Below are 222433 nucleotides of genomic sequence, written 5' to 3'. Positions count from 1 at the left end.
CAACGAAGCTGATGATCCGGAGCGTTGAGCGATGGGCGTCTTCGTCTTCCTGCCCCTGATCCTGCCGCTGACCGCACTGCCGATCGCGCGGCTGGCCGAACAGCATCTGCATCCGCGCATCGCGGCGTTGATGCTGACCTGGGTGGGGGCGATCCTCGCCGCATGCAGCACGCTGTGCCTCGGGCTCCTGGTCGTGGTCGGTACGGCGCAGTTACCCGGCAACCCGTTGCCCGACAGCTGGTCCGATCCCGAGGTGCGAGAGGCGGTTCCGTACGACGAGGTGGCCGGGAAGGCGTCCATCGGCGCCCTCGCCCTCGTGGTCGCGGCGTGCACGCTGGCGCTGAGACGGCACTACGGCTTCCGTGCCCGAGCCCACCGCACGCTTGCCGCGCATCCGGATGCTTCGCAGGTCGCCGTGCTCGCCGACGAGGTGCCGTACGCGTACGCGCTGCCGGGCTCTCCGGGCCGGATCCTGGTCTCCACCGGCATGCTCTCCGGCCTGAGCCGGGCAGAGAGCCGCGCGCTGCTCGCCCATGAGCGCGCCCACCTGGCCGGACGGCACCACCGCCTTCTGCTCACGGTGCAGCTCGCCGGCTGCGCGAACCCGCTGCTGCGCCCGTTCCGGGCGGTGGTGGGATACAGCACGGAACGCTGGGCCGACGAGGAAGCTGCCCGGGTCACCGGGGACCGGCGGACAACGGCTCGCGCCGTCGGCAAGGCCGCGCTGATCTCCAGGCGCGCGGTAGTACCCGGCTTGGCCGCCTTCGCCGAGGCTGGTCCGGTACCGCGACGTATCGCTGCTCTGCTGGGGCCGGTTCCGCCGATTGGTGGTTGGCCACCGGCACTGACTGCCGCCGGTATGGCCGCCATCGTCGCCGCAGCCGGAACGGCCGTGTCGACCCTGTCCGCGCTCAACGCGGCGATCGCCTTGTTCTTCGTTCTGCAATCCGCCACCTACGGGTAGCCCACGGGGTCCGACCAGGTATCACGCCTCTACGCGACTGTAGGGTTCACGCGCCGCATGGAGCCGCGGTGGCAGACGAATCAGCGCGAAGAACCGGAGGGCACCAGGTGGGTACGCAGGACCGGAGGCGGCGCGGCCGCCGGGCACAGCCGACGCGGCGACGCCGCAAGGCGCAAGAGGGGGCTGCTCGGCTGACCCGACGTGGACGAATAGCAGTGTGGGTCTGTGGCACGCTGGCTGTCCTCGCGCTGGTGGCAGCCGGGGCCGGGGTCTGGGTCTACCAGGGGCTGGACGGAAACATCAATGCTGCGGACGTGGACAACAAGCTGGGCGGCGACAGGCCGGTCAACCTGAGTCCGGGCTCGAAGAACATCCTGGTGGTGGGCTCCGACTCGCGTGACGGCAAGAACGCGAAGTACGGCAAGGGCCTGGTCACCATGCAGTCGGACACCCTGATGGTCCTGCATCTGTCCGCGGACCGGCAGTGGGGCACGGTGGTCTCCTTGCCGCGGGACTCCTGGGTGAGCCTTCCGGCGTGCGAGCGCGGCGACGGGTCGTTGTCCACGCCGAGTCATTCCAAGATCAATGCAGCCTTCGCCATCGGTGGTACGAGCGGTGATGTCTCGGCAGCCGCCGCCTGCACGACCAAGACGGTGGAGCAGTCCACCGGCCTGCGCATCGACCACTTCATGTCCGTCGACTTCCAGGGCTTCAAGGGCATGGTCAACGCCCTCGACGGTATCGAGGTCTGTCCCGAGACGGCGATCCGCGACGAGAAGGCACGCCTCGACATGGAAGCGGGGTGCCAGACCGTCAAGGACGAGAAGGCTCTCGGGTACGTCCGCACCCGCTACAGCGTCGGGGACGGCTCAGACCTCGGACGCATCGGTCGGCAGCAGGAGTTCATGAAGGCCCTCGCGACGAAGGCGCAGCAGAAGCTCACCAGCCCGGCCGCTCTGTACGACTTCCTGGACTCGGCGACCAGGTCCCTGACCACTGACGAGAAGCTGGCGGGTATCAAGCCGCTGACGGGGCTCGCGAACGAGATCAAGGACATCCCGAGCGACCGGCTCACCTTTCTGACCGTGCCCAACTACGGACGCGAGGCGGACGTGCCCTCCGACAAAGCCAACGTGGTGTGGCAGTACCCGCAGGCCGCCGACCTCTTCGCCTCGCTGGCCAAGGATCAGGAGATCGACAAGGAGAAGGTGGCGGCGGACTCCACGGACCCGGTGTACGCCGCTACGGTGCGCGTGCAGGTCCTCAACGGCAGCGGGGTGCCCGGTCAGGCAGCGAAGGTCGCCGAATCGCTGAGGACGGCGGGCTACACCATCACCGGCACCGGCAACGCGCCCGACTCCGCCGGGAAGACCGTGGTCACCCACCCGGAGGGCCTCGAAAAGCAGGCCGAGGTGCTCGCATCCCGGCTGCCCGGTGTCGCGATGAAGCCTGACGTGGGTGCCACGGCCGGTACCGTCACGCTCATCGTAGGCGCGGACTTCACCGGCATGCGCTGACGCCACCTATCGGCCAGGAAGGCGGAGTGGGCCTGCGGCTGAGTGCCGCGGGCCCACGCCTTCTTCACGCCCGGCGCCGCACGTCAGCGCCGGGACTTGACGCGTTCGAGCGCGGCGACGCCAACGACGGCGCGGCCGATCTGGATCAGCATTCGATCCAGTCGATGCCCTTGGAGTCCGCGACACCCAGCCCGGCCGCGATGGCGGTGCCCAGGAAAGCGGCAGTGATACCGACGAGGATGGTCCACAGGATGCCGATGTGCTGCCGGCCCGGCAGGACGAGGCGTCCCAGCACGCCTCCCCTGCGAGGCGGAAGCCGCCTCCGACAGTGAAGCGCTCGAAGGAGACCGTCCCTTCGGCTTCGCCGTCCTCGTGCTCCGCCTCGACGCGGGCGACGAGCTCCAGGGTGATCTGTTCGATGTCGAAGTCGGCTTTCCCGCACCCGAGATGGAGCTGTGCAGCGTCCCACCGGGCTGGACCGGGCCGCGCTCCAGGACGGTGTCCACGGTGGGGCGCCTATGCCGAGCGACCCGAGCAGCCTCTTTTGAACACCGTCGTGGTGTTCTCTCCTTCAGGTGTACGTGGAGGTTCGGGGGAGTGGGTTGCCGCACCCCGGGGGCGGCAACCCACCGATCTGCCTACTTGGCGGCCGCGTCCAGTGCCGCCAGGGCCTGCGCCCAGCGGACGTACTTCAGCTCGGCGAGGTCGCGGACGGTCTTGACACCGAACGCCTCCTGCAGCAGCTCGCCGTCACGGTCCGAGACGCCCTTCAGGGCACCGACGGGAGCGGCGAGTATCTCCGGCAGACTCTCGTCCGCCCATGCCTTGTCCAGCACCTTGCCCAGGTCGATCGACGCCATGAAGTCCTCCTCGGGAGTGGATGATTGGCGGGTCCGGCTCGCAATATCTACACGCATGTAGAAGCATAGGGGCGGTCACCCCCCTCCGGCCGCATACCGCTGCGGCTCACGTGAAATGTCCGGAACAGGTCTGCGAGGAAACCAAACGCCATGTCCGAACGGACGGTTGCGCATCTGCGGCGCGGGCTCGCCCACCGCAGCCGCCGCGTCGTGGACTCCAGCGCCTTCTCCAGCGCCGTGTTCTGTCTCATCGCGGCCAACGCCGTCCTGCTCGGAATCGAGACGTACAGCGGTGTCGTGCATCAGTGGCACGGCGCCCTCAAGGCCGCGGAGCACTTCTTCCTCGCCGTCTTCACTGCCGAGATACTCCTACGGACAGCCGCCCACGCCGACCGCCCCGGGGACTTCTTCCGCGACCCCTGGAACGTATTCGACCTGCTCGTTGTCGCTCTGGCCGTCATGCCGTTCGCCCGTGAGAACGCCACCGTGCTGCGGCTCCTGCGCCTGGCGCGCGTACTGCGTGCGGCGCGTTTCCTGCCGCAGCTGCGGATCGTGATCGTCGCCGTCGGCAAGAGCCTGCCCGGCACCCTGAGCTTCGCCCTCGTCGGGGCGCTCCTCCTGTACGTGTACGCCATGGTCGGCTGGGTGTTCTTCGCCGACGAGGACCCCGAGCACTACGGGTCACTCGGCCGCGCGGCTCTCACGCTCTTCCTCCTCATCACCCTCGACGGCCTCGGCGACGCCGTACGCGGCGGCCTGGAGATCTCCCGCTGGACCGTCTTCTACTTCGGCTCGTTCGTTCTGCTCGGCTCGTTCGTGCTGGTCAACCTCCTCATCGGCGTCGTCATCAATTCCCTGGAGGAAGCCCGGGAGCTGGAGAAGGAGCGGGAGGGGGGCGTGCCGGGGCAGCAGCCGCGAGTGGACAACCCGGCAGAGGCTCTGCGGGCACAGCTCGCCGCAGCACGTCAGGCCCTGGACGACGTCGAATCCGGCCTCGCGGCGCCGTCGGGATCCTGCACGTGTCGGTGCACCGGGCGGACGGCGCAGGCGGGCCTGTGAAGCTCCGGGAGTGCGGAAGATTGCTCCAGCGTGGAGTCACTCGGCACCCGTTTTGCTATCCCTTTACCATGAGGTTGGGGGCACTGTCCTCAGCAGTGGGCCGAACCGACCGGAGAGGGAGTGAGCGACCCGTCATGGGTGAGCCTCCCAGTACGAACCGTGCCACCGCCTGCGCACCCTGTGTGAGCCAGGAAGCGGAGGTGGCACGGTGACCGAAGTGCTTCTGCTGTTTCTGGCCCTGGCCCTGGCCCTCACCCTCGCGTGCGCACTCTTCGTCGCCGCTGAGTTCTCGCTGACCACCGTCGAGCGCGGTGAGCTGGAGCGGGCAGCCGAGACGGAGGAGCGGGGCGCCGAGAGCGCCCTCAAGGCGGTTCGCGAGCTGACGGTCCAGCTGTCCGGCGCCCAGCTCGGGATCACCGTCACCTCGCTGGTGATCGGCATGCTCGCCGAGCCGTCGCTCGCGGCCCTGCTGCGCGGTCCGCTCGAAGCCGTGGGGCTCGGCGCCGCCGCGTCGTCCACGGCAACAGTCCTGGGGGTCGCCATCTCCACGGTCGTGCTCATGGTCGTGGGCGAGCTGGTGCCCAAGAACTGGGCGATCTCGCGCCCGGTGGCCGTTGCCAAGGTGGTGGCCGGTCCGCAGCGCGGTTTCACCGCCGCCTTCGGTCCTCTCATCCACCACCTGAACAGCACCGCGAACCGGGTCGTGCGACGCTTCGGCCTGGAGCCGGCCGAGGAACTGCTCTCCGTCCGCACCCCCGCCGAGCTGGCCTCACTCGCCCGGCACTCGGCCGCCGAGGGTGGGATCGATGCGGACTCCGCCGAACTGTTCGTCCGCACCCTGCACCTGTCCGAGCTGACCGCCCAGAACGTCATGACCCCGCGCATCGACGTGCGCGCCCTGGAAGCCCACGCCACCGCGGCCGACGCCGCGAATCTCACGTACGCCACCGGGCTCTCCCGCTTCCCGGTCTACCGCGGCAGCCTCGACGCCGTCATCGGCACCGTCCACATCCGCGACGTCCTCGCCCTCGACCCCGGGAAACGACCGGTCACGCCGATCACCGAGCTGGCGACTGCACCGCTGCGGGTCCCCGATTCCCTGCCCGCCGACCGACTCCTGGAGCGGATGCGCGAGCACCGCACGATGGCGGTGGTCATCGACGAGTACGGCGGCACGGCCGGTATCGCGACGGTGGAGGACATCGTCGAGGAAGTCGTCGGCGACGTCCGCGACGAGCACGACCCCGCACAGCCCCCCGGCCTGCTCCCCGTCCCGCCCGCACCGGACGGCCGCGCCGGCTGGGAGGCCGACGGCGGCGTGCGGATCGACGAACTCGCCCGCATCGGCCTGGCTGCCCCCGACGGGCCCTACGAGACCGTGGCCGGGCTGATCGCCTCCCATCTCGCGCGCATCCCCGTCGAAGGCGACGCGGTCGTCCTCGGCGACTGGCAGCTGGACGTGCTCGACGTCGAGCACCACCGGGCCGACCGAGTGCACATCACCGAGCCCGGGCCCGCCCCCGGCCCGCACCGGGACACCGAGGAGACGGCTCGATGACCCTGATCCAGCTGGCCATCGGCGCTCTGATGATCCTGATCAACGCCTTCTTCGTCGGCGCCGAGTTCTCCCTCATTTCCGTCCGCCGCAGCCAGATCGAGCCACAGGCCCGCGCGGGCCACAAGCGTGCCCGCCTCACGCTGTGGGGACTGCAGCACATTTCCCCCATGATGGCCACGGCCCAGCTCGGCATCACCGCCACCTCGCTGGTCCTGGGCGCGGTCGCCGAACCCGCCATAGCCCGTCTGCTGGAGCCGGGCTTCGACGCCCTCCACATCCCGCACGGCCTGGTCCACCCGATCGCCTTCGCGATCGCGCTGAGCCTGGCGACGTATCTGCACATGCTGATCGGTGAGATGGTGCCCAAGAACATCGCGGTTGCCGCCCCGGCCAGGACCGCCCTGCTGCTCGGCCCGCCGCTGGTCGCCCTCACCCGCGCACTGCGTCCGGTCATCTTCTCCATCAATGCCTTCGCCAACGTCTTGCTGAAACTGCTGAAGGTCGAGCCGAGGGACGAGGTCGCCTCCGTCTTCACCGACGACGAGCTCGCCCGTATGGTCCGCGACTCCAGTGCGGCGGGACTTCTGTCGCCGCAGGACGGCGAGCGGCTGCGTGACGCGCTGGAGCTGGGCACGCGGCCGGTGGGCGAGATCTTCGTCCCCGCGCCGAAGATGGTCACGGTCGACCACGCGATCACCCCGGCCGAGCTGGAGCGCACCGCCGCCGGGGCCGGATTCTCCCGTTTCCCGGTCACCGGTCCCACCGGTACCGTCACGGGCTACCTCCACATCAAGGACACCCTCGGCGTCATGGACCGCGACCAGCCCTTCCCGCGCTCCGCCGTGCATGCGGTGAACCGCGTCAGTATCGACACACCCCTGGACGACACGCTCACCGCCCTGCGCGCCTCCGGCAGCCACCTCGCCGCGGTCACCGGGGACAGAGACAGAGTCCTGGGCTTCGTCACCATGGAAGACGTACTGGGAGAACTCGTCGGCCCGGCCGCCTGACGGGCCACGCAGCCCACCACAGACCCCCTGACACCCGGGCCACGGGACTTCGGTCCCAGCAGGCCCGTAGTCCTCATCCACACCCTCTGAAGGAGCACGTCTTGGCCGCCAGTTCGACGGACCCCGACGGTCCGGCAATTACTACCCGGGTTGTCCGATGAACGCCGTACTCGGCCTGTTGGCCGTCCTCGTCCTGACCGCAGGCACCGGCTATTTCGTCGCGCAGGAATTCGCGTACGTCGCAGCCGACCGGCTGGCGCTCGCCCGCGAGGCGAAAGCGGGTGACAAGCGAGCGGAGCGCGCCGTAAAGGTGCTCGAACGGCTCTCGTTCATGCTCTCGGGCGCCCAGCTGGGCATCACCGTCACCGGCCTTGTCGTCGGCTTCCTCGCCGAGCCGTCCGTCTCCGCGCTGCTGCGGCCCGCGCTGACCGGCACCGGCCTCTCGGACGGCGCGGTCTCCGCACTCTCCGTGACGCTTGCCTTCGTCATGGCCACCGTCGTGCAGATGGTGCTGGGCGAGCTGGCCCCGAAGAACCTGGCCCTGGCCGTTCCCGAGCGGCTCGCCAAATCGCTGTCGGCCTCCACTCTCGCGTACCTCAAGGTCGTCGGCCCGGTGGTGCACCTCTTCGACGCAACAGCCAACAAGCTGCTGCGCAAGGCCGGCATCGAGCCCGTGGAGGAACTCCACCACGGCGCGACCCTGGAAGAGCTCAGCCACCTGATCGGCGAGTCCCACGAGCAGGGCCAGCTGCCTCGCGCCAACGCCGAACTCCTCGACCACGCAATGGAGTTCTCCGAGCGCACCCTGGACGAGGTCATGGTGCCGAGCGTCGAGGTCGCCTACGTGCGCGCCGAAGCGACCGCCACCGAGGTCGTGCAGCTGATCGCCGAGCACGGCCACTCCAACTACCCGGTCACCGGCGAGCGCCACGACGACATCACGGGCGTCATCGGCGTACGCGAACTGATGCGCCTGCCGGCCGCCGACTTCGAGCGCATCACCGCCGGTGAACTGGCCCGGCGGCCACTGCTGCTTCCCGACACGCTGCAGCTGCCCGGAGCCGTCGAGCAGATGCAGGAGCACAGCCAGGAATTCGCGGTCGTCCTCAACGAGCACGGCGGCTTCGCCGGGATCGTCACCTTCGAGGACATCGCCGAGGAGCTGGTCGGTGAGATCACCGACGAAACCGACCAGGTGATCGAGATCGCGGCCGCGGACGGAAACGGGTGGCTGGTCGACGCCGGCCGCCGCCTCGACGAGATCGCCGAAGCCACCGGCATCGAACTCCCGGAGGAAGAGGACTACGACACCGCCGCCGGCCTCATCGTGGACCGGCTCGGCCGCTTCCCGGCCATCGGCGACCGCCTCACCGTCGGCACCATCCTCATCGAGGTCCGCACCCTCGACCGCCACGTCCCCGACCGCATCCGCCTGGAGCGCCTGGTGGACACCGACCAGGACGCGGAACCCCACGCCGCCACCGCCGACGAGGAGCCGACCGCATGAGCTTCCCCCTGGCCCTCGCCGTCACCCTGCTGCTGCTGATCGGCAGCGGCTTCTTCGTCGCGGCCGAATTCGCCCTGGTGGCCGCCAAACGCCACCGCATGGAACGCGCAGCCGCCCAAGGCCAACGAGGCGCCAAGGCGGCGCTCGCCGGGATGCGCGAACTGTCCCTGATGCTCGCCGGCGCCCAGCTCGGCATCACCATCTGCACCCTGGGCCTGGGATCGATCTCCAAGCCCGCCATCTCGCACGAGATCGACCCACTCCTGGAGAAGCTCGGCCTTCCCAGCGCCCTGAGCTACGGCATCGCCTTCGCCATCGCCATGACCGTGGTCGTCTTCCTGCACATGGTGCTGGGCGAGATGGCACCCAAGTCCTGGGCCATCGCCCACCCCGAGCGCTCCGCCATGCTCCTCGCTCCGCCGTTCCGCGCGCTGATCCGTCTCGTGCGCCCACTGATCTGGGTGCTCAACAAAGTCAGCAACGCGCTCGTACGGCTGTGCCGCGTCACCCCCCGCGACGAGATCACCTCCGTACACAACCGGGAGCAGCTCGCCCACCTGGTGGAGGAGTCCGAGCGCCTCGGCCTGATCAGCGAGGCCGACTCCGACCTGATCTCCCGATCCCTGAACGAACCGCAGGCCCCGGTGGCACAACTCCAGGTACCCGCCGCCCGGATCAGCTACATCGAAGCCGAAGCCGACACGAACGCGGTCCTCGCGACGACGGCAGCGGCCGACCACACCCGGCTGCTCGTACGGGACGGCGAAACGATCCTCGGCTCGGTACACGCCCGCGACGCCCTGGCCGCCCGCGCCCAGGGCAAAGACCTGACAGCCCGAGCACTTGCCCGCCCCGTCCCCGAACTGGCCCCGAGTCACACCGTCGCCCACGCCGTCGAGCAACTCCAGCACCGCAGGGCCTCCCTCGCCGTCGTACGCGACGAAGAGGGCCGGCTGACCGGTCTCATCAGCCTCGACGACCTCATCATCCGACTGATGGGAGCACCGAAGGTGTGACATTCGGCCGCCGGTCTTCACGCCGCGCCCGCCCCGCGGCCGCAGCTGCTTCGGGGCGGGCGCGGCTGTGGTCGCCGCCGTTCGGTGCTTCAGCACCTCCGCAGCCGCGTCAGCAGATCTGGCTCGACCACAGTCCTTCTCGACGAGCCTGCGAGAACGCGCAGCGCGGTGTCCTTCCTCCGCCGCTTCGCCATCAAGCACACGTTTCGCCTGTTCAGCAGAGACTCGGCTGGACCGGCCCGGACTTCGAAGCCCGTAAGCGGCCGACCGGTGGACCCGGCTGGTGATCGCCGCCCACGCCCAGCTCCGGCTGGCCCGCCTCCTGCCCGCCGCCGGCCCGGGGAGAATCGTTGGCATGCCGACTGCTGTCACCGCACCCCATGTGGAGCTCCGACGGGAAGACGGTTGCTGCTCCACGGTGTTGGCGACGTTGGCGAGCATCTTGCCGCGGTCGCGCGTCGCCTCGCCGAACTTGCCGAAGGTGTCGAAGAAGTGGTCGTGGCCGGACTGGTCGGCGGGGAAGTCCTGCATCGACCAGGCGCGGACGATCCGCTGACGGAACGCGGCGTCCGGGCGGGCGTCGGCGGCCGGCCGGGTGCCCGGTCCGCAGGGCGGGCGCACGGCGGTGTCGGTGGCGTCGATGCACAGGCCGTTCTCGCCCGCGAGTCGGATCAGATATCGAACGAGCGCGTGTTCCCCCAGATGGCCGTCGGCATGCGACTCGCGGAGCGCGACCCGCGCTTCGTCGCCGTCAACCTCGTCCAGCCGGAGGACGGGGAGAGCGCCCTGCGCAACTACCGCCTCCAGATGCGGATGCTCCAGTACCTGCGTACCCAGTACCCGGACGCCCGCCTCGCCCTGCACGCCGGTGAGCTGACCCCCGGCCTGGTCAAGCCCGAGGACCTGACGTTCCACATCCGCGAGGCTGTCCTCGTCGCCGGGCACGAGTACCAGTACGCCCGCGCGACCTACGGTCTCGGCTACACCGAGCTGAAGGACCTGGCGCGCGCCTCGCTGACGTACGCCTTCCTCGACGGCGGCAGCCTGTGGGCCACCGGCGCCGAGCGCTCCGGCTACCGCCCGGTGCGTGTCTGCGCCGGATCCCGGCCGGGTAGCGCGCCGCCCGCCCCGTCCTGCGCCCGCTATCTCGCGGACAACGCCAAGGCGGCCACCGAGTGGCGTCAGGAAGCGGCGTTCGCCGCATTCGAACGCCGCCAGGGCGGAGCGCGCTGACCCCGCGCCACCGCTGACCGTGCGCCGACCAGGGGGCGGGACCGTGCAGGGCGGCCCAGGGCCGCGCACGGTCCCGCCCGCCCCGTAGGACGCGCGGCCCGCCCGGCCCACGGCTACGCTCGCGGCATGGGAGAGAGCGGAGAGGACGAGATCGCCGAGCCGCCCGCGGACCCGGGCGGGCCCGACGCCGACCACGCCCGGCTCGCCGCGATCGTCGACGCCTGGGCCGCCGCGATCGTCACGAACGACGCGGAACGGATCGCGGAGTTCATGGCCGACGAGTGGGTCATCGTCTCCGAGTCCGGCATCACGGACCGGGAGGCGTTTCTCGGCTACGTGAAGTCCGGCGACCTGACCCATGCGGCGATGCGGGCCGTCACCCCGCCGAGGATCCGGGTCCACGGCGACACCGCGACGATCACCGCCCGGATCACCAACACGGCCCACTACGGCGGCCGCCGCTTCGACGCCGACGAATGGACCACGGACGTCTTCGTACGGCGGAACGGCCGCTGGCGGTGCGTACTCAGCCACATCACGCCCGCCGCCGCCCCGACGGCCCCGCCGCCCGCCGCATGAGCCGGACGACCGGCCCCGCCCACCGGAGGAGACGCCTCGGCTATCCGGCCGCCGCGGCCGTCTTCGCCATCGGTATGGCGGGCACCACGCTGCCCACCCCGCTCTACGGCCTCTACCGGGAACAGCTCGGCTTCTCCGAGCTGATGGTGACCGTGGTCTTCGCGGTCTACGCCCTCGGGGTGATCGCCACCCTGCTGCTCGCCGGGAACGTCTCCGACGAGGCGGGCCGACGGCCCGTTCTGCTGGCCGCCCTGGGCTTCTCGGCGGCCAGCGCGCTCTGCTTCCTCTTCGAGGGCGGGCTCCCCGCCCTGTTCGCCGGCCGTCTCCTCTCCGGGTTCGCCGCCGGACTGCTGAGCGGCGCGGCGACGGTCACGGTCATGGAGCTGGCACCGCCGGGGCGCGCGGCCAGGGCCGGGCTGGCGGCGACCGCCGCGAACATGGGCGGGCTGGGCTGCGGTCCGCTCCTGTCGGGACTGCTCGCCGAATACGCCCCCTGGCCGCTGCGGCTGCCCTTCGTCGTGCATCTGGCGCTGATCGCCGTGGCCGCCGCGCTGACCTGCCTCCTGCCCGAGACGGTCACCTCCCCCGTCCGCCGTTTCCGGCTGCGGCCGCAGGGGCTGGCCGTCCCGCCCGAGGTGCGCGCCGTGTTCGCCCCCTCGGCGCTGGCCGCCTTCGCCGGGTTCTCCCTGCTGGGCCTCTTCACGGCGGTCGCCCCCGCGTTCGTGGCCGAGACGCTCGACGTCCACAATCTGGCCCTGACCGGGCTCGTCGTCTTCTCGGTCTTCCTCGCCTCCACGGCCGGGCAGGCGCTCATGGGGCGGGTCGGCGAGCGCCGGGCCCTGCCGGGCGGCTGCTTCGTCCTGGTCGCCGGGCTCCTGCTGGTCGGGGCCTCCTTGCTGTTCGCCTCACTGCCGCTGCTCGTCGCCGGGGCGCTCTGCGGCGGCCTCGGGCAGGGGCTGGCGTTCCGGGGCGCGGTGAAGGCGATCAGTGCGGCGGCGCCGCCCGAGCACCGTGCCGCGACCGTGTCCGCCTTCTTCGTCATCGCCTACCTGGGCATCTCCCTGCCCGTCGTCGGCGTCGGCGCGCTCACCCTCGGCATCGGCCTCAGGAACGCCGGACTGACCTTTTCCGGCTGTGTGCTCGCGCTGGCCCTGGGCGTCGGCCTGCATCTGGCGCGGCGGTTTTCCGCCCCCCGGTGACGGACGCGCCTCCGGCGACGAACCCGCCCTTCGTCGACGTACACGCCCCCGGTGACGGACGCGCTCCCCGCGTCGACTTACACGCTCCGTCGGCCCTGCGGACGCCCGCCTCGTTCACGTACGCGAAAACCCTTGCCGCCCCCGCCGATCATGGTGCGAGACTGGCCCGGTGGACACGGTGACGCACTTTCGGCAGACGGTCATCGCCTGGGCCGGCGCTGACGAGAACACACCGGCGACCGCCGAGGCCGCGGCCGCCCGCGAGCTGGCCGCCGGTCTGGGCCTGCACACCGTGGTGCTCGTGGAGGGCGTCAGCGACCGGGCGGCCGTCGAGGCGCTGGCCGAACGCCAGGGGCGCGACCTGACCGCCGAGGGCGCCGTGGTCGTGCCGCTCGGGGGCGCCACCAGCATCACCCGCTTCCTCCGCCTGCTGGGGCCCGACGGGCTCTACGTCCGGCCCGCCGGACTGTGCGACGCGGCGGAGCAGCGGTTCTTCCTCCAGGGCCTGGAGCGGACCGGCTTCGGCACCGCCCGCACCCCCGACGGCCTGGAGGCGCTGGGCTTCTTCACCTGCCACGCCGACCTGGAGGACGAGCTGATCCGGGCGCTCGGCACCGACGGCGTCCAGCGGGTCATCGACGACCAGGGCGATCTGCGCACCTTCCGGCTCTTCCAGCGGCAGCCCGCCCAGCGCGAGCGGCCCGTCGAGGCGCAGCTGCGGCGCTTCATGGGCACCATCGGCGGCCGCAAGGAGCACTACGCCCGTGCGCTGACCGAGGCCCTGGACCTCGGGCGCCTGCCACGCCCGCTGGACGGACTCCTCGCCCACCTCTGACCGACGGCTCGCCGTTCAGCGCGGGGCGAGGCTGGAGCGGCGCACCACCAGCTCCGGCTGGAGCACCACCCGCCGGTGCTCGTGCGGCACGTCCGCCGCCCCGGCCCCGGTCTCCTCCAGCAGCAGACCGGCCGCCAGTGCCCCCATCGTCGCCGCCGGCTGCCGTACGGACGTGAGCGGCACGGCGGCCGCCGCCGCGAACTCGATGTCGTCGTAACCCACCAGTGCCAGATCGCCGGGCACCGAGACCCCGGCGGCGAACAAGGACTGCAGCACGCCCAGAGCCAGCAGGTCGTTGGCGCAGAACACCGCGGTCGGCCGGTCGGAGAGCCCCAGCAGCCGGGCCCCCGCGTCCCGGCCCGCCGCCACGTCGAGCCGTTCCGTGGGCAGCTCCCGCAGGGCGTCCGGCCCCAGGCCCGCCTCCGCGAGCGCGGTGAGCGCACCCGTACGGCGGTCCCGGACCTGGTTGAATCCGTCCGGGCAAGCCACCGCTGGACGCCGTCGTCGGGCGGGTGATCCACACCGACGCGCCCCTCACCATGGAGTTCGAGACGAACCTCCCGATGCTCAACCAGCTCCACAGCAACATCACCTGGGGCCTGCGCGGCAACTTCCTCTCCATTCCCACCGACACCCCCGCCCGCGACGAACGCCTCGGCTGGACCGGCGACATCAACGTCTTCGCGCCCACCGCCGCGTACGCGATGGAGTCCGCACGGTTCCTCGGGAAATGGCTGAGCGACCTCCAGGACGACCGGACCGCCGACGGAGCCTTCACGGACGTCGCGCCGCACGTCGAGGGCCTCGGCGCGGGCTCGGCCGGCTGGGGCGACGCGGGCGTCACCGTCCCCTGGGCCCTCTACCAGGCGTACGGCGACACCCGGGTCCTGGAGGCGGCCTGGCCCTCCCTGCTGAAGTGGCTCGACTACCTGGACGCCCACAGCACCGGACGGCTGCGGCCCGCCACCGGCTACGGCGACTGGCTGAACATCGCCGACGACACCCCCAAGGACGTCATCGCCACCGCCTACTACGCCCACAGCGCCGACCTCGTGGCCCGTACCGCCCGGGCCCTGGGCAAGGACCCGGCCCCGTACACCGCGCTGTTCGCGGAGGTCCGCGAGGCCTTCCGGACCGCGTACGTCACCGGCGGCGGCCGGGTGAAGGGCGACACCCAGACCGCCTACGTCCTGGCGCTCTCCATGGACCTCCTGACCACCGAGGAACGCACCACCGCGGCCGACCGCCTCGTCGCCCTCATCGAGGCGAAGGACTGGCATCTGTCCACGGGCTTCCTCGGCACCCCGCGCCTGCTCCCCGTCCTCACCGACACCGGGCACACCGACGTGGCGTACCGCCTGCTGCTCCAGCGGACCTTCCCGAGCTGGGGCTACCAGATCGACCGCGGGGCCACGACCATGTGGGAGCGCTGGGACTCCATCAAGCCCGACGGCAGCTTCCAGGACGCCGGGATGAACTCCTTCAACCACTACGCGTACGGCTCGGTGGGGGAGTGGGATGTACGCCCACATCGCGGGCATCGCCCCCGCCGCACCCGGCTTCCACAAGGTCATCGTGCGGCCCCGGCCCGGCGGCGGCATCACCCGCGCCCGGGGCCGCTTCGCCTCCCTCCACGGGCCGGTCACCACCGACTGGAAGACGGAGAAGGGCCGCTTCCACCTGACCGTGGGCCTCCCCGTGAACACCACCGCCGAGGTGTGGATCCCGGCGGGCCGGGCCGGGGACGTGACGCACACCGGCGCCCGGTTCCTGCGGCTGGAGGACGGCTGCGCGGTGTTCGCCTTCGGCTCGGGGAGCCACCGCTTCGCGGTCTGAGCCCGCCCGGACGAGAGGCGCACGCCGTACCGGCGGTCAGGCACCCGGTACGGCGTACGCGCGCTCTCGAACTTGGCGAAGGAGGCGGCGATGGAGAACGCGGGCACCCGCTCGAAGCGTTCGACGCCTGCGCGACGGGCCGCGCCGCCGTCACCCCTCGCGCCGTGACCGCCAGAGCAGCCAGATGAAGTAGGGCGCTCCGATCACGGCGGTGAGGAGTCCGACCGGGATCTGCGCCGGAGCGATGACCGTCCGGCCGACCGTGTCGGACACGACCACCAGCAGCGCGCCGAGCAGCGCACTCAGCGGAACGACCCGCACATGACGGCGGCCCACCAGGGCGCGTGCCGCGTGCGGCGCGACCAGGCCGACGAACCCGATCACGCCGACCGCCGCGACGGCCCCCGCCGTCAGGAGGACGGCGAGGCTCAGCAGACCCAGCCGGGTGGACCCGATCCGTACGCCGAGCAGCGCGGGCGTCTCGTTGTCCAGCCCGATCAGGTCCAGTTCACGGCGCATCACCACGAGAACGGGCAGCGCGACGACCAGAGCCACCAGCACCGGAATCAGCTCCGGGAACGTCCGTCCGTACGTCGACCCGCCGAGCCAGGCCAACGCCTTCGTCTCGTTGTACGGGTCGGTCAGCACGATCAGCAGACTGACGAACGCGCCCGCGCCCGCCTGGACCCCGATACCGATCAGCACCAGCCGGTTCTGCTCCAGACCACGCCGTGCGGCAAGACCGAACACCAGCCCCGCCGCGGCCGCCGCACCGGCCAGCGCGGAGCCGCTGATCAGCCAGAAGCTCGCCAGCGGTACGAAGGTGAGGACGGCCACCGCCCCCACCCCGGCCCCGCTGACGACGCCCAGGACGCCCGGCTCCGCGAGCGGATTGCGCGACACCGCCTGGACGACGGCCCCCGCGACGGCCAGCGCCGCACCGGCCAGCAGGGCGGCGACGACCCGGGGGACGCGCGTGTCGAGGATGTACGTGACCAACCGGCCGGAACGGCCGGTGAGCCAGTTGCCCACATCGCCCAGGAGCAGCGTCGCGTCGCCGAACAGCGTCGCCGCCACCACCGCGCCGAGCAGCGCCACGACCGTCACCGTCAGGGTGAGGACGAACGCGCGCCGGCTGCGCAGCCGGGCGAACGCCGTCGAGCCGCTGTCCGAGCCCATGTCGCGCGACCGGTAGGCCAGGACGACCAGGACGAGTGCGCCGAAACAGGTCGTGACGATGCCGGTGGGCACCTCCGCCCCCGCCTGGGCGCCGAACACCGCACGCAGCAGCACATCCGCGCCGAGCACCACGAGCACACCCGCGAGCGCCGACGCGGGGATGAACGCCCGGTGCCGGACGAGGCCCGGGATCCAGGTGCTGAGCAGCCGGACCACGGCGGGCGCGCACAGGCCGACGAAGCCGACCGGCCCCGCGACCGCCACCGACACCGCCGCCAGCAGCACCGCGAGGATCACCGCGGTGCTGCGCGTCAGCCGGGGGCTCACCCCCACGACCGCCGCGCCGTCGTCGCCGAGGGCGAGGATGTCGAGGCGTCGGCCCATCAGCATGAGCCCGGCGAACGCCAGGAGCGCGACCGGGGCCAGCCGGTCGATGGACTGCATGCCGATCTGGGCGAGCGAACCCTCGCCCCAGGCGAACAGCCCGGTCGTCTGCTGGGAGCGCAGGAGCAGCAGCGTTCCGCTCATACCGGACAGCGCGAGGGTGAGCGCGGATCCCGCCAGCACCAGCCGGACCGGTCCGGCACCCGCCCGCGACAGACCGAGGACGACACCCGCCGCGAGGAGCCCGCCGAGGAACGCGGTGGCCCCGGCAGGCAGCGCGGGCAGGGAGATGCCGAACGCGGCGACGGTGACCACCGCGAGATACGCGCCCGCGTTCACGGCGAGCGTGTCGGGGGAGGCCAGCATGTTGCGCGACACCGACTGGAGGGCGGCGCCCGCCGCGCCGAGCGCGCAGCCGACGAGGAGCCCCGCGGCGAGCCGGGGCAGCCGGGAGTCCAGCACCACGGCGGCCGTCTGCTCGTGGGCTGTCCGGTCGGACGACGAGCCGGTCGCGAGCTGCCAGAGCGTGTGCAGATCGACGGCGGCGGTGCCCTGGCTCACATGGGTGACCGCGAGGGCGGCCAGGGCGAGCAGCCCCGCGAGCGCCAGGAGAAGCATCCGGCCGCGACGGGCCGGTGGGCCGGCCGTCACCGGGGCGACGGCCCCGGCCGGGCCGGCCGCGCCCGCCACCGTCTTCACGGGGGCGGGCGGGGCGGTTGTGGTGCGTGTGCTCATCGTCAGTCGGTCAGCGCACCGACGAGGGCGTCGATGTACTCACGCATCGACGCGGTGCCGCCGAACATCCAGACACCGTCGGGCAGCCGGTGGACCTCGTCGTTCTTGACGAACGGGAGGGACTTCCACACCGCGTTGTCCTTGAGGCCGTCGGCGAACGGGTCGCCGCCGTCGGAGTCGTTGGCGATGTACGCGAACTGCGCGTCGCCGATCTTCGTGAGGCCCTCGACATCGGTCGCGGCCAGGCCGTAGGCCTTGTCGCCCTTGAGCTTCCACGGGTCGACGAGGCCGAGTTCGGTGTTGACGTCGGAGAGCAGCGAGCCCTTGACGTACGGGCGGACCGAGACCTGGTTGCCCTCCTGCCAGCCGTCGGCGAAGGCGACCTTCTCGCCGTCGAGACCGGCGTCCGCGAGCTTCTTCTTCCCGTCCGCGACCGCCTTGCGGAAGGAGTCGACCTCGGACTTGGCCTTGTCCTCGGTGCCGGTGGCCTCGGCGATGAGGTTGACCGTGTCGATCATCTGGTCGATCTGACGGCTCGCGTCGGCGGAGCGGACCACGACCACCGGGGCGGCCTTGGACAGCTGCGCGATGGCGGAGTCGGACAGGTCGGTGGTGGCGACGATGAGGTCGGGCTTGAGCGCGGCGACGGTGGCGACGCTGGGCTCGCCCCGGGTGCCTATGTCCTTGACGCCCTTGGTGAGCGGCGCGGCCTTGTCGTACGCGGTGTAGCCCTTGACGTCGGCCACGCCGACCGGCTGGACGCCGAGGGTGACGAGCGTCTCGACGACGTTCCACTCGGTGCCGACGACGCGCTTGGCCGGTCCGTCGAGGGTGACCTTCTTGCCGCGGGAGTCGGTGACCGTCACCGCGCTGTCCCCGGCGGACTCCTTCTTCGGCGCCTCGGTGGTGCCGCAGGCCGTGAGGGCGAGCGCGGCCGCGGCGGCGAGGACGGGCCACGTCAGGTGCTGGTTCTTCATGAGGGTGTTCAGGGCCTTTCGGAACGAAGGTGGTGGCGGCCGACCGCGCGGGTGCGCGGGATGCCGGTGGAGGAATCGGGTTCGACGTCGATGCGGATGCCGTAGGCGTCGCTGAGCCGCTCGGGGGCGTACACCTCGGCGGGCGTGCCGGCGGCGACGATCCGCCCGGACGCGAGCAGGACGACCTGGTCGGCCACGGCGGCGGCCTGGTCCAGGTCGTGCAGCACGACCCCGACGGTGACGCCGTGGGTGTCGGCCAGATCGCGGACGAGGTCGAGGATCTCCACCTGGTAGCGCAGGTCGAGATAGGTCGTCGGCTCGTCGAGAAGGAGTACGTCGGTGTCCTGGGCCAGGCAGCAGGCGAACCAGACGCGCTGCAACTGCCCGCCGGACAGGCTCTCCACCCCGCGGTCGGCGAACTCGGCGAGGTTGGTGACGGCCAGCGCGTGCTCGACCATCCGGGCCCCGTCCGGGTCGGACCCCCGGAGCCCGGCCCGGTAGGGGTGGCGGCCGAATCCGACCACGTCGCGCACGCTGAGCCCGGCCGGAGCGTTCCGGCTCTGCGCGAGCAGGGTGACGCGGCGGGCGAAGTCGGAGCGCGACAGGGCGAGCGCGTCGACGGGCGCGGCGTCCTCGGCCTGGGCAGCCACGGTCACGGTGCCGGTACGGGCCTTGTGCAGCCGGGCCACGGCCCGCAACAGGGTGGACTTCCCGCTGCCGTTCGGCCCGATGAGCGCGGTGACGCGACCGCGCGGCAGCCGGAGGTCGGCCCCGTGCACGACGTCCGTACGGTCGTACGCGATCGTCAAGTCGCGGGCGTCCAGGCCGGCGTCGGGTTCGGGGTCCGCGAAGGACACGGCCGCGCCGGGACCGGCGGCGGCGGTCATGGCGGGGGCACCGGCAGCGGGCGCGGAGCGCCGACGCGGCGGTGGGTCTTCTCGGTCGAGGGCAGGAGCGATCACGCTGTGAGGTTAGCCTGGCCTAAGTTCTCCAGGTCAAGCGGGATCCGGAATTGTGTCCTCCGCGTGATCCACGAGCGGTCGACCGGCCGGTGGGTGTCCGTGGAGGGGGCGATCCGCTGCGCGAACCCCGGACGGCGGTACTTTCCGGCCGAAGCGGCGGTTTGGCGCATCGAAGCGCTCCGGAGTATTCGCAGGTCAAGCGGTCGTTTCGGATTGAACCGCCGAAGTCCGTCCATATGCTGGACGGCTCGCGCGAGGTGTCTGAGCTGCCCGAATGACCATTCGGTCGGTTCGAACGTTCGTCTGCGGCTGGAAGCTGGCCGTCGATGTGCGCCTACTTTCCGCATGCGTAAGACTCCTGACCGCAATCAGGCACCCGACCAAGGAGTTTTCACCGATGCGACGCAATCCTCACGCCATCTTCGCAACCATCACGGCGAGCACCCTTCTGCTCGGCGGGTTCGCGGCCACCGCCGCACAGGCCGCCCCGGTGAAGGCGGAGAGCCTCTACGCGCCCTCGGCGCTCGTCCTCACCGTCGCCCGGGGCGAGGACCCGCTGACCGCCACCGTCGAGCGGGCCGTCACGCTCACCTGCGCCCCCACCGCCGAGGGAACACACCCCACGCCCGCCGCGGCCTGCAAGGAACTGGCAGAGGTCCAGGGCAAGTTCTCCGAACTGACCGCCGGCCCGTCGAACCGTACCTGCACCCGTCAGTGGGACCCGGTCGTGGTGACCGCCCACGGCGTCTGGCAGGGCAAGCCGGTCCAGTTCAGCACCACGTACGGCAATGCCTGCGAGATGGCGGGCAGCATGAACGACAACGCCGTCTTCGCCTTCTGATCCACTGATCCACCGGGTGTGCCGACGCCCGAGTGACGGAGCACGACACCGTCTCCCCGCCCGAACGCGTCCGGCGACCCGTCCCACCCGGCGTGCCCCGCACACGCCCCCGTCCACGACGACCGGGAGCCACGCGGTCGCCCGAGCCGTTTCCGCCACGGCCGGCAGCGACCCGCCCCGGTCGGTTGGACCTCCTACGCTCCGCCCGGCCGGTCGGAGGACTCCCGCGTCACCCGCGTGCCCGGATGGCGCAGCGAGATCAGGAACGCCACGGCCAGTGCGATGGCCATCCCGTAGAACACCCACTGGTTCGCCTCGGCGAAGTCCATCCGGATCGCCGACATCGAGTCCCGTACGGTCTCGGCCACCTGCCCGGAGCCGGACGGCCCCCGGGAGTCCGCGTGACCGGTCACCGACTGCGCGACGGACTCGGCGATGTCGTGCGCCTCACCGTCCGGCAGGCCCTTGCTCCGCAGTGTCTCGTCCACCTTGGTGATCGTCGTATGGGTCAGCATGGTGCCGTAGACGGCAAGACCGATGCTCGCGGCGAAGTTGCGCACGGTCTGGGTGATGCCGGTGACCTCGCCGTACGAGGCGTCGATCGCCCGGTTCACCGCGTCCGTCGAGGCCGGCGCCAGCAGCAGTCCGATGCCCGCGCCCGCCATGGCCGCGTACAGCCATTGGTCGTGCATGGACAGGGACGTCAACTTCCCCGCCCACAGGGCGAACCCGACCGCGCCGAGCGCCGTGCCGAGTTTCATCGCCGGGCGTGCGCCGCGCTTGTCGAGGATCCGGCCGCCCCACTGGGAGGCGAGCCCGAAGCCGATGAAGAAGTAGAGGAGGTACAGCGCGGCCTGGTTCGGCGAGGCGCTCAGCGAGACCTGCGCGTACACGGAGGCGAAGAAGAACACCGGGACGAACGCCATCATGGCGAAGAACAGCACGGCGTTGTCGACGCGGAACGCCAGATCGCGGAAGACCCGCAGTTTGATCAACGGGAAGCGGGTGCGCAGCTCGAACCGGCAGAACACCGCCAGTACCAGCAGCCCGCCCGCGATACAGGCCCAGGTGGCGACGGAGTCCCAGCCCCAGGTCCCCGCCTGCTGCAGACCGAGCACCGTCAGCCCCATGCCGACGGCGACCAGCGCCGCACCGGGCAGGTCCAGCGGCTCGCGGCGGGCCCGGTCCGGGACATGGGCCAGCAGCGCCAGTACGACGGCGATGACGGCGATCGGCACGTTGACCCAGAAGATCGCCCGCCAGGTCCACGCGGTGAGCCAGCCGCCGAGCAGTGGCCCGACCGCGGTCAGCGCCCCGGACACCCCGAAGAACAGCGCCAGCGCCCGGCCCCGCCGCTCCACCGGGAAGACGGCGATGACCACGGCGAGCGCGGCGGGGAACATCAGTGCGGCGCCGATGCCCTGGACGGCCCGGAAGCCGATCAGCCAGGCCTGCGCGAAGTCCCCGGAGGGCACAGCTCCGCACAGGGCGGAGGCGATGACGAAGACCAGGGTGCCGATCAGCATCACGCGGCGGTGCCCGAAGATGTCGGACAGCCTTCCGCCCAGGGCGAAGAAGGCGGCCAGCGTCAGCAGATAGGCGTTGACGACCCACTGCATCTGTGAGGAGGTGAGCCCGAGTTCATCGATGATGTCCGGGGCGGCGATCGCGACGATGGTCTGGTCGATGAACGTCATCGACACGGCGAACAGCATGGCCGCGAGAGCGAGCCCCTGGTTCGGCGGGCCGCCCCGCCGGGCCGCCGTTCCCGGATCCGAAGACCTCGGACCGGAGGTGTCCTTCTCCGGGACGTCTCTGCCCATGCGTCCATGGTGCTCGGACTGCCGCCGTGCTGCATCCCGAGCCGCGAACGCGCCCCCGCCGCACAGCGAATTCCGGGGGAGGGTGCGTCGTGCGCGCTACTTGCCTGCCGCGGATCCCGTGTACGGGAGCAGGGCCATCTCGCGGGCGTTCTTGATGGCAGTGGCCATCTGTCGCTGCTGCTGGGCGCTGATCCGGGTGACCCGCCGGCTGCGGATCTTTCCCCGGTCGGAGATGAATCGCCGCAGCAGATCGGTGTCCTTGTAGTCGATGTACGTGATCCTGGCGGCGTCCAGGGGGTTCGGCCGGTTCTTGAGCGGCTTGCGGGGGTCCTGCTGACGGGCCATGAGTCTTCCTCGTGTTCGGGGTGTCCGATGTGTCCGGGGTGTTCGGCGGGGTGGCGTGTTGCGTGGTTTCGGTGTGCGGGTGATACGGGTCGGCTCAGTGGACCGGGTCGAGGAGCGCGTCGAACGCGGCGGGCAGGCTCTTCCACGCCTCCCGCCCGGAGCCGTACTCCTCGGCCGTGAGCAAACAGGAGTCCAGCAGCCCGGTCAGACCGTCGCGGTCGAGGCCGGGGGAGACGAAGACCAGGTGCTGACAGCAGTCGCCGTGCTCGGGGTGCCAGTCCAGCGCTGCGGCGGCCCGCCGGTAGGGCGGCACCATGGACCAGGCGGCGTCCGGGAGCGAGGCGAGCCAGGGTCCGGTGTTCTCCACGCAGAGCGCGCCGCCCGCGGCGTCCCAGGAGAGCAGTGTGTCGGGCCGGTCCGCGAGCCAGAACCGGCCCCGGCTGCGGGCCGCGGCGCAGCTCAGGTCCTCCAGCGCGTCGAGGAGGCGTTCGGGGTGGAAGGGCCGGTGCCGCCGCCAGACGAGCGTGCCCACCCCGGCCTCCTCCGCCTCCTGCGGCAGCAGGGCGCAGGCCGGGTGCTGGCCCGCGTCCGCCGCCTCCACATCGAACCCGGCGAACGCGAGTCGGGCCAACTCCGCTGATCCGGGCGCTGCCTGATGTGCCGTCGGATGGAGCTGCCGGATCAGTGCGCGGTCCTCGTCGTCGGCCGCCGGGCTGGGCGCCAGGGCGAGGACGGGAGCGTACTCCACCTGCCGGGCCCAGGTGTCGCCGACGGTCCGCCGGTCGCCGGGCGCCGCCGCGAGACCGGCCTCGGCCAGATCGTCGCCGTTGGAGAGGCAGGGCAGGACGAGGGTGGGGTCGACCGCCGCGAACACGTTGGTCACCTCTGCGGCGGTGGTGTGCGCGGCGATCACCTCGGCCATGGACTTCGGCTCGACGGAGTCCCAGAGTTCCACAACGGCGAGGCGGGTCACCCCGTCCTCCGCGAGCCGTTCGAGTTCGGGCACGAGGTCCTCGCGCAACGCGCAGCAGGCGCATTCGTTGACCAGCGGAGTTTCGCCGGAAGTCAGCTCGCCCCCGGCGTCCCGCAGGGAGCGGCGGACCGTTCCGCCGGTGGCCGTCGCCAGATCGTGGTGGAGCGCGACGCTGTGCGGAACCTCCCGCAGCAGCCCCTCCACCACATCGCGGCGCGCCTCGGAGTGCAGACCGCAGACGATGACGACGGGCAGTTTCGTGCGGTGCTCGCTCACCGGGCCTCACCGCGTCCGTAGCGGCGCTCGAAGCGCTCCACGCGTCCGGCGGTGTCCAGGACGCGGGCGGTACCGGTGTAGAAGGGGTGGCTCGCGGAGGAGATCTCCACATCGACCACCGGGTAGGTGTTGCCGTCCTCCCACACGACGGTGCGGTCGCTGGTCATGGTCGAACGGGTCAGGAACGCGAAGTCGGCGGCCTTGTCGCGGAAGACGACAGGGCCGTACGAGGGGTGGATTCCGGGCTTCATGGCGGTGTCCTAGGGGTGTGCTTCAGGGTCGGGCGTCGGGCGAGTGGGTGCTTCAGCGTTCCTCGCGGAAGTCGACATGGCGGCGGGCGAGCGGGTCGTACTTGCGCAGCACCATCCGGTCGGGGTCGTTCCGCCGGTTCTTGCGGGTGACGTAGGTGTAGCCGGTCCCCGCGGTGGAGCGGAGCTTGATGACCGGGCGTACTTCGTTGCGAGCCATGGGCGCTACTATATGGCAATGGTTTCCATTTTCAATAATGGATGCGCCGAAGGAGAGGTAGGTAACTTTCATGTCCGCCCACTGCCAACTGACCGGCTCGAAGCCGGGATTCGGCAACAACATCTCCCACTCGCACCACCGGACGTCCCGCCGGTTCGACCCGAATGTCCAGCGCAAGCGGTACTGGCTGCCCGGTGAGGGGCGGTACGTGCGCCTCACGCTGAGTGCCCGGGCGATCAAGACGATCGACAGCATCGGCATCGAAGCCGCGGTCGCGCGCATCCGCGCGCGGGGAGGGAGGGTCTGATGGCGAAGAAGAGCAAGATCGCACGGAACGACAGCCGTCGGGAGACCGTCGGGCGGTACGCGGCCCGCAGGGCCGAGCTCAAGGAGATCATCCGCCGGCCCGGTACGCCGGAGCGCGAACGAGCGGCCGCCGTCGCGGAGTTGCGGCGTCAGCCGCGCGATGCCAGTGCCACCCGGGTCCGCAACCGGGACAGCGTCGACGGCAGGCCCCGGGGGTATCTGCGTAAGTTCGGCCTCTCCCGGGTCCGGATGCGCGAACAGGCCCACGCGGGATTCCTGCCAGGGGTGACCAAGTCCTCCTGGTAGCAACGGCCGTCGCCTACCCGGTGGTGTCGGGCTGAGCGATTCGAGGCCGGCGGGTGGTGGTGCGACGGGGTCCGTCGCACCACCACCCGCTCCCCCCGGCGACCACCCGGGGCGTCGTGCTCAGCGGCCGACCGGATCGGCGTGCGCTCCGTCCCCCGGGGTGAGCAGGGCGAGGTGGCCGCCGTCGTTCAGGGGGGTCGGGACGGTCAGGGTGGTGACCTGTGCCGCCCGGTCCGCGTCGAAGATGTGGACCTCGCCGTGGCCACCGCGGCTGACCGCGACCAGGCCACCGCCGGGGGAGGCGGCGACGGCCCGGCGCTGCACTCCGTCCCAGGGGGTGCCGCCGGGCCGGGGTGCACCGGACATGGCGGGCAGGGGCAGCCGCGCGCCCACCGCCGGGCGGGATCCGGCGACCGGGGGCGCGGTGAGCAGGATGAGTTCGTCGCCGTCCGGGTGGACCCGGGTGTACGCGATGTGGCGGGCGGTCACCGCGAGCCGGAAGACCAGCCCCGGACCCAGGTCCAGCCGGCCCGTGACGCCCGTGTCGAGGTGGTGCCACCAGGCGTCGTTGGACCAGTCGGGCCACTGCCCGGGGTCACCCGAACCGCCGCGCACGCAGGACCAGAGCATGCGCCGTACGGGGTCGAGCCGCAGGTAGTAGCCGCGCCCGCCGGACCGGCCGTCGGCGGACCAGGACAGGGGAGCCTCGGGCGCGAGGTCGTCCCCCTTCCGTTGCGCGCGATGCACCCCCGAGCCGGCGGCGGCGAACATCCGCCCGGTGACAGGGTCGTGGGCGTCGCCGTGTCCGTCGTCGTCGGGCAGGGTGATCCGCCGGACCGGGCTGGCCGGCGGGCAGGCGGAGGCCGAGCGCATCAGGTCGCGGTGCCCGTGGACTAGCAGTTCGCCCGGCTCCCGGTGGCGCAGCACCACGAGCGGGGACGGTCCGCCGAGGACCGTGACGCCCGGCTCGCCCGTGCGCCCCCGTACGCGTACGGCGACGGCGCCGTCCGGTGCGTCGAGGTCGACGGCGGTCAGAAGTCCGGTCCAGGCCTCCTCGTTACGGCCGAGGCCGGTGGTCACCGCGAGCCGCCGGCCGCCCGGATCCGCCGCCAGATGCTCGGCGGGGATGGCGACCGGTATCCGCCGGCGGATCAGCGGCCGGTCCGCGCCGGGGCCGTAGGGGTCGAGGACCAGCAGCTCGCCCGCCCGGTCGTCCACGCAGGCGATCAGGTCGTCCGGCAGGGCGAGGAATCCCGCGTGCTCGGCGAGGTGCCGATGGTTCAGCTCCGCACGCTCGGTGCCGTCCGGAAGGTCCAACAGGCTGATCCGCCCCGCGACATGGTCGGAGACCAGGAGGCGCGGCGGCGTCTGCGGCGAGGGCCGGGAGGTGCGGGGGTGGGCGTGCGGATGAGGCATGACGAACTCCTGGCATCGGCGGGAACGCGCTGACTTTATTGGAAATGATAATCATGTGTAAGGTTTCGGCTTGTGGCGGGGATGCTCCCGGGGCTCCGCCGCCACTGCCGCATCCCCGGGACCACACAGGAACGTTGAGGGACCGCCGATGCCACGAACCGCGCTGAGAGTCCGACGCTGGGCAGCGATCGCCGTACTGGGCGGCCTGCTGGCCGGCTGCGGGACACAGGACGCCGACACCGGGAAGCCGGCCGCGGCGGCCGGTGCCGGAGCCCGTACGAGCACGGAGGTGCGGCCCATCGAGGCCGCCACCCGGATCACCGACGCCAAGGGCGTCACGGTCTCCCTGCCGAAGCCGCCGGAGAAGATCGTCTGCCTGGTCGCCCTCTGCGACGACATCCTCGTCGAGCTGGGCATGACCCCGACCGCCACCAACTCCCAGGTGCTGGCGCACCCGGAGTTCCTGGGCGAGGCGAAGGCGGCGAAGGTGCCGGTCGTGCCCGGCGGCTTCCTCAGCCCCGAGGTCGAGGCGATCCTGTCCCACCGTCCCGACCTGGTGATCGGCCTGGAGGACACGCACGGCAAGCTGGCCCCCGCGCTGAAGGGCGCCACCGCCTTCTGGCCGGTCCAGCCCGGATCCTGGCAGGACAGCGTCGGCTACCTGCGGGACCTCGCCGCGCTCACCGGCCGCACCGAACAGGGCGAGAAGGCCGAGAAGACCTTCCGCACCCGCCTGGCGGAGGCGGAGAAGCGGAAGAGCGACAGGACCGCGCTGATCGTCTACGGCAGCGACGAGAACTTCGGCGTGGCCACCCCGGAGACCGATGTGGCGGCCGGACTGTTCCCGAAGATCTCCCACTACCCGTGGAAGAGCCGCGGCGTGGACGGGAGTTACAGCCTGGAGGAGATCCTTGCCCGGGACGTCGACGTCCTGTTCGTGGAGACCCTGTCCTTCGGCGCCCCGGACGGCAGGCTCTCCGACAAGCTGGCGAAGAACCCCCTCTGGTCACGCATCCCCGCCGTGAAGAACGGCAAGGTCATCGAGGTCGACTCCGAGGTGTGGGCCAAGGGGCGCGGCACCCGGTCGCTGGGCGTCGTCCTCGACGAGGCGACGGCCGCGCTGCGGTGAGGCGTCCGCCCGTCGCGCTGCTCTGCCTGGGCGCGGTGGCCCTGGCGAGCGCGGTCTGCGCGCTCAGCCTCGGCACGCCGTACGTCCCACCCGCCAGGCTCCCGGCCACGCTGGGGTCCGACGGGCTCGCGGGGCTAGTCGTCACCGAACTGCGGCTGCCCCGCACGGTCTTGGCCCTGCTCGCCGGCGCCTGCCTGGGCGCGGCGGGCCTCGTCCTCCAGGAGGCCCTGCGCAACCCGCTGGCCGTGCCGGAGATGCTCGGCGTCTCCTCCGGCGCCGCCCTGGGCGTCGCGGCCCCGCTGGTCCTGGCCCTGTCCGTCCCGCTCGGGCTGCAGCCGTTCCTCGCCCTGGCCGGGGCGGCGCTCGGCGGTCTGCTCACGCTGGTCGCCGCCGGATTCGGGCGGAGCCCGTCAGCCGTCCTGCTGACCGGAGCCGCCGTCGCGGCCGCGCTGCAGGCGGGACTCCTGGTGCTGATGGTCATGGCCGACCAGCTCGACCTCCAGCTCATCTACCGCTATCTGCTGGGCAGCCTGTCCGCCCGCACCTGGGACGACGTCACGGGTCTGCTGCCCTGGCTCGCCGTGGCCGTTCCGGCGCTGGTGCTGTGCGTGCCGGTGCTCGGGGTGCTGCGGCTGGGCGACGACGACGCCCGTGCGCTGGGCGTACGGGTGGAGAGGGCGCGGGTGGCCGCGCTGGGCATCGCCGTCGTCCTCATCGCCCCCGTCGTCGCGGTCTGCGGTCCGGTGGCCTGGGTCGGTTTCCTCGCCCCGCACCTGGCCCGCCGCCTCCGCCCGGACGGCGGCGCGGCCGGGTGGCTCGTGCGGTCGGCGGTGTGCGGCGCGATCGTGGTGCTCTGCGCCGACCAGCCGGCCCGGCTGGCACTGGCCCCGGTCGAGACGCCCGTCGGCGCGTGGACCGCCCTGGTCGGGGTGCCGGTCGGGGTGGTGCTGCTGAAACGGGGGAAGCGGCCGGCCGGGGCCCCGGGGCCTGAGGCCCTGTCCGCGTCGGAGGGTCCGCCTGAACCGGGGGGTGCGGCCGTGCCGGTGGGCACGCCCGTGCCGGGGAGCCGTCCCGCATCGGGGAATTCCCCCGTTCCGGGAGGCCCGTCCGGGTCGGGGATCCCGTCCGCACCGGGGGGTCCGCCGGACGTCTCCGCTCCCGTACTGCGGAAGGCGGAACGATGACTCTCCTCGATGCCGTGCCCGGACCGGCCCGCCGCGCCCTGCGCGCACCGGGTATCCGGATGGGCGGCCTGGCGGTACTCGTCGCGGTGGTCGCCTGCGCGGATCTGTTCGCCGGCCGGGGCGTCACCCCCGAAGGCGTACGGGCCGTACTGCTCGGGGCCGGCGACGACCCCACCGCCGAGCACATCGTGCTCCAACTGCGGTTGCCACGGCTGCTGGTGGCGCTGGTCGCCGGGGCCTGCCTCGGAGTGGCCGGGCTCGTGCTCCAGTCGGCCCTGCGCAACCCGCTGGCCGGACCCGAGGTCACCGGCGTCACCCCCGGTGCGGTGCTCGGCGCGGTGGCCGCGACCGGCCTCGGCCTCGCGGGCTGGGAGTCCCCCACGGCCGTGGTCGTTGCGGCCTGCATCGGCGGCTTCGCCGGAGCGGGGCTGCTGTGGCTGCTCGCCGGGCGGGACCGGGGCGACCCGGAGCAGACCGCTGTCTACGGGGTCCTGGTGTCCGCGGTGCTCGCCGGACTCACCGCCGTCGTTCTCCTGGTGGCTCCCGGTGAACTCGGCAGCGTCGTGCAGTGGTTGATCGGCTCCACCGAGGGCCGGGTGTGGCAGCACTGGAATCTGCTCTGGCCGTGGGCCGCCTTCTGGGGCGCGGCCGGCTGGCTGCTCGCCGGACCGCTGACCCTGCTGCGCTGCGGCGACGAACAGGCCGCGGCGGCGGGTCTGGCCACCGGTCGGGGCCGGGGCGCGGCGCTCGTGTGCGCGGTGGCGCTGACAGCCGGCGCGGTCTCGGCGGTGGGCGCGCTCGGCTTCGTGGGGCTGCTGGTGCCGCATCTGGCGCTGGCGGTGTTCGGCGCGGACCTGCGCATCACGCTCCCGGGCGCCGCGCTGTTCGGTGCGGCGGTGGTGTGCGGGGCGGACGCCGCCGCCCAACTGCTGTCCCGGCTGCTGGCAACGGCGTTCGAAGCGGACCGGCTGACCCTTCCGGTCGGCGCCCTGACCACCTTTGTGGGGGCGGGGCTGCTGATGGTCGTGGCACGGCGAAGGGCGGACGAGCGATGACGGCGGGCAGCGAGGAGTGGACACGGCAGGTCGTCATGGACGTGGACGTGGACGGAACAGGGGTACAGCGATGAGGAGGCCGGCATGCCGGAAGGCCTGACCGAACGAGTGGACACGAGTCCGGCGAAGGAGCCCGGCCAGGGCGCGGAGTCCTGCGCGGCGCCCGGCCCGGATGTCGTGCGGGCGGAAGGGCTGGCCTTCGGCTACCCGGGACGCATGGTGCTGCGCGGGGTGGACCTGAGCATCCGTGCCGGCGAACTGGTCGCCCTGATCGGGCTGAACGGATGCGGCAAGAGCACCTTCCTCAAACTGGCCGCAGGACTCCTCACCCCGAGCGGCGGCCGCGTCCTGCTCGAAGGCGACGACGTGGCCCGGCTGCCCCGCCGCACCGCGGCCCGACGCGTCGCCCTGCTCCATCAATCGGCGCCGACCGTACCGGGTCTGACCGTACGTCAGTTGGTGCGACAAGGGCGCTATGCGGCCCGGGGGCCGCTGGGGATGCTGCGGGAGGGCGACGACGAGGTGACGTCCCGGGCTCTCGCGGACGTCGGCGTCACCGCCTGGGCCGACCGGCCGGTGGACGCACTGTCCGGAGGTGAACGCCAACGGGTGCGGCTGGCCATGGCGCTGGCCCAGGATGCCCGCGTGCTCTTCCTCGACGAGCCGACCACGTATCTCGATCTGCGGCACCAGCTGGAGGTGCTCCAGACGGTCGTACGGCTGCGCGCGGAGCGCCGGTTGACGGTGGTGATGGTGCTGCACGACCTGAACCACGCCGCCCGGTTCGCCGACCGGATCGTCGCGCTGCGCGAGGGCCGCGTCGCCGCCGACGGGCCTCCGGCCGAGGTGGTCACCCGGCAGCTGCTGGCCGAAGTCCTGGGCGTGGACGGCCGGGTGGGGATCGACAGCGAGGGCGGTTGGCCCGTCTGTTACCCAGATCACCCTCTCGAACCGCTCCAGCTATTGCGGAATGAAAATCATATTCATTAGTGTCTGTGCTGCGGCACGCACGAACGCACCACCGCATCACCGCCGTGACACACCCATCCGATCCGACCGAATGGAGACTCCAACTCATGGAGAACAACGAGGTGTTCAGCCCGATCGCCGACCAGGGCCAGCTCGCCCACCTGTCCGCCACCCACTCGAACGCCCTCGTCGAGAACCCCTTCGACGACGCCGTCGAGGCCGACACCGCGGGCGAGAAGTGAGCGAAGCCTGCCGCTGACGGCAGGTTTCCCCGCGTAGCGCGGGGGGCGGGCCCGCCCGGTGACTCCCCGGGCGGGCCCGCCCTGTTCACCCCCGCTGCCCCCGTTCCCTCCCCGGAACATCCCGTCCCCGCATTCCGTATCCCGTCCCGCCGCACCGGAGGATTCCGTGACCCGCAGTCGACTCGCTCCCGGCACCGGGATCGTCACCGCCCCCGGAGCCGGCCCCGTGCTCCGGACCTCCGGAGGAGAGTTCCTGCGCATCGACACCGGCGGTGTCGACGCCGAGACCCTGGTGCGCCGACTGGTGGAGGGGAAGGCGTCGGAGGAGGGTGCGCACCCCGCTGAACTCGCCATGCTCGTCGAAGCGTTCGAGGAGGGCGGACACGCGGTGTCGAGCCCGCCCCGGGCCCCGCTCGCCGGTCGCACCGTCCACGTCCTGGGTGACCCCGTACTCACCGGTCCGATGGCGCGCTGCGCCGGGGCGGAAGGGGCCGAGGTCCACGAGACCACCCCGGACCGCGTGGCGGAACTGGCCAGGGCGACGACCTCGGACCGGAGCGCCGAGGGGCGCGTCGCCGTGGTGTGGTGCCTGGACTCGCCCGTGCCCGAGGGGCTTTGGGACGCTGCGGACCGGTTGCCAGGGCAAGGCATCGCCTGGCTGCGGTGCCACCGCGAGGGGGCTCATGTCTGGACCGAGCCGCCTGCCTCGGCCCCGGGAGACGTCACCGCCCGGCACGTCCGCCTCCGCAGACTCGCGGCCACCGCCGCCCATCGCGAGCTCGCCGCGTACTGGGCCGGACACCGCACTCCCGACACCGGACCGCACCCGACCGAGGCCTCCGCCGCCCTGATCGCCGGGCTCCTCACCGCTGATCTGATCGCCTGGGCCGAAGCCGGTGCAGCAAGAGGGCCTGGTGGCAGTGCCGGTGTCGGTGCTGGAGCCGAAGCCCCGGTCGGGCCGAGCGGGCCCACCGGCCTCCCGCCCCGCCGTCGGCTGCGCCGGATCGACCTGCGGGATCTCACCGTCACCGAGCACCCCGTCCTTCCCGTCCCGGACGTCGCACCTCTGCCCGCCCCCGCACCGGTGACGGCCCGCACCGCGAAGGCGCGCCGGTGAACGCCCGTACCGTGTACGTCCCCACGTCCGAGGGCATCGCGCTCGCCACCGACGTATGCCTTCCGGACGGGGCTCGCCCCCGGCCCGCCGTCGTGATCAGAACCCCTTACGGGCGCGACGCCCACCGTGCCGAGCTGCGCGGCTGGGCGGCCCACGGTTTCGCCGCCCTGGCCCAGGACGTACGCGGCCGCCACGGCTCACCGGGGGAGTGGCACCCGTACCGGGGCCACGAGAAGACCGACGGCGCGGCCACCGTCGCGTGGGTGCGCGCGCAGGCGTGGAGCAGCGGTGAGGTGGTCGCCGTGGGCGCTTCCTACGCGGCGCACTGCGCACTCGTCACCGCCTTGGCCACGGCCGACGGAGCCCTTCTCGACGGAGTCCCCGATGCCGTCATCGCCGCCGTCCCCGCGCTCGGGCTCACCGAGACGGCGCGCGAGCCCGGGGGCCCGGAGCGGCTGTGGGCCCGGGCCGGCTGGTGGGCGGCCCACGGCGACCGTCGCGACTCCGACCCGGACGCGCTGGACCGCGCCCTGGCGGACGACCCCCGGCTGCTCGAACACCTCCCGATCGCCCGACTGGCGGATCGGCTGGCCGATGGACTGGGACGCCAACTGCCCTCCTGGCCACGGCTCTGGGCCGGCCGGAGTCGGGGCCGGCTCGTCGCACAGGGTTCCGCCGCCCGTCTTCCGCTGCTGGCCGTCGGCGGCACCCGTGACCCCTTCGCCGAGGACACCGTGGCCCTGTGGCACGCCTGGGGCGGCCCGTCCCGGCTGCTGCTCGGTCCCTGGGGTCACCGCCTCACCGCCGACCCGGCCGCCCCGGCCCGCGCCCGCGTCAACCTCGGTGCGCTGTACGTACGGTGGGCCCGCGCCGCGCTCGCCGGCCACCTGGAGCCGACGCGGCACGGGGTCATCGCCCTCGGCGACAGCGGCCGCTGGCACGGCATGCGGGCGCGGAGCGCCCCCCGGCCTCCGTCGCCGGACAGCCACCGTGACCGCCGCACGGTCACCACCGATGCCGCGGCCCGCGCCTCGGCCGAAGCCGCAGCCACCGCACGCGTCCTGCCCGCCGTACCTGCCCCGTCCCCGGACACCGCCCCGGCCCCCACCGTCGCCTGGCCCTTCGACTCGTCCACCGGCCTACGGCTGCTCCACGGAGCCGATTTCAGCGCCGACCCGGACCGCCCCGTGCGCTCCGACGACCTCGCCGTCCCGGCCGGCGGTGACCGCGCCGACCGCTGTCTGCTTCTCTCGCCGCCGCTGCCGCGCCCGCTCGACCTGGCGGGAGCCGCCGTCGCCCGGATCAACGTCACGGCCGACACCCCCTGTGCCGACTGGGCCGTACGTCTCACCGCACTCGACCCGTCCGGCCGCGCGGATCCGCTCGCCTTCGGCATCGTCCGGCGTACCGGCCCGCCCGGCGAAGCCGCGGACATCACCGTGCCGCTCGGCACGCTGGGCCGTCGGCTGCCCGCCGGAACCCGGTTGCGGGCCGAGATCGCCGGACACCATTTCCCCGCCCACGCCCGTAACCCGCACACCGGCGAGGACCCGGTCACGGCCACCCGGCTCGTCACTTCCCACCGCACCGTGAACCCCCGGGGCAGCGCCCTCCACCTGCCCGTCGTCGCCCGACGCCGCTACGTCGAGCCCGTACCGGAGATATGCCGTTGACCAGCGCCCTGCCCATCGAAGCCCTCGTCGATCCCGTCACCGGGATCATCCGGGACGTCGCACCCGTCGAGCACCCCACGGGAGCGCCGCCCCGCTACACCGCGATGACCGCGGACGTCGCCGACGCCCGCCGTCTGGGCGCCTGGCCCGCCGACCGGGTCTCGCTCGGCACGACGTTCGGCGACCCCCGCGGCGCGTGGATCGCAGCGGTGGCCGAGGCCGTCGAGCGCTACTGCGGCAACCGCCTCCCGCCACCGGGCCACCCGCAGGAACCCCGGCGGGCCACCGCCGCCGAACTGGCCGCCGAGGGCCACCGCCTCTACGGGCCCGGCGCTCTGCCGGCGTACGCACCCTGGCAGTACGGCCGGCCGGGATTCCCGTACGCCGAACTCACCGACGACACACCGGTGCTGTGGACCCGGGCTGTCGAGGACGGGGAGCCGTGCTGGGCGCCCGTGGCGCTGACGCACCTGAACTGGCGTCAGGGCGACCTGCGTTCGCTGTCCCGTACCCACCACCTCAACTACGCCGGCATCGCCACCGGACAGGGCCTGGACGACGCCGTCGAGCGCGGACTCCTCGAAGTCGTCGAACGGGACGCGCTGGAGCTGTGGTGGCACCTGGACGGACCCACCCGGGGCATCGACCCGGCGAGCGTTCCCGGACTCACCGAGGACCTGGCCGGATGCGGTCTGGACGTGCACATCGTGGAGATGCCCTCGGAGTTCGCCCCGTGTGTGGCGGCTCTCGTGCACGACCCAGGGCGCGGCATCCACGCGGCCGGGTTCGCCTGCCGGTACGACCCGGCGGAGGCGGCCCGCAAGGCCGTCCTGGAGGCCGTGCACACGTGGGTGTTCACGCAGGGCGCGGTGGACGCCGACGGCTGGGTGTACCGGGCGGTGGAAGCCGGCATGCTGGCCCGCGGCCTCTACCTCGATCACCGCGCCGACCGGCGCTATCTCGACGACTGCGGGCCCGAGTTCGCCGCCGTCCGGGACCTCGGCGCCCATGTCCAGGTCTGGCTGGACGACCGGATGGCCCCGCTCGCCCGCCGCTTCACCGAACCCGCGCTCGGCGTCGTCCCCGTCACCGAGATCGCCTCCGGCAGCCGTACGGCGCTGGACGCCGCGCTCGCCGCCGGTGGGCACCGGGTGATCACCGCGGACCTCACCACGGAGGACGTCGCCGAGACCACGCTGCGCGTCGCCCGCGTCCTGGTCTCCGGTCTGATCCCCAACGCTCCGGCGGCCTTCGGCTACTTCGGCTGCCCGCGCTTCGCGGACGCGGCGTTCGCCCGGGGGTGGCGATCCCGGCCCCCGGCCGACCCCGAGGACTTCACCCTCGCCCCGCCACCGCACATGTGAAGGAGCGTGCCCCATGCCCGACACACCGGACCGAACTGCCGCGCCCGCCTCCGGGGCAGTCGCCGCGCAGCCCGCCGCACCTGCCTCGGCGGCGCGTTCCGTGCTGCCTGGCCCGCCTGCTCCCGGGGCGGGCGCCGAGCTGCCGGACGCGGCGGAGGCATGCGGGGTAGGGGCGGCGGGGCCCGTAACGCCGCCCGACGTCTCTGCCTCCGCCCGAGCCCCGGAGCCGGGTTCCGGTGGCGACGTCGTTGCCGACGCCCGGCCCGCCGCACCGGGCTTCCTGCGCCAGGCGCTTGCGGACGCCCGCTCGCCGCGCGTCCCCGCCCTCTCCCCGTACGTTCCGGAGCGTCCGTTCCCGTGGAACGGCGCTGGGCTGCCCGTGGCCGGGACCGGAGTCACGGCCGAGGGCTCCATCGACCTCGACCGCGTGCTGCGGCTGTCCCTTGCCGCGCCCAGCCGAACCCCCGGCAGGCTGCGGCCCGTTCCCTCGGCGGGCGCCCTCCACCCGGTGCGCGCCCACCTGTTGCTCGGGCCGGGTTGCTCGCTGCCGCCCGGGCGGTACGCCTACGACCCGCGCACGCACCGCGCCCACCCGCGCGGCCCGGCCCCCGCCGGCCTACCCGCGGGCGCGCTCGTCGTCCTCACCGTGGCCGCGTCCCGTACCGTCGCCCACTACGGTCACCGGGCCTGGCCGCTGCTGCTCCTGGACACCGGTCATGCCGCCGCCGCGCTGGCGCTGGCCGCGTCCTCGGCCCTCGACGTGCGGGTCTGCCTCGACGCGGACGCCGCTCTGCTGTCCGCCGCCGCCGGCCTGGCTCGTGCCCCGGACTGGCAGGACGCCTGGCCCGGAACGGAGCCGGAACTGCCGCTGGGAGTGGTCCGGTTGGTGCATCAGAGCGGCCGGTCAGCGGACGCCGGAGGGGCGTTGAATGCCTGGGCGGAGCTGCCTCAGGCCACAGCCCCTGCGCCGCAACCCGGCGCCGACACCGCCCCGCCCCGCGAACTCGCCGCCGCACGGCACCTGCTGGACCATGTCGCCCGGGCCCCCGAGCAGCCCGGCGGCACCTGGTACCCGGCCGCGCGCCCGAAGCCGGTGACCGACGACGTCCTGAAAGCGCGCCGAAGCGCCCCGCCCGCCGACCTGAATCTCCCGCCCGGCAAGGATCTGCTCGCCCGGGTCCTGGCCACCGCGCAGACAGCACACCCCGCCGGACCCGCCTGGACCGCAGCGGTCGGCGGCCCCTCCCCGTCCCTGTACGCATCGGCCCCCGGCGGTCACGGTCTCGACGTCCGCGCCTCCGGCGACGCGCGCCCCACCCTCGCCCACTGGGCCGCACGCCAGCAGTGGGTCGGCACCGTGGGCGCCGTACTCCTCGCCCACGGCTGCCCCGAGGACGCGTCACCGGCCGCGATGCGCAGCAGCCACCTCGTCGCCGGATACGCGGTCGGCGCGGCCCAGGCCCACGCCACCGCACTGGGCCTGCGTTCCCGCCCCATCGGCTCCTGGCAACAGGCCGACCTGGGCGCGGCGCTCGGCGACACCCCCCGACGCGACTGGATCGTGCACGGTCTGGCCCTGGGCAGGGGCGGCCCGGCACCTGCGAGTTCATCGCATCCCGCCTCACCTCCGTAGTCCGCAGCCCGTCCAGGAACCCGAAACCCGACCTCCGACACCCGACCCCCGGCACACCCGACCCCGTCACCCGACGGCCCCGCCCGGCGAGGAAGAACGCCCATGATGCTCCACCCTGAACTCCTGCGCGCCGCGAACACCGCGCGCCGCCCGCTCGGCCTCGCCACCGCACTGCTCGCGGCGGTCACCGCCACCCACCTCGCCCAGGCCGTCCTGCTCGCCCTCGTGCTCTCCCGGATCGCGCAAGGACAGACCGCCGCTCTGGCCCCGCTGCTCACGGCCGTCATCGTCGTCGTCCTGGTCCGCGCCGGCCTCGGCCGCGCCCAGCGCCTCGTCGCCGTCACGGCGGGAGCCACCGTACGGGTCGGGCTCCGCGACACCCTGCTGCGACGGCTCGGGGCGCTCGGCCCCACCGCGATCACCGGGGCGCGGGCCGGAGCCGTGCGCGCCACGCTGGTGGACGGCGTCGAGGGCGTCGACGCGTACATCTCGCGCTATCTGCCCCAACTCCTCATCACCTGCGCCGTTCCGCCGCTGCTGCTCGTCGCCGTCGCACTCGTCGAGCCGTACGCGGCTCTCGCCCTCGGCCCCGCCCTGCTGCTGGCTCTCTTCGGGCCGCGCTGGTGGGACCGGCTTCTCGCCCGGCGCGGCAAGGAGCACTGGGACTCCTACGAAGCCCTCGCCGCCGACTACCTGGAGGCCCTCCAGGGGATGCCGACCCTGCGCACCGCCGGCGCCGTGGGCCGGGTACGGGAACGGCTGGAGCGGCGGTCGGCCGCCCTGCACCGGACCACCGTCGCCAAACTCCGGGTCTCGCTCGTCGACACCGGGCTCACCGACCTCGCCGTCCAGGGTGGCACGGTCGCCGCCGTCCTCGTGGCGTGCTCCTCGGCCGCCACCGACCGTACCGCCGCCACCGGCACCTACCTCCTGCTCCTCCTCGCCTCCGAGTGCTTCCGCCCCGTCCGCGACCTCTCCCGCGAGTGGCACGCGGGCTACCTCGGGGTGTCGGCGGCCGACGGCATCGCCGCCCTGCGCACCGCCGAAGCCGCCGTGCCGGACCGGGGCACCGTGGCCGCAGCCTGGAAGAACGCACCCGAAATCCGTTTCGAGGGCGTGCGCTTCACCCACCCGGGCAGTACCCGCCCCGCCCTGGACGGTGTCAGCTTCACCGCCGCCCCCGGGCGCACCACAGCCGTCGTCGGTCCCTCCGGGGCCGGCAAGTCGACCCTGGTGAGCCTGCTGCTGCGGCAACGGGACCCGGACCGGGGCCGCCTCACCGTCGCCGGGACGGACACCGCCGCGTACACCCTCGCCTCGCTGCGCCGGGGCATCGCCGTGGTCTCGCAGGAGACCTACCTCTTCCACGCCACGATCGCGGAGAACCTGCGCATCGCCCGCCCGGCCGCCACGGACGAACAACTGCGCGCCGCCGCCCGCACCGCCGGGATCGACCAGGAGATCGCCCGGCTGCCGGACGGTTACGCCACCCTCGTCGGCGAACGCGGCGCCACGCTCTCCGGCGGACAGCGCCAACGGCTCGCCCTCGCGCGGGCGTTGCTGGCCGACGCGCCCGTCCTGATCCTGGACGAGGCCACCAGCGCGGTCGACGAACGCGGCCAGACGCGCATCGTCCGGGAACTGACGGCAGCCGGACGCGGCCGCACCTGCATCGTCGTCGCCCACCGGCTCGACGCCGTACGCCACGCCGACCACATCGTCGTTCTCGACGCGGGCCGTGTCGTGGCGGCGGGCGACCACACCAGCCTGCTCGCGGGCGGCGGCGTCTACGCCTCACTCGTCGCCGCCGGGCGCACCGCACAGGAAGAGCGCGCCGCATGAACCCGACACCGGCTTCCCCCCCACCGACCGGCGCCCTCCGCTCGCTCCTCCCGGTGCTCGGCGCGCACCGCGCCACCGTGCTGCGCACCTGCCTGGCCGCCCTCGTCGACCAGGCGGCCCTGGTCGCGCTCGTCACGCTCGCCGCGCACACCGTGGGCACCGCCGTCACCGAGCACCGCCCACCCGCCCCTGGCACCATCGCCGTCCTGGCCGGGCTCGTCCTGCTCCGGGCCCTCGCCACCTGGCGCGAGATGGACCTCTCGCACGACCTCGCCTACCGGGTCCTCGCCGAACTGCGCGTCCGGGTCTTCGACGGGCTGGCCCGCAGCGCGCCCGCCCGGATCGCCGGCCGGCGCAGCGGCGACCTCGCGGCCACCGCGCTCGGGGACGTCGAGGCGCTGGAGTTCTTCTACGCCCACGCCATCGCCCAACTCCTCGCGTCCGGCGTGGTCTTCGCGGTGTCGGCCGCCGTGCTGGCGGCCCTCGGGCCCTGGCTGCTGCTCGCCGTCGTGCCCGCCGCGCTGCTCCTGATCTGGTCGCCGCTCTTCGAAGCGCGCGGGCGGGCCGAACGCGGGGCCCGGACCCGGAGCGCGCTCGCCGAGGTCTCGTCCGAGACCGTGGAGAGCGTCGACGGGCTGCGCGAGCTCCTGATGGCGGGGGCCCTGAACCGCAGGCGGGCCCGGCTCCGGTCCGCCGGGCGTCGGCTCGCCCGCGCCCAGCGCGCCGAACAGTCCTGGGAGACCGGCGCGGGCGCGGCCCGCGATCTGCTGGTCGTCGCCGCCGTCATCGCGGTCGTGGCGGCCGCCGCCCACGCGGCCTCCGCCGGACGCCTGGACGGGGCCTGGGCCCCGGCCGCGATGGCCCTCGCCCTGGGCGCCCTGGCCCCGGTCGCCGAATCGGCCGCCGCGCTCGGCCGTGCGGGTGGCCTGCGCGCCGCCGCGGCCCGCGTCCGGGCCGCCGTGCACGCCCCCGCCGGAGCGCCCGCCCCGGCCGCGCCCCGCCCCGTACCGCCCGGACCGCTGGGCCTGCGGCTGCGCGGTCTGCGGTTCGGCTACGGGGGAGCGGCCGTCCTGGACGGCGTCGACCTCACCGTCCGGCCGGGCGAGACCGTGGCCCTCGTCGGGGCGTCCGGGGCGGGCAAGTCGACCTGCGCCCACCTCCTGGCGCGGTACTGGGATCCGGCCGAAGGCGCCGTGGAGCTGGTGCCCCCGGCCCCCGCGCACCCCGTCGACCTGCGGGACCTCACCGAGGAGGACCTGCGCGCCACCGTGTCCGTCGTCGGGCAGGAGGCCCCGCTCTTCCACGGCACCCTCGCCGAGAACCTCCGCCTGGGCGCTCCGGACGCCACGGCGGACGAGGTCGGCGCGGTGGTCCGGATCTGCGGCGTCGACGTCATCGCCGACGCCCTGCCCGACGGGCTGGACACGGCCGTCGGCGAGCGCGGCGCGACCCTGTCCGGAGGACAGCGCGCCCGGGTGGCGCTGGCCCGCGGGCTGCTCAGCGGCCCGCGCGTGCTCGTCCTGGACGAGACGACGGCGCATCTGGACCACCGGGGCGACGCGGAACTGGCCCGGGCGCTCGGGGCCGAATCCGCCACCCGGACGACCCTGGTGATCGCCCACCGCCCGGCCACCGTCCGCAGGGCCGACCGGATCGCGGTCCTGGAGGGCGGACGCATCGTCGAGGAGGGCACCTGGGACGAGCTGATCCGGGCCGGCGGACCGCTGGCCCGCCTCTTCGCCCGCGAGGAGGCGGCAGCTCTTTCCTGAGCGGCCGAGAGGCTGAGAGGCCGAGGGGCCCGGCGAGGAAGCGGCTCCGCCCTGGGACCAGTGCTCAGGGCAGGGGCTGCTCCGCCCAGATGATCTTCCCCCGGGGCGTGTAGCGCGTGCCCCACCGATGGGCGAGCTGCGCGACGAGGAACAGCCCGCGCCCTCCCTCGTCCGTCGTCCTGGCGTGCCGCAGCCGCGGCGAGGTGTTGCTGGCGTCGGACACCTCGCAGGTCAGCGCCGACTGGAACAGCAGCCGCAGCCGTACCGGCCCCGAGGCGTACCGGATCGCGTTGGTCACCAGCTCGCTGACGATCAGCTCCGTCGTCATCGACAGCTCCGTGAGCCCCCACGTCTCCAGCTGACGGGAGACCTTGGCCCGGGTCTCGCCGACCGCCGCCGGGTCCACGGGCACCTCCCAGGAGACCAGATGCTCGGGGCTCAGGATGTGCGTCCGGGCGAGGAGCAGGGCGATGTCGTCCGGCTGAGGCGCCGGCAGCAGCTCCTTGACCACCGCCGGACACAGATCCTCCAGCGGCAGCCCGCCCCGGGACACCGCCCGGCCGAGCCGGCCCATGCCGCTCTCCATGTCCTTGTCGGTCCCCTCGATGAGCCCGTCCGTGTAGAGGCCGAGGAGGCTCCCTTCGGGCAGCTCGATCTCCTGGGACTCGAAGGGCAGCCCGCCGAGTCCCAGCGGCGGCCCCGAAGGCAGGTCGGGGAAGCTGACCGAGCCGTCCGGAGTGACGATCACCGGCGGCGGATGTCCGGCCCGCGCCATCGTGCAGCAGCCGCTCGCCGGATCGTAGACGGCGTACAGACAGGTGGCGCCCACCACCGTCGTACCGCCCCGCTCCACCGGCCCCATCGCGGGCTCCTCCTCGCTGAGCCGCAGGACCAGATCGTCCAGGCGGGCCAGCAGCTCGTCCGGGGGAAGGTCCATGTCGGCCAGCGTCTGTACGGCGGTGCGCAGCCGGCCCATGGTCGCGGCGGCCCCGATGCCGTGGCCGACGACATCGCCGATGACCAGCCCGACCCGGGCGCCGGACAGCGGGATCACGTCGAACCAGTCGCCGCCCACCCCGTCCTTCGCGTCCGCCGGAAGGTACGAGGACGCCACGTCCAGGGCCGTTCCGCCGCGCAGCGTGTGCGGCAGCAGGCTCCGCTGGAGCACCAGCGCCGCGGTGTGCTCCCGGGTGTAGCGGCGGGCGTTGTCCACGCAGACGGCTGCCCGCGCCACCAGCTCCCGGGCGGGCGCCACATCGTCCTCGTCGAACGGCACCGGATTCTGCGACCGCATGAAGGTGGTCAGCCCCAGCACGGTGTCGCGCGCCCGCATCGGTACGGAGATCAGCGAGTGCAGCCCGAACTCCCGGAGCCGGGCGGCCCGCACAGGCTGTTCCACCGTCCACCCGTGACTGTCCGGGTCGAGCACCGGCAGCAGCACCGGGGCGCCGTCGAGGAGGAAGCGCGCGTCGTGCGGCGGCGGCACGAAGTCGACCGCCTCCCCGACCTGTACGACCGCCTCCGGACAGCCCTCCCGCACCGAGCTCATGCCCGCCCGGCGCATGGCCGGCCGCTCGCCCTCGGCGGGCGCGGCCGCCCCCGGCCGGTCGCCGCCGAACGGGGTCTCCAGAAGGTCGACGAAGACGAAGTCCGCGAACCGGGGTACCGCGAAATCGGCCAGCTCCTGCGCCGTGCGGTGCACGTCCAGAGTGCTGCCGATAGCCGCTCCGGCCTCGTTGACCAGCGCCAGCAGCCGGCGCGCGTTCCACCGGTCGGTGACGTCGAGGACCACGTAGCCGATCCCGATCCGCCGGTCCTGGGCGTCGGCCAGCGGGAAGAACGAGCTGGTGTACGCCCGGCGGCGGTGCGGATCGGCCCAGCTCCAGCCCAGATACTCGTAGTCCGTGACCGCCTCGCCGGTCGACAGGACCTGTCGCATCAGCCGCTCGATGGGCGCCGCCAGCGCCCCGGGCAGCACTTCGCTCGGCCGGCGTCCCAGCCGCTGCTCCCGGGGGACGCCGCCGAACCGTTCCAGGGTGTCGTTGAGCCAGAGATAGCGCAGCTCGGGGTCGAGCACCGCCATCCCGACCGGCGATCGGGTGAGGAAGTCGTCGAGCACGGACCCGCTCATCGTCCAGTGCGGGGTGAGTTCCCGCCCGGACACCAGGAAGCCCTCCTGCCCGGCGATCAGGAACGAGGCGGTCACCCGTACGTCGATGTCCAGCGACCGGCCGTCCCGGTTCCGCAGCGGGACCAGCCCGCTCCACCCGGAACCGGCCCGGCAGCGGGCGGCCACCGCAGCCGTGCGCCGGGGGTCCGGGGGGCCCGTCAGCAGCCGGGCCGCGGACCGGCCGACCACCTCGGCCGCCGGATACCCGAGCAGCGCCTCGGCCCCGCGGGTCCAGCCGATGATCGTGCCGTCCCCGGCGATCACCGCCGCCGCGTCGGCGGCCGTCGACGCCGGTCCCCGCCCGTCCCCGGAGGACAGCGGGCCGGGCTCCGCCGGGGAGCCCTCATCGGCGGATGCCATTGCACCTCACCACCCTCTGTAGGTTTCCATGGTCGCGCGTCGACCCGGACCGCGCCCGGCGCGCCGGACGTACGGCCCGGGCGCGGGCTGTCCCTCGTTCGGCGGCGTGACGCAGCGGGCGGTGCCCGCGTTGGTGGGGGTGACAAGCGGTTGCTCGTCCATCTGCCCCCGCGCTGGACCCGTGTGGGTGGACGGCTCCGGCCCCCGACAGGAGGGCCGGAGCCGTTTCCATGCCCGGGCTCAGTAGCGGAAGCAGATCTTGCGCTCCTTGAGCCACTGGCCCAGCCAGTCGCCGAACGGCACGGTGATGCACCACCTGCGGGTGGGCGGCGTCCCGGTCCCCGGCGGCGTGGGCGCGGGCGTCACGGGCGGGGACGGCTGCACGGCCGGCGGGACCGTCGGGGACGGGGCCGGATCCGTCGGCGTCTGCGTCGGCGTCGGAGTGGGTGTGGGGCTCGGTACGGGGGCGGCGGGCGCGGCCATCTCGGTCATCATCGTCCGGAACACCTTCGAGGACCGCGGATTGCTCTTGCACTGCCAGACGCCGTGCGGGCAGTAGTCCGTGACCGTCTGGTAGAGCGGCTCGTGCCGGTCGATCCATTCCAGCATCCGCCGCATGTACTCGGGGTTGTCGCCGTTGCGGAAGAGCCCCCACTCCGGGAACGAGATGGGCTTGCCGTGCTCCGCGGCGAAGTCGACGTGCTTCTGCAGCCCGTACGGGTCGTCGACCTGGTCGTCGAAGGTCTCGCCGGGAGGCTGGTCGTAGGAGTCCATCCCGATGATGTCGACGACGTCGTCGCCCGGGTAGCACTCGGTCCACGGCACCGCGTCCCGCCCCCGGCTCGGCGTGAAGTCGAAGCGGAACTCCTGACCGGGCACCGCGCGCATCGCCGTGACGATCCGCTCCCAGTACGCCTTCCAGGACGTGGGATCGGGGCCGCACCGGTGGGTGTACGTGGTGCCGTTCATCTCCCAGCCGAGCACGATCACGGTGTCCGGAACGCCCAGCTCCACCAGGCGCTCGGCGAGCTTCGTGAAGTGCTGGTCGTACTTCCCGGACGCGCCCGCCCGGAGCAGGGTGCGGACCTCGCCGTCCGGCACCCGCTCCTCGTTGCGCTCCAGCATCGGCACGTTCAGGACGAACATCCGGTCCTCGTCCGCCCGTCTCCAGTCCGCCCAGGCGTCGAGGAAGTCGGGGGTGCCCTCGATGTTCACCCAGAGATCGCCCGGCAGGTACGTGTGCCCCACCCGCAGGTGCGCCCCGCCGAGCCAGCGCGACAGCTCGGCCATCCTGCTGACCCCGGCGGGCCCGTAGTCCAGATACGCGCCGTGCGCCGTGCCGCTCCCGGACCCCGGTGGGCCGGGGGCGGCGCTGTCGACGGAATCGGTGCCCGGCGGCGACTGGCCCGCGATGCCGCCACCTGCCAGGAGGCTGAGAGCAGCCGCCGCGATACACGAAACGATGAGACGGCGCTTGGCCGGCATTACTCCTCCTGGCTGCGGTGAATTCCGGCCGGTTCGGCCTGATGGGGAGAGAGTTTCATCTTCATGCACCGGCGGCACGTTGCAGGAGTCCATTTATCGTATTCGGCGTTTCGGTCGTGCCGTTCAGGTGAATGTGGGGCCGAACGAGAACGGCAGCGAGCCGACTCGGTTGTCGAAATTCGAATCGACCAGATCCGGAACTCCAAGATTCCGCATGACGGGCCGTCGGTCGATCAGTTCCCGGAACAGGGCAGTCATTTCGAGACGCGCCAGATGCGCCCCCAGACAGTGGTGCGGGCCCCCGCCGCCGTATCCGAGATGAGGATTCGGCGACCGGGTGATGTCGAAGCGATCCGGATGGGTGAAAACCGCCTCGTCACGATTGGCCGACGCATAGACGAGGGCGACTTTCTCCCCCGGAAGGAACGTACGGCCGCCGAGTTCGCATGTGGCGGTGACGGTCCTGCGGAACTGGATGATCGGCGTCGAATGCCGGACGATCTCGTCGACGGCGCCGCCGATGTACCGGTCGAAGTCGGACCGCAGCAGATCCCGCTGCTCCGGATGCCGGTCGAGCAGGTACAGCCCGTGCGCGATGGCGTTGCGGGTCGTCTCCACCCCGGCCACCAGCAGCAGCGAGAAGAAGGCCCCCAGCTGCCGCCCGGACAGCGCCTCGCCGTCGATGTCCGCACGGACGAGCGCCGAGACGAGATCGTCCTCGGGGCGCAGACGGCGTTCCCGGGCGAGCCGCCCCATGACCCACTGCATCCGGGCCAGCGACGCAAGCCCCCGGCCGGGAATCCGCAGCCGGGCCCGGCCCCTGCGCTCGACACCGACATGCTCCGACGCGTGGTCGATCTGCTCCGCGATCCGCGCCCGGTAGGCCTGCGGGATGCCCATCAGGTCGCAGATCACCTCCAGCGGCAGCCGCGAGGCCGCCGACGGCATGAAGTCCCCGGGGCGCTCGGCGATCAGCTCGTCGACCAGCCGCCCGGCGAGCCGGCCGACGTTCTCCTCGGCGTCCGCCAGCAGCCGCGGGGTGAACCGACGCGAGATGATCCGGCGCAGCGCCGCGTGCTCGGCCCCGTCCATGTTGACCATCGAGTTCCCGAACAGCGCCTTCGCCCAGCCGGCCGGCTCCGGGGTGGTGACCCCCGGGGCGCTCGCGAACACCTGAGGCGTGCGGCTCGCGGTCCGCACGTCGGCATGGCGCACCAGGGCGTGGAACGGCTTGCCGGAGGTACGCGCGGTACCGGGCCGGGGAGTGAACAGCACCGGCGCGTCCAGCTCCCGCAGCAGGGCGAACGCCCGGAGCCGGTCGGGGCGCGGCAACCGCCAGAAGGCGGGGTCGGCCAGATCGACGTCCGCCGCGCGCAGCACACGGTCCCCGGACAGCTGGTACGGAACGGTCATGTCCATCACCTCCACGGTTCGCCAGGCCATGTTCCGGTCCGCCGGCCGCACGGAGCCCCGCGACGCGGCCTGCCCCGCCCGATGGCCCCACGTCCTCACGCGTTCGACGGAACGTGACCGCCTCGTGTGCGCCGTACGCCGCACGCACGAGAACTGTTTCGTGACCGCCTCGTTGTCAACATCGCCATCAGCAGCACCTCGGACGAGTTAACGAGGCGAGTCAACGAGAGGCAGGCAGTCAACTCATGAGCCCCACCCCCGCGAAACCGGGCGGCACCCGCGTTCCCTCCCGGCGGATCGTCCTGCGCGGAGCCTTCACCGCCGCAGTGGTCACTGGCACCGCAGGCGCCCTGCTCCCGCTGCTCGACCGTGAGCAGGCCGTCGCGGCCCGGCCCGCAGCTGGCCCCGAGGCGCCCGGAAGCGGCCCCGGAGCCACGACGGCGAAGGAATCCACGACGGAAGAGTTCGCCGAGATGTACCGGGGCCGGGAGATCCGGGGGACGGCGACCGTTCTCGTCCCCGCCGGTGCCCCGGACGACGACCGGGTGGCGGTCGCCGTCGAACCGGTCACCGAGATCCGCATCGACGGCAGGCCGCTGCACGTCATGAGGCGGGCGGACGGCACCTATCTGAGCGATGTCCGGCACTACGAGTCGTACCCGACGCTGCTGGAGACGGCCCGCGCCGCCGTCGACGAGCTCGGCGCCGCCAGACTCTCGCCCCCCGCCGCGCACCGCATGTGAACCAGGAGGACCAGCAACGGTGTACACCCGCAAGAACCAGCGCGACCTCACGCGCACCGAGAAGCGCCGACTCGTCGACGCGATCCTGAAACTCAAGCGCACGGGCCGCTACGACGACTTCGTCGTCATGCACCGCGAGTACTACGTGATGGACACCGAGCGCAGGCCGCGCCCGGCGCACATGACGTCCTCGTTCTTCCCCTGGCACCGCCAGTACCTGCTGGAGTTCGAGAAGGCGCTCCAGGGTGTCGACGCGGGCGTCAGCGTCCCTTACTGGGACTGGACCCGGGACAACAAGCCGACCTCGTCGCTGTGGGCGGAGGACTTCCTCGGCGGCAACGGCAGGCCCGGCGACCGCCGGGTCACCACCGGAGCCTTCGCCTACGAGGCGGGCAACTGGAGCGTCGGAAAGGGAGTCACCGACGAGAACTACCTCACCCGCAACTTCGGCAGGCCCGGCAGCAATCCCGTCGCCCTCCCCACCAAGGACGACGTGGCCCGGGCGCTGAAGGACCCGGTCTACGACACCGAGCCCTGGAACAGCATCAGCACCGAGGGCTTCCGCAACCGCATCGAGGGGTGGGGGATCCGGGGCGTGCGGCCGGTGGGCCTCCACAACCAGGTCCATCAGTGGGTCGGCGGCCCGATGGCGGGCGCGGCCTCCCCCGAGGACCCGGTGTTCTGGTTCCACCACTCCTTCGTCGACCTGCTGTGGGACCGGTGGCGCAAGGCGCACCCGAAGTCCGCCTACCTCCCGGGCCGCAGGCCCGCCTCGCCCGGCCAGGACCGTCGGTACGTCTTCGGCCTGGACGAGGCGATGCCTCCCTGGGGCGTCACCCCGAGGAAGCTCCTCGACCACGGCAAGGTCTACCGCTACGCCTGAGCCCGCACGAAGGAACGGCCGGCCACCTCCGTGCGGAGGGAGCCGGCCGTTCCGGTGCCGCAGGTGATCAGCGGCCGTAGCCGTAGTCCCCGCCGTTGTCGTGGTGGCCGCCGTCGACGTTGGCGCAGGTGTTGCCGAAGGCCGGGTTCAGCAGGCCGACCACGTTGATCGTGTTGCCGCAGAGGTTCACCGGCACGTGCACCGGGACCTGGACGCTGTTGCCCGAACCGACGCCGGGGGAGGCGGCGGCGAGGCTCTGCGCACCGGCGTCCGCGGACGCCATGCCGGCACCGCCGGCGATCAGCGCGCCGGTGCCGGCCATGACAGCGGCAACCTTCGTCATGCGAGACATTGAGAACTCCTTGTAAAGAAGGGGGTGTGCTGCGGACACGAGGCCCGCACCCCCTGACAACGCGAAAGACGCCGTACGGTAACGGATCAGCTCATAGGCGATATCTCCGACGCCCCTGTCCGGCGTACGCCCGACGCGTCAGCGACCGATCACCGGAAGTCCCGTCAGCCGCTCGTGCCAGTCCCGTGCCGCCGGGAAACGGGCCTTCACCGTCTCCACCGCCCGCTCCCGCACCGCCACCTGCGACTCGCGCAGCCGCAGCAGCGGCTCCAGACCCGGACGGGCCAGCAGCAGCCGCTGGTTGACCACCGGCACCGGCTCCCAGTGGTTCTTGTAGCTCTCCGCACCGCGCAGCAGACTCAGCACCTCGCGCCCGGCGTCCGAGGCCTGCTGGGCCACCTCGCGCAGCAGCATCGTCGACACATCGACCTTCCGTTCGCGCAGCGCCGGATCCGCGCCGTACAGATAGCCGCCCGTCAGATGCCCGGACTGCAACGACAGGTTGGCCGCCACCACCTCGCCGTTCAGCCGGAACTCGGTCATCGCCGCCGTGCCGTCCGCCACCATCCGCCCCACCGACCGGACCAGATGGTCCGAGAACCGGGCCCGCAGATGCTCGGGATTGACGCCCCGGCCCTCCCACTGCCTCTCGTGCAGCCGCAACAGCGTGCCGACCGCCGCCGGCACCCCGTCCTGCGGGATCCGGTGCGCCTCGACGCCCAGCGCCTCGACCTTGCGCAGCTTCGAGCGCAGCCGCTGCCCCCGCGAACCCGTCAGCCGCGCCACGAGATCGCCCAGCGGCTCGGCCGGAAGCTCCATGCACGTCGAGTCCGTGAGCCGGCTCCGGGCTCCCGGCCACCGCCCGAACAGCAACTGCGCCGACGCGTCAGGCCGGACCTCCCGCAGGTCCACCACGGTGTGCCGGGCGGCCCGGTCCAGACCGCGCCCCAGCGCCCCCACCGCGTACCCGGCCTCCTCCTCGTCCAGCAGGATGTCGAAGAAGTCGGAGATGGCCCCGCCCATGGGTACGAGCAGCGGCATCGGACGGTGCACCAGCATCAGCGGCGCCGCCCCGATCAGCCGCCCCGCCCGGCGCACCAGCAGCACGCGCAGCCGGCCCTCCTGGCCGTAGGAGATCCACCACGAGTGGAGCCAGGCGTGGCTCTGGAACGGGGTGGCGGTGGCGCACCGGCGGTGCAGGGCGTCCCACTCCCCGGCGAGCGCGCCGAACTCCCGGAAGTCCCGGCACAGCGTCACGGCGAGGCCGCCCGCCCGGAGGCCCGTCATCGGACGAGCTCCCGTTCGTCCTGGGCGACGTTGCCGCCCTCGGCCGTCGGCCCCGGCACCTGCGCCGAGACGCTCCAGCCCGCCCGGCGCGGCCGGACCAGCAGCACGAGTCCGCCCAGCAGACCGCCCGCCGCAGCCCCCACGGCGGTGCCCAGCGGCATCGACGGCGAGACCGGCCGGTCCGGCGTCATCGCATGGGTGAACTTGATCAGCTTCACCCCGGTGTCCTTGGAGACATGGCCGCTGCTCACGATGACGGCCTCGATGACCGCGTTCGCGATGTCGGCCGCCCTGTGCCGGTCCTCGGAAGTGCCCGTCACCGCGATCATCGGCGAGTCGGGCGAGGTCTCCGACGTCACGTGGGACCGCAGTTCGCGCACCGGCTCGCCCGCCGCGCCCTGGGCGTACGAGAGCGTCGCGTCGCTCGTGGTCAGCCGCCCGTACGACTGGGCGTACCCCAGCGCCGCCGAGGGATCCGTCTCCCCTTCGGCGACCGCCATCGCATAGCTGGTGGCCTCGTACTGCGGCGCGGCGAACGCACCGTACGAGAGCCCGGACGCGGTGCCGATCAGCACGCAGACGGGCAGCGGCCACCAGTGCGGCAGCCGGGTGAGGGCGGTGCGCAGCCGATGGACGACGGCGGGTCGCTGCTGCTCGGGTGACTCGGTCATGAAAGGGCTCTCCGGTTCGGTGGGGCGGTGTCGAGGGCGTATGCGTACACGTCCATCAGGCGCTCGCTGCTGCGTCTGATGTCGTAGTGGCCGACGGCCCGGGGCGGCGGCCGCCGGTCCGTACGGGCCTGTATCCGCTGCCGCAGCCGGGCCGTCAGCTCCTCGGGGCTCCCGGCGATCCGGGTGGCGCCCGGGGCATGGGCGGCGGGCAGGTCGTCGATGGCGGGGCAGGCGTCGTGCAGGACGGGCAGCCCCGCGGCGAGCGCCTCCACGGCGGCAAGACCGAAGGACTCCTCGCGGGACGTGGAGACGAAGACGTCCAGGGCGCTCAGCAGTGCCGGCACCCCCGGAACCGGACCGTCCCCGTCCTCGTCGCACTCCCCGAGGAACCGGATCCGGTCCACGGCCCCCAGACGCAGGGCCAGCGCGCGCAGCGCCCCGGCCTCCGGACCGTCCCCGGCCAGCAGCAGGCGAGCCTCCGGCAGCGCGGCGACCGCGCGGATCAGCACGTCGAACCGCTTGCCCGGCACCAGCCGGCCGACCCCGCCGACGACGAACGCGTCCTGGGGGATGCCCAGCGCCGCGCGTACCGAGGTCCGCCGCTCCCCGTCGAAGCGGAACCGGTCCGCGTCGATGCCGTTGGGCACCAGCCGGATCCGGTCGGCGGGCACCCCCCAGTCCCGCAGCCGGCCGGCCACGGTGGAGGAGACGGCGACGGTCGCCGCGCCGAGCCGTTCGGTGGAGAGGTAGAGGGCGCGGATGGACCGGGTGAGCGGACGGCCCTCGATCTCGGCCCGCCCCAGGGAGTGTTCGGTCGCGACGGTGGCCCGGGTCCCGGCGAGCCGGGCCGCGATCCTGCCGTACACACAGGCCCGGTAGAGATGCGTGTGGACCAGGTCGTAGCGGCCGTCCCGGATCAGCCGGGCGAGCCTGCCGACGGCCGAGAGGTCCCGGTTGCCGCGCATCCCCAGATGTGTCACCCGGATCCCGTCGGACCGCAGCTCCTCGGCCACCGCCCCCGGGTTGGTGAGCGTCACGACCTCGCACTCCACCGGCAGATGACGCAGCAGCAGCCGCAACTGCCGCTCGGCGCCGCCGACCCCGAGTCCGGTGATGACGTGCAGCGCCCTCACCGCGGACCGCCCGCCCGCACCGGACCGGCGGCCCGCGAGCCGGCGGCGGGCGCGGCGACCTGCCGCAGCCCGTGCCGCAGATCCTTCGCCCACAGCCGGACCCCCCGGTCCGCCTGGCTGATGTGGGTGCGGGGGAGGGCGAACCGGCTGAGCAGCGGGCCCGGGGCCAGCGCGCACGCGTAGCCGTAACCCGCCGTGCGCGCGGCCTCGGTGACCCGGCGGTCGAGGATGCCGTACGGGTAGCAGAAGCCCTCCGGGAGCGAGCCGGTGAGCTTGCCGATCAGCTCCCGGCTGTCGGCCGTCTCCCGGCGCAGCTCCTTGTCCGAGAGCGCCGTCAGGTCCTGGTGATACAGGCCGTGCGAGCCGACCTCCATGCCCGCGGCGGCCACCCGCCGGACGTCCTCGTGGGTGAGCAGCGGCTTGCGCGGGCCCAGCGGATCCCACTCGTTGACCCCGCCCGGCCGGCCCGGGAGGACGAAGACCGTCGCCCGGCAGCCGTGCTTGCGCAGCACCTCGAGCGCCTCGCCGAGGAAGTCCGCGTACCCGTCGTCGAAGGTCAGCCCGACCAGCCCGCGCCGCCCGGACGCCCCCGCGCGCAGCAGCTCCGACACCCCCACCCCGGTCAGCCGCCGGCTGCGCAGCCAGGACAGCTGCTCGTCGAGGCGCTCGGGGGAGACGGTGATGCCGTACGGATCGTCGCTCGGGTCCGTCACCGAGTGGTACGTGAGGATCCACGGCTGACGGCGGGTGTGCGGGCGGAGCCGGGACGAGGGAGCGTCGGCGCAACGTGCCGAGGATTCAGCGGCCATCAAGGAACCTCCGTCGGGTGAGTGCCAGCAGGGAAACGACCTCGGGCGAGCGCAGGGCCAGCCCGGACAGGAAGAACACGGAGGGGACGAGGAGACATCCGGCGGCCAGGCTCAGCACCGGGTCGGCGACGAGCGGCGCGCACGCCCACCCGGCCGCGCCCGCCGCCAGCGACGCCCCGGTGAGCCGGCCCAGCGAGAGCGCCACGGCCCGCGTCCGGATCGGCACCACCCGGGTGCCGAGGCCCATGAGGAGCAGCAGCGCCGTCGTGCTGATCCCGATCGCGTTGGCGGTCGCGATGCCGTCCACGCCGAAGCGGTACGTCAGCGCGTACCCGGCCCCCATGGTGACCAGCAGTCCGGTGCCCATCGCGAACGCCGGGAACCAGGTGGGCCGCCCGGACGAGAAGAACGGCCGGCTCAGCGCGCCGACCAGGCAGTGCCCCAGCAGTCCGAGCGCGTACACCCGCATCACCTGCGCGGTGGAGTCGGTGTCGGCGACGCCGAACGCGCCGCGCTGGAAGAGCACTTCGATGATCTGGGGCGCGTAACCGAGGACCACCGCCGTGCCGAGCAGCACCACCATCCCGGCCAGCGCCAGGTCCCGCTCCACCCGCAGCCGGGCCTTCTCCCGGTCCCCGGCGGCCATGGCCTGCGCGACCACCGGGAAGGTCACGGTGCAGATCATCAGCGACAGCACCATCGGCATCTGCGCGACCTTCTGCGCGTAGTTCAGATGCGAGATCGCGCCCGCCGGGAGGGTGGAGGCCAGGAACCGTTCCACCAGGACCTGGGACTGACGGCTCACCACGAACACGACCACCGGCGCCAGCACCGCGAACCCCAGCAGCGGAGCGGTCCGCGCGGCCCGCCGCACCGGCCGCCCGAACCGCGGCAGCCGGGGCCGCGCCGGCGGCACCAGCCGCAGGAACATCGGCAGTTGGGTCAGGATCATCAGCGCGCTGCCGACCGCGACCCCCACCGCCGCGGCCCGCACCCCCCACACGGAGTGCAGGGCCAGCGTCATCCCGATGATGCCGAGGTTGTACGCGACATAGACCCCGGCGGGCGGCAGGAAGCTGCCGTGTGCGCGCAGCGCGGCGCTGAAATAGCCGGTGATCCCGAAGGTGAGGACGGTGACCGCGGTCAGCCGTGTGCAGTCCACCGCGAGACGGGGATCGGCGAGCCCCGGGGCCAGCACTCCCACGACCCACGGCGCGCCCGCGATCAGCAGCGCCGCGCCGCCGGAGAGCAGCAGGAACAGCCGGGGGAACGTGGCCGCCACCAGTTTCCGTACGGGGTCGGCGCCTCCCTCCGCCTCGCCGGAGGCGCGACGGGTGAGGGCCAGGCTGAACGCCGGGACGAGGAGGAGCGCCATCCCGTCCTCGATCAGCAGCGTCGCCGCCATCTCGGGCACGGTCCAGGCGATCAGGAACGCGTCGCTGGCGTCACTCGCCCCGAAGTACCGGGCGATGGCCTGGTCCCGCACCAGACCGAGGACGGCCGCCAGCACGGTCAGCACAGCCGTGCCTGCCGCCGCGCGGGCGAGGAAGGACCCGAGCCGGGGAGCCTCGCCGCCGGCCGTCTCCGGCGAGCCGGGCCCTTCCGGGCCTGCCCCCGGGGCCGGGAGCAGCGGCGGGGCCGGGGCGGAGGCCGGGCCCGCCGCCGGGTCCGCCGGACGCGCCCCGGTCTCCGTGCCCGTACCGGTCTCGGTCATGCGGCGTTCACCCGGTCCGGCTCGGCCAGCGCCCACCAGGCCGCCAGCCCCAGCACGACCCCGCTCAGTACCGTGGTGGGCCCGCCGATGTCCGCGTACAGGAAGTTGACGCTCTGCCAGGTCATCAGGGCGACCGCCACCAGGCCGCAGTCCATGGCCGCGTGTCCGCGCGAGCGGGCGAGGCGCAGCCGACGGATCGAGCCGACCAGGATCGCCGCCCAGCTGCCGACGAGCGCGGTCAGCCCGACGAGACCCTGTTCGCCGAGGACCAGGAGATACATGTTGTGCGGGGACAGCAGGGCCTGCCGGCGGAACTCCTGGCCCGCCCCGGCGGTGTCGCTGCCGGAGGAGAGCCCGATGGAGGCGTGTCCGTCGCGGTGGTCGGGGAAGCCCTTGAGGCCGACCCCGGCGGCGGGGCGCTCGCGCCACATCGCGCCCGCCGCACTCCACATCGCGTAGCGGTCGCTGACCGAACGGTCCGGGGTGCTGGTCACCCGGGTCACGCTGGCGGCCCGGTCCGCGATCATCTCGGAGCCGATGCCGAACCCGCCGACCACCACCACCCCGGCCGCGCCCAGCACGGCCAGCGACGTCAGCGCCTGCCGCCGCCCGGCCAGCGCCAGGGCGACCAGGACCGCGGCGGCCGTGGCGATCCACACGCCCCGGCTGAACGACAGCGTCAGGGGCACGATCAGCGCGACGGCGAGGACGGCGGCGGCCGGCCGCAGCCAGGACGGGGCGCCGCCGGGCGTGCGGAGGGCGCAGGCGGTGGTGGCGAGCAGCCCGTAGGCGACGACGGTCGCCATGCCCATGATGTCGCTGGGGCCGAAGGTGCCGACCGCCCGGATGTCCTCGCCCATGTAGGACGCGCCGGTCCCGGTGACGTACTGATGGACGCCCGTGACACCCTGGACGACCGCCAGCAGCACCAGCGAACCGGCGACGACCCGGAACCCGTACGCGTCCTCGATCAGCAGGAACACCGCGACCGGTACGAGGACGAAGACCTGGAGATAGCGGACGAGCCCCGGCAGGGCGGCGGCCGGGTCCGCCGCCGTGACCGTGGCCACCGCGAAGCCCACCACGGGCAGGCCCAGGACCAGCGCGGCGGCGGCGCTGAGCGGGCGTCGGCGCAGATACAGCAGCCGCCCCACGCACAGGAGCACCGCGATCCCCGAGGCCAGGTCGGCCGGTCCGACCGCCGGGCCGCCGCCCCCGCCGGAGAATCCGTGGGGCAGGGCGGGCAGCAGAACGGTCGCGACCAGCGGCAGCAGCGGCCACCGGCTCCGCCAACCGCTTCGCCGGGGGCGGGAGACGGTACGGGGCGCTGCCGACGGCGCCGGAGCGGGCTGGGTGAGGACAGCGGCCATGGTCAGCTGCCTCCGAGCCGGAACAGGGAACCGGCGGTCCGCGCCAGCACGCACGCGTCCTGCCACAGCGACCAGGTCTCGATGTAGCGGTTGTCGAAGCGGGCCCGCTCCTCGATCGAGGTGTCGCCCCGCAACCCGTTCACCTGGGCCAGCCCCGTGATGCCGACCGGCATCCGGTGGCGGGCCTGGTATCCGGGGTGGGCGCGGCTGAACTGCGCCACGAAGAAGGGGCGTTCGGGACGGGGCCCGACCATGCTCATATCGCCGCGCAGGACGTTCCACAGCTGCGGCAGCTCATCGAGGGAGGTCCGGCGCAGCACCCGGCCGACCCGGCTCATCCGCCCGTCGGACGCGACGTTCCAGCGGGTCGCCGACTCCTGGACGTCGGCGGGCCGCAGCGTACGGAACTTCAGCAGGACGAAAGGACGACCGTGCCGGCCGACGCGCTCCTGCCGGAAGATCACGCCCGGCCCGTCGGAGAGCCGCACGGCCAGGGCGCACGCCGCCATCACCGGGGCCGCCAGCAGCAGTCCGACCGCGGCCAGGACGGCGTCCATCGCCCGCTTCACCCCGTGGCCGAGCGGACGGTCGGTTCCGTCGTGCAGGGGCTGGGCGGTGAAGCCCCACAGATGATCGGGGCGGCCTCCCGCCGGAGGAGCCGCGACCGCCCCGGGGCCGGTGACCAGCCACACCCGGCAGCCGTGTCCGGTGAGCAGGCTGAAGAGCGCGGCGCCGTCCGGGGTGGCCTCGGGCGGCGCGGTGAACACCGCGTGCCGCACGCTGTTCTGCACGACCGCCCGCCCCACCTCCTGGGGCGAACCCAGCACCGGCAGCGGCACGGTGTCGGAGCCCGTCGTCTGCTTCTCCTCCCCGGCGGCGGGGGAGGCGACCAGACCGACCGGCCGCAGCCCGTACGCGGGGTGGTCGTACAGGGTGGCCGTCACCTGACGGGCCGAGGGGCCCTGGCCCACGACCAGCGTGGACAGGGGGCGGCGTACGGCGGCCCGCCGCCGCGCCCGGTACGCGGCCGCACGTCCCGCGCAGGTCAGCGCGGTCTGCGTACCGGCCCCGTACGCGAGCACCGCCCAGCCGATCGCCAGCTGCGGGGCCCAGACGTCCAGCACCTCCATGGTCACGTACCACTGCAGGAGGGTGAGACCGGTGAGCGCGGGCAGTTCGGAGAGGACCGAGGGGGACAGGCGCATCCGGTACAGGCCGCGTTGGGCGAAGAGCAGCACCTGCGCCACCGCCTGCGCGGCCACCAGCAGCCACGGCCAGGGGACCGGGACGACCAGGGCGAACGTCACGGCCGCGGCCAGGGCGTCCACACACAGCAGCGGCACGGAACGGCCGTACCGGACGGCCCGGCGCTCACCGGGCCGCACCTGTGCACCGCCGCCGCTTCTTCGCGGCGGATGAACCGTGTGAGCCTGTACGGCCGTCGCCTGGCCGGTGCCGGGAACCGGTGCACTCTCCATCGTCATCGCTCGGTGCGCTTCCTCGTCGTGGGGCCGGACATGCCGACAAGTTCCTGGTAGAGACCGGCAACCGCCCCCGCGGTCCGTCGGACGTCGAAGGCCGCCCGGGTGTGGCGCAGGGCCCGGTGGGACACCGCCTCGCGCAGTTCCGGGTCGGCGAGCAGCGCGGTCAGCGCCGCGGCCAGTGCCGCCGGATCCTCCGGAGGCACCAGACAGTGGTCCTCGTGACCGGGCGGCAGGCTCTCCCGCGCCCCGTTCACGTCGGTCATCACGACGGGCCGGCCGCAGGCCATCGCCTCCAGCGGGGCCAGGGCCATGCCTTCCCAGCGGGAGGGCAGTACGAGGACGTCCGCCGCGTGGATCCACGGCCGTACGTCCGCGCAGGCTCCGGTGAACAGCACGCCCGGCGGGGCCGATTCCTCCAGGGCACCCCGGTCGGGACCGTCGCCCACCAGGACCAGCCGGGCCCCGGCCACCGGCATCCGGCGCCAGGCCCGCAGCAGGACGTCCTGCCCCTTCTGCCGGGTCAGCCGGCCGACACAGACGACCAGCGGGGCGTCGCGGTCGACACCGTCCAGTAAGGGCAGCGAGGCGCGGGCCTCCGCACGGCCGGTGCGGCCGCCGGGGCGGAAGCGGTCGAGGTCGATGCCGTTGTGGATGACCGACCAGCGGGCCGCGATGCCCGCCTCCTGGCCGGTGCGGCGCTCCGACTCGCTGACGCACAGGATGTGATCGGCCCAGCGTGCCCCGAACCGCTCCCAGCCGAGCGCGAGTTCGGCGGTGCGCCCGCCGACGGCCTCGAACGACCAGGCGTGCGGCTGGAACACCGTGGGAACCCGGCCGCGCACCGCGATCCGGCCCGCAAGGCCCGCCTTGGCGCTGTGGGCGTGGACCACGTGCGGGCGGCTCGCGCGGACGATACGTCGCGCGGCGGCGACCTCACCGGCCAGCCGGGGCCCGGGGGCACGGGTGACGGACCAGTCGTGGACCTCGGCGCCCGCCGACGCCGCCCCGAGAGCCAGCGGACTCCCGGGTGGGCAGGCCACCACGGGGCGCAGTCCCGACCCGGCCTGGGCCCTGACGAGATCGGTGACGACCCGGGCCACTCCGCCGTCCACGGGCTGAACCAAATGAAGGACCGTCAATTGTCTTTCTTCACGACGCATGTGCAGCACGCACGGCTCTCTTCGCTCAATCCGGTCAGTAAGGCCCACCGGGCCTAAAGCCGAACTGCACTTTCGCAGAGATGTGGCGAAATCGTGCGCGTGACTCGCTCATACGACCACACGAGGATGACGCGTTCCGGAGGACCGTTCGAGTGGCCACGGGAGAGACCGGAGCGTGGCCGCGAACCCTTTGTCGGCAGGTCGCAAAAGGGCTTGCGCGAGTCTGTCGCACGGAATGACGGCAGTGCTCCGCACGCATGGCGCCGGTTATACCGTCACCTTTTCCGCCTTACCGCACACCGCCGATCGCTGCATCGGATGGCATCACCATCCATCGGCCGATTACGCCGTTCTCGTGGTGCCGTCCGTCGTGCCGTCCGCGATGTCGAAAGTGACGTCCGCGGCGCGCGCCACGACCTCCACCTCGTCTCCCAGCGCCCATTCCGCGACCCGCGAGGCCATCGCCGCCGGAACCACGTCGCTGATGTCCGGCGCGGCCGGAATGTCGTACGTGGCGTGGGCGTCGTGCGGCAGGACGACCCGGTAGTCCAGCTCCAGGGCACGGCGGGCGGTGGCGAGCACGCACATCTCCGACATCACCCCGCAGACGGCGAGCGACCGGACGCCCGCCGCCGTCAGCTCGGCCGCCAGTGAGGTCCCCTCGAAGCCGTCGTCCTCGCTCTTGCGGATCACGGTCTCGCCCGGTCCGGTGCGCACCGGCAGATGCAGCGCCCACCCGGGCGTCCCGGGCTCGTCGGGCTCGCCGGCCGGGCCGTCGTTCTGCAGATGCACGACGAGCGCCCCGGCCCGGCGGGCCCGCCCGATCAGATCTGTCACCCGGTCCAGCAGCCGGGGCGCGTCGGGCACGGCGGCGTCACCCGCGACGAACGCCGACTGGACATCGATGACGAGCAGCGCCTGGACGGGAGCGGGGCGGGCGGTCATGCCGGAGGAGTCCTTACGTCGTCGCGGCGGCTACGCGGGCGAAGCCCGAACAGTGTCCAATCGTGCCGGACGACGGCCCGTGGCCGCCCACCGGTTTCCGGCGGGCGGCCACGGGCCGGGGTGGTGCGGTCCACGAGATCAGCCGGTGCGGTCCACGAGATACGGGATCAGCGTCAGCAGGTCCGTACGTGCCTCCTCGGCCAGCGGCACCCGGTCCAGACAGGCGTGGGCCGCCGCCAGATGCTCCCGCGCCTCGGCGATCGTGGCCCGCCGCCCGCCGGCCTCGTCGATCAGCTCGGCCGCACGGCGCGCCGCCCGGTCGTCGAGCGGTCCGGCGGAGGCGAGCAGCGCGTCGAGCCGTCGGGCCGCCGGGTGGTCGGCGGACAGGGCCGCGAGCACCGGGTAGGTCTTCTTCAGCCGCCGCAGATCGCTGTGCACCGGCTTGCCGGTCACCTGCGGATCGCCCCAGATCCCGAGCAGATCGTCCACCGCCTGGAACGCCACCCCCACATGCCGCCCCGCCAGGTCCAGCGCCTCGGCGGTGGCCGCCGGAGCGCCGGCCAGCACCGCGCCCAGGGCGGCCGCGCAGCCGAGCAGAGAACCCGTCTTGAGGGTGGCCATCGACCGGTACTCGTGCGGCAGGACCGCCCCGGGCCCGGTCCACGGCCGGGACTCGAAGAGCAGGTCCTGCGCCTGACCACGCACCAGATCGCCCAGCGCGACCGCCAGTTGCCGCACCGCCGCCGGACCGCCCGGCCCGGGCGCCTCCGCCAGCGTGGCGACGGCCAGCGCGAAAAGGGCGTCCCCCGCGAGGACCGCCGGGCCCGTGCCGTACGCCTTCCAGAGCGTCGGCCGGCGGCGACGGGTCTCGTCGCCGTCCATGATGTCGTCGTGGATCAGCGAGAAGGTGTGGATCAGCTCGACGGCGACCGCACCGAGCACCGCGTCCGAACCGCTGCCGCCGGCGGCCTCCGCGCCGAGCACCGCGAGCGCCTGGCGCACCCCCTTGCCCTGCGATCCGGGCACCGGCTCGCCGCCGGTGCCGCTCCAGCCCAGCGAGAACGCCGCCGTCTCCGCGTGCCAGGGGTGCAGCCGGCCCACCGACTCCACCAGGGCCGGGCGCACCAGCTCGCGGCACCGGTCCAGTATCTGCGGGGCACTCGCCCGGCGGGTCGTGGAGAGCGTCATGCGCGGTCGCCCCTCCCGTCCACCGCGGGCTGTTCCACGCCGAGTTCGGCGTACGCCTTCTCGACCATCTCCCGGGCGTTCAGCAGCCCGATCCGGCTGAGCCTGCCGCGCAGTTCGTCCAGGTCGGCGGCGGTGGCCCCGCGGTCCCGGCCGAGCCTGGCCCGCGCCTTGACCAGGCCGAGCGAGGACAGCGCCTCGCCGCGCGGCTCGTCCATCGCGCGGAACTCGCCGAGCGCCTGTTCGTAGACCTCGCGGGCCTCCTCGTACCGCCCGGCCCGGAACAGCACGTTGGCCCGCATCTTGTGGTTGTACGCCAGGGCGCTGGAGAGCTTCATCTCGCGGCAGGTGACCTGGGCCTCGGAGAGCAGTTCGAGGGCCCGTCCGGTCGCCCCGTCCCGGAGGGAAACGATGTCGGCGATGCCGCGCAGCGCCCAGGCCCGGCCCCGCCGGTCGTCCGCGTCGCCCGCCAGGGCCGCCGCCTCCTCGAACATCTCCAGCGCCGTGTCCAGCGAGCCGGTGTTGCGGTGGATCTGCGCGATGCCCTCCAGCGCCCACACGGTGTGCCGGGCCTCGCCCCGGGCGCGCGCCTCGGCCAGCAGCTGTTCGTGCAGCGTCGCGACGGTGGCGTAGTCGCCCTGGATCCGCCCGGTCTCGGCGAGACCCGCCAGGGAGTAGCCGCGGGCGACCACATCGCCGCCCCGCTTCCCCAGCTCCGCGGCGAGACCGAGCAGCCGGAACGCGAGCCGCAGCGCCCCGCGCTGCCGTGCCAGCGTGCCGCCGCTCCACAGCGCCCAGGCCATCGCCCCGGTGTTCCCGGCCGCCCGCGCGGCCCGGTAGCTGGCCTTCCAGGCCCGGTCGGCCTCCGCCACGTGCCCGAGCCTGCGGTGGGCCTCGGCCACGGCGAGGCCGGAGCGGGCCACCTCCTCCTGCGATCCGGAGAGCTCGGCCTGCCTCAGATGGCGTACTCCCTCGGCCAGTACGTCGGTGAGGGAGGCGTTCACCGACATCTTGGTGAGAGCTCCCTGGTACTCGGGCGCCAGTGCCTTGGTCTGCATGGGTGCCTTCCGCGCGGTGCCGGGCCCGCACCGGGGCGACTATACCCTCCGTGTATACATGGGGGGTATAGTCGGCCGGTCGTGCAGGCCCGGATCATGTGGGGGTTGGACGCCGCTCGTCACACGCGGCGAACCGTCCTGTCATTGATCAAGACGGCAGCGGGCCATGGAGGGTTGCTCGTACGGCCCAGGTCGTTCCGCTCTCGCTTCCGATCCCGTTCCCGTGCCCGAAAGTGTGCCGAAAGCTCCTGTTCGCGCTGTACCTCGAATACCCCGAACGGCCGCTCCTGACCTGCGACGGCACCGCCGCCGCGCTCGAATGAACAGGTGATGGCGCCCCCGGACGACTGCCTCGCCCGCAATGAGTGGATCTGCGGCGCCTATCTCTCCAGCCGTCGCGAGATCCTCGTGGACGCGGTGCTGCAACACCTCCAGCTGACGGCCGCCGCGGTGGCCGTCGCCCTGGTGCTCGCCGTCCCGCTGGCCCTGGCGGCCCGCCGGTGGCGCTGGGCGGCCGGGCCGGTGCTCGGGCTGACGACGATCCTGTACACGATCCCGTCGCTGGCGATGTTCTCGCTGCTGCTGCCGCTGTACGGACTCTCCGCCGCGCTCGTCGTCGCGGGTCTTGTCCTCTACTCGCTGACCCTGCTCGTCCGCAACATCCTGGCCGGGCTCCGGGCCGTCCCCGAGGAGACCCGGCAGGCCGCCCGGGGCATGGGCTACGGGCCGCTGCGTCTGCTGCTCGCAGTGGAACTCCCGCTCGCGCTGCCCGCCGCCATGGCCGGGCTGCGCATCGCCACCGTCTCCGCGGTCTCGCTGGTCACCGTCGGGGCGATCGTCGGCCACGGCGGACTCGGCAACCTCATCTACTCCGGCATGAACACCTACTTCAAGGCCCAGGTGCTCACCGCCTCCGTCCTGTGCGTCGTCATCGCCGTCGCCGCCGACCTCCTGCTCCTGGGAGCGGGCCGACTGCTGACGCCCTGGACCCGGAGGCAGGCGTGAACACGCACCGGAACGGGAGGCGGGCATGAGCACCCTGTCGGACACCTGGTCCTGGCTCACCACCGCCGCGCACTGGTCCGGGCCCGACGGCGTCTGGAACCGGCTCGGCGAACATCTCTTCCTCACCGTCGTCTGTCTGCTCATCAGCTGCCTGATCGCCCTGCCCGTCGCCCTGGTCCTGGGACACCTCGGCAAGGGCGGCGCGCTCGCCGTCAACCTCTCCAACATCGGCCGGGCCGTGCCCACCTTCGCCGTGCTGGTCCTGCTGCTGCTCACCCCCGTCGGCACGTACGGCCAGTGGTCGACGATCATCGCGCTGGTGCTGTTCGCCGTGCCGCCGCTCCTCACCAACGCCTATGTCGGCATGCGCGAGGTCGACCGGGACGTCGTCCGGGCCGCCCGGGGCATGGGCATGACCGGCCGCCAGATGCTGCTGGGCGTGGAACTGCCGCTCGCCCTCCCGCTGATCCTCACCGGCGTACGGATCGCCGCCGTGCAGCTGGTCGCCACCGCCACCCTCGCCGCACTGGCCGGCGGCGGGGGGCTGGGCCGGATCATCACCGCCGGCTTCAACCTCGCCGCCACCCCGCAGGTGGTGGCCGGAGCGATCCTCGTGGCCGTCTTCGCCCTCCTCGTCGAAGGCCTCTTCGAGGCGGGGCAGCGCCTCGCACCCCGGCGCGGACGGGAGGCCGTGTGAATCGCGCCCACCGGGCCCTGGCCGCGCTGGCCCTCCTCGCCGCCACCGCCTGCACCACGGGCCCCAGCCTGGAGAACCAGGGCGAGGTCACCGCACCGCCCGGCGACAGCAGGGAACTCACCGTCGGCTCGGCCGGATTCACCGAGAGCGACCTGCTCGCCCAGATGTACGCCCTGCTCCTGGAGAACGCCGGATACTCCGCCGACCTCATCTCCGTCACCAACCGGGAGATCTACGAACCCGCCCTGGAGAAGGGCCAGATCGACGTCGTCGCGGAGTACGCGGCGACCTTCGCCGACTGGCTGAACGCCAAGGCCGAAGGAGCCGATGCGGAGCCCGTCGGATCGCCCGACCTCACCGCCACCATGAAGGCGCTCCGCGCCCTGGCCGCCCCGCGCGGGCTGACCGTGCTCGACCCGGGCCGGGCCGTCGACCAGAACGCCTTCGCGGTCACCGGCGCGTACGCGAGGAAGCACGGGCTCACGACCCTCAGCGACGTCGGCGCGGCGAAACTGCCCGTACGGCTGGCGGCGGGCGACGAATGCGTCCAGCGGCCCTACTGCGCCCCCGGGCTGCGCACGACGTACGGCATCGACGTCGTCGCCGTCGACCCGAAGGGCGTCGGCACCACCCAGGCGAAGCAGGCGGTGCAGAACGGCCAGGACCAGATGGTGCTGACCACCACGACCGACGCCACCCTGGACCAGTTCGGCCTGGTCCTGCTGGAGGACGACAAGAACCTCCAGAACGCGGACTACGTGGTCCCCGTCGTCAACCGCGCCCGCGCCGGGAGCACCGGGGTGCGCGACGCCCTCGGCCGGCTCAACACCGTACTGACCACCGCCGACCTGGCATCGATGAACGAGCAGGTCGACAGCTGGCGGCGGCTGCCCGAGGACGTCGCGCGCACCTACCTGGAGTCGAAGAAGCTCCTCCCGAAGGGCTGAGCCGGCCGACGGCTCAGGAGGCGGGCGGGGCCGGGGGCCAGGGCACATCGGCCAGGAGCGGCAGGATCTGCTCCTCCTCGTAGTCGAGGTGGGCCGTCAACTCCTGAGTCATCCGGGTCAGTTCGGCACGGAAGCGGTCCGGCTCCGCGATGGCGGCATCGGCCAGCAGGGCGGCGAGCGCCGACTGGAGCTCCCCGATGCCGCGGTGCTCCTCCCGCAGCCGCTCGAAGACGTCGGCCAGCTGGGGGTGATGACTCTCCATCGTGGGGAACATATGGCCGTCCTCGGCCGTGTGGTGGAACTCCAGCGCCTGGCAGAACGCCAGGCAGCGCTGCCGGATCTGCAGCCCGAGACCGGGCGCGGGCGGCTCGCCCGCGCCGCCGTGGGCGGCCCGCGCGGCGAAGTGCGCCTCCGTCTCCGCGTGTACATGCAGGAGTTGGGCGCGCAGCCAGGTGTGCACCTCCATCAGCTTGTCGGCGAGCGAGGCGATCGGGCGAGGCGTGTCGTCGGGGTCCGGCAGCTCCAGGGCCACGACGGGCAGCACCCGGTCGGTCGCGGCCTGGTACTCCGCGTAGCCGGGCGCTTCGGCCACCACCCGGGCGAACAGCTCGTCGCGCCGGGCCCCTTCGGCCGGCACGGCGAGGGCCGGGAACTCCTCGTCCCCCAGCTCCACCTGGACGGTGGGGTGGGCGAGGAGATTGCGGTACCAGTCGGGGTGGAGCGGTGCGCCGAGGCTGGAGCCGACGACGAGCAGCCGGCGGCCGTCGCGTACGTATCCCAGCGGTGTGGTGTGCGGCTTCCCGGAGCGGGCTCCGGTGGTGGTCAGCAGGAGGAGGTCGGCGCCCTCGAAGGGGCCGCCGACCTTCCCCGCGTTCGCGCGGAACTCGGTGATGACGGACTGCTGGAAAGCATGGGGCATGGAGGTTCTGGGTCTCCCGTGAGGAATGCGGGCAGGCGAGGGCCCGGCGTCGCGGAGTGTCCGCGGTGAGGTGGTTCGGACGTGAAGGCGCTCGGGGCGCGGCTGCTCAGAGGCAGGGGGCGATGAGTCGACTCATGGCGTCGTCCCTGGAAGAAGGCGCTGGCTCGACCGCCGGCCGGCCCAGATCTCTTTGGCCGACGTCACGCTGCACGTCTCCCATCACAACCCGGCCGGTGCGGGTCTGTCAACGCGAGGACGGGCGACGAGGGCACGGGCAACGCGGGTACGGGCAACGCGGGTACGGGCAACGCGGGTACGGGCAACGCGAAGACGGGCAACGCGAAGACGGGCAACGCGAAGACGGGCAACGCGAAGACGGGCAACGCGAGGAAAACGCGTTGCCCGTCCTTCGGAAGCCTGCGACGCTTCCGGCCATGCCCGCCGAACAAGAGACCCTCACGCCTCTGTCGCCGACCCCTCGTACCCATCGGGTCGAGGCGCTCTTCTCGCGCGGCCGCCTGGTCGCGATCCCGCGCAAGGAGGCCCGTCGGGAGCAGCTGCTCGTGCATCTCGCCGACACGCTGTTCGAGCGGGAGCGTTCGTACACCGAGCGCGAGGTGAACGAGGCGCTGCTCACCGTCCACGAGGACTGCTCCGCGCTGCGCCGCCATCTCGTCGTGGCGGGGCTGCTGGTCCGGCCCCGGGACGGCAGCAGCTACCGCCGCGGACGCTGAACCGTGAACCGGGTCAGTTGAGGGTGTCGGGGTCCGGGCCGGTGCGCATGCCCCGGTCCAGCGCGGCGACGGCGTCCATGTCCGCGTCCGACAGCTCGAAGTCGAAGACGTCGATGTTCTGCCGGATCCGCTCGGGCGTGACCGACTTGGGGATCACGATGTTGCCGAGCTGGAGGTGCCAGCGCAGCACCACCTGGGCCGGGGACTTGCCGTGCCGCTCGGCGATGGAGACCAGCGCCTTCTCCTTGAGCAGCGCGCCCTGGGCCAGCGGGCTCCAGGCCTCGGTGGCGATGCCGTGCTCGGCGTGGAAGGCGCGCAGCTCGGCCTGCTGAAGGCCCGGGTGCAGCTCGACCTGGTTGACGGCGGGGACGAGCGTGCCCGTCTCCAGCAGCCGGCTCAGATGGGCGGGCTGGAAGTTGGAGACTCCGGCCGCGCGGATCCGGCCGTCGGCGACCAGCTTCTCCAGGGCGCGCCAGCTCTCCGGGTACAGGTCGTGGGCGGGCGTCGGCCAGTGGATCAGGTAGAGGTCGACGTAGTCGAGGCCGAGCTTGGCCAGGCTCGCGTCGAAGGCGGCGAGCGTCGCGTCGTAGCCCTGGTCGGCGTTCCACACCTTCGTGGTGATGAACAGCTCCTCGCGGGGGATCCCGGAGGCGGCCAGCGCCCGGCCCACGCCGACCTCGTTGCCGTAGATCGCCGCGGTGTCGATGGACCGGTAGCCGGCTTCCAGCGCGGCGGAGACGGCGGCGGTGGTCTCGTCGTCGGGCACCTGGAAGACGCCGAAGCCGAGCTGGGGGATGGTCACGCCGTTGTTCAGCGTGACGGTGGGGACGGTGGACATGTGACGGCCTTCCGGTAGAGCGGTGCAGCGGTGTGCCTCGTGCGCGTCGTACGCCGGAATCTCTGGCGTACGACGTTTACTGGCGTCAACAATAATTGCATGCGCGGGTTATCTGCAAGCGCGGGCAAGGTGGGCCGGGTCACCCCGCCCCTACGCGTCCGCCACCGAGTCGAACTCCACCTCCTCGCGGCCCACCCCCTGCGCATCGGCGTCCACCGACCGGCGCAGCGCCTCGTGCAGCTTCGCCGGGGTGAGAACGCCGAGGAACCGGGCCCCGTCCAGCACCGCCACCCACCCCGCGTCGTGCTGGAGCATCTCGCTGAACGCCTGCTTCAGCGGCGCGCCCACCGGAACCCACGCGTCCATCCGGCGGGCCAGAGAACCCACCGTCGCCCCCTCCCCGGCCGACCGCAGCGCGTCCGCCGACACCCAGCCGTGCAGCTCGCCCCCGCCGTTCAGCACCACCGCCCACCGGGCCCCCGCCGCCCCCAGCCGGGCCGCCGCCTCCCGGGCCGGCTCCGCCAGCAGGGCCACCGGCGGCTCCTCCAGGTCCTTCGGCTCGATCGCGGTGACCGACAGCCGCTTCAGCCCCCGGTCGGAGCCCACGAACCGGGCCACGTACGGCGTCGCCGGGGTGCCGAGCACGGCGGCCGGGGTGTCGAACTGCTCGATGCGCCCCTGCCCGTACACCGCGATCCGGTCACCCATCCGCACCGCCTCCTCGATGTCGTGCGTCACCAGGAGCACCGTCTTGCGCACCCGCTGCTGGAGGGCCAGGAACTCGTTCTGCAGCCGCTCCCGCACCACCGGGTCCACCGCCCCGAACGGCTCGTCCATCAGCAGCACCGGCGGATCCGCCGCGAGCGCCCGCGCCACGCCCACCCGCTGCCGCTGGCCACCGGAGAGCTGCGCCGGATAGCGCGAGCCGTACGTCTTCGGGTCCAGGCCCACCAGGTCCAGCAGTTCCGCCGCCCGCTCCCGGGCCCGCGCCCGCTTCCAGCCGACCAGCGCCGGTACGGTCGCGGTGTTGTCCAGGACGGTCCGGTGCGGGAAGAGGCCCACCTGCTGGATCACGTAGCCGATCCGCCGGCGCAGCTTGACCGGATCGATCCCGGCGATGTCCTCGCCGTCCACCAGGATCCGGCCCGAGGTCGGCTCGATCAGCCGGTTCACCATCATCATCGTGGTCGTCTTGCCGCAGCCGGACGGACCCACCAGGGTCACCAGCTCACCCTCCGCCACCTCGAAGGACAGCCCGTCGACCGCCGTCGTCCCGTCCGGATAGACCTTGCCGACCTCTTCGAACCGGATCATGTCTGCACGGTAGGAGCGACCCGGCCGCGACGCACACGGGCCGGGACCGTCCGGGGCACGGCCCCTTCGTCCGTCGCCGGGAGGGCATGTGCTGAACTGGCCCTTTCGCCCGGATCAGCCCGCACCCCGGATTCAGGAGTTCCCCGTGAGCAGTTACCGGCAGCCCGGTGTCGTCCTCACCGACCGGCGCTTCACCGTCCCCCTCGACCACAGCGACCCCGGCGGCGAGCAGATCGAGGTCTACGGCCGCGAAGCGGTCGCCGCCTCCCGGTCCGGCGAGGAACTGCCCTGGCTGGTCTATCTGGAGGGCGGCCCCGGCTTCGGCGCACGCCGTTTCGTCGGCACGGAGGCCTGGCTCGGTCGCGCCCTCCGCGAGTTCCGTGTGCTCCTCCTCGACCAGCGCGGCACCGGGCTGTCCACCCCGGCCAACCGGCAGACCCTCCCGCTGCGCGGCGGCCCGCGCGAACAGGCCGACTACCTCGCCCACTTCCGTTCCGACTCCATCGTCCGCGACTGCGAGCTGATCCGGCCGCAGCTCACCGGCGGGGCGCCCTGGACGGTCCTCGGCCAGTCCTTCGGCGGCTTCTGCGCGGTCCGCTATCTCTCCTCGGCGCCCGAGGGTCTCGCGGCGGTCCTCATCACCGGCGGGCTGCCCTCGCTGGACGCGCACGCGGACGACGTCTACCGGGCCGCGTACCCCCGTATCGAACGGAAGGTCGCCGCCCACTACGCCCGCTACCCGCAGGACGTCGAGCGCGCCCGCGCCATCGTCGCGTACCTCGCCGAACACCGGCCCGAGAGCGCCGGGCACCGGCTCACCCCCGAGGGCTTCCAGTCGCTCGGCATCATGCTCGGCTCGGGCAGCGGCAGCCACCAACTCCACTACCTGCTGGAGAACGCCTTCGTCCGCACCCCGGGCGCCACCGAACTCTCCGACGCCTTCCAGGAGGCGATGCGCACCGCCGCCTCCTTCGCCGGGCACCCGCTGTACGCGCTGCTGCACGAGGCCATCTACGGGCAGGGCGAGCGGGCCACGGACTGGGCGGCGGAACGCGTACGGGGTGAGTTCCCGCAGTTCGACGCGGCCACCGCGCTGGCGGGCGACGGCCCGGTCCTCTTCACCGGCGAGACCATCCACCCCTGGCACTTCGACGTCGACCCGGCGCTGCGCCCGCTCCGCGAGACCGCCGAACTCCTCGCCCGGCGCACCGACTGGCCCGTGCTGTACGACCCCGAGCGGCTCGCCGCCAACGAGGTCCCGGTCGCGGCGGCCGTCTACCACGACGACATGTACGTCGACACCGCGGACTCGCTGCGCACGGCGTCGGCGATCCGGGGGCTGCGGACCTGGGTGACGAACGAGTACGAGCACGACGGGGTGCGCGCGGGCGGGCCCCGGGTCCTGGACCGGCTGATGGCGCTGGTGCGCGGCGAGGCCTGACCGGCAGAGGCCGCTGCGTCCGCCCCGGGGCCCGGCCGGTCGCCGCCCGGCCGGGCCCCTCCGGGTCAGCGCTGAAGCTGCTCCAGCGTGGCGTCCAGGTCACCGGCGGCACGCGGGGCCCGGTTGTACGGCAGCTTCGAGAGGGCCACGGCCATGCCGCAGGTGTTGCTGACCGCCGAGTACACCAGGCCCGTGCCGATACCGGCGGACAGCCAGCGCGCCGCCGGGAAGCGGATGCCCGCCACCAGCCCCGCCACCACCAGCGAGCCCGCCGCGAGCCGCACCTGACGCTCCATGGGCCAGGTGGTGCGGGCGCCCTCGGGGCGGTCGAGGCCGCGGCCGTCGCCCTCCCACGCCGAGGTGCCGCCGGTCAGCGTCACGGCCTCGATGTCCGCGCCCGCGAGGATCTCGCAGGCCCGCGTGGACCGGACCCCGGAAGCGCACACCACCAGCAGTGAACCGCGCGCGGAGGCGGACTTGAGGGCCGGCAGTGCGTCCGGCAGCTTGTCGAGCGGGATGTTCAGCGCGCCGGGGACATGTCCGGAGGCGTACTCGCCGGGAGCCCGCACGTCGACGACGGTGAACTCCTCCAGGCGGGCTGCGGCCTGGGCGGGGGAGAGGGATGCGGGGCTGGGCACGGGCGGGTTCCTTTCGTTCGCCGGGGCGGCGGGGCGGGAGGGAGCCCTCCCACCGGTCCGGGCGGGCCGGGCCGGGGTCGCGGTGGTCGCCACCGGGGTCCAGCCTCGCACGCCCGGCCCCGCCTCCGGGCCCCGGCCGGTCGGGCTCCCCGCCCGGAGGGCTCCCGAGCACCCCGTGTACCCGCGCGCCGGTAGCGCACGTGCAGCGCACCCGGACGGCCTGCCGGTGCGACGAGACATGGGTAGCCTGCGGTCATGACGCCGCAGCGACTCGAACCGATGCCCGTCGACTGGCAGCGCGCCCTGGCCGTGGTCGCCCACCCCGACGACCTGGAGTACGGGGCGGCCGCTGCCGTGGCCGAGTGGACCGACGGCGGCCGCGAGGTCGTCTACCTCCTCGCCAGCCGCGGCGAGGCCGGGATCGACACCCTGCCGCCCGAGGAGTGCGCGCCGGTGCGCGAGCGGGAGCAGCGGGCGAGCGCCGCCGTCGTCGGCGTACGGACCGTGGAGTTCCTGGACCACCGCGACGGGGTGATCGAGTACGGCACCGGGCTGCGCCGCGACATCGCCGCGGCCATTCGCCGCCACCGCCCCGAACTGGTCGTCACCCTCAACCACCGGGACACCTGGGGCGGCGTCGCCTGGAACACCCCCGACCACCGCGCCGTCGGGCGCGCGGCGCTGGACGCGGTCGCCGACGCGGGCAACCGCTGGATCTTCCCGGAACTCGGCGAGCAGGGTCTGCGGCCGTGGGACGGAGTGCGCTGGACCGCCGTGGCGGGCAGCGACCGGCCCACCCACGCGGTCGACGCGACGGCCGGTCTCGAACGCTCGGTCCGGTCGCTGCTGGAGCACCGTACGTACATCGAGGCACTGACCCAGGAGGATCCGGAGCGGTACTGCCGGACCTTCCTGTCGGGCATGGTGGAGGCCGCCGCCGAGCGGTTCGGCGGCCGGCCCGCGGTCACCTTCGAAGTCTTCGCCCACTGACCGCGCTGGCCTGACCGCGTTGACGTGACCGCGGTGACCCGACCGCCTTGACGTGACTGCGGTGACCGACCGTATTGACAAACCGGCTTGCCGATTCTGCAATGGCGGCATGAAGGAACACGACCGGGACGACCCGGAACTGGAGGCCGTCCTCACCGGGGTCGGCCCTCGGCTGCGCCGACTGCGCAAGGACCGCGGCGTCACCCTCGCCGCGCTCTCGGCCGCGACCGGCATATCCGTCTCCACGCTCTCCCGGCTGGAGTCCGGCGGCCGTCGCCCCAGCCTCGAACTGATGCTGCCGATCGCCCGCGCCCACGAGGTGCCGCTCGACGACCTGGTGGGCGCCACTCCGGTCGGCGACCCCCGGGTGCGGGCCAAGCCGATCGTGCAGCACGGCCGCACGATGCTGCCGCTGACCGCCCGGCCCGGCGGCCTCCAAGCGTACAAGCTGATCCAGGAGCCGGGCAGCGGCGGCCCGCCGGAACAGCGCACCCACGAGGGGTACGAGTGGCTGTTCGTGCTCTCCGGGAAGCTGCGGCTGCTGCTGGCCGAACACGATCTGGTGCTGGGGCCGGGGGAGGCCGCCGAGTTCGACACCCGGCTGCCGCACTGGTTCGGCCCGGCCGAGGACGAGACGGTGGAGTTCCTGAGTCTCTTCGGCCCGCAGGGTGAGCGCATGCATGTGAGGGCGAAGCCGAAGCGAGGCTGAGGGGTCCCGCCACCGGCCGGGCGGAGGTGTTCCCAGATCGGCAAGCGACCGCTTAGTATGCGCCGGAGCAGTGGTAATGCCGACAGTGTTGTGGAGGCCCCTCATGCAGGCATGGCGAGTGCACCGGAACGGCGAGCCGGGCGAGGTGATGAGCCTGGAGGAGACGGACCGGCCGAAGCCCGGCGACGGGCAGGTGCTCGTCGAGGTCCGCGCCGCGAACGTCAACTTCCCCGACGCCCTGCTCTGCCGGGGCCAGTACCAGGTGCGGCCGCCGCTGCCGTTCACCCCGGGCGTCGAGGTGTGCGGCACCACCGAGGACGGGCGGCGGGTGCTCGCCACCCCCGCCCTCCCGTACGGCGGCTTCGCCGAGTACGTCGTCGCGGACGAGGCGGCTCTGCTGCCCGCCCCCGAAGCGCTGGACGACGCCGAAGCGGCCGCCCTGCACATCGGCTACCAGACCGGCTGGTTCGGCCTGCACCGCCGCGCGAACCTCCGGGCGGGCGAAACCCTGCTCGTCCACGCGGCGGCCGGCGGCGTCGGCAGCGCGGCCGTCCAGCTCGGCAAGGCGGCGGGCGCGAAGGTCATCGGCGTCGTCGGCGGCCCGGAGAAGGCCGCCGTAGCCCGCGAGCTCGGCTGCGACCTGGTCGTCGACCGGCGGAGCGAGGACATCGTCGCCGTGGTGAAGGAGGCCACCGGCGGGCGCGGCGCGGACGTCGTCTACGACCCGGTCGGCGGCGACGCGTACGCCAAGTCCACCAAGTGCGTCGCCTTCGAGGGCCGCATCCTCGTCGTCGGCTTCGCCAGCGGCGTCATCCCCACCCCGGCCCTCAACCACGCCCTGGTGAAGAACTACTCCGTCGTCGGACTGCACTGGGGCCTCTACAACACCAAGGACCCGGCCGCCGTCCGCGCCTGTCACGAGGAGCTGACCGAGCTCGCCGCGCAGGGCATCGTCAAACCCCTGATCAGCGAGCGTGTCGCGATGGCCGGAGCGGCCGACGCGGTCCAGCGCGTCGCCGACGGCACCAGCACCGGCCGCATCGTCGTCCTCCCCGGAGGCGCCCGATGAGCCCCGCCGTCGACGCCGCCGAGGTCCGCCGCCGCACCCGCGAACTGCTCGCCGCGCACCCGCCCGCCACCACCGGCCGCACCGACTTCCTCAAGGCGCGCTTCGACGCCGGCCTCGCCTGGGTCCACTACCCGGTCGGCCTCGGCGGACTCGACGCGCCCCGCTCCCTCCAGCAGGTCGCCGACGCCGAACTCGCCGCCGCCGACGCGCCCGACAACGACCCGCGTCGCATCGGCATCGGCCTCGGCATGGCCGCCCCCACCGTCCTCGGCTTCGGCACCGACGAGCAGAAGCGGCGCTTCCTGCGCCCGCTGTGGGTCGGCGAGGAGGTCTGGTGCCAGCTCTTCAGCGAACCCGGCGCCGGATCCGACCTCGCGGCGCTCGCCACCCGGGCCGTGAGGGACGAGACCGGTGACTGGATCGTCGACGGGCAGAAGGTCTGGACGTCCAGCGCCCATCTGGCCCGCTGGGCGATCCTCATCGCCCGCACCGACCCGGACCTGCCCAAGCACCGGGGCATCAGCTACTTCATCTGCGACATGACCGACCCCGGCGTCGAGGTCCGGCCGCTGCGCCAGATCACCGGCGAGGCCGAGTTCAACGAGGTCTTCCTCACCGGCGTACGGATCCCCGACAGCCACCGCCTCGGCCCCGTCGGCGAGGGCTGGAAGGTCGCCCAGACCACCCTGATGAACGAGCGCGTCTCCATCGGCGGCTCCCGCATCCCGCGCGAGGGTGGCATGATCGGCCCGGTCGCGACGACCTGGCGCGGACGCCCCGAACTGCGCACCCCCGACACCCACCAGCGCCTGCTGACCCTCTGGGTGGAGGCCGAGGTCGCCCGGCTCACCGGCGAGCGGCTGCGCCAGCAACTCGTCGCCGGACAGCCCGGACCCGAGGGCTCGGGCATGAAGCTCGCCTTCGCCCGGCTCAACCAGGAGATCAGCGGCCTGGAAGTCGAACTGCTCGGCGACGAGGGCCTGTTGTACAGCGACTGGACCATGGTCCGCCCGGAGCTGGTCGACTTCACCGGACGGGACGCCGGCTACCGCTATCTGCGCTCCAAGGGCAACTCCATCGAGGGCGGCACCAGCGAGGTCCTGCTGAACATCGTGGCCGAGCGCGTCCTCGGCCTGCCCGCCGAACCCCGCAACGACAAGGACGTCGCCTGGAAGGAACTGAGCCGATGACCGCGCCCGCCCAGCCCCCCGCCACCCCCGACCTGCTCTACTCGCAGGACGAGGAGGACCTGCGCTCCGCCGTGCGCGCCCTCCTCACCGACCGGGCCGACGCGCCGACGGTGATCGCCGCGACCGAGTCCGACACGCCGTACGACCCGCAGCTGTGGGCATCGCTCGCGGGCGGCATCGGCGCGGCCGGACTCCTCGTACCGGAGAAGCTCGGCGGCCAGGGCGCCTCCCACCGCGAGGCCGCCGTCGTCCTGGAGGAGCTGGGCCGGAGCGTCGCCCCCGCCCCGTACCTGACCAGCTCCGTCGTGGCCACCGAGACCCTGCTCGCCCTGGGCGCCGAGGACGGACCGGCCGCCGCGCTCCTGGGCGAGCTGGCCTCCGGCGCCCGTACGGCCGTGCTCGCCGTGCCCTTCGCGACCCCGCCCGCCGGGGCGGATGCGGCCCTCACCTCACGGGACGGGACGGTACGCGGCGTCGCCGACGCGGCCGCCGCCGACGTCCTGCTGGTGCCGACCGCCGAGGGCCTGTACGCCGTCGAGGCATCGGCCCCCGGTGTCGCCGTGAGCCCGCTCGTCCCGCTTGACCTGACGAGGCCCCTGGCCGCCGTCACCCTGACCGGGGCGGCCGGAACCCTGCTCGCCGACGCGGACACGAGCGCCACCGCCGTACGGCGCGGACTGCTCGCCGGAGCCGGACTGCTCGCCTCCGAGCAGCTCGGGATCGCCGAGTGGTGCCTGACCGAGACCGTGCGGTACACGCGCGAACGCCACCAGTTCAACCGGCCCGTGGGCTCGTTCCAGTCGCTCAAGCACCGGATGGCGCAGCTCTGGCTGGAGGTCGTCTCGGCCCGCGCCGCCGCCCGCAACGCCGCCGACGCGCTGGCCACCCACAGCCCCGACGGCCCGCTCGCCGTCGCGGTGGCCCAGGCGTACTGCTCGGGCGTCGCGGTCCATGCCGCGGAGGAGTGCGTCCAGTTGCACGGAGGGATCGGCATGACCTGGGAACACCCCGCGCACCTGTACCTGAAGCGGGCCAAGGCCGACTCGATCGCGTACGGCACGGCGGGCAGCCATCGTCAGTCCGTCGCGGAACTGGCGGAGCTGCCGGCTCCCTAGGACCTGTCGGCGCTCGATCGCCTTCGGACGCGTCGGTCGGCTCGTCCATTGCGGTGGTGTGCGCGTGCGAGGCGAGCCGTTCCGCCCCGGCGGGCGTTTGTCCGTGGGGCGCGAGTGCGCTCGGGCAGACGACTGACAAGGGTGTGAGGCAGGCGATGGCAGACATGGATCGCAGGAGGATTCTGCAGCTGACCTCGGCGGCGACCGTCGCAGGGGGACTGGCCGTCGGGGCGGGCGGAGCCGCCCACGCGGCGAGCAGGGCGGACCGCCGGATCGTCCTGACCGGTAGGCGTACGGGTGCGAACATCCCGGACGTCCTCACGGCCGGCGTCCCGTACTTCGTGCGGTACGACCTGTCGGACGCGCAGGGCGACAGCGTGGGCACCGAGAACGCCCACTGCCTGCCCGTCACCGTCGGGCTGGACGGCTCGTTCGTCCTGGCGACGCTGGTCCTGAGCCTCGACGACGGCCTGATCACGGCTGCCACGGCCTTCCAGCGGCCGCTTCCCGCCGTCACCGAGTCCCCGGTGAACGCCCAACCGTGGTCCCACGTCTTCGCTGTCACCGGAGGGACGGGCGCCTACAGCGGCGCGGCCGGCTCGATCACGATCGACCACCGGACGCGGGACGAGGACGTGCTCACCATCGACCTGGCCGACGCCTCGCTGTAGGCGGGCGGGCCGCCCCCGAGAGTCCGTCCTCGGCCATACCGGCCCTGGTACACCCCGTCTCGCCTGTCGAGGCGGGGTGTACCAGGGCCTTTTACGTGCTGTTTAATTGCATACCGTTCGCAACAACAGTCGATCTTCAACAGGGATGTGCAGAGTATGACGGCCCGATCGATACGGGTGGCGGTCGCCGCCACGCTGGTGACCGCCCTGTCCCTGACCGCGGCGGCCTGCTCGAACCCGGACAGCGCCAAGGGCGGATCCGGATCGGGGTCCACCTCGGCCGTCGTCGGCATCGCCTACGAGCCCGACAGCCTGAGCCCGCTGCTCGGCTACGGCAAGGACGGCAACTCCAAGATCTTCGACGGACTGCTCGCGCTCGACGCCGACATGAAGCTGAAGCCCGCCCTCGCCGCCGAACTCCCCGAGGTCAGCGCCGACGGTCTGACGTACACGTACAAGCTGCGGCAGGGCGTGAAGTTCAGCGACGGCAAGGCGTTCGGCGCCAAGGACGTCGTCTTCACCTACCGCACGATCCTTGACGAGAAGACCAACAACGCCTCGCGCACCGAGCTGGACGCCGTCAAGGACGTCACCGCGAAGGGCGAGGACACCGTCGTCTTCACGCTCAAGTACCCCTACGCCCCGTTCGCCCAGCGCACCGTCCTGCCCATCGCCCCCGAGCACATCGCGGGCAAGCAGGACGTCAACACCGGGGCCTTCACCACCAAGCCGGTCGGCACCGGGCCCTACGTCCTCACCAAGTGGTCCAAGGGCGAGAAGCTCAGCTTCGCCGCCAACCCCCGCTACTGGGGCGGCGAGCCGGAGGTGAAGAAGTTCACCATGGCGATCATCAAGGACGACGACGTGCGCGCCACCCGGCTGCGCTCCGGCGACCTCGACGGCGCGATCCTGCCGCCCAACCTCGCCAAGGGCTTCGCGGACGACCAGGGCAGGAAGACCTACGCCGCGAACAGCTACGACTACCGCACGGTGACCCTCCCGACGAACAACAAGGTCGCCGGTGACACCGCCGTACGCCGTGCCCTCGACGTCGCCGTCGACCGCGACACCATGGTGGAGGCCATCCTCAACGGCGCGGGCAAGCCCGCCTACGGGCCCGTCCCCACCGACAGCGAGTGGTTCACCAAGGGCACCGAGCGGGGGCACGACCTCGCCGCCGCGAAGAAGATCCTCGACGAGGCCGGCTGGAAGCCCGGCAAGGACGGCGTCCGGGTCAAGGACGGTGTGCGCGCCGCCTTCCCGCTCTGGTACCTCACCGGCGACAAGCTCCGCCAGGAGCACGCCCTCGCCTACGCCTCCGACGCCAAGAAGGCGGGCATCGCGATCACCGTCGAGGCCGGCACCTGGGAGGTCATCGAGCCCCGGATGAAGCACGACGCGGTCCTCGCGGGCGGCGGCTCGCCCGCCGACCCCGACTTCGACCAGTACACCCTGCTGAAGTCCTCCCTCGCGGGCGACGGCTTCAACAACATGGCCTGGTACGACAACAAGGCCGTCGACGTCGCGATCGAGGCGGGCCGGCGGAGCGGCGACAAGGCCGAGCGGAAGAAGGCCTACGACACCGTCCAGCGCGAGCTGGTGAAGAACCCGGGCTACACCTTCCTCACCCACATCGACCACCTCTACGTCGTCGACGACCGCTTCGGTTCGCTCACCACCCAGATCGAGCCGCACGACCACGGGCTGGCCTCCGGCCCCTGGTGGAACGTCGAGGAGTGGTCCACCGAGGGCGCCGGGGGCTCGAAGAAGTGAGCCGCCGCCTCCCCTGGGGGCCGATGGCGCGGATGGCGGGCCGGCGGGTCCTGTTCGCCGTCCCCGTCCTCGGCGCCGTCACCTTCGGTGTCTTCGCCGTCGCCGCCGCATCCCCCTTCGACCCGGTCAAGGCCTATGCGGGCACCGCCGGGCTCACCGCGTCGCAGGAGAACCTCGACCAGCTGCGGGCCAACCTCGGCGTCGACCAGCCGCTCGTCGCCCGCTGGTGGGACTGGCTGACCTCGGCGTTCCGGGGCGATCTCGGCGACTCCAGCGTGATGCGCCAGCCGGTCGCCGACGTCATCGCCGAGCGCATGGGCTGGTCCGTCCTGCTCGCCGCCACCGCCTTCCTGGTCGCGATCCTGCTCGGCACCGGCCTCGGCGTCCTCGCCGCGCGCCGGCCCGGCGGCTGGCTCGACCGGTGCGTCAGCTCCGTCGCGTACACCCTGGAGGCCGCCCCCGCCTTCTGGCTCGGGCTCCTCGCCATCTGGTTCTTCGCCCTGCAACTGGACGTCCTCCCGGCCGGCGGGCTCACCGACGCCGCCAGCGACGTCGTCACCTTCGGCCAGGTCGCCTCGCACCTCGTGCTGCCCGCCGCCGTCCTCGGCGTCTCCCAACTGCCCTGGTTCTTTCTGTACGTACGCCAAGGGGTCGCCGACGCCCTGGCCGAGGACCCGGTCCGCGGCGCCCGCGCGCGGGGCCTGAGCGAGCGGACCGTGCTCCTCGGCCACGCCCTGCGCTCCGGAATGCTGCCGATGCTCACCCTGATCGGCTCCCGCGTCCCCGAACTCATCACCGGCGCCCTGCTCGTCGAGACGGTCTTCAGCTGGCCCGGCATCGCCGCCGCCACGGTCGAGGCCGCGACCTCGGTGGACTTCTCGCTGCTCGCCGCGCTCACGGTGCTCGCCACCGCCGCCGTACTCCTCGGCAACCTCCTCTCCGACCTCCTCTACGGACTCGCCGACCCCCGGGTGGCCTTCGATGGCTGAGACCGCGCTCGCCCTCCCCGGCCGCACGACCCGCCGCGTCCGGATCGTCACCTCGGCCACGATCGTCATCGCCGTCGCGCTCGCCGTCCTCGTCGTGCCGCCGCTGGCCCAGCTCGACCAGCAGGCCGTCGACCTGGCCGACAAGCTCGCCCCGCCGTCCCCCGCCCACCCGTTCGGCACCGACGACGTCGGTCGCGACCTCCTGCTGCGCTGCGTCTACGGGCTCCGCGTCTCGCTGCTCGTCGGCCTCGTCGCGGCCCTCACCGCCACCGTCATCGGCACCGCGATCGGCGCGCTCGCCGGGGTGTTCGGCGGCTGGACCGACCGGGTCGTGATGCGTGTCGTCGACGCCCTGTCCTCGATCCCGCATCTGCTGCTCGGCATCTTCATCGTCGCGATGTTCCGGCCCGGCGTCTGGCCGGTGATCATCTCGGTCGCCCTGACGCACTGGATCTCCACCGCCCGGATCGTCCGCTCCGAGGTGCTCTCGCTGCGCTCGCGCCCCTTCATCGACGCGGCCATTTCCGGCGGCGCGTCGCGCACCCGGGTCATCGTGCGCCACCTGCTGCCGGGGGTGCTGCCGCAGGCCGGACTGGCCGCGGTGCTGATGGTGCCGCACGCGATGTGGCACGAGTCCGCGCTGTCCTTCCTCGGGCTCGGCCTCCCGGCCCATCAGGCGAGCCTCGGCAACCTCGTCCAGTCCGCGCGCGGTTCGCTGCTCGCGGGGGACTGGTGGCCCACCCTCTTCCCCGGCCTCTTCCTGATCATTCCGACCCTCGCGCTCGCGGGACTCGCCGGAGCCTGGCGCGACCGGATCAACCCGCGCCGGAAATCGGAGCTGATGCTGTGACCGACGCCCGCGAGAACACCGTGGTGCCCGCCCTCGCCGTCCGGGACCTCTCCGTCCGCTTCCGGATGCGCGGCGGCCGGGACATCGCCGCCGTCGCCGACGCCCGCTTCTCCGTCGCACCGGGGGAGTGCCTGGCCCTGGTCGGCGAGAGCGGCTGCGGCAAGTCCGTCCTGGCCTCCGCGCTGCTCGGACTGCTGCCCGCCAACGCGGCCACCACCGGGAGCGCGGTGCTCGGCGGCGACACGGATCTGCTCACCGCGGACGAACGGACCCTCGCCCGCACGGTACGGGGACGGCGCATCGGCCTCGTACCGCAGAGTCCCGCCGCCCATCTCACCCCCGTGCGCACCGTCCGGGCCCAGCTGGAGGAGAGCCTGCGCGAGCTGACCGGGGTGCGGGGGAGCGAACTGCGCAGGGCGGCCGTGGCGGCGGCGGACCGCGCCTCGTTCCCCGACGGCCACCTCGACCGCTACCCCCATGAGCTCTCCGGCGGCCTCGCCCAGCGCGCCGCGACCGCCCTCGCCCTGATCGGCGACGCCCCGCTGCTGCTCGCCGACGAACCGACCACCGGACTCGACCGGGACCTCGTCGAGCGGACCGTGGACGAACTGCGCCGCCACACCGACGAGGGCCGGGCGCTGCTGATCATCACCCATGACCTGGCCGCCGCCGAACGCATCGCCGACCGGGTCGCCGTCATGTATGCCGGCCGGATCGTCGAGATCGCGGACGCCCCGCGCTTCTTCGGCGCGCCCGGCCCCCGGCACCCGTACGCCAGGGGCCTGCTGGACGCCCTGCCCGAGCGGGACTTCGCCCCGATCCCCGGGATGCCGCCGGAGTTGGGGGCGCTGCCCGAGGGCTGCGCCTTCGCGGCCCGCTGCGCTTACGCCGACGCCCGCTGCACCGACGAGCGTCCGGCCTTCGAGGCGGACCTGGCCTGCCACCACGCGCCGACCGGCCGGACGCACCCCCTCAAGGAGGCCGCCGATGCTTGAGCTGACCCGGATCACCGCCGGTTACGATCGCCGCGACCCGGTCGTCCGCGAGGTGTCGCTGCACGTGGCGGCGGGTGAGGCGGTCGGGCTGCTGGGCCCCAGCGGCTGCGGCAAGTCCACTCTGGCCAAGGTCGCGGCCCTGCTGCACCGCCCGGACGCCGGAACCATGACCCTGGACGGCACGGTGATACGCGGCTGGCGGCACCGCGCCCCGCGCGCGCAGCGCACGGCCGTCGGCGTGGTCTTCCAGCAGCCCCGGCTCTCCGCCGACCCCCGGCTCAGCCTGCGCGAACTGATCGCCCAGCCACTGCGGTCCACCGGGCGCCGCCGGGACGTTCCCGGGCGGGTGGCGGAACTGGCCCCGCTGGTCGGCCTCTCCGACGAACTGCTGGAGCGCCGGCCGCACGCGGTGAGCGACGGCCAGCTCCAGCGGGCCTGCCTGGCCCGGGCCCTGGTGCTGGAGCCCCGGCTGCTGATCTGCGACGAGATGACGGCGATGCTCGACGCGTCCACCACAGCGGCCCTGGTCGCCGTGGTCGAGCGCTACCGCGCCGAGTCCGGGGCCGCCCTGCTGGCCGTCGGCCACGACCGGGTGCTGCTGGAACGCTGGTGCGACCGTACGGTCCGCTGGGGCGAGCGCGACACCGGGAAAGCACCGGCCGCAGCCGCCGGGTGACCCCTGGGACCTGTCGTCGGACCGCCGCCTGCCGGGCGACGACGGCGGTTTGACGACACCCCTAGGACGACAGCGAGTCGACGACCACGGAGGCCGCCTCGGCGATCAGCCGGTCGTCCGGCTCCGCGTCCTTGGTACCGCGGTGCGACAGGACGGCGATCACGATGGGAGCGGAGTCCGGGGGCCACACCACGGCGATGTCGTTGCGGGCCCCGTAGTAGCTGCCGGTTCCGGTCTTGTCGCCGACGACCCAGCCGTTGGGAACACCCGCCCTGATCACCGCGTCCCCGGTGGTGTTGGTCCGCAGCCACGTCGTCAGCTGCGCCCGCTCGGGTGCGCGCAGGGCCTTGCCCAGGACGAACGCGCGCAGATCCTCGGCCAGCGCCCGGGGCGTGGAGGTGTCCCTCCTCTCGCCCGGGACCCAACGGCTCAGCTCCGGCTCCTCCCGGTCCATCCGCGTGACGTCGTCGCCCAGCTTCTCCAGCGAGGCGTCCAGGCCCTTCGGCCCGCCGACGTGGTCGAAGAGGAGGTTGGCAGCGGTGTTGTCGCTGTAGCGCACGGAGGCGTCGCACAGTTCCTTGAGTGTCATGCCGGTGTCCACGTGCTTCTCGGTCACCGGGGAGTTGGCGACCAGGTCCTCACGGGTGTAGGTCACCCGCTTGTCGAGGCCGTCCAGGGAGTAGGTGCTGAGCACGACCGCGGCCTGGAGCGCCTTGAAGGTCGAGTTGTAGGCGAACCGGGCCCGGTCGTTGTGGGCCACCTCGCGTCCGGTGCCGGTGTCGACGGCGTACACGCCCAGCCGTGCGTCGAACTCGCGCTCCAGCTTCTCGAAGCCCTCGGCGTACGGCTTCGCGGCGGCGGCCGACGTGCTCGCGGCGGGCTTGGCGGAGGAGTCCCGGGAGACGGAGTCGTTCTGTCCGCAGGACACCAGCGGTACGAGGGAGAGCGCGGCGACCAGACCGGCGACGGCGGTCCTGACGCGGGGGTGATGCATGGGCGAAACCTCCTGGCGCTCCGGACCGGAGCGCATCGGGTACGGTGCCGCACGGCTCCGTACCGGTACGTGATCATGCCTGCCGAAGCCACCTTCGTCCCCTCCGGTCATGCGGTCCAATACGCTCATGCGCGTTTCCATGCCGAAACCGCATAGGCTCGGGGGCGTGGATCTGGTCGGAGCGTGTCGGGCATTCGTCAGCGTCAGCGAGTACGGCGGCTTCACCGACGGGGCCGCCGCCGCGGGGATGTCCCAGTCGGTGGCGAGCCGCCGGGTGGCGGCGCTGGAGGAACGCTTCGGCGAGCAGCTGTTCGAGCGCACGTCACGGCGGGCGGTGCTCACCCCCTTCGGGCGCGATATGCTGGCCGCCGCCGGACAGCTCGTCCAGGCCGCCGACGTGCTGCTGGACGAGGCCGAGACCGTCAAGCACAAGCCCTGGCGACTGGCCGTCCCCACCATCTGCTCCACGTCAGCCCTGGCCCGCCTGGTCGCCGACGCGCGGGGGCACGGTGTTCGGCTCGACCTGAGGACCGCCGGGCCGGCGCGGCGCAGGGAACTCGTCCAGGCACAGCAGGTGCGTGCCGGTCTGCTCGCCGTGCCCGCCGAAGGGGCGCCCTGGTCCGTGCCGCTGGGGCTGGCCGGGGCGCGGGACAGCGGGGTGCGGCGGATCTACGTCGAGACGCTGCGGCTCGGGCGGGCTTCGCCCGGACCGGCGCGCCGGGTCTGGATCCAGCCGGAGGACGACGTACCGCACATCCGCGATCCCCTGACGCGACTGCGGGACGCGGTGGGCCTGCGGCCCGCGCAGGTGCTCGCCGCACCGGACCTGACGACCGCGGCGGCCGAAGCCCTCTGCTCCGACGACCTGTTGCTGTGCTCCCGCGCACAGGCGGAGGAACTCGCCCTGGCCTGGCACCCCATCGGCGAGATGACGCTGCGCCGGGGCTACGCCCTCACGGTGGTGGCGGACGGCAACCCCCTGCCGATGGAGGCACGACTGGGCGAGGCCATCGCCCGCTGCCTGGACGCGGACGATCCGGCGGACGCCGGGGGAGGGGAGGCGGCATGAACACCGAGGCTCTTCTGCGGGACGTGCGCGCCCGGTTGTCCGAAGGCGGCCTGCGCGCGTGCCTGCTGGTACGGGACTTGGACACGGGGGAGGAGCTGGGCATCGAGCCGGACACGGACCTGCCGTCGGCCTCCCTGGTGAAGGTTCCGCTCGCGCTCGCCACGCTCGAACGCATCCGGCGCGGCGAGCTGGACGGTGCGACCCCGCTGGACGTGGCGCCCGGCCGGGTCACCACACCGGGCCCGACCGGCCTCAGCCGCTTCCGGCACCCCGCCCGGATCGCGATCGACGACCTGCTCTACCTCAGCACCTGCCTGAGCGACGGCACGGCCGCCGACGCGCTGTTCGACCTCACTCCGCCCGCCCGGGTCGCCGACCTCCTCCGGGAGTCCGAGCTGCGCGGGATCATGGTCCGACACCGTACGGGAGAGCTGTTCGACACGCCCATGGAGCGTCTCGACGCCGACCAGGCGCACCTCGCCCACGCGCTGGCCATCGACGCGGGCACCAGCGGCCGCGGCCACCGGGTGCCCCAACTCGACACGACCCGCGCCAACACCGGCAGCGCACGCTCCTTCGTCGACCTTCTCCAGGCCGTGTGGACCCCGTCGAAGATCCATCCGGAAGTGGCCGCACGGCTCCGCGACCTCCTGGCCCACAACGTGCTGCGCCATCGGCTGACCCCGGACTTCAGTTCCGACGCGAGCAGATGGTCCTCCAAGACGGGCACGCTGCTGAACCTCAGACATGAGATCGGCGTCGTGGAGCACGCCGACGGACAGAGCTTCGCCATCGCCGTCCTGACCGAGTCGTCGGTCCCGGCGGGCGCACAGCCGGGCGTCGACGCGTTGATGGCCGAAGCCGCCCGGCGGCTGCGCGACCATCTCAGACAACTGTAGGAATCCAGCTGCAGGAACCTTCTGCCGAGGGAGTCCTCCGCCGGTCGGGTCCGACCGGCGACGCGCGCCCGAGGTGGCCACGGCGTGAAACATCGCCGAACACCTGTCAGGTACCTGACGGGCGTGCCCGTCGCACCCCCATACTCGTCGCGACCCCGTCCACCGCTCAGGGAGTCCCGATGGCCCACCTCACCCGCCGCCGCGCGCTCACCGTCGCCCTCGCCACCGCCGCCGCGGGCGTCGCCGTCCCCACCGCGACGGCGGCCGCCGCACCGGCCCGCCCGCGCGGCCCGCGTCCGTTACGCCAGGCCCACGCGCACAACGACTATCTGCACCCCCGGCCGCTGCACGACGCGCTCGCGCACGGCTTCACCAGCGTCGAGGCGGACGTCTTCCTCGTCGACGGCGATCTGCTCGTCGCCCACGAGCCCGCCGGACTCGACCCCACCCGCACCCTCGCCTCGCTCTATCTGGACCCGCTCGCCGCCCTGGTCCGGGCCGGCCGCGGCAGCGTCCACCCGCACCATCGCACCCCGCTGCAACTCCTCATCGACATCAAGGCCGACGGCGTCGCCGCCTACGCCGAGCTGGACCGGCAACTGCGCCGCCACCACCGCATCCTCACCCGCTACCGCCACGGCCGCGTCCACCCCGGCGCGGTCACCCCGGTGATCTCCGGCGACCGCGCGGCCCGCGCCCCCATGGAGGCACAGCTCACCCGGTACGCGTTCTACGACGGCCGCCTCGACGACCTCGGCACCGCGGCCCCCGCCTCCTTCGCCCCGCTCGTCAGCGCCAACTGGACCCAGAGCTTCGGCTGGCTCGGCGCGGGCCCCTTTCCCCGGGCCGAGCGTGACCGGCTGCACACCCTCGTCACCGCCGCCCACCGCGAGGGCCGCCGCATCCGCTTCTGGGCCACGCCCGACCTGCCGGGCCCCGCGCGCGAGGCCGTCTGGTCCGAACTGCTCGCCGCCGGGGTCGACCACCTCAACACCGACGATCTGGCCGGACTCGAACGCTTCCTCCGCGCCCGTGGGAACGGCGCTCCGACCCCGTAACGCCCATCGGCCCGGAAGTACCCGTTCGGCGGACACGCCAGTGCGCCGAACAGCCTCTCCGCTGCGCCACACTGGCGGCCGAAAGCCGCAAATCCGGCGCGGCGGAGGAGGTTGGCCATGGCCATTTCGATCTCACTGGTGCTGCTTCTGACGATCCTGGCTGTGATCTTCCTGCGGAACGGAGGCCTGAAGGTCTCCCACGCGCTGGTCTGCGCCCTGCTGGGGTTCCTCATGGCCAGTACGAGCATGGCGCCGACCATCCACGACGGTATCGGCGCCACCGCCAACCTGGTCAGCAGCCTGCACCCCTGACGCCCGACCGGGCCGTCCACGCGACGCCCCGCGATCCCGCACAATGGGGAGATGTCTTTCCCGCCACCCGGACGGCACTCGGGCGCCGCCCACCACGAGTACTGCAACACCGGCCTCTGCTGCCGGTGTCAGACGCGTACCTGGACGACCAAGGCGGGCAACGAACGGCTCTGCGGGCCGTGCGCGGCCTGCTGCCAGTCCTGCGGCCGGGCGCCCGCACCCCATCTGGACGGGCTCGACGGCGGGCTCTGCGCCGAGTGCCGCGGCCTGTGCGGCCGCTGCCACGCCCCGAAACGGCCCGACGGAACCTGTGCCTGCGACCGCTGGCGCGAGAGCGCCAAGAGCAATCCGCGCGGCTACGTCCTCCAGGCCTTGCCGCAACAGCTCCTCCAGGCGCTCGGCGGCCGGGTGCCGAGCACCGTCCACGACCTGATCCACCAGGAGCTGGCCAACCGGAGCGCGGGGCTTCTCCGGGAGCGCATCGAACGCCGCTGGAACCTGCGCTGGGCCCACGCCCTCAACGAGAAGGACGAGGACGGCCGCCGCCGCTGGAGCGCCCAGGAGATCGCCGAGCAGTTGCTGATGCCCGGCTCCTGCTCCGACCCGCAGTGCGAGGACGGCCACCGCGTCACCACCGACACCCCGTGCACCCGCTGCCGGCAGCCGCTGCACCGTTTCGTCACCTCGGTCGCCGACCACACCGCGACCCCGGAGCACGCCCAGGCCGCGGCGGCCCGGATCCGCCGGGCGATGCTGGAGAACCGCTCGCACCGCAAGCCCCCGCCGCGCGGATAGAGCCAGGCGCGGTGCGTCGCGGGCGCGGCGGCACACGGCCCGGTGTCGCGGCGGTGTGTCGTGCCCGCGAAACCCTTCGGCTTTCCGTGGACACTTCAAGGGGCGCGTCCTGACGTCGGGCGGCGGCGCGACCCCTCCTCATCCGTCCGCCAGCCGCGAGCGGACGAGGAAGCGCACCCCTTCCGGGGCCTCCAGCGAGAACCCGCTGCCACGGCCCTCCACCACGTCCACGATCAGCCGGGTGTGGGCCCATACCTCGTGCTGGCTCCGCGACATCCAGAACGGCACGGCCTCGGGCACCCCCTCGACGGCGAGCGACGCGAGCAGCACATCGGCGGCCCCGGTGCGGAACTCACCGGCCGGGTAGCACATCGGCGCGCTGCCGTCGCAGCAGCCGCCCGACTGATGGAACATCAGCGGACCGTGGTCCGCCCGCAGCCGTCGCAGCAGACCGGCCGCGGCGGGAGTCAGCTCGACGGCGGAAGATTTCGGGTCACACTCCATGGACCTGCCCCTTCTCGGCCGAGGCGACACTGCGACAACCGGACGCAAGTCAACTCGACCGGACGTTGCGACCGGGTTGCACGGCCTATGCTCGCGCCCATGGAGCAACGGGAAGTCGTGAAGCGCGTGATCGGCATCCTCACAGAGGCGCGCGAAATGCAGCGTCTGCTGGAGGCGGACCTCGAACGGGAAGATCTGGACGCGGGAGCGGGCGCCGTCACCGCCCTGCTCAACGAGACGATGCCCCACATCGCCATCCCCGACGACTTCTCCGTCGAGGAGGTCGTCACCGTCGTCGGGCGTGAGGTCGGCGGTGCGGTCGAACAGCTCGTGAGCGCGTTCACCCTCGCGTTCACGATGCTGGCCCAGGTCCACGACTCCGGGCAGACCGATGTGTCCTCGGCCGACGTCCTCCAGGACCTCGCGCTGCGGGTCGAGGGCGGCGGACCGGACGAGGACGAGGATCCGCTGCTGTAGCCCCCTGCATTCCGCCGCGCGGGTATGCATAGTGGAGGGAGAAGCGCGTATCTCCCTCGCGGCATGGAGGCAGCTGTGGGAAAGAGCACCGAGATAGCCCGTGCCAAGGCGCGGAGGCTCAAAGGCATGATCAAGGAATCGGACGGCATCGCCCTCGAGGACGAGCGGATGAAGGCCGAGGGCAGGAAGGAACAGGCCGAGGCCCGCCGCGCGGAGGCCCTGGCACGAGCGTCGCGGGCGGCCTCCCACCGCTGAGAGAAGCGAGGCGCCCGTGCCGTCCCGTACGGCACGGGCGCTCTCGCTGGGGTGGCCCTCGGGCCGCTCGCAGATCCGGCGCCGGGCTCTTGGTGGGCCTGGCCATGGTTTCGGGCCGGTCGGGCGGGCTCTGCGGGCCGCCTTCGGGCGCCGGGTTCTGAGGGTGTGCCTCCGGCTGCCGGAAGCCGGGCGCGGCGCTCACTTCCGTGCTCGGGCGGCCTCCCGGACCGTCCCGGCGATCTCCGGGTCGAGGGCCGCCCTGACCAGCGCAGCGGCGAACGCCGCCCGGTCCCGGCCGCGCGCCACCTCGGCCAGCCTCCCGGCGGAGGTGGGCAGACCGAGCCGCTCCGCTCCCCGGACGCCCTTCGCACCGAACCAGGGCCCGAACTCCGGCCAGAGATCCTGCACCTCGCGTACGAAGATGTCGGCCCCGGCCGGACCGATCCCCTGAACCCGCCGGAGCCCCGCCCGCAACGCCCCGCCGTCACCGTCCGCCTCCGCGCGCAGCCGCCGCAGGTCGCCCTTCCAGACGTCGAGGACAAGCTCCGCGCCCTCCCCGAGCTGGGTCGAGGTCCGCTCGTCGTAGCGGCGGTAGCCGCCTTCGCCCAACGCGTCCACACGCTGCTGCCAGCTCGCGTCCGCCATCCGGCGCGGAGTGCGCATACCCTGCGCGAACAGCGCCCGCGCGGTGGCCACGGCGACCGAGGCGCGGATCCGGGCGCTCAGCAGGTCGCTCAGCACCAGGAGCTGGTAGAGCGGTTGCGGGGTGTCGCGCAGCCGGACACCCGCCTCCGCCGCGTACGTCCGCCCGTAGCCCTCCAGCAGCGCGTCGGTGATCCGGCGCGCCGAGGCGGAGACCTCGCGGCTCATCCGTAGCCGAAGATCCGGGCGAGGAAGAATCCGGCGACCACGAGCGCACCGATCACAATCAGGGCGGTCCAGACGCCCGGGTGCTCCCACAGCCCTCCGTCCGCGCGTTCCTCGTGCGCCTCGCCGATGGAGCCTTCGGCCGGCGGTGTCTCTCCTGGGGGATTCAGCAGAACAGCCATGCCTCCAGGGTCTCTCCGACCGCGCCCCCGCGCACCCCGTCCCGGCAGGCCCCCGGTGCCACCCGGGCCGTGGAGCCGGGGGCGGACCGACAGGGCCGTACGGCGGAGCCCGGGCCGGGAGAGCGCTGCGGCGAGGCGATTCGGGGCACCGTCAGGGCATGCCCCGAGTCTCCGCCCCCGTCGTCAAACTCGTGCAGCGCACCACCGAACCCGCCGGGGTGCAGACGCTGCGCTCGACGGCGGCCGCCGTCATCGCCTACTCCGTGGCCGTCTGGTTCCTGCCCGAACCGGCCCCGCTGACCGCACCCCTCACCGCGCTCCTGGTCGTCCAGGTGACGCTCTACGCGACCCTCACGACCGGCATCCGCAGGGTGAACTCGGTCATCGTCGGCGTCCTCATCGCCATCGGCTTCAGCTCGCTGGTGGGCCTGAGCTGGTGGAGCCTCGGCCTCACGATCTTCACCTCGCTGCTGATCGGGCGGCTGGTGCGGGTCAACGAGTTCGTGCCCGAGGTGGCGATCAGCGCGATGCTGGTCCTCGGCGTCTCGCAGGTCGCCGACACCGCCTGGGACCGGGTGTGGGAGACGCTGATCGGCGCCGTCGTGGGGCTCCTGTTCAATCTGTTGCTCGCCCCGCCCGTCTGGGTCGGCTCGGCCGGCTCCTCCATCGAGTCGCTGGCCGCCCGGATGGGCACGATGCTGCGCAGCATGGGCGAGGAGGTGGTGGGGAACCACCCCGTGTCCCGGGCCGCCGCCCGGCTCCACGAGGCCCGCAGGCTCGACCACGACATCGTGGAGGTCGACGCCTCGCTGCGACAGGCGGAGGAGAGTCTCACCCTCAACCCCAGGGTGAGACAAGGGCTGCTCCACCGGGTCGTCCTGCGCACCGGACTCGACACGCTGGAGATCTGCGCCGTCGTCCTGCGCGTCCTGTCCCGCACCCTCACCGACCTGGCGAAGGCCCGCACCGAGGAGTCGCTGTTCCCGGCCGATGTGACGGAACTGCTCCGGGAACTCTTCGGCCGGCTCGCCGAGGCGATCGAGAGCTTCGCCGTCCTGGTCACGACCCAGCTCGCCGCCGACGCGGAGGCGGCGGAGGAACGGCTCGCCGAGGCGCTCGTCCGCAGCCGCGCCACCCGCGACCAGGTGGCCGACCTGCTGCTGGAGGACGTTCAGGAGCACCCGCGCCAGTGGCAGCTGCACGGTGCTCTGCTCGCCGAGATCGACCGGGTGCTGGCCGAACTCGACATCGAGGAGCGCACCAAGCGCCTCGGCGAGGAGCTGGACCGCCGCTCGGCCGAGGCGCACGCGCGCCACCCCCGGCTGCGGGCGCTCCGGCGGCGTCTGGGCCGACAGCCGGACTGACCGCCCGTGCGGGATGCGCAGGCGGCCGGTCGCTGGTTGGCTGGGGACACGCCCTGGGGGTCTCCAGCGACCAAGGAGTGATGTGGTGATGAGCGGTTCGGACGAACCCGCCGACCTGGCTCGGCAGATGCGTGAGAAGGCCCAGCAGCTCGCCGAGGCCGCGGAGCGCGCGAGCGACCCGCACGAGCGTGAGCGGCTGGAGAAGAAGTCCCGCACGATCCGGGACCGGAGCGAGCAGCAGAGCGCCATGGCGGCCGGGGACATCTACCCGGAGAAGTAGCCCCGCCGAGAACCGCCTGACGGTCTGCCTGCCTGCTCCGTCCTCGTCCCCGTCCGCCCGCCCGTCCGTCCGTTTCCGGAGGAGCGCATCACTTCCGGCGGGCGGGCGGGCGGGCGTGTGCGGCGCCCGGCGTCGAGGGGCGCGGGTCAGGCGGCCCATTGCAGGAGCCGTTCCGCGCTCCAGGTCGTCACCACCCGGTCCGCCGGTACCCCGCACTCCTCGGCCCGGGCGCACCCCGACCGCTGCCAGTCCAGCTGCCCCGGGGCGTGCGCGTCCGTGTCGATCGCGAAGAGCGTCCCCGCCGCGACGGCCGTACGCAGCAGCCGCAGGGGCGGGTCCTGCCGCTCCGGACGGCAGTTGATCTCCACCGCCGTACCCGCCTCGGCGCAGGCCGCGAAGACCCGGTCCGCGTCGAACCGCGACTCCGGCCTGCCCCGCCCGGCCAGCAGCCGGCCCGTGCAGTGGCCGAGCACATGCGCCCGTGGATGGCGCACCGCCGCCTCCAGCCGCCGGGTCATCGGCGCCGGTTCCATCCGCAGCTTGGAGTGGACGGAGACCACCACCACGTCGAGGCGGGCCAGCAGCTCGTCCTCCTGGTCGAGCGAACCGTCCGGGAGGATGTCGCATTCGATCCCCGTCAGCAGCCGGAACGGCGCCCACTCCTCGTTGAGCCGGGCCACCACCGCGAGCTGTTCCCGCAGCCGTTCCGGCGACAGGCCGCGTGCCACGGTCAGCCGGGGCGAGTGGTCGGTGAGGACGGCCCACGCGTGCCCCAGCTCCGCGGCGGTCCGGCCCATCTCCTCGATCGGGCTGCCCCCGTCCGACCAGTCCGAGTGCACATGGCAGTCGCCCGTCAGCCGCCCGTAGAGCTCCTGGCCGCCCTCGACGGGCGACCGCGCTGCGGCTTCCTTCTCCAGCCGGTCCAGATATCCGGGCGTCCGCCCGGCCAGCGCTTCGCGGATCACCTCGGCCGTGCGGGGCCCGATCCCGGGGACCCGCTCCAGGGACTTCGCGGCCACCCGCTCGGCCGCCTCACCCGGGGCCATCGCGTCCACGGCGGCGGCTGCCGTACGGAAGGCCTTCACCCGATAGGTGGCGGCCTGCGAACGCTCCAGCAGGAAGGCGATCCGCCGCAGGGCGGTGACGGGATCCATCGGCACCTCCACCGGGGCGTCCGCGGCCGGCTCCGGTCCGCCGGGCGCGCCGCCCGCCCCACCAGCATGGGCGCAACCGCCCCCGTACGCCTTTCAGGACGCGGCCTCCTCCTCGGCGTCCTCCACGGACACCCAGCGGCCGGTGGCCGTGTCGTAGTCGTGGACGGGCAGCCCCCGCACCCCGCTCGTACGGAACGGCCGCCCGTCGTCGTCGATGCGCACCGTGCCGGACCGGCCGCCGCTGCTCCAGGTCAGCTCCGCGATCCAGTCGCAGTCGCAGCCGACCGTACGACCGGTGATCAGGAGGATCTCGGGGTCGGTGGCCGAGACGCTGTACGGGAAGGCGAGCGCCTCGATGGGCTCGCCGGAGTCGTTGCCCGCGACCGAGCGGGCGACGGGGCGGGGCACGTCGAGATCGACGTCGAACATCCTCGGCGTGAGAGCCCCGCCGCAGCCGGAGCTCATCCGGTAGACCCGGCCCTTCGCCGCCGCCCGGCGCTCCACGACCCGGATCCGCAGGGACTCCAGCACCACGGCCCGCTCGTCCCGGCCCTGCAGAGTGATCCGGACTCCGGTCTCACCCGCGTGCACCGCGCCGAGCGCTCCCGCCCAGGACGACGCGTCGGCCTGCACCGGGGGCGGTGGTACGGCACCGGGCGCGCGGTCGAGGAGGTAGGAGTGGTCGCAGCCGTTCTTCCAGACGTGGTCGTCACCGGTCCAGGTGAACGGCACCCGCCCGGCCTCCGGACCCGGCGGGGGATCGGACGGTCCGGGGAGCGCCTCGCTACGCGGCCCGACGCCGGGCGGCACGGTCGGCCGGGGGCTGCCGGACGGTGTTCCGCCCGGCGTCACGCTCGGTGTGGCCTGCGGTTTCCCGGGCGTGCGGGAGCCGGACGGAGAGGGCGCCGGAGTGTCCACCGGGGGCCCGCCCGGTTGCTGGGCCACCGATGTCCGCCGGTCCGGACCCGGGAGGCCGGTCCCTCCGAAGGCCGCGACCAGGGCGAGGACGAGGACCGCAGCGGCGAGGACGCCGACGCCCTGCCCGTACCGACGCACCCGCCGCGACCGGAGCCCCGGCCACCGGACGACCGGCCCGCTCCCCTTCGCGGCGGCTTCCCCGGAGACGGCGGACGGCTCGGGAACCACGGACGGACCCGAGGCATCGGACGGCTCCGCCTCGCCGGACGGCCCGGACATCCCGGACCGGCTGGGCGTCACGGACGAGCCGGGGGCCGGCCCGGAAGCCCCGGACGCGGTCTCGCCGACGGGTTCCGCCCCCACCGCCACGCCCCCCACGGCCACGCTCTCCACCGGCTCAGCCCCCGCCGGCACCCCCACCGCCCCCTGCCGGTCGAGGCGTTCCCCGTCGGCCAGGAGCCACAGCCGGTGCAGCGCCTCCCGTTCCTCGGCCGGTGCGCCGCACCAGCGGGCCAGCCGCTCCACGGGGGCGAACTCCGCGGGCACCGTCCGCCCCGTGCAGTACCGGTGCAGCGTCGAGCCGCTGACCCCGATGCGGCGGGCCAGCGACGCGTACGTCCGGCCCGAACCCTCCCGCAGCACGTTCAGCCGCTCCGCCAACGCCGCCCGTGCGGCACCCTCGGCGTCACCCAACCCGCTCGACCTCCCCCGCCGCCGTTCCAGACGTTCCAGCCCTTCGAGAACACCCACGTCACCGGGGGTGGGACGGTTCCAGCCCGGCGGGAAGCCGTGTCGCGCTTGTCCGGGTCCTGGGCTGCGGCCCAGGCTGGAGCCCGTTCCCGTACCACCGCCGTACGGCTCCTCACCGGGCCCCGTACGAAGCGGCACGACGCCGTACGGGGCCGTACGACCCATCCGATCGCACCATCCGAAACGGGGAACCCGACCATGCGCACCCTGCGTACCGCAATCCTGACCGCCGCGGCCGTGAGTCTGGCCGTCACCGCCTTGGCCCACGTGCCCGCCGCCGCGGCTCCGGCCCCGGCTCCCACGCAGCCGAAGTTCCTCGCCGCGGGCCAGCTGCCCGCCTCCCTCACCCCCTGGACGGCCGGTCCGGTACGCCAGGGGGTGCCGGAGGACGGGTCCGTGTGCACGGCCGGAATCGCCCCGGCGGCCGGTACTCGCCACCGCGACTTCCGCACCGAGCTGGACACCAACGCCCGCCAGACCATCACGGTCGCCGCCACCACCGCGCAGGCCAAGGCGCTCGCCGCCGAGCTGCGCAGCGCCCTGGAGACCTGCCTCGACCGGTTGAAGGAGCAGAACCCCGGTCTGGAGGGGGAGGCGTTCCACCAGGGCCGGATCAAGGTCGAGGAGGGTGCGCACGTCTACAGCATCGACACGTCCTACCCGGAGGTCGGCTCCACCGACATCGGGCTCTACTCCGTGGGCCGCGACGGCCGCACGGTGACCGTCGTCGAGTGGGGGCAGCTCGGCGAGCTGGACGGCGCACCGCTGGAGGGGTTCAAGAAGACGACCCGTACCGCCGTCGCCAAGCTGTACTGATCCAGTCTCCGCACTGATCCCGCCTCCGCGACCGGCCGCCACAGGGGAGTGGCCGGTCGCCGGAGGTGCGGGGCACCCCGGATCGGGAGCATGCTGACTGTGTGACCCGGCACGAGACGCCCCGGCATCCCCCGCCCACCGAAAACGGGACCGCGGCCGGGGGATGCGACGGTGACCGAGCGCCCGACGAGCTGTCGCTCGTCCTCGCGCAGGCCCTCGTCAGCGCCGTCGAGTCGAGCGACGGCTACGCGGGCGGCGTCTACCTGCGCAGCGGGACCCCCGGGCTGCTGCGGCTCGCGGTGCTCGCCGGACTGCCGGGCCCGCTCTTCCGCCCCTGGTGGCGGATGCACGTGAACCGCCCGTTCCCGGTGTCCGAGGCCTACCGCACCGGGCGGCCGGTGCTGCTCGGCGACGCCGAGGAGGCGATGCGCCGGTTCCCCCAGCTGATGGCCGGGCTGCCGTTCCCGTTCGGTTCGCTGTGGGTGCCGATCACCGGGCCCCGGGGGAGCCTGGGCGTGCTGGCCGTCCTGCGGGCCTCCACCCCCGGCAAGCCGGTCGCGCCCGCCGACGGCGACCGGCTGCACCGCCTCGGTCACCGGCTCGGGGACGCGCTCACCGATCTGGAGCGGCGGGGCGTCGACTGCGTATGGGAGACGGAACCGGTCCCCGTGCAACTGCCCGCCGCCACCGCGCCCCCGGTGCGGGTCGGCCGCTTCGACTGGGATCTGCACTCCGGGCGGGTCGCCGCCGACGACGACCTGTGCGGGATCCTCGGGTTCGAGCCCGTCGCCTTCCCGGGCACCGTCGACGCGCTCGCCGAACGGCTGGTCCCGGAGGACGTCTACGGGCTGTGGGCCCTGGCCCGGCAGACGGTGGAGTCGGCCGAACCGGTCGTCCGCCGGATGCGGCTGCGCGGTCCCGACGGCCGGTCCCATCTGCTGGAGCTGTCCGGCCGCTGGACCCATCCGCACGGCGACGACTCCTCCAGCCATCTGACCGGTTTCCTGGTCGACCTGGGCGCGGGCCCCGTCGTGCCGGAGGCCGCCGACCGGCTGCCCCGGGGCATTCTCTCCCTGGACCGGCTGGGGCGGATCACGTACGCCAACGGCCTCGCCGAGGAGCTGCTCGGCCACTCCCGGGCGGAGCTGATCGGGCATGTGGTGTGGCGGGCCCTGCCGTGGTTCGGGCACGAGGCCTACGAGGACCACTACCGGGCCGCCCTGATCGCCGACGAGCCCGTCCACTTCCTCGCCCAGCGCCCGCCCTCACGCTGGCTGTCGGTGTCCCTGTACCCGGGCCACGACGGGGTGAGCGTCGTCCTCCAGGCGACGGACCAGCCGGCCTACACCCCCGGCTCCGTGACCTCGCCGGGGCTGGGCATCGGCTCGACCGCCGACCGTTCCTCCGCGCTGTACCGCCCGGTGGCCCTCGCCATCGCGCTGACCGAGGCGGTCACGGCCCGTCAGGTCTCCGCGGTGGTCACCGAGGAGCTGCTGCCCGCGTTCGGCGGCCGTCAGCTCGCCATCTACCTGCTGAACGAGCGTCATCTCCATCTGGCCTGGGAGACGGGGTTCCCGAAGGGGTTCCTCGACCGCTTCGACGGCGTCGGGCTCGACGTCAGCATTCCCGGCGTGGAGACCCTGACCACGGGCCGTCCGATCTTCTTCGAGTCCATGCAGCGCCTGGCCGAGGCCTATCCGGGCATCCCCATCGACGCGGACGTCGGGGCGCGGGCGTTCCTCCCTCTGATCGCCTCGGGGCGGCCCGTCGGTTCCTGCATCCTCGGCTTCGACCGGCCGCGCGGCTTCAGCCCGGAGGAGCGTACGGTCCTGACGGCACTGGCCGGTCTCATCGCCCAGGCCCTGCAACGGGCCCAGCGCTACGACAGCGAGGCGGCGCTCGCCCGCGGACTCCAGGACGCCCTGCTGCCGCACCGGCTGCCGGAGGTCGACGGCGTCGACACCCTGGGCCGCTATCTCTCCGGCACCCAGGGCATGGACGTGGGCGGCGACTGGTACGACGTCATCGAGACCGGTCACGAACTCGCCCTGATCATCGGCGACGTACAGGGCCACGGTGTCTCCGCCGCCGCGACGATGGGGCAGCTGCGCAGTGCGGTACGAGCGTTCGCGCTGAGCAACCACGATCCGCAGGAGGTGATGAGCGGTACGAACCGGCTGCTCATCGACCTGGACCCGGGGCAGTTCGCCAGTTGCTGCTACATCGCCCTCGACCCGGCGACCGGCGTGGCCCGCGCCGTACGGGCGGGGCATCCGCAGCCCGTGCTGCGGCGGCCCGACGGCCGGACGGAAGTGCTGGACCTGCCCGGCGGCATCGTGCTCGGGGTCGACGAGAACGCGACCTACCCGGTCACGGAGATGCGGCTCGACCCGGGAGCGATGCTCGCCCTCTTCACGGACGGGCTGATCGAGCGCCCCGGCACGGACATCGACGAGGGCATCGAGCGGCTGCGCGCCACAATCGAACGCATCGGCGCGGTCCCGCTGGCCGAGACGGCCGACCAGGTCATCGGAGAGGCCAGGGCGGCCGTCGACCGCCCCGACGACATCGCGATCCTGCTCGCCGCCCGGTGGGCCGAGGCTCCGGCGGTGCGGCGACCCCCGGCGGCGCGGACCTTCGGACCGGACCTGTGGCGCACGTTCCGGGGGCCGGGTCCGGGGCACTCCGCAGCCCCGGGCCCGGCCCCCTAGGGCACGTCAGGCGTCTGCCGGGCGCTCGGCCGGCACGAAGGCCTCGGAGGCCTCCAGCATGCCCTCGCGCTCCACGACCTTGATCCGCTCACGGCCCTGGGCCGCGCCCAGTGCCTGCTCGTGGGCGTCCAGCTTGTGCCAGCCCTCCCACGTCGTGTAGCGGACGCCGCGGTCCTCCAGGAAGGCCTCGACGGCCTCCGGGGCGGGCGCGGCCGGCTCGGGCAGGCGGCCGGCGGCGTGGTCCTCCAGGACGCAGGCGACCGTCTCGTTGGCGTCGCCCTTGGTGTGCCCGATCAGACCGATCGGACCGCGCTTGATCCAGCCCGTGACGTAGACCGAGGCCATGTGCTCGTCACCGGCGATGACCCGGCCCGCCTCGTGCGGAACGGTGCCGGAGGACACGTCGAAGGGGAGCTTGGGCAGCTCCTCGGAGTAGTAGCCGACGGCGCGGTAGACGCTCTGCATGTCCCAGTCGGTGAACTGGCCGGTGCCCCGGACATTGCCGGTGCCGTCCAGCTCGGTGCGCTCGGTGCGCAGCGCGGTGACCTTGCCGTCCTCGCCGAGGATCTCGACCGGAGATTCGAAGAAGTGCAGGAACAGCTTGTGCGGGCGGTCGCCCACGTCGCGGATCGCCCAGTTCTCCAGGGTCTGCGCGACCATGTTGGCCTGCTTGTTCTCCCGGCGGGTGGCGATGGAGCCCTCGTCGTACTCGATGTCCTCGGGGTTGACGATGACCTCGATGTTGGGGGAGTGGTCGAGCTCCCGCAGCTCCATCGGGCTGAACTTGGCCTGTGCGGGGCCACGCCGCCCGAACACATGCACCTCCAGCGCCTTGTTCTGCTTGAGGCCCTGGTACACGTTGTCCGGGATCTCGGTGGGCAGCAGCTCGTCCGCCGTCTTGGCCAGGACGCGGGCCACGTCCAGGGCCACGTTCCCGACGCCGAGCACGGCGACCTTCTCCGCGGTGAGCGGCCAGGTGCGCGGGACCTCGGGGTGCCCGTCGTACCAGGAGACGAACTCGGCGGCGCCGAAGGAGCCGTCCAGCTGGATGCCGGGGATGTCGAGCGCCCGGTCGGCCTCGGCGCCGGTGGAGAAGATCACCGCGTCGTAGAAGGACCGCAGGTCGTCCAGGCCGATGTCGTGCGGGTAGCTGACGTTGCCGAAGAGCCGGATCTGGGGCTTGTCCAGCACCTGGTGCAGGGCCTTGACGATGCCCTTGATGCGCGGGTGGTCGGGGGCCACGCCGTAACGGATCAGGCCGAAGGGCGCGGGCATGCGCTCGAAGAGGTCGATCGAGACCCCCGGGTCCTGGCAGACCTCGGATTTGAGCAGCGCGTCCGCAGCGTAGATACCGGCGGGGCCGGCTCCGACAATGGCGACGCGGACGGGGCGTGTCATGGCGTGGTGATCCTTCGGGGCGGGCGAACGCGGGCAGGTACAGCGTACGTCGGAGGTAAGGGTTGGCTTACTAGTCTCCACCCCACACCGTAAGCGATCGCCGCGCGGGCCCTTCGACCGCCCCCACCCAGAGTGTCCGATTGGCCCGTTTCGTTATGCCTATATGGTGGATTTGGTTCTTTTGCTCCGTCTATCCGTAAAGAGGTTTCCAGGCCTTTTGATGCATTTGGCTGGGCCGGTTTTCGCCAACGCCGCAAGCGAGTGGTGAGCGTCACGTCCGAGGAGGCGGACGCAGAAGCGGAGGCATCGGTTCCCTTCCGTGCGAAGAAAGTTGACGCCCTGACGGTGCGGCCCGATCCGGGAATTCCGTCATTCGATCTTGTGGAGGAAAGGGAATCCGGAATGCAGGGCTTGTTCTGTCCCGCGTTTCTCGCCTACGGTCACCGTCAATCCGGACGGAACGCCGAATCCTGCCGCCGTCCGGGAATCCGAAACCCACTCACGTACGGCAGGAGCGGGGGACCCAGGTAAGTCGCCGAACCGTAACCGGAACGGCTTGGGGTGAAGTCGCACGACCGTGCGGCCAGACATCTCCCGTCTGAACCCGACAGCTCACCTCGCAGGCGCCGGAGAGGAAATCCCCCATGCCCGCAAAGGGTAAGCACCGCCGTTCCCAGTCCACCTCGCTGCGTCGCGGCCTCGCCGCCGTGACCACTGGCGGAGCCGTTCTCGCGCTCCCCGTGATCGGCGCGACCAGCGCCTTCGCGGCCCCCGCTCCCATCGCCGCGCCGCAGGCCGTGGCCCCCGCCGCGGTTGCCGCCCAGGCGAATTCCGCCGCGAAGGCCGCGCCCGCCCACCATTCCGTGGTGGCCGGTGAAACTCTTTCCAAGATCGCTCGTGAGCATTCCGTCAGCGGCGGCTGGAAGGAGCTGTACGAAGGCAACCGGAAGATCGTCGGAGAGAATCCCGATCTTATTCACCCGGGTATCAAGCTGACGCTCGGAAACAAGGCAGACGCCCCGTCGGACGCCAAGTCCTCCAAGGCTTCCGCCGCCACCGGACGCGGTGCGTCGGCGGACCGCGCCGACCGTTCGGAGCGTACGGACATCGCCCCGGTGGCGAAGGCCGCTCCGGCCGCCGAGAAGGCCGCCACGTACACCAACGACCTCGACGGCTGGATCAAGGAATCGCTCGCGGTCATGGCCCAGCACGGCATCCCCGGCACCTACGAGGGCATCCACCGCAACATCATGCGCGAGTCCTCGGGCAACCCGGCCGCGATCAACAACTGGGACTCCAACGCGGTCAAGGGCACCCCGTCCAAGGGTCTGCTCCAGGTCATCGACCCGACTTTCCAGGCCTACCACGTGCCCGGCACCTCGACCGACAGCTATGACCCGGTCGCCAACATCACGGCCGCGTGCAACTACGCCGCGGACCGCTACGGCTCGATCGACAACGTCTTCGGCGCCTACTGATCCTTCGCGCCCGAGCCGGAAGAGGCCCCGGACCGCACGGTCCGGGGCCTCTTCCGGCTCGGGTGGCAGCGCGAAGTTACCCCCAAGTTTCTAGTGACTTACCACGCGATCGACAGTAGAACCTGTTGCACTCTGTCGAGAGTGAGGGATGTCACATGAGTGACACTACCATGCAGGACAGCGGGGCCAAGGGTGTCTCGCGTCGAAGATTCATCACTGGAACAGGTTCTCTTCTGGGGGTCGCTGCGCTGGCCGGGACCACCGCCCCGGCGTGGGCGAGCGCCCGGGCGGCAGCGGCGCCGATCGGCTCCGGGGCCCATGTGCCGGTCCTGGTCATCGGCACCGGATACGGCGGCTCCGTCGCCGCCCTCCGGCTCGCCCAGGCCGGTACGGACGTCCACATGGTCGAGATGGGCATGGCCTGGGACACCCCGGGCGCGGACGGCAAGATCTTCGCCAACACCACCAGACCGGACGACCGCTCCTTCTGGCTGCGGACCCGGACCAAGCAGCCGCTGAGCAACTTCCTCGGCTTCCCGATCGACAAGGACGTCAACCGCTACACCGGCATCCTGGACGCCGAGGAGTTCGGCGGCATCACGGTCTATCAGGGCCGCGGCGTCGGGGGCGGATCCCTGGTCAACGGCGGCATGGCCGTCACGCCGCGCCGGGAGAACTTCGGCGCGATCCTCCCGACGGTGAACGCCGAGGAGATGTACGGCACCTACTACCCGCGCGCCAACAGCGGGCTGGGCGTCACCACCATCGATCCCGCCTGGTTCGACACCGTCGACTGCTACCGGTACGCCCGGGTCGGCCGAAAACACGCGCAGCGCTCCGGCTTCCCGTTCCTCTTCGTGCCCGCCGTGTACGACTGGGACTACATGAAGCAGGAGGCGGCCGGAACCGTACCCAAGTCGGCCCTGGACGCGGAGATCCTCTACGGCAACAACTACGGCAAGAAGTCGCTCCAGAAGACCTACATCGACCGGATCAGGGCCACCGGCCGGGTCACCATCTCCCCGCTCCACAAGGTCACCACCGTCACCCCGGCTCCCGGTGGCGGCTACACCGTGCTCATCGACCAGCTGGACACCGGCGGCCGGACCACCGTCACCAAGACCGTCACGGCGGACAAGGTGTTCTTCGCCGCGGGCAGCGTCGGCACCAGCAAGCTGCTCGTCGGTCTCAAGGCCACCGGCGCCCTGCCCCTCCTCAACAACGAGATCGGCAAGGGCTGGGGCGACAACGGCAACGTCATGTGCGGCCGGGCCAACCACCTCTGGGACCCGACGGGGAAGGTGCAGTCGTCCATCCCGACCGGCGGTATCGACAACTGGGACGCCGGCGGAGCGTTCGCCGAAGTCGCTCCGCTGCCCACCGGCATCGAGACCTGGGCCTCCTTCTACCTCTCGATCACCAAGAATCCCAACCGGGCGCAGTTCACCTGGAACGCGGCGGCGGGCAAGGCCGAACTGAACTGGCAGACGGCGTGGAAGCAGCCGTCCATCGACGCCGCGAAGACCATCTTCGACAGGATCAACCAGAAGGAGGGGACGATCTACCGCACGGACCTCTTCGGTGTGTACAAGATCTGGGGCGACCACCTCACCTACCACCCGCTGGGCGGTGCGGTCCTGGACAAGGCCACCGACAACTACGGCCGGCTGCACGGCTACCCCGGCCTGTACGTCATCGACGGCGCGCTGATCCCCGGCAACACCAGCGTGAACCCGTTCGTGACCATCACCGCGCTCGCCGAACGCAACATCGAACGGATCATCGCGACCGATCTGTAGGCGACCCGCGAAAGAGCCCGGGGCCGGGAGTGCCAACCCGGCGGCCCCGGACTCCGTCCGTGGGGCCCCCGCCCCTCACCCGTGACCGGGCAGTACGCACACCGCGTCGATCCCCAGCACATGGTTGAGCCGCCCGAACGCCAGCCACGAGCCGATGCTCATCGTCAGCTCCACGATCTCCGCCTGGCTGTAGTGCGCGGTCATCCGCTCCCAGAAGGCGTCGTCCAGACCGTGATGGTCGAGCGTGTACCGCTCGGCGTACTCCGCCGCGAGCCGGGTCCGCTCGTCGAAGGCGCCGGTCGTCCGCCACTCGGTCACCGCCCCGGCGAACTCCTCCTCGACCTTCGCCCCGTCCCGCTCGGTCCGCCAGTCCAGGCAGAACAGGCACCCGTTGATCTGGGCCACCCGCAGCCGTGCCGCCTCGAACTCCCGCAGCCCCAGCGTCGTGTGCTCGTAGACGGACATCGAGAACGTGGCGGCGGCCATCCCGATCCCGGGCACCATCTCCCCCCATACATAGCCGATGGGCTCCTGGCCCTCCGGAATATCGATGATCATGCCGGTCTCCTTCCCAGCCTGCCGACCGCAGGTCTCAGCGGAACGTCGAGCGCGTCGTACAGACCCGGCTTCGCGTCCACCAGCCAGTCGATCGCCGAGACGAGCCGCCCGACCGCGGTGGCGTTCCCGCCCGCCGACCGGTTCTCGCCCTCGTCGGACGCCTCGACCGTCACCTCGATACGGGGACGGCCCTCGATCACCACCCGGTGCGCGCCCACCCCGTCGGGCGGCGACGGCCAGTCCGGGGCGCACGAGGGGTGGATACGGGTGATGTGCTCGATGACGATGCGGGGCTCGCCGTCCACGATGCCCTGCACCTCGAAGCGCACCGCGCCCTGGGTGCCCGCAGCGAACGCGCCCATCGTGCGGGTGTGCACCTCTTCCTCCAGGGCCCGGCGGTCCAGGGTCTCGCGGATCTCGTCGAGCTCGACGCCCAGCGCCCGCGCCATGAGCCGTATCTGACCGCCCCACACCATCGTCGGAACGCTCTCCGCCAACATCAGCGGCTCGTAGTCCATCGGGTGCCCCATCCCGATCAGATGGCGCACCGACTCCTCCTGCTCGTACGTGGAGTAGTCGAAGATCTCCTGGCAGCGGATGACGTCCACCTCGGTGCCGAGACCGCTGACCAGCAGGGGCAGGACGTCATTGCCCCAGCCGGGGTCGACGCCGGAGACGAAGAGGGAGCCGCCGCCCTCGGCGACGGCGGCCAGGACCGGGTCCCGCAGTTCCGGCGGGGCGTTGCGCTGGTCGTAGAGCGGATAGAGGGAGGGCGTGACGACCACCGCGCCGGTCCGGATCGCCCGGCCGATGTCGGTGAGGGCGTCGTCGGGACGGATATCGCCGGACGCCGCGTAGACCACCGCGCGGGGGCGGGCGGCCAGTACGGCGGCGATGTCGTCGGTGGCCGCGACCCCGAGCGTGCGCGTGAGACCGCCGAGCTCGCCGGCGTCGCGGCCGACCTTGGCGGGATCGTGCACGAGGACGGCGGCGAGTGTCAGTGCCGGATGGGCGGCGACGGCGCGGATCGCCGCGCGGCCGACGTTGCCGGTACCCCAGACAACCGTGGGAATCATGCGCGGAGGGTAGCTCCGGGGGCTTGTACTTCCCAGAGTCGTGACACCACCAGATCCACCGCTCCACAAGGGTGTTCCCGGGCCGACGGGGAGTCCGCCGACCCGGGAACCGTACCGGGCTCCTGCCGGGTCTACCGCTTCGCGCGGGCGCCGCTCGGGGTGCCGGTGATGGTGAACTGCGAGCCGGGCTCGATCAGTACATCGCCGTCGCGCGAGTCGGTGATCGTCACATCGGTGAGCGTCGCGTTGCCGCGGGCGCCGCCCATCGCGAGGATGCCGGATCCGTTGTTGGACCTGTCGATCCGGACGTTCTCGATCGTGACGTCCGGCATCAGTCCGCCGCCCGTCTTGAACTGGATGCCGTCATAGGTGGAGTCGATGATGTCCGTGTCGCGGATCGTGACCCCGGGGATCGGCAGATTCTGTGGGAAGAGGGTGATCGCGCCGAACTCCTGGTCCTCGTTCCAGAAGGCTCCGCCGGTGCGGTACAGGGCGTTGTCGGCGATCAGCGTCTGCCCGGAGAAGGGCAGCGGGTCGTGGTCGGTCGCCAGCATGATGGCCGGGTAGTTCATGGTGTCGGAGATGATGTTGTTCTCGATCTTGTTTCCGTAACCCCCGTAGATCGCGATGCCGTTGGCGCGCCACGGCAGCTGGATGGTGTTGTTGCGGAAGCTGTTGTCGTGGCCGATGTCGACGGACTGGTCCTTGACGTACTTGCTGGACCAGACGGCGAGCGCGTCGTCGCCGGTGTTGCGGAACGAGGAGTTGTAGACCGTGGAATTACGGGTGCCGTTGGCGAAGTTGATGCCGTCGGCGTAGGTGTTGCGGATCCGCATGCCGGTGAACTCGACGCCGTCTCCCGGGTTCCACAGCTCCTGGATGTTGTCGAAGTCGCGGCCGGCCCAGACGCCCACGTTGGCGTGCTCGATCCAGACGTCGCTGATCTTCGTGTCCTTGCCGAACCGGCCGTTGAGCGCGACGCCGCCCTCGTGGTTGCCGTCGCCGCCGCGGATGGTGCCCGAGCCGAAGATGGCGATGTCGGAGATTTGCGTGTTCTCGTCGATGTCGAAGCCGAAGTTGCCCTCGTGCGGGTGGTTGATGCCGCCCGCCTCGTGCGGCGGGGTCAGCGTGTAGAGCTGGGAGTGCCACATGCCCGCGCCGCGGATCGTCACGTCCCGGATGCCGACCTGGTTCCATTGGCCCCGGTCGAGCGGGTCGTCGGTGAGGATCTTCTGCTCCTGGCGCCACTGGCCCGCCGGGATCCACACACAGTCGATCTCGCCGTTCTGATTCGCCGTCACCGCGCGCTGGATCGCGTCCGTGTCGTCGATCCCGTCGTTCGCCACCGCGCCGTACGTCGTGATGGACACACAGCCTGACGGCTGCGAGGACGGCGCCGCCACCTGCTCCAGGTCGATCAGGTCGATGACGTAGAAGGAGGCGTTGTCGCTCGCGTCCCGCTGGAGGCGGAACTTGGTGCCCGCCGGGTAGGTCTGGGTGAGCAGGGCGTGGGACTCGTCGAACAGCCGCCGGGCGTCGCCGCCGGGGGTGTTGGTGAGTCCTTCGGGGCTGGCGGTGTTCCCGTACAGCCAGCTGTGCTTCGAGGAGAGGTCGAGTTTGCGGACGAACTCGCCGTCGGCGTACAGGCTGATGGTCGCCTCGCGGCCGCCACCGCCCGGAGCGTCCGGGATGGAGTTGCGGACGACGACGGAGTTCGACGGGGCGGTCGAGGTGAACTCCACGAACTCACCGGTGGAGTCGAGCCGCACCGACTCGCGGCCGGAGGACTCGGTGGCGTAGTTGGTGTGCCCGAAGGTGCGCACGGCGTCGGACTGCAGCAGCGTGCCGTCGTACTCGGCGTCCTCCGCCTCCAGTTCGGTGTACGGTACGGCCGCGCCGCGTCCGACGACGATGGAGCGGGCGAAGACGTTGTTGGTCTCGCTGGTCTCCGCGACCAGGTTCGTGGCGTCCGCGGTGGCGGTCAGCGTCGCGCCGCCGCTCGCCGCCGTCCAGCTGCCGCCCGGCGTGACGTTCGCGGTGGCGCCCGCCGCGATGGCCGGGGTGGTGCCGTTGAGCGTGGTGGAGCCGACGGTCAGCCGGGTGACGGTGCCCGCGCTCACCGCGCTGGTGCCGCGGTTGTGCACCGCCACGGTGAAGGTCACCGCCGCGCCGACCGCCGGGTTGGCCGGGCTGGAGGTGATGGAGCGGACCTCCAGGTCCGGGCCCGGACTCTGCCCGACCACCAGCGGCGAACCGGTGGTACGGCTGTTGTTGGTGTTGTCCGACTCGACGATGGTGTCGGTCGGGTCCACCAGGGCCGAGACGGTGTACGAGCCCTCCGGCCGCTTGCCGACCTCGACCGAGATCCCGGCCGAGGCTCCTGCGGCGAGCGGGCCGACCGGGGCGCTTCCCACGACCACGCCGCCCAGGCTCACATTGACGGTCGTCGCGGGGGAGGGGGCCGAACCGATGTTGCGTACGGTCCCCCCGACCGTGATGTCATCGGTCTCGGACGGGGAGGACGGGCTCCAGGAAAGCGCGCTCACGGTGAGGTCGGGGTTGGGTGCGGCCGTCCCCAGGACCTGGATCTCGGCCACCTGGGCGCCCGGCGCCCCGGTGTTGGAGAAGAACCTGAGCTGGAGGTCGGCGACCCGTCCGTCGACCGGGACGGTCACCGTGTTCTGGTTGCCGCTCGGGTCGAACGCATAGCCGGCGCGGGCCCGCAGCGAGGTGAAGGCGGTGCCGTCCTGGGTCCGGCCGAGCACCTGGATGTCCTGCGTCCGGCTCGCCCAGATCGGATCCGGGTTGAGCTTGACCACCACGGACTCCAGGTCCGCGTCGGCCCCGAGCTTCACCGTGAGGTCGGCGGGGAGCCCGTTCGACTCCCAGTAGCTGTCGACCTTGCCGTCGTTGGCGTTGGCGGCCGGGAACTCGCCGTGCGATCCGCTGGCGGTGACGGCCTTGCCGCGGGCCAGATCGGTGGCCTCAGCCGCGCTCGCGGTGACGGGCAGGAGTCCGACGGAGACCATTCCGGCTATCAGAAGCCCGGTGATCGACCGTCCGGTGGGTCGTTTCCATCTCATGGCGTCCTCTGCTTCCACAATATTTGAGGTGGCAAGTCAATCTTTTGCAGTCGGAGGTTCATAGATTTCTGCGCTGTTTCGGATTTGTCAACGGTCCTCGCATGGGCATGTCATTGAGGCGCAGAAAGTGACGATGCGTCAGGTGTGGGGTCGGGCAAGCCCGTTCAGGACCCCGTCGCGCCCCGGGTCAGCAGCAGCGCCAGGTCCACCGCCGCCACGGCCACCGCTCCGGCCAGCGCGGCCTTGCGCCACCGGTGGCCGAGCGCCGGGCCCACGAGTGCCGCCGCTCCGGCGAGGGCCAGCGCCGCCGCACCTTTGGCGTCCACCGGTCCGCGCGGCCCGAGCACCAGCACCGCCGTGGCGCCGACGAGCGGCAGCGGCAGCAGTAGCCGGGTCCCCGCGTCGCCCAGCCGGTGCGGCAGCCCGCGGATTCCGGCCACCCGGTCCGCCGCGATGTCCGGGAGTGTGTCGGCCAGATGCGCCGCGAACCCGAGCAGGGCCCCGGCCGCCACCGTCCACCACCGGGGCCACGGTCCGTCCGGCCGGGAGAGGGCGACCGCGGCGGGCAGGGCGCCGAATCCGGCGACGTACGGCAGCCAGGACAGAGCGGTCGCCTTGAGCCGCACGTTGTAGAGCCAGGCGGCCGCGACCGCGGCGAGGTGCACCGTACCGGCGAGGATCCCGCAGGCCAGTGAGAGCGGTACGCACAGGGCGAGCGCGCCGCCCGCCGCCGCCCAGACCATGCCCGGTGTCACCGTGCCATCGGCCGCGGGCTTCCCCCTGCGGCCCGCGCGGGCGTCACGCCGCGCGTCGTACGCGTCGTTGCACCAGCCCACCGAGAGCTGGCCGGTCAGCACCGCCACCGTGACCAGCGCGGAGCGCGGTCCGCCGAGACCGGAGCCGAGGGCGAGGGCGCAGCCGAGCGCGGTCACCGCGAGCGCCGGCCCCGGGTGACACGCGAGCACGAGCCCTACGACCGGGCCCCGTCGCACCGAGCCGACCGGAACCGAGCCCGCCGGAGCCGATTCCGCCGGAATCGCGCGGCCCGGAGCGGCGTCCGCCGGAACCGCGCCCACCGGATCCGCTCGGACCGTAACCGCGTCCGCCGGGCTCACCCCGTCCGTGGCGTCCATCGGGCGATCGTAGGGGCCTGTCGCCCCGTCAATGCGATGACCGGGCGGGTCCTTTGCCACGATTCATGATGTTTTGCGGGCAGGATGGGGTCATGACGCCACCGAAGCAGGAGGCAGGATGACCCGCATCGCCGCGGTGCACGGGGCCCTGCCGCCCCACCGCCACACCCAGCGCGAGGTCACCGACATGGTGGCCCGGACCTGTCTGCCGTCCGGCGCCGACCGCCGGGTCCTGGACCGGCTCCACGAGAACGCCCGGGTCCGCACCCGGCACACCGTGCTGCCGCTGGACGCCTACCGCGACCTCGACGGCTTCGGCGCCTCCAACGACGTGTTCATCCGCTCCGCCGTCGACCTCGGCGCCCAGGCCGTACGCGGTGCGCTGCGGGCGGCGGGGCTGCGGCCCACCGATGTGGACCTGCTGATGTTCACTTCCGTCACCGGCATCGCCGCCCCCTCCGTCGACGCCCGGCTGGTGACCCGCCTCGGGATGCGGTCGGACGTCAAACGGCTGCCCGTCTTCGGCCTCGGCTGCGTCGCCGGAGCCGCCGGGACGGCCCGGCTGCACGACTACCTCCTCGGCCACCCCGACGACGTGGCCGTGCTCCTGTCGGTCGAGCTCTGCTCCCTCACCTTCCAGCGCCAGGACACCTCGCCCGCCAACCTGGTGGCGACCGCGCTGTTCGGCGACGGAGCCGCCGCCGTGGTCGCGCTCGGCGGCCGCCGGGCCGTCGCCGGACCCGAGATCGTGGCCACCCGCAGCCGGATGTACCCGGACACCGAGCACGTCATGGGCTGGGACATCGGCTCCACCGGCTTCACCGTGGTCCTCGACCCCGCGGTGCCCGATGTCGTCCGCCGCTATCTCGCCGACGACGTACGGGAGTTCCTCGACGAGCACGGCCTCAAACCGAAGGACGTCGCCCATTGGGTGAGCCACCCGGGCGGCCCCAAGGTGCTGGAGACCGTCACCGAGGTCCTCGATCTGCCCGACGGCGCGCTCGACGTCACCTGGCGCTCGCTGGCCGACGTCGGCAACCTGTCCTCCTCCTCGGTCCTGCACGTCCTGCGGGACACCATCGAGCAGCGCCGCCCGGAACCGGGCACCCCCGGGCTGCTGCTGGCCATGGGGCCGGGATTCTGCTGCGAACTGGTGCTCCTGCGCTGGTAGGACGGAGAGACCCGATGGCCCGCCACCCGCGCCCGCCCGTGAACGGGAGCCCCGTATGACCTGGTACACCCTCCTGGTGCTGGCGGTCGCCGCCGAGCGCCTCGCCGAACTCGTCGTGGCCCGCCGCAACACCGCCTGGAGCCTCGCTCGCGGCGGCACCGAATCGGGCCGCGGGCACTATCCGGCCATGGTCGCCCTGCACACCGCCCTGCTGGCCGGCTGCCTGGCGGAGGTCCGGCTCACCGACCGCCCCTTCCCGCCCGTCCTCGGCTGGACCATGGTCGCCGTCGTCGTGGCCGCGCAGGCGCTGCGCTGGTGGTGCATCCGCACGCTCGGCCCCCGCTGGAACACCCGCGTCATCGTCGCCCCCGGCCTGCCCCGCGTCACCGATGGCCCCTACCGGTGGCTGGGTCACCCCAACTACGTCGCCGTCGCCGCCGAAGGCCTCGCACTGCCCCTGGTCCACGGGGCGTGGGCGACCGCCCTGGTGTTCACCGCCCTCAACGCCGCGCTCATGGCCGTACGGATCCGGTGCGAGGACCGGGCGCTGGCCCGCCTCCCGGCCGTGGACGCACCGGCGTGATCGACATCCTGGTGGCCGGCGGCGGACCGGCCGGACTGGCCGCCGCGATCCGGGCCGCGCAGGCGGGCCTGGAGGCGGTGGTCGTCGAGCCGCGCACCGCACCCGTGGACAAGGCGTGCGGCGAGGGCATCATGCCCGGCGGCCTCGCGGCCCTGCGCGACCTCGGCGTCCGGGTGACGGGCCATGAGCTGCGCGGTATCCGCTACACCGACGGCCGGCGCAGCGCGGAGGCGGCCTTCCGGGGCGGCTCCGGCGCGGGCGTCCGCCGCACCGAACTCCACACCGCCCTGCACGAGCGGGCCGCCGCCCTCGGCGTACGCGTCGTCGCCGGAAAGGCGGGGGAGATCCGGCAGGACGAGCGCACCGTCACCGCCGCCGGACTCACCGCGCGCTGGCTCATCGCCGCCGACGGCCTCCACTCGCCGCTGCGCCGCACCCTGGGCCTCGACCGGCCGGTCCCCGGGCCCGGACGCTACGGTCTGCGCCGCCATTATCCGCTCGCCCCGTGGACCGACCACGTCGAGGTGCACTGGGCGCGGCACGGCGAGGCGTACGTGACCCCGGTCGGCGAACGCCTGGTGGGGGTGGCCGTCCTGAGCCGCGACCGCCGCCCCTACGACCAGCATCTGGCCGCCTTCCCCGCCCTCGCGGCCCGGCTCGCGGACGGCCCCGGGGCCACCCCCGTACGCGGGGCCGGTCCGCTGCGGCAGCGGGCGCTGGACCTGCGGGCCGGGCGCGTCCTGCTGGTCGGCGACGCCGCGGGCTATGTGGACGCCCTGACCGGGGAGGGCATCGCCCTCGCGGTGGCCACCGCCACGGTCGCGGTCGACTGCCTGACCGCCGGGCGGCCCGAGGACTACCCCCGCCGCTGGGCCCGGGCCACCCGACGCTACCGCCTGCTCACCGCGGCCCTGCTGGGCGCCGCCGGCCATCCGTCCTCGGGGCGGCTGATCGTCGCCGCGGCCCACCGGGCGCCCGCCGTCTTCCGCGCCGCGGTCCACGCGCTGCAGTGAACCGAGAGGCCCGCGCGGACCCGCCGACGGCTCGATTGGCGAGGCCCCGGGTTCCGTCATAACGTCGGTCGGGCGAACGTCCGCGTTCACCAGACCGACGCGGAGACCGGCCGCTCCCACGGGGCGTACCGCCCTCGGCACGAGAGACGAACCGCACTATGACGGGCTCCCACGCGACCCCCGCAGACTCGGCACAGACCTCTGACCGACACCGGGGCGGACTGGCGCTGCTGGTCATCGCCTCGTGCCAGCTGATGGTGGTGCTCGACGTCACCATCGTCAACATCGCGCTGCCGCACATGCAGAAGGACCTGGGGTTCTCCACCGAGAACCTCTCCTGGGTGGTCAACGCCTACACCCTGACCTTCGGCGGACTGCTGCTGCTCGGCGGACGCCTCGGCGACATCCTCGGACGCCGCCGGGTCTTCATCTTCGGCGTGCTCCTCTTCGTCTTCGCCTCGCTGCTCGGCGGACTGTCCCAGGAGGGCTGGCAGTTGCTGGCCGCCCGCTCCCTCCAGGGGGTCGGCGGCGCCATCGCCTCGCCCACCGCCCTGTCGCTGATCACCACCACCTTCCGCGAGGGCCCCGAACGCAACCGCGCGTTCGGGGTGTTCGCCGCCGTCTCGGCGGGCGGCAGCGCGATCGGACTGCTCGCCGGCGGGCTGTTGGTGGAGTGGCTGGACTGGCGCTGGGTGCTGTTCGTGAACGTCCCCATCGGCCTGCTGATCGCCTTCGCGACCCCGCGCTTCATCCCCGAGTCCGAACGCCGTCCGGGCCACTTCGACATCGCCGGCGCGCTCACGTCGACGGTCGGTATGGTGCTGCTCGTCTACGGCTTCATCCGCGCCTCCGAGGACGGCTGGACCGACCCGCTCACCCTCGGCTCGTTCGCGGTCGCCGTGGTGCTCCTCGCAGTGTTCATCATGGTCGAACGCGGCTCGAAACAGCCCATCACGCCACTGTGGATGTTCCGCGACCGCAACCGCGCCGGGTCCTACGCGATGATGCTCAGCCTCGCCGCGGCGATGTTCGGGATGTTCTTCTTCCTGACCCTGTTCGTGCAGAACGTCCTCGACTTCAGCCCGCTGCGAGCCGGCCTCGCCTTCCTGCCGGTGAGCGCCGTCATCGCGGTGAGCGCCGGCCTGGCCTCGCAGCTGCTGCCCCGCTGGGGACCCAAACCCTTCATGGTGGTGGGCGCGCTCCTGGCCGCCGTCGGGCTCGGCTGGCTGACGCTGACCGACGTCCACAGTTCCTACGTCGGCTCGATCCTCGGCCCGATGCTGGTGTTCGGCTTCGGCATGGGCATGCAGTTCGTGTCGCTGACCCTGATGGCGGTCTCGGGCGTCGCCCCGAAGGAGGCGGGCGCCGCCTCCGGCATCCTCAACGCCACCCAGCAGGTCGGCGGCTCGCTGGGGCTGTCGATCCTGGTCACGACGTTCGGCACGGCCAGCCGCAACGAGGCGACCGACCAGGTGCCGAAGTTCCTCCGAGAGGGCACCCCCGCCCAGCTCCTGGAGTTCCGCAGGACCGGCGAGCTGCCGCCGCCCTGGGGCGACGAGGTCCTCACCTCGGGCGTCTCCAGCGCTTTCATCGTCGCCGCGTGCTTCGCCGTGTTCGCCGCCCTGGTCGCCCTGTTCATCATCCAGGTCCGGCCCGCCGACCTGGCCCGCCTCCAGGGCAGCGCGACACCGCTCGCCGGGGAGACGGAAGCGGCCGGAAAGGTCGAGGACGGGACCGCGGAAGCGGACGCCGCGGCAGACGCGTCGCGCCCCGGCCCGGACACACCACGAACCGCCCCGGACGAACCGGGGGCCGGCCCGGACACCGACCGACCCGCGAAAGGGCACTGACCCATGGACTGGACCCTCGAAGTGATCGTGCTTCCCGTGACCGACGTCGACCGGGCCCGGGACTTCTACCGGGACAGGGTCGGCTTCCACGTCGACATCGACGGCGAGGTGATGCCGGGCGCCCGCGTCGTCCAGCTCACACCGCCCGGATCCGGGTGTTCGATCGCCCTCACCGAAGGACTGCCCAACCCGACCGGAGACCCGCAGCCGGGCACGTACCACGGCCTCCAGCTCTGCGTCACCGACATCGAGGCCGCGCACGCCGAGCTGGTCGCCCGGGGCGTCGAGGTCTCCGAGCCGCAGCGGTACGCCCCCGACGACGGCGCGACCTTCATGTACTTCACCGACCCGGACGGCAACGGCTGGGCGGTGCAGGAGTACCGCCGCCGAGAGACCGAGCCCCTGCACAAGGTCCTCGCCGACCTGGCCGCGGGCGGTGCGGGGGACACGGTGGGGTGAACCGGATGCGTAGGTGGATCGTGCCGCGTCCGTTCCACCAGAATGCTCCCCGTATCGAGTGCAGAGATCCATCAGCGCAAGGGAGCGGCATCCAATGGCCGGCAACGCAGACATGGTGGCCTTCGTCAAGGCACGGCTCGCCGACGAGGAACAGGTCGCCCTGGCCGCCGGCGGGGACCGATGGCGGTGCCCGGCCGACGTGCCGGGCGAGGTCCACGACCGCACCGGCGGCGTGGCGTTCACGGTGCGCGGCCGGGGCTTCGACCAGCACATCGCCCTCCAGGACCCCGCGCGGACCCTGGAGCGCATCGAGACCAACCGCGTGATGCTCGGAGAGTACGTCGAGGTGGCCGACCTGGACACCGACCGCCCGGCCGAGGACTTCCGCTCCGGCCGTGCGGTGGGCCTGGGCTTCGCCGTACGGCAGCTCGCCGCGGAGTACGCGAGCCACCCCGACTACCAGGCGCGCTGGCTGCCCCGGTTCATCCAGTGAATCCCGCAAGTGCCCGTGCACCAAGCCCTGTTGATCGATAGCATCTGCCCATCGGCCTACCCGGGGGAGCTGCGCGCGTGCCCGACGTCTGGGAGAACACCCGATCACGGTGGGAGAGCGTCCGGCACGCGGTGGACGGCGGCGGCCCGGGGCCCGGGCCCGGCGTGGCCACCCTGAACGGACGGCTCGGCCTCTCGGTCAACCCCATCGCCGTCACCGGCGAGGCGGGCGCAGGCAAGACCGTCCTGTACGACGCGCTGACCCAGTCGATCCGCACCGGCGACAGCGACAGCACCCGCAGCCCCGACATCGAGAAGCACGCCACGGTCCTGCGCTCAGGCAACCGCCGCACCCGGGCCGCCATCACCGTGATCCCGGGGCAGCTGTCCACCCAGCGGCAACGGGCCCTGCACGACACGATGCAGGGCGAGGCCTCCCCGCACGGCATCGTCCACGTCGTCTGCTGGGGGCACAACAGGATCTGGCAGCGCGCCTCCCAGCGCGACGTCCACGAGGCGCTCGCCGCCGACGGCGACGTGGACCAGGAAGCCGTACGGAACTGGCACCGCCGCAAGGAGGCGGCCGACTTCCGGCTGCTGGTCGACGCGATCATCGACGGACAGCTGGCCAAACGGCTGCGCTGGCTGATCGTGGCGGTGTCCAAGAGCGATCTGTACTGGGACCGGCTCGACGAGGCGCGCGACCACTACATCCCCGGGCGGTCCCGACGCGAGTCCCCGTTCGCCGCGCTCATGCGGGACCTGGAGAACGAGACGTCGCTGCGGCTGTCCGTCCTCCCGATGGCCTCCCGGCTGATCCGCCACCAGTTCCTGCCGGGGCTGCCCGTGCAGACCTCCCAGCTCGACGACGCGCAGATCGGCGCGCTGCGCACCCATTTCGGCCAGGAACTCCAGTCGTTCATCACCCAGCGGAACGGGGGCTGACATGGCCGCGATCGACGGCGGAGCGGCGTTCCTGCGGACCCTGGCGGCCGCGGAACGGCGACTGGCCGGCGTCCAGGCCCTGAGCGCCCGGCTGCGCCGGGTCCGCCGGCCCCGGATCGCCTCGGCCGCGCTCTCGGTGCTGATCCCGGTGGTGCTGGCGCTCGCCGCCGCCACCGGCGACGGCCCCGGGGGCGTGCTCGTCGTGGTCGGCCTGATCGTGGCGGCGCTCGCGTTCGCGGCCTGCGTCGCCCTCCTGCTGAGGATCGAACGGCCCCTGAACCGGCGGTTCGCCCAGGAGGAACGCGCCATGGTCGAAGAGGTGAACCGGATGCGGGAGCTGTTCACCCATGTCGCCGAGCGCGACCGGTGGGAGGAACGGCTGAAGCAGTCGGTCCGTGAACGTCTCTCCCGCTTCCCGGTGGAGAGCGGGGCGTTCCGGTGATCCGACGCCTGACCCTTTTCTTCGGCCTGGTGGCCTTCCCGGCGGCCCTGTTCACCTCGGCCGGATACGTTCTGGCCACCCGGGAGCCCGGACCGTACCAACGGGCGTTCGAGGGCCAGTGGGACGCCATTGCGGCAGGGTTCGCGGTCACCGTGTGCGGGGTTCTGGCCGTGGCCCACGGGATCCGGCTCTGCTTCAGCGTGCTCGGCGGCTTCCAGCCCGACAACGTACGCCGGGGAACGCTGGCCCTGGTCGCCGGACTGCTCGTCTGCGGTGTGGGGTTGCTGCTGCTCTGGCGGCTGCTGGCGCCCTGAAGGGTGCGGGACGCGCCGGGAACCCGTAACTTACTCCCAAGTAAGTCCCGTCGTCCAAGGAGAAGCATGTCCCGCCAAACGCGTTCCGCCGTCCTGCTGGCCGGGCTCATGGGCGGAGCGGCGGTGCTCCACTTCGCCGTCCCGAAGGCCTTCGACTCCACCGTGCCCCGGATCCTGCCCGGAAAGCCGCGCACCTGGACGTATGCCAGTGGAGTGGCCGAACTCGCCCTGGCCGCGGGCCTCGCCCACCCCCGGACCCGGGCGTCCGCCGCCCGGGTGACCGCCGGCTTCCTCGTCGGAGTGTTTCCGGCCAATATGCAGATGGCCGTCGACTGGCGTCACCGGTCCCGGCCGGAGCGGGTCGCGGCCTGGGCCCGGCTGCCGCTCCAGGTGCCGCTGGTCCTGTGGGCGCGCGGTGTCGCCCGGGGCGCCGACAGGCCCTGAACGGACCGTAGTCGGTGTGGTACGAGCCGGTGACCGTGAAGGTGATCCACAGCAAAATGGCGTTGCTCTCTGGTGAGGAGTGATCCCGCCGTGTAGCGTCGCCGGAAGATGTCGTGGTTCGCAGTACCTGCCCGCGCCTGGCGCGGGCGTTTTGCTGTGCAGTGCCTGAGAACCAGGGCGATCACCTCCGGGTCCGCGCGGTGCGGATCCGTTTACTGCTGAGAGGTACAGGCATGGCCAGCGGAACCGTCAAGTGGTTCAACTCGGAAAAGGGCTTCGGCTTCATCGCGCAGGACGGCGGCGGCCCCGACGTCTTCGCGCACTACTCCAACATCAACTCCTCCGGCTTCCGTGAGCTCCAGGAAGGCCAGGCGGTGACCTTCGACATCACCCAGGGCCAGAAGGGCCCGCAGGCGGAGAACATCACCACCGCCTGATCCGGGTCGACCGACCCCGGAGCCCCGGAACGCGCCGCGTTCCGGGGCTCCGGGGCGTTCGGACGTCGGACACGCCCTAGCCCGTCGACTCGTCCGGGGCCGGATGCTCCTCGGGGTGCGCGCCCGCGTTGCGCGGCGCGTTCCGGCCGGCGCCGGCCTCGTCCAGCTCGGGATGTTCCTCCTGGCGTGCCACCCGGTCCGGCACCGGTATGTCGAGAGCGTCCTCGCCCTCCTGGCTCTGCTGGTCCGGCAGATCCGCCGGTACGGGGGGCGGGCTGCCGGAAGCCCCGGTGTAGGCGGTGCCTTCCGGCCTGCGGTCGGTCATGAGAGCTTCCTTCCGTACGGCCCCGAGTGTGACCCGGGGGACGAATGACGCGCCCTGGTGGGTACCCGCTGCCGGGCGGAGCAGTCCCCGTCCGGTGCGGCCCGGAGCAAGCCCCGGCCTCCCGAACCACGCTACGGGAGAAGATGCGGGGCCCGCGATGCCCGGCCATATTGGGAGCTCCGGGCCACCTGCCGGAGTGCGCCGCGCGGCGCGGAGCGGTGGATTCGCCGCCCGTGGCGTGTGACCCCCCCGTGCACGGGTACCCGCCTGGCTCGCCGCCGATCGTCGAAAGGGAGGCGCTGTGGCCCGCACGGTGGGTGTCGAGGAGGAACTGCTGCTGGTCGACGCGGCGAGCGGAGAGGCCCGGGCGCTGTCCTCGGCGGTGCTGGCGCTCGCCGAGAAGAACGCGGCCGGTGAGTCGGCCTTCGAGCCGGAGCTGCACCGCCAGCAGCTGGAATTCGCCACGCATCCGTGCGCGGACATGGGCGAACTCGCCGACGCGGTCCGCCGATGGCGGGCCGAGGCCGTGCGGCACGCCGCCGACGCCGGGACCTCGGTCGTGGCCATGGCGACCTCGCCGCTGCCGGTCAGCCCGACGATCGGCACGGGCGAGCGGTACCGGTGGCTGGCGGAGCACTACGGGCTGACCGCGCAGGAGCAGCTGACCTGCGGCTGCCACGTCCATGTCTCGGTGGCCTCGGACGAGGAGGGCGTCGCCGTGCTCGACCGGATGCGCTGCTGGCTGCCCGTCCTGCTCGCCCTGAGCGCCAATTCTCCGTTCTGGCAGGGCCAGGACAGCGGGTACAGCAGCTATCGCAGCCAGGTGTGGGGCCGGTGGCCGTCGGCCGGTCCGGTGGACGTCCACGGCTCGGCCGAGGCGTACCACGACCGGGTGCGGTCCCTGGTGGGCACCGGAGCACTCCGGGACGAGGGAATGATCTACTTCGACGCGCGGCTCTCGCACCGCTACCCCACCGTGGAGGTCAGGATCGCGGACGTCTGCCTGGACCCGGCCGACACCGTGCTGCTGGCCACCCTGGTGCGAGGTCTGGTGGACACGGCCGCCCGGGAGTGGCGCGCCGGAGTGCCGCCCCCGGACATCGACACGTCCCTGCTGCGCGTGGCCACCTGGCGGGCGGGCCGCTCGGGACTGGAGGCCCGGCTGGTCCACCCCCGCACCCTGCGCCCGGAGCCCGCCCCCGACGTCCTGCGGGCCCTGCTGCACCACGTGCGGGACGCCCTGGAGGACAACGGCGACCGGGAATCCGCGGAGGGCGCCCTGGCCGCGGTGCACCGGCGCGGCAACGGGGCACGGGTGCAGCGCGACATCCTGGCGCGGACCGGGAGCCTGCGCGACACCGTCGCCGCATGCGTCCGCATCACGGCGAACTGAACGGCACCGGAGAACCGGTAGAAGCCGGAGCACTCAAGGAACGGAGCAGTCCATGTCCACCACCGCTCTCGACGACCGCCGGATTCTGGCCATCGTCACCAACTACGGGGTCGAGCAGGACGAACTCGTCGTCCCCGTGGAGCACCTGCGCGGACACGGGGCGCAGGTCAGCGTGGCCGCGGTCGACACCGACCAGATCCGCACCCTCGTCGGCGACCGAGACCCCGGCGAAACCGTGCGGCCCGACCTCACGCTGGACGACGTCGACCCCGCCGCGTACGACCTCCTGCTGGTCCCGGGCGGCACGCTGAACGCCGACTCGCTGCGCCTGGAGGAGGCCACCACCCGGATCGTCAGCTCGTTCGCCGCGTCCGGCCGGCCGGTGGCCGCCATCTGCCACGGGCCGTGGGCGCTGATCGAGGGCGGCTACGTCCGGGGCAAGACGCTGACCTCGTACGCCTCGCTGCGCACCGACATCACCAACGCCGGCGGCACCTGGGTCGACAAGCCGGTGGTCCGCGACGACGCCGAGGGCTGGTCGCTGATCACCTCACGCAACCCCGGCGACCTGGACGACTTCCTCGGCGAGATCGACGCCGTGCTCGCCGAGGCCTGAGCCGCCCGTCACGGCGGTCAGTCCAGTGTCTGGGTCAGCTCGCAGCGCGTCGCTGTGTGCACGACCCGGGCGCGCGCTCCATTGACCAGCGGGAGGACCGGTTGCACATGACCGCACTCGACGTCGGCCACGATCGGCACATTCAGCGGTCCGAGTGCGTCCAGCACGGCCTGGTGCTGCGTGAGTGAGTCCCTGTCCGGGGCCGAGGTCCGGCCGACGAGTACGGCGTCGGCCGCGTCGAAGAATCCGGCCAGCCGCATGCCGTGCAGATTGCGGCAGATGGTGAACGCGTCGTGGCCGCCGGCCTCCACGTACACGAGAAGCCCCTCCGGGGCGTGCGCCCGGGCGAACGCGGAGGTGTCGAGATACGGCGTGCCCGCGACGTTGGCCAGCATCTCGATACAGCCCCCGATGAGCCGCCCCTCGACGTCCACGTCTCCGCTGCCGTCCAGCCGGATCCACCGGCCCGGGGTGTCGAGCGTGAAGGCACGGACGTCCGGCTGTTTCGCGTAGTCGTCCCGGCCCGTGGCCCGGTGCCGCTCGGGCGGGATCTGGGTGAACCGGTGTCCCGGCGGCGCGGCGACGATGTCGAGCCAGGACACCAGCCCTTCCGGCACCCGGTAGGGGGTGTCCATGAGGTTGTTCCCGTGTAAGGTCACCGCCCCGGTGAGGAGGGTCAGCGGGGTCATGACGGTCGACAGGTCCGAGTAGCCCACCACCCAGGTCGGCTCGGCCTCCCGCAGCCGGTCCCAGTCGAGCAGCGGCAGCAGGTCGATCGCGGTCTCCCCGCCCCACGGCGGCACCACGGCCCTGATCCCGGGGTCCGTCAGCATCGCCGTCAGCTCTGCGGCCCGGTCGGCGGCGGGCGCGCTGGCATGCCCGGAGCCGTCCATGCACCGGCCGGTCACGACCTCGTACCCACGCGCCTCCACCTCGCGCACCGACACGGCGAGCCGCTCGCGCAGCTCCTCGGGCACTCCGCTGGACGGAGAGGTGATACCGATGCGGTCGCCGGGACGTAGGGGGCCGGGGTAGCGAACAGGCATGCGCCGGATTCTGGCACGGTTCCCGGAGGTGATGGCCGAGGCCGTCTCGAGCCCGCACCCCTGGAAGGTTAGGCTGACCTAAGTCAATTCGGTTCTCTCGTCCGGCGGGCGAGGCGTTCAGGCCGACCACGCGTACGAAGGGGCAGTGTCCATGACGATCCACCGAGCCGTCGTCGCCCGAGTGCTGCCGCTCTCCGCGACCATGACCCGCGTCACCTTCCACGGCGAAGGTCTGGCGGGCTTCGGGTCCACCGGGGTAGGCGACGAGTACGTGCGGATCTTCCTTCCGCACGGCCCGGACCGCACCGACGTCTCGCTGCCCCGGACGACCGAGCAGGGCGGGTGGGAGACCCCCGAGGGGCAGCCCGTCGCGCCGATGCGCACGTACACGATCCGCGCGGTGCGCCCGGAGGAGGGCGAGGTCGACATCGACTTCGTGCTCCACGAGGGCGGTGTCGCGTCCGGCTGGGCCGCCGAGGCGCGGCCCGGCGACGTGGTCGGCGTCAACGACCCCACCGGGCTCTACAACCCCCCGGCCGATCTCACCTGGCAGGTGCTGGTCGCCGACCAGACCGGTCTGCCCGCCGCCGCCCGCCTGCTGGAGAACACCCAGGACCACGTCAGGACCCGGGTGGTACTGGAGGCGCCCGACCCCTCGGCCGTACTGCCGCTGCGGGAGCTGCCCGACTCCAAGGTGACGTGGACCTATGGCGGAAACGGCCACGGACCGAGCCGGCTGGCCGACCTGGTGGCCGCCGCGGTCCCGCCCGGCACGGATCTCGCGGGCGGGTACGTGTGGGTCGCGGGGGAGACCAACGCCCTCCGTACGGTGCGCCGTTACCTCCGCCGCGAGCTGGGGCTCCCGGCGGAGCGCTTCAAGGTCGTCGGTTACTGGATACCGAACTCCGACACCTGGACCGAGCGGTACGAGGCGCTGCCCGACGCGGTGCGCTCCGAGCTGGAGGCCCTCTGGGACAACCCGGCCGGCGACTCCGAGGACCTCACCATCCGCTACGAGGCCCGCCTGAGCGACCTCGGGCTCTGACCGGGCCCGGGGCGGCTTCTCGGTCGACGTGGTCGTGACGGGGATCGGGCTCGCCTCGCGGCGGGCTCCGTCGGGTCCGGCCGGTCAACCGGTCTGTGCGGCAGGCCGGGTGACGGCGCGTGGCGCACCGGTGCCGCGTGAAGGAGAGTCCCGATCACCGAAACGTCCCTGCCGAGCGGAGAAGTCGTCGTCGACCACGCGAGTCGCGGGGCCGGTGAGTCAACCGTGCGGTGGGTGGGTAGGGTCGCCAACAGTCAAGTGAAGACAGCCTTGCCTAAGTGAATGGAGGATGCGGTGACCAATCCGTTCGAGGACGAGGACGGCACCTACCTGGTGCTCGTCAACGACGAGGGACAGCACTCCTTGTGGCCCGCGTTCGCCGAAGTACCCTCCGGGTGGGCCGTGGCCCACCCGGAGGACACCCGCCGGGCCTGCCTGGACTACGTCGAGCGGAACTGGACAGATCTACGGCCCAAGAGCCTGAGGGACAGCATGGCGGCCGATCCCGCGTGAGCCCTCGGGTGGTCGGACGGGCGGACCGCACCCTGGTTCCGCGCCTCCAAGCACGGGGCCGTCGCCCGCCGGTCCGACCCGATCACCGGGGCCCGACCTTTGTCCCGTAGTTCCAGGCGGGCGAACGACGACAACTACGGCACCTCGCCGTGGCGTCGGTGCGCCCGACTGCTGCTGGAGGCGAACCGCTCCTCTGCCCAGCGTTGCATCGGACCCAACGCCGTGCGCTGATCGACCGGGTGTCACGGGACACCCCCTAGGCTGCGACTCCGAGCCGGCCCGACCCAGGAGCGCACACCCCATGCACGACCCCGTCCGCCAACTGCCCTTCCCCGACGCTCTCCGCCCGGACGCGTCACCCGCACCGCATCCGCTGCTCGCCCCGGTGACCGGATACCTCGGCACCTGGCGGGGCACGGGACGCGGCGGGTATCCGACGCTGGAGGCGGAATTCACGTATGCGCAGGAGGTCACCTTCAGCCACGACGGCAGGCCCTTCCTCGCGTACGAGGCCCGCGCCTGGCTGCTCGACGCCGACGGGCGCCCCCTGCGACCCTCCGCCCGGGAGAGCGGCTGGTGGCGGCTGCAGCCGGACGGCCGGGTGGAGGCCCTGATCACCCAGCCCACCGGCATCGCGGAGATCTCGGTCGGCCACGCCCGCGACGGCGCCGTAGACCTCGCCACCGAGCAGGTGTCCCTCGCCCCCACCGCCAAGGAGGTCGAGGCCACCCGCCGCCGCTACACGCTGACGGACCGGGACACGCTCGCCTTCGTCCACGATCTCGCCGCGATCGGCCTGCCGCTGCAGCACCACCTCTCGGCCGAGCTCTACCGGGAAGCCCCTGGCCAGCGCGTTTAGTTGCCGGAGCGTGACCAAAGCGGCGATTGGCGGCCGCAGCGCGGGGCAGGTGCACGGAAAGCCAGGAGAACAGGAGCACCATCCCGATGTCCCTTCCCTCGTACCCGGATTCCTCGTACCCGGGGCAGCCCGCGGCCGGTCAGGACCTCTACGGCAGCCCGCAGCCCGCACGGACGAACGGCTTCGCGGTCGCCGCACTCGTCCTGGGCCTCGTCGCCTGCCTGCTCTTCTGGACCGTGCTGGGCGGGCTGCTCCTCGGCCTGCTCGCCATCGTCTTCGGCATCGTCGCCGCGCTCCGCACCCGCCAGGGCCGCGCGCCGCGCCGGACGATGGCGATAGTCGGGGCCGTGTTGGGGGCGCTCGGGCTCATCGGGTCCGCGATCGTCCTCGTGGTGGCCATCTCCGTGTTCGACTCCGAGGAGTTCAAGAACTTCGAGGACTGTATGGACCGGGCCAGCGGCCAGGCGGCCGAGAACCGGTGCACGGACGACTTCATCGACGAGCTCAGCAACTGACGGATCCCGAGGGACCCGGCTCCCGCAGGTCCGACGGCGTACGCTCGGCCCATGGTGCACGTACTGGGCAGCAGGATTCTGCTGCACCCCACCGACCCCGAGCGTTCCCGCGCCTTCTACGGCGAGGCCCTGGGCCTCGCCGTCTACCGGGAGTTCGGCACAGGCCCCGAGCGCGGCACGGTCTACTTCCTCGGCGGCGGGTTCCTCGAGGTCTCCGGCCGGAGCGAGGAGCCGCCCTCCCCGGCCGTGCGGATCTGGCTCCAGGTCGACGACGCCGAGGCCGCCCACGACGAACTGCGGGCGAAGGGCGTGAGCGTCCTGCGACCGCCGAAACGTGAGCCCTGGGGGCTGGTCGAGATGTGGATCGAGGACCCCGACGGGGTGCGGATCGCCGTCGTCGAGGTGCCGGACGACCATCCGTTGCGCTACCGGCCCTGAGCGACGGCCCCGTCCGTCAACGGCCGCAACTCCCGTCCCACGAACGTGTCGAAGTCGCCCGGCGGCCGCCCGGTGACGCGCAGCACGGTGTCGGTGACCCGGTCCTCGGCCCCCTCGGCGATGGCGCGGTCCAGTCCGGCGAGCAGCTCCGCGAACGGGACGGGTATCCCGGAGGCGGCGAGCCGGTCGCGCATCGCCTCGTACCCCAGGCGCTCATGGACCACTGGGCGTCCGGTGCCCCGGCCGACGGCCGCCGCGACCTCGTCGTAACTCAGCGCCCGGGGCCCGGTGATGACCAGATCGGAGTCGGGGGACCGCTCGTCGGTCAGGGCGTGCACGGCGACGGCGGCGATGTCCTCCGCGTCCACGAACCCGACCCGCCCGCCGCCCGTGGCCGTTCTGATGACCCCGGCCTCGTGGATGCTCAGCGCGTGCAGATGGGCGCCGGTGAAGTTCTGCATGAACCAGGACGGCCGCAGCACGGCCCACGCGCCGAAGAGGTCCGGCAGGGCCTGGTGGACGAGGCCGGTCGCGGGTCCGCCCGAGGGGATCGCGGAGGAGCTGAGCAGCACCGCACGGCCCACACCGGCGTCGCGGGCCCGCTCCAGGAAGGGCAGCATCGGCCCGGCGGGCTCCGGGTGGCCGACCGGCGGCACCAGATAGACCCGGTCCACTCCGGTCAGCGCCGGGCCGTGGCTCGTGGAGTCCTCCCAGTCGAAGCGGACCTCCTCGGCGCCGGGGACCGCGCGGGCGGTCCGGGAGGCGGCGCGCACCCGGTGGCCCGCGGCGGAGAGCCGAGCGGCCACGCGGCTTCCGGTGGTGCCGGTCGCGCCGATGACCAGGGTCGCGGGGGCTGAGTCGGGGTTCATGAAAGCTCCGTCACCTAGAATGTGGACCCTGGGTCCGTTTCGTGCTCGACGATACGGACCGCTGGTCCGTTTTGCAATCGAGGAGCGCCATGACCGCCCGCACGCCCCGCAAGGACGCCGTCCGCAACCGTGCGGCCGTCCTCGCCGCGGCCGATGAGCTCTTCGCCCGCAGCGAGAGCCCCGCGACCATCACGATGGCCGACATCGCGGCGGCTGCCGGCGTCGGCAAGGCGACCCTCTTCCGCGGCTTCGGCGACCGCACCGGGCTGATCCGGGAGCTGTTCGCCACCCGCCTCGATCCGATCAGGGCCGCCGTCGAGGACGGCCCCCCGCCGCTCGGCCCCGCCACCCCGCCGCACCGCCGGATCCCCGCACTGCTCGATGCCGTCCTGTGCCTCAAGCTCGACAACCGTCATCTCGCCCTCGCCCTGGAGGACACCGGCGACGCGGGCCCCTACCGGGCCGAGCACTACGAACGCTGGCACCGCGTCCTGCGGGACATGCTGGACCGGATCGACGGCCTCGCCGACAGCGCGTTCGCCGCCCACGCCCTGCTGGCGGCCACCCGCGCGGATCTCGTCGAACACCTGGTCGCTCAGCAGGACATGTCGCACGAGGAGATCCGCGCCCACCTGGCGCGCTACACCGCCCGGGTCATCGGAGCCGGCGCGCCCGACGCCTGACCGGCGGACTCCGCACACCTGTCCACACCCGCCCGCCGCGCACCGCCGGTTGCATGCGCACCAGGTGTTTGCCACGGTGTCCCTGGGCAGGCGTCCCGGTGATCGTCGGGCCGTGCCGCCCGGTGACCGCCCGCAACGGAAGCACACCGCAGAGAGAAGGAGGGGTCGATGTCCTCGAAGCGACGTCGTAAGAAGAAGGCCCGCCGCAAGAACGGCGCGAACCACGGCAAGCGTCCGCAGAGCTGAGACGACGCCGCGGCCCCACCGGGCGGAGGAGCCCGGTGGGGCCGCGGCGTTTCCGTGGGCCGGGGGAGGGCCGTGCGGAACTCGGGTCCCGATGGTGATGCCCGACGAGCGCCGGGTTCACACCCCAAGCGGTGCCGTGGGTTCCGTTCCCGCCCTGGCGCAGACCGACGCCGCAGTCCCGACCGCGTACTCCAGCATCGCCTTCGTCCGCCCGGCGGGCAGCGCCGGATCCCACCCGGCCTCCGCCCCGAGCCAGGTCAGCATCCCCGCCATGAACGCGTCGCCCGCGCCGATGGTGTTCACCACCCGCACCGGCAGGGCGGGGACCGAGACCGCCGGGGCGTCATGGACGTACGCGGTCGCGCCCCGCGACCCCCGTGTCATCACCACCAGCCGCCCCTGCCCGGCCAGCCTGCGGCAGCTCTCCTCCGGGGCCGCGTCCGGCCACAGCCGCACCAGGTCCTCGTCGCTCGCCTTCACGACCTGCGCGAGCGAGCACAGCTCGCGCAGCCGCTCCAGGCTCCGCACCGGATCGAGCGTCCGGTCCTCACGCACATTCGGGTCCACCACGAGCAGCCCCGCGCGGGAGGCCGCCCGCGCGGTCGCGGCCACGACGCCTGCCGCCGGCTCCACCACCGCGGCGAGCCCGCCCACGTACACCGCGCCGAAGCGCGCCGCCTCCGGCGCCCGGTCCGGCAGCCGGAAGGTCGCCGTGTCCTGGAGATGGAAGTGGTAGGTGTTCCCGTGATCGCCCAGGTCGGCCACCGCGAGCGCCGTGGGCAGCGCCGGCCGGGCACTCAGCGAGAGGTCGACGCCCGCACCGGTCAGCCATGCCTCGATCCGGCGTCCGAAGGCGTCGTCGCCGAGCCCGCCCACGAAGGACGGCCGTCCGCCGAGCCGGGCCAGGCCCACCGCGACGTTCGCGGGCGCGCCGCCCGGCTGGGCCGACAGCACCCCGGAGTCACCGTCGGCCGGGACCAGATCCACCAGCGCCTCGCCCAGCACGAGGACGGCGCCGGGGTCCGGAGCGGCGCCCGGGTCCGCGGACTCCCTCACGGCTCCACCACGATCTTGCGGCCGATACCCGCCTGGAAGCGCTCGATCGCCTGCGGGTACTGCTCCAGCGGCAGCCGGTCGCTGATGAACACCGAGGCATCCAGCACCCCGCTCGCGAAGAGCGCGGCGGCCCGCTCGTAACTGTGCAGGACCGCCATCGAGCCGGTGATGGTGATCTCCTGGTTGTAGATCCGGTACGGCTCGATCACCGCCGTCGTCGCGTAGTCGGAGACCCCGAACTGGAGGAACGTACCGCCCTTGGCGACCCTCCCCAGACCGTCCTGGATCGCCCCGGCGTTGCCCGTCGCGTCGATGACCACGTCCCAGCCGCCCGGACGGTCCAGCTCCTCGGCACGGGCCGCCGCACCGGTGCAGCCGAGCGTCGTCGCGGTGGCCAGCCGCTGGGCGTTGACGTCCAGCACGTCCACCGACGCGGCGCCGGTGCGCTTGGCCAGCTCCAGCATCATCAGCCCCATGGTCCCGGACCCGTAGATCAGCACCTGGGCCCCGAGATTGCCGTTGAGGACGTCGTAGCCGCGCACCGCGCAGGACAGCGGCTCGATCAGCGCCGCGTCCCGGACGTCGATGTGCTCCGGCAGGCGTACGCAGTTGGCGACCGGCGCCACCGCGAACTCCGCCGCGCCGCCGGGCACCGTGACACCGATCGCCGCCCAGTTGTCACAGAGGTTGCCCCGGCCCGAACGGCAGTAACGGCACTCGTGACAGTGCAGCGAGGGGTCCACGGCCACCTTGTCGCCGATGGACAGCTCGGTGACGTCCGTGCCCAGGCCCACGATCTCCCCGGCGAACTCGTGCCCCGGGACGATCGGCAGCGTCGGCGCGAACTCGCCCTGGAGGATGTGGAGGTCGGTGCCGCACAGCCCGCACGAGGCGACCTTGACGACCACGTCGCGGGGGCCGGGCGTGGGGTCCGCGACGGTGGTCACGGAGACCTTGCCGACGGATTCGACGATGGCTGCCCTCATTTGACTGCTCCCAGCGAGAGGCCCTGGACGAGTTTGTCCTGGGCGGCGTAGCCGGCGACGAGCACCGGCAGGGACACGACCACGGACGCCGCGCACAGCTGGGCGAGGAAGAGACCCTGGCTGGTGACGAAGGTGGTCAGATGGACGGGCGCGGTACCGGCGACCACGCCGGTCAGCACCCGTGCGAACAGCAGCTCGTTCCAGCTGAAGATGAAGCAGATCAGGGCGGTCGCGGCGATCCCGGGACCGGCGACCGGGGCGACCACCCGGCGCAGCACCGTCGGCAGCCGGGCCCCGTCGACCTGCGCCGCCTCGATGATGGAGACGGGGACGTCCGCGAGGAAGGACTGCATCATCCACACCGCGATCGGCAGGTTCATCGAGGTGTAGAGCAGGACCAGCAGCCAGATGTTGTCCAGCAGGCCGGTGTTCTTCGCGAACAGGTACACCGGCAGCAGTCCGGCTACCACGGGCAGCATCTTGGTGGACAGGAAGAAGAACATCACGTCCGTCCACTTGCGCACCCGCCGGATGGACAGCGCGTACGCGGCAGGAAGCGCGAGCAGCAGCACCAGCACGGTCGAGAAGAACGAGGCCGCCAGCGAGTTGACCAGCGGGGGCCACGGCGTCGGGCCGCCTCCGCCACCGAAGAACGTGCGGTAGCCGTCCAGCGTCAGCGCGGCGGCGAGCGAGGGCGGGTTGGTCGCCGCGTCGGCCTCCGCGTGGAAGGACGTCAGCACCATCCACAGCGCGGGCAGACAGAAACCGATCCCCACCACCCAGGCGACCACGCCCAGGGCGGCCGAGCGCCGACGGGCCTTGCGCGTGGCTGCGTTGGCGGAAGCGGCGGATACGGATGTCGCGGTCGAGACGCTCATGCGCGGCTCGCCTCCTCACGGAAGAGGGAGGAGACCACCCGGAGCGCGAAGGTGGCGATGATGATCGTGCCGATCACCACGACCACACCCGCGGCGGACGCCAGCCCGTACTCATGGGCCCGGTAGAAGGTCTCGTAGACGGTGTACGGGAGGTTGGCGGTGCCGAGACCGCCGGAGGTGATCGTGAACACCGCGTCGAAGTTCTGCACGATGTACACCGACCCGAGCAGGATGCCCAGTTCGAGGTAGCGGCGCAGATGCGGCAGGGTCAGATAGCGGAATATCTGCCAGGGCCCGGCCCCGTCCAGCCGCGCCGCCTCCATGATCTCGGCCGGCCGGCTCTGCAGCCCGGCCAGCAGGATCAGCATCATGAACGGCGTCCACTGCCACACCAGCGACGCCTCGATGGCGATCAGCGGCATCTCGGTGGTCCACTCGGGCTGCACCATGGACTCGATGCCGAACAGCTCGCCGAACCACGTGAGCGCCCCGTTGAACAGCCCGTACTCCGGGTTGTAGAGCGCGTGCTTCCACAGCAGCGCGGCGGAGACCGGCACCAGCAGGAACGGGGTGATCAGCAGGGTGCGCACGAACCCCCGGCCGAAGAAGGTGCGGTCCAGCAGCAGGGCGAAGACGAGCCCCAGCACGACGCTGACGATCACGACGGACGCGGTCAGGACGACGGTCGTCACGACCGATTCGCGCAACGCCTCGTCGGTGAAGACCGATGCGTAGTTGGACAACCCGGTGAAGTGGCGCTTCTCCGGCTTGAGGGAGTTCCAGTCGAAGAGGGAGATCACCAGGGTCGCCACGAAGGGCAGCTGGGTGACGGCGATCAGGAAGATCAGCGCGGGCAGCAGGGGAGCACGGGTCGCCCAGGCGCGCCGACGGTTCCCGGCGCCCGGCTTCTTCGCCGGAGCCTGCGGGGAGGCCGTGGTCTCTCTGGTTGCGGTGACGGTCATCGGTACTCCTCCGCGACCTTCTCGGCGAGCTTCTGGGAGGCGGCGAGCGCGGCGTCCACCGACTGCCGGCCCGCGATGGCGGCGCTGATCTCCTGCGCCACCCGGGTGCCCAGATCGGTGAACTCCGGTACGCCGACGAACTGGATGCCCGCCGTCGGGCGGGGCTGGGTGCCCGGGTTCTTCGGATCGGCCTCGGAGATGGCCCGCTCCGTGACGTCGGCGAACGCGCCTGCCTCCGCCCGGTAGTCCGGATTGGCATAGGTGGAGGCCCGTTTGCCGGCCGGCACGTTGGACCAGCCGCTGGTGGCGCCGACGAGCTCCTCGTACTCCTTGCCGGAGGCCCAGGAGACGAACTTCCAGGCGTCGTCGGACTTCTTGGACGCCTTCTGCAGCCCCCAGGCCCAGGTGTAGAGCCAGCCGGAGCTGTCGGTCCGCTCGACGGGGGCGGGGACGTAACCGATCTTCCCCTTCACCGGGGAGCCCTTCGCCTCCAGGGAGCCGGCGCCCGCGGTGGCGTCGTACCACATGGCGGTCTTGCCCTGCGTCATGTTGTTCAGGCACTCGGCGTACCCGGACTGCGGCGCACCGAGCTCCCCGTGCTCGCGCACCAGGTCGACATAGAACTTCGTCGCCTTCTTGAACTCCGGTGCGGTCAGCCGCGGTTCCCAGTCCTCGGTGAACCAGGTGCCGCCCATCGTGTTGACGACGGTGGTCAGCGGGGCGATGACCTCGCCCCAGCCCGGGAGCCCGCGCAGGCAGATGCCCTTCATCCCGCGCTCCGCCCCGTCCGTCTGCTCGGCGAGCTCGGCCACCTGCTCCCAGGTCGGCTTCTCGGGCATCGTGAGGCCCTGCTCCTCGAAGACGTCCTTGCGGTACATCAGGAAGGACGACTCCCCGTAGAACGGCTGGGCGTAGAGCTTGCCGTCCTCGGCGGTGAGCGAGTCCTGGAGCGGTTGAAGAATGTCCTCCTGGTCGAAGGCGGTGTCGGCCTTCGCGTAGTCGTCGAGAGGGTGGAGCCAGCCGTTCTTCGCGAAGAACGGCAGCTCGAAGTTGCTGATGGTGGCGATGTCGTACTGACCGGCCTGGTTGGAGAAGTCCTGGCTGATCTTGTCGCGTACGTCGTTCTCGGGCAGCACCGTGAAGTGGACCTTGATGCCGGTCTCCTTCGTGAAGTGCTTCGCGGTCAGCTTCTGCAGCTCGATCATCTGCGGGTTGTTCACCATCAGTACGTTCAGCGCGTCACCGCCGCCGAAGGAGGTCCCGCCCGCTCCGGCACAGCCGGTGGCGAGCAGGGCCAGGGCGGCGGTCACGGCACAGGTCCGACCGCGCATACGTGGTCGGCGGCGGCGTCCTGGATGAGGCATGGGGGCTCCTGATCAGTCGTAGCGGCTCGGTGATCGGGTCGTTGAGGGCATGGCGAGCCAGGCCCCGGCGGATTGGGTTGAGCGGTGGTGGGGGAGCGGCTGCGGGAGCCGTGCGGTCGGCGGTACGGGCGGGGGCCCGGTCAGACGCGGATGACCTGGGGGCCCAGGAGGGAGTAGCGCTGGGCCTCGGCCGAGGGGAGCCCGGCGTCGGTGACGATCGCTTCGAAGTCCCCGACCCCGGCGAACCGGCAGAAACTCACCGCCCCGAACTTGCTGTGGATCCCGGCGAAGATCCGCCGCCGCGAACTCCGCAGCGCCTGCGCCTTCACCTCGGCGACGGCGGGGTCCGGGGTGGTGAGCCCGTACTCGCGGGAGATGCCGTTGGCCCCGAGATACGCCAGGTCGATGACGAAGTCCGCGAGCATCCGGGAGGCCCAGTGGTCGACGGTCGCCATCGTCGAGCCGCGCACCCGGCCGCCCAGCAGCAGCACCGAGGTCTTCTCCGCCCCGGCGAGGGAGGTGGCGACGGCCAGGGAAGCGGTGACGACGGTCAGCGGCCGGTTCTGGGGAAGTGCCTCGGCCACCAGCTGAGGGGTGAAGCCCTCGTCGACGAAGACCGTCTCGGCGTCGCCGAGCAGATCGGCGGCGGCGGCCGCGATCCGCGATTTCTGCGGAACGTTACGGGTGGTGCGGACGGCGAGCGTGGTCTCGAAACCGGCCGACTCCACCGGGTAGGCGCCGCCGTGGGTCCGCCGGACGAGCCCGTGCTCCTCCAGCACGTGCAGATCGCGGCGGACAGTCTCCTTGGCCACCTTGAACAGGTCCGCGAGGGCGTTCACCCCGACCGACCCCTCCCGCCGGGCCGTGTCCAGAATTCCCCGCCGGCGTTCCTCGGTGTCCACGGCGCACTTCCCTGGTCGCTGCTGGGCCCGCTACGGGCAGGGCCCGCTTGTCCGTTCGGGCTCATGTGTCGTTTGTACAAGCAGTACCAGGGCCACGAACAGCCGCTTCACCAGATCCGCTCGGTCCGTTCATGCCCGTTTCCGCGAATGCGACGGTGCTGGTCAGGGCCGGTGAGGTCGTTGATCCGGTCGCCCAGGACGCCCGATTTCCCGTGACCAATGCCCGAATGGCGCCCGAAGCGCGGAGGCGCGGCCTCCGCGGTGCCGGGAAGAGGCACGGGAAGGCCGGTTCAAGAGGCGCGGGGAGACCGGGCACGAGGCCGGAGCGGCGCTGGGTCGATCAGGGGAGCACGGCGCCGTCCTCGCCCTCGCCGCGGTGGGGCCGGGGCACCGAAGTCCTGCCGGGTGTTTCCGGATAGAACCGCTTGGCCCAGCGCCGGAACGGTCCGATCGGCCCGTCCCCGGAAGCCAGCCGGGGCGGCTGCTGGTACTGCTTGTGATGCCAGATCGGGAAATCGGCGGCGGTGAACTCGCAACTGGACCGGTAGACGGGGCGGTCCAGCAGCCGGGCCGCGACACGGCTGACGAGCCGGGCCGACCGGGGCGGCAGCCGGCTCGGCTCGTCGAAGGCGATGCGGTTCAGCTGCCGGAACTGCATCCGGTTGGGTCCGACGGCCGTCGGCATCACCATCGTGCACATCCGCAGCCCGAAACGGGGCGTGTGCACATCGGCGTGCAGACAGCCGAGCCCATGGCCGTGCACCTGCACATCGACGGTGAAGTCACCCACGAGCGGCGCGGACTCGTGGGCCCGCATGGAGACACGGAACTCCGCACCGTCGTACACCACCGGGCCGTCGATCTCGGCCTTCGCCCAGCCGTGCAGAGTGGCGAAGTGCCCGAGGTCGACCGCGTTCTCGATGACCTCCTGGACGTTGCCGGCCAACTCCCAGGCGGCCGTACGCGCGGGCCGGTGCCCGATCTCGTGCCACTGCGGGACGGACCAGTCCGGACCCCGGCCGTCGTGGTGCCGCCAGACGAAGACGCCCCCGTTCACCTCATGGACGGGCAGCTGCGTCAGCGGGGACCGCGGCGGCGGCGTGCCGTACCCCGTGCGCACACACGCACCGTCGGGGCCGAACGAGAAGAAGTGGAACGGGCAGGTGAGATCCTCCCCCTCGACCTTCGCCAGGCCGAGATGGGCCCCCAGATGCGGGCAGTACGGGCGGACGGCGCGGAGCACTCCGGTGGCGGTGCGATACAGGACGACGTCCTGCCCCGCGAGCGGCCGGGTGAGCACGGCGCCCGGCCGTAACTCGTGCGAGAAGGCCAGCGCGGACCAGCCGCTCGGGTAGGGCAGGGCAGGCGCCCCTGCCACGTCGGCCGGTGTCGGACCCTCGCTGACGATGCGCCCGTACTCGCGTGACACTCCCACGGCTCCCCCTCCACGATCGCTCGCACGGAGGCTGCCCGGAGCCGCGCCGAGATCCTCCCGACACGCCGCACCTCACCCGAACGGGACGATGGGTGCGACGTGTTGACAGGTGGGGCTCGGGTGCGTCAGAGCTCGTCGCCGAACGCCTCGGCCAGCTCACGCCATGCGGCCCGCGGCAGCCCCGCCCCGCCCTCCTCGGCGGTGAGCACCTGCAACGCGACATGGTCCGCACCCGCGTCGAGGTACTCCTGGGTCCGGCGCCTCACCTGCTCGGCGTCACCCAGCGCGAAGAGGGCGTCAAGGAGGCGGACGCTGCCGCCGCCGCCGAAGTCGCCCTCCGTGAACCCCAGGCGCAACAGGTTGTCGGTGTAGTTGGGCAGCTGGAGATACATCCCCAGCATCGTCCGCGCGGTGGTGCGGGCCCGGTCGAGGTCGGTGTCCAGCACCACGGTCAGCTCCGGGGCGAGCAGCGCGTCGGGTCCGAGAGCCTCGCGGGCCTCCGCGGTGTGCTCGGTGGTGACGAGATAGGGATGCGCCCCCAGCGACCGGCCGGCCGCGAGCTTCAGCATCTTCGGCCCGAGAGCCGCCAGGACCCGATGCCCGGAGCCCACGGACGGTTCGGCGGCGTCGAGCGCGTCGAGGTAGGCCACCATCGCGCTGTACGGCTTCGCGTACTGCGGCACCATCGGTCCGTGGCTGACGCCCAGACCGAGGACGAACCGGCGACGTGCCTCCGGGGCGATCGCCGCGACCCCGGCCGCCACCTCCTCGGCCGTGTGGTTCCAGATGCTCAGGATGCCGGTGGCCACCGTGAGCGTACGGGTGGCGGCCACGACGGCGGCGGCGTCCCCGGGCGTCGGACTGCCCCCGATCCACACGGTGCCGTACCCCAGCCCTTCGAGCTCGGCCAGCGCCTCGGTGATCGCGCCCCTGCCCGCGTCGTCCACCCGCGAAGGGTGCAGGGCGCCGCTCCAGATCCCCACACGTCCGAAAGCCCTGCCCGTACTGGAAGTCTCAGAAGTCATGATGTGATCAACAACAGCCCGGGCCGGCTATTCCTGCCCGGCCGGGATTCACCCGGCCGGGTGTGCGGATCCTGCGCGCTCCTCAGTTCTCCGTGACGTCCTTCATGAACACCACGCCGTCGATGCGGGCCAGGTGCGCCGGGTCGAGAGGTGCGTAGCCGAAGTACGGGGAGGTACGCCGTACGGGGCCCGTGGCGGCGAGGGCGGCGGCCAGCTCGGAGGCGCCCAGCAGACCGGCCTCCTCGGGGAGCGCGTACAGAGCCCCTTCGAGGGTGTCCGGCGGCGGGACGTCGACCCCTTGGTGCCGCATCGTGCCGAAGGCGGTGGCCAGAAAGCCGTACTCCTCGCCCAGGCGGGCGTCGACGATGGAGCCCGCGCTCCACCACTCCAGCCGCCGGCCGCCCATCCGCATCGAGCTCATGTCCCGCTGGAGATGGCCGTTGTGGGCATGTACCAGGACCGGCCCCCGCTCGGCGAGCGCGAAGAGATTGTCGGCCATCATCTGATCCCGCAGGCCCGTCAGCCGTGACAGCCGGCTCGGCGAGGTGTCGGCCATCCAGAAGTGGTAGCGCAGCAGACCCGCGGCGGCCCGTGCGTACAGGCGCGCCCGGTCGAACGCGTCCCGCGAGGTCTCCGCGATCAGCTGCGGTGTCCACGCGTCGAGCAGCGCGCCCAGATCATCGGCGAGCAGCCGCAGTTCCCCGGCCTCGGCCGACCGCCCGAACGACGCGGACGGATCCAGCATCGCCGCCGGGTCGGTCCACCGGTCGTCGGAGCCGATCAGGCGGTCGAGCGTCTCGGCGGTGCAGGGGAGCAGGTCAGGGTCCACATGGTCAGCGAGACAGCGGTGCAGCCGGGTGAGGGTCCGCCGGGGGCTCGCGGCGTACGCCATCTCCAGCGGGCCGTCGAATCCGGCGAAGCGAAGCCGGTCGGAGGAGGGCCGGCCGTCGTTGAACGCGCGCATCCAGCGCACCAGTTCACGATTGGCCGTGGACGCCCCGAGACCATGGCTGAAGCCCCGCTCCAGCACCTCCTCCAGTGAACCCGCGCCCGTCGTCACATGGTCGTCCACCAGCAGCCCCGCGACGCAGTCGCTCTCGATGGCGATGGTCCGGTAGCCCTCCCGCTCGACGAGCTGCCGGAAGAGCGCGTTGCGCAGGCGGAGCGGGGCGTCCACCCCGTGGGTGGGCTCGCCCAGGGTCAGCATCCGGGGCGGGGAGGCGAACAGCTCCATGACGGCGGCCGCCTCGACGGCGTGGGCGATGTCCTTGATGTCGTTGGCCATGGATTCAACCGTATCGTTGAACTCTCGGTTGAAACTTTTCCGCGATAGCGTCCGGATCATGCGGCAAAACCCTCAAACAACGGAACGCCTCAGGCCCGTCGACCTGGCCCGCCGGCACGGGTTGTCGACGCAGGCCGTCAGGAACTACGAGGAGGCGGGCATCCTCCCGGCCGCCGGACGTACGCCCCACGGCTACCGCAGCTACACCCCGCTGCACGCGCACGCCCTCGACGCGTTTCTCGCACTGATCCCCGGCCATGGGCACGGGGGCGCGACGTCGATCATGCGGGCGGTGAACCGCGACGAGCCGGAGGAGGCGTTCCGTATCGTCGACGAGAGCCACGCCCAGCTCCTGGAGGACCGGCGGACGCTGCACGCCGTCGAGAGGGCCCTTTGTGACCTGGCACCCGGCGCCGGGCCCGCACCCGACGAGGCATCGGGCCCCGGCGACATGTTCGTGGGACCACTGGCGGGAAGGCTGGGCATCAGGCCCGCCACCCTCCGGAAATGGGAGCGTGCCGGACTCGTGGCCCCGCGCCGCGACCCGCGGACCGGGTACCGGGTGTACGACGCGACCGACGTACGGGACGCGGGCCTGGCCCACCAACTCAGGCGGGGCGGCTACCGGCTGGAGCAGATCGCCCCGCTGATCGCCCAGGTGCGGGCGGCCGGCGGCCTGGAACCGCTGGCGGCCGCCCTGGGCGACTGGCACGCCCGGCTGACCGCCCGAGGACGCGCGATGCTGGCCGGGGCCGCGGAGCTGGACGCCTACCTCCGCCGTCAGGCGGGCAGTCGCCCCAGCAGGGCCGCGAAGTCCGTGCCCGACGGAAGCGTGCCGAAGGCGAGCCCCTGATCCCCGGCGAGGCGCGAGGCGCAGAACGCGTCGGCCACCGCCCCCGGAGCGTGGCGCACCAGAAGCGAGCCCTGGAGCACGAGAGCGGCCCGTTCGACGACACGGCGGGCCCGGAGCTGCGCGGCCTGCGGGTGCGCCAGCTCGTCCCGCAGCTCCCGCCAGGCCGCATCCAGACGCGCGTCCGCCCCGGCCGCCGCCTCGATCTCGACGTCGAAGGCCGCAACGGACTCGGGCTCACGCGTCAACGCCCGCAGCATGTCCAGGGCGTTGACATTGCCCGAGCCCTCCCAGATGCCGTTGAGCGGAGCCTCGCGGTACAGCCGAGGCATGCCGGACGCCTCGTCGTATCCATTGCCGCCGAGGCACTCCAGGGCCTCGGCGGCCGCGACGGGCTGCCGCTTGCACACCCAGTACTTTCCGACGGCGGTGGCCAGGCGGAGGAAGGCACGTTCCCCGCCGTCGCCCCGGTGCGCACGGTCGGCGGCGCCCGCCAGCCGGAGGGCCAGGGTCGTGGCGGCCTCGGACTCCAGGGCCAGGTCCGCCAGAACATTGCGCATCAGGGGCTGGTCGATCAGCTTGGCGCCGAACACCGAGCGGTGGCGCGCGTGATGGGCCGCCTGCGCCAGCGCGGCACGGATGCCCGCGGCGGAACCGAGGACGCAGTCGAGCCGGGTCATCGTCACCATGTCGATGATGGTCCGCACCCCCTTGCCCTCGTCACCGACGAGCCAGGCGACGGTGTCGTCGAACTCGGGCTCGCTGGAGGCGTTCGAGCGGTTTCCGAGCTTGTCCTTGAGTCGCTGGATGCGGAAGGTGTTGCGGCTCCCGTCAGGCAGCACGCGCGGCACCAGGAAGCACGACAGCCCGCCGGGCGACTGGGCGAGCACCAGGAAGAGATCGTTCATCGGGGCGCTGGTGAACCACTTGTGCCCGCGCAGCCGCCAGGTGCCGTCGGCCTGCTCGACCGCGGTCGTGGTGTTGGCCCGCACATCGGTGCCGCCCTGCTTCTCCGTCATGCCCATACCGGCTAGCAGGCCCTGCTTGGCGGTGGGGGTGCGCAGGCCGGGCTCGTACACCCGGCTGGTCAGCAGCGGTTCGTACACCTTGGAGAGGTCGGGGGAGCGGCGCAGTGCCGGAACGACGGCGTACGTCATCGAGACCGGGCACAGGTGTCCCTGCTCCAGCATGGTGGCCAGCATGAAACCGCCCGCGCGGGCGACATGGGCCCCGGGGCGCGCGTCGGCCCAGGCGGAGCCCGCGAGACCCGCGCCCACCGACGCGCTCATCAGGGAGTGGTAGGCGGGGTGGAACTCGACCTCGTCGACCCGGTGGCCGAAACGGTCATGGGTGCGCAGCTCCGGCTCGTGGCGGTTGGCCTGGTCGGCCCAGCGCTGGGCCTCCTCGCTGCCGACGTAGCGGCCGAAACGGTGCAGCTCGTCGATGTGCCACTCCGCGCCCTCGCGGCGTACCCCTTCGAGCAGCACCGCGTCGTCGGCGGCGTCGTGCCCGGTGAGCGGCGGCGGCTGATTCGTCACCTCGTGCGTCACGGCGGTCGGGTTGCTGCGCGGTGTGTCGGACGTGGGCATCGGATCTCCTCCGGGAGGCGGGGCGGGCTGGGTGCACGGGGGCAGGACAGCGACGGCGCTGGTCAGGGGCCCGCGCCCGCGCAGCGCAGGGCCAGGGCGGTGAGGCGGTCGACGAGCCGGTCGGTGTCCTGCGCGGCCGAGGTGCTCAGGGGGTACACGAGGACCTCGCCGATGGCGCCGGTGAGCGCGGCGGCGGTGATCTCCGCGTCCTGGCCGGGCAGCAGCTCCGCGGAGATCCCCTCGTCGATCACCGTGGCGAACAGCGCACGGTAGCGGCGCCGGAAGGCGAGACGCTCCGCGCCGACCGCCGGTTCGGCGGGCGCCGCGAGCAGCGCGTACGCCAGGCCGGGGTTCTCCAGGGCGCGGCGGGCGAACACCTCCACCCCCAGGCGCAGCCGCCCGACCGGGTCGCCGTCGCCCTCCAGCACCTCACCCAGCACGTCCACCTCGCGCTGCGCGGCGCGCCGGAACACCTCCACGGCGAGCGCGGACTTGGACGCGAAGTGCTGGTAGACGGAGCCGGCGGCGATCCCGGCGGCGTCGGCGACAGCCGTCACGGAGGCCTGCGCCCAGCCGACGTCCGCCACGACCTCGGTGGCGCGGACGACGAGATGTTCCCGGGCGGCTTCGAGGCGACGCACCTCGGCCGGTGTCTTGCGGTAGGCCATGAAAGAAGTGAACCATCATTCAGAGCTTCCCGCCATGCCCGGTCCCGGCGGCGGTCGCCGACCGTCACCGCGCGCTCGCCCTCCGACGGGCCCCGGTTGCGCTCCTGCCGGTCAGCCGAAGTCGTCCGGGACGATGCGCAGCTTCTCGGCGATGCGGACGAGGGCCTTCTGGTCGGTCGTGCCGAGCGAGTCGAGGACGGTGCGGCGTACGGCGCGCAGGTGGGTGGGTGCTGCCAGGCGCACGATGTCGAAACCGGCGTCGGTGAGTTCGGCGAGGGTGTACCGGCCGTCGGCGGGGTCCGGGGTCCGCGCGACCCAGCCACGCTGTTCGCAGCGCTTGATGACGTTGGACAGTCGGGAGAGCGACCCGCTGGCGAGAAAGGCGAGCTCGCCCATCCGCAGTTTGCGCCCCGGCGCCTCGGAGAGATGGCTGAGTACGAGGTACTCGAACAGGGTGAGGCCGTGCTCCTGCCGCAGCGGCGACTCCAGCTTGCCGGGCAGCAGCAGGACCAGGGAGATCAGCCCCGTCCACGCCGCCTTCTCCTGCTCGTCGAGCCACCGCAGCTCCTCGTCGTCCTCGTGCCCGGCCGTACCGCTCATGGGCCCTCCCGTGCTGCTCATGGACCTTTCCATCCCTCCGGCGAAGCCCGCCATCACTTTGCGCTTGAAGTCATTGCCTGCTAGCTTCACTTTACGCGTGAAGTCATATGAGGGGAAACGCGTCCCCACGGTCAGGAAGAGGGATCATCATGAGCACCGTCACCTTCGGCATCGTTCCGGGCTACGGCGAGAAGCTGCACGCGGCCCTCGGCTACAGCGGGGCCGTCCGCGTCGACGACCGGGTCGAGATCTCCGGCCAGGCCGGCGTGGACGACGACCTGAACATCCCCGACTCGCTGGAGGACGAGATCATCCAGGCCTTCGACAACGTGGAGCGCACGCTCGCCACGGTCGGCGCCACCTGGAAGGACGTCATCCACGTCAACTCGTACCACAAGGTCGCACCGGGGGATGACGTCATCGGCGACGACCACAACGCGGTCATGGCGGAGCAGTTCCGCCGTCGCCTGGACGGCCGCGCGCCGATCTGGACCGAGACCGGAGTGACGGTCCTCGGCCTCGCGGCCATGCGCGTGGAGATCCGCGTCACCGCCGTCGTCGGCTCGGGGAACTGAACCGCGACGCTTCGTGGCCGGCTCGGTGAGCACGACCTCGACGGTCGGCCATTCGGCGATCGTCGGCCGGCCCGCTACTCGTACCGGTACTTCAGCGAATCCGCCTCCGTCCGCTCGATGTCGGCGATCGTCAGCTCCGGGTTCCGCAGCTGGGTCAACGTCACCTCGGCCGAGGTCGGCTGGGCGTCCGCCGGCAGCCACTGCTCCGGCTTCCACGCCGCGCTGCGCAGCAGCGACTTGGGGCAGTGCGGGTAGACCTCCTCGATGCCCAGGACCAGAGCACTGGCCGGCGGCTTGCCCACGGCGGTCAGCTGGGACAGCAGCTCCGGCCGGGTGGAGACACAGGCCCGGCCGTTCACCCTGAGTGTCGTGGTGCGCCCCGGGATGACGAACAACAGCCCGGCCCGTCCGGTGGCGATGACGTTCTGCAGGGTGTCCAGACGCTTGTTGCCGGTCGCGTCCGGTATCGCCACCGTCCGTGCGTCCAGGACGGAGACGAACCCGGCAGGCCCGCCCCGCGGGGAGACGTCACAGTTGCCCTCGGCGTCCGCGCTGGCGACCAGGACCAGTGACGAGCATCCGATCAACTGCCGGGTCTGATCGGTGAGCTCGGTCGTCTGCTTGCGCAACGCCGCGTCTCTGGGGAGCTCGTAGGCGCGCCGCAGTGTCTCCTGGTCGGATACGGCGTCGAGACGGAGGGAGTCGAAGGCGGTGCCGGTAAGGGGTGGTGTCATGCCTCGACCCTAATAGGCCGGGCTGTCCGCCCTTCCGGTGCTCCGGTGTCCTGATCGGTTGACCGAGGCCGAGGCCGAGGGCGGCACGTGAGCGTCAGGAATTCATGGCCGCACGGTCGGACTCGCTGCGCAGAACGCAGAATTCGTTTCCTTCGGGATCAGCGAGAATCGCCCAGCCCGAGCCGTCGGGATTTCGGTGATCGGCGACGAAGGCCGCCCCGAGCTCCAGCAGCCTCTCCACCTCCCGGTCACGCGTGGTGTCGGGGCGCAGGCACAGATGGATCCGGTTCTTGACCGTCTTGGCCTCGGGCACCTGGTTGAAGTGCAGCACCGGTCCCTCCGCCAGCAGCACCTGGGCCTCCCGGCTGCCCGGCCCGTCCTCCGGATGCAGCGGACGACCTGTCACACCGCTCCAGAACCGCGCCAGCTCGTAGGCGTTCGCACAGTCGATGGCCACGTTCTGCAGTACCGAGATCATGCGCGCGAGCCTCCCCGATCCCCACGCCGGACGCAACCGGGTCGGACCCTCCGCGACACTCCCGGATCAGCCGAGCGGAGGTGCCGGTCCCGCCCGAAGTCACGGCGCGGCGGGCGGATGGGGCGAGCGCAGCACGAGCAGGGTGATCTCGCTGGGGGCGAAGACACGGAACGGCGGGCCCCAGAAGCCGGTGCCGCGACTGGTGTAGAGGAGGGTGCGGGCCCCGTGGCGGCTGAGGCCGGCAAGGGCAGGCTGGTCGATGCGGACCAGGTGATGGAAGGGCCAGATCTGGCCGCCGTGGGTATGACCGGACAGCTGGAGGTCGATGCCGTCGGCTGCCGCCCGGTCGACGAACTTGGGCTGGTGCGCCAGGAGCAGTACGGGCAGGTCGGGGTCGGCGCCGCTCAGGGCCCCGGCGAGGTGGGCGCCATGGCCTGCCAGACCGGAGGACTCGGCGGTGACGTCGTCGACGCCGGCGACCACCAGGGTGTCGCCTCCGCGTTCGAGCAGCAGATGCCGGTTGCGCAGCGGCTCCCAGCCCAGCTCGCCCATCAGATCGACCCAGCCCTGGGCCTCGCTGTAGTACTCGTGGTTGCCGGTGACGTACACACGGGCCCGGGTGGCCCGCACGGTGCCGAGCGGGACGGCCTGGGCGCGGCGGCGTTCGGCCGTGCCGTCCGCGATGTCGCCGGTGTGGCAGACCAGGTCGGCTTCCAGCGTGTTCACCGTCTCGCACACCCGCGCCGACCACCGAGCCCGATCGAGCGGGCCGTAGTGGGTGTCGGTGATCAGGACGACGCGGAGGCCGTCCAACCCGGCGCCCAGGCGCGGGAGTCGCACATCGAGTCGGCGCACACGTGGTACGCGGCGGGCCTCGGCGTACCCCCAGGCGAGCAGGGCGGCGGACACACCGAGGACGGCCCAGGTGACGATGCGGGCCCGGTCCTGGCTCTCGCCGACTCCGGCCACGGTCAGGACGAGCCGCAGGAGGACCCCGAGCAGAACGGACCAGGTGAACAGCGTCCAGACGGCGCCCAGCAGGGTGTCACCGATGATCGCCGCCGCGTCCTGCTGACGCCGGCCGTGGCCGCGCGCCATCGCGAGCGGCATGCCGACAAGGCCGAGGACGAACAAAGCGGTGCCGGCCAGGGTGACGGCCGTCGGCCAGTGCTGGCCGCCGCACAGGAGCACCCAGCAGGGCACGGTCCAGAGCAGGACGGGGGCGATCAGGGGGATGTAGCGCATCAGGCGGCGCAGTCGGTTCTGCCGCGACGCGTCCGCTTCCCCCTCGGCGGGCTGAGTGTCGCTTGTGTCGGTCACCGTTCGCCTGTCCCCTCCTCGGCCGGGCTCACGTCTGGCGCACTGTATCCGGTCGTCCCAGGACCGGTGTCCACGGGGGAGTCCGGCCGCCGGTGGGCCGGAAGGCGTAGCCGGAAGCACGCTCCGCGGTCCGAGGGGACGAGGTCGAGGGTGCCCCGGTGGCGATGGGCGAGTTCGCGGGCGATGGCGAGGCCCAGGCCGGTGCCCCCATGGTCACGGGAGCGGGCGTCGTCACGACGGACGAAGCGTTCGAAGATGCGCTCGGCGTCCTCGGCGGGCACGCCCGGCCCGTCGTCGTGCACGGACAGGACGACCTGCTCGTCCTGGTTCCGGACGGTGACCCGGACGCGACTCGCGGCGTGGCGCGCGGCGTTGTCGACGAGGTTGCGCAGCAGCCGCTCGTAGTCGTCGGGGCTGCCGTGCACGTATGCGGTCGCGGTGCCGTCCGCGGTGAGCGTCACCGGTCGGTCCGGCGGTTCGTACTCCTCGACGAGCCGGGAGACGAGGGCGGCCAGGTCGATGGGGGGACCGCTGTCGGTCGTCGGTGCGTGGGCGTCGAGGCGGGCGAGGAGCAGCAGATCCTCGGCGAGGGTCTGAAGGCGTCCGGTCTGTCGTGCGGCGGTGGCGACCGCCCTGGGCCAGTCGGTGCGTTCCGGATAGGCGAGCGCCACTTCCAGACTGGCCAGCAGGGTGGTGAGAGGGCTGCGCAGTTCGTGTGCGGCGTCCGCGACGAAGCGTCTTTGCCGGGCGGCGGCCTCGTCGAGGCGTTGCAGGGTGGTGTTGATGGTGGTGGCCAGGGCGGCGATCTCGTGCCCCGTGGCGGGCACGGTGACGCGCTCTCTGGGGTCGTTCGCGGTGACCGAGGCGGTGATGACGCGGATCGCTTCGACCGGCCGCAGCGCGACGCGTACGGTGAAGTAGGTGACGGCGGAGATCAGCACGAGGCTGACCAGTCCGGCCCGCAGCAGCAGGAGGTCCATGTTGTCGGTGATCGCCTCGGCCGTGTGGGGGAGTACCACCACATGGACCCGCAGTGTGGCATCCGCGCCGACTCCCAGGGCGGCGGCCTCGGCGCTGTCCAGTTCACCGGCCCAGATGTCGGTGAAGAGAACCGGGTAGGTGCGGCCGGCCATGTCGAAGCTGCCCGCCGGTTCGTCGTCGTGGCGCTCCGGAATACGCATGTCGATCGTCGTGTAGTACCAGCCCGGACCGGTGTCAGCAGGTTCGGAGAGCGTGGGCGGGGCGGGCAGCACAGGGCGGGCGCCCGGGGCGAAGACGTCCATTCCTCCACCGGAGGCGACAGCCGTGCTGCGGCCGGTCGCGACGACCTCGTACGGAACGGCGCTTCTACGGCTGGGAACAACGCCTTCACGCAGTTGGTCGGCGAGAGCGAGGAGCGGGTCGCGAGACTGGTCCTGGGCGATCTGCGTGCTCTGGCGGTAGACGTCGTGGTGCAGCCACCAGCCGATGGCGACCAGGATGACGGCGGCGGTCGAGGCGACGACCAGGGCGGTACGGGCGCGCACCGACCGGGGCCACCAGCGGCGTCGCGGCTCAGCCGTGTTCACGGTCGTCGACCAGACGGTAGCCGATGCCTCGCACGGTCTGCAGGGACTGCCGGCGGAACGCGGCGTCCACCTTCTTGCGCAGAACGCTGACGCGCGCCTCCACCAGATTCGGGTCCAGGGCGTCATCGGGCCACGCGTGATACAGCAGATCCGCTTTGGAGACCGCCTGGCCCGCCCGGCGGGCCAGCAGCTCCAGTACGGAGAACTCCCTGGGGGTGAGGTCCACCCGCGCCCCGGCCCGGCGGCAGACCCGGGCGGCGACATCCAGCGAGAGGTCGCCCACGGCGAGGACGGGCGGGGCGACGGAGGCGGCTCGCCTGACCAGGGCCCGCAGCCGTGCGACCAGCACCGGGTACGAGAAGGGCTTGGCCAGGAAGTCATCGGCACCCGTGTCCAGGGCCTCCGCCTGGTCCCACTCCCCGTCCTTGGCGGTGAGCACCAGGATCGGGGTCGCGTTGCCCTCGCGGCGCAGCTGGGCGCAGACCTTGTAGCCGTTGAGGCCGGGCAGCATCAGGTCCAGGACGACCACGGCGTACTCGCCGCTCCTGGCCATCCACAGCCCGTGCCGGCCGTCATGGGCGAGATCGACGCTGTAGCCCTCGGCGGTCAGACCGGTGTGCAGGGTCCGGGCAAGGTCCACCTCGTCTTCGACCACCAGGATGCGCATGCCGTGCAGCCTCGCACAGGGCCGGCAGCGGTTCCTGATCGGCCGGTCAGGTCGGGTCAGCAACCGGTCAACCGGGCCCGGGCACGCTGGCGACGTGTCCACGCCGCCGAAAGGTCCCGCCGACGATGTCCCTCGATGTACGTGCCCCCGCCGTCGCCACCACCCGGACGGTTCCGTCCCGGCCGCCCACCGCCAGGGCGCCCTCCACCCCGGCCAAGGCCCTGGTCGTCATCGCCCCCGCGACACTGACCGCCGCCCTCGGCGCGTGGGGTGTCCGCAGACAGAACACGATGTGGGGTGACGAGGCCGTCACCTACCAGCTCGCACACCGCGAGCTGTCCCAGATCTGGAGCACGGCCCAGCACGTCGACCTGGTCCACGCCCTGTACTACGCCGTGATGCGGGTGATCTTCGACCTGTTCGGTTCCGGCCTGCTGTCCCTGCGGCTGCCGTCCGTGCTGGCCATGTCCGCCGCGGCGAGCGGAGTCGGACTTCTCGGGCTGCGCCTGGCGGGGCCCCGCGTCGGAACGCTGGCCGGGCTGGTGTTCCCGCTCCTTCCCCAGGTGCAGAAATACGCGCAGGAGGGCCGGTCCTACGCGATGGTGTGCGCACTGATCGCCTGGGCGACCTATGTCCTGGCGGTCGACGTTCCGCGGCGCGCCCGGTGGTGGTGGGCGGTGTACGGCTTCACCATGCTCCTGGCGTGCCTGCTCCACGAGTTCGCGGTCCTGGCCCTGGCCGCACACGGCGTCACGCTGATCGTCTCCCGCCCTCCGAAAGGGGTGCTGAGGGCGTGGAGTGTCACCGCTGCCGGTGTGGTGATCGGACTGCTGCCGCTGGCAGTCGTCAGCGCGGGGCAGTCGGAGCAGGTGTCCTGGATCGGCGGACCGGTGCGCCCCGACCACCTGCTGGTCGCGATGGTCGTCGGGGTGGCGTGCGCGCGAGCGTCGCCGCGCAGTCAGGGCCCCGTGAGCGTTGCCGCGCTGGCCGTGCCGATGCTCGTGCTTCCGGGTGTTCTGCTGCTGACCGCCTCGCTGGTCAAGCCGCTCTTCGTCGACCGGTACGTCCTTTTCAGCAACATCGGGATCGCCCTGTTGCTGGGCGCCTGGCTGGACCACGTCCGCCGACTGCCGTGCTGGTCCCCGACCGTGTACGTCGCGGCGGTCGCGGCCCTGGTCGCGCTCGTACCGGTGAGCCTTTCACTGCGGACTCCCCAGAGCCGGAGCAACGACGCCACCGCCGTCGGCGCCGCCGTCCGCGAAGCAGGCCGGCCCGGCGACGGCCTGCTCTATCTCTCCGGCCGGCAACGGATGCTGACCGCCGCCGTCCCCGAGGACACCCGCCTCCTGGTGGATCTCGCCCTGGCACAGGACCCCGTGGCATCGAACACGCTCGCAGGTGTCGAGCTCGCCGCCCCCGAGATCGCGGCACGCATGAGGGAGTTCGACCGGATCATCGTGGTGCGGGCAGTGGGGGTGCACGCACCGGGCAACCCCCAGGAGGAAGCGAAGGAAGCCACCCTGCGGCGACACTTCCGCGTACACGGAACAGCCGAGGTGAACGGCGCTCGGGTATCCGTCCATGTCCGAGAAGAAGGCTCCTCCCGTCCCGTGCGCCGATCCGGCCGACGGTCTCCCTGACCCGGCCGGGCGGAGGGCCCGGCACGCGACGACTTAGGGTCACAGGTATGACGCCGCTCCTTGCCGACAGTGCCTTCGACCCGCCGCCGTCCGGGCCCGCGCTCGCGGTACGGCTGCCGCGCACTCGGACCACGACGTATTTCCACGGAGGACTGTGTCATGACTGACCGGCCGTTGACCCTCATGGCAGTGCACGCCCACCCGGACGACGAGGCCACCAGCACCGGAGGGGTCCTGGCGCAGTACGCGGCGGAAGGCATCCGCACGGTGCTGGTGACCTGTACCGACGGTGGTTGCGGTGACGGTCCGGGAGGTGTGAAGCCGGGCGAGCCCGGGCACGATCCGGCGGCCGTCGCCCGCATGCGGCGCAAGGAGCTGGAGGCGAGCTGCGAGGTCCTCGGGATCGGCGACCTGGAGATGCTGGACTACGCCGACTCCGGGATGACGGGCTGGCCCGGCAACGACGCCCCCGGCTCCTTCTGGCAGACCCCCGTGGAGGAGGGCGCCGCGCGGCTGGCCGAACTCATGCGCCACTACCGACCTGATGTCGTCGTCACCTATGACGAGAACGGCTTCTACGGCCATCCCGACCACATCCAGGCCAACCGCATCACGATGGCGGCACTGGAGCTGACCGGACTGACACCGAAGGTGTACTGGACGACGGCGCCGCGCTCGATGATGCAGCGCTTCGGCGAGGCCATGCGGGAGTTCGGCGGGGACCTGCCGGAGCCGGACCCCGCCGAGGCCGCCGCGCTGGCCGGGATTGGGCTCCCGGACGACGAGATCACGACCTGGGTGGACACCACCGCCTTCAGCGGCCGGAAGTTCGACGCGCTGGCCGCGCACGCCAGCCAGGGCGAGAACATCTTCTTCCTCAAGATGGGCAAGGAGAGGTTCGGCGCGTTCATGGGCATGGAAACCTTCGTCCGGGTCAGGGACACCACCGGCGCGCCCGTACCCGAGAACGATCTCTTCGCCGGACTGCGCTGACCACGTCCTCCGGCCCGGTGCGCGAGTGGGCCCCCGTCCGTCCGCCGTGGTTCAGGCGCTCGGTGCCAGTACCGCCGTGCGGTCCCGGAGAACGGCGGAGAACCGGTCGGTGACCTCGGCGAGCGCCTTCGACGCCGCGCCTGCCGCGAGGCTCACGGCCCCGTCCTCGCCGACGGTGATGTCCTTGCCGAGCGTGAACCAGCCCGGTACGACGTGGGCCGCGTCCATCGAGGTGAGCACCGGGCGCAACGCGCAGTCGATGGCGAGCACATGGGCCGTGCTGCCGCCGGTGGCGAGCGGCAGCACGGCCTTGCCGGTCAGCGCGTACTGCGGCAGCAGGTCGAGCTGCGTCGAGCAGCCCCGAGTGGGCGCCGGAACGCCTTCGCGCCCTCGGCCACCCGGCGCAGCGTCAGCTTCTCCTCGCGGGCCTGCTCGATGATCTTCGCGGCTCCGGTGCGGCCGCCCTTCTCGGCGAGGTGGGCGACCTCGGGGAAGGGGGCGTCCAGGTCGTGGACGCTGAAGTCGTGCGCGCCGGACGAGTGGCCGAGGAGGGCGAGGTTGCGCTCGAAGTCGTCGTCCTCCTCGAAGGTCTCCCGCTCGCGCCGCCGGGCCGCCTCGCCGGTGGCTGCGACGATCGGTCCGCCGTGGATGAGGACCTTGATGTGCTCGGGGTCGCGGCCGTGGGCCAACCGGAAGGGAATCTCCTGCGAGGAGGCGATGGCTTCGAAGGTGAGCGGACGGCCAGGTTCACGGGCGAGCTCCAGGAGGGGCCCGCGCTCCAGTCCGCCTTCGCGGAGACATGCATGCCGCTCATCGCGCGCGAAGGGGCGCCCGGAGGCTCGGACTCGGCCGGTTCCTCCTCCGTCGGGCGGCACAGATGCCAGTACCACTGCCGCAGTTCGTGTTTCTGGACGGCTCGGGCGACGAGCCCGAGGAGGTACGGCTGCGCACCGGCCCCGGTGACGACATCTTCGTACCGCCCTTCGTGCCGCACCGCGAGGAGAACCCCGACCCGTCCGAGGCGGCCGTGGCCGTCATCGCCCGGTCGACCCAGGAGGCGATCGTGGTGAATCTGCCGGGCCCGTACGCGCTTCCGGCATCGGAAGCCGGGCGGGGCGCCCGACCGACGGAACGCCCGGTCGGAAGGCCTGCCTCGGCGGATGGGAGAAGTCCCGCCGCTCTGTTGCCCAGGCGGCGGCGAGGGCTTCCGGGGAGAGCCGGTCGGCGGTTCCCGTGATGGTTCCCGTCCGGCGGGTCGTCCCGCGTCCCCACCGATCGTTTTCCGTCATCCCGGTACCTCAGCAGGCCACCAATACACCCGTTTGACGGTGTCTGGATCTCGCCGGATGGCTGGTTGTCGGCCAGCCCCACCCTCGGGGGGCTTGTGCGCGGGTGCAGGTCTGATCAGCATGGAACAACGTTGTCAGGGACATGGCAGCCCCATCGTCTTCCTGGTGACGTGTCATGGGCGTCGACCCAACGCCCCTAGTTCCCCCCACGATCTGGAGGACTACAGTGCGACTCTCTCACCCCCACGGCAGTTCGAGACGAGCACGACTCATCGCCGGGGCAACCGGCCTCGCCGCCGCCGCGGCGCTTGCCATCCCCGCCGCCACCGCATCCGCCCAGCCGGCCCCGAAGGCGTTCAGCGCCACCGAGCTCAGCCGGACGGCCGACTCCGTGCGTGCCGCCGACGTCGGCGGCACCGCCTGGTATGTCGATGCCGAGTCGGGCAAGGTCGTCGTCACCGTCGACAGCACGGTCAGCAAGGCAGAGATCGCCAAGATCGAGAACGAGGCCGGCGCGAACGGCGACGCCCTCGTGGTCAAGCACACCCCCGGTAAGTTCTCCAAGCTCATCGCGGGCGGCGAGGCCATCACCACCGGCGGAGCCCGGTGCTCCCTGGGCTTCAACGTGCAGGACGGCGCGGGCACCAAGTTCGCCCTGACCGCCGGCCACTGCACCAACATCGGCAGCTCGTGGTCCATCGGCACCACCACCGGGTCCAGCTTCCCCGGCAACGACTACGGCATCATCCGGCACTCCGACCCCGGCGCGGCCGACGGCCGTGTCTACCTCTACAACGGCGGCTACCAGGAGATCACCGGCGCCGGGAACCCCTCGGTCGGCCAGTCCGTCCAGCGCAGCGGCAGCACCACCGGCCTGCACGGCGGCTCGGTCACCGGACTCAACGCCACCGTCAACTACGGTGCCGACGGCATCGTCTCCGGTCTGATCCAGACCAACGTCTGCGCCGAGCCCGGCGACAGCGGCGGCGCGCTCTTCTCCGGGAGCACCGCACTCGGCCTCACCTCCGGCGGCAGCGGCAACTGCTCCTCCGGCGGCACCACGTTCTTCCAGCCCGTCACCGAGGCGCTCAGTGCCTACGGTGTGAGCATCATCTGATTCCCGCGCCCAGCAGGGTCATTCGCCATCGGCCCTGATGACTGTCCCCGCCTGGTTCGCCGGCGGGGACAGTCTGCGTTCCGCAGGCCTCCAAGTCATCCGGCACGATCCACGGTGACGACGACCGCAAGGGCTCGGCCGCCATGCCAGGTCCGCCGTGCGCGCGGACCTGGCGGGCAAAGACCCGAGTGCGCCCAGTACGTGGGCCTGGGGCTGCTCGGCACCCCGGCCCGCCCCACCGCCACGCGGGGTAACGACCGACGTGCCAGTGGCACCGGTCCGCCCACGTGATCAGCGTGCCAGTGGCACCGGTCCGCCCATGCGATCAGCGTGCCGGTGGGCCCGGTCCGTCAGCGGACCGACAGCCGTACGAGACCACCGCGCCCCTCCGGGGTGCCCGACACCCGCAGCGCCACATAGCGCGGGGAGCCCGTCGCCCGCAGACTTCGCACCCGGCCATGGCCGGTGAGCGCCCCCGCCCGGCGGTAGCGGATCCCGTCGTCACTGAATTCCACGGACAGGCCCGGGACCCGCCCGGCCGACCACTCGGCCTCCACCCGGCCCACCGCGCGCCGCGCCCCGAGGTCCACGACCAGGCGGCCGTCGCGTCCCGGCCGCCACACCGTGTCCGGGTCACCGTCGACGGCCGCCGACGGCTCCGACATCCCCGTCGGCAGCGGTGCGTTCGGGAAGACGGTCCGGCCCAGGGCGAGGTCCGTCGTCGGATACGCCTGTGCTCCGCGCACCGTGACCTCCGTACCCCGGCCCGGCCGCACCACCGCCACCGTGCTGTGCCCCTGTGCCTCGACCCGCACCCGGCAGACCGGTCCGGCCAGCCGCACCGTGGCGGCGTCCACGACCTCCACCCGCAGCCCGTTCGGCAGCGACCGCCCCGACAGGGGGACCAGCGTGAACCGGGGCGGCAGCAGCAGCGCCGAGGCCGCCTCCAGCCGCGCCTCGTACCGCAGCCCGTCCCGGGTCACCACCTGCTCGCCCTCGTAGACCTCCCGGCGGCGGCCCTCCCGCACCAGGGCGACCGGGGTGCGCACCGCCCGGTCCGACAGGTTGAACAGGCTCAGGTGTCCGTCCGTCACCGCCGCCCGCACCTTCTCGTCCCCGGCCGCGGGCACCGGCCGGCGGGCGAGTTCGCGCAGGCCGGCGGCGGACACCCCGCAGTGGCCCTCCACGAGCAGCGGTCCCGTACCGCCGCCCTCCGCCAGGACGACCGTGTCCCCGTACACCGCCAGCGGACCCCGCCCGCCGCGTACGACCAGGCCCGCGCGGCCGTCCACGTCCAGCCACCCGCCTTCGCTGCGCAGCGCCGGCACGGGCCCGCTCGCCAGGTCCGTCCACCGCTCGCCGTCGTCCGAGCCCTGCACCAGGTAGCTCCGGCCCGCCGCGCTCTCCCAGCGCAGGGTGACCCGGTCCAGGGCGCGGGGCTCCCCGAGGTCCACGGCGAGCCAGCTGTCGGGGCGCGGCCGGTCGGCGATGGAGACCGCCCAGCGGGTCGTGCCGTCCCCGTCCACCGCCAGCTCGGGTCCCCGGCCCGGCGTGTACGAGGACGCGGTGGCCCCCCCCGCCGCGTGCGAGGTCGGGCCCGTCCGACCCGTCCCGGGCCTCCACGGCGAACAGCGAGTAGCCGTACGCCGGATCGGGTGTCACGCCCTGGACCCGCAGGTGTCGGACCGTCGTACGGTCGAAGGACAGCTCGTCGACCCGGCCCGTCGAGCCGCCGGAGGAGTCCCGGGACGCGACCGTGGCCGACCCCTCGGCGAAGCGGTAGGTCCGCCTGCCGTCCAGCCCCGCCACGCCCGGCATGGTGAGGTTGTGCACCTCCAGCCGGCCGCCCGCGGTGTCCGGGCCGTCGGCGGCGTGGACGACCGCGCCGGTGGGCAGCGTGGTGAAGCCCGCGAAGCCTTCCTTCAGTCGCAGCAGCGTCGCGCTCCCGTCGAAGCCGTCGCGCAGCCGGGTGTGCGTGCGCACCGAGCGGCCGGTGACCTCCACGGCGGTCGAGGGCAGGAACATCGGTGTGGCACCGCTGATCCGGAACAGCCAGTCGTCGTGGCCCGGCTGCCACGCGAACTTCACGAACTTCGGCTTGGACACCGCGCCCGCCCAGGCGGCGGGGGACTGGTGCGAGACCAGGCCGGGCCCCTCCCCGAAATCGGTCACTCCGGAGGCGTACGCGAACAGCTCCCGCTGCGACAGCGGCACGACCGGCCGGCCCGCCCCGGGCCACACGTGCAGCAGGTAGCTGATGGCCAGTTCGGCGCGGGCCTCCGGCTCGTACTTCGGCTCACCGGAGAACTTCGCCAGCCGGTGCTCCGGCGGATACGCCTGGTACGCCTCCAGCCGCGCCGCGAGCTCCACTTCGGCGCGGGCCGCCGCCCGGTCGCCCATCACCCGGGACAGGAATGCCAGCGGGATGACATCCCGGCCGTAGAGGTGCTCGCGGTCGTTGACCATCGGCATCAGCGGCTCACCCGCGTCCGACATCACCCCCAGCAGGGTCCGCCACAGCGGCGCGGCGTTCGGCTGCCGGGTCAGCACCTCGGGCAGCGGCTCCCCGGCGGCCAGGAAGTGTGCCGCGTTCCGCCCCGAGGTCCGCCACAGCTCCGCCTGGTAGTGCGGGCCGAAGGAGCCGTGATTCTCGACGATGAACGTGTCGTAGACGTTCCGTGCGGTGTTCCGGGCCACCGGGACGCCGTCCACGCGGGCCGGGTTGGCCAGGTCGGCCTCCGGCAGCCCGGCCTCGTTGCGCGACCAGGTGCCGTAGTCGGCCGCCCACGAGGCCCGGCGGCGGTCGTCCGGGGCCCAGGCCAGTGCGGGGGCCAGTGCCTGGGCGTAGATGCCCATCTCCTCCAGCTTGGTGTCACCGACGTGGCCGCCCGTCAGCCCGTTCGGCGTCCAGGACCCGGAGGCCGGGTCGTCGCCGGTGCCCAGGGCATGCGTGTACGCGGCCTGCTCCCGGACGATGGTGTCCACCAGGGAGCGGGTCCGCGCGTCCAGCTCGTCCCAGAGCAGCCGGGCGGCCAGCACGAAGTACGACTGGAACGTGGTGTCGAAGAACAGGGTGCGGCCCCACTGGGTGCCGCCGGTCAGCCGGTTGGAGGCGGCGAAGTGCCGCAGCGTCGCCAGCGTCCGCCGCTTGAGCGTGTCCCGGTCCACCCCGGCCAGCTCCGCGTCGTAGCTGCCACGTGTCAGCAGGACGGCGTGGCCGAGGACCACCGCGAACCCGAAGAACTTGTCCGTATAGATGCCACGGGCCTCGTCCCACTGCGTCTCGGACCAGCGGGTGTGCCGCAGCAGCACCCGGTAGTACGTGGCGGCGACATCGTCCTCCGCGCCGCTCCCGCCGGTCCCGGCGAGCGGGGACGCGGCCGCCGACGGCGGACCCGCGCTCAGCTGCAGTGCGGTCACGGCTCCGGACGCGCCGAGGATCTGGAGCAGCCGACGGCGGCCGAGGGGAAGGGAGGTCGGGCCCACGGTGGTTCTCCTCTGGGGGTGTGCGCGGCGGTCGTCGGACGGCTGAGGGGGAACAGCCGTACGATGAAGTCGCGGTGGACAACGTTGTCAACGGGTTGAGGGCCACCCTTTGCCGCCCCGGTATGTTCCGTCAAGGGAAAACGCACGATTGCACGGGACGATGACGGAACGACGGACCGAGGAGGGACGCGGCAGTGAGGACGATCGGGCTCATCGGCGGCATGAGCTGGGAGTCGACGGCGGAGTACTACCGGCTGATCAACGAGTACACCCGGGACCGGCTGGGTGGGCTGCACTCGGCGCGGTGCGTGCTCTACTCGGTCGACTTCGCCGAGATCGAGCGGCTCCAGACGGAGGGGCGCTGGCAGGAGGCCGGCGAGGTTCTGGCCGATGCAGCCCGCGCGGTGCAGAGCGCCGGGGCCGACATGGTGCTGATCTGCACCAACACCATGCACAAGGTGGCCGACGCGGTGGCGTCGGCCGTCTCGGTTCCGCTGGTGCACCTCGCCGACGCCACGGCGGACGCGGTCCGCGCGGCGGGGATGCGGAAGGTGGGCCTGCTCGGCACGGCGTTCACCATGGAGCAGGACTTCTACCGGGGCCGGCTGCGGGACCGGGGGCTGGACGTACGCGTCCCGGACGCGGCGGGCCGGGCCCTGGTGCACGAGGTGATCTACGGCGAACTGTGCCTGGGCGAGGTGCGCGCCGAATCCCGTGAGGCGTACCGGCAGATCATCCGGGGTCTGGTGGCGGACGGGGCGGAGGGCGTGATCCTCGGCTGCACGGAGATCGAACTGCTCGTCGGTCCCGAGGACAGTCCGGTGCCGGTCTTCCCCACGGCCCGGCTGCACGCCCTGGCGGCGGTGGACGCGGCCCTGTCCGGGGGCGGCGAGTAGGGGCCTAACGGATCGGGCCTGGCGTGGATCGGGCCCGGCGTGGATCGGGCCCGGCTTCAGGGACAGGCGCTGACCTTGTCGTCCATGGGGCGGCCGAGATGGCGGGCCGGCCGGCGAGGCACGTTCAGATCCAGTTGCCCCGGCCGAACGATGCGATGCAGGCCCGCCGAACGGCTTCCCAGTCACGACCGCTGCGATGTCGGCGGCCGGGATCTCCCAGCCGTCGCGCAGGTCGTCGGCGGACGCGGCGAGAGGGGAGTGTGCTGATCGACGACGTCGCCGCCGTCCGCGAGGCCACCGCGCATCTCGTGGCGCTGGGCCGCGGCAGGATCGGGGCGATCGGCAAGGGCGAGTTCGACCCGCCAGGCGGACTCACGGCCGTGCGCGCGCTGCTCGAACTGCCCGCGGCCGCCCGGCCCGACGCTGTCTTCCGCTTCAGCGACGTGCTCGCCTTCGGAGCCCGCGGAGTGCTGTACGAAGCGGACCTCGACGTTCCCGAAGACGTGGCGCCGGCGGGCGTGGACGGTTCGGACGAGGCGCTCCACGCGACGTGTTCGCTCACCTCCGTGGCCGCCCGGCAAGGCGGTCATCGCCGCGTTGGCCGTCGACTGCCTGGCTGCCCGGACCGGCGCCGAGGGCCCCGTGCCGGACGAAGTCCGCACCGCACCGCACCGGCTGGAGGTACGGAATTCCACGGACGGGGTGCGACGGCCTCGGCCCGGGTAGCGGCGGCTCCCTTCCGCGACGGGCGGGGCGGTCGCCCCGCTCCTGTCTACTCGAAGAACTTCAGGCTGTGGCCCACGTCGGTCGTGCTCCCGGGAACGTTGGCGCGCCGGTAGGTGGTGTTGCTCCACCAGACCGCCGTGCCGGAGTACCAGTAGCGGTTGGACCAGGAGTACGGGGTGCCCTTGGCGACCGCGTGGTAGAGGGTGGGGAAGCGATTTCCGGACGGCGGAGCGGCGTTGACGTCACCCCGGGGCAGGATGAACGAGTGGTGGCCGGGGCCGTTGACGTTCACCGTCGGGGTCCAGCCGGACATCATGGACGGCGCGTGCGAGCCGAAGAGGCAGCCGTTGCTCTTGTACCAGTCCCAGACGTACGTGGGGTCGCCGCCCGCCCGCAGCCGCAGGTCGGCGATGCAGTACTTGTCACTCCAGCTGCCGTTCGCGGAGTAGACGACGTGCAGTCGCCCGGAAGGGTCGACGACCGGCTGGGGCGCCTCGTTGATGTACGGGTTGCCCACGACCCGCTCCCAGGGCTCACGCGGCTGCGAGATGACGTACCGGCCGCCGGTGGCCGCGGTGGGGCTGCTCATCCGGGCGATGTAGAGGTTCTGCTCGACGTTGGCGTCGCCGGACCAGCCCGACCACACGAACCAGCGCTGCCCGTTGTAGGTGAAGGGGACCCCGTCGATGGCCCACTTGTCAGCGGGCAGGGACACCTTGACGGCCGCCGAGTATCCGGACGTCGGATCGGCGGAGCCGATGTGGTACATCCGGTGGGCCGCGCCGCGGCCGGCGGCGAAGTAGATCCGGTACTGGCCGTCGTGGTGCACGATCTCCGGCGCCCATACCTCGCCCAGACCGGCGCTGTCCCGCCACACCTGGTGCTTGGGGGCGGTGGCCACGGCCTCCGGGGTGGCGGCTGTGCGCACCGCGATCCCGCCGTCCACGGCCTTGGCCGATACGTACAGGTCACCCACCTTGATGACGGTCGGGTCCGCCCCGCCCACCAGGGAGCGGCCCAGCGCGGAAGGCTGATCAGCCACGGTCGCCGCCGTCTTCGCCGCTCCGTTGTCCGTCTCCTGGGCGCGCCGAGCGGTGGCCCGGTCGTCCGGTTGGGCGGCGGTGGCGGCCTGCCCGAGCGCGAGGAGGCCGACGAGCCCCAGAGGAACGGCACCGGCGAGCCAACGGGCAGAGCGCATCAGTTCTCCTCGTGTGCATGACATAGTGAGAGCGCTCTCAACCGTTCCGCCGGCGGGGAGCCCTGTCAAGGGGGGCGGGGTTTCATACGCATGAACGGCTGGGCCTGACGGGGCAGGCAGGCCACCGCTTGAAGTCGTGGCGGGTCGGCATGCTGCTGCCCGGTACTTCACCGGGCGCCGTGGAGTGCGAAGGCGCGTACGGGCGCAAAGGCGTCTTCGGGAAGGGCCCGGCGGGTTGGCGGCACTCACCCCGTTACCCCGAGCCGGACGGCGGTATGAATGCGCGGACTAGGCGATCTCGTCGATGTTGTCTTCCACCCAGATCCGCAGTTGTGCCAGCGGCTGAGCCACGCTGCGGCCCAAGCCGGTGAGCTCGTACTCGACGTGGAGCGGCACGGCCGGGTAGATGGTCCTCTCGACGAAGCCCCTCTTCTCCAGGCGGCGGAGCGTGGAGGTGAGGACCTTGGAACTGATGCCTTCCAGTCGGCGCTGCAGGGCGCCGAACCGCTGTGGCCCCTCTTCCATCGCGCCGATCGCGAGGGCCGACCACTTGTTGGCCAGCAGGTCGAGCACGTCACGGCATGGACACTGGGCTGCATAGACGTCGTGATGGTCGTGGCGTTCGGTTGCGCATGTCGTCACCATCGGGATGGGGTTCCTTCCGCCGCTCACCTGGTAACTTCCCTTTGGGAAGTAGGCTCCCTTGAAGGTTACTACCTCCTCGGAGTTACGTTGCTGGAGTGGCGGAGACCCGCTGGTACCGAGTGAGGAGTACGAGAAATGACCGAGATCCCCAGCACCATGCCTGCCGTCGCCTACCGCAAGAGCCTGCCCGTGGGCGATGCGGAGAGCCTCGTGGATGTCACGCTGCCGGTGCCGCAGCCCGGCCCCCGAGACCTGCTGGTGCGGGTCGAGGCGGTCGCGGTCAACCCGGTGGACTACAAGGTGAGGAAGAACAGCGACCCGGGTGGCGAGCCCAAGGTCCTGGGATGGGACGCCGCCGGCGTCGTTGTCGCCGTCGGTGACGCGGTGACGGCGTTCGAGACGGGTGACGAGGTCTTCTACGCCGGCGCCATCGACAGGCCCGGGACCAACTCCCGCTTTCACGCGGTGGACGAGCGCATCGTCGCCCGCAAGCCCACGACTCTCTCGTTCGCGGAGGCGGCGGCCCTTCCCCTGACTTCGCTCACGGCCTGGGAGGGACTGTTCGAGCGCCTCGGGCTGCATGACGGCGCCCTGAAGAACTCCGGCACGCTGCTGGTGACCGCGGCCGCGGGCGGCGTGGGCGCGATGGTCGCCCAGCTGGCGCGAGCACTGACCAGCCTCACGGTGATCGGCACCGCCTCGCGTCCGGAGACGGCCCGGTTCGCCCGCCGTATGGGAGTGGCCCACGTGGTCGATCACCGCAAGCCCCTGATCCCTCAGGTGGCAGCGGTCGCGCCTGACGGTGTGGACTTCGTCTTCAGCACTGCGGGTACAGACGTGAACCTGGCCGCCTATGCGGACGTGCTCAAGCCCATGGGGCAGATCGTCGCGATCGACGACTTCGGCCCCATCGAGATCGGGCTGCTGAAGTCCAAGAGCATCTCCTACCACTGGGAGTTCATGTTCACCCGTTCGCTGCACCAGACCCCGGACCAGGCCGTTCAGCAGCACATCCTGAAGCAGATCGCCCGCCTGGTTGACGCCGGTGTCCTCACCACCACGGCCACGACCGACCTCGGCACGATCAACGCGGAGAACCTGCGCGAGGCTCACCGTGTCCTGGAGTCGGGCAAGGCGATCGGCAAGATCACCCTGACCGGCTTCTAGCCCACAGGGAGGCGCACGTCCTCGAGGAAGGCAGGCAGTCGCGGCCTTGAGGGGGCAGGGTGCCCGGAGAGCTCCCCGGCAGCGGCCGGGACAGCCGGGGGATTCAGCGGGCGTCAGGGCCCGGCGGCCGGTGACCGGCAGGCGGCGAGGCAAGCGCAACCTGGTCCCGGCCGCCGTTCCCCGTCCTGCCCAGGTCGGTTTGTCATGTCAACCCGGCTGTGCCCCGAGTGGGCTGAACGGAAGGCGCCTGACCGGCAAAAGCGACCTTTCAGAGCGATGCTGTGTTCGGGTCAGCGACCTTCGGGGGCCTGGCCTGGTTCGAGTCGGCGACCTTCGAGGGCGATGCCTGGTTCGAGTGGGCGACCTTCGTGACGGCTGGCAGCTTCGGGCCTCTGGTGTGTGCTGGGCGGACTGTGCTGTTCGGTGACCCTCTTGTTCGCAGCCGCCTACATCTGTGCCCGCCTTGCCCAGCAGGCCACCGCTGAGCATCAGTCGGCCGCAGCGGAGGTGGCTGAAGGCTGGGACGAGCAGGAAGCCTCCGGCCCGCTTGCTGCCTCCAGCCCCGACCTGGTGCGCAGCGTGCTGGACGGCCTGGCCGAAGGCCTCGCCGCGTACTCCGCCCGGCAGGCCGAGCTGGGCCTGGACGACCTCACCGATCAGAGCGCGGCCGCCAGTATGGCCGCCTTCCTCAGCAGCGGGACGGGAGTCCCGGCATCAACGAGACCGCCACCGCGAGCGGGGCCGACCTGGCCCGCATCGCCCTCCGGACCGCCCGGGCCGCCGCGAAGAGCCCACCCCAGCCCAAGCGCGCCCAGACCACGACCACCCGCAACCAGCGCAGCGGCGGCCGCGAGCCGCTGCCCTTCGCTGACGCCCTGTCCCGGATGGTCGCTGAGCGCGGCTGGGCCTCCCCGGCGGCTGCGGCCGCGACGGCGGCAGCGTCATCGACCAGTGGCCGGCCATCGCCCCCGACCGCCGCCGCGTTAGAGAACGGCGGTCCGTGTTCCGCAGCCGACCGCGCTGCTGAGGCGTCGACGTAGCAGTTCAAGCACCCCCTGGTGGTTGTCCGGGCGTAGCGTGATCGGCGAGCTGGGCCGCGCGCTCACCACGGCAACTGAAGGCCGACCGCTACCCGGCTGGCCCAGCGACGCCGGCCGCACCGAGAGCACTGGGTGGCGCCAGGGGCCCGCACCACGCTGCTCGTGGCGGTCGCACGCCACCACGCTCACCTGCTCGCCGCCATCGCCGAGCTCGGCGGTGAGCTGCAGCTCCCAGCTACCCGGAACGGGCGCTTGAGGGGCGCGTTCATCCCAGAGGTCTGCGCGCGGTCAGCGCCGTCGGCCGCTGCCGATGCGGCGGTCGTCGGCCAGTCCGGTGAGCGGGCCGAACTCGCGCGCAAGCTCGTTCCACGTCAGAACCTCGCCACAGCGGGCCGGGAACTCCTTCGGGTTGAACTCGGGCATGGTCCAGGTGCCAGTGCCCCGGTCCCGCAGCCACAGGTCCCCGTCACCGTCGACCACAGTCGGCGGGACCGGTACGGGCTCGGCCTGATCGGTGGGCTCCCAGGTGATCCGCCCCGGGTGGGAAACGCGGCGCAGCTCGGTGGTGGCCAGCCGCGCGGCCAAGTCACGGGTGGACTCTTCGGCCTCCTTGACCGACGCGAGTCGGAATGCGTCGTCAAGTACGGGCAGGGCTGGACTCTTGCTGCGCTTTGAACTCATACGCTGACTACCTCCGGTAGGGGGCGTCACATCCGTTGTGGCACCCCGTAGAGGAACACGGTATCCGAGGCAGGAGCCGGACCGGCTACGACGGATGTCCAGGTGGAGGCGCTGGCACACCGGGCCGAGGGGCTGGGGGGCCTCTTACGGATCACTGGTGGTGTTCGATCGAAGGTCCTGCTGGCGTCGGCAGAACTGTTGCCTGCGACGATGCGCCGGTGAGCTACGACCTTGCTGTGTGGGCCGGCGACCGTCCACTCGACAACCACCAAGCGGGCTCGACCTACGACGAGCTCTACGAGTGCTACCTGGAGTCGGACGATGTCGTCGTGCCTCCAGTGCCGGACATCAGGGCGTACGTGGAAGCCCTCGTCGCGCGATACCCGGACGACATCGACCGCAGTGTCGTATGGGCGTCGCCACCGGCCATCGATGAGGCATCGGGCCCGATCGTGTACCTGCTCATGTCTTACGGCAAGGCTGAGGAGGTCTCCGAGTACGCAGCTTCACTGGCTCGCGAGCATGGGCTCATCTGCTTCGATCCACAGGGCGAGTGCCTCCGGCCGTGAGCGATCAGGCGGACCAGAGGAAGATGGCCGCGACGAGGGGGCCGGCACGGTAGACCGTGGCGGTTTTCTCGTAGCGGGTGGCCAGACCGCGCCTTTGCTTGATTCGATTGATGGTGTTCGACGGTGTTGCGTTGCTTGTATGCCTCGCGGTCGAATCCGGGTGGGTGCCTACCGCTGCGGCCTCTGCGCTTGCGGTTGGCGATCTGGTCGGCAGGTTGCGGGATCACGGCCCGCACTCCGCGCCGCCGCAGGTGGTCCCGGATGGCTCTTGATACGTACGCCTTGTCCGCCAGCATCATGAAGGGCCTGGTCCTGGGCCTGCCAACCCGGCGAGGCATCCGAATGGCACGTGATCGAACGCTGGCGCGTCTCCGGCCTGGCCGGGCGTGAGTACGAAGCCCAACGGGCGACAGTGGCTGTCAGCAGCGAGATGGATCTTCGTGGTCAGACCACCACGAGACCGTCCAACCGCGTGGTCTTCGGGTTCGCCAGCCGGAGCCCCTTTTTGCGGGCACCGGCGCCGTCTTGGTGCACGCGCACGATCGTGGAGTCCACCGCGACTACCCAGTCCAGGTCGCCTTCGGCATCGGCCTGCGCGAGAAGCGCAGTGAAGACCCGTTCCCATGTGCCATCGATGGCCCAGTTCCGCAGCCGCGTATGAACGCCCTTCCACGAACCGTACTCGGCCGGGAGGTGCACCCACTGCGACCCGGTCTGGAACTTCCAGGCGATGGCATCGATCATCTGCCGGTGATCACGCCACCGCCCGCCTCGTCTTGGCGTCCGATCAGGCAACAACGGCTCTATCCGCGCCCACTGGGCATCAGCCAACAGCACGACTAAACCAACGATCCGATGATCGGAAAGAAGCGCCCTAGGCGTACTCGGTACTCGACCGGTGCGTCGGGTCCGGTCCCGCAGGCGCTGGGGCCGAAGCTGATCGGCGAGCTGGAGGGCCTATGCGGCGCTCCGAGTGTCGGTTTGCGGGACATGGCGGACGAAATTGAAGAAGGGGGGTATTTCGACGCTTCCCCTATGGGAGGGGAAGCGCACTCCAATAAGGCGCCTGACCCGGGGAAAACCCCAGGTCAGGCGCCTTCTTTCGTGCCCCTAGAAGAACCCGAGCTTCTTCGGCGAGTAGCTCACCAGCAGATTCTTCGTCTGCTGGTAGTGCTCCAGCATCATCTTGTGGTTCTCCCTGCCGATGCCCGACTGCTTGTAGCCGCCGAATGCGGCATGCGCCGGATAGGCGTGGTAGCAGTTCGTCCAGACCCTGCCCGCCTTGATCCCGCGCCCCGCGCGGTACGCCGTGTTGACGTCGCGGGTCCAGACCCCGGCTCCCAGCCCGTACAGCGTGTCGTTCGCCGTGCTGATGGCGTCGTCGAAGTCGGTGAAGGACGTCACCGCCACCACCGGGCCGAAGATCTCCTCCTGGAAGACACGCATCCGGTTGTCGCCCTCGAAGACCGTCGGCTGGACGTAGTAGCCGCCCTCCAACTCGCCGCCGTGCTCGATGCGCTGACCGCCCGTGAGGATCTTCGCGCCCTCCTGCTGCCCGATGTCCAGATACGAAAGGATCTTCTGCAGCTGGTCGTTGGAGGCCTGGGCGCCGATCATCGTGTCGGTGTCCAGCGGGTGGCCCGGCACGATCTGCTCCGTCCGGGCGACGCCCGCCTCCAGGAACGCGTTGTAGTGGCCGCGCTGGATGAGAGCGCGCGACGGGCACGTACACACCTCGCCCTGGTTGAGGGCGAACATGGTGAACCCTTCGAGGGCCTTGTCGAGGAAGTCGTCGTCGGCGCGCGAGACGTCGTCGAAGAAGATGTTCGGCGACTTGCCGCCCAGCTCCAGGGTCACCGGCTTGATGTTCTCGGAGGCGTACTGCATGATCAGCCGCCCCGTCGTGGTCTCACCCGTGAAGGCGATCTTCGCGACGCGGGCGCTGGAGGCGAGCGGCTTGCCCGCTTCCGCTCCGAAGCCGTTGACGATGTTGACGACGCCCGGCGGCAGCAGATCCGCCACCAGGCTCAGCCAGTAGTGGATCGAGGCGGGCGTCTGCTCGGCCGGCTTGAGGACCACCGCGTTGCCCGCGGCCAGCGCCGGGGCGAGCTTCCAGGTGGCCATCAGGATGGGGAAGTTCCACGGGATGATCTGGCCCACCACGCCCAGCGGTTCGTGGAAGTGGTAGGCGACGGTGTCGTCGTCGATCTCGCTGAGCGAACCCTCCTGGGCGCGCAGAGCCCCCGCGAAGTACCGGAAGTGGTCGATGGCCAGCGGGATGTCGGCCGCCAGCGTCTCCCGTACCGGCTTGCCGTTCTCCCAGCTCTCGGCGACCGCCAGCTCCTCCAGATGGGCTTCCATCCGGTCGGCGATCCTGTTCAGCACCGAGGCCCGGTCCCCGGCGGACGTGGCGCCCCAGCCCGGAGCAGCCGCATGGGCGGCGTCCAGGGCCAGTTCGACGTCCTCGGACGTGCCGCGCGCGATCTCCGTGAACGGGCGGCCGTTGACGGGGCTCGGGTTCTCGAAGTACTGCCCCCGGGCCGGCGGCACGTACTCCCCGCCGATCCAGTGGTCGTAGCGGGACGCGTACGCGACGATCGCGCCCTCGGTGCCCGGCGCAGCGTAACGGGTCATCTCTGTGGCCTCCCGGATCCGGTGCCGCCCGCCGTTGGACGGCCCTCGGCGCGAGGCTAGGGACGACGACGTTGCAACGGCGTTGCAACGGCGGGCGGGGGAGGAGGGAGCCGTGTCCCAGGGGTGAGTGACCATTCCGCACGGCGGCGCGCGCCGGGCGTCGTCGGCCGGTACGGGAAGGCGGCCGCCGCCAGGCAGTGTCTTCAAAAGCTCTTGCATAGTGGATCATGGTCGGGTGAAACGGCGCCATGAACTGTCCGGCGTCGAGTGGGAGTTCGTCCAGCCTCTACTGCCCGCGTCGCTGCGGGGGCGGAAGCGGTTGGATGATCGCACCGTGCTCAACGGCATAGTGTGGAAGTTCCGCACAGGGGCGGGAGGGCGGGACGTTCCTGAGCGGTACGGCCCGTGGGCCACGCTGCACACCCGGTTTCGCCGGTGGGCCCTGGAGAGCACTTTCGACCGGATGCTCCGGGCCGCCCAGGCGAGGGCGGACGCGGCCGGGGGCATCGACTGGCTTGTGTCGGTCGACTCCACGGCCGTCCGGGCTCGCAGCACGCCGTCGGGGCCCGCAAAGCGGGCAGTTCCGCACTCGGACGCTTCCGGGGCGGACTGACCAGCAAGATCCACCTGGCTTGCGATGCCCTGGGACGTCCGCTCGCTTCTACTGTCACTGGCGGGAACACCAGCGACTGCACCCAGTTCACTGCCGTGATGGACGCGATACGGGTGCCCGCCTTGGGCCGGGACAGCCGCGAATTCGGCCCGACCACGTCCTGGGCGACAGGGGCCACGGCTCCAAATCCATCCAGGTCTGGCTCAGACAGCGAGGTGTCGGGCACACCGTCCCGGAACGGGCCGACCAGATTCGAAACCGGCTCCGCCGAGGTTGTCGCGGCGGGCGCCCGCCGGCCTTCCGACAAGCAGCTCTACGAACAGCGCAACGTCGCCGAACGCTGCTTCAACCGCTTGAAACAATGGCGCGGTATTGCCACGCGCTACGACAAGACCGCCGAATCCTGCCAGGCAGCAGTCGCTCTCGCATCGCTCCTGATGTGGGCTCGACGCCAAGCGAAGAATGGTGGACGAACCCCTGACACTATGTCATGTGATAGGTGGCGGGGGATGCCCCGCGGCTAACGCACCGAGTTCCACCGAGCCCGGCAAGGTCAGGAGCCGTGCGACTCCCGGCTGTCGGAGTCACCAGCCGGCGTGCCCGTCGCCGTGGTGGCCGGTGCCGCCTGCGGCGCCCTCAGACCAACCGCCGGAGTCCAAGCCGTGGCCAAGACCGTGGCCGCCGGTGGTGAGGTCGGCGTAGAGGTCACTGAGCTCGCCGAGGAGCTGGCGGGTGAGAACGTCGGCGCCGGTGGTCAGTGCCTGAGCGAGCTCCACGTCGGCGATCGGGACCGCTCCGGCGGCTGCTGCGGTGGGGCGGTGCGTTGCGGCGAGGGCGGCCATACGTCGGCGGTCGGTGATGCCGCGCAGTCCAGGGTAGGCGGCAGGGGCGAGGCCCGCGGCCTGGGCCAGCACGGCGAGGGTGAGGTGGCGGTCAGCAGCGGACCTTGCGGAGCCGGAGCGGACCACGCTGTCGAGGCGGGTCAGTAGCGCCTGGCGGCGCGGCATGTCCACGGAAAGAATGTCGTTGCGGGTACGGCCGCTGGAGTCGCGCCCCCGACGGACACGGACCGCCTTCTGGTCCTCCAGTCGGGAGAGGTACTCGACGGTCAGGGAGCGCGGTGTCCGGCGCAGCCAGTCTTTGAGGCCGGGCGGGGGAGTAGGTGCGCCGAGACCTTGCAGGACATTGCTCAGGCGACGGTCTTCGACGGGCCGGGTGTCCAACACCTCGATCCGTCGGCGCCGGACGGCGATCCGTCCGGCCAGGCACAGATCCGCCAACTCCGAGGTCCGCAGGGCGTACAGAAGCCGATTGTCGCTTCGTATGCGTATGCGCTGTCTTCCCGGGACTATCGCGAGCAGGAGTAGTTCATCCCCCGTAGTCATGCCTGACAGGGTAGGCGCGGCGGTCCGCGGAAGGGAGAGCTCCGCAGGATGCTCAGCGTGCCGCCTGTACCAGGATGTCTGCGACCGGGAGGCCAAGCCCGGACGCACAGGCATTTCTGTCAGGACCTGGGCGGGCCTTCACGGCCTGCGGACCTGGCGGAACTGTTCCTCGCGTCGAATTGCCGTCCGGCGCACTGGCGGCGTTGCCGAGACGCCCTGGCAGCTTCACTGCGAGACCATTCCAGCGTCTTGCGATCACACGCAACAGACGGAGCGTAGCCGCCCTCCGGGCGACGACGGCAGTTTGACGACAGGCCCTAGCCGCGCTGTTCGGCGTCGAGGCTCCGGACCCGGGCCAGCAACGCCGCCCGCTGGTCCGCCGGAACCGCCCCGGCCAGCGCGCGCCACACCGGCAGGTCCTCCTCGCCCCACGGGCTGTACGCCCAGTCGGTGAGCAGCCCCGGATCACCCCGGGCGATCAGCGCGGCCCGCAGCTGCTCCGTGATCCGCCGCCGCAGCCGAACGACGGACGGGGCCCGGGAACCCGGCAGCAACGGGCCCGCGTACGCGTCCAGCGCCGCCGCCACCGCGCCCGAAGCCAGCCGGCGCGTCACCGTGTCGAAGTCGGCGTCCACCGGAACGGCCAGCCGGTACGGGCGCGAGTCCAGCAGATCGGGCCCCAGCAGCCGACGGAGCCGGGAGAGTTCGGCCCGCAGCGTCACCGGGGTCACCGACTCGTCCTCGTACAGCTCGATCAACAGCTCGTCACCGCTCAGCCCCTCCGGCCGACGGGCCAGGGCGACCAGGATCTCGCTGTGCCGTCGGCTGAGCCGCAGCCGCCGCCCCCGCGCCACCAGCAGCGCCTCGTCCCGGCCGAGCGCGCCCAGCCGCACCGCCTCGACGTCCGGCGGCGGGGCCAGCAGCGCGAGCTGCGACTCGGCGGCCCGGGCCACCGCCTGGACGAACGCCAGACTGTGCGGATGGGCGAGACGGTCGCCGCCCGTGATGTCCACGGCCCCCAGCACCCGGCCCGTGTGCGGGTCGTGCAGCGGCGCGGCCGCGCAGGTCCACTGCTGGACCGGCCGCAGGAAGTGCTCGGCCGCGAAGACCTGCACCGGGCGGTCCACCGCGATCGCCGTACCCGGCGCGTTCGTGCCCGCCACGGATTCGGCCCAGCGGGCGCCCTCCACGAAGTTCATCAGGCCGGCCCGTCGCCGCGCCGCGGTGTGCCCCTCGACCCACAGGAGGCGGCCGTGGGCGTCGCAGACGGCCAGCAGATGCTCCCCGTCCGTCGCGTACGCGCCCATCAGCTCGCGGATCACGGGCATCGCACGGGCCAGCGGATGCGCGGCCCGGTAGGCGCCCAGCTCGTCCGGGCCGAGCTCCACCGCCGGGGCGTCGTCCGGGCTGACCCGCGCCCGCACCGAGCGCCGCCAGGACGCGCCGACCACCGCGCGGACCGGCCGCTCCAGCCGTCCCGCCGAGGTGAACACGTCATGGGCGCGGCGCAGCGCACCGCTCTGTTCGCCGGGATCGGTGTCCGCCGCCAGGGCCACCCAGGGATCCGTCAACTCACCCTCCCGTCCAGGGGCCGTCGTGCCCACCCATCGTCGTCGCCGCCGGTCTCGGCGACAACCTCGGTGCGGAGAGTCATCAGTACGGGGGGGCAGGGGAGGGGCGACGGGAGAGGCGGCACCTCAGGCGGCGGTGACGAGCCGGAGGTAGCGCTCCCAGTCCCAGTGGACGCCCGGATCGGTGTGGTCGCTGCCCGGGACCTCGTGATGGCCGACGATGTGCTCCCGGTCCTTGGGAATGCCGTGGCGCTCGCAGATGTCCGCGGTGAGCCCGGCGGACCGCAGGTACATGATGTCCGTGAAGAACTCCGGGCGGTCCACCCACCCTTCGTGCTCGATGCCGATGCTCCGGGTGTTCCAGGTCCAGTTGCCCGCGTGCCAGGCGATGTCCTTCTCGCGTACGCACTGGGCGACATGGCCGTCGCCCGAGCGCACCACGTAGTGGGCGGACACCTGCTTGGACGGGCTCCGGAAGATGCCCGTGGTCGGTGTGAACAACTGCTGGGCGACATGGATGACGATCCGGTCGACCCGGCGCTCCGAAGGGTGAGCGGGAACGGTGTAGTTGGCGGGCGCGGCCGGGGCCCAGCGGGCCGTCGCGAAGTCGGTGGGGCCCTGTGGGGCCGCCACCGCCCGGGCGGAGGACGGCAGGACGGCCGCCGCCAGCGTCGCGGCGGCGCCCTGAATGATCCTTCTGCGGTGCAACAGCTCTCCTTGGGCCGGGGGCGTACGGGGCGGGGCGGGGGAGGGAGCGTGAGGCCGGAGCCGAGCAGGTGAGGCCCCGCCCTGTTGATCACCCCCTGCCGATGCGGATGACGGGTCCGCCGTCCATCCGGTTCCCTGTAACCGCCGTCCGGACGCACGTGCAGACCTCGTGCGGGCCCGTGCCCGTCCGGCCGCGCCGCTTCCTCGCAGAGCGAAAGCGGCGGTGGGCACCCAGCACCGGGTCTTCCAGACTGCCGCACCCGCCGCACCCGCCGCACCCGCCGCGCCCGTAGCCTCCTACGCCCCGCTCTCGGCGCCCGCCAACGCGCCCGCCGGGTCGTCGTCCGCCGGCCCGGCAGGCACCCAACGGCCGTGCTCCTTGCGGTAGGGCCACCACCGGCCGTTCGGGTCGAACCGCAGCTGGAGGTCGGCGCCCACGACCGTCCAGCGGGCCCGCCCGCTCGCCCGCAGCGTCGGCCGCTCACCCGTCTCCCATGCCTCGTCGAGCCGGGCGCGGGCCCGCCCCAGCTGCTCCGAGTCCGGCGTCCACTCCTCGTCCAGCACCGCGAGTGCCGCGACCCCGCCGTAACGCCAGGCACGAACCGCAGCGTTCAGGTCCGCGTGCGGTCGGCCCGACCCCGTGGCCAGCCGGGCCTCGAACCGCGGCTCCGGCCGGGCGTCCACGGCCAGCCGCACCGCGTCCTGCTGCGGCGTCAGCTCCACCGGGAGCGGCTGTCCCTCGTGTCCCGGAGCCAGGGCGTCCAGCAGCATCCGGCGGGCCCGCACCGCACTGTCGGCCGCCAGCACCTCCAGCGCCGCCGGGTCGATCCCGGGCACGGGTCCGGTCTCCGTGTCCAGCGACGGCCCGAGACCCGGCTCCGCCGGGGCCGACGGAGGCGCGGGGAGCGGTGGCAGGATCCCGGCGGCCGCGAACGCTTCCCCGGCCGGGACTCCGTGAACCTCCCGCTCCTCGATGTCGTCGGCCTGTCCCTCGCCGTCGCCGGCCCGGACCGCGCGGGCCGTGCTGCGTACCTGGAGCTCGTCCAGCAGCCGACGCTCGTCGCGCCCCCGCATCAGCAGCAGGACGAACGGATCCTCGTCGAGCAGCCGCGCCACCTGGTAGCAGAGCGCACCCGAATGCGGGCAGTGGTCCCAGGCACCGCAGGTGCACTCCGGCTCCAGATCGCCGATGCCCGGCAGCAGATCGACCCCGGCGCCCGCCGCGTCCTCCACCAGATGCGGAGGCATCTCCCGGTCCAGCAGCGCCGCGATGTGCCCGGCCCGGTCCACCGCCATGTCCAGGAACCGGTCCCAGGCGCCCGCGCCGAGTTGCTGGAGCAGGACATCGCTGCGGTGGGCCGAGCCGTCGCGGTCCCGCACCACCGCCGTGATCCGCCCCGGCCGTACGGAGACCGCCCCGACCCTGCCTTCCCGGGCCAGCCGCCGCCCCTGCTTGAGCTGCTGGCCGTCGAGCGCCGTGTCCTCCAGCGCCTTGAGCCACGCCCGGCCCCACCAGGACGTGGCGAAGCCCCGGCCCTGCGCCGGCGGGAACGCCGCGAACGTACGCTCCGGCCCGCGTCGGCCGTCACGCGTCGCTCCGTCGTCGCCGTCCCCTCGGTCCGAGGCGTCCGTGCCGCCCGCCCCGTACCCGTCGTCGTACGCGTATGTGTAGTCGTCGTCGTACGCGTCGCTCATCGTGCGCCCCCTCGCAGCTCGACCAGGTCGGCCAGTTCCGCATCGGTCAGTTCGGTCAGCGCCGCCTCGCCGGAGCCCAGCACCGCGTCCGCCAGGCCCTGTTTGCGGGCGAGCATCTCGGCGATCCGGTCCTCGATCGTGCCCTCGGCGATCAGCCGGTGCACCTGCACCGGCTGGGTCTGGCCGATCCGGTACGCCCGGTCCGTCGCCTGCGCCTCGACCGCCGGATTCCACCAGCGGTCGAAGTGCACGACATGACCGGCCCGGGTGAGGTTGAGCCCGGTGCCCGCCGCCTTGAGGGACAGCAGGAACACCGGTGCCTCGCCCGCCTGGAAGCGGGCCACCATCTCCTCGCGCCGGGCCACCGGCGTACCGCCGTGCAGGAACTGCGTGCCCACCCCGCGCGCGGCCAGGTGCTCCTCCAGCAGCCGGGCCATCTGCACGTACTGCGTGAAGACCAGCACCGAACCCCGCTCGGCCAGGATCGTGTCCAGGAGCTCGTCCAGCAGCTCGATCTTGCCCGACCTGTCCGCGATCCGCGGCTGCTCCTCCTTGAGGTACTGCGCCGGGTGGTTGCAGATCTGCTTGAGCGCCGTCAGCAGCTTCATCACGAGACCGCGCCGCTCGAAACCGTCGGCGGCGGAGATCTCCGCCAGGGTCTCGCGGACCACCGCCTCGTACAGACCGGTCTGCTCCGGCGTCAGCGACACGGCCCGGTCGGTCTCGGTCTTCGGCGGCAGCTCGGGCGCGATCCCCGGGTCGGACTTCCGGCGGCGCAGCAGGAACGGCCGCACCAGCGCCGCGAGTCGCTCCGCGGCGCCCGGGTCGTCACCGCCCTCGACCGCGGCGGCGTACCGCGCACGGAAGGTGCCGAGCCGGCCGAGCAGGCCGGGAGTCGTCCAGTCCAGGATCGCCCACAGCTCGGACAGGTTGTTCTCGACGGGGGTACCGGTGAGCGCGACGCGAGCACGGGCCCCGAGGGTCCGCAGCTGCTTGGCCGTCGCCGAGTGCGGGTTCTTGACGTGCTGTGCCTCGTCGATGACGACCATGCCCCAGGGCACGGCGGCGAGCCGGGGTGCGTCCAGACGCATCGTGCCGTACGTCGTCAGGACGAACTCGCCGTCCACCAGGCCTTCCAGGCAACGCGACGCGCCGTGGAAGCGGCGGACGGGGGTGCCCGGCGCGAACCTCTCGATCTCCCGCTGCCAGTTGCCCATCAACGACGTCGGGCACACCACCAGCGTCGGGCCCGCCGCGTCCCGGTCGCTCTGCCGGTGCAGATGCAGGGCGATGAGCGTGATCGTCTTGCCGAGACCCATGTCGTCGGCGAGACAGGCTCCGAGGCCGAGCGAGGTCATGGTGTTCAGCCAGTTCAGCCCGCGCAGCTGGTAGTCGCGCAGGGTCGCGGTGAGCGCCTCGGGCTGCCCGATCGCCTGCTGGGCGGCGGACTCCGGATCGGCCAGCCGGTCCCGCAGCCGCTGGAGCCAGCCGGTCGCCGCCACCTCCACACGGCGGCCGTCCACCTCCGTCGATCCGGTCAGCACCGCGCCGAGCGCGTCGATCGGGGTGACCTTGCGGTCCTGGGTCTCCCGGGCCCGGCGCGCCTCCTCGGGATCGATGAGCACCCATTGGTCGCGCAGCCGCACGATGGGCCTGGAGGACTCGGCGAGCCGGTCCAGCTCCTCGCGGGTCAGCTTCCGGTCGCCCAGGGCGAACCGCCAGTCGAACGAGAGCAGGGCGTCGGCGGAGAGGAACGAGGGCACATCCGCAGCGGTACGTCCGCGCTGCCCGGCCGCCTGCTCGTCGCCCTCCCGGCCCGTGAGGTCCGCGTCGTCCGGGCCGATCACGGCGCGCGCGGTGAGTTTCCTGGCCAGCTCCCTGGGCCAGTGGACCTGCACCCCGGCGGCGGCCAGGGCACGTGCGGCGGACCCCAGCAGCTCGGCGATCTCCTCGTCGGCCGGTTCCACCGAGTCCGGCACCGCGGCGGAGAGCAACGGCGCCAGCGGGGGCCAGGCCCGTGCGGCCCGCCGCAGGGTGAGGAGGGCGTCCATCCGGGCCCGCGGCCCGAACGCGGCAGCGGTCCGCGAGCCGCCCGCCCACACCTCGGCCGCATCGGCGACCAGCGTGGGATCGCTGACGCTGTGGATCTGCAGCACGGCCCGGAACGACGGAACGACCGCGTCCGGACCGGACCCCGCCCGTACCGCTCCCGGGGCGGCTTCGGAGGCCCCTTCCGCGCCGCTCGCCCGCGAGCTCACGCCCGTGACCTCGATACGCAACGAGAGCCGTACGCCCGCGTCGTGACCGGCCGCCACATCGGCCGCCCAGGCCCGCCCCTCGGGCAGATGCTGCGGCTGCCGGGCGGTGAACGCGGGTCCGGCGGCGACGAACCCGGAAGCCGGTGTACGGGGCATCGCGTCGGCCACGGCGTCGAGGAACGCGCGCAGCAGGCGCTCCGGTTCGGGCAACAATGGTTCGGACAACGATGGTTCGGACAACGATGGTGCGGACGGCACCGGTTCCGGCAGGAACGGTTCGCCCGCGGTGCCGTCGGTCGGTACCGGAGTCGCGTGCGCGGTGGGCGGCATCGACGCGGCCAGTTCCCGGACCCGTTCGAGGTCCTCGGCGCCCAACGGACCGATGCGCCAGGCGTCGTGGTCGGTGGCGCTCAGCCCCGGCAGCAGAAGGCCGCGGGCCACGAACTGGAGAGCCAGAAGCGCGGCGGCGCCCCAGAAGGCGGTGGCGGGGGAGGCGTGGGCGGCGGCCCGCGCCCGGGTCAGCACTGGCAGCGCGTCCCGGATGGGCAGGTACAGCGCCGAAACCGTGCGGGGCCGCAGGTCGGCTCCGACCACGGTCAGTTCCGACGAGGTCCCGGGAGTGCCGGAAGGGGTGCTACCGTCCGGATTCCAGAACGCGATCCTGCCGGTACGGGCCGGATCCGCGGGGACGAAAACCGCGGAGCAGCGGGACAGTTCGGCGATCTCGGAGGGCGTTGCCGCAGGGTGCCTGTGCACAGCGATGTCAGATTCCTCAAATTTGACTAGTGGGCGGAGTCGCCGAGGGTACTCCACTTCACGCGACGACAGGCCGCACACTTGTGTGGCGTGCGCCACCTCTCCTCTCTTTCGGGCCTGATGGTGCAGTCAGCCCCACCATCGAGCCCGGGGGTCTGCCCCAGGGGAACCAGGGTGGTGGCGCCATGGCTCCCACCGTCCTCCGATCCGTACGTTCGATCAGGTCAGCGCAGATGTTCCAGAGACCGGAGACGTCCATGCCCCAGGCGACAGCCACTGTTGCGGATCCCGCCGACGAAAGCAGTCCGGGCCGCCCCGCCGGCGCCCATGGGGCGGCGGCGGGAAGCGACTTCGCACCGCTGCTGCGTGCTGTGCGGGACCAGGACCTGCTGGAGCGTCGCACGGACCGGTACGTCCTCGGCATCGCCGCCAACCTGGTGGCCCTGGTCGCGCTGATCACCGGCTTCGTCCTGCTCGGAGACACCTGGTGGAGCCTGTTCCTCACCCTGCCGTTGGCGGTCCTGTGGACCCGTACGGCCTTCGTCGCCCATGACGCCGGGCATGCGCAGATATCCGGTGACCGCAGGACGAGCAGACTGATCGGTCTCGTGCACGCCAATCTGCTCCTCGGTATGAACGAGGCGTGGTGGAACGACAAGCACGTACGCCACCACGCCAACCCCAACCACATCGACAAGGACCCCGATGTCGGTGTCGGCGCGCTGGTCTGGACCCAGAAGCAGGCGGCACAGCGTGAGGGATTCGCCCGCTGGCTGACCAGGAACCAGGCCCGGCTGTTCTTCCCGATGCTGCTGCTCGAAGGCATCGCGCTGAAGATCTACGGCTTCCAGTTCCTGCGCCGCCAGCCCCTCCGGGAGCGGGCCGTCTCGGCGCTGCTGCTGACCGCGCACACCGGCCTCTACGCCGCGCTGCTGCTGAGCACGCTCTCGCCGGGCAAGGCGATCGTCTTCGCTCTGGTGCTGCACGCACTGTTCGGTCTCCACCTGGGCATGGCGTTCGCCCCGAACCACAAGGGCATGGAGATGCCCGACCCCGACGGCGAGCGCTGGGGCCATCTCCAGCGGCAGGTCCTGACCTCGCGCAACGTACGCGGCGCCGTCCTGACGGACTGGTTCCTCGGCGGGCTGAACTACCAGATCGAGCACCACCTCTTCCCGAGCATGCCGCGCCCCAACCTGCGGCTCGCCCAGCCCCTGGTCAAGGCGCACTGCTCCGCGATCGGCATGCCGTACGCGGAGACCGGACTGATCGAGTCCTACCGGCAGGCACTGTCGCACATGCACGAGGTCGGTGAGCCGCTGCGACAGGGCGGGCCGACGGGGAACGTACGGGAGCGCGAGGGCGTTCACTGAACAGGAGCGGCGCCGGCCGCGAAGGAGGCGTGGACCATGTCGAATGGTGCGAAGGTCGCTATCGGGGGAGTGCTCGCGGCAGCCATCCTGTGGCCCCTGATCGGATTCTGGTGGGCGCTGCTGGTCGTGATCGGGGTTCCGGTCGCGGGCTATCTGCTGCTGGACCCGTCCCAGCGGCGCAGGCTCCGCAGGATCAACCGCAAGGAGATCGGCCGCTGAGCCCGGACCTGGCCTGTGCGGGATCGCCGCATGGGAATCGTGCGGCTCGGATGGCGCGCGGGTGACCCGGATCGGCCCGGGTGACCCGCGAGGGTGTCACGTGGGGTGAACGGCCAGCTCGTCCAGTGCGGTGAGCAGGCCGGGCAGCGCCGTTCCGCGGCCGACCGGGATGACCGTGCCCGGCTCCTCGTCCAGCAGGAACAGCGCGATGTCGTCGGTCCGAGCCACCATCGACCACCCCGGCCCGTCGACGCGCAACGTGCGTGCGTCGGCCGATGCGTACGAGGAACGGATCCGCCCGGGAGGCGGCGGCGTCTTCGTATAGCCGTCCGCCTCCGACAGGGCCCTGCGTACGCCGGGGTGCCGGGAGGGCGGGGAGGACGAGCCCTCCGGCTCTTCCTCGGCCCCCGGCCGTACGAACTGCGCGTCGTCGATCTGCTCACGCCATGTGGACCACTGCGCGGCGATCTCGTCGGCACCGAGCCGCCGCTGCGCCGGACCCCAGGCCTCCGCGTCGGGAGGGGCCAGAGGCGCGGGTCCCTCCCCGTCCGTCTCGGGATCGTGCGGATCCGGGACGCCGGGCGCCGAGACCGCCAGGTCCATCGGCCAGCCGGGCAGCGCGCACACCATGGAGCGCTCGTCGGGGGAGAGGTCGTGCTCCATGCCGCAGTCCCACGCGGCGATGGCGACGGCCACCTGGGAGGCGTCCTCGACGACCACGGTCCACCGGGCCCCCTCGCCGTCCTGGCCGAGGATGAGGCCGTAGCCCTCCTCGTACGGTTCGAGCGCGAGCGCACCGCACGCGGCCACGTAGTCGTCGCCCAGCACACTCGGGAACCGCGCGGGCGTCAGCAGCATCGCGGTCAGTACCAGCAGTGCGTCGTCGGCGGCCGCATCCTTCGCACCGGCCACGGTGTCCTCCCCATCGCTCATCGCCCACCCGCCCATCGCTCGGTCCCGTGTTCCTTGGTCGTCGGCGCACCCTAACTACTCGGTAACCCCCTCGTCGAGGCCCCGGCGAGCAGCGGTGGACCGGGGCCGGGGCCACCCCGTCCGGGTGGCGGAAGGCCGAAGGGCCGCCGCGCGCGTGAAGCCTCCGCGTAAACTCGGACGTCCGGCCGAAAGAGGGGAACAGCATGGTGAAGCGGTACGACCGGCTGAAAGAGATTCAGCGTCTGGACCCCGAACGGGACTTCCTGGAGATCTATCGCCTCACCGTCACCTACGAGTTTCCCTGGGACATCACCCGCGCCCTCGAACTGGCCCTCTACCGCACCTATGCGGTGCCGAGCATCGGCCGACTCCTCGATGAAACGGCGGAGTTGACGGGGCGTTCCCAGAAGCGATACGATGACACCGCCCTGCTGCTCGACACGGTGGTGGAGCACGGTTTCGAGACCGACGAGGGCCGCACGGCCGTCCGCCGGATCAACCAGATGCACCGCAGCTACGACATCAGCAACGACGACATGCGCTACGTCCTGTGCACGTTCGTCGCCACCCCGAAGCGCTGGCTGGACAGTTTCGGCTGGCGGCGGCTGTGCTGCCACGAGCTGGGAGCCTTCGCCGCCTACTACCGCGCGCTCGGCGCCCGCATGGGGATCAAGGACGTCCCCGCAACGTACGAGGAGTTCGAGGACACCCTCGACGCCTATGAGCGCGAGCACTTCGGCTGGGACGAAGGAGCCCGCCGGGTCTCCGACGCCACTTTGGCGCTGATGGGGTCCTGGTATCCGGCGCCTCTCGCCCCGGTGGTGCGCGGCGCCAGCCTCGCGCTCCTGGACGACTCGCTGCTCAGGGCGTTCCGCTACCGCCGCCCGGGGCCGGTCGCACGCGGGCTGACCAGGGGCGCGCTCCGGCTCCGGGCCCGTGCCGTCCGGCTTCTGCCGCCCCGGCGGACGCCCCACTACGCACGCCAGAACCCTGAGATCAAGGGGTATCCGGACGGGTACGAGATCGCGGGGCTCGGTACGTTCCCCACGCCGGGCGTCGGCGGCTGCCCCGTTCCCAGCCGCAGGCCGTCGCAATCGCCCGCCGAGTGATGCGACCGCTCCGGCCGTCCTGACCTGGCCGTACGCGCTTTCGGCGCTCAGGCCACCCTGACTGCGAGGACGAGAAATCGGTCGTCCTCGTCGGTGTAGGACTCCAGCCGCCACCCCGCACCGGCCAGCAGCTCACGCAGCCGGGGCTCGGCCCGCAGGTCGTCGTCGGTGATGGCGCGACCGTGACGCGCGGCGAGAGCGGCTCGGCCGATCGGATGGAACAGAGCCAGGACCCCGCCCGGCCGGACCACCCGGGCGAGCTCCGCCATATCGGCCCCGGGGCGGGCCAGATGCGAGATCAGCCCGGCTCCGAACACCGCGTCCAGAGCTCCGTCGCGCAACGGCAGCCGCGCGACGTCCGCGCGGAGCAGCGCCCCGCTGTCCCCTCGGCCCGCCCGTGCCGCCGCCTCCAGCATGGCGGGAGTGAGGTCGGCGCCCAGGACCCTGCCGCGTGGCCCGACCACCGCCCGCAGTGCGGGCAGCGCACGGCCCGTCCCGCAGCCCGCGTCGAGCACGGCATCACCGGGGCGCAGCCCCAGCATTCCGGCCGCTGCGGCGTAGGCGGGTCCGTCGTCGGGGAACCGGCTGTCCCAGCCGGCCGCACGCGGGGTGAAGAAGTCCAGGACATGAGCGTGGTCGTCGGCCATGGGGACATGATCGCGCAGCCGGCGAGGGCCGCGCGATCACCGGACGCCGTACCGGTCCGCTCAGACGTTGACGCCGTAGTCCGATGCGATGCCCGCAAGGCCCGAGGCGTAGCCCTGGCCGACGGCCCGGAACTTCCACTCGGTGCCGTGTCGGTACAGCTCGCCGAAGACCATCGCGGTCTCGGTGGAGGCGTCCTCGCTGAGGTCGTACCGGGCGAGCTCGACGCCGTTGGCCCGGTTCACCACACGGATGAAGGCGTTGCGCACCTGACCGAAGCTCTGGCTCCGGCTCTGGGCGTCATGGATCGAGACCGGGAAGACGATCTTCGCGACCTCGGCGGGAACCGAGGACAGATCGACCTCGACCGACTCGTCGTCGCCCTCGCCCTCACCCGTCAGGTTGTCACCGGTGTGGCGGACGGAACCGTCGGGGCTGTTGAGGTTGTTGTAGAAGACGAAGTGGCTGTCGGAGAGGACCTTGCCCGCCTCGGAGCACAGCAGCGCGCTGGCATCCAGGTCGTGATCGGCGCCGGTCGTGGTCCGCACGTCCCAGCCGAGCCCGACCGTCACCGCGGTCAGCCCGGGGGCCTCCTTCGACAGGGAGACGTTGCCGCCCTTGGCCAGGGTCACACCCATGAAATTCCTCCAGTGTTCCGTCGGTCCGCACATGCGATCCGGTGCCCGTGGCTGCTCCGCGTACGGGCGCCGGTGATCGGTGCTGTTCTGCTGTCACTCTTGTGGCCGCTACCTGTACGAACGCTCAGCGCGGCGTTCCGGGTTCCCGGATTGCGCAAGCCATGAAATGAGCGGCGGCCGAAGAAGGGCCGGGGAAGACTCGTTCGTCGCCCGGCCGTGGCGCGTCAGTGGGCGTTCTCGTCCTTCATCGCCTTGGCCTCGCTCTTGAGGATGCGCATCGACTTCCCCAGGGCGCGGGCCGTGTCCGGCAGCTTCTTGGAGCCGAAGACGACGACCACGATGACCGCCAGGATCAGCAGGTGCCAGGGCTCCAGGCCGTTGCGCAACATTCTGGTCCCGTCCTTCTCTCCGTTCGCACGGCAACAGTTGCCGCATTGCGCAACTGTACAACTATCGCTTCGGGCCGGACCGGGCGCCCCTCGGCGTGGTGCCCTCAGCGTCCGGCGAGCTCTCCCTGTCGTCTCGTCACCTGGTCCGGTGCGGCGTCGGGCAGGTGGCGGCGCTCGTAGCGGCGCCGGGCCGATGTGAGCCCGACCGCGTACAGCCCCAGGACCGAGCCGAGCAGCAGGTAGTAGAGGGGCGGCAGGGCGCTCATGCCCAGCAACGGCCCGAGCGGGGTGAGCGGAAGGGCGACGCCGACCGCCGCGAGGCCCGCCGCGGCGGCCCGCAGAGGGCCGCCCGCCCGGCGCTCGGCGGCGCTGCGCCCGGTGCGGAGCAGGATCATCACGAGGGCCTGGGTGAGCAGGTTCTCCGTGAACCACCCGGCATGGAACGCCGCCTCCCCGCCGTCCCCGGAGGCGTTGTGGAGGGCGAGCGCGAGCACCCCGAAGGTGGCGAGGTCGGCGGCCGCGTTGAGCAGGCCGAAACCCGTGATGAAGCGCAGGAAGTCACGCGGCCGCAGCGCGGTGGGGCGGCGCAGGACCGATGCGGCCGGCCGGTCGAACGCGAACGCCAGCTGCGCCGCGTCGAAGCAGAGGTTCTGCACCAGCACCTGCGCCGGGAGCATGGGAAGGAAGGGCAGCATCAGCCCGGCCGTCAGCATGGCGATGACATTGCCGAGGTTCGAGGAAAGCGTGATCCGCAGATAGGTGGCGATGTTCCCGCTGCTGCGCCGGCCCGCCAGCACCGCACGGTCGATCGCGGTGAGGTCCTTCTCCGCCAGGACGACATCGGCCGCCTCCCTGGCCACATCCACGGCGTTGCGCGGGCAGATGCCGACGTCGGCGGCGTGCAGGGCGGGCAGGTCGTTGACGCCGTCGCCGAGAAAGCCGGTCGTGTGGCCGCCTGCGCGCAGGGCCGAGACGATCCGGGCCTTGTGCTCGGGGGTGCAGCGCGCGAACACCGTGGCCCGGTCCGCCACCCGGACCAGCTCCGCGTCCGACAGGGTGTCCACCAGCTCGGCCGTCACCACATCGTCGGGTCCGGGCCTCCCCTCCGGGTGCAGACCGAGATCCGCGCACACCCGGGCGGCCGTGCCCGGATGGTCACCGGTGAGCACCTTGACGCTCACCCCCCGCCGCGCGAGCACCCCGAGGGCGTCGGCGGCGCTCGGAGCCGGAACGTCCCGCAGCGCCACCAGACCCAGGAAGGTCAGACCCCGCTCGTCCGCGGGGGTGTACGCGCCCGCCCGTGCCACCCGGTCGGAACGGGCCACGGCCAGCAGGCGCAGTCCGGTCCCGGCCTTCCGGTCCGCCAGGGCGAGCAGCCGGTCGCGCTCCTCCCCGTCCATGACGCACCGGTCGAGCACCGCCTCGACGGCGCCCTTGGTGACCAGGGTGTGGACGCCGAGCCGGCCGGGCCTCCGCACCACGGCGGTCGCGACGCGGCGCACCGGATCGAAGGGCAGCACGGCGACACCTTCGTACGCCTCCGGATTCACCTGCCCGGCAGCGGGCGGACCGCACGCGTCGGCGGCGTCCAGAACCGCCTCGTCGAGCGCGTCGGCCGCGGGCAGCTCCGCCAGCTGGAGTGTCCACAACGCACTGACCGCAGCCCACCTCAGCACGTCCGGATCGGACCGGTCCGCACCGTCGGTCGCCCCGGCGACGACAGGCCGGTCCTCGGTCAGCGTGCCGGTCTTGTCCAGGCACAGCACATCCACCGCCCCCAGGTCGTGCAGCGCAGGGAGCCGCTTGACGATCACTCCGCTGGTGCGTGCCAGCCGGGCGGCGCCCCGCGCGAGCGTCGTCGTGACGATGACCGGCAGCATCTCCGGGGTGAGCCCGACGGCGACGGCCACGGCGAAGGGCAGCGTCTCGAGGCCCCGGCCACGCAGCGCCGCATTGGCCATCAGTACCAACGGCGGGGTCAGGAGCATGAAGCGGATGAGAGTCCAGGAGATCCCCTGGACCGACCGGTCGAAGGCGCTCGCGCCCCGCTGCCCGGCCCGCCCCTCATGGGCGGCGGCGAACCGGGTCTCCCCACCGGTGGCCACGATCACCGCCGTACCGCTGCCAGAGGTGACACTGCTGCCCTGGAAGCACCACTGCGGCTGCGCGAACGGCCCGGCCCCGGACAGCGCGGGGTCGGGGACGTCGAGGGCCTGTTTGACCACCGGCGCCGACTCCCCGGTCAGCGCCGACTGATGGACGGTGAGGCCGTCGGTGCGCAGCAGCCGCACATCGGCGGGTACGAGATCGCCCGGCCGTAGCCGGATCACGTCCCCCGGCACCAGGTCGGCGACCGGCACCTCCCGCTCCAGGGGAGGAGCGTCGTCCGAGGCACGGCGCACCACGGTCGCCGTGGTCGCCACCAGCTCCCGCAGTGCCGCGGTCGACCGGTCGGCGCGGTGCTCCTCGGCCGAGCGCAGCAGACAGCTCACCGCGACGAGCGTCAGGATGACGCAGGCGGTGCCCCAGGCGGCGACGAGGGCCGACACCAGGCCGAGGCCGAGCAGCACGGAGGTGAAGGGGTCCCGGAGGCTGCGCAGGAAGCGCCGGGGCCAGGGCACGGGCCGCCGGGCGGGCAGAACGTTCTCGCCCGTCCGGCCGAGCCGGATCTCGGCCTCCGCCTCCAGCAGCCCGCGCGGCCCGCTGTCGAGTGCGCGCAGCGTCTGCAGAGCGGTGGGGCCGGAGCCGGAGGCCGGGGCGGGGGCCGTGAGGTTCCCGCCGGACCCTGCCGCGGAATCGGTGCCGGTGCCCGCGCCGGGAAACGGTGTGACGGAGGCCGGTGCGGCGGCGAGGTGTCCGGAGCCCGCGGCTGAACTGCTCTCAGGCACCGAGCTCACGCAGGCGGACGGGCTCCTGGGAGGCGTGCCCGGCGCGTTCGGTCAGTTGGCCGACCATGAGCCGGACGACCGTCACCACATCGGGATCGTCGACCAGATAGACCTGCCGTCGGCCTTCGCGGCGGGAGCGGACGAGACCGGCCAGTTTCAGCTTCGTCAGATGCTGGCTGACCGAGGGAAGCGTGCCGCCCACCCGCTCGGCGAGCCCCGTCACATCGCTCTCGCCCTGGGCCAGCGCCCACACGATGTGCAGCCGTGCCGGTGTCGCCAGGAGCCCGAACGCCGCTGCGGCCTCCGCGAGCACCTCCGCGGGCGGATCCTGGAAACCGCCGCCGGAACCTGTCGACACGCTCGAATCTCCTCGTCCCCGGGCCGTCTGTGCGGGCCCGGCACCGCCGCCCGTTCCAGGCAGCCGAAAAGACCAGTGTAGGGGCCACTCCGGAAGGGCCCGGGACGGGCGCAGGACATTCGGCTCGTCCAAGAGGGACGTAATGAGGTCGGGATGCGGCAAGAAACGACCATGGTGAAGTCGCATCGGTCAAGAACGATCAACCAGTTCGGGCGAGGCCGACGGGTTGCCATGCTGTCGGCCCGAACCATTCCTGAGCCCGGCAGGCCGACGCCGGATTCGCAGGGCCCGACTTCCAGGGCCCGATACCGAGAGCCCGATTCCCGAAGCGATTCCTGAAGAGAGACAGAGAGGGACGCACGCCCATGATCGGAAAGGACATCGCGCTCACCCTGAAGATCGTCGTGGCGGGCGGCTTCGGGGCCGGGAAGACGACCCTGGTCGGCTCGGTCAGCGAGATCCGCCCGCTGTACTCCGAGGAGACGCTGAGCGAGAGCGGCCGCGACCGGGACGACACCGACGGGGTGGAGCGGAAGGCCACCACGACCGTAGCGATGGATTTCGGCCGTATCACCGTTCACGAGGGTCTCACCCTCTACCTGTTCGGCACCCCGGGCCAGAACCGCTTCTGGTTTCACTGGGACGAACTGTGCGAGGGCGCCCTGGCGGCGATCGTGCTCGCCGACACCCGGCGGCTGGAGGACTGCTTCGCCGCCGTCGACTACTTCGAGCGCAGGCGGATACCGTTCGTCGTCGCCGTCAACCGCTTCCCCGGCGCTCCCGACCATACGGAGCGCGATGTCGCGCGGGCGCTGGACCTCGACCCGGGCACTCCGGTCGTGCCGTGCGACGCCCGGGACCGGGCCTCCGGAAAAGAAGTCCTGATTTGTACGGTCGAGTACGCCGGGCGGGTGCACACCGCCCGGCTCCTCGCCTCCGTCGGCTGACGGCGCGTCGTCGAAAGCCCGGTCCGTCAGTCGGCCATGTCGGCCATCGCGACCACCTTGTCGATCCGCACCCGCACGACCAGTTCGCCGGGCACGCCGTTGCGCCGGCCGAACTCCTCGGCCACGTCGGGCGCCACGTATCGGCCGGCGATCCGCGTCGCCCACCGCAGGAGTTCTTCCGGGTCCTCGCTCAGCTCGGCATGCCCCTGCACCACCGCGAACGCGTACGGAGGCCGGTCGTCGTCGACGCACAGGGCGACCCGCCCGTCGCGTGCGAGATTGCGCCCCTTCACGCTCTCCTTGCCGGTGTTGAAGACCACTGAGTCGCCGTCGAGAAGGAACCAGACGGGTGCGATGTGCGGACTGCCGTCGGCCCGCACCGTCGAAACCTTCGCCGTGCGCGTGCCCTCGGAGAGGAAGGCCCGCCATTCTTCATCGGTCATGTGGTGTGCCATGGGCCCATCCTGAGCCCGATCCCTGCATGGCGCGAAGCGGCACCCCGGGCGGTGAGGGGCGCTTGCCCCCACGGGGCCGTTGCGCGAGGCTTACGCGCGTAGCGGGGCACGGGGACGAAGGTACGGGGAGGACGAGCACATGCCGCTTGACCGGGGACTTGACTGGCTCCTTGACGATCTCACCAACAGGGTGCAATTCATCCGGCACGCCTTGGTGCTGTCGAACGATGGGCTGGTCACCGGGGCCAGCACCGGGCTCGCCCGTGAGGACGCGGAGCATCTGGCGGCGGTCTCCTCGGGGCTGCAGAGTCTGGCACGCGGATCGGGGCGTCACTTCCGGGCAGGCCGGGCCCGCCAGACGATGGTCGAGTTCGACGAGGCCCTCCTCTTCGTGACGGCCGCGGGCGACGGCAGCTGCCTGTGTGTGCTGACGGCGGCCGAAGCCGACGTCGGCCATGTCGCCTACGAGATGACCCTGCTCGTCAACCGGGTCGGAGAACACCTCGGAGTCTCCGTCCGCCAGGGCGGGCCCGAGGACGTCGAACCTTTCTGACCTGCAATTTCCGTCGCCGGTGAAGAGTTATCCACAGGGCTGACGGGTGATGACTCCCTCGGGCTACCGTGATCACGGAGAGTATTCGAGCCCACGGGGGAGGACATTCATGACGGTCAGGGAAGCGTTCCGAACGCACACCGGGACCCAGGACGCGCGGGCGCAGGACATCCGGGCGGACGAGCCACGAGCCGAGGGTGCGGGCGCAACGCCCGAGGGCGGGCGCACCTCGTGTGCCGCCCCGGCGGGTACGGTCGCGGCCGGGCGCGCGGCCCAGGAGCTGGGCCTACGACGCGCGGAGTTCGAGCTCGCGGTGCACCTGGGACTGATCGCGGTCGTCGGCGCATCGGGCGGTGGGCGGCCACGGGTGCCGGAGGAGGAGATCGCGCGCCTGCGGGAACAGCCCGGCTTCCCCGATGCCCTGGCCGAGCGGGTCCGCACCGTCGGTACGGCTGCGGGCGCGGCCCTGCTGGACATCGCGCCGGCACGGTTCACCCGGCTGGCACGAGGGGGTTGCTTCTCACCGGTCACGTTCTATCTGAACCGGTATCGCGCGGTGGTCTGGCTCTACCTCGCGGACGAACTGGCCGCGTTCGTCGGCCGGGAACCCGAGCTGCTCGCCGGACGGACGCCTCCGGGAATGCGCACGATGCTGGAGTCGGGCACCGACTGGCGGGCCCGTAACTGGCGTTCGCAGCGCATCGACCGGCTGCTGAGCCGCACGCCGGACCCCTGGGCGCGGGCGGCTGTCCAGGCGTCGGCACTGGACCCCGTACAACTGGCGGAGGTGGTGGACGACCCCTATGAACGCGCCTATCTCGTACGGGTCCGGCCGGAGCCGGTCTTCGGACGGCCGGCGTCCCTGGCGGCGAGGGAGGCCATGGGTGAGCTGACGCCGGCCGACGACCCCGACGAGATCCTCTGGCGACGGATCAATCTGACGCTGGAACTGGACGCCGCGCGCGAGGACCGGCCGGCCCCGCGCCCCGGCGGTGGCGGTGGCGGTGGCGGTGGCGGAGAAGTCCGGGCGGTGCCGGCCGTCCGGAGCGAGGCCGCCGCGGTGAGCCTGCCGACCGGAAAGGGGCTGCTGGCCAGGTTGGGGTGGCGTGGGCGGGGCGCCGGATAAGACATGGCGCCGCTCGTACGGATAGGCCATCCTGTCCGGATGTTGATCAGGGAAGCAACCCCCGAGGACTGGCCCGCCATCTGGCCTTTCTTCCGTTCGATCGTCTCCGCGGGCGAGACCCTCACCTATCCGCTCGATCTCGGTAAGGAGGACGCCGAGGGATGGTGGTTCGTCCCGGCGCCGAGCCGGGTGGTCGTCGCCGTGGACGATGCCGGGACGGTGCTCGGTACGGCGAAGATGAACCGCAACCACATGGGCAACGGCTCCCACATAGCCAGCGCCACCTATATGGTCGACCCCGCTCACTCCGGCCGGGGAGTGGGGCGCGCGCTGTGCGAGTACACGGTCGACTGGGCCCGCGCCGCAGGGTATCGGGCCATGCAGTTCAACGCGGTGGTCGAGACCAACACCTACGCCGTCAAGCTCTACCGGTCGATCGGGTTCGACGTGATCGGCACCCTCCCGGAGGGCTTCCACCACCCGACCCAGGGCTATGTGGGGCTGCACATCATGCACAAGGCCCTGTGACGTCGGCGTCTCATCCCCTTGCCCAGCATCTACGGACCTGCTCTCCAAGTGTGCCCTTGTGAGCCTGCCGCTATGAGAGGGAGAGGGTGCGGGGGTCAGACGATGGGCTGACCACCCGTCGGTCCCTGCTCCGGTCGCAGCTCCGCGACCGGCAGTGTTCGGCCGGCCGGGCCGCCGTCCGCCTGGCCGCTCGCGGTGACCCCCGGAACGACCCTCCCGGCCCAGGAAGTGGCCGTCCATCCCGAGTCAGGCGAGCCCTCGACCACCACCACACCCGTGTTGTCCAGGCTGTGTTCGGCGGCGAACTCGACCGTCACGTTCCGCGCCCGGGCTGCTGCCCACACGCGGATGGCGGCGCCATGGCTGACGAGGGCCACGGTCCCGTGCTCCACGGCCTGCGCCGCCTCGGCCACCACCGCGTCGAAGCGGGCCAGTGCCTCCGTCCCGTTCTCGCCCCCGGGCATCCGGCGGCCGGTGTCCCCGGCCGACCAGGCGAAGGCGGTCGTCAGATACTGCCGGGCGGCGTCCACGTCGGCCCGCATCTCCAGGTCACCGGCCGACAGTTCCCGGATCCCGTCCCGGATCAGGACCTCGAGGCCCCGCTCCGTGGCCAGCGGCGCGGCCGTGAGCTGCGTACGCGTCAGGGTGGAGGCGTACAACGCGGCGATGTCCTCCCCGGCGAGCGCCCCGGGCAGCGCCGCCGCCTGCCGCAGGCCCAGGTCGGTGAGGCCGGGACCGGGGTGCGCGGTGTCCAGGAAGTGGCCGAGGTTGGACGGTGTCTGGCCGTGACGGATCAGCAGCATGCGCATAGAACGGGTCAAGCTCCAGGCTCGGGCGCGTGGGCGGCGGCAGATAGATGCACAACCCACCCTCTCATTCGGCCACCACCGAAGGACAGTTCCGCAGGAGGCCTGCCCGCCTTGCCGGAAGTAGCGTGGATATGGGCCGAGTTGGTGCCGGGAACTACGCACGGGGCGGCTGCGCCGTTCCGGGCCGATGGCAGTACTGTGCGCCCCATCGCCATTCGGGCGATGAGAAGTATCTGGAGGAACAATCCATGACCATACCCAGGAGATCGTGGCGTGGCGCGGGAGCACTCGTGGCGGCTGCGGTCGTCGGTCTGACCGGAGGCGTCATCGCCGCCGGTCCGGCCGTCGCACACACCCCCACCTGGGCCGTGACCTGCTCCGAGGTCACCGTTGACCTCACCAACTACACGAGTGACGTCCCCAACACGGTGACGGTCTCGGTGGACGGCAAGGACCTGCTTCCGACCGAGACGTTCGGCCGGGAGTTCCACAAGAAGCTGGCGCTTCCCGACCACGACAAGCCGGTGACCGTCCGACTGGTCGTCAAGGACGCCGACGGCGACGGCAAGCACTCCATCGACCAGTCGAAGACGGCGGAGGTGTGCGACGAGCCCAGCCCGACGCCGACCGAGCCGACGCCGTCCGAGCCGAGCCCGAGCGAGCCGGCCCCGTCGGAGACGCCGTCCACCGAGCCGCCCGAGCCGAGTGCCACCCCCAGTGCGCAGCCTTCGGAGTCCGCGCCCGCAGCGCCCGCCCCGAGCCCGAGCACGCCGGACCTGGCCGAGACCGGCTCGTCGTCGTCGACGCCGGTCATCGGTGGCGCCGCTGTCGCGGTGCTGCTGGCCGGTGGCGGCATTCTCTGGGCCGTCCGCAAGCGGCGTACCGCCCAGAACTGACGCTCCCACGCTCACCGGCCCGCGCCGGCAACATCGGGCAGCCTCGTGAGCCGTAGGAGCGCAGAAAGCGGCCGGAGCCCGTCCGGGGACCGGCGGCCGAGGCCGCCCGAACCACGGTTGAGGCCGTACGAGCCGTGGTCGAGGGGTGTGTCGCAGCACCGTGTTGCTGCGACACACCCCTCTTCGTTCCGTCACTGCTCCGCGATCGTCGACGGCGGCGCGGTGGACGGCGGGGAAGCGGGCGTCGGGGCAGTGGGGCCGATCTCGCACCAGACGGCCTTGCCCTCGCCACGGGGTTCGATGCCCCAGCGCGTGGCGACCGCGTCGAGCAGAAGCAGCCCTCGACCGGAGGTGGAGGTCTCGCCCGGTGTACGCCGACGGGGCCAGGCGCTGGACCGATCCTGGACCGACAGCCGGATCCGCCGCACCGGTTCGGGCAGAACTTCCAGCGTCAGGACGGCCCCGCCCTCGGTGTGCAGGAGTACGTTCACCAACAACTCGCCCGTGACGAGCTCCGCGTCGTCGGCGAACTCGGCCATGTCCCAGTCGGCGAGTGCCTGGCGCACGATCGCGCGGGCGTCCGAGAGCCCTTCCGGGTCCGCCTGGTGGATGTACTGATGGAGCCGCGGCGCGTGCGTCGACCCGACGTCCGGGCTCCGGCGCAGCACCAGAAGTGCCACGTCGTCGCCCGACCCCCACCGTTCCCACAGCCGTTCCGACAGATGATCCGCCAGCGCCTCGGCTCCGGCCGGTCCGGCGCTCACCTCGTTGCGCAGTGCGTCGATCCCGGTGTCGAGGTCGGCTCCGGGCTCCTCCACCAGCCCGTCCGTGTACAGCACGAACGTCTCACCGGGCACCAGGTCGAGCCGGGTCTCCGGATACTCCTCGTCCAGAAGGTCCGTGGAGGTGCCCAGCGGCAGCCCGCCGCGCACCTGCGGGCTGCCGACCCGCCCGTCGACGTGGCGGATCAACGGGCCGAGGTGCCCGGCCCGCACGACCTTCACCGTTCCGGACGCCAGGTCGACCTGGGCGTATGTGCAGGTGGCGAAGCGCTCGGTGTCGAGTTCGGAGAGGAAACGGGAGGCCCGTGCCAGGACGGTGGCCGGGGGGTGCCCCTCGGAGGCGTAAGCGCGCAGGGCGATGCGCAACTGGCCCATGATCGCGGCGGCGTGGGTGTCGTGCCCCTGAACGTCCCCCACGACCAGCCCGTAACGGTTCTTGGGCAGGGTGATCACGTCGTACCAGTCGCCGCCGACCTGCCGGCCGCTCCACGCGGCGTGGTACCGGACGGCGATCTCACCGCCCTCGACGTCCTGTATCCGGGGCGGGAGCATCGCGGACTGGAGCTGGGTGGCGAACTCACGCTCCTCGTCGAAGAGCATCGCCCGCTGCAGTGACTGGGCCACGATCGCGGCCAGCCCCAGGCACAGAATGCGCTCGTCCGCGTTGAAGACCGTGCGTTCGCGGTAGAAGAGGGCCAGACCGCCGAGCGAACGGGCCTGGGCCACCAGCGGGAGATAGGCCGCCGCCCGGAATCTGAGCCTCCCGAGATGCGGCTCCAGCTCCGGATAGCGCCGGGCCAGCGCGGAGAGGGAGGTGATGAACCGGGGGCGCCCGCTGCGGATGGTGTCCGCGAGGGGAAGGTTGCGGTCGAGGTCACCGGAGCCCAGACCGTCGAGCACCTCGAGCGACTCGCCGCTCAGCGCGACGATGTTCAGCGCGGAGTTCTCCACGAGCCCCAGAGCGAGACCGTCCGCGCCGAGCCGGGCCAGTCCGCCGGGGCCGGTGAGGGCGGCCGTCACATCGTCCACGGTCACCGCACGGGACATGGCACTCGTTGTACGTTCAACGATATTGGTCTGGCGCTGCCTTCGTTTTTCCAGATCCAGGACGAAGGCCGAATGGGTGACTTCCGCCGTCGCGTCCCGGACGACCCCCACGATTCGGTGGGCCCGGCCGTCCTTCGATCGCAGGATGCGGGCCTGGACATGGGTCCACTGTGTGGTCCCGTCGTCCAGTGGTACACGGAAGTGGACGCTGTAGGAATTGTTGCCGCCGGTGATGGCCTCGTCGATCGTGACGTCGAGCCGGGCCCGTTCCGCCGGTTCCAGGTGCTCCAGCAGTGCGCCCGGCCGTGCGTCGAACGTCGCCGGATCCACGCCGAACACCATGAGACCGGCCTCGTCGATGTCCAGGGTGCGGGAGTCCAGATCCCAGTCGAAGCTGCCGGTCCGGTTCATGGCGAGGCGTTCCGTCGGCCGGATCTCACCGTTGGTCTTCCGGTCGATCCGGCGGAGCGGAGATGCTTCGGCGTCCTGCCGCCGTTCGTCGTCGGTCATTCCTGCTCCGGAGGTCGCCCGGCGGGGCCTGCGTCGGCGCACCCCGTAGGCCTCAATTGTCGAGCCGTATCCATCGGAGTGCCACAGCGGCCCGCTCCGCAAGGGCCCCCACCGCTTCCGGCTCGACCCGAGGGTCGCAGAATGGCCGCCGAGGGCCGTCCGCCACCATGGGACGGTGTCCAAGGTGTCCACGAGCCCAGCGAGCGGAGCGCACGCATGAACGACGACCGGCCCGTCCTGCTGGAGACGCGGGGAACCTGCCTGCACCTCACACTGAACCGCCCCCGAGCCCTCAACGCCCTCAGCCACACCATGGTGCGGATTCTCGACGAGGCCCTGGCCCACGCCGAGCAGGACGAGGCTATCGAATCGGTGCTGCTGTCCGGCGCGGGCGACCGGGGCCTGTGCGCAGGCGGCGACATCCGGGCCCTGCACGACGACGCACGGGCCTCGGGGCGTGCGTCCCTGGAGTTCTGGCGTGACGAGTATCGCCTCAACGCCCGCATCGCCCGCTTCCCCAAGCCGTACGTCGCACTGATGGACGGCATCGTGATGGGCGGCGGGGTCGGGGTGTCGGGCCACGCCGGAATCCGTGTCGTCACCGAACGCTCACGCGTCGCCATGCCCGAGACCGCGATCGGTTTCGTACCCGACGTCGGGGGCACCTGTCTGCTGGCCGCCGCCCCCGGCGAACTGGGCACCCATCTGGCCCTCACGGGCCGTTCCGTCGGAGCGGCCGACGCCATTCTGTGCGGTCTGGCCGACCACCATGTCCCGGCCCGCCTGCTGCCGGGCCTGATCGAAGCGCTGAGCGATCCTGCCGCCACGGGCACGCCCGTGGCGGGCATCGTCCAGCGGTTCGCCACGGAGCCGCCCGCCGGCGGGCTCGCCGCCCAGCGCGACTGGATCGACGCCTGCTACGCGGCGGACACCGTCGAGAAGATCATCCGACAACTGCGCGGGAGCGGTGTTCCCGAGGCGCAGACCGCGGCGGACGAACTCCTGACCAAGTCACCCGTCGCGCTCAAGGTCACGCTCGCCGCGGTCCGCCGGGCAGCCCGGCTCGACAGCCTGGAAGCCGTTCTCGACCAGGAGTTCCGGGTCTCCAGCCGGGCGTTCGAGCACCCCGATTTCGTGGAAGGGGTGCGTGCCCGGATCATCGACAAGGACAACGCCCCGCAGTGGAAGCCGGGCTCGCTCGCCGAGGTCGACGACCAGGAGGTCGCCCGGTTCTTCGCGCCTCTCGGCCCCGGCGAACAGGAACTCGGTCTCGCTCCGCTGCCCACGGGCATCCCCGCGCGGGAGGGGAAGGCCGGCCAGGACTCACCCGGCGCACAGGTCTGACCCGGCTCGGACCCACCCGGCGCAGGCTTGTCCGACGCGTTATCTGCCGCTGCCCGAAAGGCTCGGCTGCAACGCCCGGACAAGAGCGAACAGCCGATCCTCGTTACCCGTCAGCCCCGCACTGCGCAGAGCATGGTCGGCCTCCCGCATCGGGGAGGTGAGCAGCGGCAGGTAGACCGGTGCGTCGTCGGGGTCGGCTAGCGCTGCTCGGGTGGCCTCCAACAGGCGGACGTACGCCTGCGCCGCGGCGAGCTCGTCGTTGTCCATCTCGGCATCTCCTCCTCAGAGCTGTCTGGCCGTCAAGCATCCCCCATGGGTCTGACAACGCGGCCTCAAGCCGGGCCGTGCCCGCCTGACAACCCGCTCGGCGGCTCCACCTCCAGATAGCGCCGTCTGCGGGGCCCCCGGTAGAGCAGCACGGTCCAGCCCAGTCCGCGCAGGGTCGAAGCACAGCCGGCCAGCGCCTCCTCCTCGTCGTGAGCGGCGCCGCTGCCGGGCGGCCCGGCCCACTCGACCCGTACCGAACCCGCCGACTCCCCGTCGCTCACCCGGTATCCGGCAGACACCCGGAGCCCCGACGGGTCGACGGCCGAAGGTGTCGCCCCTGAACTCTCCAGAGCCAACGCGACCGCCCTGACCGGGCGGTTGAGTTCCCACGGTGCGGGCACCGCCTCGGGGTCGGGCCGCCCGGCACCGGTGAGGCGACGGATCTGCAGCAGCCCCTCGAACGCAGTCCGCACCGATGCGGCCCGTGCCTCGGCGGGCTCGGCCACCGACGGGCCGTCGCCGGTGGCGGGCTCGAATCCGGTGCTCTCCTCGGTGCCCATGCGTCCCCCTCGTCATACGTACGGCGCCCAGTGTGCACCGGCGGAAGCCGACCCGGAGCGCCGCTGCCCGGCGCTTCGGTAGACTCGTGTGCTCTACACCCGGACTTTCCGCAGCATCATCCACGCGAGGACCCGCCACCCGTGCCCGACAACGATCCGACCGCCGTGCCCGACGACAAACGGGAATCTCTGCGCGCGGACTGCACGAACTGCTTCGCTCTCTGCTGCGTCGCGCTCACGCTGACGGTCTCGTCGGACTTCGCCATCGACAAGGACGCCGGACGCCCCTGCCCCAACCTCCAGGACGACTTCCGCTGCGGCATCCACACCCGGCTGCGTCCGAAGGGCTTCTCCGGCTGCACCGTGTACGACTGCTTCGGCGCCGGGCAGAAGGTCTCCCAGGAGACCTACGGAGGCCGCGACTGGCGCTCGTCCCCCGACCTCGCCACGCAGATGTTCCAGGTGTTCCCGGTCATGCGCCAGTTCCATGAACTGCTGTGGTACCTCACCGAAGCCCTCACGTTGCCGGCCGCGCGTCCTCTGCACGCCGAGATCCGCCAGGCCCTGGAAGCGACGGAGCGGCACACCGAGCGGCCCGCCGTCGACTTCGCGGAACTGGACGTCGCCGGTCACCGCGACTGGGTCGCCGGGCTGCTTCTGCGCACCAGCGAACTCGTCCGGGCCACCGCGCCCCGCCGCAAAAAGCGCAACCACCGCGGAGCCGACCTCATCGGGGCCCGGCTGCGGGGCGCCGACCTGCGCGGCGCGGACCTCCGCGGGGCCTATCTGATCGCAGCCGATCTCAGCGGCGCCGATCTCCGCCTGGCTGACCTCATCGGTGCGGACTTCCGCGACGCCGACCTCTCGGGCGCCGACCTGACAGGAAGCCTGTTCCTCACCCAGGCCCAGCTCAACGCCGCCAAGGGCAACGCGAAAACAGCACTCCCCACCTCCCTGAGCCGCCCCCCGCAGTGGGCCGCCTAGGTGTATTGCCCCGGGAGGTTGTGGACGGGTGATGCAGGTCTCGGCTGAGGCTGCTTGAACGGGTGAGGGCCTTCCGGGTTCGGTGTGGATTGCGACATCTCCACCGAACGATCAGAAGGCCCTCATGCCCCACCGTAATGCACCGCTGACCGAGACCGGACGCCTGCGGCTGGCCCGCTGCGTGGTCGAGGACGGCTGGCCCCTGCGCCGGGCCGCCGAACGCTTTCAGGTCTCACCCACCACCGCCCAGCGGTGGGCCGCCCGCTACCGCATGTTCGGCGAGGCCGGGATGACCGACCTCTCCTCCCGCCCGCACCACAGCCCCCGCCGCACCCCGACCCGCACCGAACGCCGGATCATCAAGGTCCGCATCCTGCGACGGTGGGGACCGGCCCGCATCGCCCACCTGCTCGACCTGGTGCCCTCGACCGTCCACCGGGTCCTGACCCGCTACGGCCTGGCCCGCCTCACACACCTGGACCGCGCGACCGGCCGCACCATCCGCCGCTACGAACGCGAACGCCCCGGCGAACTCGTCCACGTCGACATCAAGAAACTCGGCAACATCCCCGACGGCGGCGGCCACAAGGTCCTCGGCCGCCAAGCCGGCCGAAAGACCCGCAAGAACGCCGGCTACAGCTACATCCACACCGCCGTCGACGACCACTCCCGCCTCGCCTACAGCGAGATCCACGCCGACGAGAAGAAGGAAACCGCCACCGGCTTCTGGACCCGGGCACACGCCTACTTCACCAGCGTCGGGATCACCGTCGAACGCGTCCTGACCGACAACGGCTCCTGCTACAAGTCCCACACCTGGCGCGACACACTGGCAGCGGCCGGGATCACCCACAAGCGAACCCGGCCCTACCGGCCCCAGACCAACGGCAAAGTCGAACGCCTCAACCGCACCCTGCTCGACGAATGGGCCTACGCCCGCCCCTACCGCTCAGAACAGGAACGACGCGACGCGTTCCCCCAGTGGCTCCACACCTACAATCACCACCGCGGACACACCGCACTCGCAGGCAAACCACCCGCCAGCCGCGTCCCTAACCTCACCGGGCAATACACCTAGGGCCTTTCGTTTGGATCATGCCGGGCTCGCGGCGGCGGCACGCACATCTGCGGCGTTGTCGTCAGTCGCCAATGCTTCGCAGTGACTCCCTTTTCCGCCTTGCAGCTGTACGCACCGGCCCCCGCTCCCTGATCCGGCCTGATCCAAACGAAAGGCCCTAGCTCTCGGTATTCCGGACGTCTGCCTCCAGTGCTGCCTTGAGGCGCTTCAGCGTCGTACGGATGTTGCCGCCCTGGAACTGCGCAAAAGTCTTCCCGCCCGTCGCGATGCGGTCGAAGGCGTTGGCAAGGAAGTCCGGCCAGCGACGGCGGTCGTCGGTCCAGGTCTCGGTGACCCGGGTCGCGCCGTCCACGGCTTCGAAACGGTATTCCCAGGTGGCGATCGGCCCCGGGAGCACCGGGCGTCGGAGGCCGATCGCATGTACCCGGAAGGCGAAGCGCTCGCCGGGGTCCGCCGCTGTCACCGTGCACCGTGTCGTCCAGCGCACCGCGCCGCGCTTGTTCCGGCCGTCGAACACCATGCCGACGTATGCGCCGCGCCGATCGCCACGCACAGTAGCTCCTCGGTTCTCGGGGCTCCAACGCCCCATCGCCGTAGGGTCGCTGAGCTGTTCGTAGACCTGCGCCGGGGTGGCGGCGATGACGATGCTGTCCGCTACGGACATGGTGCGGGGCATGGCGGGACTCCTTGTCCACGGCCGTCGTCGGACCACGTCCGGGTGCCGTACGGACCGTGGGGCCGACATCCCGGAACCCCTACCTTACTCATGAGTAGATTCCGTGGGGTGGCAGGCGGGAGAAGGCCTGCGGCGGTTCAACGGGTCCGTCGCTCCCGGCGGTTCGCGACCCGTATCCGTATGTCGGCGGGCAGGGCCTGTGCGCCGCTGCTGTCGCGGGCGTCCCTGATGACTCCGGCCACGGAACGCGCGACCTCCGCCGGCCGGGCCTCGGGCTCCACGACCACCGTCACCGCCGCCCGTAGCGGTCGGCCCACCAGACGCACCCGAGCACGCGCCACGTCGTCGAACCCCGCCACCTGCGTCGTCATCGCCTGCTCCCACGCACGCCTGCGCAGAACCGGCCCGGTCCGCGGCAGCACCGCCCACCGAGGCCCGCCCGAAAACACCTGACGGGCCAACCACCACACCAGCAGTACCAGTACGACAGAGAGCCCGGCAATCACGGCGGGACTCCACCAGCCGTTCTCCCGGAGCCGCGCCGGCAGCTCTCGGTCCAGCAACACCTCGTCCGCCGCAGGCGTCGGCCACCAGCGCGGCACACGGTCTCCCACCGAGCCCCACGCCGAACCGTCGCCCACGGCCAGCCAGCTGCCGCCCACGATCAGCACCAACCCGACGGCACCGAGCAGCGACCGGTTGACCACGCCGCGCCTGATCACCGACATTCCCTCACACCTCTTTCCGTTCAGCCGAAGCCGAAGCCGAAGCCGAAGCCGAAGCCGTCGAGGCTGCCGTGGAATCCGTCGACTCCTCGGTCGACGGTGGCTGCCCGTGCAGTTCACCCCGGGCCCGCACCCGGATCCGGACCCGGGGCGTAGGCGTCCGTGTCAGGCCCAGCTCCGGCAGGGCCGCTCCCACAACCCGGACCACCTCGGCCGCCACCTGATCCGGGTCACCGAACCCGACCTCTGCCAGCACTCTCAGACGCCGCTGCCCTGCGCTCACCCGGGCCCGGACCACGCCCGGCACGGCGGTGGTCCTGTCCTGGACGACCCGGGCGGCGGCCGTACGGTCGAGCGCGGCCCGCAGCCTCGGCGCGCGCACGGTCATCTCCAGCCCGCGCCGCGACCCCGGCAGCAGGGCGCACCCCAGCAGCCAGAGCCCGATCAGCGCGGCCAGCACCCCGCCGACCCGTACCGCCGTGTCCGCCGGGCCGTGTGTCGACGCCCAGTCGACCAGCCAGGTCCGCCAGGCGGCGGGCGTGCTGCCGAGCCGGACCGCGACGAGGTCCACCAGGAGCAGCGCACAGCCGGCGGCCCCCACGACAGCCGTCACCGCAGCGGGGACCCGGCGCTGCGCCCGGATCCGGCCACCCTTGCCAACGTTCCCGATGAGGTGCTCCGCCTCGCGAACCGGATCGTCGGCCGCTGGTGGCTCACCGTCCGCGGGCTGCCGGGCGGGTGGTGCCGGAAGCACCGAGAGTGCGTCGATCCGGATGTCCGGGTGCGGAACGGACAGGCCCGTGAGGGAGGCCGTTCGGGTCTGTGCGTGTTCACGGACCCGTCCTGCCGCCTCATCGGCCCGCACCGGATACGGCAGCCGCACGCCGAGCGAGACCTGTGCCGAGGCGCCGCGCACCGAGGCCGAACCCCGAGTCACCACGCCGCCGTCGGGCAGCGCCTCGCCCGCCGCCCGCTCGGCGATCCGCCGGACGGCGCGGGGTGTCACGGTCGTCGTGCCACGTCCGGTGGCCGGGACCGTCATGGCCGGCGCCCCGTCACCGCGTCCAGAAACTCGCGCAGACCGGTGCCCCGGTCCACAAGGTGCCCGGCGAACCATCCCACCGCGCCGAGCGACGCGACCACGAGAAACGCCCCGAACCCGCCGAACCAGCCCGCGAACCCCAGCGCCATGCCCGCCGCCGCCCCGGACACTCCCCGGCCCGGCCCACCGCCCGCCGGGCCGGATTCGTCCATGCTCCGTGTCACGCCGTCACGCCACGCGGGTCTCGGACGCGGCGGCCTCGTCGTCGTCCTCGGGCAGATGCACGTCGTTGACCGTCACATTGACCTCGACGACCTCAAGGCCCGTGGTGCGCTCCACCGCCGCGATGACGTTCTCGCGGACGTCGTGCGCCACATCGGTGATCGCGACCCCGTACTCGACGACGAGGTCCAGATCGATGGCCGTCTGGCGCTCGCCCACCTCGACCTTGACGCCCTGACCGACGTTCGGCCGGCCGCCCGGCACCCGGTCGCGGACCGCGCCGAGGGTGCGGGAGAGGCCGCCGCCCATGTCGTGGACGCCCGGGATCTCGCGAGCCGCCATGCCCGCGATCTTCACGACGACCGTGTCCGCGATGGAGGTGCGGCCCCGTGTCGCCGCCGGCTCGGCCGCCCCGGTGGCCCCGCAGCCGAGGGTGGTCGTTCCGCCCGTGGAGCCGACCTGCTTCGTCCCTGCCGTCCGCGAAGCCGCGCTCGTGGCGGGCACGGTTGCTGCTGCCTGGGTGGTGGTCATGGAAACTCCTCGCGTCTCGCTCGGCTCGTTGTGCCTGACATTTCGTTGGACACGCCGCCCGACGATTCGTCACGCGGGTTCGCTGAAATATCCCGCCGGTCGGACCACCACGGGCGACGGACGACCGTGCCGCGCACAAAACCTCGCGCGGTGCGTGACGTTCGGCCGCGGCGTGTGTCCAACGACGAGAAGCGGTCATGAGGACGCGTGGAGAGACGCGTGGAGAGTCATGCACCGGACGCGAACAGAGGCAGGAGCGAGCGTCGTGGAAGCGAGCGGGGAAGGGGTTGGTCCGTGCCCGGCGACGGTAATCAGCTGACGGAGCGCGCGCCGGACGTCGTGTCGGCCGACGAGGCGCTGCTCGTCGTGCGGGCCGGGGAGGGCGACGAGGAGGCCTTCGAGGCGCTGGTGCGCAGGCACAGCCCCGCCATGCTGCAACTGGCGATACGCCTCCTCGGCGACCGGCCGGACGCCGAGGACGCCGTGCAGGACGCCTTCGTGAACGCCTGGCGCAAACTCCCCGAGTTCCGTCGGGACGCCTCTTTCCACACGTGGCTCTACCGGATCGTCACCAACCGCTGTCTCAACCGGCTCAGAGCCCGCAGACCAGCGGCTGACCTCGACTCGGTGCCCGAGCAGGCCGCCCCCGAGCATCAGGCGTCCCCCGCCCGAGCGGTGGAGTCACGGGCCGCCGTCGACGCGCTGGCCGAGGCGATGGCGGGCCTCTCACCCGAACAGCGTGTGTGCTGGGTGCTGCGCGAGATGCAGGGACTGTCGTACGAGAGCATCGCGGCAACGGTCGGAATCAGTCTGCAGGCGGTTCGGGGCCGGGTCTTCCGCGCCCGCCGCTCCCTGACGGAGGCGATGAGCGCATGGCGATGAGCGCCAATCCGGACCGGCCGGAGAATAGCCGGTACGAGGAGGAGGACGAGCGGCTGGCCTGCGGGCGGCTGCTCACCGACGTGTGGGAGGCCTGGGACACCGGCCGCTCGACGGACGACCCCCACTTCGCCACCTGCCCCTTCTGCTCGGCCGCCCTGGCCGACCTCACGGGCCTCGGCGCCGCGGTGCGCCGCACCTGCGCGCAGGAGCCGGGCACACCGGACGCCACGGCCGTGACGGCCCGCGTCATGGACCTCGTACGCCTCGAACTGCGCCCGGGGCGCCCACTGCCGCTCGGGGAAGCGGGGGAGGACCACTGGATGGTCGAGGCCGCCGTCGCGCGGATGCTGCGGGCGGCGGTCGACCGGCTGCCCGGGGTCCGGGCCGGTAGCTGCCGCATCGCCCCGCTCGACCCGGCGGACCCCGCCGGAGAGCTGCACGTCCGGGTCGAGGTCGCGGCGAGCATCGGCCTGCCCATGCGGGACCTGGCCGACGATGTGCGCGCGCGGATCGCCGAGGTCGCCGACCAGGACATCGGCATCCGCCTCGCCACCACCGATGTGTTCGTCGTCGACATCCTCGGCCCTCCCGACACTCTCGACATCTTCTACGAGGACGTCGGGCACACCCGGTACGGGGAAGGGGAGGTCGGTACGGGAGTGGCCACCGGCGACCAAGCGGACGGCCGGGCAGACGGACATGGGACGGGAGCAGCGCGATGACCGCGGACACACGACGGGACCGGCTGGCCGGGGCGGCCGCCGAGGCCGCTCGTGGTGTGCCGGGCGTGGCCTTTCTCCGTCCCGGCGTGGCGGACCTGCTGCGCACGCGGATCGCCAGCCGCACCCCGCTCCGCACCCAGCTCACCGGGAACAGGACGCCGGGAGTGCGAGTCAGCCGGGATGAGGACGACGGCTGGCACCTCGACATCCGACTCGTCCTGCACCGCGGTCACCGGGCGCTCGACGTGACCCGGCTCGTACAGAAGGCGGTTCTCGCCGCGCTGCCCGAGGAACAGGAGGAACAAGCGGTCTCGGTGCGGATCACCGTGACCGGCGTGGTCTGAGGGCTGCCGACGATCCGGCCGGGCGGGCACCTCCGCCTCCCGCCCGGCCGGAGTCTTCGCCCGGCCGTCCCTCCCGTATGACGCCCGCCGTCAGGCGCGCCACTCCGCAGTACGTTCCGGCGAGGCCTCCGCGAGCGCCTTGACGATGGCATCGACGTCGCCCTGGTTGCCGTACACCGGGGTGCCGGGCTGCTGGCGCCACGAATCGTCCAGGCCACCGCTGTCGACCGTGTCGAATCCCAGCTCGTCGATCAGGTCGCGCACCTTCTGCTTGGCCGCCGGGTCGTCCCCCGACACCGGGAGCGCCTGCCGACCGGGCGTGCCCTGCGGACGACCCCGGTCCAGGATGTCCTGCGCGTAGGTGCCGTTGAACGCCTTGATCACGGGGTGGCCGATCTGCTGCTCCGTCCACCGGCTCTCGGGCAGCCCCTCCTCGATGGCGGCGATACGGCCGTCGCGCTGCTGCGGGTAGTAGTTGCCCGTGTCGACGACCGCGGCGCCCTCGGCCGCGCCGTCGAGAAAACCGTCGGGCAGGTCGGGCACAGCCTTGAGCGGCACGGTGACCACGACCACCTGGGCGCCCTTGGCCGCCTCCGACGCGGTCACCGGCGTCGCCCCGGTCTCCTCGGCGAGGGCGGTGAGCGTCTGGGGGCCGCGGGAGTTGGCGACCGCGACCTGGTGCCCGAGGGCGGTCAGACGCCGCGTCAGGTTGCCGCCGATGTTGCCCGCGCCGATGATGCCGATCTTCATGGATCCGACCTTCCGAGCTAGCCGAGTGGAGAGAGGTGGAGAGCAATGGAGAGAAACGAAAGAGCGAGGTGGTTCTGTCGGTTCATCAACTCCGGAGCCGGAGACACTATTCCGTTCTCCGTGACGGAATATCCGATCGGCTCCCGGACGTTGACGTGCATTCTCGGCAGTGTCGGCCGAGGAAGCGTTGGCCGAGGAAGCGTTGGCCGTAGGCCATTTGAGTGTCCTTGTCGGCCGCTCGCGCCGGACGGGGAAGGATGTCCCACCGCACCGATGGCCAGGGGTCCATTCTGGTCGCCGAGTCCACACGGGCCGTCGATCGAAGGAGCGTCGTAGTGACGACGAGGGGCATCTCGCAACCGGTGGAGTCCGATACCGCCGAACAGGACGAAATGCCGGTACGGCGCGGGGAACCCGGCAACGTCATCATCAAGTGGATGACCTCGACGGACCACAAGACGATCGGCACGCTCTACCTCGTCACCTCCTTCGCGTTCTTCTGCGTGGGAGGGCTCCTGGCCCTGGTGATGCGCGCCGAGCTGGCCCGGCCCGGTATCCAGCTGCTCTCGAACGAGCAGTTCAACCAGGCGTTCACGATGCACGGCACGATCATGCTGCTGATGTTCGCGACGCCGCTGTTCGCCGGATTCGCGAACTGGATCATGCCGCTGCAGATCGGCGCGCCCGATGTGGCGTTCCCGCGGCTGAACATGTTCGCGTACTGGCTCTACCTCTTCGGCTCGCTCATCGCGGTGGCCGGCTTTCTCACCCCGCAGGGAGCCGCGGACTTCGGCTGGTTCGCCTACGCCCCGCTCAACGACGCGGTCCGCTCGCCGGGCATCGGCGCCGACATGTGGATCATGGGTCTGGCCTTCTCCGGCTTCGGCACGATCCTCGGCTCGGTCAACTTCATCACCACGATCATCTGCATGCGCGCCCCCGGCATGACGATGTTCCGCATGCCGATCTTCGTCTGGAATGTCCTGTTGACCGGTGTCCTGGTCCTGCTGGCCTTCCCGGTCCTCGCCGCGGCCCTGCTGGCGCTGGAGGCCGACCGAAAATTCGGCGCGCACGTCTTCGACGCGGCCAACGGCGGCGCACTGCTGTGGCAGCACCTGTTCTGGTTCTTCGGCCACCCCGAGGTCTACATCATCGCCCTGCCGTTCTTCGGCATCGTCACCGAGATCTTCCCGGTCTTCAGCCGCAAACCCGTCTTCGGCTACATCGGGCTGGTCGCGGCCACCATCGCCATCGCGGGCCTGTCCGCGACCGTATGGGCGCACCACATGTTCGTCACGGGCGCTGTGCTGCTGCCGTTCTTCTCCTTCATGACCTTCCTCATCGCCGTGCCGACCGGTGTGAAGTTCTTCAACTGGATCGGCACGATGTGGAAGGGGTCACTGTCCCTGGAGACTCCGATGCTGTGGGCCATCGGGTTCCTGGTCACCTTCCTGTTCGGCGGTCTGACCGGGATCATCCTCGCCTCACCGCCGATGGACTTCCATGTCTCCGACTCGTACTTCGTCGTCGCCCACTTCCATTACGTGGTGTTCGGTACGGTGGTGTTCGCGATGTTCGCCGGATTCCATTTCTGGTGGCCGAAGTTCACCGGGAAAATGCTGGACGAGCGGCTCGGGAAGGTGACGTTCTGGACGCTCTTCATCGGGTTCCACGGAACGTTCCTCGTGCAGCACTGGCTCGGCGCCGAAGGCATGCCGCGCCGCTACGCTGACTATCTCGACGCCGACGGATTCACTGCGCTGAACACCATCTCCACCATTTCCTCGTTCCTGCTCGGCCTGTCGATCCTGCCGTTCTTCTACAACATCTGGAAGACCGCCAAGTACGGCAAGAAGGTCGAGGTCGACGACCCGTGGGGCTACGGCCGTTCGCTGGAGTGGGCGACCTCCTGCCCGCCGCCGCGGCACAACTTCGTCACGCTCCCGCGGATCCGTTCCGAATCCCCGGCGTTCGACCTGCACCACCCGGCAGTCCGCTCCCTGGAGGAAGCCACCACCCGTCCCTGGGACTCCACGATCGTCGCCCCGGGGGACAAACAGGAGTGAAGGCGGCTCCGGCCCGGACGACCCTACGGAGAGGTGAACGGTGAAACCCGACAAGGACAGCGCCCGGGGCCTGGCCCAACTGGAGGGCTTTCTGCTGTGGAACGCCGAGGTCGAGCGGGCGCGACGGCATGCACGTCGATTCACCGACCAGCTGCCCTGGCTGACCACGGCACAGCGCGAGGACGTCGAGCGGGTGTTCATCGCCGAACGGGTCACCGCGTCCCGGGAGTCGCTCACCCGCATCCGCGACCGCGCGGACGAACTGCGCGTGGAGTACACCGAGCGCTACGCCCGGCTCCGGGCCCGCTGCGTGGCCGTCTCGGCCGGCACGGTGGGTGCGGCGATCTGCCTCGGCACGGCGCTGACGCTGGTCCTGCGCTGAGCACCGCCGGCTCCGGGGCGGCTCACCGGCCGCCCCGGACGAGCCCCGGCCCCGGATCCTTGACAGCCGTGCGCCCGAGCAACCGGATTCAGTGCCGTACCAGGCAGAAGGGGTGTCCTGCGGGATCCGCGTACACCCGCCAGCCGCGCGCCTCGTCCCCGGCGTCGAGGAGGGACGCCCCGATCGCCAGTACCTGTTCGTGCGCCCGTTCCTGGTCGGTGACGCCGAAGTCCAGGTGAAACTGCTGGGGCGGGTCCTGGCCGGGCCAGCGAGGCGGCTGGTGGTCGGCCACTCGCTGAAAGGCCAGGACGAGCCCACCGGGCGTGTGCAGCGTGGACCAGTCCGCGTCGCATCCCCACCGCCGGTCGGGACGGTCGACCTCGCCCCCGAGCAACGACGCGTAGAAGCCGGCCAGTTCCCTCGGGTCGCGGCAGTCCAGGACCACACACTCCAGGTCAGCGATCATGACCGCATCCTAGAGGCGGCTCAGCGGGCCCCGAACACCTGCGTCCACACAGGGCCGCCGCCGGAATCCACCTTGCCCACACCGATCTCCTTGAAGGAGCAGTTGAGGATGTTCGCGCGGTGCCCCGGGCTGTCCATCCAGGACCGCATCACATCGGCCGGAGTCCGCTGGCCCTTGGCGATGTTCTCGCCGTACGTGGACCACCGGTATCCCGCAGCGGTGATCCGGTCACCCGGGTCCCTGCCGTCCTGCGAGGTGTGCGAGAAGTAGTCGTTGGCGTCCATGTCGGCGGAGTGCCGTTGCGCAGCCGTGTTGAGCTGATCGTTGACGGTCACCGGACCACAGCCCTCCTTGGCCCGTTCCGCGTTGACCAGCTCGGTGACCTGACCTGCGGTACCCGCCGGTGCGGGCGGCGCGGGCGCGGGCGGGGCCGGCTTCGGGACCGGGGCGGCGGAGCTGGGCGCCGGCGGCGGTGTGCTCTTCTTCGGCTTCGCCTTGGGCGTACGCGAAGGGCTCGGCGACGGGGAGGCAGAGGCGCTGGGCGACGCGGACGCGGATGCCGAGGGGGAAGTGGACGAGGTCGTCGAGGCCGTCGTGGGCACCTCGGAGCGGGGTGCCGGAGCGTCGGCCGTGACGGTCGTCGCGTCCCGCTCGCCACCGTCGGTGTAGAGGTGCACCGCCGCGCCGCCCGTACCCAGGGCCGCGACCGCGACCACGGCGGCGACGGCAGAGTTACGGCGCCGACGCCGGGCCTGCACCCGTCTGCGCTCGGCGCGCCCCGCCCCGGCGCTGTCCACGCCCGGCCCCGGCGCCTGGAGATACGCCGCGGTGGCGAGCAACTCGGGAGCCGCCCCCGCTCCCGCAGCCGCGGCCACCGGCACCAGCGCGAGACCCACGAGCAGCCCCTCGGCGGGCACGAGCCCCGAGCCGTGCCCCGAACACACCGTGCACTCGCGAGCGTGGCGGGACAGCCGCTTGCGCCAAAGGGCGGAGGGGACGCCGTCCCAGCCGGCGGTGATGTCCTCCAGCAGCACGCACGGCGGATCGGCCGCCAGCGCGCCCACCACGACCCGCGCCGCCTCCAGCTGCGCCTTCATCCGCTGCACCCGTACGGCGGTGTGCTGCGGGGAGAGTTCGAGAGCGGCGGCGACCTCGGCCCGGGACAGGTGCCCGGCGGTCTCCAGCCACCACAGCGACAGCAGGGCGCGGTCGTCCTCGTCCAGCCAGCGTGTCGCCTCCGCGACCTGCCGTCGCTGGCCGGTCAGGCCGAGCTCCAGGATCGTCACCTCGACGAAGTCCGCGCGTGGATCCGGCAGGTCGTACGCGGTGTCCAGCCGGTCCGCCGGTATCGCACCCGACTGCTTCTCGCGCCAGTGCGTGCGTATCTCGTTCATGGCTATCGCCACCAGCCAGGAACGGAAACGCTCAGGGTCGCGCAGTTCGGGAAGGCCCCGGAGCATGCGCAGCACCGTCTCCTGCACCACGTCGTCCACGTCCGCATGTCCGTCCAGCGCACGTCCGACGACGTTGTACAGCAGCGGCAGGTACGCCGAGACGAGCTGGTCCTTGGCCTGCTGATCGCCGTACCGCGCCGCCTCGATCAAGGCCGTCGGGTGATCCTTGCCCATGCTGTGCTCACTCTTCCGGGGTCCGGTGCTGTCACTTCCCACACTCGGGAGATGAGGTGCGGGCGGGACAATAACAAGAATCCGGTGGGCAACCCCGGAAACCTTTCCCCGAGGGCCTCGCCCTGCGGGCCGGACATAGCCCGCCCGCACACCGGCTTGTGCCACGGAACACGTTCCGTGGCACAAGCCGGTGTGCGGGACGAGTGGCGGCCCATCACCGGCCGCGGTTGCTCAGGTGCGAGGCGGTCCGTCCTGGTCGCGGTCCGTTCCGAGCTGCTGCTTGAGCTTGTCCTGGGCGGTGTCGACGTGTTTCTTGTGCTTGCCCTGCGTGCGGTCGTCGACCATGTCGCCGGTCTTGTCGATGCCCTTGCCGGCCTGGTCCTCGTGGCCCTTGAGCATCTTCTTGATCTTGTCCAGTGCGGACATGCGTCCTCCTCATCGGCGGTGCGCCCCCACACCTCCAGGGTCACCGCACCCGGCCCGGCCCGCATCCGCTCCGCCACCCGGCGCAGACGCCGGCCGGAGCCCGGGGGAGCCGGGAAGTGTGAAGCGGCCCTGGCTGGGCAGATACCGGTTGACCAGGAGGAGGTGGTGGCAATGGGCCGCATCCGAGTCGTCGTCCGTCGTCCCCCGCCCCCTTCGGGGCCGCCGCCGCTCGATCTGCGCACCCCGTCCGGCCGCCCCCTGCCGTACTGACCCAGGCGCCGGCTCCCGGTCGAGGACCGGGGCTACGGGTGATCCGGATGGGGGCCGCCGTCCAGCGGCCCGTGCCGCCGCGGTCTGTCCCCGTACCGTGCCGAGGCCGGCCCGGACAGTGGAGCGAGCTGCTCCACCAGGGCCTCCAGTTCCTCGACGGCGTGTTCCGTCTCGCGGCGGATGTTCCTGTGCTCCGCGACGATCGCCCCCAGCAGCAGCGCGGTGAGCGCGACGCATCCGTTGAGGAGCGAGAGGTTCGCCATGACCTGCATCAGGCTGTGCCCCGCGAACGGCCCCAGGGCATCCGTACCGGCCAGGATGGCGAGCACCGACACCACCAGGGCGCACGGCGCGCTGCCGGGCAGCTGGAAGCGCAGGGCCGCCCAGATGATCACCGGGAACACCAGATAGATCACCGAAAGCGAGCTGCGCGTCGCGATCAGTGACGACAGGACCACGACGACCGCGAGGACCGAGGCCTCCAGCCACCGGTCACCCGGCCGGGGCAGTCGCACCTGGCGCAGTACCAGCAGCACCGGGGTGACCACCAAGACCCCCATCGCGTCGCCCGCCCACCAGGACGACCAGACCAGCCAGAACCGTCCCGGCGGAACCTTGTCGTCGAGCAGCAGCGTGAAACTGCCGAGGGTGGCGCTGATCAGCATCCCCGCGAACGCACCGAGGAAGACCAGACAGACCCCGTCGCGCAGCCGGACCAGCTCACTGCGGAAGCCCACCTTCCGCAGCAGGGCGTACGAGGCGAGCGGCGCGATCGTATTGCCGAACATGATGGCCAGACGACTCACCGTGAACGCGTCGCCGATCTCGGAGACCGTGACCAGCGTGCCCAGCGCGATCCCCGGCCAGACCCGGGCGCCCAGGCACAGCAGCGCGGCCAGCGCGATGCCGGTGGGCGGCCACAGCGGCGTGACGACCGCGCCGTCCACCACGACCTGGCGCATCAGTCCGAGCCGCCCCGACAGGTAGTAGACGCCGGCCACGCCCAGGACCTGCGCCACGTACACGGCCCGACGTCTGGCTTCCTTGCTGCGGATCACACCACTCATCAGACACCGACCGTGGCGGGAGTCGGCAGGTGACACGCGCGGTACGGCCCGGCGTCACCGCGGGCCGCGCCCGGAGGCGGCGTGCCGCAGGACCAGTACGGCGGCGTCGTCCTCGTGCCCCGTCACCTCCGCCGCACCCAGGACCTCGTCGGCCAGCTGCGCCGCGCTCGCCCCGCTGTGCGCGGCGACCAGCTGCCGGACCCGTTCGAGGCCGTCCTCGATCAGCAGCGACGGCCCCTCGACTACCCCGTCGGTGAGCAGCACGATCGCCCCGTCGGAGTCGAGGGTGCGCCGCGTGACGGGGTAGCACTCGCCTGGCTCGATGCCCAGCGGCATGCCGCCCGGGTCCTCCGTGATGCCGGACCGGCCCTCCGTGGTGGCCCAGACGCACGCCACATGCCCGGCCCGCGCGCTGTGCAGCTCCCAGGTCGTCGGGTCCAGTCGCATGAAGGTGCAGGTGGCGAAGAGTCCCGAGTCCACGGACAGCAGCAGATCGTTCGTCCGGCCCAGGACCTCGCCCGGATCGGACGCCGTACCCGCGATGGCCCGCATCGCGATACGGACCTGCCCCATGAAGGCGGCCGCCTCGACGTCATGCCCCTGCACGTCGCCGATGGCGAAACCGAGCGCCCCGTCCGCGAGCGTGAAACCGTCGTACCAGTCGCCGCCGATGTCCAGACCGTGGCGGGCGGGCGCGTAGCGGGCCGCGGCCTGGAGGCCGGGCAGCGTGGGCAGGGCCGCCGGAAGCATGTCGCGCTGGAGTGCCTGCGCCAGCTCCACCCTGGCCTGGTGGAACTCCACTTCGCGCCGAGCGCGGGCGGTGAGGTCCTGCAAGGTGTTGAGCAGGTCTTCGGCGCTGGCCGAGCGGTGACTCCGACGCCGGTTCATGTGCCGCTCCGCTCCGCGGTGCGTTCAGTCCCTGAATCATATGGCGGGCGGCCCCGAGCGGCGACTGCGGCGACCGTCGGGGCAGTCACGGCAATGGCCGCCGGGGCGTCGCTCAGGACGGCCGGGCGCGGTACAGATCGCGGAGCAGGGCGATCTCGGCGCCGTGGTGCAGCACCTCCTGGTTGACCCACCAGACGATGTCGACGAACGGGTCATCGGTATCGCTGCCGTTCGGATACGTGCTGTACCCGACGGTGTCGAGGGCCGTGTCGTCCGCGCCGGTCAGGGCCTCGCGCCAGGCGGCGGACGCGGTCTCGAGGGCGGCCACGGCCCCGGCGGCGTCGCCCGGGGTGCGGTGGTCGTCGCGGGTGAGCGTGCGTCCGCCATGGGTGTACTCGGCGCGGAGGGAGAGCATCTCGGTGAGATGGCTCAGACGCCACGCGATGGTGGTGAACGGCGGCGGAAACGGATGCGGGGAGTCCGCCGAGTCGCGCCCCCACTCCCCGGCCCCCGCCAGTACGGTGGCCCGCGCCCCGGGCCCGTCTGCCCGACGGCGTACGGACCAGCAGCCGGGCACGGGTTCCCAGAGGTACTCGTCGTCACCGAGCGGGGTGACGCCGATGTCGACTCCGTTGCCGCTGTCCATGACAGGACCGGCCAGTCGGCCGAGAAGCCGCTCGCAGGCGAAGTCGAACTGCTCCAGCAGGGGGACCGTGCGCGATGGGAGGGTCATCGGTGGAGCGTGCCACAGACGACGGACGGGCGCGCGCTCGTTTCCGGCGCCTCGGCCCCGCCGGTCCGGACGGGTGGGCGGGGCGGCGGGAGGTGGCCGGATGGACCCTCGTACCGAGCCGTTGTCAGTGCCTGGTGGGATGCTGCCCGCATGGACGAGCTGATGAGGCTGCGACGGGTGTACGGCACCGATCACGACGACCCCCACCCGGGGCCTAGGCCGGGTCATGACTACCGCGAGTTGGTCGGCGGCCCGCTCGACGGGCTGCTGCTCGACGTCACCGGCTGGGACGACGCGGATCTGCGCGACGGGGTCGGACTGGTCACGGAGATCGGCGCCTACGGGCCGGGCGGACGGGCCGAGTACGGCCCCCGGTCGCCGGACAGCCACCAATGGGACTGGCGCGGCGACGTGCGGTGATCGACCGGGTGGTGCTGGCAGGGGCGGCAGGAATCGAACCTGCGACATACGATTTTGGAGACCGCCGCTCTGGCCGCTGAGCTACGCCCCTTCGGTTACGGGTGAAGCCTGACACGCCCCGATGCGCGCGCCAACAGGTTTACGCGGGCACGGAGTCCAGCACCGTGGCCCGGAAGGCGCCCACCACGGGCCGCAGATCGACACGGTGCCAGGCCGCCCACAGCCGTGCGGACCCGCTGTGCCAGGGCAGTTCGCGTACGGCCACGCCGGGCTCCGTGCCTCGCACCATGCTCCGCTGCACCAGCGCCAGCCCGAACCCGGAGGCGACGAGCCCCAGCGCGGTGAGGGGTTCGGCGGCGTCCAGCGTGATGTCCGGGGTGAAGCCCGCCGCCACGCACGAGGCGACGAACGCGTCGTGCCGGCCCGGGTCGTGGCTGCTCTCCACCGCGATCCACGGTTGCCCGTCCAGATCCTCCGGCACGAGGTCCGTCTTCTCCGCCAGCGGATGCCCGGCGGGCAGCACGAGCAGCAGCGGGTCCTCCAGCAGCAGTGCCGAGCGCAGATCCGGGTCGTCCTCGGCCGGCGGCTCCTGGACCAGGGCGATGTCCAGGCTGCGCTGCCGCAGCCCCTCGAACTGCTCGGTGCTCTGCTGCCCGTACAGCGCCACATGGATCCCCGGCCGCTCCAGGCGCAGCGTGCGCAGCGCGGCGGGCAGGAGCCCCGTGTGCATGGCGTCCGGTACGTAGCCGACGCAGAGGCCACCCTCCTCACCGCGTCCCAGTCGGCGCCCCAGGTTCTCCAGCCGCCCGGCGTGGGTGAGCAGGGCCCGGGTCTCGGCGAGGAAGACCTGGCCGTCGGAGGTCAGGCGGATCCGCTGCCGGTCCCGCTCGAACAGGACCAGGCCGAGCTCCTTCTCCAGCTGGGCGATCTGCCGGCTGAGCGGCGACTGCGAGATATGGAGCTGTTCGGCGGCGCGGCCGACGTGTTCCGTCTCGGCGACGGCGACGAAGTAGCGGAGCTGGCGGAGATCGAGCATGTCACGTCCTCGTAAGACCTTCGGAGACTCAAGTCAGCCCAAACGTGTCTTGGACAGTCTCAACGTCCGATCCTAACCTCGAATACGTAAGGCCGACAGAGCATGTGCAACCTGATCATTCAGGGGCAAAATCATGCTGATGGTCGGCTCCTTCGCAGAGTCAAGGACGCACACGTGAGCATTAACCACCTCCTCCCCGGCCGGCTCGGCTTCGGCACAGCTCCGCTCGGCAACATGTTCAGGGCGATCCCCGACGACGAGGCCGCCGCCACCGTGCAGGCCGCCTGGGACCAGGGCATCCGCTACTTCGACACCGCCCCCTTCTACGGCGCCGGCCTCTCCGAGATCCGGCTCGGCGACGTCCTCGCCCAGCACCCGCGCGACGCCTACGTCCTCAGCACCAAGGTCGGCCGGGTCATCCTGGACGAGGCCGAGGACCCGGCCGCCCGTGACCTCGGCGAGAAGGGCGGGCTCTTCGAGCACGGCCGCCCCAACAAGATGATCAACGACTACAGCGCGGACGCCACCCTGCGCTCCATCGAGGACAGCCTGAAGCGGCTGCGCACCGACCGCCTGGACATCGTCTGGGTCCACGACGTCGCCCAGGACTTCTACGGCGACGAGTGGCTCGCCGCCTACGAGAGCGCCCGCACCGGCGCCTTCCGGGTCCTGACCCGGCTGCGCGAGGAAGGCGTCATCAAGGCCTGGGGCCTCGGCGTCAACAAGGTCGAGCCGCTCGAACTCACCCTCGACCTCGACGAGCCGCGCCCCGACGCGTTCCTTCTCGCCGGCCGCTACACCCTCCTCGACCACGACCGCGCCCTCCAACGGCTCCTCCCGGCGGCCGCCGAGCACGACGTCGACCTCGTCGTCGGCGGACCGTACAGCTCCGGCATCCTCGCGGGTGGCGCGCACTTCGAATACCAGAAGGCGCCCGCGGACATCGTCGCCAAGGTGGAGCGCCTCAAGGCACTCGCCGACCAGCACGGCATCGGCATCAAGGCCGCCGCGCTCCAGTTCGCCCTGGCCCACCCGGCCACGGCGGCGGCGATCCCCGGCGCCACCCGGCCCAGCCGCATCGCCGAGGACCTCGCCGCCCTCGACGAGAAGATCCCCGCGGCCTTCTGGGCGGCCCTGCGCGAGGAGAAGCTGATCTCCGCGGACGCCCCCGTCCCCACCGCCTGAACCACGCGCGCCCGACCACATCAAGGACGTCACCCCATGACCAGCACCACCGCCTCCACCGAACTCCCCGTTCCCGCCGACCGCGTCTGGCAGCTCATCGGCGGCTTCGACTCGCTGCCCGACTGGCTCCCGTACATCCCGACCAGTGAGCTGAGCGAGGGCGGCCGCGTCCGCACCCTCGTCAACGAGGAGGGCGGCGTCATCGTCGAACGCCTCGAAACCTTCGACAACGCGGCGCGCAGCTACGGCTACTCCATCCTCCGCGCCCCGTTCCCGGTCACGGGCTATCTGTCGACCATCGCCGTGCACGAGGGCTCGGCGCCGGACCGGGCGCGCGTCGAGTGGTCCGGCACCTTCACCCCGGACGGGATCGGCGACGACGAGGCCGCCGCCCTTTTCCACGGCATCTACGCCGACGGCCTCGCCGCCCTCAGGCAGTCGCTCGCCGGCTGAGCGCCACGGGCGCCCGGACCTGCTCCGGGCGCCCGGCCGGCCGGGGGAGCGGCTGCCGAGCGGGTCAGGCCGTCCGATAGGTTGGCCGGTCATGTGGGCTTTGAGTGCGGTCGGACACCGTCGGCTGGGTGCGGCAGGATCCCTGGCGGTCGTCGCCGGCGGCTGGTTCGCCGGAAAGCTGCCGGTCCACGACCCCTGGCGGCTGTGGACCGATCACGGGTCGACCGCGAAGGCGGCCGCAGCGGTCCTCGCCTACGCCGGACTGACCGTGCTCGTCGTGGCCTGGTGGCAGTACGGCAAGACCGCCTCCACCGTCCGCGACACCCTCGTCACCCTCGCCTGGTGGACCGCCCCGTTCCTGCTCGCGCCCCCGCTCTACAGCGCCGACGTCTACAGCTACATCGCCCAGGGTTCGATGGTCGTCGAAGGGCACGACGTCTACACCGTCGGCCCCTCCGCCCTGGACCCGGGCGGGATCGGCGGCGACGCCGCCGCGAGCGTCGGCAACCACTGGCGCGACACCCCGGCCCCCTACGGGCCGCTCTTCCTGCTGGTCGCCGCAGCCGTCGCCTGGACCACCGGCGGCACGATCGTTCCCGCCGTCCTGGCGATGCGGGTCGTCGCACTCCTCTCTCTCGCCCTGATCGTCTGGTCGCTGCGCCGGCTAGCGCGGGAACACGGCCGCAGCGAGAGCCGCGCCCTGTGGCTGGGAGCCCTCAACCCGCTGCTGCTGATCCATGTCGTCGGCGGCATGCACAACGACGGGCTGATGATCGGCCTGATGCTCGCCGGTTTCGTTCTCGCCCTGCGCGGAAAGTGGATCGCGGGCAGCGCGCTGATCGGACTCGCCATGATGGTGAAGTCACCGGCGGCCGTGTCGCTGCTGTTCATCGGCGTCCTCGTACACGCCTCCGCGACGGGCCCCCGGTGGCGCCGCTGGGCCAAGGGGCTTCTCGCGCCCGGCCTGATCGCCTGCGCGGTCGCCGGGGGCGCCACGCTGATCAGCGGCACCGGATTCGGCTGGCTCCACACCCAGGGCGTCGCCGCGAACATCCACACCGCGCTCTCCGTCAGCAGCGACCTCGGCCTCGGGCTGGGAGAGCTGGCCCACCTGCTCCTGGACGTCGAGGTGACGCCGGTCAAGTCCGCCGTCCAGACGCTGGGCCTGGCGGTCGCGCTCGGCCTGATCCTCGTGCTGGCCCGGCGTGCGATGCGCGGCGGAGTGACGCCCGCCCACGCGCTCGGCCTCTCGCTGCTCGCCCTGGTCGCCCTCTCGCCCATGGTCCAGCCCTGGTATCTGCTGTGGGGCATGGCCGTCGTCGCCGCGACCGAACAGCACGGCCGGCTGTCCGCCGTCCTGATCGTGCTCTCGGCGGCGCTGGTGTACGAGACCCACCCCATGGGCGCCACCCCGCCCTACGGATTCGCCCTCGCCGGCCTCGCCGTCGTCCTCGGCACCCTCGCCGTCCGCCGGAACCCCGTCGTGCCGCCAGATGCCCGCCTCCCCGGCCAGCGCGGCCCCACGGAATCGCCGGAGAACCAGGACGCTCCCGCCTCCGCCGCAACCCCCGCCCCGGCCCCGCGGAGCGCCCCGTAGAGAAGTCCGCTCGAAGAAATCCCCAACGCCCGACAACATCCTCGGCTACGCTGGGCGGGTCCTGTTGTCTCCGATAGAGGTGGACGTTGCGCATCTGAGGTCCGCGATCATCGCGCGGTACGGCCCTGGCCCGTACACGGTCACGACGTTGTCGGCATGTCTGCCGCCCGTGACTTCCGCGTGGATGCGACCTCGGTGCTGAGCCGTCCCTCACTTCGCAGGACTGTTCTTTCCCACCGCTTTCCGGCCCCCGGGCCGGGTCGCCGCGTGCTGTTCGCATACGAAGCCCCCCGTACCTTCCGCTTCCGACTGCGAGAACACCATGAGCCATCCCACCGCGCCCGGCGCCTCCGTGGCCGCATCCAACCTCACCTTCCAGTGGCCCGACGGCACGAAGCTCTTCGACGGGCTCTCCCTCACCGTCCCCCGGGGCCGCACCGGTCTGGCCGGCGTCAACGGGGCCGGCAAGTCGACGCTCCTGCGCCTGTTCGCGGGACTTCTGCGTCCCGCGTCGGGGTCCGTCACCGTCGGCGGAAACCTCGCCCACCTGCCCCAGAACATCACCCTGGACACCACCCTCCGCGTCGACGCGGCCCTCGGCATCGCCGAACGGCGGGCCGCCCTGCGCGCCATCGAGTCCGGAGACGTACGGGAGGAGCACTTCGAAACGGTCGGCGACGACTGGGACGTCGAGGAACGCGCCCTGGCCACCCTCGGCTCCCTCGGGCTCGGCGACGTCGAACTGGACCGCACCGTCGGGGAGCTGTCCGGCGGGGAGACCGTCCTGCTGCGCCTCGCCGCGCTGCTCCTGGAGAGCCCGGACGTCCTCCTCCTCGACGAACCGACCAACAATCTGGACCTGTTCGCCCGCCGACGGCTCTACGACGCCGTCGACTCCTGGCGCTCCGGGATCCTGATCGTCGTCAGCCACGACCGGGACCTGCTGGAGCGGGTCGACCGCATCGCCGAACTGCGCTCGGGCTCGGTGAGCTGGTACGGGGGCGGCTGGTCCGCCTACCAGGAGGCCCTCGCCGTCCAGCAGGAGGCTGCCGGGCGGATGCTGCGGGCCGCCGACGCCGACGTACGCCGTCAACAGCGCGAGCTGGAGGAGACCCGGATCAAGGTGGCCCGCCGCCAGCGCCACGACAAGAAGCTGGACGGCCGGCGGAAGGCTCCGCGCATCGTCGCCGGGGAACGCAAGCGCTCGGCCCAGGAGTCCGGGGACCGGCTGCGCGGGCTGCACGAGGACCGCCTCGACGAGGCCCGCGAACGCCGGGAGGAAGCCGCCGAAGCCATCCGCCGGGACGCCGAGATCAAGGTGAGCCTGCCCCACACCGCCGTACCGGCGGGCCGCACCGTCCTGACCGTCCGGGACCTGAGCCTGCCCTACGGACAGTTGCGCGAGGGCAGCCTCCAGGTGCAGGGCCCCGAACGCATCGCCCTGGTCGGCCGCAACGGGGCCGGCAAGACGACCCTGCTGCGCACGCTCACCGGGGAGCTCACGCCGAGCACCGGAGAGGCCACGGCGGCGGTACCGCTGAAATTCCTGCCGCAGCGGCTGGACGTCCTCGACGACACGCTGAGCGTGGCCGACAACGTCGCCCGCACCGCCCCGGGCACCACCGACAACCAGATCCGCTCCCAGCTCGCCCGGTTCCTCTTCAAGGGCGCCCGCGCGGAGCAGCCGGCGGGCACCCTCTCGGGCGGCGAACGCTTCCGCGCCGCGCTCGCGGCGACGATGCTCGCCGCCCCCGCCCCGCAGCTGCTCCTGCTGGACGAGCCGACGAACAACCTCGACCTGGCGAGCGTGCGGCAGCTGACGAGCGCCCTGGAGTCCTACGAGGGCGCGCTCGTCATCGCCGGCCACGACCTGCCGTTCCTGGAATCCGTGGGCATCACCCGCTGGATCCTGCTGGACGACGCACTGCGCGATACCGACGCCGACGAGGTCCGCGAACTGTTCGGGAGCCCGGAGTCCACCCCTGCGGGCACGGCATGACGGCCGTCGACCCGGGCCCCTGCGTCGTCCTGATCACCGGAGTGATGGCGGCGGGGAAGTCCACCGTCGCCCAGCTCCTGGCGGAGCGCCTGCCACGAGCGGTCCATGTGCGCGGCGACGTCTTCCGCCGCATGATCGTCTCGGGCCGCGCGGAGATGACGCCCGACGGGGCGGCGGAGGCACGGAGCCAGCTCGACCTGCGCCAGCGCATCTCGGCGCAGGTGGCCGACGCCTACGTGCAGGACGGCTGGACGGCCGTCGTCCAGGACATCGTCCTCGGCGACGCTCTGCCCCGCTACATCGACAGGGTCCGGACCCGTCCGCTCCACGTCGTCGTGCTCGCCCCCTCGCCGGGGGCCGTGCGCGAGCGGGAGGAAGCGCGGGCCAAGACGTGGTACGGGGAGTGGACCGTCGAAGCGTTCGACGCGCATCTGCGGAGCGGGACGCCTCGCATCGGCCGCTGGCTGGACACATCCGGTCAGTCGCCCGAGGAGACGGTTTCGGCCATCCTCGACGGTCTGTCCGGTGGGGGAGGTGCGGGTGGTGCGGCCGCTCAGGCCGCCTCGTAGCGGTGGGCGCGCCCGCCGCGCCACTCCACCCAGACCGGATTGTCGAGGAGCCGGTCCGCTTCTTCGAGGCCGGCCTCGCTCAGGAACACGACGACGTCGTGGTCGCTGTGGGCCAGCCCGAGTATCTCGTCCCGGCCTTCGTAGTGCACGGTCACCCGGCGGCCGCCCGAGGAGGTCGGACGGTGGATGACGATCGGGGGATTTGCCATGGGTCCACCCTGCGGCGAGCCCCGCCCCCGCGCATCCCCGGCCGGCCCTCCCCAGGAGCGGGCCGCAGCCGGTCCCCGGCAGGCTCCCGCGCCCACCCGGGGCCGTGCGGCCCCTCACCGTCCGTCGGCCGCCAGTTCCACCGTTGTGGTGACGCGCACCAGGGAAGGGCGGCGCGGGGCGGAACCGAATCCGAAGGCGACCGGCGGATCGAGCGGCGCGAGCGCGCCCAGGTCCGCCCCGTCCAGCGCGGCGTCGGCGGCCACGACCGGCCGCAGATCCCGCGCCCCGTACCACTCCCGCCGCCCCGGACCCGCGCGGCCCAGGGTGCGTACGCCGGGCATCAGCAGCCGGGCCGGCACGTCACAGAGCGCGGCCCAGACCGGGCTGCGGACGAGCGGGGCCGGTACGGCGGAGAGCAGCAGCCCGAGGGCGGTCCTGCGCCCGGTCCGCAGCCGGAGGCGCAGCGGACCGGCCTCGACGAGCAGGCTGTCACCGGCGACGGCGGTGACGGTCACCGGCACCACCTCGATCCGGTCGAAGCGGTAGGTGGCGGCGACGAAGTCCGCGACCCGCCGGGTCGGGGCCAGCAGGACCCGTTCGCCGTCGGGATGCTCGACCATGACGTCGCTGAACGCGCCGAACGGCGACCGCGGCCAGTGCCCGACCACCAGCCGGGTACCCGAGGAGGTCCCCACACCGGCGATCCAGCCGTCGAACCGCAGTCGCTCACCCGTCACGCCCGCCAGTCTGCCCTGCGGACGCACCGAATCACTCGAAGCGCGACGTGTCCCCGGCTCCGCGGCGTACGATCTCGGGCTCGTCGCCGGAGAAGTCGATGACCGTGGTCGGCTCGGTGCCGCAGTCGCCCGAGTCGATGACGGCGTCCACCTCGTGGTCGAGCCGCTCCTTGATCTCCCAGCCCTGCGTCAGCGGCTCCTCCTCGTCCGGCAGCAGCAGGGTGCTGGAGAGCAGCGGCTCGCCGAGTTCGGCGACCAGCGCCTGGGTCACGACATGGTCGGGGATCCGCACACCGACCGTCTTCTTCTTCGGATGCAGCAGCTGACGGGGAACCTCCTTCGTCGCCGGGAGGATGAAGGTGTAGCTGCCGGGCGTCGCCGCCTTGACCGCCCGGAACACGTCGTTGTCCACGCGGACGAACTGCGCCAGCTGCGCGAAGTCGTGGCACACCAGCGTGAAGTGGTGCCGGTCGTCGAGGTTCCGGATCGACCGGATCCGGTCGATGGCGTCACGGTTGCCCAACTGGCAGCCCAGTGCGTAGCACGAGTCGGTCGGGTACGCGACGAGCGCACCGGACCGGATGCTGTCGACCACCGTGGAGATGGTGCGGGGCTGGGGATTTGCGGGGTGCACGTCGAAGTACTTGGCCATCCGCCGAGCTTACGCGTTCGGGCCGGGCCGGCAGGGCCGTTGGCCGGGAACGGCGAGAGGCGGCCCGTCGTGCGACGGGCCGCCTCTCCTTCCGTTTCACACGGTGGTGTTCACCGCCGGGCCGGTCAGACCGCGGCGGCCCCCACCAACTCGTCCAGCACGTCCTCCATCGTCACGAAGCCGATGACCGTGCCCTTGTCCCCGGCGACCGCCGCGAGATGCGTACCGGCGGCACGCATCGTGGTGAGGGCGTCGTCGAGCGGGGTGTCGATCTCGACCCGGATGACGGGGTGGAGGGAGCTCGTGGGCAGTGCCTTGGTGCGCTCGGCGACACCGAGCGCGTCCTTGATGTGGAAGTAGCCCAGCAGCTCGTCGTCGGGTCCGGTGACCGGCAGCCGGGAGAAGCCCGAGGCGACCGCGGCCCGCTCCAGGCCCTGCGGGGTGATGCCCAGGTCGACGGTGACGGTCCGGTTCAGCGGGACCATGACCTCGCCGACCGGCCGGGTCCCGAGTTCCAGGGCGTCCTGCAGCCGCTCACCGTCGGCCGGGGCGAGCAGCCCGGCGTCGCTGGAGTCCTTCACCAGCCGTACGAGCTCGTCGTCGGTGAACACCGAGGCTACCTCGTCCTTGGGCTCTACCTTGAGTAGCCGCAGCAGCATGTTGGCGAAGGCGTTGATGCCGAAGATGACCGGCCGCAGCGTCCGTGTCAGACCCACCAGGGACGGACCCAGCGCCAGCGCGGTGGCGACCGGGGCGGCCAGCGCGATGTTCTTCGGGATCATCTCGCCGATGAGCATGTGCAGATACGTCGCCAGCGTCAGCGCGATCACGAAGGCGATCGGGTGGACCAGCGCCTCCGGCACGCCGATCGCGTCGAACGGCGGCTCCAGCAGATGCGCGATGGCCGGTTCCGCGACGGCGCCCAGCACCAGCGAGGAGATGGTGATGCCGAGCTGTGCGGTGGCCATGGCGGCCGACAGGTGTTCGAGGCCCCACAGGGTGCTCTTGGCGCGTCGGCTGCCCTGCCTGGCCTGCGGCTCGATCTGACTGCGGCGGACCGAGATCAGGGCGAACTCGGCGCCCACGAAGAACGCGTTGGTCAGGAGGGTGAGCGCGCCGATGGCGAGCTGGATGGCGGTCATCGGGCGTTCTCCTCCACGAGGGCGGGCGCCGCTGCGGGCGCGGTGATCCGGACCCGGTCGGCCCGGTGGTGCTCGATGTCGAGCACGTCGAACTGCCAGCCGTCGACCTCCACCCGGTCCGTACGGACCGGGATGCGGGCCAGCTGGTTGGCGAGCAGACCGGCGAGCGTCTCGTACGGGCCCTCCGGCGCGCGGAAGCCGATCCGGTCGAGCTGGTCGAGCCGGATGCTGCCCTCGGCCGCCCAGACCGGGCGCCCGTCGCCGAGCGGCTCGGCCGGTGCGAGGTCGGGGCGCTCATGGGGGTCGTGCTCGTCGCGGACCTCGCCGACGACCTCCTCGACGATGTCCTCGACGGTGGCGACGCCCGCCGTACCGCCGTACTCGTCGATCACCACCGCCATGGTCCGGTGCTTGCGGAGTTGCGCGAGCAGCCGGTCCACCGGCAGCGAGTCGGGGACGAGGAGCGGCTCGGTGGCCAGCGCCGTGACCGGGGTCCGGGACCGCTCGGTCTCGTCCAGGGCAAGGACGTCGCGGATGTGGACCGTGCCGATGACCTCGTCCAGGCTGTCGCGGTAGACCGGGAAGCGGGACAGACCGGTGGCCAGCGTGAGGTTGGCGGCGTCGGCGGCGGTGGCGTGCGCCTCCAGCGCCCGGACGTCGACACGCGGCGTCATCACGTTCTCGGCGGACAGCTCCGCCAGATGCAGGGTGCGGACGAACAGCTCGGCCGAATCCTGCTCGATGGCGCCCTCACGGGCGGAGTGCTGAGCGAGCGCGATCAGCTCGTCCGGCGTACGGGCGGAGGCCAGCTCCTCGGCCGGCTCCAGGCCCAGTCGCCGCACGGCACGGTTCGCGGTGTTGTTGAGGTGCCGGATCAGCGGGGCGAAAGCCGCCGTGAACGCCCGCTGCGGGGTCGAGACGACCTTGGCGACCGTGAGCGGGCTGGAGATCGCCCAGTTCTTCGGGACCAGCTCACCGATGACCATGAGGACCACGGTGGAGGCGGCCACGCCGAGCAGGGTGGCGACCGTGGAAACGGCGCCGGTCGGCAGCCCGACGCCCTCCAGCGGACCGCGCAGCAGCACCGCCAGGGAGGGTTCGGCGAGCATGCCGATGACCAGGGAGGTCACGGTGATGCCGAGCTGAGCGCCGGAGAGCTGGAAGGTGAGCCGCTTGGCGGCCTTGAGCGCGCTCTCGGCACCGCGCTCTCCGGCCTGCGCGGCGCGTTCGAGCTCGCTGCGCTCGATGGTCGTCAGCGAGAACTCGGCCGCGACGAACACCGCACAGGCCAGCGTCAGCGCGAGGGCGAGGAGGAGCAGGATCACTTCGCTCACCGTGTCACCTCCGTCCCCTGGTGCTCGGGATCGGGGATGACACGGTTCGTACTGGGAGGCTCACCCATTGCGGTGCCGCAGCTCCTTCTCTGTTCGGGTCGTCGGTATCGACGTGAGGGACGGGTGTGAACCCGCCTGATAGATAGTAAAGGGAACGCAAAGCAAAGGGGAGTGGCGAGTGTCACACGGAGTACCGGCCGGGAAAGGCTCCCTTGATCTGGATGGCCGGAACCGTGCGTAGCGCTCGTGGGCTTGGGAAATCCTTTACTTCCCGGGGCATTCCGCCCCGGTGAGGTGGCCTCAACAGAAGGAGCGGACGCCGCACATGGTGTTCAAGAAGTTGCTCGGAGCCCTCGGGGTCGGCGGACCCTCGGTCGACACCGTTCTGGAGCCCGGCCCGGCGCTGCCCGGCGGCCTCCTCTCCGGAGAGGTCCGTCTGCGCGGCGGCGGAACGGACGTCTCGGTCGACCGGATCTCTCTGCTCCTCGTCGCCAGGGTCGAGCGGGAGGGCCAGGAGGAGGAGCACGAGGGCACCGTCGTCCTCGAACGGTTCACCGTCGGCGGCGGCTTCCGGCTGGCGGAGGAGGCCGAACACACCGTGCCGTTCAGCCTCACCCTGCCGTGGGAGACGCCGATCAACGAGCTCCACGGCCAGCCGCTGGGCCCGGTGCTCGGCATCCGGACGGAGCTGGAGATCGCGGGCGCCCGCGACAAGGGTGACCTCGACCCGCTCGCGGTGGGCCCGCTGCCCGCGCAGGAAGCGATCCTGGAGGCCTTCGGGCAGCTCGGCTACGCGTTCAGATCCGCGGACCTGGAGCTCGGGCACATCCGGGGAACCGGTCAGCAGCTGCCCTGCTACCAGGAGATCGAAATTCTCCCGCCGGCCGGCCACGCGCACGCCGTCAACGAGATCGAGGTGACCTTCCTCGCCGCACCCGGCGGTCTGGAGGTCGTGATCGAGGCGGACAAGCGCGCCGGACTCTTCTCCGAGGGCCACGACACGGTCCACCGCTTCACCGCCTCCCACCACGCGGTTCCGCAGACCGAATGGAACGCCCGGGTCGACGCCTGGCTGAAGGAGGTCATCGCCGGCCACGCGGGGCACGGCGCGCCGTCCCCGTACGGCACGCCCTCCTCGTACGGAGAACACCACGGTGACCAGCACCGCTCGGGCCCCGGCGCGGGCGCGGTGGTGGCCGGGGTCGCCGCGGGCGTGGCGGTCGGCGTCGTCGGCGGCATGGTCGCCGCCGAGGTCGTCGACGAGATCGGCGACGCCTTCGAGGGCGAGGAGGGTGACGAGGACGCGGGAGGCGACGAGGGCTGACGCCCTCGGGGCGGGCGGCGGCTTCTCCGCCGTCTCTCCTTCCATGGCGGGCGGGCGGGCGGGCTTTCCGCCGCCCGCCCGCGTCATCGGCTCACGCGCCGCCCCGGCCCGCCCCGTTCGGAGCCAGCCGGTCGGTGAGCGCGTCCAGATCCGGGACGAACCAGATGTCCCGGCCGCGGTTGGCCTCGCGGACGAGATCGGAAAGGGCCGAACCGGCCGCCAGATGACGGCTGATGTCCCCGACGACGACCAGTCGCAGCCGGTAGTTCGCGAACTTCTGCAGGACCTCTCCGGCGAAGCCGGTGCTCAGGTCGAAGAAGCTGTCGTCCAGCCGCGTGGACGGCACGGCGACCACCTCCGCGCGCTGGAACGCGGCACCGATCAGATGGTCCAGAGCGCCCTGGACGTCGACGACGGTCTCCCCGTCGGCATCGCACTCCAGGACCGGGACGCCGTGGTGCTCGACGATGTCAGGCACGGTCCGCCCCCTGCCCGCCCGTGGAGGTGAACAGGTCGTTGTCCGGGCCGAGGAGGCCGTCGATCATGTGCAGCAGATCGGCGGTGGCGGCCGCGCCGCCGAGAATGACGATCTTCATCCGGGTTCGCTCCTTGTCATAGACCGTCTGGACGCGCAGGGGATCCGACGTGTCCCGCGCGGACTGCGTGCTCGCCGTGATGAACGTGCTGAGCCGGTGCGCGGCGTCCGGGCCGAGCGCGTCGATCTGCACGATGCTCGACACCTCGACGTGTCCCGGCGCGGGTGCCGGTTGCGGGGCCGTGCCGTCGGCCCGGTGGTCGGCGGTGTCATCGACCGGCCGGCCGGTCAGAGCCGCGAAGTCCTCCTTGCTGATCCGGTACTGCTTGCCGATCCGGACAGCCTTGAGCCGGCCCTCGCGGACGTAGTTCCGGACGGTCCGCACATGCAGTCCCAGCAGCTCGGCCACTTCGCCGACCGAGTAGAGCTCCCGCTCGTCATTCCCCATAGGTATGAATCATACGGTAAACAACCTTGAAGAGTGTCCAATGAGGAAACATGGGGCAGTTTAGGGAACGCTGTGGTCGGTGACTACTCGTTCCGGACCTGCTCGGCGTGTGCGACGTAGTCCGCCACAGCAAGGTGGGTTACGCACGGCCGCCCACGCGGACAGGAGGGAGAGGAGCCCTATGAAGCCCGGAGCCCGGCCGCCCGATCCGCGCCACCAGCGACCCGAGGGCGTCACCGATACGACCGTGGAGGCGCTCGGGGCCCTGTCGAAGGCGCTGGAGACCGCCGAGCGTGCGCGCGGCGCCCTCTACGACTTCCATCAGCTCACCGGAAGCGCCGATCTCGCCCTCGACGACGCCGTGCGACTGCTCCGTGCCGCCGGGCACGGAGACCGGGCCGATCAGGTCGAACGGGAGATCATCGGCCGCAACGTCATCCCCGGACACTGGACGTTCCAGATCGTCGAGGAGTACAACGCCACCTACTACGACGTGTTCCGGACGATCGAGCGGCAGATCAGACTGGAGCTCGCCGAGGGCCGGGACCATCTCTACGAGGCCGAGATGAAGGCGGACCGGCGGACCGAAGGACATCCGGACCACACCGCCGACTGACGGGCGCGCTCAGGACGCCTGTCACGACGGCCCGTCCGTCGCCGCCCCTCCCGAACCCCGCCTCCCTCGTCGTCACGGAACGTGACCGCACGAGATGCGGTACGGACCGACTCCGGTGACGCTGGGGCTCCGGTCGCGCACACGACACCGGTTGCCGACGGAGGACCCACGACGGAGGACACCCCATGAACCTGTACGACAGTCCGGTGGAGCGAGCCCGCCGCACCCGCGAACGCGCCGAGGAACTGGGCCGCGCCGCCGACCGGGCCACCGACCCCGAGCACCGGCAGCGGCTCCGGGAGAAGGCTCTGCGGCTGCTGCGCGAGGACCCGGCACCCGATTCCCGGCCGTCCTGACCGGTGTACGGGGAGAGCCGATTGTCCGCGTGGTCGTAGCCCGGGTAGTGTCGCGCGCCGTGACCCCGACGCTGCGCACCGAGAGACTCCTGCTGGAGCCGTACGTCCCCGAGGACGAAGAGGACTTCGTCGCCCTGTTCCAGGACACCGAGGTGTCGCGGTGGATGGGCGACGGCCCTTCCACCGAGGCGGAGGACCGGGCCCTGTTCGGGCGGGTCTTCACCAAGGTCTACGCCCAGGACCTGTTCGCCGTCTGGGCCGTCCGCCGCGACGGACTCCTGGTCGGGCACGCCGAGATCAAGCGGACCGACGACGTCGACGGCCACGAGATCATCTACGCCCTGTCTCCGACGGCCTGGGGGTGCGGCCTGGGGACCGAGCTGGCACAGGCCGTCGTCGCCCACGGCTTCGGCGCCCTCGGGCTGACCGAGGTCCACGCCACCGTCGCCGCCGCGAACGAGGCTTCGCTGCGACTGCTGGACAGGATCGGCTTCGAGCACGTGAGGGACGTCGTGGAGGACGACGGCAGCACCACCCGCGTCCTGACCCGCCGCCGCTGACGGCCGGTCAGGCGGGTCTGAGCCCGGGCGCCTCCCTCCGCAGGCGCACTGGTGCGTCTGATGTCCGTACTCGACGCACCCGACGCCGGCTTCCCCATCGTCACGCCCTGAACCCCGAACGCCCTGAACACCCCGGGCGCCCGGCGGAGGTTCAGGCGGCTGGTGCCACGGACGCGCCCTCGATGCCGTGACGCTTCAGGGCGTCGGCGACGAAGCCGCCCGCCTTCATCTCCTCCACGAACGATGCCAGCAGCTCCTGCGCCGCCGCACCTCGCCCGGACGGCACCCCCATGGCCTGCCGGATCACCATGAATCGCCCCGGCAGCACCCGTACGCCCGCGGCCCGGGCCGCCTCGGCCTCCAGCAACTGCCGGATCCCGGCGGCCACGTCGACCTCGCCCGCCCGCAGGGCCGCGAGCGCGCGCGGGGCGCCCTCCAGCCGGACGACCTCGGCCCGGCGGATCTCACGGGTGAGGAAGAGGTCGTACGCCGACCCGGCCCCGACCGAGATCCGGGTGCCCTCGGCGTCCACCTGGTCGTTCTCGGACACCTCGGACGGGTCCGGCACCAGATAGCTGCCCTCGATGAGGACATAGGGGGCGGTGAACCGCAGCCCCTCGCCCCGGGCGGGGTCGACCGCGAAGAACCCGATGTCCGCCCGCTCGGCCCGTACCGCGTCGACCGACAGCGCGGCCCTCTCGAAGGCCACCAGCTCTACGGGGACCCCGAGCCGCCGCCCGAACTCCCGGGCCAGGTCGACGGAGACCCCGGCCGGTTCGCCGCTCGCCGGATCCCGGTGGGCCAGGATCGGATTGCCCAGGTTGACCGAGGCGCGCAGGGTGCCGCCGGGGGCGAACACGGAGACGAGGGCGGGAGCTGCTGTCGGCTGCTGAGTCATGAAGCCGAGTCTACGAGCGCGCCCGCCGTCACCGACCGGCGTACGAACGCGCCCGCCGTCACCGACCGGCGTACGAACGCGCTCACCGCCGCCGTAGGGCGCACGGGACCGGCCGCGGCGGCGAAGGCGCGTGTACGGGACCGGCCGCCCGGCCGGTCTCACGCACCCACCGTCCCGTCCACCCCTTCCCGCAGCAGGTCCGCGTGACCGTTGTGGCGGCCGTACTCCAGCAGGACGTGCACCATGACCATCCGCAGCGAGACCTCCTTCTCCCACCGCGGCTGATACCCCACCAGATCCAGCGAGGCCGCCTCCCGCTCGATCCGGCGCGAGGTCTCCACCTCCGCCTCCCAGGCGGCGAACGCCTCGGCCCGGGTCGAGGCGCTCGCGTCGTACGCCGCCTGGAAGTCGAAGAGCTTCTCCGACCACACCATCGGAGCCGCCCCGTCCTTGAACACCCGCCGGAACCAGGTGCGTTCCACCTCCGCCAGATGCCGTACCAGAGCCAGCAGCGACAAAGTGGACGGCGGCATCGACCGCTCACGCAACTTCTCGTCGTCCAGCCCCGCGCACTTCATGGCCAGGGTCTCCCGGTGGTAGTCGAGAAAGGCCCGCAGCGTCTCGCGCTCGCTTCCCAGCAGGGGAGGCCCGATCCGGTCGTCGTCCGTCATGATGAGGTTTCCCAGTCCTTGTGCCGGCCGACAGTATGACCGGCCCGCGCCCGGCCGGGCAGGCGAGTTTCCCGCCGGAGCCCAAGGGCCTGTCGTCAAACTGCCGTCGTAGCCCGGCAGGCGGCAGTATGACGACAGGTCCTAGTAGGGCTTGGTCATGTGTCGTTTGTGATGGCGTGTCTTCTTGATCGGTCGTGTCGTTGATCGTGTGTGCTGAGTGAGGAGTTGGCTGCGGTCCGGTGTGATCTGGAGGACTTCGCGGCGGAGATGTTCGAGCCGTTCGCGCGGGCGGATCAGCGCCGGTGGGGCGGGGTCTATCTGCGGGGTCTGCTGCTGGACGGCGGGCGTAAGTCGGTGGAGCCGATGGCCGCCCGTCTGGGCGAGGAGGGTAACCGGCAGGCTCTGGCGCACTTCGTCACCTCCAGCCCGTGGGATGCGGCGCATGTCCGGGCCCGGCTGGCCTGGCGGATGCAGCCGGTCATCAAACCCACCGCGCTGGTCATCGATGACACCGGCTTCCTCAAGGACGGGGACGCGTCGGCGTGCGTGACCCGGCAATACACCGGCACGGCGGGCAAGGTCACCAACTGCCAGGCCGGAGTCTCGCTGCACCTGGCTTCCAACGGTGCCTCGGCGGCGGTGAACTGGCGTCTGTTCCTGCCCGGGAGCTGGGATCCCTCCTCGCCCAAGGCCGATCCGGCCAAAGTGGCCCGCCGTGACAAGTGCGCCATCCCTGCCCAGGTGGGCCATGTCGAGAAGTGGCAGCTGGCCCTCGACATGATCGACGAGACGCGGTCCTGGGGCATCGAAGTGCCCCAGGTCATCGCCGACGGCGGCTACGGGGACACCGCCGCCTTCCGGCTCGGCCTGGAGACACGCGGACTCGACTACGTGGTGGGCATCTCGACCACAACCACCGCACAACCCGAGGACGCACGGCCGGCCACCCCGACCTACCTCGGCAGGGGCCGGCGGCCGGTCCCTGCCTATCCCGAGCCGGCACAGCGGGTGAAGGACCTGGTCATCGCGGCCGGCAAATCTTCCGCACGGCCGGTGCAGTGGAGGGAGGGATCACGGCCGGGCAGCGGCCGCAGCGGGGTGAAACGCATGTACTCCCGCTTCGTTGCCCTGCGGATCAGGCCCGCCGGGCGCGAGATCCGCCAGGCCACGACCACCGCCGAGCTTCCGGTCCGCTGGCTGCTGGCGGAGTGGCCCGCCGACCAGGACGAGCCCGTGCAGTTCTGGCTCTCCAACCTGCCCGAGACCACCCCGTTGCCCGTCCTCGTGCGCACCGCGAAGCTCCGCTGGCGCATCGAGAACGACTACCGCGAGATGAAACAGGCCCTCGGCCTGGCCCACTTCGAGGGCCGGACCTGGCCAGGCTGGCACCACCACGTCACCCTCGTCTCGGTCGCCCACGCCTTCTGCACCCTGCAGCGACTGACCCGATCCCCAAAAGAGACGGCGTCGGCCTGAGCCTCTACCGAGTCGTCCGCGAGCTGCAGATACTCCTCGCGACCTGGACCGGCGCCTGCCCCACCTGTCACCGCGACATGCCCGACCCCGCACCAACATGACCAAGCACTACTAGCTAGGGTGGTGAGGCATGGACGAGACGGAAATGCTGCGACGCTCCGACGGCCCGGTGACCCGGGACCGGATCCGGGACGACCTGACCGGACTCGGCCTCGCCCCGGGTGACACCGTGATGTTCCATACGCGGCTGTCCGCGATCGGTTACGTCCCCGGCGGCCCGGGCACGGTCATCGACGCTCTGCTGGACGTGGTGGGACCGGCCGGCACGCTGATGGTCACCTGCGGCTGGAACGATGCCCCGCCTTACGACTTCACCACCTGGCCCCATGCCTGGCAGCAGGCCCTGCGCGCCCACCACCCCGCCTACGACCCGGAACTGAGCGAGGCCGAGCACGCCAACGGACGCCTCCCGGAGGCCCTGCGCCACCGGCCGGGCGCCCTGCGCAGCCGCCACCCCGACGTGAGCCTCGCGGCGCTCGGCGCCTCGGCCGCCGCGCTGACGGACGCCCACCCCTGGGACGACCCGCACGGCCCCGGCAGCCCGCTGGCCCGGCTGGTCGCCCTCGGCGGCCGGGTGCTGCTCCTCGGCGCGCCCCGGGAGACGATGACGCTGCTGCACCACGCCGAGGCGCTCGCCCAGGCCCCCGGCAAACGGTTCGTGACGTACGAACAGCCCGTCCGGGTGGAGGGCGAGCGGATCTGGCGCACCTTCCGGGACATCGACTCCGAGCACGGCGCGTTCGACTACTCCCCTGTCGTGCCCGAGGGACAGGACCCCTTCGCGGTGATCGTCGGGAGCATGCTCGCCGCAGGCATCGGGCGCGAGGGGTTCGTCGGCGCGGCCCGGAGCTGTCTGTTCGACGCCGGACCGGCCGTCGCCTTCGGTGTCCGCTGGATCGAGGAGCACCTGAACCCACCGGCCGCCTGAACACCGGCGCCGACGCGGTTCAGGACAGCCGCACCTTGATCGTCTGGGTCGCCCCGCGTGTGCCGGACAGGTCGCCGAAGACCAGGCGCAGCGAGGCCCCCGTCGTCGCCGATGTCACCGTCGCCGGCTTCGACAAGACCGAGGCGACGGCCCGGTTCCAGGTGAGGGTCAGGCTCGTCCGCATCCGCATCGGATCGCTCACACACACCGTCGCCGTACCGTCCGTGTGCTCGGTGACCATCACGGAGCACGGGGCGTCCGCCACCAGCGGCCCGACGCTGCCGCCGAACCAGAAGTTGACGGCGGTCAGCCCGAGCGAGGCCACCGAGACCCCCTGCTGATCGTCCGAGTTGGCGAGCACCCGCAGCCAGCCGCTGTCCGCCGCCCGTGCCGCCGTGCGCTGCTCGGA

General features: G+C 72.1%; 217 protein-coding genes, 1 tRNA gene, 15 pseudogenes and 1 riboswitch (2 of these 234 running past the window's edge). Of the genes and pseudogenes, 119 read left to right on the top strand and 114 right to left on the bottom strand.

All coding sequences use genetic code 11. The features are described 5' to 3' along the window. From AC0VY3_RS19560 to AC0VY3_RS19550, 3 genes are all read left to right on the top strand, one after another. A protein-coding gene (locus AC0VY3_RS19560; RefSeq protein ID WP_103511889.1) for a BlaI/MecI/CopY family transcriptional regulator crosses the window boundary here: on the top strand, nt 1-28 show its end. It extends 374 nt beyond the left edge of the window; the window shows 28 of its 402 coding nt (coding positions 375-402); its start codon lies beyond the left edge, outside the window; its stop codon occupies nt 26-28. Between the two features lie 3 nt (nt 29-31). Next, a complete protein-coding gene (locus AC0VY3_RS19555; protein WP_103511890.1) occupies nt 32-964 on the top strand; it encodes a M56 family metallopeptidase in 933 nt (310 codons plus the stop codon). A gap of 107 nt (nt 965-1071) precedes the next feature. After that, a complete protein-coding gene (locus tag AC0VY3_RS19550; RefSeq protein WP_475550153.1) occupies nt 1072-2481 on the top strand; it encodes an LCP family protein in 1410 nt (469 codons plus the stop codon). 83 nt (nt 2482-2564) lie between these two features. On the opposite strand, the pseudogene AC0VY3_RS19545 reads toward AC0VY3_RS19550, so the two are convergent. From AC0VY3_RS19545 to AC0VY3_RS19535, 3 genes and pseudogenes are all read right to left on the bottom strand, one after another. After that, a pseudogene (locus tag AC0VY3_RS19545) lies at nt 2565-2776 on the bottom strand (GlsB/YeaQ/YmgE family stress response membrane protein). A gap of 8 nt (nt 2777-2784) precedes the next feature. Continuing rightward, nucleotides 2785-3019, bottom strand: a pseudogene (locus AC0VY3_RS19540) (sporulation protein); the annotation flags it as partial. A 100-nt stretch (nt 3020-3119) separates the two neighbouring features. Further along, entirely contained in the window at nt 3120-3341 is a 222-nt protein-coding gene (locus AC0VY3_RS19535; protein ID WP_103511891.1) for a hypothetical protein, read from the bottom strand. Between the two features lie 150 nt (nt 3342-3491). Between AC0VY3_RS19535 and AC0VY3_RS19530 the strand changes: the two genes are divergently transcribed. The 5 genes from AC0VY3_RS19530 (at nt 3492) to AC0VY3_RS19510 (ending at nt 9491) form a co-directional block, all read left to right on the top strand. Then, nucleotides 3492-4400 (top strand): ion transporter, encoded by a 909-nt coding sequence (locus tag AC0VY3_RS19530; RefSeq protein ID WP_475550152.1) that lies wholly within the window; start codon nt 3492-3494, stop codon nt 4398-4400. Nucleotides 4401-4608: 208 nt separating this feature from the next. Further along, on the top strand, nt 4609-5958 hold the full coding sequence (locus AC0VY3_RS19525) for a hemolysin family protein (RefSeq protein ID WP_475550151.1): 1350 nt from the start codon (nt 4609-4611) through the stop codon (nt 5956-5958). Continuing rightward, on the top strand, nt 5955-6968 hold the full coding sequence (locus AC0VY3_RS19520) for a hemolysin family protein (protein ID WP_475550150.1): 1014 nt from the start codon (nt 5955-5957) through the stop codon (nt 6966-6968). Before AC0VY3_RS19525 ends, AC0VY3_RS19520 begins: the two co-directional genes overlap by 4 nt. Nucleotides 6969-7125: 157 nt before the next feature. Beyond that, nucleotides 7126-8475 (top strand): hemolysin family protein, encoded by a 1350-nt coding sequence (locus AC0VY3_RS19515; protein ID WP_475550149.1) that lies wholly within the window; start codon nt 7126-7128, stop codon nt 8473-8475. Next, the gene (locus tag AC0VY3_RS19510) at nt 8472-9491 is read left to right on the top strand and encodes a hemolysin family protein (protein WP_475550148.1); all 1020 of its coding nucleotides are present in this window, start codon (nt 8472-8474) and stop codon (nt 9489-9491) included. Before AC0VY3_RS19515 ends, AC0VY3_RS19510 begins: the two co-directional genes overlap by 4 nt. Nucleotides 9492-9896: 405 nt before the next feature. Here AC0VY3_RS19510 and AC0VY3_RS19505 read toward each other — a convergent pair. Beyond that, a pseudogene (locus AC0VY3_RS19505) lies at nt 9897-10172 on the bottom strand (adenosine deaminase); the annotation flags it as partial. On the opposite strand from AC0VY3_RS19505, the pseudogene AC0VY3_RS19500 reads away from it, so the two are divergent. The 4 genes and pseudogenes from AC0VY3_RS19500 to AC0VY3_RS19485 all read left to right on the top strand — a co-directional run. After that, nucleotides 10170-10724 (top strand): annotated as a pseudogene (locus tag AC0VY3_RS19500) (adenosine deaminase); the annotation flags it as partial. The pseudogenes AC0VY3_RS19505 and AC0VY3_RS19500 overlap by 3 nt on opposite strands. Nucleotides 10725-10850: 126 nt before the next feature. Then, nucleotides 10851-11303, top strand: a complete 453-nt coding sequence (locus tag AC0VY3_RS19495) for a nuclear transport factor 2 family protein (RefSeq protein ID WP_475550147.1) — start codon at nt 10851-10853, stop codon at nt 11301-11303. Beyond that, nucleotides 11300-12502 carry an MFS transporter gene (locus tag AC0VY3_RS19490; RefSeq protein WP_103511928.1) on the top strand — a complete coding sequence of 401 codons (1203 nt, stop codon included), beginning with the start codon at nt 11300-11302 and terminating at the stop codon, nt 12500-12502. Before AC0VY3_RS19495 ends, AC0VY3_RS19490 begins: the two co-directional genes overlap by 4 nt. Before the next feature lie 169 nt (nt 12503-12671). Further along, entirely contained in the window at nt 12672-13337 is a 666-nt protein-coding gene (locus AC0VY3_RS19485; protein ID WP_475550146.1) for a TOPRIM nucleotidyl transferase/hydrolase domain-containing protein, read from the top strand. Between the two features lie 15 nt (nt 13338-13352). Here AC0VY3_RS19485 and AC0VY3_RS19480 read toward each other — a convergent pair. After that, nucleotides 13353-13826 (bottom strand): annotated as a pseudogene (locus AC0VY3_RS19480) (substrate-binding domain-containing protein); the annotation flags it as partial. Between AC0VY3_RS19480 and AC0VY3_RS19475 the strand changes: the two are divergent. Beyond that, nucleotides 13814-15173: pseudogene (locus tag AC0VY3_RS19475) on the top strand (alpha-L-rhamnosidase-related protein); the annotation flags it as partial. The pseudogenes AC0VY3_RS19480 and AC0VY3_RS19475 overlap by 13 nt on opposite strands. A gap of 150 nt (nt 15174-15323) precedes the next feature. Here the strand turns inward: AC0VY3_RS19475 and AC0VY3_RS19470 are convergent. From AC0VY3_RS19470 to AC0VY3_RS19460, 3 genes are read right to left on the bottom strand one after another with little or no spacing between them, the layout of a single operon-like run. Continuing rightward, nucleotides 15324-17471, bottom strand: a complete 2148-nt coding sequence (locus AC0VY3_RS19470; RefSeq protein ID WP_475550145.1) for an iron ABC transporter permease — start codon at nt 17469-17471, stop codon at nt 15324-15326. A gap of 2 nt (nt 17472-17473) precedes the next feature. Further along, nucleotides 17474-18448: an ABC transporter substrate-binding protein gene (locus tag AC0VY3_RS19465; protein WP_103511908.1), complete on the bottom strand. Its 975-nt coding sequence runs from the start codon at nt 18446-18448 to the stop codon at nt 17474-17476. A gap of 8 nt (nt 18449-18456) precedes the next feature. Next, the gene (locus AC0VY3_RS19460) at nt 18457-19410 is read right to left on the bottom strand and encodes an ABC transporter ATP-binding protein (RefSeq protein ID WP_181011069.1); all 954 of its coding nucleotides are present in this window, start codon (nt 19408-19410) and stop codon (nt 18457-18459) included. 397 nt (nt 19411-19807) lie between these two features. On the opposite strand from AC0VY3_RS19460, the gene AC0VY3_RS19455 reads away from it, so the two are divergent. Next, a complete protein-coding gene (locus AC0VY3_RS19455; protein WP_242739100.1) occupies nt 19808-20251 on the top strand; it encodes a subtilase-type protease inhibitor in 444 nt (147 codons plus the stop codon). 194 nt (nt 20252-20445) lie between these two features. Here the strand turns inward: AC0VY3_RS19455 and AC0VY3_RS19450 are convergent, their stop codons facing one another. The 5 genes from AC0VY3_RS19450 to rpmG form a co-directional block, all read right to left on the bottom strand. After that, a complete protein-coding gene (locus tag AC0VY3_RS19450) occupies nt 20446-22074 on the bottom strand; it encodes an MFS transporter (RefSeq protein WP_475550144.1) in 1629 nt (542 codons plus the stop codon). A 96-nt stretch (nt 22075-22170) separates the two neighbouring features. Beyond that, the gene (rpsR, locus tag AC0VY3_RS19445) at nt 22171-22419 is read right to left on the bottom strand and encodes a 30S ribosomal protein S18 (RefSeq protein WP_103511912.1); all 249 of its coding nucleotides are present in this window, start codon (nt 22417-22419) and stop codon (nt 22171-22173) included. A gap of 94 nt (nt 22420-22513) precedes the next feature. Then, nucleotides 22514-23668, bottom strand: a complete 1155-nt coding sequence (locus AC0VY3_RS19440; protein ID WP_475550143.1) for a CobW family GTP-binding protein — start codon at nt 23666-23668, stop codon at nt 22514-22516. Continuing rightward, nucleotides 23665-23919: a type B 50S ribosomal protein L31 gene (locus tag AC0VY3_RS19435; RefSeq protein WP_137227940.1), complete on the bottom strand. Its 255-nt coding sequence runs from the start codon at nt 23917-23919 to the stop codon at nt 23665-23667. Before AC0VY3_RS19435 ends, AC0VY3_RS19440 begins: the two co-directional genes overlap by 4 nt. 52 nt (nt 23920-23971) lie before the next feature. Next, nucleotides 23972-24136, bottom strand: a complete 165-nt coding sequence (rpmG, locus tag AC0VY3_RS19430) for a 50S ribosomal protein L33 (protein ID WP_328393373.1) — start codon at nt 24134-24136, stop codon at nt 23972-23974. A 70-nt stretch (nt 24137-24206) separates the two neighbouring features. Here rpmG and rpmB point away from each other — a divergent pair, with 70 nt between their 5' ends. Together rpmB and rpsN are read left to right on the top strand one after the other, a co-directional pair. After that, nucleotides 24207-24443 carry a 50S ribosomal protein L28 gene (gene rpmB / locus AC0VY3_RS19425; RefSeq protein ID WP_103511915.1) on the top strand — a complete coding sequence of 79 codons (237 nt, stop codon included), beginning with the start codon at nt 24207-24209 and terminating at the stop codon, nt 24441-24443. After that, complete coding sequence (rpsN, locus tag AC0VY3_RS19420; RefSeq protein ID WP_475550142.1) at nt 24443-24748, top strand: 30S ribosomal protein S14; 306 nt, start codon at nt 24443-24445, stop codon at nt 24746-24748. Before rpmB ends, rpsN begins: the two co-directional genes overlap by 1 nt. 120 nt (nt 24749-24868) lie before the next feature. On the opposite strand, the gene AC0VY3_RS19415 is transcribed toward rpsN, so the two are convergent. Beyond that, the gene (locus AC0VY3_RS19415) at nt 24869-26164 is read right to left on the bottom strand and encodes a hypothetical protein (protein ID WP_475550141.1); all 1296 of its coding nucleotides are present in this window, start codon (nt 26162-26164) and stop codon (nt 24869-24871) included. A 148-nt stretch (nt 26165-26312) separates the two neighbouring features. On the opposite strand from AC0VY3_RS19415, the gene AC0VY3_RS19410 reads away from it, so the two are divergent. From AC0VY3_RS19410 to AC0VY3_RS19360, 11 genes are all read left to right on the top strand, one after another. Next, nucleotides 26313-27293 carry an ABC transporter substrate-binding protein gene (locus AC0VY3_RS19410; protein WP_103511918.1) on the top strand — a complete coding sequence of 327 codons (981 nt, stop codon included), beginning with the start codon at nt 26313-26315 and terminating at the stop codon, nt 27291-27293. Further along, a complete protein-coding gene (locus tag AC0VY3_RS19405) occupies nt 27290-28477 on the top strand; it encodes a FecCD family ABC transporter permease (RefSeq protein WP_475550140.1) in 1188 nt (395 codons plus the stop codon). Before AC0VY3_RS19410 ends, AC0VY3_RS19405 begins: the two co-directional genes overlap by 4 nt. Then, on the top strand, nt 28474-29532 hold the full coding sequence (locus AC0VY3_RS19400; RefSeq protein WP_475550139.1) for a FecCD family ABC transporter permease: 1059 nt from the start codon (nt 28474-28476) through the stop codon (nt 29530-29532). Before AC0VY3_RS19405 ends, AC0VY3_RS19400 begins: the two co-directional genes overlap by 4 nt. A 216-nt stretch (nt 29533-29748) precedes the next feature. Further along, nucleotides 29749-30522 (top strand): ABC transporter ATP-binding protein, encoded by a 774-nt coding sequence (locus AC0VY3_RS19395; RefSeq protein WP_475551705.1) that lies wholly within the window; start codon nt 29749-29751, stop codon nt 30520-30522. An 86-nt stretch (nt 30523-30608) separates the two neighbouring features. Then, nucleotides 30609-30743, top strand: coding sequence for a streptamidine family RiPP (amiA, locus tag AC0VY3_RS19390; RefSeq protein WP_475550138.1), 135 nt, complete (start codon nt 30609-30611; stop codon nt 30741-30743). A gap of 166 nt (nt 30744-30909) precedes the next feature. After that, entirely contained in the window at nt 30910-31860 is a 951-nt protein-coding gene (locus AC0VY3_RS19385; RefSeq protein WP_475550137.1) for a hypothetical protein, read from the top strand. After that, nucleotides 31857-33533, top strand: coding sequence for a CocE/NonD family hydrolase (locus tag AC0VY3_RS19380; protein WP_475550136.1), 1677 nt, complete (start codon nt 31857-31859; stop codon nt 33531-33533). Before AC0VY3_RS19385 ends, AC0VY3_RS19380 begins: the two co-directional genes overlap by 4 nt. Continuing rightward, entirely contained in the window at nt 33530-34897 is a 1368-nt protein-coding gene (locus AC0VY3_RS19375; RefSeq protein ID WP_475551704.1) for a YcaO-like family protein, read from the top strand. The genes AC0VY3_RS19380 and AC0VY3_RS19375 overlap by 4 nt, the downstream gene beginning before the upstream one ends. A 13-nt stretch (nt 34898-34910) precedes the next feature. Continuing rightward, nucleotides 34911-36530 carry a nitroreductase gene (locus AC0VY3_RS19370; protein ID WP_475550135.1) on the top strand — a complete coding sequence of 540 codons (1620 nt, stop codon included), beginning with the start codon at nt 34911-34913 and terminating at the stop codon, nt 36528-36530. Between the two features lie 102 nt (nt 36531-36632). After that, nucleotides 36633-38372 (top strand): ABC transporter ATP-binding protein/permease, encoded by a 1740-nt coding sequence (locus AC0VY3_RS19365; protein ID WP_103511925.1) that lies wholly within the window; start codon nt 36633-36635, stop codon nt 38370-38372. Further along, complete coding sequence (locus AC0VY3_RS19360) at nt 38369-40141, top strand: ABC transporter ATP-binding protein (protein WP_475550134.1); 1773 nt, start codon at nt 38369-38371, stop codon at nt 40139-40141. The genes AC0VY3_RS19365 and AC0VY3_RS19360 overlap by 4 nt, the downstream gene beginning before the upstream one ends. 64 nt (nt 40142-40205) lie before the next feature. Here the strand turns inward: AC0VY3_RS19360 and AC0VY3_RS19355 are convergent, their stop codons facing one another. The 3 genes from AC0VY3_RS19355 to AC0VY3_RS19345 form a co-directional block, all read right to left on the bottom strand. After that, nucleotides 40206-42671 (bottom strand): SpoIIE family protein phosphatase, encoded by a 2466-nt coding sequence (locus AC0VY3_RS19355; protein WP_475550133.1) that lies wholly within the window; start codon nt 42669-42671, stop codon nt 40206-40208. Nucleotides 42672-42911: 240 nt separating this feature from the next. Then, nucleotides 42912-44156: a glycoside hydrolase family 26 protein gene (locus AC0VY3_RS19350; RefSeq protein ID WP_475550132.1), complete on the bottom strand. Its 1245-nt coding sequence runs from the start codon at nt 44154-44156 to the stop codon at nt 42912-42914. Between the two features lie 123 nt (nt 44157-44279). After that, nucleotides 44280-45569 (bottom strand): cytochrome P450, encoded by a 1290-nt coding sequence (locus AC0VY3_RS19345; protein ID WP_103510665.1) that lies wholly within the window; start codon nt 45567-45569, stop codon nt 44280-44282. Between the two features lie 245 nt (nt 45570-45814). Between AC0VY3_RS19345 and AC0VY3_RS19340 the strand changes: the two genes are divergently transcribed. Together AC0VY3_RS19340 and AC0VY3_RS19335 are read left to right on the top strand one after the other, a co-directional pair. Further along, entirely contained in the window at nt 45815-46312 is a 498-nt protein-coding gene (locus AC0VY3_RS19340; protein WP_475550131.1) for a tyrosinase family oxidase copper chaperone, read from the top strand. A 19-nt stretch (nt 46313-46331) separates the two neighbouring features. Continuing rightward, nucleotides 46332-47195, top strand: coding sequence for a tyrosinase family protein (locus tag AC0VY3_RS19335; protein ID WP_103510639.1), 864 nt, complete (start codon nt 46332-46334; stop codon nt 47193-47195). 67 nt (nt 47196-47262) lie between these two features. Here AC0VY3_RS19335 and AC0VY3_RS19330 read toward each other — a convergent pair whose 3' ends face one another. From AC0VY3_RS19330 to AC0VY3_RS19275, 12 genes are all read right to left on the bottom strand, one after another. After that, nucleotides 47263-47547 (bottom strand): chaplin, encoded by a 285-nt coding sequence (locus tag AC0VY3_RS19330; protein WP_103510640.1) that lies wholly within the window; start codon nt 47545-47547, stop codon nt 47263-47265. 138 nt (nt 47548-47685) lie between these two features. Continuing rightward, entirely contained in the window at nt 47686-48834 is a 1149-nt protein-coding gene (locus tag AC0VY3_RS19325; protein ID WP_103510641.1) for a GNAT family N-acetyltransferase, read from the bottom strand. Continuing rightward, nucleotides 48831-49505, bottom strand: coding sequence for a YveK family protein (locus tag AC0VY3_RS19320; RefSeq protein ID WP_103510642.1), 675 nt, complete (start codon nt 49503-49505; stop codon nt 48831-48833). The genes AC0VY3_RS19325 and AC0VY3_RS19320 overlap by 4 nt, the downstream gene beginning before the upstream one ends. Then, a complete protein-coding gene (locus tag AC0VY3_RS19315; protein ID WP_103510643.1) occupies nt 49502-50638 on the bottom strand; it encodes a glycosyltransferase in 1137 nt (378 codons plus the stop codon). The genes AC0VY3_RS19320 and AC0VY3_RS19315 overlap by 4 nt, the downstream gene beginning before the upstream one ends. After that, nucleotides 50635-51447 (bottom strand): polysaccharide deacetylase family protein, encoded by an 813-nt coding sequence (locus tag AC0VY3_RS19310; RefSeq protein WP_103510644.1) that lies wholly within the window; start codon nt 51445-51447, stop codon nt 50635-50637. The genes AC0VY3_RS19315 and AC0VY3_RS19310 overlap by 4 nt, the downstream gene beginning before the upstream one ends. Next, nucleotides 51437-53161 carry a murein biosynthesis integral membrane protein MurJ gene (murJ, locus tag AC0VY3_RS19305; RefSeq protein ID WP_103510645.1) on the bottom strand — a complete coding sequence of 575 codons (1725 nt, stop codon included), beginning with the start codon at nt 53159-53161 and terminating at the stop codon, nt 51437-51439. The genes AC0VY3_RS19310 and murJ overlap by 11 nt, the downstream gene beginning before the upstream one ends. After that, nucleotides 53158-54531, bottom strand: coding sequence for an O-antigen ligase family protein (locus AC0VY3_RS19300; RefSeq protein ID WP_475550130.1), 1374 nt, complete (start codon nt 54529-54531; stop codon nt 53158-53160). Before AC0VY3_RS19300 ends, murJ begins: the two co-directional genes overlap by 4 nt. Before the next feature lie 2 nt (nt 54532-54533). Beyond that, nucleotides 54534-56015 (bottom strand): sugar transferase, encoded by a 1482-nt coding sequence (locus tag AC0VY3_RS19295; RefSeq protein WP_475550129.1) that lies wholly within the window; start codon nt 56013-56015, stop codon nt 54534-54536. Beyond that, nucleotides 56012-57175, bottom strand: a complete 1164-nt coding sequence (locus tag AC0VY3_RS19290) for a glycosyltransferase (protein WP_103510667.1) — start codon at nt 57173-57175, stop codon at nt 56012-56014. Before AC0VY3_RS19290 ends, AC0VY3_RS19295 begins: the two co-directional genes overlap by 4 nt. A gap of 342 nt (nt 57176-57517) precedes the next feature. Then, nucleotides 57518-58120 carry a cysteine hydrolase family protein gene (locus AC0VY3_RS19285; RefSeq protein ID WP_103510647.1) on the bottom strand — a complete coding sequence of 201 codons (603 nt, stop codon included), beginning with the start codon at nt 58118-58120 and terminating at the stop codon, nt 57518-57520. A gap of 138 nt (nt 58121-58258) precedes the next feature. Further along, a complete protein-coding gene (locus AC0VY3_RS19280; RefSeq protein WP_103510648.1) occupies nt 58259-59308 on the bottom strand; it encodes a polyprenyl synthetase family protein in 1050 nt (349 codons plus the stop codon). Further along, nucleotides 59305-60363, bottom strand: a complete 1059-nt coding sequence (locus tag AC0VY3_RS19275; RefSeq protein WP_103510649.1) for a tetratricopeptide repeat protein — start codon at nt 60361-60363, stop codon at nt 59305-59307. The genes AC0VY3_RS19280 and AC0VY3_RS19275 overlap by 4 nt, the downstream gene beginning before the upstream one ends. 327 nt (nt 60364-60690) lie before the next feature. On the opposite strand from AC0VY3_RS19275, the gene AC0VY3_RS19270 reads away from it, so the two are divergent. Genes AC0VY3_RS19270 through AC0VY3_RS19260 form a run of 3 tightly spaced genes read left to right on the top strand, consistent with a single transcriptional unit; the run spans nt 60691 to nt 63012 of the window. Beyond that, a complete protein-coding gene (locus tag AC0VY3_RS19270; RefSeq protein WP_103510650.1) occupies nt 60691-61368 on the top strand; it encodes an ABC transporter permease in 678 nt (225 codons plus the stop codon). A 25-nt stretch (nt 61369-61393) separates the two neighbouring features. Then, entirely contained in the window at nt 61394-62065 is a 672-nt protein-coding gene (locus AC0VY3_RS19265) for an ABC transporter permease (RefSeq protein ID WP_103510651.1), read from the top strand. Beyond that, nucleotides 62062-63012, top strand: a complete 951-nt coding sequence (locus AC0VY3_RS19260) for an ABC transporter substrate-binding protein (protein WP_103510652.1) — start codon at nt 62062-62064, stop codon at nt 63010-63012. Before AC0VY3_RS19265 ends, AC0VY3_RS19260 begins: the two co-directional genes overlap by 4 nt. 13 nt (nt 63013-63025) lie before the next feature. Here the strand turns inward: AC0VY3_RS19260 and AC0VY3_RS19255 are convergent, their stop codons facing one another. After that, nucleotides 63026-63931, bottom strand: a complete 906-nt coding sequence (locus AC0VY3_RS19255; RefSeq protein ID WP_103510653.1) for a nitroreductase/quinone reductase family protein — start codon at nt 63929-63931, stop codon at nt 63026-63028. 434 nt (nt 63932-64365) lie between these two features. Between AC0VY3_RS19255 and AC0VY3_RS19250 the strand changes: the two genes are divergently transcribed. After that, on the top strand, nt 64366-64665 hold the full coding sequence (locus AC0VY3_RS19250) for a DUF2087 domain-containing protein (protein ID WP_103510654.1): 300 nt from the start codon (nt 64366-64368) through the stop codon (nt 64663-64665). A 13-nt stretch (nt 64666-64678) separates the two neighbouring features. Here the strand turns inward: AC0VY3_RS19250 and AC0VY3_RS19245 are convergent, their stop codons facing one another. Together AC0VY3_RS19245 and AC0VY3_RS19240 are read right to left on the bottom strand one after the other, a co-directional pair. Beyond that, nucleotides 64679-65503 (bottom strand): aldo/keto reductase, encoded by an 825-nt coding sequence (locus AC0VY3_RS19245; protein WP_103510655.1) that lies wholly within the window; start codon nt 65501-65503, stop codon nt 64679-64681. A gap of 150 nt (nt 65504-65653) precedes the next feature. Continuing rightward, complete coding sequence (locus AC0VY3_RS19240; RefSeq protein ID WP_103510656.1) at nt 65654-66817, bottom strand: ABC transporter ATP-binding protein; 1164 nt, start codon at nt 66815-66817, stop codon at nt 65654-65656. A gap of 145 nt (nt 66818-66962) precedes the next feature. Between AC0VY3_RS19240 and AC0VY3_RS19235 the strand changes: the two genes are divergently transcribed. Then, entirely contained in the window at nt 66963-68258 is a 1296-nt protein-coding gene (locus tag AC0VY3_RS19235) for an alpha/beta fold hydrolase (protein ID WP_475550128.1), read from the top strand. Nucleotides 68259-68323: 65 nt separating this feature from the next. Here AC0VY3_RS19235 and AC0VY3_RS19230 read toward each other — a convergent pair whose 3' ends face one another. Continuing rightward, complete coding sequence (locus tag AC0VY3_RS19230) at nt 68324-68896, bottom strand: rhodanese-like domain-containing protein (protein WP_103510658.1); 573 nt, start codon at nt 68894-68896, stop codon at nt 68324-68326. A 255-nt stretch (nt 68897-69151) separates the two neighbouring features. On the opposite strand from AC0VY3_RS19230, the gene AC0VY3_RS19225 reads away from it, so the two are divergent. The 11 genes from AC0VY3_RS19225 to AC0VY3_RS19175 all read left to right on the top strand — a co-directional run bounded on the left by AC0VY3_RS19225 (nt 69152) and on the right by AC0VY3_RS19175 (nt 79923). Further along, the gene (locus tag AC0VY3_RS19225; protein WP_103510659.1) at nt 69152-69886 is read left to right on the top strand and encodes a PIG-L deacetylase family protein; all 735 of its coding nucleotides are present in this window, start codon (nt 69152-69154) and stop codon (nt 69884-69886) included. Between the two features lie 109 nt (nt 69887-69995). Next, nucleotides 69996-70595 (top strand): helix-turn-helix domain-containing protein, encoded by a 600-nt coding sequence (locus AC0VY3_RS19220; protein WP_103510660.1) that lies wholly within the window; start codon nt 69996-69998, stop codon nt 70593-70595. Nucleotides 70596-70698: 103 nt separating this feature from the next. Then, a complete protein-coding gene (locus AC0VY3_RS19215; protein ID WP_103510661.1) occupies nt 70699-71664 on the top strand; it encodes an NADPH:quinone oxidoreductase family protein in 966 nt (321 codons plus the stop codon). After that, nucleotides 71661-72854, top strand: coding sequence for an acyl-CoA dehydrogenase family protein (locus AC0VY3_RS19210; protein WP_103510662.1), 1194 nt, complete (start codon nt 71661-71663; stop codon nt 72852-72854). The genes AC0VY3_RS19215 and AC0VY3_RS19210 overlap by 4 nt, the downstream gene beginning before the upstream one ends. Then, nucleotides 72851-73969: an acyl-CoA dehydrogenase family protein gene (locus AC0VY3_RS19205; protein ID WP_475550127.1), complete on the top strand. Its 1119-nt coding sequence runs from the start codon at nt 72851-72853 to the stop codon at nt 73967-73969. Before AC0VY3_RS19210 ends, AC0VY3_RS19205 begins: the two co-directional genes overlap by 4 nt. 155 nt (nt 73970-74124) lie before the next feature. Beyond that, nucleotides 74125-74640, top strand: a complete 516-nt coding sequence (locus tag AC0VY3_RS19200; protein ID WP_103509865.1) for a hypothetical protein — start codon at nt 74125-74127, stop codon at nt 74638-74640. A 156-nt stretch (nt 74641-74796) separates the two neighbouring features. Beyond that, nucleotides 74797-76413 carry an ABC transporter substrate-binding protein gene (locus tag AC0VY3_RS19195; RefSeq protein ID WP_103509864.1) on the top strand — a complete coding sequence of 539 codons (1617 nt, stop codon included), beginning with the start codon at nt 74797-74799 and terminating at the stop codon, nt 76411-76413. Nucleotides 76414-76436: 23 nt separating this feature from the next. Next, a complete protein-coding gene (locus AC0VY3_RS19190) occupies nt 76437-77402 on the top strand; it encodes an ABC transporter permease (protein ID WP_181010916.1) in 966 nt (321 codons plus the stop codon). Continuing rightward, nucleotides 77395-78252 carry an ABC transporter permease gene (locus tag AC0VY3_RS19185; protein ID WP_475550126.1) on the top strand — a complete coding sequence of 286 codons (858 nt, stop codon included), beginning with the start codon at nt 77395-77397 and terminating at the stop codon, nt 78250-78252. Before AC0VY3_RS19190 ends, AC0VY3_RS19185 begins: the two co-directional genes overlap by 8 nt. Further along, the gene (locus AC0VY3_RS19180) at nt 78249-79247 is read left to right on the top strand and encodes an ABC transporter ATP-binding protein (RefSeq protein ID WP_475550125.1); all 999 of its coding nucleotides are present in this window, start codon (nt 78249-78251) and stop codon (nt 79245-79247) included. The genes AC0VY3_RS19185 and AC0VY3_RS19180 overlap by 4 nt, the downstream gene beginning before the upstream one ends. Beyond that, nucleotides 79240-79923: an ABC transporter ATP-binding protein gene (locus AC0VY3_RS19175; RefSeq protein ID WP_103509860.1), complete on the top strand. Its 684-nt coding sequence runs from the start codon at nt 79240-79242 to the stop codon at nt 79921-79923. Before AC0VY3_RS19180 ends, AC0VY3_RS19175 begins: the two co-directional genes overlap by 8 nt. A 61-nt stretch (nt 79924-79984) precedes the next feature. Here the strand turns inward: AC0VY3_RS19175 and bla are convergent, their stop codons facing one another. After that, on the bottom strand, nt 79985-80917 hold the full coding sequence (gene bla / locus AC0VY3_RS19170) for a class A beta-lactamase (RefSeq protein WP_475550124.1): 933 nt from the start codon (nt 80915-80917) through the stop codon (nt 79985-79987). Nucleotides 80918-81083: 166 nt separating this feature from the next. Here bla and AC0VY3_RS19165 point away from each other — a divergent pair, with 166 nt between their 5' ends. The 5 genes from AC0VY3_RS19165 (at nt 81084) to AC0VY3_RS19145 (ending at nt 85050) form a co-directional block, all read left to right on the top strand. Continuing rightward, nucleotides 81084-81986 carry a LysR family transcriptional regulator gene (locus tag AC0VY3_RS19165; protein WP_475550123.1) on the top strand — a complete coding sequence of 301 codons (903 nt, stop codon included), beginning with the start codon at nt 81084-81086 and terminating at the stop codon, nt 81984-81986. After that, nucleotides 81983-82885 (top strand): serine hydrolase, encoded by a 903-nt coding sequence (locus AC0VY3_RS19160; protein WP_475550122.1) that lies wholly within the window; start codon nt 81983-81985, stop codon nt 82883-82885. The genes AC0VY3_RS19165 and AC0VY3_RS19160 overlap by 4 nt, the downstream gene beginning before the upstream one ends. 179 nt (nt 82886-83064) lie before the next feature. Further along, nucleotides 83065-83943: a phosphatidylinositol-specific phospholipase C/glycerophosphodiester phosphodiesterase family protein gene (locus AC0VY3_RS19155; protein ID WP_475550121.1), complete on the top strand. Its 879-nt coding sequence runs from the start codon at nt 83065-83067 to the stop codon at nt 83941-83943. 117 nt (nt 83944-84060) lie between these two features. After that, nucleotides 84061-84255, top strand: a complete 195-nt coding sequence (locus tag AC0VY3_RS19150) for a hypothetical protein (protein ID WP_030081942.1) — start codon at nt 84061-84063, stop codon at nt 84253-84255. A gap of 51 nt (nt 84256-84306) precedes the next feature. Beyond that, nucleotides 84307-85050 (top strand): hypothetical protein, encoded by a 744-nt coding sequence (locus tag AC0VY3_RS19145; RefSeq protein ID WP_103508537.1) that lies wholly within the window; start codon nt 84307-84309, stop codon nt 85048-85050. Nucleotides 85051-85188: 138 nt separating this feature from the next. Here AC0VY3_RS19145 and AC0VY3_RS19140 read toward each other — a convergent pair whose 3' ends face one another. After that, the gene (locus AC0VY3_RS19140; protein ID WP_103508536.1) at nt 85189-85554 is read right to left on the bottom strand and encodes a DUF779 domain-containing protein; all 366 of its coding nucleotides are present in this window, start codon (nt 85552-85554) and stop codon (nt 85189-85191) included. A gap of 87 nt (nt 85555-85641) precedes the next feature. On the opposite strand from AC0VY3_RS19140, the gene AC0VY3_RS19135 reads away from it, so the two are divergent. Together AC0VY3_RS19135 and AC0VY3_RS19130 are read left to right on the top strand one after the other, a co-directional pair. After that, nucleotides 85642-86031, top strand: coding sequence for a hypothetical protein (locus tag AC0VY3_RS19135; protein WP_030081948.1), 390 nt, complete (start codon nt 85642-85644; stop codon nt 86029-86031). A 75-nt stretch (nt 86032-86106) separates the two neighbouring features. Further along, complete coding sequence (locus AC0VY3_RS19130; RefSeq protein WP_103508535.1) at nt 86107-86286, top strand: hypothetical protein; 180 nt, start codon at nt 86107-86109, stop codon at nt 86284-86286. A gap of 198 nt (nt 86287-86484) precedes the next feature. Here the strand turns inward: AC0VY3_RS19130 and AC0VY3_RS19125 are convergent, their stop codons facing one another. Together AC0VY3_RS19125 and AC0VY3_RS19120 are read right to left on the bottom strand one after the other, a co-directional pair. Next, nucleotides 86485-87156 carry an endonuclease gene (locus AC0VY3_RS19125; protein ID WP_475550120.1) on the bottom strand — a complete coding sequence of 224 codons (672 nt, stop codon included), beginning with the start codon at nt 87154-87156 and terminating at the stop codon, nt 86485-86487. Further along, nucleotides 87153-87335: a DUF6480 family protein gene (locus AC0VY3_RS19120; protein ID WP_103508533.1), complete on the bottom strand. Its 183-nt coding sequence runs from the start codon at nt 87333-87335 to the stop codon at nt 87153-87155. The genes AC0VY3_RS19125 and AC0VY3_RS19120 overlap by 4 nt, the downstream gene beginning before the upstream one ends. Before the next feature lie 158 nt (nt 87336-87493). Between AC0VY3_RS19120 and AC0VY3_RS19115 the strand changes: the two genes are divergently transcribed. Beyond that, complete coding sequence (locus tag AC0VY3_RS19115) at nt 87494-88699, top strand: FUSC family protein (RefSeq protein WP_103508532.1); 1206 nt, start codon at nt 87494-87496, stop codon at nt 88697-88699. 88 nt (nt 88700-88787) lie between these two features. Next, nucleotides 88788-88979, top strand: a complete 192-nt coding sequence (locus AC0VY3_RS19110) for a DUF6381 family protein (protein ID WP_030081958.1) — start codon at nt 88788-88790, stop codon at nt 88977-88979. 146 nt (nt 88980-89125) lie between these two features. Here AC0VY3_RS19110 and AC0VY3_RS19105 read toward each other — a convergent pair whose 3' ends face one another. Together AC0VY3_RS19105 and AC0VY3_RS19100 are read right to left on the bottom strand one after the other, a co-directional pair. Beyond that, nucleotides 89126-90133, bottom strand: coding sequence for a PHP domain-containing protein (locus AC0VY3_RS19105; protein ID WP_475550119.1), 1008 nt, complete (start codon nt 90131-90133; stop codon nt 89126-89128). Nucleotides 90134-90226: 93 nt separating this feature from the next. Next, the gene (locus AC0VY3_RS19100; RefSeq protein ID WP_475550118.1) at nt 90227-91744 is read right to left on the bottom strand and encodes a helix-turn-helix domain-containing protein; all 1518 of its coding nucleotides are present in this window, start codon (nt 91742-91744) and stop codon (nt 90227-90229) included. 255 nt (nt 91745-91999) lie between these two features. On the opposite strand from AC0VY3_RS19100, the gene AC0VY3_RS19095 reads away from it, so the two are divergent. Further along, complete coding sequence (locus tag AC0VY3_RS19095; RefSeq protein WP_103508530.1) at nt 92000-92617, top strand: hypothetical protein; 618 nt, start codon at nt 92000-92002, stop codon at nt 92615-92617. Nucleotides 92618-92718: 101 nt separating this feature from the next. Beyond that, entirely contained in the window at nt 92719-95328 is a 2610-nt protein-coding gene (locus AC0VY3_RS19090; protein ID WP_181010804.1) for a SpoIIE family protein phosphatase, read from the top strand. Between the two features lie 6 nt (nt 95329-95334). Here the strand turns inward: AC0VY3_RS19090 and AC0VY3_RS19085 are convergent, their stop codons facing one another. After that, nucleotides 95335-96726, bottom strand: a complete 1392-nt coding sequence (locus tag AC0VY3_RS19085; RefSeq protein WP_475550117.1) for an FAD-dependent oxidoreductase — start codon at nt 96724-96726, stop codon at nt 95335-95337. A 482-nt stretch (nt 96727-97208) separates the two neighbouring features. Continuing rightward, nucleotides 97209-97367: riboswitch (cyclic di-AMP (ydaO/yuaA leader) on the top strand. Nucleotides 97368-97370: 3 nt separating this feature from the next. Here AC0VY3_RS19085 and AC0VY3_RS19080 point away from each other — a divergent pair. Both AC0VY3_RS19080 and AC0VY3_RS19075 read left to right on the top strand, forming a co-directional pair. Next, nucleotides 97371-98204: a transglycosylase SLT domain-containing protein gene (locus AC0VY3_RS19080; RefSeq protein WP_475550116.1), complete on the top strand. Its 834-nt coding sequence runs from the start codon at nt 97371-97373 to the stop codon at nt 98202-98204. A 155-nt stretch (nt 98205-98359) separates the two neighbouring features. After that, nucleotides 98360-100003: a GMC oxidoreductase gene (locus AC0VY3_RS19075; protein WP_181010803.1), complete on the top strand. Its 1644-nt coding sequence runs from the start codon at nt 98360-98362 to the stop codon at nt 100001-100003. A gap of 75 nt (nt 100004-100078) precedes the next feature. On the opposite strand, the gene AC0VY3_RS19070 is transcribed toward AC0VY3_RS19075, so the two are convergent. The 4 genes from AC0VY3_RS19070 to AC0VY3_RS19055 all read right to left on the bottom strand — a co-directional run bounded on the left by AC0VY3_RS19070 (nt 100079) and on the right by AC0VY3_RS19055 (nt 105853). After that, nucleotides 100079-100561 carry a carboxymuconolactone decarboxylase family protein gene (locus AC0VY3_RS19070; protein ID WP_103508525.1) on the bottom strand — a complete coding sequence of 161 codons (483 nt, stop codon included), beginning with the start codon at nt 100559-100561 and terminating at the stop codon, nt 100079-100081. After that, a complete protein-coding gene (locus tag AC0VY3_RS19065) occupies nt 100558-101637 on the bottom strand; it encodes an NAD(P)H-dependent amine dehydrogenase family protein (protein ID WP_103508524.1) in 1080 nt (359 codons plus the stop codon). The genes AC0VY3_RS19070 and AC0VY3_RS19065 overlap by 4 nt, the downstream gene beginning before the upstream one ends. Nucleotides 101638-101768: 131 nt before the next feature. Next, the gene (locus AC0VY3_RS19060; protein ID WP_475550115.1) at nt 101769-104720 is read right to left on the bottom strand and encodes a CARDB domain-containing protein; all 2952 of its coding nucleotides are present in this window, start codon (nt 104718-104720) and stop codon (nt 101769-101771) included. A 164-nt stretch (nt 104721-104884) separates the two neighbouring features. Next, a complete protein-coding gene (locus tag AC0VY3_RS19055) occupies nt 104885-105853 on the bottom strand; it encodes a UbiA family prenyltransferase (RefSeq protein WP_475550114.1) in 969 nt (322 codons plus the stop codon). A gap of 118 nt (nt 105854-105971) precedes the next feature. Between AC0VY3_RS19055 and AC0VY3_RS19050 the strand changes: the two genes are divergently transcribed. The 11 genes from AC0VY3_RS19050 (at nt 105972) to AC0VY3_RS19000 (ending at nt 114003) form a co-directional block, all read left to right on the top strand. After that, nucleotides 105972-107024 carry a type III polyketide synthase gene (locus AC0VY3_RS19050; protein WP_103508521.1) on the top strand — a complete coding sequence of 351 codons (1053 nt, stop codon included), beginning with the start codon at nt 105972-105974 and terminating at the stop codon, nt 107022-107024. A 55-nt stretch (nt 107025-107079) separates the two neighbouring features. Beyond that, nucleotides 107080-107607, top strand: a complete 528-nt coding sequence (locus AC0VY3_RS19045) for an isoprenylcysteine carboxyl methyltransferase family protein (RefSeq protein ID WP_475550113.1) — start codon at nt 107080-107082, stop codon at nt 107605-107607. Then, a complete protein-coding gene (locus tag AC0VY3_RS19040) occupies nt 107604-108620 on the top strand; it encodes an NAD(P)/FAD-dependent oxidoreductase (RefSeq protein ID WP_103508519.1) in 1017 nt (338 codons plus the stop codon). Before AC0VY3_RS19045 ends, AC0VY3_RS19040 begins: the two co-directional genes overlap by 4 nt. Nucleotides 108621-108778: 158 nt before the next feature. Continuing rightward, the gene (locus AC0VY3_RS19035) at nt 108779-110470 is read left to right on the top strand and encodes an MFS transporter (protein ID WP_475550112.1); all 1692 of its coding nucleotides are present in this window, start codon (nt 108779-108781) and stop codon (nt 110468-110470) included. 3 nt (nt 110471-110473) lie between these two features. Next, entirely contained in the window at nt 110474-110929 is a 456-nt protein-coding gene (locus AC0VY3_RS19030; RefSeq protein ID WP_103508517.1) for a VOC family protein, read from the top strand. Between the two features lie 94 nt (nt 110930-111023). After that, complete coding sequence (locus tag AC0VY3_RS19025; RefSeq protein WP_103508516.1) at nt 111024-111422, top strand: DUF6221 family protein; 399 nt, start codon at nt 111024-111026, stop codon at nt 111420-111422. Nucleotides 111423-111499: 77 nt separating this feature from the next. Beyond that, nucleotides 111500-112366, top strand: a complete 867-nt coding sequence (locus AC0VY3_RS19020; RefSeq protein WP_103508515.1) for a hypothetical protein — start codon at nt 111500-111502, stop codon at nt 112364-112366. 1 nt (nt 112367) lies between these two features. Continuing rightward, nucleotides 112368-112808 (top strand): hypothetical protein, encoded by a 441-nt coding sequence (locus tag AC0VY3_RS19015; protein WP_103508514.1) that lies wholly within the window; start codon nt 112368-112370, stop codon nt 112806-112808. Next, complete coding sequence (locus AC0VY3_RS19010) at nt 112805-113122, top strand: hypothetical protein (RefSeq protein WP_103508513.1); 318 nt, start codon at nt 112805-112807, stop codon at nt 113120-113122. Before AC0VY3_RS19015 ends, AC0VY3_RS19010 begins: the two co-directional genes overlap by 4 nt. A 66-nt stretch (nt 113123-113188) precedes the next feature. Next, nucleotides 113189-113566 (top strand): DoxX family protein, encoded by a 378-nt coding sequence (locus AC0VY3_RS19005; RefSeq protein ID WP_475550111.1) that lies wholly within the window; start codon nt 113189-113191, stop codon nt 113564-113566. A 233-nt stretch (nt 113567-113799) separates the two neighbouring features. Then, complete coding sequence (locus tag AC0VY3_RS19000) at nt 113800-114003, top strand: cold-shock protein (RefSeq protein WP_032791721.1); 204 nt, start codon at nt 113800-113802, stop codon at nt 114001-114003. A gap of 76 nt (nt 114004-114079) precedes the next feature. Here the strand turns inward: AC0VY3_RS19000 and AC0VY3_RS18995 are convergent, their stop codons facing one another. After that, nucleotides 114080-114328, bottom strand: coding sequence for a hypothetical protein (locus tag AC0VY3_RS18995; protein ID WP_103508511.1), 249 nt, complete (start codon nt 114326-114328; stop codon nt 114080-114082). Nucleotides 114329-114629: 301 nt separating this feature from the next. Here AC0VY3_RS18995 and AC0VY3_RS18990 point away from each other — a divergent pair, with 301 nt between their 5' ends. Both AC0VY3_RS18990 and AC0VY3_RS18985 read left to right on the top strand, forming a co-directional pair. Further along, nucleotides 114630-115721, top strand: coding sequence for a glutamate--cysteine ligase 2 (locus tag AC0VY3_RS18990; protein WP_103508510.1), 1092 nt, complete (start codon nt 114630-114632; stop codon nt 115719-115721). A 52-nt stretch (nt 115722-115773) separates the two neighbouring features. Beyond that, on the top strand, nt 115774-116337 hold the full coding sequence (locus AC0VY3_RS18985; protein ID WP_103508509.1) for a type 1 glutamine amidotransferase domain-containing protein: 564 nt from the start codon (nt 115774-115776) through the stop codon (nt 116335-116337). Between the two features lie 17 nt (nt 116338-116354). Here the strand turns inward: AC0VY3_RS18985 and AC0VY3_RS18980 are convergent, their stop codons facing one another. After that, nucleotides 116355-117383 (bottom strand): S66 family peptidase, encoded by a 1029-nt coding sequence (locus AC0VY3_RS18980; RefSeq protein ID WP_475550110.1) that lies wholly within the window; start codon nt 117381-117383, stop codon nt 116355-116357. A 151-nt stretch (nt 117384-117534) separates the two neighbouring features. Here AC0VY3_RS18980 and AC0VY3_RS18975 point away from each other — a divergent pair, with 151 nt between their 5' ends. From AC0VY3_RS18975 to AC0VY3_RS18955, 5 genes are all read left to right on the top strand, one after another. Continuing rightward, nucleotides 117535-118428 carry a siderophore-interacting protein gene (locus tag AC0VY3_RS18975; RefSeq protein WP_242738975.1) on the top strand — a complete coding sequence of 298 codons (894 nt, stop codon included), beginning with the start codon at nt 117535-117537 and terminating at the stop codon, nt 118426-118428. A 294-nt stretch (nt 118429-118722) separates the two neighbouring features. Next, nucleotides 118723-118941, top strand: a complete 219-nt coding sequence (locus AC0VY3_RS18970; protein ID WP_103508541.1) for an MbtH family protein — start codon at nt 118723-118725, stop codon at nt 118939-118941. A gap of 301 nt (nt 118942-119242) precedes the next feature. Next, nucleotides 119243-119800: a nitrobindin family protein gene (locus AC0VY3_RS18965; RefSeq protein WP_475550109.1), complete on the top strand. Its 558-nt coding sequence runs from the start codon at nt 119243-119245 to the stop codon at nt 119798-119800. A gap of 86 nt (nt 119801-119886) precedes the next feature. Further along, on the top strand, nt 119887-120315 hold the full coding sequence (locus tag AC0VY3_RS18960) for a DUF4190 domain-containing protein (protein ID WP_475550108.1): 429 nt from the start codon (nt 119887-119889) through the stop codon (nt 120313-120315). Nucleotides 120316-120366: 51 nt separating this feature from the next. After that, the gene (locus AC0VY3_RS18955) at nt 120367-120753 is read left to right on the top strand and encodes a VOC family protein (protein ID WP_098024863.1); all 387 of its coding nucleotides are present in this window, start codon (nt 120367-120369) and stop codon (nt 120751-120753) included. Here the strand turns inward: AC0VY3_RS18955 and AC0VY3_RS18950 are convergent. Then, nucleotides 120741-121622, bottom strand: coding sequence for an NAD(P)H-binding protein (locus AC0VY3_RS18950; RefSeq protein ID WP_475550107.1), 882 nt, complete (start codon nt 121620-121622; stop codon nt 120741-120743). The two genes, AC0VY3_RS18955 and AC0VY3_RS18950, sit on opposite strands and share 13 nt — an antisense overlap. An 89-nt stretch (nt 121623-121711) precedes the next feature. Between AC0VY3_RS18950 and AC0VY3_RS18945 the strand changes: the two genes are divergently transcribed. Then, nucleotides 121712-122305, top strand: a complete 594-nt coding sequence (locus AC0VY3_RS18945) for a TetR/AcrR family transcriptional regulator (protein WP_103508502.1) — start codon at nt 121712-121714, stop codon at nt 122303-122305. A 168-nt stretch (nt 122306-122473) separates the two neighbouring features. Next, the gene (locus AC0VY3_RS18940) at nt 122474-122551 is read left to right on the top strand and encodes a 50S ribosomal protein bL37 (protein ID WP_370454205.1); all 78 of its coding nucleotides are present in this window, start codon (nt 122474-122476) and stop codon (nt 122549-122551) included. 117 nt (nt 122552-122668) lie between these two features. Here the strand turns inward: AC0VY3_RS18940 and AC0VY3_RS18935 are convergent, their stop codons facing one another. The 9 genes from AC0VY3_RS18935 to AC0VY3_RS18895 all read right to left on the bottom strand — a co-directional run bounded on the left by AC0VY3_RS18935 (nt 122669) and on the right by AC0VY3_RS18895 (nt 132444). Then, complete coding sequence (locus tag AC0VY3_RS18935; protein ID WP_103508501.1) at nt 122669-123607, bottom strand: carbohydrate kinase family protein; 939 nt, start codon at nt 123605-123607, stop codon at nt 122669-122671. After that, nucleotides 123604-124593, bottom strand: coding sequence for a zinc-dependent alcohol dehydrogenase family protein (locus AC0VY3_RS18930; protein WP_103508500.1), 990 nt, complete (start codon nt 124591-124593; stop codon nt 123604-123606). Before AC0VY3_RS18930 ends, AC0VY3_RS18935 begins: the two co-directional genes overlap by 4 nt. Beyond that, the gene (locus AC0VY3_RS18925; protein ID WP_103508499.1) at nt 124590-125471 is read right to left on the bottom strand and encodes a carbohydrate ABC transporter permease; all 882 of its coding nucleotides are present in this window, start codon (nt 125469-125471) and stop codon (nt 124590-124592) included. Before AC0VY3_RS18925 ends, AC0VY3_RS18930 begins: the two co-directional genes overlap by 4 nt. After that, the gene (locus AC0VY3_RS18920) at nt 125468-126433 is read right to left on the bottom strand and encodes a carbohydrate ABC transporter permease (RefSeq protein ID WP_103508498.1); all 966 of its coding nucleotides are present in this window, start codon (nt 126431-126433) and stop codon (nt 125468-125470) included. Before AC0VY3_RS18920 ends, AC0VY3_RS18925 begins: the two co-directional genes overlap by 4 nt. After that, a complete protein-coding gene (locus tag AC0VY3_RS18915) occupies nt 126430-127797 on the bottom strand; it encodes an ABC transporter substrate-binding protein (protein WP_103508497.1) in 1368 nt (455 codons plus the stop codon). The genes AC0VY3_RS18920 and AC0VY3_RS18915 overlap by 4 nt, the downstream gene beginning before the upstream one ends. Before the next feature lie 140 nt (nt 127798-127937). Further along, nucleotides 127938-128699: a DeoR/GlpR family DNA-binding transcription regulator gene (locus tag AC0VY3_RS18910; protein ID WP_030632474.1), complete on the bottom strand. Its 762-nt coding sequence runs from the start codon at nt 128697-128699 to the stop codon at nt 127938-127940. A gap of 340 nt (nt 128700-129039) precedes the next feature. Beyond that, nucleotides 129040-130134 (bottom strand): Rieske 2Fe-2S domain-containing protein, encoded by a 1095-nt coding sequence (locus tag AC0VY3_RS18905; RefSeq protein ID WP_475550106.1) that lies wholly within the window; start codon nt 130132-130134, stop codon nt 129040-129042. Between the two features lie 125 nt (nt 130135-130259). After that, on the bottom strand, nt 130260-131159 hold the full coding sequence (locus tag AC0VY3_RS18900; RefSeq protein WP_475550105.1) for a TIGR03620 family F420-dependent LLM class oxidoreductase: 900 nt from the start codon (nt 131157-131159) through the stop codon (nt 130260-130262). 82 nt (nt 131160-131241) lie between these two features. After that, the gene (locus AC0VY3_RS18895; RefSeq protein WP_103508494.1) at nt 131242-132444 is read right to left on the bottom strand and encodes an erythromycin esterase family protein; all 1203 of its coding nucleotides are present in this window, start codon (nt 132442-132444) and stop codon (nt 131242-131244) included. A 58-nt stretch (nt 132445-132502) separates the two neighbouring features. Here AC0VY3_RS18895 and AC0VY3_RS18890 point away from each other — a divergent pair, with 58 nt between their 5' ends. After that, the gene (locus tag AC0VY3_RS18890) at nt 132503-133297 is read left to right on the top strand and encodes a TioE family transcriptional regulator (protein WP_475550104.1); all 795 of its coding nucleotides are present in this window, start codon (nt 132503-132505) and stop codon (nt 133295-133297) included. Here AC0VY3_RS18890 and AC0VY3_RS18885 read toward each other — a convergent pair. The 3 genes from AC0VY3_RS18885 to AC0VY3_RS18875 form a co-directional block, all read right to left on the bottom strand. Then, nucleotides 133225-134883 (bottom strand): acyl-CoA dehydrogenase family protein, encoded by a 1659-nt coding sequence (locus AC0VY3_RS18885; RefSeq protein WP_475550103.1) that lies wholly within the window; start codon nt 134881-134883, stop codon nt 133225-133227. The genes AC0VY3_RS18890 and AC0VY3_RS18885 overlap by 73 nt on opposite strands. A 62-nt stretch (nt 134884-134945) precedes the next feature. Then, nucleotides 134946-135551, bottom strand: coding sequence for a TetR/AcrR family transcriptional regulator (locus tag AC0VY3_RS18880; RefSeq protein WP_475550102.1), 606 nt, complete (start codon nt 135549-135551; stop codon nt 134946-134948). A gap of 111 nt (nt 135552-135662) precedes the next feature. Beyond that, entirely contained in the window at nt 135663-136172 is a 510-nt protein-coding gene (locus tag AC0VY3_RS18875; RefSeq protein ID WP_103508490.1) for a MarR family winged helix-turn-helix transcriptional regulator, read from the bottom strand. A gap of 128 nt (nt 136173-136300) precedes the next feature. Between AC0VY3_RS18875 and AC0VY3_RS18870 the strand changes: the two genes are divergently transcribed. Beyond that, nucleotides 136301-136726 carry a Rid family hydrolase gene (locus AC0VY3_RS18870; RefSeq protein ID WP_103508489.1) on the top strand — a complete coding sequence of 142 codons (426 nt, stop codon included), beginning with the start codon at nt 136301-136303 and terminating at the stop codon, nt 136724-136726. Nucleotides 136727-136800: 74 nt separating this feature from the next. Here the strand turns inward: AC0VY3_RS18870 and AC0VY3_RS18865 are convergent, their stop codons facing one another. The 5 genes from AC0VY3_RS18865 to AC0VY3_RS18845 form a co-directional block, all read right to left on the bottom strand. Continuing rightward, entirely contained in the window at nt 136801-137460 is a 660-nt protein-coding gene (locus tag AC0VY3_RS18865; protein WP_103508488.1) for an MSMEG_1061 family FMN-dependent PPOX-type flavoprotein, read from the bottom strand. Nucleotides 137461-137554: 94 nt separating this feature from the next. After that, nucleotides 137555-137938, bottom strand: a complete 384-nt coding sequence (locus tag AC0VY3_RS18860) for a VOC family protein (RefSeq protein WP_103508487.1) — start codon at nt 137936-137938, stop codon at nt 137555-137557. Nucleotides 137939-138037: 99 nt separating this feature from the next. After that, on the bottom strand, nt 138038-139258 hold the full coding sequence (locus AC0VY3_RS18855; protein WP_475550101.1) for a metallophosphoesterase: 1221 nt from the start codon (nt 139256-139258) through the stop codon (nt 138038-138040). Further along, nucleotides 139255-140826 carry a sensor histidine kinase gene (locus tag AC0VY3_RS18850; RefSeq protein WP_475550100.1) on the bottom strand — a complete coding sequence of 524 codons (1572 nt, stop codon included), beginning with the start codon at nt 140824-140826 and terminating at the stop codon, nt 139255-139257. Before AC0VY3_RS18850 ends, AC0VY3_RS18855 begins: the two co-directional genes overlap by 4 nt. Beyond that, nucleotides 140813-141493: a response regulator transcription factor gene (locus tag AC0VY3_RS18845; RefSeq protein ID WP_103508484.1), complete on the bottom strand. Its 681-nt coding sequence runs from the start codon at nt 141491-141493 to the stop codon at nt 140813-140815. Before AC0VY3_RS18845 ends, AC0VY3_RS18850 begins: the two co-directional genes overlap by 14 nt. Before the next feature lie 125 nt (nt 141494-141618). Here AC0VY3_RS18845 and AC0VY3_RS18840 point away from each other — a divergent pair, with 125 nt between their 5' ends. Continuing rightward, the gene (locus AC0VY3_RS18840; protein ID WP_475550099.1) at nt 141619-143133 is read left to right on the top strand and encodes a glycosyltransferase family 39 protein; all 1515 of its coding nucleotides are present in this window, start codon (nt 141619-141621) and stop codon (nt 143131-143133) included. A 159-nt stretch (nt 143134-143292) separates the two neighbouring features. Next, nucleotides 143293-144126 carry a PIG-L family deacetylase gene (locus AC0VY3_RS18835; protein WP_103508482.1) on the top strand — a complete coding sequence of 278 codons (834 nt, stop codon included), beginning with the start codon at nt 143293-143295 and terminating at the stop codon, nt 144124-144126. Between the two features lie 51 nt (nt 144127-144177). On the opposite strand, the pseudogene AC0VY3_RS18830 reads toward AC0VY3_RS18835, so the two are convergent. The 3 pseudogenes from AC0VY3_RS18830 to AC0VY3_RS18820 form a co-directional block, all read right to left on the bottom strand. Further along, a pseudogene (locus AC0VY3_RS18830) lies at nt 144178-144496 on the bottom strand (NAD(P)H-dependent oxidoreductase); the annotation flags it as partial. 1 nt (nt 144497) lies between these two features. Further along, nucleotides 144498-144812 (bottom strand): annotated as a pseudogene (locus tag AC0VY3_RS18825) (LLM class flavin-dependent oxidoreductase); the annotation flags it as partial. A 3-nt stretch (nt 144813-144815) separates the two neighbouring features. Then, a pseudogene (locus AC0VY3_RS18820) lies at nt 144816-144931 on the bottom strand (transcriptional regulator); the annotation flags it as partial. Nucleotides 144932-145018: 87 nt separating this feature from the next. Between AC0VY3_RS18820 and AC0VY3_RS18815 the strand changes: the two are divergent. Together AC0VY3_RS18815 and AC0VY3_RS18810 are read left to right on the top strand one after the other, a co-directional pair. Continuing rightward, a pseudogene (locus AC0VY3_RS18815) lies at nt 145019-145234 on the top strand (cupin domain-containing protein); the annotation flags it as partial. 407 nt (nt 145235-145641) lie between these two features. Then, nucleotides 145642-146532, top strand: a complete 891-nt coding sequence (locus AC0VY3_RS18810; protein ID WP_475550098.1) for a S1 family peptidase — start codon at nt 145642-145644, stop codon at nt 146530-146532. Between the two features lie 350 nt (nt 146533-146882). Here the strand turns inward: AC0VY3_RS18810 and AC0VY3_RS18805 are convergent. Continuing rightward, nucleotides 146883-150018 (bottom strand): annotated as a pseudogene (locus tag AC0VY3_RS18805) (discoidin domain-containing protein). 194 nt (nt 150019-150212) lie between these two features. Between AC0VY3_RS18805 and AC0VY3_RS18800 the strand changes: the two are divergent. Beyond that, nucleotides 150213-150914: an aspartate/glutamate racemase family protein gene (locus tag AC0VY3_RS18800; RefSeq protein WP_475550097.1), complete on the top strand. Its 702-nt coding sequence runs from the start codon at nt 150213-150215 to the stop codon at nt 150912-150914. A gap of 182 nt (nt 150915-151096) precedes the next feature. Here the strand turns inward: AC0VY3_RS18800 and AC0VY3_RS18795 are convergent, their stop codons facing one another. Continuing rightward, entirely contained in the window at nt 151097-151459 is a 363-nt protein-coding gene (locus tag AC0VY3_RS18795) for a hypothetical protein (protein WP_475551798.1), read from the bottom strand. On the opposite strand from AC0VY3_RS18795, the gene AC0VY3_RS18790 reads away from it, so the two are divergent. Beyond that, the gene (locus tag AC0VY3_RS18790; protein ID WP_475551703.1) at nt 151358-151753 is read left to right on the top strand and encodes a hypothetical protein; all 396 of its coding nucleotides are present in this window, start codon (nt 151358-151360) and stop codon (nt 151751-151753) included. The two genes, AC0VY3_RS18795 and AC0VY3_RS18790, sit on opposite strands and share 102 nt — an antisense overlap. Here AC0VY3_RS18790 and AC0VY3_RS18785 read toward each other — a convergent pair. Both AC0VY3_RS18785 and AC0VY3_RS18780 read right to left on the bottom strand, forming a co-directional pair. Then, nucleotides 151687-152646: a glycoside hydrolase family 43 protein gene (locus AC0VY3_RS18785; RefSeq protein WP_475551702.1), complete on the bottom strand. Its 960-nt coding sequence runs from the start codon at nt 152644-152646 to the stop codon at nt 151687-151689. The genes AC0VY3_RS18790 and AC0VY3_RS18785 overlap by 67 nt on opposite strands. 480 nt (nt 152647-153126) lie before the next feature. Further along, complete coding sequence (locus AC0VY3_RS18780) at nt 153127-153483, bottom strand: winged helix-turn-helix transcriptional regulator (protein WP_475550096.1); 357 nt, start codon at nt 153481-153483, stop codon at nt 153127-153129. A gap of 135 nt (nt 153484-153618) precedes the next feature. On the opposite strand from AC0VY3_RS18780, the gene AC0VY3_RS18775 reads away from it, so the two are divergent. Together AC0VY3_RS18775 and AC0VY3_RS18770 are read left to right on the top strand one after the other, a co-directional pair. Continuing rightward, nucleotides 153619-154650 (top strand): zinc-binding alcohol dehydrogenase family protein, encoded by a 1032-nt coding sequence (locus AC0VY3_RS18775; protein ID WP_475550095.1) that lies wholly within the window; start codon nt 153619-153621, stop codon nt 154648-154650. Nucleotides 154651-154931: 281 nt separating this feature from the next. After that, on the top strand, nt 154932-155135 hold the full coding sequence (locus tag AC0VY3_RS18770) for a pentapeptide repeat-containing protein (protein WP_475550094.1): 204 nt from the start codon (nt 154932-154934) through the stop codon (nt 155133-155135). A gap of 843 nt (nt 155136-155978) precedes the next feature. Here AC0VY3_RS18770 and AC0VY3_RS18765 read toward each other — a convergent pair. Next, nucleotides 155979-156371: a hypothetical protein gene (locus AC0VY3_RS18765; RefSeq protein WP_103508472.1), complete on the bottom strand. Its 393-nt coding sequence runs from the start codon at nt 156369-156371 to the stop codon at nt 155979-155981. Nucleotides 156372-156589: 218 nt separating this feature from the next. On the opposite strand from AC0VY3_RS18765, the gene AC0VY3_RS18760 reads away from it, so the two are divergent. Then, entirely contained in the window at nt 156590-156940 is a 351-nt protein-coding gene (locus AC0VY3_RS18760; RefSeq protein WP_103508471.1) for a hypothetical protein, read from the top strand. A gap of 4 nt (nt 156941-156944) precedes the next feature. Here the strand turns inward: AC0VY3_RS18760 and AC0VY3_RS18755 are convergent. Both AC0VY3_RS18755 and exaC read right to left on the bottom strand, forming a co-directional pair. Beyond that, nucleotides 156945-157777: pseudogene (locus AC0VY3_RS18755) on the bottom strand (IS5 family transposase). A gap of 273 nt (nt 157778-158050) precedes the next feature. After that, nucleotides 158051-159574, bottom strand: a complete 1524-nt coding sequence (gene exaC, locus AC0VY3_RS18750; RefSeq protein WP_242735241.1) for an acetaldehyde dehydrogenase ExaC — start codon at nt 159572-159574, stop codon at nt 158051-158053. Nucleotides 159575-159809: 235 nt separating this feature from the next. Here exaC and AC0VY3_RS18745 point away from each other — a divergent pair. Then, nucleotides 159810-160711: pseudogene (locus AC0VY3_RS18745) on the top strand (IS5 family transposase). 60 nt (nt 160712-160771) lie between these two features. Here AC0VY3_RS18745 and AC0VY3_RS18740 read toward each other — a convergent pair. From AC0VY3_RS18740 to AC0VY3_RS18720, 5 genes are all read right to left on the bottom strand, one after another. Continuing rightward, a complete protein-coding gene (locus tag AC0VY3_RS18740; RefSeq protein ID WP_475550093.1) occupies nt 160772-161572 on the bottom strand; it encodes a GOLPH3/VPS74 family protein in 801 nt (266 codons plus the stop codon). Between the two features lie 317 nt (nt 161573-161889). Continuing rightward, nucleotides 161890-163143 carry a GAF domain-containing protein gene (locus AC0VY3_RS18735; protein ID WP_103508468.1) on the bottom strand — a complete coding sequence of 418 codons (1254 nt, stop codon included), beginning with the start codon at nt 163141-163143 and terminating at the stop codon, nt 161890-161892. A 126-nt stretch (nt 163144-163269) separates the two neighbouring features. Further along, nucleotides 163270-163851, bottom strand: coding sequence for an N-acetylmuramoyl-L-alanine amidase (locus tag AC0VY3_RS18730; protein ID WP_103508467.1), 582 nt, complete (start codon nt 163849-163851; stop codon nt 163270-163272). Nucleotides 163852-164148: 297 nt separating this feature from the next. Next, nucleotides 164149-165546: an SWIM zinc finger family protein gene (locus AC0VY3_RS18725; RefSeq protein WP_475550092.1), complete on the bottom strand. Its 1398-nt coding sequence runs from the start codon at nt 165544-165546 to the stop codon at nt 164149-164151. After that, nucleotides 165543-168560, bottom strand: a complete 3018-nt coding sequence (locus AC0VY3_RS18720; protein WP_475550091.1) for an SNF2-related protein — start codon at nt 168558-168560, stop codon at nt 165543-165545. The genes AC0VY3_RS18725 and AC0VY3_RS18720 overlap by 4 nt, the downstream gene beginning before the upstream one ends. Before the next feature lie 257 nt (nt 168561-168817). On the opposite strand from AC0VY3_RS18720, the gene AC0VY3_RS18715 reads away from it, so the two are divergent. Then, nucleotides 168818-169933 (top strand): fatty acid desaturase family protein, encoded by a 1116-nt coding sequence (locus AC0VY3_RS18715; RefSeq protein WP_475550090.1) that lies wholly within the window; start codon nt 168818-168820, stop codon nt 169931-169933. A gap of 36 nt (nt 169934-169969) precedes the next feature. Then, a complete protein-coding gene (locus AC0VY3_RS18710; RefSeq protein ID WP_010062402.1) occupies nt 169970-170152 on the top strand; it encodes a hypothetical protein in 183 nt (60 codons plus the stop codon). A 96-nt stretch (nt 170153-170248) separates the two neighbouring features. Here the strand turns inward: AC0VY3_RS18710 and AC0VY3_RS18705 are convergent, their stop codons facing one another. Then, a complete protein-coding gene (locus AC0VY3_RS18705) occupies nt 170249-171085 on the bottom strand; it encodes a hypothetical protein (protein ID WP_242735253.1) in 837 nt (278 codons plus the stop codon). Between the two features lie 203 nt (nt 171086-171288). Between AC0VY3_RS18705 and AC0VY3_RS18700 the strand changes: the two genes are divergently transcribed. Continuing rightward, nucleotides 171289-172194 carry an oxygenase MpaB family protein gene (locus AC0VY3_RS18700; RefSeq protein WP_475550089.1) on the top strand — a complete coding sequence of 302 codons (906 nt, stop codon included), beginning with the start codon at nt 171289-171291 and terminating at the stop codon, nt 172192-172194. Between the two features lie 47 nt (nt 172195-172241). On the opposite strand, the gene AC0VY3_RS18695 is transcribed toward AC0VY3_RS18700, so the two are convergent. The 5 genes from AC0VY3_RS18695 to AC0VY3_RS18675 form a co-directional block, all read right to left on the bottom strand. Next, the gene (locus tag AC0VY3_RS18695; RefSeq protein ID WP_103508462.1) at nt 172242-172841 is read right to left on the bottom strand and encodes a class I SAM-dependent methyltransferase; all 600 of its coding nucleotides are present in this window, start codon (nt 172839-172841) and stop codon (nt 172242-172244) included. 60 nt (nt 172842-172901) lie between these two features. Continuing rightward, nucleotides 172902-173477, bottom strand: a complete 576-nt coding sequence (locus tag AC0VY3_RS18690; RefSeq protein ID WP_475550088.1) for a TerD family protein — start codon at nt 173475-173477, stop codon at nt 172902-172904. A gap of 224 nt (nt 173478-173701) precedes the next feature. Continuing rightward, nucleotides 173702-173866, bottom strand: a complete 165-nt coding sequence (tatA, locus tag AC0VY3_RS18685) for a Sec-independent protein translocase subunit TatA (RefSeq protein WP_103508460.1) — start codon at nt 173864-173866, stop codon at nt 173702-173704. Between the two features lie 104 nt (nt 173867-173970). Then, nucleotides 173971-176763 (bottom strand): magnesium-translocating P-type ATPase, encoded by a 2793-nt coding sequence (gene mgtA, locus AC0VY3_RS18680; protein WP_475550087.1) that lies wholly within the window; start codon nt 176761-176763, stop codon nt 173971-173973. After that, nucleotides 176747-177112, bottom strand: a complete 366-nt coding sequence (locus AC0VY3_RS18675; RefSeq protein ID WP_475550086.1) for an ArsR/SmtB family transcription factor — start codon at nt 177110-177112, stop codon at nt 176747-176749. Before AC0VY3_RS18675 ends, mgtA begins: the two co-directional genes overlap by 17 nt. Before the next feature lie 365 nt (nt 177113-177477). Between AC0VY3_RS18675 and AC0VY3_RS18670 the strand changes: the two genes are divergently transcribed. Further along, complete coding sequence (locus AC0VY3_RS18670; RefSeq protein WP_475550085.1) at nt 177478-178059, top strand: GTP-binding protein; 582 nt, start codon at nt 177478-177480, stop codon at nt 178057-178059. A gap of 26 nt (nt 178060-178085) precedes the next feature. Here the strand turns inward: AC0VY3_RS18670 and AC0VY3_RS18665 are convergent, their stop codons facing one another. Beyond that, entirely contained in the window at nt 178086-178514 is a 429-nt protein-coding gene (locus AC0VY3_RS18665) for a PPOX class F420-dependent oxidoreductase (RefSeq protein WP_103509634.1), read from the bottom strand. A gap of 139 nt (nt 178515-178653) precedes the next feature. Here AC0VY3_RS18665 and AC0VY3_RS18660 point away from each other — a divergent pair, with 139 nt between their 5' ends. The 3 genes from AC0VY3_RS18660 to AC0VY3_RS18650 all read left to right on the top strand — a co-directional run bounded on the left by AC0VY3_RS18660 (nt 178654) and on the right by AC0VY3_RS18650 (nt 180721). Then, entirely contained in the window at nt 178654-179067 is a 414-nt protein-coding gene (locus AC0VY3_RS18660) for a roadblock/LC7 domain-containing protein (protein WP_103509633.1), read from the top strand. Between the two features lie 109 nt (nt 179068-179176). Continuing rightward, on the top strand, nt 179177-180193 hold the full coding sequence (locus tag AC0VY3_RS18655; protein WP_475550084.1) for a DUF6397 family protein: 1017 nt from the start codon (nt 179177-179179) through the stop codon (nt 180191-180193). A 39-nt stretch (nt 180194-180232) separates the two neighbouring features. Beyond that, on the top strand, nt 180233-180721 hold the full coding sequence (locus AC0VY3_RS18650) for a GNAT family N-acetyltransferase (RefSeq protein ID WP_103509631.1): 489 nt from the start codon (nt 180233-180235) through the stop codon (nt 180719-180721). Nucleotides 180722-180816: 95 nt separating this feature from the next. On the opposite strand, the gene AC0VY3_RS18645 is transcribed toward AC0VY3_RS18650, so the two are convergent. Continuing rightward, nucleotides 180817-181530, bottom strand: coding sequence for a histidine phosphatase family protein (locus tag AC0VY3_RS18645; RefSeq protein WP_475550083.1), 714 nt, complete (start codon nt 181528-181530; stop codon nt 180817-180819). 248 nt (nt 181531-181778) lie between these two features. On the opposite strand from AC0VY3_RS18645, the gene AC0VY3_RS18640 reads away from it, so the two are divergent. After that, complete coding sequence (locus AC0VY3_RS18640) at nt 181779-182426, top strand: LAETG motif-containing sortase-dependent surface protein (protein WP_181010903.1); 648 nt, start codon at nt 181779-181781, stop codon at nt 182424-182426. Nucleotides 182427-182617: 191 nt separating this feature from the next. On the opposite strand, the gene AC0VY3_RS18635 is transcribed toward AC0VY3_RS18640, so the two are convergent. Beyond that, a complete protein-coding gene (locus AC0VY3_RS18635) occupies nt 182618-184765 on the bottom strand; it encodes a SpoIIE family protein phosphatase (RefSeq protein WP_475550082.1) in 2148 nt (715 codons plus the stop codon). A gap of 216 nt (nt 184766-184981) precedes the next feature. On the opposite strand from AC0VY3_RS18635, the gene AC0VY3_RS18630 reads away from it, so the two are divergent. Then, nucleotides 184982-186109, top strand: coding sequence for an enoyl-CoA hydratase/isomerase family protein (locus AC0VY3_RS18630; RefSeq protein ID WP_103509627.1), 1128 nt, complete (start codon nt 184982-184984; stop codon nt 186107-186109). 39 nt (nt 186110-186148) lie between these two features. Here the strand turns inward: AC0VY3_RS18630 and AC0VY3_RS18625 are convergent, their stop codons facing one another. Both AC0VY3_RS18625 and AC0VY3_RS18620 read right to left on the bottom strand, forming a co-directional pair. After that, the gene (locus AC0VY3_RS18625; RefSeq protein ID WP_030084685.1) at nt 186149-186376 is read right to left on the bottom strand and encodes a hypothetical protein; all 228 of its coding nucleotides are present in this window, start codon (nt 186374-186376) and stop codon (nt 186149-186151) included. 65 nt (nt 186377-186441) lie between these two features. Next, a complete protein-coding gene (locus AC0VY3_RS18620; RefSeq protein WP_103509625.1) occupies nt 186442-186936 on the bottom strand; it encodes a hypothetical protein in 495 nt (164 codons plus the stop codon). 141 nt (nt 186937-187077) lie between these two features. On the opposite strand from AC0VY3_RS18620, the gene AC0VY3_RS18615 reads away from it, so the two are divergent. Further along, on the top strand, nt 187078-187920 hold the full coding sequence (locus AC0VY3_RS18615; protein WP_475550081.1) for a pentapeptide repeat-containing protein: 843 nt from the start codon (nt 187078-187080) through the stop codon (nt 187918-187920). Nucleotides 187921-188044: 124 nt separating this feature from the next. Continuing rightward, on the top strand, nt 188045-188998 hold the full coding sequence (locus AC0VY3_RS18610) for an IS481 family transposase (protein ID WP_475549304.1): 954 nt from the start codon (nt 188045-188047) through the stop codon (nt 188996-188998). 157 nt (nt 188999-189155) lie between these two features. Here the strand turns inward: AC0VY3_RS18610 and AC0VY3_RS18605 are convergent, their stop codons facing one another. The 5 genes from AC0VY3_RS18605 to AC0VY3_RS18585 form a co-directional block, all read right to left on the bottom strand. Then, on the bottom strand, nt 189156-189674 hold the full coding sequence (locus AC0VY3_RS18605; protein WP_103509623.1) for an SRPBCC family protein: 519 nt from the start codon (nt 189672-189674) through the stop codon (nt 189156-189158). Between the two features lie 137 nt (nt 189675-189811). Continuing rightward, a complete protein-coding gene (locus AC0VY3_RS18600; protein WP_103509622.1) occupies nt 189812-190402 on the bottom strand; it encodes a hypothetical protein in 591 nt (196 codons plus the stop codon). Nucleotides 190403-190406: 4 nt separating this feature from the next. Continuing rightward, nucleotides 190407-191441, bottom strand: coding sequence for a DUF6286 domain-containing protein (locus tag AC0VY3_RS18595; RefSeq protein ID WP_475550080.1), 1035 nt, complete (start codon nt 191439-191441; stop codon nt 190407-190409). Next, nucleotides 191438-191665: a hypothetical protein gene (locus AC0VY3_RS18590; protein ID WP_475550079.1), complete on the bottom strand. Its 228-nt coding sequence runs from the start codon at nt 191663-191665 to the stop codon at nt 191438-191440. The genes AC0VY3_RS18595 and AC0VY3_RS18590 overlap by 4 nt, the downstream gene beginning before the upstream one ends. Nucleotides 191666-191669: 4 nt before the next feature. After that, nucleotides 191670-192194 (bottom strand): Asp23/Gls24 family envelope stress response protein, encoded by a 525-nt coding sequence (locus AC0VY3_RS18585; RefSeq protein ID WP_475550078.1) that lies wholly within the window; start codon nt 192192-192194, stop codon nt 191670-191672. A gap of 294 nt (nt 192195-192488) precedes the next feature. Between AC0VY3_RS18585 and AC0VY3_RS18580 the strand changes: the two genes are divergently transcribed. Genes AC0VY3_RS18580 through AC0VY3_RS18570 form a run of 3 tightly spaced genes read left to right on the top strand, consistent with a single transcriptional unit; the run spans nt 192489 to nt 194142 of the window. Beyond that, entirely contained in the window at nt 192489-193076 is a 588-nt protein-coding gene (locus AC0VY3_RS18580; protein WP_103509618.1) for an RNA polymerase sigma factor, read from the top strand. Continuing rightward, nucleotides 193067-193798 (top strand): hypothetical protein, encoded by a 732-nt coding sequence (locus tag AC0VY3_RS18575; protein WP_103509617.1) that lies wholly within the window; start codon nt 193067-193069, stop codon nt 193796-193798. The genes AC0VY3_RS18580 and AC0VY3_RS18575 overlap by 10 nt, the downstream gene beginning before the upstream one ends. Beyond that, nucleotides 193795-194142, top strand: coding sequence for an Asp23/Gls24 family envelope stress response protein (locus tag AC0VY3_RS18570; RefSeq protein WP_103509616.1), 348 nt, complete (start codon nt 193795-193797; stop codon nt 194140-194142). Before AC0VY3_RS18575 ends, AC0VY3_RS18570 begins: the two co-directional genes overlap by 4 nt. A gap of 90 nt (nt 194143-194232) precedes the next feature. Here AC0VY3_RS18570 and AC0VY3_RS18565 read toward each other — a convergent pair whose 3' ends face one another. Beyond that, a complete protein-coding gene (locus tag AC0VY3_RS18565) occupies nt 194233-195201 on the bottom strand; it encodes an NADPH-dependent F420 reductase (RefSeq protein WP_258047197.1) in 969 nt (322 codons plus the stop codon). 83 nt (nt 195202-195284) lie between these two features. Between AC0VY3_RS18565 and ctaD the strand changes: the two genes are divergently transcribed. Together ctaD and AC0VY3_RS18555 are read left to right on the top strand one after the other, a co-directional pair. Next, entirely contained in the window at nt 195285-196958 is a 1674-nt protein-coding gene (gene ctaD, locus AC0VY3_RS18560) for an aa3-type cytochrome oxidase subunit I (protein ID WP_475551701.1), read from the top strand. A 40-nt stretch (nt 196959-196998) separates the two neighbouring features. Then, entirely contained in the window at nt 196999-197340 is a 342-nt protein-coding gene (locus AC0VY3_RS18555) for a hypothetical protein (RefSeq protein WP_103509614.1), read from the top strand. An 88-nt stretch (nt 197341-197428) separates the two neighbouring features. Here AC0VY3_RS18555 and AC0VY3_RS18550 read toward each other — a convergent pair whose 3' ends face one another. From AC0VY3_RS18550 to AC0VY3_RS18525, 6 genes are all read right to left on the bottom strand, one after another. Next, nucleotides 197429-197806 carry a VOC family protein gene (locus tag AC0VY3_RS18550; RefSeq protein ID WP_103509613.1) on the bottom strand — a complete coding sequence of 126 codons (378 nt, stop codon included), beginning with the start codon at nt 197804-197806 and terminating at the stop codon, nt 197429-197431. Nucleotides 197807-197826: 20 nt separating this feature from the next. Next, on the bottom strand, nt 197827-199434 hold the full coding sequence (locus AC0VY3_RS18545; RefSeq protein WP_103509612.1) for a sigma-70 family RNA polymerase sigma factor: 1608 nt from the start codon (nt 199432-199434) through the stop codon (nt 197827-197829). A 231-nt stretch (nt 199435-199665) separates the two neighbouring features. After that, the gene (locus tag AC0VY3_RS18540; protein ID WP_103509611.1) at nt 199666-199860 is read right to left on the bottom strand and encodes an antitoxin; all 195 of its coding nucleotides are present in this window, start codon (nt 199858-199860) and stop codon (nt 199666-199668) included. Between the two features lie 302 nt (nt 199861-200162). Next, nucleotides 200163-201188 (bottom strand): MASE1 domain-containing protein, encoded by a 1026-nt coding sequence (locus AC0VY3_RS18535; protein WP_181010904.1) that lies wholly within the window; start codon nt 201186-201188, stop codon nt 200163-200165. Nucleotides 201189-201251: 63 nt separating this feature from the next. Then, nucleotides 201252-202085, bottom strand: a complete 834-nt coding sequence (locus AC0VY3_RS18530; protein WP_103509609.1) for a PP2C family protein-serine/threonine phosphatase — start codon at nt 202083-202085, stop codon at nt 201252-201254. 112 nt (nt 202086-202197) lie between these two features. Next, nucleotides 202198-202818 (bottom strand): DinB family protein, encoded by a 621-nt coding sequence (locus AC0VY3_RS18525; RefSeq protein ID WP_475550077.1) that lies wholly within the window; start codon nt 202816-202818, stop codon nt 202198-202200. A 150-nt stretch (nt 202819-202968) separates the two neighbouring features. Between AC0VY3_RS18525 and AC0VY3_RS18520 the strand changes: the two genes are divergently transcribed. Further along, the gene (locus tag AC0VY3_RS18520) at nt 202969-203238 is read left to right on the top strand and encodes a hypothetical protein (protein WP_030080638.1); all 270 of its coding nucleotides are present in this window, start codon (nt 202969-202971) and stop codon (nt 203236-203238) included. A 15-nt stretch (nt 203239-203253) separates the two neighbouring features. Here the strand turns inward: AC0VY3_RS18520 and AC0VY3_RS18515 are convergent. Beyond that, nucleotides 203254-203329, bottom strand: a tRNA-Trp gene (locus tag AC0VY3_RS18515). Between the two features lie 48 nt (nt 203330-203377). Continuing rightward, nucleotides 203378-204274 (bottom strand): LysR substrate-binding domain-containing protein, encoded by an 897-nt coding sequence (locus AC0VY3_RS18510; RefSeq protein ID WP_103509606.1) that lies wholly within the window; start codon nt 204272-204274, stop codon nt 203378-203380. A 174-nt stretch (nt 204275-204448) separates the two neighbouring features. On the opposite strand from AC0VY3_RS18510, the gene AC0VY3_RS18505 reads away from it, so the two are divergent. From AC0VY3_RS18505 to AC0VY3_RS18480, 6 genes and pseudogenes are all read left to right on the top strand, one after another. Continuing rightward, nucleotides 204449-205459, top strand: coding sequence for an aldo/keto reductase (locus tag AC0VY3_RS18505; RefSeq protein WP_103509605.1), 1011 nt, complete (start codon nt 204449-204451; stop codon nt 205457-205459). Nucleotides 205460-205495: 36 nt separating this feature from the next. Beyond that, nucleotides 205496-205912, top strand: a complete 417-nt coding sequence (locus tag AC0VY3_RS18500; RefSeq protein ID WP_475550076.1) for an SRPBCC family protein — start codon at nt 205496-205498, stop codon at nt 205910-205912. 91 nt (nt 205913-206003) lie between these two features. Beyond that, on the top strand, nt 206004-207509 hold the full coding sequence (gene mptB / locus AC0VY3_RS18495) for a polyprenol phosphomannose-dependent alpha 1,6 mannosyltransferase MptB (protein ID WP_475550075.1): 1506 nt from the start codon (nt 206004-206006) through the stop codon (nt 207507-207509). A gap of 322 nt (nt 207510-207831) precedes the next feature. Beyond that, nucleotides 207832-208431: pseudogene (locus AC0VY3_RS18490) on the top strand (ATP-binding cassette domain-containing protein); the annotation flags it as partial. Nucleotides 208432-208566: 135 nt separating this feature from the next. After that, nucleotides 208567-209308, top strand: a pseudogene (locus AC0VY3_RS18485) (ATP-binding cassette domain-containing protein); the annotation flags it as partial. A gap of 196 nt (nt 209309-209504) precedes the next feature. Next, entirely contained in the window at nt 209505-210077 is a 573-nt protein-coding gene (locus AC0VY3_RS18480; protein ID WP_475550074.1) for an AAA family ATPase, read from the top strand. On the opposite strand, the gene AC0VY3_RS18475 is transcribed toward AC0VY3_RS18480, so the two are convergent. The 5 genes from AC0VY3_RS18475 to AC0VY3_RS18455 all read right to left on the bottom strand — a co-directional run bounded on the left by AC0VY3_RS18475 (nt 210062) and on the right by AC0VY3_RS18455 (nt 214152). Continuing rightward, entirely contained in the window at nt 210062-210286 is a 225-nt protein-coding gene (locus AC0VY3_RS18475) for a hypothetical protein (protein ID WP_103509600.1), read from the bottom strand. The two genes, AC0VY3_RS18480 and AC0VY3_RS18475, sit on opposite strands and share 16 nt — an antisense overlap. Nucleotides 210287-210400: 114 nt before the next feature. Then, nucleotides 210401-211024 (bottom strand): hypothetical protein, encoded by a 624-nt coding sequence (locus AC0VY3_RS18470; RefSeq protein WP_103509599.1) that lies wholly within the window; start codon nt 211022-211024, stop codon nt 210401-210403. Nucleotides 211025-211055: 31 nt separating this feature from the next. After that, entirely contained in the window at nt 211056-211676 is a 621-nt protein-coding gene (locus tag AC0VY3_RS18465; protein WP_103509598.1) for an L-threonylcarbamoyladenylate synthase, read from the bottom strand. Between the two features lie 125 nt (nt 211677-211801). Beyond that, nucleotides 211802-212818, bottom strand: a complete 1017-nt coding sequence (locus AC0VY3_RS18460; protein WP_103509597.1) for a hemolysin family protein — start codon at nt 212816-212818, stop codon at nt 211802-211804. Further along, nucleotides 212815-214152 carry a hemolysin family protein gene (locus AC0VY3_RS18455; protein ID WP_475550073.1) on the bottom strand — a complete coding sequence of 446 codons (1338 nt, stop codon included), beginning with the start codon at nt 214150-214152 and terminating at the stop codon, nt 212815-212817. The genes AC0VY3_RS18460 and AC0VY3_RS18455 overlap by 4 nt, the downstream gene beginning before the upstream one ends. A 325-nt stretch (nt 214153-214477) precedes the next feature. On the opposite strand from AC0VY3_RS18455, the gene AC0VY3_RS18450 reads away from it, so the two are divergent. Then, entirely contained in the window at nt 214478-215476 is a 999-nt protein-coding gene (locus AC0VY3_RS18450) for a sporulation protein (RefSeq protein WP_475550072.1), read from the top strand. Between the two features lie 91 nt (nt 215477-215567). Here the strand turns inward: AC0VY3_RS18450 and AC0VY3_RS18445 are convergent, their stop codons facing one another. Together AC0VY3_RS18445 and AC0VY3_RS18440 are read right to left on the bottom strand one after the other, a co-directional pair. Further along, entirely contained in the window at nt 215568-215954 is a 387-nt protein-coding gene (locus tag AC0VY3_RS18445; protein WP_242738168.1) for a DUF4180 domain-containing protein, read from the bottom strand. Further along, a complete protein-coding gene (locus tag AC0VY3_RS18440; protein WP_103509591.1) occupies nt 215947-216459 on the bottom strand; it encodes a helix-turn-helix domain-containing protein in 513 nt (170 codons plus the stop codon). The genes AC0VY3_RS18445 and AC0VY3_RS18440 overlap by 8 nt, the downstream gene beginning before the upstream one ends. 181 nt (nt 216460-216640) lie before the next feature. Between AC0VY3_RS18440 and AC0VY3_RS18435 the strand changes: the two genes are divergently transcribed. The 3 genes from AC0VY3_RS18435 (at nt 216641) to AC0VY3_RS18425 (ending at nt 217991) form a co-directional block, all read left to right on the top strand. Next, on the top strand, nt 216641-217075 hold the full coding sequence (locus AC0VY3_RS18435) for a hypothetical protein (protein ID WP_475550071.1): 435 nt from the start codon (nt 216641-216643) through the stop codon (nt 217073-217075). 185 nt (nt 217076-217260) lie between these two features. Next, nucleotides 217261-217431 carry a DUF6381 family protein gene (locus AC0VY3_RS18430; protein WP_167396280.1) on the top strand — a complete coding sequence of 57 codons (171 nt, stop codon included), beginning with the start codon at nt 217261-217263 and terminating at the stop codon, nt 217429-217431. A 59-nt stretch (nt 217432-217490) separates the two neighbouring features. After that, the gene (locus AC0VY3_RS18425; RefSeq protein WP_475550070.1) at nt 217491-217991 is read left to right on the top strand and encodes a GNAT family N-acetyltransferase; all 501 of its coding nucleotides are present in this window, start codon (nt 217491-217493) and stop codon (nt 217989-217991) included. Between the two features lie 151 nt (nt 217992-218142). On the opposite strand, the gene AC0VY3_RS18420 is transcribed toward AC0VY3_RS18425, so the two are convergent. After that, nucleotides 218143-218889 carry a transporter substrate-binding domain-containing protein gene (locus AC0VY3_RS18420; RefSeq protein ID WP_475550069.1) on the bottom strand — a complete coding sequence of 249 codons (747 nt, stop codon included), beginning with the start codon at nt 218887-218889 and terminating at the stop codon, nt 218143-218145. A gap of 158 nt (nt 218890-219047) precedes the next feature. Next, complete coding sequence (locus AC0VY3_RS18415; protein WP_103509587.1) at nt 219048-219560, bottom strand: DinB family protein; 513 nt, start codon at nt 219558-219560, stop codon at nt 219048-219050. A gap of 210 nt (nt 219561-219770) precedes the next feature. On the opposite strand from AC0VY3_RS18415, the gene AC0VY3_RS18410 reads away from it, so the two are divergent. Together AC0VY3_RS18410 and aac(3) are read left to right on the top strand one after the other, a co-directional pair. Next, nucleotides 219771-221036: an IS701 family transposase gene (locus AC0VY3_RS18410; protein WP_475550068.1), complete on the top strand. Its 1266-nt coding sequence runs from the start codon at nt 219771-219773 to the stop codon at nt 221034-221036. Nucleotides 221037-221166: 130 nt separating this feature from the next. Next, a complete protein-coding gene (gene aac(3) / locus AC0VY3_RS18405; protein ID WP_475550067.1) occupies nt 221167-222024 on the top strand; it encodes an aminoglycoside 3-N-acetyltransferase in 858 nt (285 codons plus the stop codon). A gap of 19 nt (nt 222025-222043) precedes the next feature. On the opposite strand, the gene AC0VY3_RS18400 is transcribed toward aac(3), so the two are convergent. After that, nucleotides 222044-222433: the end of a polysaccharide lyase 8 family protein gene (locus AC0VY3_RS18400; RefSeq protein WP_475550066.1), read on the bottom strand. 2025 nt of this gene lie beyond the right edge of the window; 390 of the gene's 2415 nt are visible here — the last part of the coding sequence; its start codon lies off the right edge, out of view; it ends in the stop codon at nt 222044-222046.

Source organism: Streptomyces sp. iso_384 (genome assembly GCF_056172905.1).
This window is presented reverse-complemented; position numbering and strand designations above follow the sequence as displayed.

Coding starts and splice junctions, on each gene's coding strand:
- AC0VY3_RS18665 (WP_103509634.1), bottom strand. CDS start 178,514: ATGGCACACCACATGACCGATGAAGAATGGCGGGCCTTCCTCTCCGAG.
- exaC (WP_242735241.1), bottom strand. CDS start 159,574: ATGACCCGTTACGCTGCGCCGGGCACCGAGGGCGCGATCGTCGCGTAC.
- AC0VY3_RS18710 (WP_010062402.1), top strand. CDS start 169,970: ATGTCGAATGGTGCGAAGGTCGCTATCGGGGGAGTGCTCGCGGCAGCC.
- AC0VY3_RS19240 (WP_103510656.1), bottom strand. CDS start 66,817: ATGATCCGGTTCGAAGAGGTCGGCAAGGTCTATCCGGACGGGACGACG.
- AC0VY3_RS18585 (WP_475550078.1), bottom strand. CDS start 192,194: ATGACCACCACCCAGGCAGCAGCAACCGTGCCCGCCACGAGCGCGGCT.
- AC0VY3_RS18655 (WP_475550084.1), top strand. CDS start 179,177: ATGACGGTCAGGGAAGCGTTCCGAACGCACACCGGGACCCAGGACGCG.
- AC0VY3_RS18695 (WP_103508462.1), bottom strand. CDS start 172,841: ATGGCCGACGACCACGCTCATGTCCTGGACTTCTTCACCCCGCGTGCG.
- AC0VY3_RS18575 (WP_103509617.1), top strand. CDS start 193,067: ATGGCGATGAGCGCCAATCCGGACCGGCCGGAGAATAGCCGGTACGAG.
- AC0VY3_RS19280 (WP_103510648.1), bottom strand. CDS start 59,308: ATGACGCTCTCCACGACCCGCCGGGCGAGTGCCCCGCAGATACTGGAC.
- amiA (WP_475550138.1), top strand. CDS start 30,609: ATGGAGAACAACGAGGTGTTCAGCCCGATCGCCGACCAGGGCCAGCTC.
- AC0VY3_RS18955 (WP_098024863.1), top strand. CDS start 120,367: ATGGTGCACGTACTGGGCAGCAGGATTCTGCTGCACCCCACCGACCCC.
- AC0VY3_RS18475 (WP_103509600.1), bottom strand. CDS start 210,286: ATGGCAAATCCCCCGATCGTCATCCACCGTCCGACCTCCTCGGGCGGC.
- AC0VY3_RS18925 (WP_103508499.1), bottom strand. CDS start 125,471: ATGAGCGTCTCGACCGCGACATCCGTATCCGCCGCTTCCGCCAACGCA.
- AC0VY3_RS18435 (WP_475550071.1), top strand. CDS start 216,641: ATGAAGCCCGGAGCCCGGCCGCCCGATCCGCGCCACCAGCGACCCGAG.
- AC0VY3_RS19200 (WP_103509865.1), top strand. CDS start 74,125: ATGGCAGACATGGATCGCAGGAGGATTCTGCAGCTGACCTCGGCGGCG.
- AC0VY3_RS19370 (WP_475550135.1), top strand. CDS start 34,911: ATGCCCGACACACCGGACCGAACTGCCGCGCCCGCCTCCGGGGCAGTC.
- AC0VY3_RS19035 (WP_475550112.1), top strand. CDS start 108,779: ATGACGGGCTCCCACGCGACCCCCGCAGACTCGGCACAGACCTCTGAC.
- AC0VY3_RS19140 (WP_103508536.1), bottom strand. CDS start 85,554: ATGGAGTGTGACCCGAAATCTTCCGCCGTCGAGCTGACTCCCGCCGCG.
- AC0VY3_RS19285 (WP_103510647.1), bottom strand. CDS start 58,120: ATGACCGCCCGCCCCGCTCCCGTCCAGGCGCTGCTCGTCATCGATGTC.
- AC0VY3_RS18900 (WP_475550105.1), bottom strand. CDS start 131,159: ATGACTTCTGAGACTTCCAGTACGGGCAGGGCTTTCGGACGTGTGGGG.
- AC0VY3_RS19300 (WP_475550130.1), bottom strand. CDS start 54,531: ATGGCCGCTGTCCTCACCCAGCCCGCTCCGGCGCCGTCGGCAGCGCCC.
- AC0VY3_RS19495 (WP_475550147.1), top strand. CDS start 10,851: ATGGGAGAGAGCGGAGAGGACGAGATCGCCGAGCCGCCCGCGGACCCG.
- AC0VY3_RS18860 (WP_103508487.1), bottom strand. CDS start 137,938: ATGATCTCGGTACTGCAGAACGTGGCCATCGACTGTGCGAACGCCTAC.
- mptB (WP_475550075.1), top strand. CDS start 206,004: ATGTGGGCTTTGAGTGCGGTCGGACACCGTCGGCTGGGTGCGGCAGGA.
- AC0VY3_RS19310 (WP_103510644.1), bottom strand. CDS start 51,447: ATGGCCGCTGAATCCTCGGCACGTTGCGCCGACGCTCCCTCGTCCCGG.
- AC0VY3_RS18645 (WP_475550083.1), bottom strand. CDS start 181,530: ATGCGCATGCTGCTGATCCGTCACGGCCAGACACCGTCCAACCTCGGC.
- AC0VY3_RS18835 (WP_103508482.1), top strand. CDS start 143,293: ATGACTGACCGGCCGTTGACCCTCATGGCAGTGCACGCCCACCCGGAC.
- AC0VY3_RS19555 (WP_103511890.1), top strand. CDS start 32: ATGGGCGTCTTCGTCTTCCTGCCCCTGATCCTGCCGCTGACCGCACTG.
- AC0VY3_RS19465 (WP_103511908.1), bottom strand. CDS start 18,448: ATGAAGAACCAGCACCTGACGTGGCCCGTCCTCGCCGCCGCGGCCGCG.
- AC0VY3_RS18670 (WP_475550085.1), top strand. CDS start 177,478: ATGATCGGAAAGGACATCGCGCTCACCCTGAAGATCGTCGTGGCGGGC.
- rpsN (WP_475550142.1), top strand. CDS start 24,443: ATGGCGAAGAAGAGCAAGATCGCACGGAACGACAGCCGTCGGGAGACC.
- AC0VY3_RS18540 (WP_103509611.1), bottom strand. CDS start 199,860: ATGTCCGCACTGGACAAGATCAAGAAGATGCTCAAGGGCCACGAGGAC.
- AC0VY3_RS19330 (WP_103510640.1), bottom strand. CDS start 47,547: ATGTCTCGCATGACGAAGGTTGCCGCTGTCATGGCCGGCACCGGCGCG.
- AC0VY3_RS19190 (WP_181010916.1), top strand. CDS start 76,437: ATGGCGCGGATGGCGGGCCGGCGGGTCCTGTTCGCCGTCCCCGTCCTC.
- AC0VY3_RS18620 (WP_103509625.1), bottom strand. CDS start 186,936: ATGGGCACCGAGGAGAGCACCGGATTCGAGCCCGCCACCGGCGACGGC.
- AC0VY3_RS19150 (WP_030081942.1), top strand. CDS start 84,061: ATGGCCATTTCGATCTCACTGGTGCTGCTTCTGACGATCCTGGCTGTG.
- rpmB (WP_103511915.1), top strand. CDS start 24,207: ATGTCCGCCCACTGCCAACTGACCGGCTCGAAGCCGGGATTCGGCAAC.
- AC0VY3_RS18690 (WP_475550088.1), bottom strand. CDS start 173,477: ATGGGTGTGACCCTGGCCAAGGGCGGCAACGTCTCCCTGTCGAAGGAG.
- AC0VY3_RS19215 (WP_103510661.1), top strand. CDS start 70,699: ATGCAGGCATGGCGAGTGCACCGGAACGGCGAGCCGGGCGAGGTGATG.
- AC0VY3_RS18895 (WP_103508494.1), bottom strand. CDS start 132,444: ATGGCCAACGACATCAAGGACATCGCCCACGCCGTCGAGGCGGCCGCC.
- AC0VY3_RS19245 (WP_103510655.1), bottom strand. CDS start 65,503: ATGTCCACCGTCCCCACCGTCACGCTGAACAACGGCGTGACCATCCCC.
- rpsR (WP_103511912.1), bottom strand. CDS start 22,419: ATGGCCCGTCAGCAGGACCCCCGCAAGCCGCTCAAGAACCGGCCGAAC.
- AC0VY3_RS18705 (WP_242735253.1), bottom strand. CDS start 171,085: ATGAGCGATGGGGAGGACACCGTGGCCGGTGCGAAGGATGCGGCCGCC.
- AC0VY3_RS19145 (WP_103508537.1), top strand. CDS start 84,307: ATGTCTTTCCCGCCACCCGGACGGCACTCGGGCGCCGCCCACCACGAG.
- AC0VY3_RS18870 (WP_103508489.1), top strand. CDS start 136,301: ATGAGCACCGTCACCTTCGGCATCGTTCCGGGCTACGGCGAGAAGCTG.
- AC0VY3_RS19355 (WP_475550133.1), bottom strand. CDS start 42,671: ATGGCATCCGCCGATGAGGGCTCCCCGGCGGAGCCCGGCCCGCTGTCC.
- AC0VY3_RS18450 (WP_475550072.1), top strand. CDS start 214,478: ATGGTGTTCAAGAAGTTGCTCGGAGCCCTCGGGGTCGGCGGACCCTCG.
- AC0VY3_RS19350 (WP_475550132.1), bottom strand. CDS start 44,156: ATGCCGGCCAAGCGCCGTCTCATCGTTTCGTGTATCGCGGCGGCTGCT.
- AC0VY3_RS18465 (WP_103509598.1), bottom strand. CDS start 211,676: ATGGCCAAGTACTTCGACGTGCACCCCGCAAATCCCCAGCCCCGCACC.
- AC0VY3_RS18460 (WP_103509597.1), bottom strand. CDS start 212,818: ATGACCGCCATCCAGCTCGCCATCGGCGCGCTCACCCTCCTGACCAAC.
- AC0VY3_RS19435 (WP_137227940.1), bottom strand. CDS start 23,919: ATGAAGCCCGGAATCCACCCCTCGTACGGCCCTGTCGTCTTCCGCGAC.
- AC0VY3_RS19075 (WP_181010803.1), top strand. CDS start 98,360: ATGAGTGACACTACCATGCAGGACAGCGGGGCCAAGGGTGTCTCGCGT.
- AC0VY3_RS18920 (WP_103508498.1), bottom strand. CDS start 126,433: ATGACCGTCACCGCAACCAGAGAGACCACGGCCTCCCCGCAGGCTCCG.
- rpmG (WP_328393373.1), bottom strand. CDS start 24,136: ATGGCTCGCAACGAAGTACGCCCGGTCATCAAGCTCCGCTCCACCGCG.
- AC0VY3_RS19155 (WP_475550121.1), top strand. CDS start 83,065: ATGGCCCACCTCACCCGCCGCCGCGCGCTCACCGTCGCCCTCGCCACC.
- AC0VY3_RS19065 (WP_103508524.1), bottom strand. CDS start 101,637: ATGATTCCCACGGTTGTCTGGGGTACCGGCAACGTCGGCCGCGCGGCG.
- AC0VY3_RS18740 (WP_475550093.1), bottom strand. CDS start 161,572: ATGACTACGGGGGATGAACTACTCCTGCTCGCGATAGTCCCGGGAAGA.
- AC0VY3_RS19160 (WP_475550122.1), top strand. CDS start 81,983: ATGAACACCGAGGCTCTTCTGCGGGACGTGCGCGCCCGGTTGTCCGAA.
- AC0VY3_RS18525 (WP_475550077.1), bottom strand. CDS start 202,818: ATGACCCTCCCATCGCGCACGGTCCCCCTGCTGGAGCAGTTCGACTTC.
- AC0VY3_RS18635 (WP_475550082.1), bottom strand. CDS start 184,765: ATGACCGACGACGAACGGCGGCAGGACGCCGAAGCATCTCCGCTCCGC.
- AC0VY3_RS19110 (WP_030081958.1), top strand. CDS start 88,788: ATGAGCGGTTCGGACGAACCCGCCGACCTGGCTCGGCAGATGCGTGAG.
- AC0VY3_RS19095 (WP_103508530.1), top strand. CDS start 92,000: ATGCGCACCCTGCGTACCGCAATCCTGACCGCCGCGGCCGTGAGTCTG.
- AC0VY3_RS18570 (WP_103509616.1), top strand. CDS start 193,795: ATGACCGCGGACACACGACGGGACCGGCTGGCCGGGGCGGCCGCCGAG.
- AC0VY3_RS18945 (WP_103508502.1), top strand. CDS start 121,712: ATGACCGCCCGCACGCCCCGCAAGGACGCCGTCCGCAACCGTGCGGCC.
- AC0VY3_RS18625 (WP_030084685.1), bottom strand. CDS start 186,376: ATGGACAACGACGAGCTCGCCGCGGCGCAGGCGTACGTCCGCCTGTTG.
- AC0VY3_RS19255 (WP_103510653.1), bottom strand. CDS start 63,931: ATGCCCCATGCTTTCCAGCAGTCCGTCATCACCGAGTTCCGCGCGAAC.
- AC0VY3_RS19290 (WP_103510667.1), bottom strand. CDS start 57,175: ATGCGTCGTGAAGAAAGACAATTGACGGTCCTTCATTTGGTTCAGCCC.
- AC0VY3_RS18950 (WP_475550107.1), bottom strand. CDS start 121,622: ATGAACCCCGACTCAGCCCCCGCGACCCTGGTCATCGGCGCGACCGGC.
- AC0VY3_RS19125 (WP_475550120.1), bottom strand. CDS start 87,156: ATGAGCCGCGAGGTCTCCGCCTCGGCGCGCCGGATCACCGACGCGCTG.
- AC0VY3_RS19205 (WP_475550127.1), top strand. CDS start 72,851: ATGACCGCGCCCGCCCAGCCCCCCGCCACCCCCGACCTGCTCTACTCG.
- AC0VY3_RS19070 (WP_103508525.1), bottom strand. CDS start 100,561: ATGATCATCGATATTCCGGAGGGCCAGGAGCCCATCGGCTATGTATGG.
- AC0VY3_RS18510 (WP_103509606.1), bottom strand. CDS start 204,274: ATGCTCGATCTCCGCCAGCTCCGCTACTTCGTCGCCGTCGCCGAGACG.
- AC0VY3_RS19000 (WP_032791721.1), top strand. CDS start 113,800: ATGGCCAGCGGAACCGTCAAGTGGTTCAACTCGGAAAAGGGCTTCGGC.
- AC0VY3_RS19515 (WP_475550149.1), top strand. CDS start 7,126: ATGAACGCCGTACTCGGCCTGTTGGCCGTCCTCGTCCTGACCGCAGGC.
- AC0VY3_RS19120 (WP_103508533.1), bottom strand. CDS start 87,335: ATGGCTGTTCTGCTGAATCCCCCAGGAGAGACACCGCCGGCCGAAGGC.
- AC0VY3_RS19265 (WP_103510651.1), top strand. CDS start 61,394: ATGAGCACCCTGTCGGACACCTGGTCCTGGCTCACCACCGCCGCGCAC.
- AC0VY3_RS18660 (WP_103509633.1), top strand. CDS start 178,654: ATGCCGCTTGACCGGGGACTTGACTGGCTCCTTGACGATCTCACCAAC.
- AC0VY3_RS19365 (WP_103511925.1), top strand. CDS start 36,633: ATGATGCTCCACCCTGAACTCCTGCGCGCCGCGAACACCGCGCGCCGC.
- AC0VY3_RS18915 (WP_103508497.1), bottom strand. CDS start 127,797: ATGCCTCATCCAGGACGCCGCCGCCGACCACGTATGCGCGGTCGGACC.
- AC0VY3_RS19195 (WP_103509864.1), top strand. CDS start 74,797: ATGACGGCCCGATCGATACGGGTGGCGGTCGCCGCCACGCTGGTGACC.
- AC0VY3_RS19535 (WP_103511891.1), bottom strand. CDS start 3,341: ATGGCGTCGATCGACCTGGGCAAGGTGCTGGACAAGGCATGGGCGGAC.
- AC0VY3_RS18995 (WP_103508511.1), bottom strand. CDS start 114,328: ATGACCGACCGCAGGCCGGAAGGCACCGCCTACACCGGGGCTTCCGGC.
- AC0VY3_RS18975 (WP_242738975.1), top strand. CDS start 117,535: ATGACGATCCACCGAGCCGTCGTCGCCCGAGTGCTGCCGCTCTCCGCG.
- AC0VY3_RS19005 (WP_475550111.1), top strand. CDS start 113,189: ATGTCCCGCCAAACGCGTTCCGCCGTCCTGCTGGCCGGGCTCATGGGC.
- AC0VY3_RS19025 (WP_103508516.1), top strand. CDS start 111,024: ATGGCCGGCAACGCAGACATGGTGGCCTTCGTCAAGGCACGGCTCGCC.
- AC0VY3_RS18885 (WP_475550103.1), bottom strand. CDS start 134,883: ATGCCCACGTCCGACACACCGCGCAGCAACCCGACCGCCGTGACGCAC.
- AC0VY3_RS19530 (WP_475550152.1), top strand. CDS start 3,492: ATGTCCGAACGGACGGTTGCGCATCTGCGGCGCGGGCTCGCCCACCGC.
- AC0VY3_RS18840 (WP_475550099.1), top strand. CDS start 141,619: ATGTCCCTCGATGTACGTGCCCCCGCCGTCGCCACCACCCGGACGGTT.
- AC0VY3_RS18865 (WP_103508488.1), bottom strand. CDS start 137,460: ATGACACCACCCCTTACCGGCACCGCCTTCGACTCCCTCCGTCTCGAC.
- AC0VY3_RS18640 (WP_181010903.1), top strand. CDS start 181,779: ATGACCATACCCAGGAGATCGTGGCGTGGCGCGGGAGCACTCGTGGCG.
- AC0VY3_RS19060 (WP_475550115.1), bottom strand. CDS start 104,720: ATGAGATGGAAACGACCCACCGGACGGTCGATCACCGGGCTTCTGATA.
- AC0VY3_RS19450 (WP_475550144.1), bottom strand. CDS start 22,074: ATGGGCAGAGACGTCCCGGAGAAGGACACCTCCGGTCCGAGGTCTTCG.
- AC0VY3_RS18550 (WP_103509613.1), bottom strand. CDS start 197,806: ATGATCGCTGACCTGGAGTGTGTGGTCCTGGACTGCCGCGACCCGAGG.
- AC0VY3_RS19250 (WP_103510654.1), top strand. CDS start 64,366: ATGCCCGCCGAACAAGAGACCCTCACGCCTCTGTCGCCGACCCCTCGT.
- AC0VY3_RS18845 (WP_103508484.1), bottom strand. CDS start 141,493: ATGCGCATCCTGGTGGTCGAAGACGAGGTGGACCTTGCCCGGACCCTG.
- AC0VY3_RS18880 (WP_475550102.1), bottom strand. CDS start 135,551: ATGGCCTACCGCAAGACACCGGCCGAGGTGCGTCGCCTCGAAGCCGCC.
- AC0VY3_RS18700 (WP_475550089.1), top strand. CDS start 171,289: ATGGTGAAGCGGTACGACCGGCTGAAAGAGATTCAGCGTCTGGACCCC.
- AC0VY3_RS19175 (WP_103509860.1), top strand. CDS start 79,240: ATGCTTGAGCTGACCCGGATCACCGCCGGTTACGATCGCCGCGACCCG.
- AC0VY3_RS19455 (WP_242739100.1), top strand. CDS start 19,808: ATGCGACGCAATCCTCACGCCATCTTCGCAACCATCACGGCGAGCACC.
- AC0VY3_RS18480 (WP_475550074.1), top strand. CDS start 209,505: ATGACGGCCGTCGACCCGGGCCCCTGCGTCGTCCTGATCACCGGAGTG.
- AC0VY3_RS19055 (WP_475550114.1), bottom strand. CDS start 105,853: ATGGACGCCACGGACGGGGTGAGCCCGGCGGACGCGGTTACGGTCCGA.
- AC0VY3_RS19510 (WP_475550148.1), top strand. CDS start 8,472: ATGAGCTTCCCCCTGGCCCTCGCCGTCACCCTGCTGCTGCTGATCGGC.
- AC0VY3_RS19085 (WP_475550117.1), bottom strand. CDS start 96,726: ATGACACGCCCCGTCCGCGTCGCCATTGTCGGAGCCGGCCCCGCCGGT.
- tatA (WP_103508460.1), bottom strand. CDS start 173,866: ATGTTGCGCAACGGCCTGGAGCCCTGGCACCTGCTGATCCTGGCGGTC.
- AC0VY3_RS18875 (WP_103508490.1), bottom strand. CDS start 136,172: ATGAGCAGCACGGGAGGGCCCATGAGCGGTACGGCCGGGCACGAGGAC.
- AC0VY3_RS19520 (WP_475550150.1), top strand. CDS start 5,955: ATGACCCTGATCCAGCTGGCCATCGGCGCTCTGATGATCCTGATCAAC.
- AC0VY3_RS18420 (WP_475550069.1), bottom strand. CDS start 218,889: ATGACTCAGCAGCCGACAGCAGCTCCCGCCCTCGTCTCCGTGTTCGCC.
- AC0VY3_RS18430 (WP_167396280.1), top strand. CDS start 217,261: ATGAACCTGTACGACAGTCCGGTGGAGCGAGCCCGCCGCACCCGCGAA.
- AC0VY3_RS18765 (WP_103508472.1), bottom strand. CDS start 156,371: ATGAGTTCAAAGCGCAGCAAGAGTCCAGCCCTGCCCGTACTTGACGAC.
- AC0VY3_RS19275 (WP_103510649.1), bottom strand. CDS start 60,363: ATGCAGACCAAGGCACTGGCGCCCGAGTACCAGGGAGCTCTCACCAAG.
- AC0VY3_RS19105 (WP_475550119.1), bottom strand. CDS start 90,133: ATGGATCCCGTCACCGCCCTGCGGCGGATCGCCTTCCTGCTGGAGCGT.
- AC0VY3_RS18650 (WP_103509631.1), top strand. CDS start 180,233: ATGTTGATCAGGGAAGCAACCCCCGAGGACTGGCCCGCCATCTGGCCT.
- AC0VY3_RS19400 (WP_475550139.1), top strand. CDS start 28,474: ATGACTCTCCTCGATGCCGTGCCCGGACCGGCCCGCCGCGCCCTGCGC.
- murJ (WP_103510645.1), bottom strand. CDS start 53,161: ATGACCGAGACCGGTACGGGCACGGAGACCGGGGCGCGTCCGGCGGAC.
- AC0VY3_RS18630 (WP_103509627.1), top strand. CDS start 184,982: ATGAACGACGACCGGCCCGTCCTGCTGGAGACGCGGGGAACCTGCCTG.
- AC0VY3_RS19045 (WP_475550113.1), top strand. CDS start 107,080: ATGACCTGGTACACCCTCCTGGTGCTGGCGGTCGCCGCCGAGCGCCTC.
- AC0VY3_RS18960 (WP_475550108.1), top strand. CDS start 119,887: ATGTCCCTTCCCTCGTACCCGGATTCCTCGTACCCGGGGCAGCCCGCG.
- AC0VY3_RS19185 (WP_475550126.1), top strand. CDS start 77,395: ATGGCTGAGACCGCGCTCGCCCTCCCCGGCCGCACGACCCGCCGCGTC.
- AC0VY3_RS19080 (WP_475550116.1), top strand. CDS start 97,371: ATGCCCGCAAAGGGTAAGCACCGCCGTTCCCAGTCCACCTCGCTGCGT.
- AC0VY3_RS18610 (WP_475549304.1), top strand. CDS start 188,045: ATGCCCCACCGTAATGCACCGCTGACCGAGACCGGACGCCTGCGGCTG.
- AC0VY3_RS18780 (WP_475550096.1), bottom strand. CDS start 153,483: ATGGTGACGACATGCGCAACCGAACGCCACGACCATCACGACGTCTAT.
- AC0VY3_RS19490 (WP_103511928.1), top strand. CDS start 11,300: ATGAGCCGGACGACCGGCCCCGCCCACCGGAGGAGACGCCTCGGCTAT.
- AC0VY3_RS18775 (WP_475550095.1), top strand. CDS start 153,619: ATGACCGAGATCCCCAGCACCATGCCTGCCGTCGCCTACCGCAAGAGC.
- AC0VY3_RS19345 (WP_103510665.1), bottom strand. CDS start 45,569: ATGACCGTTCCGTACCAGCTGTCCGGGGACCGTGTGCTGCGCGCGGCG.
- AC0VY3_RS18930 (WP_103508500.1), bottom strand. CDS start 124,593: ATGAGGGCAGCCATCGTCGAATCCGTCGGCAAGGTCTCCGTGACCACC.
- AC0VY3_RS19220 (WP_103510660.1), top strand. CDS start 69,996: ATGAAGGAACACGACCGGGACGACCCGGAACTGGAGGCCGTCCTCACC.
- AC0VY3_RS18980 (WP_475550110.1), bottom strand. CDS start 117,383: ATGCCTGTTCGCTACCCCGGCCCCCTACGTCCCGGCGACCGCATCGGT.
- AC0VY3_RS19410 (WP_103511918.1), top strand. CDS start 26,313: ATGCCACGAACCGCGCTGAGAGTCCGACGCTGGGCAGCGATCGCCGTA.
- AC0VY3_RS18600 (WP_103509622.1), bottom strand. CDS start 190,402: ATGTCGGTGATCAGGCGCGGCGTGGTCAACCGGTCGCTGCTCGGTGCC.
- AC0VY3_RS18605 (WP_103509623.1), bottom strand. CDS start 189,674: ATGCCCCGCACCATGTCCGTAGCGGACAGCATCGTCATCGCCGCCACC.
- AC0VY3_RS19340 (WP_475550131.1), top strand. CDS start 45,815: ATGAGCCCCACCCCCGCGAAACCGGGCGGCACCCGCGTTCCCTCCCGG.
- AC0VY3_RS18965 (WP_475550109.1), top strand. CDS start 119,243: ATGCACGACCCCGTCCGCCAACTGCCCTTCCCCGACGCTCTCCGCCCG.
- AC0VY3_RS19325 (WP_103510641.1), bottom strand. CDS start 48,834: ATGACGGGCCTCCGGGCGGGCGGCCTCGCCGTGACGCTGTGCCGGGAC.
- AC0VY3_RS19395 (WP_475551705.1), top strand. CDS start 29,749: ATGGTGCTGCGCGGGGTGGACCTGAGCATCCGTGCCGGCGAACTGGTC.
- AC0VY3_RS18530 (WP_103509609.1), bottom strand. CDS start 202,085: ATGAACCGGCGTCGGAGTCACCGCTCGGCCAGCGCCGAAGACCTGCTC.
- AC0VY3_RS19115 (WP_103508532.1), top strand. CDS start 87,494: ATGCCCCGAGTCTCCGCCCCCGTCGTCAAACTCGTGCAGCGCACCACC.
- AC0VY3_RS18415 (WP_103509587.1), bottom strand. CDS start 219,560: ATGACGGACGACGACCGGATCGGGCCTCCCCTGCTGGGAAGCGAGCGC.
- AC0VY3_RS18940 (WP_370454205.1), top strand. CDS start 122,474: ATGTCCTCGAAGCGACGTCGTAAGAAGAAGGCCCGCCGCAAGAACGGC.
- AC0VY3_RS19015 (WP_103508514.1), top strand. CDS start 112,368: ATGGCCGCGATCGACGGCGGAGCGGCGTTCCTGCGGACCCTGGCGGCC.
- AC0VY3_RS19320 (WP_103510642.1), bottom strand. CDS start 49,505: ATGACCGAGTCACCCGAGCAGCAGCGACCCGCCGTCGTCCATCGGCTG.
- AC0VY3_RS19030 (WP_103508517.1), top strand. CDS start 110,474: ATGGACTGGACCCTCGAAGTGATCGTGCTTCCCGTGACCGACGTCGAC.
- AC0VY3_RS18715 (WP_475550090.1), top strand. CDS start 168,818: ATGCCCCAGGCGACAGCCACTGTTGCGGATCCCGCCGACGAAAGCAGT.
- AC0VY3_RS18595 (WP_475550080.1), bottom strand. CDS start 191,441: ATGACGGTCCCGGCCACCGGACGTGGCACGACGACCGTGACACCCCGC.
- ctaD (WP_475551701.1), top strand. CDS start 195,285: ATGCCGGTACGGCGCGGGGAACCCGGCAACGTCATCATCAAGTGGATG.
- AC0VY3_RS18545 (WP_103509612.1), bottom strand. CDS start 199,434: ATGGGCAAGGATCACCCGACGGCCTTGATCGAGGCGGCGCGGTACGGC.
- AC0VY3_RS19050 (WP_103508521.1), top strand. CDS start 105,972: ATGACCCGCATCGCCGCGGTGCACGGGGCCCTGCCGCCCCACCGCCAC.
- AC0VY3_RS19225 (WP_103510659.1), top strand. CDS start 69,152: ATGACGCCGCAGCGACTCGAACCGATGCCCGTCGACTGGCAGCGCGCC.
- AC0VY3_RS19295 (WP_475550129.1), bottom strand. CDS start 56,015: ATGACGATGGAGAGTGCACCGGTTCCCGGCACCGGCCAGGCGACGGCC.
- AC0VY3_RS19415 (WP_475550141.1), bottom strand. CDS start 26,164: ATGCCTCATCCGCACGCCCACCCCCGCACCTCCCGGCCCTCGCCGCAG.
- bla (WP_475550124.1), bottom strand. CDS start 80,917: ATGCATCACCCCCGCGTCAGGACCGCCGTCGCCGGTCTGGTCGCCGCG.
- AC0VY3_RS19210 (WP_103510662.1), top strand. CDS start 71,661: ATGAGCCCCGCCGTCGACGCCGCCGAGGTCCGCCGCCGCACCCGCGAA.
- AC0VY3_RS18985 (WP_103508509.1), top strand. CDS start 115,774: ATGTCCACCACCGCTCTCGACGACCGCCGGATTCTGGCCATCGTCACC.
- AC0VY3_RS19470 (WP_475550145.1), bottom strand. CDS start 17,471: ATGAGCACACGCACCACAACCGCCCCGCCCGCCCCCGTGAAGACGGTG.
- AC0VY3_RS18520 (WP_030080638.1), top strand. CDS start 202,969: ATGGACGAGCTGATGAGGCTGCGACGGGTGTACGGCACCGATCACGAC.
- AC0VY3_RS18500 (WP_475550076.1), top strand. CDS start 205,496: ATGACCAGCACCACCGCCTCCACCGAACTCCCCGTTCCCGCCGACCGC.
- AC0VY3_RS18890 (WP_475550104.1), top strand. CDS start 132,503: ATGCGGCAAAACCCTCAAACAACGGAACGCCTCAGGCCCGTCGACCTG.
- AC0VY3_RS19135 (WP_030081948.1), top strand. CDS start 85,642: ATGCTCGCGCCCATGGAGCAACGGGAAGTCGTGAAGCGCGTGATCGGC.
- AC0VY3_RS18440 (WP_103509591.1), bottom strand. CDS start 216,459: ATGGGGAATGACGAGCGGGAGCTCTACTCGGTCGGCGAAGTGGCCGAG.
- AC0VY3_RS19360 (WP_475550134.1), top strand. CDS start 38,369: ATGAACCCGACACCGGCTTCCCCCCCACCGACCGGCGCCCTCCGCTCG.
- AC0VY3_RS18725 (WP_475550092.1), bottom strand. CDS start 165,546: ATGAGCGACGCGTACGACGACGACTACACATACGCGTACGACGACGGG.